This window comes from Streptomyces sp. AM6-12 (assembly GCF_044327085.1).
GTDB lineage: Bacteria > Actinomycetota > Actinomycetes > Streptomycetales > Streptomycetaceae > Streptomyces.
In genome coordinates, this window is sequence record NZ_JBIQWN010000002.1 from 226,394 (window position 1) to 453,506 (window position 227,113).

Annotated in this window: 195 protein-coding genes and 3 pseudogenes (2 of these 198 cut by a window edge); 101 read left to right on the plus strand and 97 right to left on the minus strand. The window is 73.9% G+C overall.

The features are described from left to right. Positions 1–557 carry the 5' portion of a M1 family metallopeptidase gene (locus ACE4Q9_RS29385; RefSeq protein ID WP_397987534.1) on the minus strand. Its footprint begins 1,042 nt before the window's first position, so the window shows 557 of its 1,599 coding nt (coding positions 1–557); the start codon lies at positions 555–557; the stop codon falls past the left edge of the window. Between the two features lie 139 nt (positions 558–696). On the opposite strand from ACE4Q9_RS29385, the gene ACE4Q9_RS29390 reads away from it, so the two are divergent. After that, the gene (locus tag ACE4Q9_RS29390) at positions 697–2,307 is read left to right on the plus strand and encodes a peptide-N4-asparagine amidase (protein ID WP_397987535.1); all 1,611 of its coding nucleotides are present in this window, start codon (positions 697–699) and stop codon (positions 2,305–2,307) included. Positions 2,308–2,333: 26 nt separating this feature from the next. On the opposite strand, the gene ACE4Q9_RS29395 is transcribed toward ACE4Q9_RS29390, so the two are convergent. Then, on the minus strand, positions 2,334–2,783 hold the full coding sequence (locus ACE4Q9_RS29395) for a MarR family winged helix-turn-helix transcriptional regulator (RefSeq protein ID WP_397987536.1): 450 nt from the start codon (positions 2,781–2,783) through the stop codon (positions 2,334–2,336). A gap of 113 nt (positions 2,784–2,896) precedes the next feature. Between ACE4Q9_RS29395 and ACE4Q9_RS29400 the strand changes: the two genes are divergently transcribed. Both ACE4Q9_RS29400 and mltG read left to right on the plus strand, forming a co-directional pair. After that, the gene (locus ACE4Q9_RS29400; protein WP_397987537.1) at positions 2,897–4,699 is read left to right on the plus strand and encodes an ABC transporter ATP-binding protein; all 1,803 of its coding nucleotides are present in this window, start codon (positions 2,897–2,899) and stop codon (positions 4,697–4,699) included. A 122-nt stretch (positions 4,700–4,821) separates the two neighbouring features. Next, a complete protein-coding gene (gene mltG, locus ACE4Q9_RS29405) occupies positions 4,822–5,727 on the plus strand; it encodes an endolytic transglycosylase MltG (protein WP_397987538.1) in 906 nt (301 codons plus the stop codon). 52 nt (positions 5,728–5,779) lie between these two features. Here the strand turns inward: mltG and ACE4Q9_RS29410 are convergent, their stop codons facing one another. Continuing rightward, positions 5,780–6,859 (minus strand): NAD(P)-binding domain-containing protein, encoded by a 1,080-nt coding sequence (locus ACE4Q9_RS29410; protein ID WP_397987539.1) that lies wholly within the window; start codon positions 6,857–6,859, stop codon positions 5,780–5,782. A gap of 96 nt (positions 6,860–6,955) precedes the next feature. Here ACE4Q9_RS29410 and ACE4Q9_RS29415 point away from each other — a divergent pair, with 96 nt between their 5' ends. Continuing rightward, positions 6,956–7,378: a YjbQ family protein gene (locus ACE4Q9_RS29415; RefSeq protein WP_397987540.1), complete on the plus strand. Its 423-nt coding sequence runs from the start codon at positions 6,956–6,958 to the stop codon at positions 7,376–7,378. A 166-nt stretch (positions 7,379–7,544) separates the two neighbouring features. Beyond that, complete coding sequence (locus ACE4Q9_RS29420; protein WP_397987541.1) at positions 7,545–8,864, plus strand: glycoside hydrolase family 3 N-terminal domain-containing protein; 1,320 nt, start codon at positions 7,545–7,547, stop codon at positions 8,862–8,864. A gap of 93 nt (positions 8,865–8,957) precedes the next feature. Here the strand turns inward: ACE4Q9_RS29420 and ACE4Q9_RS29425 are convergent, their stop codons facing one another. After that, a complete protein-coding gene (locus tag ACE4Q9_RS29425) occupies positions 8,958–9,362 on the minus strand; it encodes a DUF5997 family protein (RefSeq protein WP_397987542.1) in 405 nt (134 codons plus the stop codon). Between the two features lie 112 nt (positions 9,363–9,474). Here ACE4Q9_RS29425 and ACE4Q9_RS29430 point away from each other — a divergent pair, with 112 nt between their 5' ends. Next, positions 9,475–10,314 carry a LysR family substrate-binding domain-containing protein gene (locus tag ACE4Q9_RS29430; RefSeq protein WP_397987543.1) on the plus strand — a complete coding sequence of 280 codons (840 nt, stop codon included), beginning with the start codon at positions 9,475–9,477 and terminating at the stop codon, positions 10,312–10,314. A gap of 246 nt (positions 10,315–10,560) precedes the next feature. Here ACE4Q9_RS29430 and ACE4Q9_RS29435 read toward each other — a convergent pair whose 3' ends face one another. From ACE4Q9_RS29435 to ACE4Q9_RS29445, 3 genes are all read right to left on the minus strand, one after another. Then, a complete protein-coding gene (locus ACE4Q9_RS29435) occupies positions 10,561–12,036 on the minus strand; it encodes an MFS transporter (protein WP_397987544.1) in 1,476 nt (491 codons plus the stop codon). Positions 12,037–12,147: 111 nt separating this feature from the next. Further along, positions 12,148–12,840: an HAD family hydrolase gene (locus ACE4Q9_RS29440; RefSeq protein WP_397987545.1), complete on the minus strand. Its 693-nt coding sequence runs from the start codon at positions 12,838–12,840 to the stop codon at positions 12,148–12,150. A gap of 19 nt (positions 12,841–12,859) precedes the next feature. Further along, entirely contained in the window at positions 12,860–13,336 is a 477-nt protein-coding gene (locus tag ACE4Q9_RS29445; protein WP_397987546.1) for an Lrp/AsnC family transcriptional regulator, read from the minus strand. A gap of 247 nt (positions 13,337–13,583) precedes the next feature. Between ACE4Q9_RS29445 and ACE4Q9_RS29450 the strand changes: the two genes are divergently transcribed. Next, on the plus strand, positions 13,584–15,077 hold the full coding sequence (locus ACE4Q9_RS29450) for an FUSC family protein (protein ID WP_397988257.1): 1,494 nt from the start codon (positions 13,584–13,586) through the stop codon (positions 15,075–15,077). Between the two features lie 310 nt (positions 15,078–15,387). After that, entirely contained in the window at positions 15,388–16,428 is a 1,041-nt protein-coding gene (locus ACE4Q9_RS29455; protein WP_397987547.1) for a lactonase family protein, read from the plus strand. A gap of 102 nt (positions 16,429–16,530) precedes the next feature. Here ACE4Q9_RS29455 and ACE4Q9_RS29460 read toward each other — a convergent pair whose 3' ends face one another. The 4 genes from ACE4Q9_RS29460 to ACE4Q9_RS29475 form a co-directional block, all read right to left on the minus strand. Beyond that, positions 16,531–17,457: a sirohydrochlorin chelatase gene (locus ACE4Q9_RS29460; protein ID WP_397987548.1), complete on the minus strand. Its 927-nt coding sequence runs from the start codon at positions 17,455–17,457 to the stop codon at positions 16,531–16,533. 11 nt (positions 17,458–17,468) lie between these two features. Beyond that, positions 17,469–18,512: an N-acetylglucosamine kinase gene (locus tag ACE4Q9_RS29465; protein WP_397987549.1), complete on the minus strand. Its 1,044-nt coding sequence runs from the start codon at positions 18,510–18,512 to the stop codon at positions 17,469–17,471. Continuing rightward, on the minus strand, positions 18,509–19,186 hold the full coding sequence (locus ACE4Q9_RS29470) for a uracil-DNA glycosylase (protein ID WP_397987550.1): 678 nt from the start codon (positions 19,184–19,186) through the stop codon (positions 18,509–18,511). Before ACE4Q9_RS29470 ends, ACE4Q9_RS29465 begins: the two co-directional genes overlap by 4 nt. Positions 19,187–19,319: 133 nt before the next feature. Next, positions 19,320–20,408, minus strand: coding sequence for a WD40/YVTN/BNR-like repeat-containing protein (locus ACE4Q9_RS29475; RefSeq protein WP_397987551.1), 1,089 nt, complete (start codon positions 20,406–20,408; stop codon positions 19,320–19,322). A 281-nt stretch (positions 20,409–20,689) separates the two neighbouring features. Between ACE4Q9_RS29475 and ACE4Q9_RS29480 the strand changes: the two genes are divergently transcribed. Further along, complete coding sequence (locus ACE4Q9_RS29480) at positions 20,690–21,265, plus strand: hypothetical protein (RefSeq protein WP_397987552.1); 576 nt, start codon at positions 20,690–20,692, stop codon at positions 21,263–21,265. A gap of 175 nt (positions 21,266–21,440) precedes the next feature. Here the strand turns inward: ACE4Q9_RS29480 and ACE4Q9_RS29485 are convergent, their stop codons facing one another. Then, positions 21,441–23,111 (minus strand): acyl-CoA dehydrogenase family protein, encoded by a 1,671-nt coding sequence (locus ACE4Q9_RS29485; protein WP_397987553.1) that lies wholly within the window; start codon positions 23,109–23,111, stop codon positions 21,441–21,443. Positions 23,112–23,174: 63 nt separating this feature from the next. Between ACE4Q9_RS29485 and ACE4Q9_RS29490 the strand changes: the two genes are divergently transcribed. The 3 genes from ACE4Q9_RS29490 (at position 23,175) to ACE4Q9_RS29500 (ending at position 29,190) form a co-directional block, all read left to right on the plus strand. Next, positions 23,175–23,924: a PaaX family transcriptional regulator C-terminal domain-containing protein gene (locus ACE4Q9_RS29490; protein WP_397987554.1), complete on the plus strand. Its 750-nt coding sequence runs from the start codon at positions 23,175–23,177 to the stop codon at positions 23,922–23,924. 248 nt (positions 23,925–24,172) lie between these two features. Continuing rightward, positions 24,173–24,697, plus strand: a complete 525-nt coding sequence (locus ACE4Q9_RS29495) for a hypothetical protein (protein ID WP_397987555.1) — start codon at positions 24,173–24,175, stop codon at positions 24,695–24,697. An 11-nt stretch (positions 24,698–24,708) separates the two neighbouring features. Then, positions 24,709–29,190, plus strand: a complete 4,482-nt coding sequence (locus tag ACE4Q9_RS29500) for an HAD-IC family P-type ATPase (RefSeq protein ID WP_397987556.1) — start codon at positions 24,709–24,711, stop codon at positions 29,188–29,190. 3 nt (positions 29,191–29,193) lie between these two features. Here the strand turns inward: ACE4Q9_RS29500 and ACE4Q9_RS29505 are convergent, their stop codons facing one another. Then, entirely contained in the window at positions 29,194–30,273 is a 1,080-nt protein-coding gene (locus tag ACE4Q9_RS29505) for an NADH:flavin oxidoreductase/NADH oxidase (RefSeq protein WP_397987557.1), read from the minus strand. 137 nt (positions 30,274–30,410) lie between these two features. On the opposite strand from ACE4Q9_RS29505, the gene ACE4Q9_RS29510 reads away from it, so the two are divergent. Continuing rightward, entirely contained in the window at positions 30,411–30,767 is a 357-nt protein-coding gene (locus ACE4Q9_RS29510; protein ID WP_397987558.1) for an ArsR/SmtB family transcription factor, read from the plus strand. Between the two features lie 16 nt (positions 30,768–30,783). On the opposite strand, the gene ACE4Q9_RS29515 is transcribed toward ACE4Q9_RS29510, so the two are convergent. Beyond that, complete coding sequence (locus ACE4Q9_RS29515) at positions 30,784–32,118, minus strand: FAD-dependent oxidoreductase (protein WP_397987559.1); 1,335 nt, start codon at positions 32,116–32,118, stop codon at positions 30,784–30,786. A 193-nt stretch (positions 32,119–32,311) separates the two neighbouring features. Here ACE4Q9_RS29515 and ACE4Q9_RS29520 point away from each other — a divergent pair, with 193 nt between their 5' ends. Then, entirely contained in the window at positions 32,312–32,815 is a 504-nt protein-coding gene (locus tag ACE4Q9_RS29520) for a DUF6214 family protein (protein ID WP_397988259.1), read from the plus strand. Positions 32,816–32,976: 161 nt separating this feature from the next. On the opposite strand, the gene ACE4Q9_RS29525 is transcribed toward ACE4Q9_RS29520, so the two are convergent. The 3 genes from ACE4Q9_RS29525 to ACE4Q9_RS29535 form a co-directional block, all read right to left on the minus strand. Next, on the minus strand, positions 32,977–33,645 hold the full coding sequence (locus ACE4Q9_RS29525) for a TetR/AcrR family transcriptional regulator (protein ID WP_397987560.1): 669 nt from the start codon (positions 33,643–33,645) through the stop codon (positions 32,977–32,979). 248 nt (positions 33,646–33,893) lie between these two features. Then, positions 33,894–34,829 carry a M56 family metallopeptidase gene (locus ACE4Q9_RS29530; protein WP_397987561.1) on the minus strand — a complete coding sequence of 312 codons (936 nt, stop codon included), beginning with the start codon at positions 34,827–34,829 and terminating at the stop codon, positions 33,894–33,896. Between the two features lie 125 nt (positions 34,830–34,954). After that, a complete protein-coding gene (locus ACE4Q9_RS29535) occupies positions 34,955–35,527 on the minus strand; it encodes a DUF5134 domain-containing protein (RefSeq protein WP_397987562.1) in 573 nt (190 codons plus the stop codon). A gap of 146 nt (positions 35,528–35,673) precedes the next feature. Between ACE4Q9_RS29535 and ACE4Q9_RS29540 the strand changes: the two genes are divergently transcribed. Together ACE4Q9_RS29540 and ACE4Q9_RS29545 are read left to right on the plus strand one after the other, a co-directional pair. Continuing rightward, positions 35,674–37,338, plus strand: coding sequence for an FUSC family protein (locus ACE4Q9_RS29540; protein WP_397987563.1), 1,665 nt, complete (start codon positions 35,674–35,676; stop codon positions 37,336–37,338). Continuing rightward, positions 37,335–37,919, plus strand: coding sequence for a MarR family winged helix-turn-helix transcriptional regulator (locus tag ACE4Q9_RS29545; protein WP_397987564.1), 585 nt, complete (start codon positions 37,335–37,337; stop codon positions 37,917–37,919). Before ACE4Q9_RS29540 ends, ACE4Q9_RS29545 begins: the two co-directional genes overlap by 4 nt. 196 nt (positions 37,920–38,115) lie before the next feature. Here ACE4Q9_RS29545 and ACE4Q9_RS29550 read toward each other — a convergent pair whose 3' ends face one another. After that, on the minus strand, positions 38,116–38,508 hold the full coding sequence (locus tag ACE4Q9_RS29550) for a VOC family protein (protein ID WP_397987565.1): 393 nt from the start codon (positions 38,506–38,508) through the stop codon (positions 38,116–38,118). Between the two features lie 72 nt (positions 38,509–38,580). On the opposite strand from ACE4Q9_RS29550, the gene ACE4Q9_RS29555 reads away from it, so the two are divergent. After that, positions 38,581–39,120 carry a GNAT family N-acetyltransferase gene (locus ACE4Q9_RS29555; protein WP_397987566.1) on the plus strand — a complete coding sequence of 180 codons (540 nt, stop codon included), beginning with the start codon at positions 38,581–38,583 and terminating at the stop codon, positions 39,118–39,120. Positions 39,121–39,142: 22 nt separating this feature from the next. Here the strand turns inward: ACE4Q9_RS29555 and ACE4Q9_RS29560 are convergent, their stop codons facing one another. Continuing rightward, positions 39,143–39,826, minus strand: a complete 684-nt coding sequence (locus ACE4Q9_RS29560; protein WP_397987567.1) for a glycerophosphodiester phosphodiesterase — start codon at positions 39,824–39,826, stop codon at positions 39,143–39,145. A gap of 393 nt (positions 39,827–40,219) precedes the next feature. Between ACE4Q9_RS29560 and ACE4Q9_RS29565 the strand changes: the two genes are divergently transcribed. The 4 genes from ACE4Q9_RS29565 to ACE4Q9_RS29580 all read left to right on the plus strand — a co-directional run bounded on the left by ACE4Q9_RS29565 (position 40,220) and on the right by ACE4Q9_RS29580 (position 44,184). After that, positions 40,220–41,617 (plus strand): DUF6421 family protein, encoded by a 1,398-nt coding sequence (locus ACE4Q9_RS29565; protein WP_397987568.1) that lies wholly within the window; start codon positions 40,220–40,222, stop codon positions 41,615–41,617. Positions 41,618–41,670: 53 nt separating this feature from the next. Then, positions 41,671–42,435, plus strand: a complete 765-nt coding sequence (locus ACE4Q9_RS29570) for an SDR family NAD(P)-dependent oxidoreductase (RefSeq protein WP_397987569.1) — start codon at positions 41,671–41,673, stop codon at positions 42,433–42,435. Then, the gene (locus ACE4Q9_RS29575) at positions 42,432–43,502 is read left to right on the plus strand and encodes a threonine aldolase family protein (protein WP_397987570.1); all 1,071 of its coding nucleotides are present in this window, start codon (positions 42,432–42,434) and stop codon (positions 43,500–43,502) included. The genes ACE4Q9_RS29570 and ACE4Q9_RS29575 overlap by 4 nt, the downstream gene beginning before the upstream one ends. Before the next feature lie 88 nt (positions 43,503–43,590). Next, the gene (locus ACE4Q9_RS29580; protein WP_397987571.1) at positions 43,591–44,184 is read left to right on the plus strand and encodes a transglutaminase family protein; all 594 of its coding nucleotides are present in this window, start codon (positions 43,591–43,593) and stop codon (positions 44,182–44,184) included. An 82-nt stretch (positions 44,185–44,266) separates the two neighbouring features. Here the strand turns inward: ACE4Q9_RS29580 and ACE4Q9_RS29585 are convergent, their stop codons facing one another. Then, positions 44,267–44,995: a lysophospholipid acyltransferase family protein gene (locus ACE4Q9_RS29585; RefSeq protein ID WP_397987572.1), complete on the minus strand. Its 729-nt coding sequence runs from the start codon at positions 44,993–44,995 to the stop codon at positions 44,267–44,269. A 272-nt stretch (positions 44,996–45,267) separates the two neighbouring features. Between ACE4Q9_RS29585 and ACE4Q9_RS29590 the strand changes: the two genes are divergently transcribed. The 5 genes from ACE4Q9_RS29590 to ACE4Q9_RS29610 all read left to right on the plus strand — a co-directional run bounded on the left by ACE4Q9_RS29590 (position 45,268) and on the right by ACE4Q9_RS29610 (position 49,846). After that, positions 45,268–45,627 carry a TlpA family protein disulfide reductase gene (locus ACE4Q9_RS29590; RefSeq protein ID WP_397987573.1) on the plus strand — a complete coding sequence of 120 codons (360 nt, stop codon included), beginning with the start codon at positions 45,268–45,270 and terminating at the stop codon, positions 45,625–45,627. Between the two features lie 209 nt (positions 45,628–45,836). Beyond that, positions 45,837–46,346, plus strand: coding sequence for a flavin reductase family protein (locus ACE4Q9_RS29595; RefSeq protein WP_397987574.1), 510 nt, complete (start codon positions 45,837–45,839; stop codon positions 46,344–46,346). Between the two features lie 229 nt (positions 46,347–46,575). Then, positions 46,576–47,361: an electron transfer flavoprotein subunit beta/FixA family protein gene (locus ACE4Q9_RS29600; RefSeq protein WP_397987575.1), complete on the plus strand. Its 786-nt coding sequence runs from the start codon at positions 46,576–46,578 to the stop codon at positions 47,359–47,361. A 53-nt stretch (positions 47,362–47,414) separates the two neighbouring features. Next, a complete protein-coding gene (locus ACE4Q9_RS29605; protein WP_397987576.1) occupies positions 47,415–48,377 on the plus strand; it encodes an electron transfer flavoprotein subunit alpha/FixB family protein in 963 nt (320 codons plus the stop codon). Positions 48,378–48,547: 170 nt separating this feature from the next. After that, positions 48,548–49,846: a DUF6986 family protein gene (locus tag ACE4Q9_RS29610; protein WP_397987577.1), complete on the plus strand. Its 1,299-nt coding sequence runs from the start codon at positions 48,548–48,550 to the stop codon at positions 49,844–49,846. Between the two features lie 44 nt (positions 49,847–49,890). Here the strand turns inward: ACE4Q9_RS29610 and ACE4Q9_RS29615 are convergent, their stop codons facing one another. After that, positions 49,891–50,940 (minus strand): LacI family DNA-binding transcriptional regulator, encoded by a 1,050-nt coding sequence (locus ACE4Q9_RS29615; protein WP_397987578.1) that lies wholly within the window; start codon positions 50,938–50,940, stop codon positions 49,891–49,893. A 216-nt stretch (positions 50,941–51,156) separates the two neighbouring features. Between ACE4Q9_RS29615 and ACE4Q9_RS29620 the strand changes: the two genes are divergently transcribed. After that, positions 51,157–52,104, plus strand: coding sequence for an ROK family protein (locus ACE4Q9_RS29620; RefSeq protein WP_397987579.1), 948 nt, complete (start codon positions 51,157–51,159; stop codon positions 52,102–52,104). Positions 52,105–52,347: 243 nt separating this feature from the next. On the opposite strand, the gene ACE4Q9_RS29625 is transcribed toward ACE4Q9_RS29620, so the two are convergent. The 4 genes from ACE4Q9_RS29625 to ACE4Q9_RS29640 all read right to left on the minus strand — a co-directional run bounded on the left by ACE4Q9_RS29625 (position 52,348) and on the right by ACE4Q9_RS29640 (position 54,416). Further along, positions 52,348–52,842, minus strand: a complete 495-nt coding sequence (locus ACE4Q9_RS29625; RefSeq protein ID WP_397987580.1) for a hypothetical protein — start codon at positions 52,840–52,842, stop codon at positions 52,348–52,350. Between the two features lie 94 nt (positions 52,843–52,936). After that, positions 52,937–53,164 (minus strand): hypothetical protein, encoded by a 228-nt coding sequence (locus ACE4Q9_RS29630; protein WP_397987581.1) that lies wholly within the window; start codon positions 53,162–53,164, stop codon positions 52,937–52,939. Between the two features lie 589 nt (positions 53,165–53,753). Further along, positions 53,754–53,954: a hypothetical protein gene (locus ACE4Q9_RS29635; RefSeq protein WP_397987582.1), complete on the minus strand. Its 201-nt coding sequence runs from the start codon at positions 53,952–53,954 to the stop codon at positions 53,754–53,756. 108 nt (positions 53,955–54,062) lie between these two features. Beyond that, positions 54,063–54,416, minus strand: a complete 354-nt coding sequence (locus ACE4Q9_RS29640; RefSeq protein ID WP_397987583.1) for a hypothetical protein — start codon at positions 54,414–54,416, stop codon at positions 54,063–54,065. A 125-nt stretch (positions 54,417–54,541) separates the two neighbouring features. On the opposite strand from ACE4Q9_RS29640, the gene ACE4Q9_RS29645 reads away from it, so the two are divergent. Further along, positions 54,542–54,736 (plus strand): hypothetical protein, encoded by a 195-nt coding sequence (locus tag ACE4Q9_RS29645; protein WP_397987584.1) that lies wholly within the window; start codon positions 54,542–54,544, stop codon positions 54,734–54,736. A gap of 162 nt (positions 54,737–54,898) precedes the next feature. After that, positions 54,899–55,942: an NUDIX domain-containing protein gene (locus ACE4Q9_RS29650; protein ID WP_397987585.1), complete on the plus strand. Its 1,044-nt coding sequence runs from the start codon at positions 54,899–54,901 to the stop codon at positions 55,940–55,942. A 2-nt stretch (positions 55,943–55,944) separates the two neighbouring features. On the opposite strand, the gene ACE4Q9_RS29655 is transcribed toward ACE4Q9_RS29650, so the two are convergent. Next, complete coding sequence (locus tag ACE4Q9_RS29655; protein WP_397987586.1) at positions 55,945–56,691, minus strand: MBL fold metallo-hydrolase; 747 nt, start codon at positions 56,689–56,691, stop codon at positions 55,945–55,947. Between the two features lie 200 nt (positions 56,692–56,891). Continuing rightward, positions 56,892–58,244 carry a dipeptidase gene (locus ACE4Q9_RS29660; RefSeq protein WP_397987587.1) on the minus strand — a complete coding sequence of 451 codons (1,353 nt, stop codon included), beginning with the start codon at positions 58,242–58,244 and terminating at the stop codon, positions 56,892–56,894. 166 nt (positions 58,245–58,410) lie between these two features. Here ACE4Q9_RS29660 and ACE4Q9_RS29665 point away from each other — a divergent pair, with 166 nt between their 5' ends. Further along, a complete protein-coding gene (locus ACE4Q9_RS29665) occupies positions 58,411–59,679 on the plus strand; it encodes a geranylgeranyl reductase family protein (RefSeq protein ID WP_397987588.1) in 1,269 nt (422 codons plus the stop codon). Here the strand turns inward: ACE4Q9_RS29665 and ACE4Q9_RS29670 are convergent. Next, positions 59,669–60,124 (minus strand): nitroreductase/quinone reductase family protein, encoded by a 456-nt coding sequence (locus tag ACE4Q9_RS29670; protein ID WP_397987589.1) that lies wholly within the window; start codon positions 60,122–60,124, stop codon positions 59,669–59,671. The genes ACE4Q9_RS29665 and ACE4Q9_RS29670 overlap by 11 nt on opposite strands. A 128-nt stretch (positions 60,125–60,252) precedes the next feature. On the opposite strand from ACE4Q9_RS29670, the gene ACE4Q9_RS29675 reads away from it, so the two are divergent. Continuing rightward, the gene (locus ACE4Q9_RS29675) at positions 60,253–60,945 is read left to right on the plus strand and encodes a TetR/AcrR family transcriptional regulator (RefSeq protein ID WP_397987590.1); all 693 of its coding nucleotides are present in this window, start codon (positions 60,253–60,255) and stop codon (positions 60,943–60,945) included. Positions 60,946–61,006: 61 nt separating this feature from the next. Continuing rightward, the gene (locus ACE4Q9_RS29680) at positions 61,007–61,408 is read left to right on the plus strand and encodes a MarR family winged helix-turn-helix transcriptional regulator (protein ID WP_397987591.1); all 402 of its coding nucleotides are present in this window, start codon (positions 61,007–61,009) and stop codon (positions 61,406–61,408) included. A gap of 7 nt (positions 61,409–61,415) precedes the next feature. Here the strand turns inward: ACE4Q9_RS29680 and ACE4Q9_RS29685 are convergent, their stop codons facing one another. The 12 genes and pseudogenes from ACE4Q9_RS29685 to ACE4Q9_RS29740 all read right to left on the minus strand — a co-directional run bounded on the left by ACE4Q9_RS29685 (position 61,416) and on the right by ACE4Q9_RS29740 (position 71,017). Beyond that, a complete protein-coding gene (locus tag ACE4Q9_RS29685; protein WP_397987592.1) occupies positions 61,416–62,159 on the minus strand; it encodes a maleylpyruvate isomerase family mycothiol-dependent enzyme in 744 nt (247 codons plus the stop codon). Positions 62,160–62,264: 105 nt separating this feature from the next. Next, the gene (gene trpS / locus ACE4Q9_RS29690; protein ID WP_397987593.1) at positions 62,265–63,377 is read right to left on the minus strand and encodes a tryptophan--tRNA ligase; all 1,113 of its coding nucleotides are present in this window, start codon (positions 63,375–63,377) and stop codon (positions 62,265–62,267) included. 251 nt (positions 63,378–63,628) lie between these two features. Further along, entirely contained in the window at positions 63,629–64,834 is a 1,206-nt protein-coding gene (locus tag ACE4Q9_RS29695) for an MFS transporter (RefSeq protein WP_397987594.1), read from the minus strand. 909 nt (positions 64,835–65,743) lie between these two features. Further along, positions 65,744–66,442 (minus strand): hypothetical protein, encoded by a 699-nt coding sequence (locus ACE4Q9_RS29700; protein ID WP_397987595.1) that lies wholly within the window; start codon positions 66,440–66,442, stop codon positions 65,744–65,746. Further along, positions 66,439–66,813 carry a DUF6415 family natural product biosynthesis protein gene (locus ACE4Q9_RS29705; RefSeq protein WP_397987596.1) on the minus strand — a complete coding sequence of 125 codons (375 nt, stop codon included), beginning with the start codon at positions 66,811–66,813 and terminating at the stop codon, positions 66,439–66,441. The genes ACE4Q9_RS29700 and ACE4Q9_RS29705 overlap by 4 nt, the downstream gene beginning before the upstream one ends. Further along, complete coding sequence (locus tag ACE4Q9_RS29710) at positions 66,810–66,974, minus strand: hypothetical protein (protein WP_397987597.1); 165 nt, start codon at positions 66,972–66,974, stop codon at positions 66,810–66,812. The genes ACE4Q9_RS29705 and ACE4Q9_RS29710 overlap by 4 nt, the downstream gene beginning before the upstream one ends. A 437-nt stretch (positions 66,975–67,411) precedes the next feature. Continuing rightward, the gene (locus ACE4Q9_RS29715) at positions 67,412–68,128 is read right to left on the minus strand and encodes a hypothetical protein (protein ID WP_397987598.1); all 717 of its coding nucleotides are present in this window, start codon (positions 68,126–68,128) and stop codon (positions 67,412–67,414) included. 316 nt (positions 68,129–68,444) lie between these two features. After that, positions 68,445–68,597: pseudogene (locus ACE4Q9_RS29720) on the minus strand (helix-turn-helix domain-containing protein); the annotation flags it as partial. A 100-nt stretch (positions 68,598–68,697) separates the two neighbouring features. Next, positions 68,698–69,336, minus strand: a complete 639-nt coding sequence (locus ACE4Q9_RS29725) for an HAD family hydrolase (protein WP_397987599.1) — start codon at positions 69,334–69,336, stop codon at positions 68,698–68,700. A 113-nt stretch (positions 69,337–69,449) separates the two neighbouring features. Then, entirely contained in the window at positions 69,450–69,755 is a 306-nt protein-coding gene (gene tgmA, locus ACE4Q9_RS29730) for a putative ATP-grasp-modified RiPP (protein WP_397987600.1), read from the minus strand. Next, positions 69,662–69,988, minus strand: coding sequence for a divalent-cation tolerance protein CutA (gene cutA / locus ACE4Q9_RS29735; protein WP_397987601.1), 327 nt, complete (start codon positions 69,986–69,988; stop codon positions 69,662–69,664). Before cutA ends, tgmA begins: the two co-directional genes overlap by 94 nt. A gap of 339 nt (positions 69,989–70,327) precedes the next feature. Beyond that, positions 70,328–71,017: an SDR family NAD(P)-dependent oxidoreductase gene (locus ACE4Q9_RS29740; RefSeq protein ID WP_397987602.1), complete on the minus strand. Its 690-nt coding sequence runs from the start codon at positions 71,015–71,017 to the stop codon at positions 70,328–70,330. A 345-nt stretch (positions 71,018–71,362) separates the two neighbouring features. Between ACE4Q9_RS29740 and ACE4Q9_RS29745 the strand changes: the two genes are divergently transcribed. Continuing rightward, entirely contained in the window at positions 71,363–71,761 is a 399-nt protein-coding gene (locus ACE4Q9_RS29745) for a luciferase family protein (RefSeq protein ID WP_397987603.1), read from the plus strand. Between the two features lie 17 nt (positions 71,762–71,778). Here ACE4Q9_RS29745 and ACE4Q9_RS29750 read toward each other — a convergent pair whose 3' ends face one another. Then, positions 71,779–72,558: a DeoR/GlpR family DNA-binding transcription regulator gene (locus ACE4Q9_RS29750; protein ID WP_397987604.1), complete on the minus strand. Its 780-nt coding sequence runs from the start codon at positions 72,556–72,558 to the stop codon at positions 71,779–71,781. 149 nt (positions 72,559–72,707) lie between these two features. Between ACE4Q9_RS29750 and ACE4Q9_RS29755 the strand changes: the two genes are divergently transcribed. After that, positions 72,708–73,694, plus strand: a complete 987-nt coding sequence (locus ACE4Q9_RS29755) for an SIS domain-containing protein (RefSeq protein WP_397987605.1) — start codon at positions 72,708–72,710, stop codon at positions 73,692–73,694. Positions 73,695–73,732: 38 nt separating this feature from the next. Further along, the gene (locus ACE4Q9_RS29760) at positions 73,733–74,608 is read left to right on the plus strand and encodes a ketose-bisphosphate aldolase (protein ID WP_397987606.1); all 876 of its coding nucleotides are present in this window, start codon (positions 73,733–73,735) and stop codon (positions 74,606–74,608) included. Positions 74,609–74,615: 7 nt separating this feature from the next. Here the strand turns inward: ACE4Q9_RS29760 and ACE4Q9_RS29765 are convergent, their stop codons facing one another. Continuing rightward, a complete protein-coding gene (locus ACE4Q9_RS29765; RefSeq protein ID WP_397988260.1) occupies positions 74,616–75,749 on the minus strand; it encodes a methyltransferase in 1,134 nt (377 codons plus the stop codon). Between the two features lie 190 nt (positions 75,750–75,939). Here ACE4Q9_RS29765 and ACE4Q9_RS29770 point away from each other — a divergent pair, with 190 nt between their 5' ends. Together ACE4Q9_RS29770 and ACE4Q9_RS29775 are read left to right on the plus strand one after the other, a co-directional pair. Continuing rightward, entirely contained in the window at positions 75,940–76,662 is a 723-nt protein-coding gene (locus ACE4Q9_RS29770) for an alpha-ketoglutarate-dependent dioxygenase AlkB family protein (protein ID WP_397987607.1), read from the plus strand. Between the two features lie 47 nt (positions 76,663–76,709). Further along, complete coding sequence (locus ACE4Q9_RS29775; RefSeq protein ID WP_397987608.1) at positions 76,710–77,948, plus strand: ROK family protein; 1,239 nt, start codon at positions 76,710–76,712, stop codon at positions 77,946–77,948. Positions 77,949–78,041: 93 nt separating this feature from the next. Here ACE4Q9_RS29775 and ACE4Q9_RS29780 read toward each other — a convergent pair whose 3' ends face one another. The 5 genes from ACE4Q9_RS29780 to ACE4Q9_RS29800 form a co-directional block, all read right to left on the minus strand. After that, on the minus strand, positions 78,042–78,944 hold the full coding sequence (locus tag ACE4Q9_RS29780; protein ID WP_397987609.1) for a phosphotriesterase: 903 nt from the start codon (positions 78,942–78,944) through the stop codon (positions 78,042–78,044). Further along, a complete protein-coding gene (locus ACE4Q9_RS29785) occupies positions 78,941–79,519 on the minus strand; it encodes a DUF4865 family protein (RefSeq protein ID WP_397987610.1) in 579 nt (192 codons plus the stop codon). The genes ACE4Q9_RS29780 and ACE4Q9_RS29785 overlap by 4 nt, the downstream gene beginning before the upstream one ends. A 16-nt stretch (positions 79,520–79,535) precedes the next feature. Then, entirely contained in the window at positions 79,536–80,117 is a 582-nt protein-coding gene (locus tag ACE4Q9_RS29790; protein ID WP_397987611.1) for a TetR/AcrR family transcriptional regulator, read from the minus strand. A 122-nt stretch (positions 80,118–80,239) separates the two neighbouring features. Continuing rightward, positions 80,240–80,842 carry an ATP-binding protein gene (locus ACE4Q9_RS29795; RefSeq protein ID WP_397987612.1) on the minus strand — a complete coding sequence of 201 codons (603 nt, stop codon included), beginning with the start codon at positions 80,840–80,842 and terminating at the stop codon, positions 80,240–80,242. A 512-nt stretch (positions 80,843–81,354) separates the two neighbouring features. Then, positions 81,355–81,678 carry a hypothetical protein gene (locus tag ACE4Q9_RS29800; protein WP_397987613.1) on the minus strand — a complete coding sequence of 108 codons (324 nt, stop codon included), beginning with the start codon at positions 81,676–81,678 and terminating at the stop codon, positions 81,355–81,357. Positions 81,679–81,991: 313 nt separating this feature from the next. Between ACE4Q9_RS29800 and ACE4Q9_RS29805 the strand changes: the two genes are divergently transcribed. After that, positions 81,992–83,119 carry a PLP-dependent cysteine synthase family protein gene (locus ACE4Q9_RS29805; RefSeq protein WP_397987614.1) on the plus strand — a complete coding sequence of 376 codons (1,128 nt, stop codon included), beginning with the start codon at positions 81,992–81,994 and terminating at the stop codon, positions 83,117–83,119. A gap of 62 nt (positions 83,120–83,181) precedes the next feature. Here ACE4Q9_RS29805 and ACE4Q9_RS29810 read toward each other — a convergent pair whose 3' ends face one another. After that, positions 83,182–84,267, minus strand: a complete 1,086-nt coding sequence (locus ACE4Q9_RS29810; RefSeq protein ID WP_397987615.1) for a DUF5937 family protein — start codon at positions 84,265–84,267, stop codon at positions 83,182–83,184. A gap of 99 nt (positions 84,268–84,366) precedes the next feature. Here ACE4Q9_RS29810 and ACE4Q9_RS29815 point away from each other — a divergent pair, with 99 nt between their 5' ends. Next, on the plus strand, positions 84,367–85,617 hold the full coding sequence (locus ACE4Q9_RS29815) for an MFS transporter (RefSeq protein ID WP_397987616.1): 1,251 nt from the start codon (positions 84,367–84,369) through the stop codon (positions 85,615–85,617). Between the two features lie 86 nt (positions 85,618–85,703). Here ACE4Q9_RS29815 and ACE4Q9_RS29820 read toward each other — a convergent pair whose 3' ends face one another. Then, entirely contained in the window at positions 85,704–86,165 is a 462-nt protein-coding gene (locus ACE4Q9_RS29820) for an SRPBCC family protein (protein ID WP_397987617.1), read from the minus strand. A 95-nt stretch (positions 86,166–86,260) separates the two neighbouring features. Further along, positions 86,261–87,151 (minus strand): DeoR/GlpR family DNA-binding transcription regulator, encoded by an 891-nt coding sequence (locus ACE4Q9_RS29825; RefSeq protein WP_397987618.1) that lies wholly within the window; start codon positions 87,149–87,151, stop codon positions 86,261–86,263. Positions 87,152–87,423: 272 nt separating this feature from the next. On the opposite strand from ACE4Q9_RS29825, the gene ACE4Q9_RS29830 reads away from it, so the two are divergent. Then, positions 87,424–89,844 (plus strand): hypothetical protein, encoded by a 2,421-nt coding sequence (locus tag ACE4Q9_RS29830; RefSeq protein ID WP_397987619.1) that lies wholly within the window; start codon positions 87,424–87,426, stop codon positions 89,842–89,844. A gap of 23 nt (positions 89,845–89,867) precedes the next feature. Here ACE4Q9_RS29830 and ACE4Q9_RS29835 read toward each other — a convergent pair whose 3' ends face one another. The 4 genes from ACE4Q9_RS29835 to ACE4Q9_RS29850 form a co-directional block, all read right to left on the minus strand. Beyond that, positions 89,868–92,306 (minus strand): right-handed parallel beta-helix repeat-containing protein, encoded by a 2,439-nt coding sequence (locus ACE4Q9_RS29835; RefSeq protein WP_397987620.1) that lies wholly within the window; start codon positions 92,304–92,306, stop codon positions 89,868–89,870. A 236-nt stretch (positions 92,307–92,542) separates the two neighbouring features. Beyond that, positions 92,543–93,145, minus strand: a complete 603-nt coding sequence (locus ACE4Q9_RS29840) for a hypothetical protein (RefSeq protein ID WP_397987621.1) — start codon at positions 93,143–93,145, stop codon at positions 92,543–92,545. A 164-nt stretch (positions 93,146–93,309) separates the two neighbouring features. Beyond that, complete coding sequence (locus tag ACE4Q9_RS29845; RefSeq protein WP_397987622.1) at positions 93,310–94,149, minus strand: MOSC domain-containing protein; 840 nt, start codon at positions 94,147–94,149, stop codon at positions 93,310–93,312. Between the two features lie 43 nt (positions 94,150–94,192). Continuing rightward, positions 94,193–94,636: a DUF6643 family protein gene (locus tag ACE4Q9_RS29850; RefSeq protein ID WP_397987623.1), complete on the minus strand. Its 444-nt coding sequence runs from the start codon at positions 94,634–94,636 to the stop codon at positions 94,193–94,195. Positions 94,637–94,941: 305 nt separating this feature from the next. On the opposite strand from ACE4Q9_RS29850, the gene ACE4Q9_RS29855 reads away from it, so the two are divergent. Then, on the plus strand, positions 94,942–96,219 hold the full coding sequence (locus tag ACE4Q9_RS29855; protein WP_397988261.1) for a TerD family protein: 1,278 nt from the start codon (positions 94,942–94,944) through the stop codon (positions 96,217–96,219). A 1-nt stretch (position 96,220) separates the two neighbouring features. Here ACE4Q9_RS29855 and ACE4Q9_RS29860 read toward each other — a convergent pair whose 3' ends face one another. Then, positions 96,221–97,414, minus strand: a complete 1,194-nt coding sequence (locus ACE4Q9_RS29860; protein ID WP_397987624.1) for a glycosyltransferase — start codon at positions 97,412–97,414, stop codon at positions 96,221–96,223. A gap of 39 nt (positions 97,415–97,453) precedes the next feature. Between ACE4Q9_RS29860 and ACE4Q9_RS29865 the strand changes: the two genes are divergently transcribed. From ACE4Q9_RS29865 to ACE4Q9_RS29890, 6 genes are all read left to right on the plus strand, one after another. Next, complete coding sequence (locus tag ACE4Q9_RS29865; protein ID WP_397987625.1) at positions 97,454–98,248, plus strand: glutamate racemase; 795 nt, start codon at positions 97,454–97,456, stop codon at positions 98,246–98,248. A 92-nt stretch (positions 98,249–98,340) separates the two neighbouring features. Further along, the gene (locus ACE4Q9_RS29870; RefSeq protein WP_397987626.1) at positions 98,341–98,886 is read left to right on the plus strand and encodes a hypothetical protein; all 546 of its coding nucleotides are present in this window, start codon (positions 98,341–98,343) and stop codon (positions 98,884–98,886) included. A gap of 139 nt (positions 98,887–99,025) precedes the next feature. After that, positions 99,026–100,636, plus strand: a complete 1,611-nt coding sequence (gene lnt / locus ACE4Q9_RS29875; RefSeq protein ID WP_397987627.1) for an apolipoprotein N-acyltransferase — start codon at positions 99,026–99,028, stop codon at positions 100,634–100,636. Positions 100,637–100,746: 110 nt separating this feature from the next. Beyond that, positions 100,747–101,226: an NUDIX hydrolase gene (locus ACE4Q9_RS29880; RefSeq protein ID WP_397987628.1), complete on the plus strand. Its 480-nt coding sequence runs from the start codon at positions 100,747–100,749 to the stop codon at positions 101,224–101,226. Between the two features lie 56 nt (positions 101,227–101,282). Next, on the plus strand, positions 101,283–102,077 hold the full coding sequence (locus ACE4Q9_RS29885; protein ID WP_397987629.1) for a 3-hydroxybutyrate dehydrogenase: 795 nt from the start codon (positions 101,283–101,285) through the stop codon (positions 102,075–102,077). A 430-nt stretch (positions 102,078–102,507) separates the two neighbouring features. Further along, entirely contained in the window at positions 102,508–103,236 is a 729-nt protein-coding gene (locus ACE4Q9_RS29890; protein WP_397987630.1) for an FAD binding domain-containing protein, read from the plus strand. A 19-nt stretch (positions 103,237–103,255) separates the two neighbouring features. On the opposite strand, the gene ACE4Q9_RS29895 is transcribed toward ACE4Q9_RS29890, so the two are convergent. Next, positions 103,256–103,396, minus strand: a complete 141-nt coding sequence (locus ACE4Q9_RS29895) for a hypothetical protein (protein WP_397987631.1) — start codon at positions 103,394–103,396, stop codon at positions 103,256–103,258. A gap of 175 nt (positions 103,397–103,571) precedes the next feature. Between ACE4Q9_RS29895 and ACE4Q9_RS29900 the strand changes: the two genes are divergently transcribed. Next, complete coding sequence (locus ACE4Q9_RS29900; RefSeq protein WP_397987632.1) at positions 103,572–103,718, plus strand: hypothetical protein; 147 nt, start codon at positions 103,572–103,574, stop codon at positions 103,716–103,718. 5 nt (positions 103,719–103,723) lie between these two features. On the opposite strand, the gene ACE4Q9_RS29905 is transcribed toward ACE4Q9_RS29900, so the two are convergent. The 3 genes from ACE4Q9_RS29905 to ACE4Q9_RS29915 all read right to left on the minus strand — a co-directional run bounded on the left by ACE4Q9_RS29905 (position 103,724) and on the right by ACE4Q9_RS29915 (position 110,605). Then, positions 103,724–106,057 (minus strand): SpoIIE family protein phosphatase, encoded by a 2,334-nt coding sequence (locus ACE4Q9_RS29905; protein ID WP_397987633.1) that lies wholly within the window; start codon positions 106,055–106,057, stop codon positions 103,724–103,726. Between the two features lie 188 nt (positions 106,058–106,245). After that, entirely contained in the window at positions 106,246–108,582 is a 2,337-nt protein-coding gene (locus tag ACE4Q9_RS29910) for an FUSC family protein (protein ID WP_397987634.1), read from the minus strand. 265 nt (positions 108,583–108,847) lie between these two features. Next, positions 108,848–110,605, minus strand: a complete 1,758-nt coding sequence (locus ACE4Q9_RS29915; RefSeq protein WP_397987635.1) for a carbohydrate binding domain-containing protein — start codon at positions 110,603–110,605, stop codon at positions 108,848–108,850. Between the two features lie 342 nt (positions 110,606–110,947). Here ACE4Q9_RS29915 and ACE4Q9_RS29920 point away from each other — a divergent pair, with 342 nt between their 5' ends. The 4 genes from ACE4Q9_RS29920 to ACE4Q9_RS29935 all read left to right on the plus strand — a co-directional run bounded on the left by ACE4Q9_RS29920 (position 110,948) and on the right by ACE4Q9_RS29935 (position 116,907). Further along, positions 110,948–112,630: a sigma-70 family RNA polymerase sigma factor gene (locus ACE4Q9_RS29920; RefSeq protein ID WP_397987636.1), complete on the plus strand. Its 1,683-nt coding sequence runs from the start codon at positions 110,948–110,950 to the stop codon at positions 112,628–112,630. Positions 112,631–113,200: 570 nt separating this feature from the next. Then, positions 113,201–113,722 carry a peptide-methionine (S)-S-oxide reductase MsrA gene (gene msrA, locus ACE4Q9_RS29925; protein ID WP_397987637.1) on the plus strand — a complete coding sequence of 174 codons (522 nt, stop codon included), beginning with the start codon at positions 113,201–113,203 and terminating at the stop codon, positions 113,720–113,722. A gap of 99 nt (positions 113,723–113,821) precedes the next feature. Beyond that, positions 113,822–116,581, plus strand: a complete 2,760-nt coding sequence (locus tag ACE4Q9_RS29930) for a LuxR C-terminal-related transcriptional regulator (RefSeq protein ID WP_397987638.1) — start codon at positions 113,822–113,824, stop codon at positions 116,579–116,581. Between the two features lie 128 nt (positions 116,582–116,709). Then, on the plus strand, positions 116,710–116,907 hold the full coding sequence (locus tag ACE4Q9_RS29935; protein WP_085563090.1) for a hypothetical protein: 198 nt from the start codon (positions 116,710–116,712) through the stop codon (positions 116,905–116,907). Between the two features lie 21 nt (positions 116,908–116,928). On the opposite strand, the gene ACE4Q9_RS29940 is transcribed toward ACE4Q9_RS29935, so the two are convergent. Then, entirely contained in the window at positions 116,929–117,495 is a 567-nt protein-coding gene (locus ACE4Q9_RS29940; RefSeq protein ID WP_397987639.1) for an ion channel, read from the minus strand. Positions 117,496–117,944: 449 nt separating this feature from the next. Between ACE4Q9_RS29940 and ACE4Q9_RS29945 the strand changes: the two genes are divergently transcribed. Together ACE4Q9_RS29945 and ACE4Q9_RS29950 are read left to right on the plus strand one after the other, a co-directional pair. Then, complete coding sequence (locus ACE4Q9_RS29945; protein WP_397987640.1) at positions 117,945–118,472, plus strand: SHOCT domain-containing protein; 528 nt, start codon at positions 117,945–117,947, stop codon at positions 118,470–118,472. A 34-nt stretch (positions 118,473–118,506) separates the two neighbouring features. Then, positions 118,507–118,974: a hypothetical protein gene (locus tag ACE4Q9_RS29950; protein WP_397987641.1), complete on the plus strand. Its 468-nt coding sequence runs from the start codon at positions 118,507–118,509 to the stop codon at positions 118,972–118,974. A 42-nt stretch (positions 118,975–119,016) separates the two neighbouring features. Here the strand turns inward: ACE4Q9_RS29950 and ACE4Q9_RS29955 are convergent, their stop codons facing one another. Then, a complete protein-coding gene (locus ACE4Q9_RS29955) occupies positions 119,017–120,114 on the minus strand; it encodes an NAD(+)/NADH kinase (RefSeq protein ID WP_397987642.1) in 1,098 nt (365 codons plus the stop codon). Between the two features lie 199 nt (positions 120,115–120,313). Here ACE4Q9_RS29955 and ACE4Q9_RS29960 point away from each other — a divergent pair, with 199 nt between their 5' ends. The 4 genes from ACE4Q9_RS29960 to ACE4Q9_RS29975 all read left to right on the plus strand — a co-directional run bounded on the left by ACE4Q9_RS29960 (position 120,314) and on the right by ACE4Q9_RS29975 (position 123,779). Further along, positions 120,314–120,463, plus strand: coding sequence for a hypothetical protein (locus ACE4Q9_RS29960; protein ID WP_397987643.1), 150 nt, complete (start codon positions 120,314–120,316; stop codon positions 120,461–120,463). Between the two features lie 83 nt (positions 120,464–120,546). Continuing rightward, positions 120,547–122,061 (plus strand): purine-cytosine permease family protein, encoded by a 1,515-nt coding sequence (locus tag ACE4Q9_RS29965; protein WP_397987644.1) that lies wholly within the window; start codon positions 120,547–120,549, stop codon positions 122,059–122,061. Between the two features lie 141 nt (positions 122,062–122,202). Continuing rightward, positions 122,203–122,601 (plus strand): SseB family protein, encoded by a 399-nt coding sequence (locus tag ACE4Q9_RS29970; RefSeq protein WP_397987645.1) that lies wholly within the window; start codon positions 122,203–122,205, stop codon positions 122,599–122,601. 80 nt (positions 122,602–122,681) lie between these two features. After that, complete coding sequence (locus tag ACE4Q9_RS29975) at positions 122,682–123,779, plus strand: hypothetical protein (protein ID WP_397987646.1); 1,098 nt, start codon at positions 122,682–122,684, stop codon at positions 123,777–123,779. 34 nt (positions 123,780–123,813) lie between these two features. On the opposite strand, the gene ACE4Q9_RS29980 is transcribed toward ACE4Q9_RS29975, so the two are convergent. Together ACE4Q9_RS29980 and ACE4Q9_RS29985 are read right to left on the minus strand one after the other, a co-directional pair. Next, on the minus strand, positions 123,814–124,221 hold the full coding sequence (locus tag ACE4Q9_RS29980) for a MarR family winged helix-turn-helix transcriptional regulator (RefSeq protein ID WP_397987647.1): 408 nt from the start codon (positions 124,219–124,221) through the stop codon (positions 123,814–123,816). A gap of 43 nt (positions 124,222–124,264) precedes the next feature. Then, positions 124,265–124,621: a VOC family protein gene (locus tag ACE4Q9_RS29985; RefSeq protein WP_397987648.1), complete on the minus strand. Its 357-nt coding sequence runs from the start codon at positions 124,619–124,621 to the stop codon at positions 124,265–124,267. 291 nt (positions 124,622–124,912) lie between these two features. Between ACE4Q9_RS29985 and crcB the strand changes: the two genes are divergently transcribed. The 9 genes from crcB to ACE4Q9_RS30030 all read left to right on the plus strand — a co-directional run bounded on the left by crcB (position 124,913) and on the right by ACE4Q9_RS30030 (position 134,239). Continuing rightward, entirely contained in the window at positions 124,913–125,377 is a 465-nt protein-coding gene (gene crcB / locus ACE4Q9_RS29990) for a fluoride efflux transporter CrcB (protein ID WP_397987649.1), read from the plus strand. Then, positions 125,374–125,739 carry a DUF190 domain-containing protein gene (locus ACE4Q9_RS29995; RefSeq protein ID WP_397987650.1) on the plus strand — a complete coding sequence of 122 codons (366 nt, stop codon included), beginning with the start codon at positions 125,374–125,376 and terminating at the stop codon, positions 125,737–125,739. The genes crcB and ACE4Q9_RS29995 overlap by 4 nt, the downstream gene beginning before the upstream one ends. 272 nt (positions 125,740–126,011) lie before the next feature. Then, positions 126,012–126,848 (plus strand): undecaprenyl-diphosphate phosphatase, encoded by an 837-nt coding sequence (locus ACE4Q9_RS30000; RefSeq protein WP_397987651.1) that lies wholly within the window; start codon positions 126,012–126,014, stop codon positions 126,846–126,848. A gap of 188 nt (positions 126,849–127,036) precedes the next feature. Further along, positions 127,037–127,714 (plus strand): FadR/GntR family transcriptional regulator, encoded by a 678-nt coding sequence (locus ACE4Q9_RS30005; protein ID WP_397988262.1) that lies wholly within the window; start codon positions 127,037–127,039, stop codon positions 127,712–127,714. Positions 127,715–127,929: 215 nt separating this feature from the next. Continuing rightward, entirely contained in the window at positions 127,930–128,928 is a 999-nt protein-coding gene (locus ACE4Q9_RS30010; protein ID WP_397987652.1) for an asparaginase, read from the plus strand. Between the two features lie 56 nt (positions 128,929–128,984). Beyond that, positions 128,985–130,391: an aspartate ammonia-lyase gene (gene aspA, locus ACE4Q9_RS30015; protein WP_397987653.1), complete on the plus strand. Its 1,407-nt coding sequence runs from the start codon at positions 128,985–128,987 to the stop codon at positions 130,389–130,391. Between the two features lie 63 nt (positions 130,392–130,454). After that, positions 130,455–131,393: a glutaminase gene (locus ACE4Q9_RS30020; protein WP_397987654.1), complete on the plus strand. Its 939-nt coding sequence runs from the start codon at positions 130,455–130,457 to the stop codon at positions 131,391–131,393. A 135-nt stretch (positions 131,394–131,528) separates the two neighbouring features. Then, positions 131,529–132,935, plus strand: a complete 1,407-nt coding sequence (gene mptB, locus ACE4Q9_RS30025) for a polyprenol phosphomannose-dependent alpha 1,6 mannosyltransferase MptB (protein ID WP_397987655.1) — start codon at positions 131,529–131,531, stop codon at positions 132,933–132,935. Then, positions 132,932–134,239: a glycosyltransferase 87 family protein gene (locus ACE4Q9_RS30030; protein WP_397987656.1), complete on the plus strand. Its 1,308-nt coding sequence runs from the start codon at positions 132,932–132,934 to the stop codon at positions 134,237–134,239. Before mptB ends, ACE4Q9_RS30030 begins: the two co-directional genes overlap by 4 nt. 80 nt (positions 134,240–134,319) lie before the next feature. Here the strand turns inward: ACE4Q9_RS30030 and ACE4Q9_RS30035 are convergent. The 3 genes and pseudogenes from ACE4Q9_RS30035 to ACE4Q9_RS30045 form a co-directional block, all read right to left on the minus strand. Beyond that, positions 134,320–135,237: pseudogene (locus ACE4Q9_RS30035) on the minus strand (D-alanyl-D-alanine carboxypeptidase family protein); the annotation flags it as partial. Positions 135,238–135,340: 103 nt separating this feature from the next. Continuing rightward, positions 135,341–136,489, minus strand: a complete 1,149-nt coding sequence (gene rho / locus ACE4Q9_RS30040; RefSeq protein ID WP_397987657.1) for a transcription termination factor Rho — start codon at positions 136,487–136,489, stop codon at positions 135,341–135,343. Between the two features lie 365 nt (positions 136,490–136,854). Further along, a complete protein-coding gene (locus ACE4Q9_RS30045; protein ID WP_397987658.1) occupies positions 136,855–137,250 on the minus strand; it encodes a nuclear transport factor 2 family protein in 396 nt (131 codons plus the stop codon). A 74-nt stretch (positions 137,251–137,324) separates the two neighbouring features. On the opposite strand from ACE4Q9_RS30045, the gene ACE4Q9_RS30050 reads away from it, so the two are divergent. Beyond that, entirely contained in the window at positions 137,325–138,068 is a 744-nt protein-coding gene (locus tag ACE4Q9_RS30050) for a class I SAM-dependent methyltransferase (RefSeq protein WP_397987659.1), read from the plus strand. A 14-nt stretch (positions 138,069–138,082) separates the two neighbouring features. Here ACE4Q9_RS30050 and ACE4Q9_RS30055 read toward each other — a convergent pair whose 3' ends face one another. The 5 genes from ACE4Q9_RS30055 to ACE4Q9_RS30075 form a co-directional block, all read right to left on the minus strand. Beyond that, on the minus strand, positions 138,083–139,285 hold the full coding sequence (locus ACE4Q9_RS30055; protein WP_397987660.1) for a serine hydrolase domain-containing protein: 1,203 nt from the start codon (positions 139,283–139,285) through the stop codon (positions 138,083–138,085). Between the two features lie 95 nt (positions 139,286–139,380). Further along, positions 139,381–140,349 (minus strand): acetylxylan esterase, encoded by a 969-nt coding sequence (locus ACE4Q9_RS30060; protein WP_397987661.1) that lies wholly within the window; start codon positions 140,347–140,349, stop codon positions 139,381–139,383. A 79-nt stretch (positions 140,350–140,428) separates the two neighbouring features. Further along, positions 140,429–141,007 carry a hypothetical protein gene (locus tag ACE4Q9_RS30065; RefSeq protein ID WP_397988263.1) on the minus strand — a complete coding sequence of 193 codons (579 nt, stop codon included), beginning with the start codon at positions 141,005–141,007 and terminating at the stop codon, positions 140,429–140,431. A gap of 186 nt (positions 141,008–141,193) precedes the next feature. Beyond that, positions 141,194–141,958, minus strand: coding sequence for a ferredoxin reductase (locus ACE4Q9_RS30070; protein WP_397987662.1), 765 nt, complete (start codon positions 141,956–141,958; stop codon positions 141,194–141,196). Further along, positions 141,951–142,556, minus strand: a complete 606-nt coding sequence (locus ACE4Q9_RS30075) for a sulfite oxidase-like oxidoreductase (protein ID WP_397987663.1) — start codon at positions 142,554–142,556, stop codon at positions 141,951–141,953. Before ACE4Q9_RS30075 ends, ACE4Q9_RS30070 begins: the two co-directional genes overlap by 8 nt. Before the next feature lie 235 nt (positions 142,557–142,791). Here ACE4Q9_RS30075 and ACE4Q9_RS30080 point away from each other — a divergent pair, with 235 nt between their 5' ends. Then, on the plus strand, positions 142,792–143,577 hold the full coding sequence (locus ACE4Q9_RS30080) for a GNAT family N-acetyltransferase (protein ID WP_397987664.1): 786 nt from the start codon (positions 142,792–142,794) through the stop codon (positions 143,575–143,577). 27 nt (positions 143,578–143,604) lie between these two features. On the opposite strand, the gene ACE4Q9_RS30085 is transcribed toward ACE4Q9_RS30080, so the two are convergent. After that, a complete protein-coding gene (locus ACE4Q9_RS30085; RefSeq protein WP_397988264.1) occupies positions 143,605–144,003 on the minus strand; it encodes a MarR family winged helix-turn-helix transcriptional regulator in 399 nt (132 codons plus the stop codon). Positions 144,004–144,312: 309 nt separating this feature from the next. Here ACE4Q9_RS30085 and ACE4Q9_RS30090 point away from each other — a divergent pair, with 309 nt between their 5' ends. Beyond that, positions 144,313–145,107, plus strand: a complete 795-nt coding sequence (locus tag ACE4Q9_RS30090) for a putative protein N(5)-glutamine methyltransferase (RefSeq protein ID WP_397987665.1) — start codon at positions 144,313–144,315, stop codon at positions 145,105–145,107. A 69-nt stretch (positions 145,108–145,176) separates the two neighbouring features. On the opposite strand, the gene ACE4Q9_RS30095 is transcribed toward ACE4Q9_RS30090, so the two are convergent. Then, entirely contained in the window at positions 145,177–147,252 is a 2,076-nt protein-coding gene (locus tag ACE4Q9_RS30095) for a SpoIIE family protein phosphatase (RefSeq protein ID WP_397987666.1), read from the minus strand. Between the two features lie 311 nt (positions 147,253–147,563). Here ACE4Q9_RS30095 and ACE4Q9_RS30100 point away from each other — a divergent pair, with 311 nt between their 5' ends. Then, positions 147,564–148,439: a hypothetical protein gene (locus ACE4Q9_RS30100; protein WP_397987667.1), complete on the plus strand. Its 876-nt coding sequence runs from the start codon at positions 147,564–147,566 to the stop codon at positions 148,437–148,439. A gap of 107 nt (positions 148,440–148,546) precedes the next feature. Beyond that, entirely contained in the window at positions 148,547–148,921 is a 375-nt protein-coding gene (locus ACE4Q9_RS30105; protein ID WP_397987668.1) for a hypothetical protein, read from the plus strand. A gap of 34 nt (positions 148,922–148,955) precedes the next feature. On the opposite strand, the gene ACE4Q9_RS30110 is transcribed toward ACE4Q9_RS30105, so the two are convergent. Further along, the gene (locus tag ACE4Q9_RS30110; protein WP_397987669.1) at positions 148,956–149,327 is read right to left on the minus strand and encodes a tautomerase family protein; all 372 of its coding nucleotides are present in this window, start codon (positions 149,325–149,327) and stop codon (positions 148,956–148,958) included. 78 nt (positions 149,328–149,405) lie between these two features. On the opposite strand from ACE4Q9_RS30110, the gene ACE4Q9_RS30115 reads away from it, so the two are divergent. Together ACE4Q9_RS30115 and ACE4Q9_RS30120 are read left to right on the plus strand one after the other, a co-directional pair. Continuing rightward, a complete protein-coding gene (locus tag ACE4Q9_RS30115; RefSeq protein WP_397987670.1) occupies positions 149,406–151,421 on the plus strand; it encodes an NADPH-dependent 2,4-dienoyl-CoA reductase in 2,016 nt (671 codons plus the stop codon). A gap of 30 nt (positions 151,422–151,451) precedes the next feature. Further along, positions 151,452–152,075 (plus strand): PadR family transcriptional regulator, encoded by a 624-nt coding sequence (locus ACE4Q9_RS30120; protein ID WP_397987671.1) that lies wholly within the window; start codon positions 151,452–151,454, stop codon positions 152,073–152,075. 7 nt (positions 152,076–152,082) lie between these two features. On the opposite strand, the gene ACE4Q9_RS30125 is transcribed toward ACE4Q9_RS30120, so the two are convergent. Beyond that, the gene (locus ACE4Q9_RS30125; RefSeq protein WP_397987672.1) at positions 152,083–152,649 is read right to left on the minus strand and encodes a hypothetical protein; all 567 of its coding nucleotides are present in this window, start codon (positions 152,647–152,649) and stop codon (positions 152,083–152,085) included. Between the two features lie 207 nt (positions 152,650–152,856). Continuing rightward, positions 152,857–153,834 carry a fibronectin type III domain-containing protein gene (locus ACE4Q9_RS30130; protein ID WP_397987673.1) on the minus strand — a complete coding sequence of 326 codons (978 nt, stop codon included), beginning with the start codon at positions 153,832–153,834 and terminating at the stop codon, positions 152,857–152,859. Between the two features lie 463 nt (positions 153,835–154,297). On the opposite strand from ACE4Q9_RS30130, the gene ACE4Q9_RS30135 reads away from it, so the two are divergent. Beyond that, positions 154,298–155,170: a glycoside hydrolase family 75 protein gene (locus ACE4Q9_RS30135; RefSeq protein WP_397988265.1), complete on the plus strand. Its 873-nt coding sequence runs from the start codon at positions 154,298–154,300 to the stop codon at positions 155,168–155,170. A gap of 28 nt (positions 155,171–155,198) precedes the next feature. Here the strand turns inward: ACE4Q9_RS30135 and ACE4Q9_RS30140 are convergent, their stop codons facing one another. The 15 genes from ACE4Q9_RS30140 to eccCa all read right to left on the minus strand — a co-directional run bounded on the left by ACE4Q9_RS30140 (position 155,199) and on the right by eccCa (position 190,873). Next, positions 155,199–155,606: a PTS fructose transporter subunit IIA gene (locus ACE4Q9_RS30140; RefSeq protein ID WP_397987674.1), complete on the minus strand. Its 408-nt coding sequence runs from the start codon at positions 155,604–155,606 to the stop codon at positions 155,199–155,201. A 1-nt stretch (position 155,607) separates the two neighbouring features. Then, complete coding sequence (gene dhaL, locus ACE4Q9_RS30145) at positions 155,608–156,207, minus strand: dihydroxyacetone kinase subunit DhaL (protein ID WP_397987675.1); 600 nt, start codon at positions 156,205–156,207, stop codon at positions 155,608–155,610. A gap of 46 nt (positions 156,208–156,253) precedes the next feature. Next, positions 156,254–157,246 carry a dihydroxyacetone kinase subunit DhaK gene (dhaK, locus tag ACE4Q9_RS30150; protein ID WP_397987676.1) on the minus strand — a complete coding sequence of 331 codons (993 nt, stop codon included), beginning with the start codon at positions 157,244–157,246 and terminating at the stop codon, positions 156,254–156,256. 205 nt (positions 157,247–157,451) lie between these two features. Then, a complete protein-coding gene (locus tag ACE4Q9_RS30155; RefSeq protein WP_397987677.1) occupies positions 157,452–171,221 on the minus strand; it encodes a hypothetical protein in 13,770 nt (4,589 codons plus the stop codon). After that, a complete protein-coding gene (locus ACE4Q9_RS30160) occupies positions 171,218–171,583 on the minus strand; it encodes a WXG100 family type VII secretion target (protein WP_397987678.1) in 366 nt (121 codons plus the stop codon). Before ACE4Q9_RS30160 ends, ACE4Q9_RS30155 begins: the two co-directional genes overlap by 4 nt. A 48-nt stretch (positions 171,584–171,631) precedes the next feature. After that, entirely contained in the window at positions 171,632–172,072 is a 441-nt protein-coding gene (locus ACE4Q9_RS30165) for a YbaB/EbfC family nucleoid-associated protein (protein WP_397987679.1), read from the minus strand. Positions 172,073–172,223: 151 nt separating this feature from the next. Further along, the gene (locus ACE4Q9_RS30170) at positions 172,224–175,373 is read right to left on the minus strand and encodes a WXG100 family type VII secretion target (RefSeq protein ID WP_397987680.1); all 3,150 of its coding nucleotides are present in this window, start codon (positions 175,371–175,373) and stop codon (positions 172,224–172,226) included. A gap of 91 nt (positions 175,374–175,464) precedes the next feature. After that, positions 175,465–176,019, minus strand: a complete 555-nt coding sequence (locus ACE4Q9_RS30175; RefSeq protein WP_397987681.1) for a hypothetical protein — start codon at positions 176,017–176,019, stop codon at positions 175,465–175,467. A gap of 3 nt (positions 176,020–176,022) precedes the next feature. Continuing rightward, positions 176,023–176,310 (minus strand): WXG100 family type VII secretion target, encoded by a 288-nt coding sequence (locus tag ACE4Q9_RS30180; protein ID WP_037655754.1) that lies wholly within the window; start codon positions 176,308–176,310, stop codon positions 176,023–176,025. A 62-nt stretch (positions 176,311–176,372) separates the two neighbouring features. Then, positions 176,373–176,714 carry a WXG100 family type VII secretion target gene (locus tag ACE4Q9_RS30185; protein ID WP_397987682.1) on the minus strand — a complete coding sequence of 114 codons (342 nt, stop codon included), beginning with the start codon at positions 176,712–176,714 and terminating at the stop codon, positions 176,373–176,375. 154 nt (positions 176,715–176,868) lie between these two features. Continuing rightward, entirely contained in the window at positions 176,869–180,492 is a 3,624-nt protein-coding gene (locus tag ACE4Q9_RS30190; RefSeq protein WP_397987683.1) for a right-handed parallel beta-helix repeat-containing protein, read from the minus strand. Then, complete coding sequence (locus ACE4Q9_RS30195) at positions 180,489–183,947, minus strand: hypothetical protein (RefSeq protein ID WP_397987684.1); 3,459 nt, start codon at positions 183,945–183,947, stop codon at positions 180,489–180,491. The genes ACE4Q9_RS30190 and ACE4Q9_RS30195 overlap by 4 nt, the downstream gene beginning before the upstream one ends. Before the next feature lie 4 nt (positions 183,948–183,951). Then, positions 183,952–185,418, minus strand: coding sequence for a type VII secretion protein EccB (gene eccB / locus ACE4Q9_RS30200; RefSeq protein ID WP_397987685.1), 1,467 nt, complete (start codon positions 185,416–185,418; stop codon positions 183,952–183,954). Between the two features lie 12 nt (positions 185,419–185,430). After that, on the minus strand, positions 185,431–186,825 hold the full coding sequence (gene eccD, locus ACE4Q9_RS30205; protein WP_397987686.1) for a type VII secretion integral membrane protein EccD: 1,395 nt from the start codon (positions 186,823–186,825) through the stop codon (positions 185,431–185,433). A gap of 52 nt (positions 186,826–186,877) precedes the next feature. Beyond that, entirely contained in the window at positions 186,878–190,873 is a 3,996-nt protein-coding gene (eccCa, locus tag ACE4Q9_RS30210; protein ID WP_397987687.1) for a type VII secretion protein EccCa, read from the minus strand. Positions 190,874–191,328: 455 nt separating this feature from the next. On the opposite strand from eccCa, the gene ACE4Q9_RS30215 reads away from it, so the two are divergent. The 14 genes from ACE4Q9_RS30215 (at position 191,329) to ACE4Q9_RS30280 (ending at position 206,542) form a co-directional block, all read left to right on the plus strand. Then, positions 191,329–191,697, plus strand: a complete 369-nt coding sequence (locus ACE4Q9_RS30215; protein ID WP_397987688.1) for a DUF3040 domain-containing protein — start codon at positions 191,329–191,331, stop codon at positions 191,695–191,697. Between the two features lie 687 nt (positions 191,698–192,384). After that, positions 192,385–193,401: an NAD-dependent epimerase/dehydratase family protein gene (locus tag ACE4Q9_RS30220; protein ID WP_397987689.1), complete on the plus strand. Its 1,017-nt coding sequence runs from the start codon at positions 192,385–192,387 to the stop codon at positions 193,399–193,401. 29 nt (positions 193,402–193,430) lie between these two features. Next, the gene (locus tag ACE4Q9_RS30225; protein WP_397987690.1) at positions 193,431–195,065 is read left to right on the plus strand and encodes a carbamoyltransferase; all 1,635 of its coding nucleotides are present in this window, start codon (positions 193,431–193,433) and stop codon (positions 195,063–195,065) included. Then, entirely contained in the window at positions 195,062–196,072 is a 1,011-nt protein-coding gene (locus tag ACE4Q9_RS30230) for a glycosyltransferase family 2 protein (protein ID WP_397987691.1), read from the plus strand. Before ACE4Q9_RS30225 ends, ACE4Q9_RS30230 begins: the two co-directional genes overlap by 4 nt. Beyond that, positions 196,069–196,611, plus strand: a complete 543-nt coding sequence (locus ACE4Q9_RS30235) for a D-glycero-alpha-D-manno-heptose-1,7-bisphosphate 7-phosphatase (RefSeq protein WP_397987692.1) — start codon at positions 196,069–196,071, stop codon at positions 196,609–196,611. Before ACE4Q9_RS30230 ends, ACE4Q9_RS30235 begins: the two co-directional genes overlap by 4 nt. After that, complete coding sequence (locus tag ACE4Q9_RS30240) at positions 196,608–197,618, plus strand: glycosyltransferase family 9 protein (protein ID WP_397987693.1); 1,011 nt, start codon at positions 196,608–196,610, stop codon at positions 197,616–197,618. The genes ACE4Q9_RS30235 and ACE4Q9_RS30240 overlap by 4 nt, the downstream gene beginning before the upstream one ends. Then, on the plus strand, positions 197,615–198,577 hold the full coding sequence (locus ACE4Q9_RS30245; protein ID WP_397987694.1) for a glycosyltransferase: 963 nt from the start codon (positions 197,615–197,617) through the stop codon (positions 198,575–198,577). Before ACE4Q9_RS30240 ends, ACE4Q9_RS30245 begins: the two co-directional genes overlap by 4 nt. Further along, on the plus strand, positions 198,574–199,806 hold the full coding sequence (locus tag ACE4Q9_RS30250) for a glycosyltransferase (RefSeq protein ID WP_397987695.1): 1,233 nt from the start codon (positions 198,574–198,576) through the stop codon (positions 199,804–199,806). The genes ACE4Q9_RS30245 and ACE4Q9_RS30250 overlap by 4 nt, the downstream gene beginning before the upstream one ends. Beyond that, positions 199,803–200,474 carry an SIS domain-containing protein gene (locus ACE4Q9_RS30255; protein WP_397987696.1) on the plus strand — a complete coding sequence of 224 codons (672 nt, stop codon included), beginning with the start codon at positions 199,803–199,805 and terminating at the stop codon, positions 200,472–200,474. Before ACE4Q9_RS30250 ends, ACE4Q9_RS30255 begins: the two co-directional genes overlap by 4 nt. Then, a complete protein-coding gene (locus ACE4Q9_RS30260) occupies positions 200,471–201,934 on the plus strand; it encodes a PfkB family carbohydrate kinase (RefSeq protein WP_397987697.1) in 1,464 nt (487 codons plus the stop codon). Before ACE4Q9_RS30255 ends, ACE4Q9_RS30260 begins: the two co-directional genes overlap by 4 nt. Before the next feature lie 339 nt (positions 201,935–202,273). Then, positions 202,274–203,272: a glycosyltransferase family 9 protein gene (locus ACE4Q9_RS30265; RefSeq protein WP_397987698.1), complete on the plus strand. Its 999-nt coding sequence runs from the start codon at positions 202,274–202,276 to the stop codon at positions 203,270–203,272. Further along, positions 203,262–204,239, plus strand: coding sequence for a glycosyltransferase family 2 protein (locus tag ACE4Q9_RS30270; RefSeq protein ID WP_397987699.1), 978 nt, complete (start codon positions 203,262–203,264; stop codon positions 204,237–204,239). The genes ACE4Q9_RS30265 and ACE4Q9_RS30270 overlap by 11 nt, the downstream gene beginning before the upstream one ends. Then, complete coding sequence (locus ACE4Q9_RS30275) at positions 204,236–205,144, plus strand: glycosyltransferase family 2 protein (RefSeq protein ID WP_397987700.1); 909 nt, start codon at positions 204,236–204,238, stop codon at positions 205,142–205,144. Before ACE4Q9_RS30270 ends, ACE4Q9_RS30275 begins: the two co-directional genes overlap by 4 nt. A gap of 153 nt (positions 205,145–205,297) precedes the next feature. Then, complete coding sequence (locus ACE4Q9_RS30280) at positions 205,298–206,542, plus strand: ANTAR domain-containing protein (protein ID WP_397987701.1); 1,245 nt, start codon at positions 205,298–205,300, stop codon at positions 206,540–206,542. A gap of 355 nt (positions 206,543–206,897) precedes the next feature. Here the strand turns inward: ACE4Q9_RS30280 and ACE4Q9_RS30285 are convergent, their stop codons facing one another. Continuing rightward, the gene (locus tag ACE4Q9_RS30285; protein WP_397987702.1) at positions 206,898–207,263 is read right to left on the minus strand and encodes a DUF6479 family protein; all 366 of its coding nucleotides are present in this window, start codon (positions 207,261–207,263) and stop codon (positions 206,898–206,900) included. 116 nt (positions 207,264–207,379) lie between these two features. Here ACE4Q9_RS30285 and ACE4Q9_RS30290 point away from each other — a divergent pair, with 116 nt between their 5' ends. Next, the gene (locus ACE4Q9_RS30290) at positions 207,380–207,754 is read left to right on the plus strand and encodes a ferredoxin (RefSeq protein ID WP_397987703.1); all 375 of its coding nucleotides are present in this window, start codon (positions 207,380–207,382) and stop codon (positions 207,752–207,754) included. 148 nt (positions 207,755–207,902) lie between these two features. Then, a complete protein-coding gene (locus ACE4Q9_RS30295; RefSeq protein WP_397987704.1) occupies positions 207,903–208,679 on the plus strand; it encodes an SDR family NAD(P)-dependent oxidoreductase in 777 nt (258 codons plus the stop codon). Positions 208,680–208,997: 318 nt separating this feature from the next. Here the strand turns inward: ACE4Q9_RS30295 and ACE4Q9_RS30300 are convergent, their stop codons facing one another. Further along, entirely contained in the window at positions 208,998–209,933 is a 936-nt protein-coding gene (locus ACE4Q9_RS30300) for an adenosine kinase (protein WP_397987705.1), read from the minus strand. Between the two features lie 166 nt (positions 209,934–210,099). On the opposite strand from ACE4Q9_RS30300, the gene ACE4Q9_RS30305 reads away from it, so the two are divergent. The 3 genes from ACE4Q9_RS30305 (at position 210,100) to ACE4Q9_RS30315 (ending at position 214,204) form a co-directional block, all read left to right on the plus strand. Further along, positions 210,100–210,939: an oxygenase MpaB family protein gene (locus tag ACE4Q9_RS30305; RefSeq protein WP_397987706.1), complete on the plus strand. Its 840-nt coding sequence runs from the start codon at positions 210,100–210,102 to the stop codon at positions 210,937–210,939. A gap of 43 nt (positions 210,940–210,982) precedes the next feature. Then, positions 210,983–212,551, plus strand: a complete 1,569-nt coding sequence (locus ACE4Q9_RS30310) for a phytoene desaturase family protein (RefSeq protein ID WP_397987707.1) — start codon at positions 210,983–210,985, stop codon at positions 212,549–212,551. Between the two features lie 117 nt (positions 212,552–212,668). Beyond that, positions 212,669–214,204 carry a fatty acyl-CoA synthetase gene (locus tag ACE4Q9_RS30315; protein ID WP_397987708.1) on the plus strand — a complete coding sequence of 512 codons (1,536 nt, stop codon included), beginning with the start codon at positions 212,669–212,671 and terminating at the stop codon, positions 214,202–214,204. Here the strand turns inward: ACE4Q9_RS30315 and paaK are convergent. Continuing rightward, positions 214,195–215,505 carry a phenylacetate--CoA ligase PaaK gene (gene paaK / locus ACE4Q9_RS30320; RefSeq protein WP_397987709.1) on the minus strand — a complete coding sequence of 437 codons (1,311 nt, stop codon included), beginning with the start codon at positions 215,503–215,505 and terminating at the stop codon, positions 214,195–214,197. The two genes, ACE4Q9_RS30315 and paaK, sit on opposite strands and share 10 nt — an antisense overlap. 225 nt (positions 215,506–215,730) lie before the next feature. Between paaK and ACE4Q9_RS30325 the strand changes: the two are divergent. The 4 genes and pseudogenes from ACE4Q9_RS30325 to ACE4Q9_RS30340 all read left to right on the plus strand — a co-directional run. Beyond that, positions 215,731–216,235, plus strand: a pseudogene (locus ACE4Q9_RS30325) (alpha/beta fold hydrolase); the annotation flags it as partial. Positions 216,236–216,364: 129 nt separating this feature from the next. Continuing rightward, positions 216,365–216,607, plus strand: coding sequence for a DUF397 domain-containing protein (locus tag ACE4Q9_RS30330; protein WP_397987710.1), 243 nt, complete (start codon positions 216,365–216,367; stop codon positions 216,605–216,607). Between the two features lie 173 nt (positions 216,608–216,780). After that, on the plus strand, positions 216,781–217,680 hold the full coding sequence (locus ACE4Q9_RS30335; RefSeq protein ID WP_397987711.1) for a universal stress protein: 900 nt from the start codon (positions 216,781–216,783) through the stop codon (positions 217,678–217,680). A gap of 641 nt (positions 217,681–218,321) precedes the next feature. Then, positions 218,322–218,819, plus strand: coding sequence for a hypothetical protein (locus tag ACE4Q9_RS30340; protein WP_111583711.1), 498 nt, complete (start codon positions 218,322–218,324; stop codon positions 218,817–218,819). A 12-nt stretch (positions 218,820–218,831) separates the two neighbouring features. Here ACE4Q9_RS30340 and ACE4Q9_RS30345 read toward each other — a convergent pair whose 3' ends face one another. Continuing rightward, the gene (locus ACE4Q9_RS30345; protein WP_397987712.1) at positions 218,832–220,802 is read right to left on the minus strand and encodes an N-acetylmuramoyl-L-alanine amidase; all 1,971 of its coding nucleotides are present in this window, start codon (positions 220,800–220,802) and stop codon (positions 218,832–218,834) included. Between the two features lie 366 nt (positions 220,803–221,168). Further along, on the minus strand, positions 221,169–222,314 hold the full coding sequence (locus ACE4Q9_RS30350) for an aminoglycoside phosphotransferase family protein (protein ID WP_397987713.1): 1,146 nt from the start codon (positions 222,312–222,314) through the stop codon (positions 221,169–221,171). 244 nt (positions 222,315–222,558) lie between these two features. Between ACE4Q9_RS30350 and ACE4Q9_RS30355 the strand changes: the two genes are divergently transcribed. After that, complete coding sequence (locus ACE4Q9_RS30355; protein WP_397987714.1) at positions 222,559–224,052, plus strand: hypothetical protein; 1,494 nt, start codon at positions 222,559–222,561, stop codon at positions 224,050–224,052. An 89-nt stretch (positions 224,053–224,141) separates the two neighbouring features. Here the strand turns inward: ACE4Q9_RS30355 and ACE4Q9_RS30360 are convergent, their stop codons facing one another. After that, positions 224,142–225,674, minus strand: coding sequence for a PP2C family protein-serine/threonine phosphatase (locus tag ACE4Q9_RS30360; protein ID WP_397987715.1), 1,533 nt, complete (start codon positions 225,672–225,674; stop codon positions 224,142–224,144). A gap of 363 nt (positions 225,675–226,037) precedes the next feature. Here ACE4Q9_RS30360 and ACE4Q9_RS30365 point away from each other — a divergent pair, with 363 nt between their 5' ends. Both ACE4Q9_RS30365 and ACE4Q9_RS30370 read left to right on the plus strand, forming a co-directional pair. After that, positions 226,038–226,451 (plus strand): SsgA family sporulation/cell division regulator, encoded by a 414-nt coding sequence (locus ACE4Q9_RS30365; protein WP_397987716.1) that lies wholly within the window; start codon positions 226,038–226,040, stop codon positions 226,449–226,451. 173 nt (positions 226,452–226,624) lie between these two features. Continuing rightward, a protein-coding gene (locus ACE4Q9_RS30370) for a phosphocholine-specific phospholipase C (protein WP_397987717.1) crosses the window boundary here: on the plus strand, positions 226,625–227,113 show its 5' end (the start). The gene runs 1,536 nt beyond the window's last position; only the first 489 of its 2,025 coding nucleotides appear in the window; its start codon is at positions 226,625–226,627; its stop codon lies beyond the right edge, outside the window.

The window sequence follows — 227,113 nt, forward strand, 5'->3', positions numbered from 1 at the left end:
GGGTCGGCGGTGTAGGCGACATGGACGGTGAAGGCGTGGCCGCGGGGGATCGGCCGGGCGGGGGTGACGACGAGTTCGTCGCCGTCGCGTACGGCCCTGGCCGGCGCGCCGTCGACCGCGACCCGGTGCAGCGTGTTGCCCGCGAAGTCGAGGTCGAAGCGGGACAGGGCCTGGGTGGCGTCGGCGCTGATGGTGGCGCCCGCCTCGAACGGCGTCAGGGGCGCCTGCCAGTCGAAGTCCAGGGTGTAACGGCGGACCGTGTACCCGCCGTTTCCGGCGAGCGGCATCAGCGGATCGCCGATGCCGGGAGCGCCGGGGGACGGGGGCGCGCCTCCCGCCCGCCCCGAGGCCGCGGTACGCCCCGGTGCGGCGGCCGGGCCGGGCGCGGGTGAGCCGTGGCTCTCGCGCGGGAACAGGTCGATGTAGAGGGCGGCGCCGGTGAGGGTGAGGGCACCGGCGAGGACGAGGGCCGTGCGGCGGGGACGCCGCATTCTCCGCCCCTCCCCGGCCTCCTCGCTCGGGGGCCCCGCCGGGCTGTCCGCGGGCATGATCTCCATGGACGCACTATGCCAGCGTAATCCGTTTATAGCACTAAATATCCGTCAGGGTGACGATGCGCCAGACGCACGCCGTGGTGCCGCTTCTCTCCTCGACGCCTCATTGCGGCCTCGCCCGACACCCCGTAGAACACCGCCCATGAGACAACGGATAGTCATGTCCATGCTTGCGATCGTGGCCCTCCTGGCCGGCGCCCTCTTCGGTGCCGGTACCGCGACCGCGCGGGCCGCCGACGTCCCCGCCGAGTTCGGCACCGACTGGCACGACCCGGTGACCGCCGCCCCGCCGGTCGCCCGGCCGCACACCAAGTCCTGTCAGGTCACCCTGGCCGACGCGCAGTTCCGCGACTTCACCCCCTACCGGGGCGCGTACACCCCGCCCAAAGGCTGCGGCGACCGCTGGAGCAAGGTCGTGCTCCGCCTGGACGGCGCGGTGAAGGGCCGTCAGTACGACCGGCTCGGCTATCTGCACGTCGGCGGGGTCGAGATCCTGCGCACCTCCACCCCCGAGCCCTCGCCGGACGGCATCGCCTGGCATGTCGAGAAGGACGTCACCCGCTACAGCGACACCTTCCGCAGCCCACGGGACGTCGAGATGCTGATCGGCAACGTGGTCGACGACACCTACACCGGCGTCATCGACGTCCACGTCACCCTGACGTTCTACGCGGGCCACCCCGCCGCGCGGACCCCGGACCGCGTGCTCACCCTCGCCGACACGCCCGGCGGCACGACGCTCACCACACCGCGCAACAGCGAGCGGATCGTCGCCGAGGTCTACGCGACCGGATCCGGCGGCGGCTGCGAGGAGTTCTGGTACCTGACGGTGGCCGACCCGGCGTCGTACTCCTGCAAGGCCGATCACGGCCCCTACCGCGAGGTGCAGATCAAGGTCGACGGGCGCACGGCGGGCATCGCCGCGCCCTATCCGAACGTGTGGACCGGCGGCTGGTCCGATCCGTTCCTCTGGTACGTCATCCCGGCGCCGGGCGCCTTCGACGTGCGGCCCATCGAGTACGACCTCACGCCCTTCGCCGGGCTGCTGGACGACGGCCGCCCGCACCGCGTCGAGGTCTCCGTCCTGGGCGTGCCGGCGGGCCAGGCCGGCTGGAGCACCCCGGTGAACGTGCTGGTCTGGCAGGACGCGCACCGCGACCACCTCACCGGCGGGGTCACCCGGGACACGGCGACCGACCTGGTCAACTCCTCAACCTACACACCGGGTTCGGAGAACCGGGTGGACACGAAGGCCGGGCACCGGCTCACCGTCAGCGGATACCTCGACACCTCCCACGGACGAGTGACCACCACCGTCACCCGGACCCTCGGCGACACGTCCGTCCACCGCTGGACCGACGGCGAGAACACCGACGGACTGGACGCGACCTGGACCGACGACCAGACCGTCACCACCGCCGGGGCCGGCCCCGCGCGGTCCGCGCACACGCTGCGGACGTACACCCTCGACGGCGTCACCACCATCGGCTCCGACAGCCGGCTGCGCACGGTGCTGACACTCGGCGACCGCGCCTCGGTGACCGAGCTGCGCGGCGGCCGGCGCACCGCGTGGTCGCGGCTGGACGACACCTACCGCGGCGACGCCTCATACATCCTCGACGCCCCGCGTGAGCAGCGGCACGCGGTCGGCACCTCGTCGGAGCGCTACCGGTCCTACGGCTCGGACGGCTGCTACGACCGCACGCTGGCCACCGCCCAGGGGGCGCTGACGCTGGACCGCAGGGGCTGCTAGCCCGGCGGGCGCCCGGTACGACGGGGTCAGCAGGGCTTGCCGGCGTCCCCGTCGACCAGGGTGTCCAGCAGCACGCCGAGCACCTCGCGCTCCTTCTCCGTCAGCGGGGCGAGTATCTCCTCGGCCGCCGAGCGGCGCGCGCCGCGCAGTTCGCGCAGGGCCGCGCGCCCCTCGTCGGTCAGCTCGATCCGGGTCACGCGCCGGTTCGCCGGATCCGCCGCCCGGCGCACCTTGCCGCTCGCCTCGAGCCCGTCGACCAGCGTCGTCACCGCGCGCGGCACGACTTCCAGGCGCTCGGCGAGGTCGGCCATGCGCGGCGGCGAGGGGTAGTGCGCGAGGGTGCGCAGCAGCCGGGACTGGGCGGGGGTGATGCCCAGTTCGCGCCGTTCCAGATGGTGCTTCTGGATGCGGTGCACCCGGCGGGTGAGCCGCAGCAACTGCTCGGCGAGCAGTCCGTCGGGATCGGGGGTGGTCATGCGGGAACAATATCAGGATGCGGTTCATTGTGAGTATAGGTAACAATGAGCTACGATCCGTTCCGTCATCGCCGGCAGCCCCGGCCGGCGCCCGCTTACCTCCGTAGGAGCCCATGCATCCCGACCGTGAAACCTCCTGGACCCCGCCCGCCGACGCCAAGGACCGGCCCCGGCAGTGGCGGCGGATCCTCGCGCTGTTCCGCCCCTATCGCGGGCGGCTCGCGATCGTCGGCCTGCTGGTCGGCGCCTCCTCGCTGGTCTCGGTGGCCACACCGTTCCTGCTCAAGGAGATCCTCGACGTCGCCATCCCGCGCGGCCGCACCGGCTTGCTGAGCCTGCTCGCGCTCGGCATGATCCTCAGCGCGGTCCTCTCCAGCGTCTTCGGTGTGCTCCAGACGCTGATCTCGACCACCGTCGGCCAGCGCGTCATGCACGACCTGCGCACCGCCGTGTACGGCCGGCTCCAGCGCATGTCGCTCGCGTTCTTCACCCGCACCCGCACCGGCGAGGTGCAGTCCCGCATAGCCAATGACATCGGCGGCATGCAGGCGACGGTCACCTCGACCGCCACCTCCCTGGTCTCCAACGCCACCAGCGTGGTCGCCACCGTCGTCGCGATGGTCGCCCTCGACTGGCGGCTCACCATCGTCTCGCTGCTCCTGCTGCCGGCCTTCGTCTGGATCAGCCGCCGCGTCGGCAATGAGCGCAAGAGGATCACCACCGAGCGCCAGAAGCAGATGGCCGCGATGGCCGCCACGGTCACCGAGTCCCTCTCGGTCAGCGGCATCCTGCTCGGCCGCACCATGGGCCGCACCGACTCGCTGACCGGCTCCTTCGCCGGGGAGTCCGAGCGGCTGGTCGACCTGGAGGTCCGGTCGAACATGGCCGGTCGCTGGCGCATGGCCGTGATCACCATCGTCATGGCCGCCATGCCCGCCGTCATCTACTGGACGGCCGGGCTGGCCCTCCAGTTCGGCGGCCCACGGGTCTCGCTCGGCACCATCGTCGCCTTCGTCTCGCTCCAGCAGGGCCTGTTCCGCCCGGCCGTGAGCCTGCTCGCCACCGGCGTCCAGATCCAGACCTCCCTCGCGCTGTTCCAGCGCATCTTCGAGTACCTGGACCTGCCCATCGACATCACCGAGCGCCCGCGCCCGGTCCATCTCGACCGGGTCAAGGGCGAAGTCCGCTTCGAGGACGTCGAGTTCCGCTACGACGGCAAGGGCGGCCCCGTCCTGGACGGCATCGACGTCACCGTCCCCGCCGGCGGCAGCCTCGCGGTCGTCGGCCCCACCGGCGCGGGCAAGTCCACGCTGGGCTATCTGGTGCCCCGGCTCTACGACGTCACCGGCGGCCGGGTCACCCTCGACGGGATCGACGTCCGCGACCTCGACTTCGACACCCTCGCCCGCGCGGTCGGCGTGGTCTCGCAGGAGACGTACCTCTTCCACGCCTCCGTCGCCGAGAACCTGCGCTTCGCCAAGCCGGACGCCACCGACGAGGAGTTGCACGCCGCGGCCCGTGCGGCGCAGATCCACGACCACATAGCGGCGCTGCCCGACGGCTACGACACGGTGGTGGGCGAGCGCGGCCACCGCTTCTCCGGCGGCGAGAAGCAGCGCCTCGCCATAGCCCGCACCATCCTGCGCGACCCGCCGGTCCTCATCCTGGACGAGGCGACCAGCGCCCTGGACACCCGGACCGAGGCCGCCGTGCAGGAGGCCATCGACGCCCTCTCGGCGAACCGTACGACGATCACCATCGCCCACCGGCTGTCCACCGTCCGCGGCGCCGACCAGATCGTGGCGCTGGACTCCGGACGGGTCGCCGAGCGCGGCACGCACGAGGAACTGCTGGAGCGCGACGGGCGGTATGCGGCCCTGGTGCGCCGGGACGCACAGCTGGAGCCGGCCGGGTGAGACGGCGGCCCGAAGGCAGCGGTCCCGGAGGGGTGGCCAGGGCGGCGGACCGGGACGGGCGACTGGGCCGACAAGCTGAATATATGTCGTGGTTGCGGTGATTCGCGTATTACGGTTCCCGCATGCTGACGCACATTCCGTCACGGAGCAGGATCCGACTGACACGCCGGGGCAGACTCGTCCTCGCCGCGGCCGGCGCCGTCATGGCCGGCACCGCCGTGGCGGTGCCGCTGCTGACGACGGCCGATCACCACGAAGTGCCCAGGGCCGCCACACTCGTCGTCCCGGAGGGCTGGCGCGCGAGCCAGGTCTACGACGCGATCGACAAGGCGCTGGCCCTGCCTTCGGGCAGCACCCGCACCTCGCTCGGCAAAGCCCGGCTGACCCTGCCCAAGGACGCCGGGGGGAACCCGGAGGGCTATCTCTTCCCGGCCTCCTACCCCCTGCGCAAGGGCGCGACCCCCGAGTCCGTGCTGCGCTCCATGGTGGACACCGCCCACCAGAAGTTCGACGGCGCACCGGTCGCGGCCGGGGCCCAGCGCAACTCGATGAACGTCTACCAGGCCCTCACCATCGCCAGCATCATCCAGGCCCAGGCGGTGCAGAAGGAGGACATGGGCAAGGTCGCCCGTGTCATCCTCAACCGGCTGGAACGCGGGATGCCGCTGCAACTGGATTCCACCCTCAGCTACGCGCTGGGCCGCGCGCGCACCACCGAGGACGACACCAGGAGCGACAGCCCCTACAACACCTATCAGCGCATGGGTCTGCCGCCGACGCCGATCGGCAACCCCGGCGAGGACGCGATGCGCGCCGCCCTCAATCCGACGCCGGGCGACTGGCTGTACTTCGTGACGGTCAAGCCCGGCGACACGCGCTTCACCGCCGACTACGACACACACCTGCGCAATGTGGCCGAGTACAACTCCCTTCAGCAGCAGGCCGGGCAGCAGCCGGGCCAGAGCCGGGGCCCGTCCCCGGTCCGCTCCTCCGCCTCCTCCGCGCCGCGGTCCGGCAAGACCGGCTGAGGCGGAACGGCTGGGCCAACACGGCGCGGCGGCCTGGCGGTTCAGGGGTTCGTCACGCGGCGGCCGGCCGGTCCTCGGCCAGCAGTCGCCTGATGTCCCGTACGGCCGCGCGGCCGGCCCGGTTGGCGCCGATGGTGCTGGCCGAGGGGCCGTAGCCGACGAGATGGATCCGGGGGTCGGCCACCGCGCGCGTCCCCTCCACCCGGATTCCGCCGCCCGGCGCGCGCAGCCGCAGCGGGGCGAGATGGCCGAGCGCCGCCCGGAAACCGGTCGCCCAGAGGATCACATCGGCGTCCACCCGGCTGCCGTCCCGCCACCGCACGCCGTCGGGGGTGATCCGGTCGAACATCGGCCGCCGGCGCAGGACCCCCTCCGCAAGCCCCCGGCGGATCGCGTCGTTCAGCGGCAACCCGGTGACCGAGACCACGCTGCGCGGCGGCAGTCCCTCGCGCACCCGTTCCGCCACCAGCGCGACGGCGGCCCGCCCCGCCTCCGCGTCGAACGGCCCCTCGCGGAAGACGGGCGGACGCCGGGTGACCCAGGTGGTCGCGGCGGCATAGGCGGCGAGTTCCAGCAGGTGCTGGGTGCCGGAGGCGCCGCCGCCTACGACCACCACCCGCCGGCCGGCGAACTCCTCGGGCCCCGCGTACTGCGCGGTGTGCAACTGCCGCCCGCCAAAGGTCTCCTGACCCGGATAACGAGGCCAGAACGGGTGGTCCCAGGTGCCGGTCGCATTGATCAGGGCGCGGGCCGACCAGATGCCGTCGGAGGTCTCCACGAGCAGCCGCCCGCCGTCCCCCTCGCGCACCGCCCGCACCTCGACCGGGCGCCGTACCCGCAGGTCGAAGGCGCGCTCGTAGCGGGCGAAGTACGCGCCGATCACCTCCGCCGAGGGGCGCGCCGGGTCGGCGTCCGTCAGCTCCATACCGGGCAGCGCGTGCATCCCGTGCACCTTGCCGTACGTCAGCGAGGGCCAGCGGAACTGCCAGGCGCCGCCCGGAGCGGGGGAGTGGTCGAGGACCACGAAGTCGCGGTTTGGCTCGAACCCGGCGCGGCGCAGGTGATAGGCGCCGGACAGCCCCGCCTGCCCGGCGCCCACGACGACCACCTCGACTTCACGCAATTCGTTCACGTTTCTACCAACAGCGTGCCGGACACGGATCATCCCGCGCGGTGTCGTACCCCTGCGCAGGGCCCGGTGTCGTACCCATGCGTCAGGATGGGAGGCATGCCAGATGCCTTCACCACCCGAATCCTGAACGTCTCCACGGGCTCCCGTGAGCGCGTGGCCGACCTGACCGGGGACTGCGCGGACTTCCTGCGGGAGGTGGCGGGCGGTCGCGACGGTCTGCTGAACATCTTCGTCCCGCACGCCACCGCCGGGATCGCCGTCATCGAGACCGGCGCGGGCAGTGACGACGACCTGCTCGCCGCGCTGCACACCCTGCTCCCGGCCGACGACCGCTGGCAGCACCGCCACGGGAGCCCCGGCCACGGCCGCGACCATGTGCTCCCGGCGCTGGTCCCGCCCCACGCGACCCTGCCGGTGATCGCCGGCCGGCTGGAACTCGGCACCTGGCAGTCGGTGTGCCTGGTGGACACCAACCGGGACAACCCCGACCGGCAGGTGCGGCTGTCGTTCCTCGGGTAGGTCCCGGCGCCGCCGCGGGGCCGTCCTGGACCGCCCGTTTCCGTCGTGGGGCGAACAAATGCTCAATCACGTACGGTGTGGTGGACGCAGCAAGCCGGGCTCGCCGCGACAGAAGTGGTTGCGCAGTACGCGGCAGTCCCGGTCCGTCCAGGCCGGGAGAGGAAGTATGAGCATACGCGTCCGGCAGCGGCCCAGGAGCCGCCGCACAGCCCTGCGCACCGGGGTTCCACTGGCCACGCTGGCACTCGCCGTCGCAGGCTGCGGCGCATCGGTCACGCCCGGCACGGAGACGACCTCCCTCCGGTCCTCCGCCGCCACCCAAGGCACCCGGACTCCGGGCACACCGCCCCCCGACTCCGCGAGCGCGACGCCGAGCCGCACCGGCACCGATGCCGCCACGGCCACCGCGCACACCACCCCGATGGCGACCGCCACCACCTGCACCGACCGGACCCTGTCCGGCATGACCACGGCTCAGCGGGTCGGGCAGCTCTTCATGGGGGGAATCTCCGCGGCCCACCCGGACCAGGCGCAGTTGCGCATCCTGCGCGACAACCACGTGGGATCGGTCATGCTGACTGGCCGCAGCACCGCCGGTACGGCGGCGACGCGGAAGATCGTCGATGGTTTCCGGGGGCAGGCGGACCGGGTCGGCGGCCGGCAGGTCGGCCTGCTGGTCGCGACCGACCAGGAGGGCGGCCGGGTACAGGTGCTCAACGGCCCCGGCTTCTCGGCCATGCCCAGCGGTGTGACGCAGGGCGGCAAGGCGCCCACGATGCTGCGCGCCGAGGCGACCATCTGGGCCCAGCAGCTCAAGCGCGCCGGGGTCAACCTGAACCTGGCACCGGTCGCCGACGTGGTCCCCTCCTCGCTGGGCACCCGCAACATCCCCATCGGCTCCTTCCAGCGCGAGTACGGCAACACGCCGGACGCCGTGACCTCCGGCACCGGTGCCTTCGCCGCCGGATTCAAGCAGGCGGGCGTGCTGACCACGCTCAAGCACTTCCCCGGACTGGGCCAGGTGATCGGCAACACCGACACCACCGCCAATGTCGTGGACTCGGTGACGACCAGCACCAGTGCCAACCTCGGCCCGTTCAAGTCCGGGATCCAGGCCGGGTCGCCCTTCGTGATGGTCTCGTCGGCCACCTACACCAAGATCGACGCCAAGCACATCGCGGCCTTCTCGCCCACGGTCATCGGCCAACTGCTGCGCGGCCAGCTGGGCTTCAAGGGCGTGGTCATCTCGGACGACATCGGGAACGCGGTCGCCGTGCGGTCCTTCACTCCCGCTCAGCGGGCCCTCGACTTCACCACGGCGGGCGGGGACATGATCCTCACCGTGCGGCCGGACGTCATACCCGCGATGGCGCAGGCCATCCAGACCCGGATGGGGCAGGACGCCTCGTACCGCGCCAAGGTGGACGACAGCGTGCGCCGGATACTCGACGCCAAGCAGAACGCGGGCGTGTTCAACTGCGGTTGAGGCCCTGACGGCGGATCAGATCCGGAGTCGACCACTGACAGCGCCCTCCGGCGAACGGAGGGCGCTGGGGCAAGGCCGTGGAGAAACGGGCGGTCAGCTCTGGGCCGAGCCCTTGTCCGACTCCTTCTGCTGCTTCAGGTTCTTGATCCGCGCCGCTTCCTTGCGGACCTCGACCTGGGTGGCCTGCTCCTTGAGGAGCCACTCGGGCCGCTCCTGCTTGAGCGCGTCGATCTGCTCCGTGGTCAGCGCCTCGGTGACGCCGCCGCGCGCCAGACCGGCGATGGACACGCCGAGCTTGGAGGCGACCACCGGACGCGGGTGCGGACCGTTGAGACGCAGCTCGCGCAGCCACTCGGGCGGATTGGCCTGGAGCTCGTTCAGCTCGGCACGCGAGACCACACCCTCCTGGAAGGAGGCGGGGGTGGCGGGGAGGTACACACCCAGCTTCTTCGCCGCGGTCGCGGGCTTCATCGTCTGGGTGCTCTGCTGCGACTTCATGAGGACAAGGGTATCGGCCATGCGTGCGGGAGCCGACCACGAGCCGGGCGGCGGGCCAGGGGGAATCACGGCCGGTGACCATGGGGGCCGCCGCGGCCGGTAACCTGGCCTGGTGACAGGCTCGGAGGAATCACCGTCGTTCCGGCTCGCGTACGTCCCCGGAGTGACGCCCGCCAAATGGGTGAAGGTCTGGCACGAACGCCTGCCTGACATCCCGCTCACCCTCACGCAGGTCCCCGCCGCCGAGGCGCCGGAGCTGCTGCGCACGGGTGAGGCCGACGCGGGTCTCGTACGGCTGCCCGTCGACCGTGACTTCTTCAGCGCGATCCCGCTCTACACCGAGACCAGTGTGGTCGTCGTCCCCAAGGACCACGTGATCACCGCCGTCGACGAGGTCACCCTGGCCGACCTCGCCGACGAGGTGGTCTTCCATCCCCTCGACGACGTCTTCGACTGGGACCGGCCGCCCGGCGAGGCCGCGTTCGAGCGGCCCGCGACGACGCAGGACGCGATCGAGCTGGTCGCGGCGAACGTCGGCCTCCTCGTCGTCCCGCAGTCGCTCGCCCGCCTCTACCACCGCCGCGACCTCACCTACCGCCCGGTCACCGACGCGCCCCAGTCCGGCGTCGCCCTGTCCTGGCCGGAAGAGGCCACCACGGACCTGGTCGAGGAGTTCATCGGCATCGTCCGGGGCCGCACGGTCAACAGCACGCGGGGGCGCGGGTCGGCGGGGCGCCCGGCGGACGGCGGTGCTTCGGAAGGCCGTACGGCCAAGTCGGGAGCCAAGGCGGCGGGCAAGCCCCAGGCCGACAAGAAGTCCCGCGGGGCCGGGCAGTCCGCTGCCCGGCAGAAGTCCGGTGCCGCCAAGTCGTCGGGTGGGCGGGGTCAGCGGGCCCGCGCGGGCGGGGCCAAGCCGGCGGCGAAGCGCGGGAAGCCGCGGAAGCGCTCGTAGCCGCGGAAGCGGCACGGGAACCGCACAGGGCCGTGGGAAAACGGCACGGGGCTGCGGAGACGCGTCACAGGGGTGCGGGAAAGCGTCACGGGGCTGCGGAGTGTCGTCCGTAGGGGTGCCGCGAAGAGCGCGCTCGTAGGGCGTCGAAGGCGGTCGGCGGCCTTGGCCCCCGGCGCCGTTTCGAACCCCTGTCGCGCAGTCGAGCCCCTATGTCCGCGAACGCGCCCCTCTGCCCCCGCCCTCTTCTCAAACCGCCCGGTCGTGTTCCTCCGGCCGGGCTGCCCCGCGCGCCGCGTCCACCGGCTCGGTCTGCCGCACCCGCAGGTCGGCCACCGCGAGGACCAGGGCGAGGGCGACGATGCCCACCGCCGTCAGCAGGCCCAGCTGGAGCGCGGTCGCCGGGTTGCCGTGGTTGGCCAGATGGGCGAAGTACACGGCGCCCACGGCCGCGATCCCGGCGGCGGAGCCGATGCGCTGGGCGGTCACCAGCACCCCGCCCGCCGCCCCCGCCCGCTGCACGGGCACGGTGGCCAGGGTGAGCGTGGTGTTGGGGGAGATGGTGACGCCCGAGCCGAGGCCCGCGATCAGCAGGGGCACGGCCGCCGCCCAGGCCACACCCTGACCCGGCACCAGCTGCACCGTCGCGATCACCGTGAGCAGGCCCAGTGCCACCACCGCCAGACCGGCGACCACCAGCTTGCGCCCGTGCCGTACGACGAGCCGGCCGCTCACGCTCGCGCCGATCGCCGAACCGCAGGCGAACGGCAGGGAGGAGAACCCGGCCGCGAGCGCGGTGTAGCCGACGCCGTTCTGGAGGAACAGCGTGTAGACGAAGAAAAGCGTGGTGAAACCCGCGAAGTAGACCAGATTCAGCAGCACCCCGAGCGAGAAGGACCGCTGAGCGAAGAGCCGCAGGTCCAGCAGCGGCGCCTGACCCCACCAGCTCTGCCACCGCTCCCACACCCAGAACCCCGCCAGCAGCAGCGCGGCTACCGGCAGCAGCGCCCACTTCAGCCGGCCCGTCCACTGCTGCTCCTGCACCAGGGGCAGCATCAGTGCCAGCACGCCCGTGCCGAGGAGCAGCACTCCGGTCAGGTCGATGTTCTCCCGTTTGCCGGTCGCGGGCGGGGTGCGGGGCAGCAGCCGCAGCGCCGCGCAGAAGGCGGCGACGCCGATCGGCAGGTTGACGTAGAACACCCAGCGCCAGCCGTCGTCGGTGCCGAACAGATGGATCAGCAGACCGCCGGCGGGCGGGCCGATCGCCGTGGACAGCCCGACGACGCTGCCCAGCATGCCGAACGCCCGCGCCCGCTCGGTGCCGCGGAACATCTGCTGGATCAGCCCCGTGGTCTGCGGCGCCAAAATGCCCGCGGCCACGCCCTGCGACAGCCGGAAGAACACCAGCCAGCCTGCGTCGGAGGCCAGCCCGCACGCCGCCGAGGCCAGCGTGAACAGGGCGAGCCCGTACAGGAAGACCGTCCGCCGCCCGCGCAGGTCCCCGAGCCGGCCGGCGGGCACCAGCGCGAGCCCGAAAGTGAGCGCGTAACCCGAGACGACCCAGGACAGGGCGGCCGTGTCGGCGCCGAGGCCGCGTTCCATCGAGGGGAGGGCGACGTTCACGATCGAGCTGTCGAGCAGCGTCATGAAGCCCGCCGTCAGACAGACCCAGAGCGCCTGCCAGCGGCGCCGGTCGTCGGCCGGCCGGGCCGTGTCCATGGTCATGGGGCCACGCTAAGCAGCGGCCGGGCCCTGAGCGCGGAAGACAGGAACATCCGGCGCGTCGGTGTTTGTCCTGGTATAAGGCGGCAAAGGGTGCGTCGTGTGTGCGGCGGCTCAGGTGCGGCCGGTCCCCCGGAGCCACGCGTACGCCGAGCGCGCCGTGAACTCCTTCTGCCCGCCGCGCAGCAGCAGGCTCGCCGTACGGAAGCCCGGATCGGCGGCCTGCTCGGCGACATACGGTACGGCGATACAGCGCATCCCCGCCGCGTGGGCGGCCGCCGCGCCCGGTGCGGCGTCCTCCAGGACCACGCAGTCGCGCGGCTCGGCGCCCAGCTGACGGGCGGCCTCCAGGAACGTGTCCGGCGCCGGCTTGCCGCGCGGCACGTCGGCCGACGAGACCACCACACAGACGAGGTTCCGCAGGCCGGTGCCGGTCAGGACCGCGTCCATGGCCTCCGGGGAGGAGCCCGAGGCCACCGCGGTCGGTACGCCGTCGGCGGCCAGCAGTTCCAGCAGCGCGCGCATCTCGGGATACACGCGCGTGTGGGCGCGGGCCAGCTCCAGATAGCGCCGGTCCGTCGCGGCCAGCAGTTCCGCGGCCGGTACGCGCAGCCCGTAGCGCTCCCGCCAGAGCAGGACCGTGTCCCGAGTGCTGACACCGACGTAGCTCGCGTGGTCCGCCCAGGTGTAGTCCGGCACGCCGTACTCGGCCAGGGCCAGGCGGCTGGCCTCGTAGTAGTTCGGCTCGCTGTCCACCAGCGTTCCGTCGAGATCGAAGACGACCGCGAGGGCGCCGAGATCGCTCATGCGCTCCAGCATGCCGGGATCAGGCGCGGGCGGCGCGGCCCACCGACTCCACCAGGGGGCCCAGCCGGTAGGCGACGCGTTCGCGCAGCGCCACCTCGGTGCGGGTGCGCACCACGCCCGGCAGGCTGATCAGCTTCTGGATGACGTCCTCCAGATGGGCGTTGTGCCGGGCCGCCACGCGGGCGAGCAGATCCCCGCCGCCCGTGATCGAGAACGCCTCCACGATCTCCGGCACCGCCGCCAGCGCGTCCCCCACGTCGTCCAGATGGCCCTGGGTGACCTCGATGTGCACGAACGCCAGCACCGGGTGGTCCAGCGCGGCGGGGGAGAGGGTCGGGCCCGTACCGGTGATCACACCGTCCCGCTCCATGCGGTCGAGGCGGGCCTGGAGCGTGCCGCGGGCGATGCCGAGAATGCGGGCGTACTCGCGCACGCTGGTGCGCGGCTGCTCCAGGAGCAGTCGCAGGATGCGGGTGTCGAGCTCGTCCACGGCCATGATGGACGACTGTACCAATGGCCCGGTGCCCGTCCGGACCCCGACCCGCTCGACCTGCGCCGTTGGTGCCGGGCGAGACCCGGTGCGGGGCCTCATGGTGGACCATTGGCCCACTGGAACCGGCATCGCTTGAGCCACTGCGGCGGGGATGCTCTTATAGACATGTCGATGGCGCTGCGGGTCCCCGCGGCGCCTTTTGTTTTCCGGTCTTCCTTGGTCTTCCAAGGTGTCCATGGGGAGGACAGCAGTGCTGAAGAAGATGTTCGTGGCTCCGGACCCGGGTCGGGCGCGACTGCGCTGGGCGTCTCGGGCCGTCCTCGGCATCGGGCTCGCCGTGGTGGTCTGCCTGCTCGTCGGACACTCCGTCGTCGGCGCGGTCACCGGCGGGCTCGCCGCGCTGCTCGCGCTGTTCACCGTCGCCGACCCCACCGTGCGCGGGCAGGCGGTCACCACCGCGCTGCTGCCGGCCGTGGGCCTGCCGGTGCTCGGCGCCGCGGCCGTGCTGCACCCGTACCCGTTGGCGCGGGACCTCGCCTTCCTCGCCGTCGTCGGCGCCGGGGTCTACGCCCGCCGCTGGGGGCCGCGCGGGCACAGCCTCGGCGTGTTCGCCTTCATGATGTTCTTCGCCGCCCAGTTCCTGCACGCCACCCCCGACCGGCTGCCCGAGCTGTCCGCCGCCGTGCTGCTGTCGGTGCTCAGCGCCGCCGCGGTCCGCTTCGGGGTGTGGTGCTACGAGCGCCGGCTGCCCCCGGCCACCGCCCCCGCACCCCTGTCCGCGGGCGCCCGGCTGGCCCGCGTGACCACGCGCCAAGCGGTCCAGGCGATGGCGGGCGGGGGCTTCGCGCTGGTCGTGGGCGAGCTGGTGTCCGGCCAGCGGTGGTACTGGGCGGTCGGCGCCACCTGGTGGGTCTTCGTCAACACCACCTCGCGCGGCGAGACCCTGGTACGGGGCTTCCGCCGGGTCCTCGGCACGCTGATCGGCGTCGGCCTGGGCTTCCTCGTCGCCGTCCCCCTGCACGGCGCGCCGGTACCGACGGCCGTGCTGCTCGCGGTCGCCGTCTTCGGCATCTTCTACTCCGCCGCCGTCTCCTACACCTGGATGATGCTCTGGGTGACGGTCCTCGCCGAGCTCCTGTACGGCCTGCTCGGCGTCCTCACCCCCGGACTGCTGGCGCTGCGGCTCGGGGAGACCGCGGTGGGGGCGCTCGGGGCGGCGCTCGCGGTGCTGCTCCTGCTGCCGGTGACCACGCACGCCACGACAGACGCGTGGATCCAGCGGGCCTTGCGGTGCGTGCACGCCTGCACCGCGGAGGCGGCGGCGCGGCTCGGGGGCTCGCCGACCGCCGACCCCGCGCCCCGCGTGGCCGAGCTGGAGCAGCTGCTCGGCCGGGTACGGCTGTCCGTGGCGCCGCTGGTGCATCCGCTGAACCCCTCGGCCGCGCGCAAGCTGCGGGCCCGCCGGGTGCTGGCGCTGCTCGACGACTGCGCGCGCGAGATCCGCGGCCTGGTAGCCGTCGCGGCGGATCCGGAGGCGTCGCACGACGCGCGTCTCGCGGCGGCGTGCGGTCGGGTGGAGAGGGCGGTCGAGGCGCTGACGGGAGGCTCCGCGGAGCCGGCGGCGGCCGCGGCCGAGGCTCCGGCGTCGCCGGCGCTGGCCCATCTGCATGGCCTCGAGCACGCGCTGGCCGCGCTCGCGGAGCCGCTGCGGGGGGCGGCGGGGTCGAGGCTGGTGGGGGCGTGACGTCTTCGGGGCGTGAGGTGTGTTCGAGGGCCTGTGGTGCAGGGAGGTTGGTGAGAGAGGGGGCTGGTGAGAGGGATGGCTGGTGGGAGACCTGCGGGTGCGGGCGCGTCGTGGCTGGTCGCGCAGGCTCCGCGCCCATGGGGAACTGCCGTCCCGCCGGTCGAGAAGCCGATGTGGCTCGGCCGGTCGTCTCCGGAGGATGCCGCACCGGAGTGAAGAACTCCCGCCCCACGCCGTCCCCTTGGTCTAGACCGAAGTGGGTCGGCTGCTACCGTCGGCGCGTGACGGGCTCGACCGAGAGGGGACAGCGGTGGCGCAGGGTGATGGCAGGTCGGGCGGACGGCGGGCGTTCATCGGCTCGTTCACGGCGGCGGGCGGGCCGGGGCTGGTGACCGCGGAGGTCGAGGCACAGGGCGGCGCCCTGACCCTCGTCGGCGCCGTCAACGACGTACCGGACCCCTCCTACCTGGCCCTCTCCCCGGACGGCGGCACCCTCTACGCGGTCGGCGAGACCGCCCAGGGCGTCGTCGCCGCCTTCCGCGTCGACGGCGGCCGTCCGGAACTCGCCGGGCCGCCCGTGCCCGTGGACGGCAGCGGCCCCACCCACCTGAGCCTGTACGCCGGGCACGTGCTCACCGCCAACTACGGCTGCGGCAGCGTCACCGCCGTACCGCTGCGCCCGGACGGCACCCTCGCCGCGAAACCCTCCGGCCGGCTCCAGCACACTGGCTCCGGGCCGCACGACCGCCGGCAGCGCGGTCCGCACGCCCACCAGGTACAGCCGGACCCGAGCGGCCGCTGGGCGGTGAGCGTCGACCTCGGCACCGACTCGGTGCGGGTCTGCACCCTGGAGGCCGGCGCCCCGGCCCTGCACCGCGAGTGCGCCCTGCGCCCCGGCTCCGGGCCCCGCCACCTGGCCTTCCACCCCGACGGCGAGCGCGCTTACGTCGTCAACGAACTCACCCCGACGGTGACCGTGTGCCGCTGGGACGCCTCGGCCGGCTCCCTGAAACCGCTCACCGAGGTCCCCCTGCTGCCGGGCGCCCCGGCAGGCGACGCCTACCCCTCCGGGATCGTGGTCGCCCCCGACGGCCGCTTCGTGTGGACCGCGACCCGCGGCGAGGACGTCCTGTCGGTGCTCGCCGTCGAGGGCGACGGCCTCAGGCCGCTCGGCACCGTGCCATGCGGCGGCCACTGGCCCCGCGCCCTGGCCGAGCGCGACGGCTTCCTGTACGTGGCCAACGAGCGCTCCGGCGACGTCAGCTGGTTCGCCGTGGACGAGGCCACGGGCATGCCGCGCTACGACGGCTCGGTGCAGGTCGCCGCGGCCTCCTGCGTCGTCTTCGGCTGAGCGGCGCGCGACACCTGATCCGGCCGCGACGCCTCGTCAGGCACGGCGGAGGGCCCGCCCCCCCCGAGGGAAGCGGGCCCTGCTCGTACGGTCCGGGTGCGGTCAGCGGACCGGGGCACCCTGCGCCTGCCGCGGCGCGATCCCCAGGGCCGTCGTGTACTTGGCGAGGGCCAGCTTGCCGATCGCCGGGTAGGCGCCCAGCGGCTCGGCCATCGAGCAGCCCGCCTCCTCGGCGGCGGCGGCCAGCAGCGTCGCGTCGATCTCCGGGCCGACCAGGTACGGCGCGAGCGCCAGCTGCTGCGAGCCGGCCGAACGCAGCTGCTCGGCGATCGAGGAGATGGAGCCCTCCTGGTCCAGGGCCGCCGCCATCACCGGCACGGCCAGGCGCGCGGCGAGCAGCATGCCGGTGATCCCGGCCGCCTGCACGGCCTCCTCGCCGCCCACGGAGGCCAGGACGATGCCGTCGGCGGCCGTGGCCACGGTGAACAGCCGGGCGCGGTCGGCACGGGCCAGACCCGCCTCGGACAGCCGTACGTGCAGCGCCTCGGCGAGCAGCGGGTGCGGGCCGAGGACATCGGTCAGCTCGGCCGCGACCCGGCTGTCGTTCACCGACTGGCGGATCTGCCGCAGCAGCGCGCTGTCCGGACCGGCCAGCAGCGGTACGACCACGGCGACCGGGCCGTCGGGCTCCCGCAGGCCCTCGGCACCGGCGGCGAGAGCCTGCTCGTAACGGGCCGTGCGCTCCTCGGCGGCGTGCGCCAGCACCCCACGCAGGGAGGGGAAGTCGGTGTCGTCACCGTCCAGGTAGCCGATCCGGGCGTCCAGGCCGGGCAGCTCGGAACGGGCGATGCTCACGACCTCCTCGGCGAGGCCACGCGTGGCAGCGCTGGGCACACCGGGCACCGCGAGGACGAGCGCGGGCGCGCCCTCGGGAGCCACCAGCGGTTCGGGCCGGCGGTGCCGTCCGGGCTGGCGGGGTCGCGGCATTCGTACTGGGAGGCCGGACTCGGGTCCAGTGGAGGAGCTCATGGCGCCGCATGTTACTGGTTTCGCGGATGGTCCTGTTCGGGGAGGGTGCAGGTGAGCGGTATCCGTCCGGTTTTGTCTGCCCGCTTACGGGTGGCGGCTGTGACGTGCAGCATCGTCGGATCACCCGGCAGCGTGGGCCGTCCGGCCGCGAGCTCGGCCGCGATCCGCACCGCGCCGTGCAACGGGTCGCCCTCGGGCGGCACCTGACGGGCGTGCGGCAGCCTGCGCGCCAACTCCTCGCGCAGCGGCACGAGCAGCGGATCGCCCATCCTGGACAGGCCACCGGTGAGCGCCACTTCGGGCGACCCGTCCGCCGGGCACACGGCCGCGGCGGAGTCGGCCATGTGCCGTGCCGCCGCCCGCAGGATGTCCGCCGCGACGGGGTCGTCCGCGGCACAATCGGCCACGCGGGGCGCGAACGAGGCGAGTACGGCGGCCCGGTCGGTCCGCGGATAGAGCCGGCGCGGCAGTTGGCGTATCGGCCCGAACTGCTCCCGCGCGCACTTCAGGAGCGCGCCCGAGCCGCCCTCGCGGCCGTCGTGGGCCCGCAGCGCCGCCTCCAGACCCGCCCGGCCGATCCATGCGCCGCCGCCGCAGTCGCCCAGCAGATGCCCCCAGCCGTCGGCCCGCCGCCAGCCGGCGAGGTCGGTGCCGATCGCGATCAGTCCGGTGCCCGCGGCGAGCACCGCGCCCGGTCGGAAGCCGAGGGCCCCGGCGTACGCGGTGACGGCGTCGGCGGCGAGCGCGACCCGTCGTACGCCCAGTTCGCGGGCGAGGGCGTCCGGCAGTTCGGCGCGCAGGGCGTCGCCCAGGGTGGCGAAACCGGCGGCGCCGACGACGGCCGTACCCAGCTCGTCCACCCCCGCCTGTGCCGCCAATTTGCTGGCCATCGGGGTGAGTTGGGATATCAGGTGGGCCGGGTCGACGCCCTGCGCGCCGGTGCGGACCGGTTCCCGGGTCTCCCACTGTGCCGAGGGTGCCCGCCCCGGCACGCCGACGGCGACCCGGAGGCCGGAACCGCCCGAGTCCACGGCGAGATACCCGGCGGCGGTCACGGCAGGCGCCAGTCCACGGGCTGTCCGCCCTGCTGGATCAGCAGGTCGTTGGCCCGGCTGAAGGGGCGCGAGCCGAAGAACCCGCGGTCGGCGGACATCGGCGAGGGATGCGCGGACTCCACCGCCGGCAGGCTCCCCAGCAGCGGGCGCAGGTTGCGCGCGTCACGGCCCCACAGGATGGACACCAGCGGCTTGCCGCGCGCCGCGAGCGCCCGGATCGCCTGCTCGGTGACCTCTTCCCAGCCCTTGCCGCGATGGGCGCCCGGACTGCGCGGTGCGGTGGTCAGCGCCCTGTTGAGCAGCAGGACACCCTGCTCGGTCCAGGGGGTGAGGTCGCCGTTGGACGGCTGGGGCAGCCCCAGGTCGCTGGTCAGCTCGCGGTAGATGTTGATCAGGCTGGGCGGCAGCGGCCGTACCTCGGGGGCGACCGAGAACGACAGGCCCACCGCGTGCCCCGGAGTCGGATAGGGGTCCTGACCGACGATCAGGACCCGTACCTCGTCGAAGGGTTGCTGGAAGGCCCGCAGGACGTTGCTCCCGGCCGGGAGGTACGTGCGTCCCGCGGCGATCTCCGCGCGCAGGAAGCCGCCCATCTCGGCGATCCGTCCGGACACGGGTTCCAGGGCCTTCGCCCAGCCCGCTTCGACGATTTCATGCAAGGGTCGTGGTGCCACGGGCGTCACCCTACTGCCGTACGGCCGCCGGTGATCAGCCGGTGGCCCGGACCCGGCCGGACGCCCCGCGCCCCCGGCCCCCCGGAACCCTGTTGTCCCTGCACTCGTCGCCCCCCTTTTCCCGTTCCGTCTCTCAGCTCACGACCGCGGCGCGCACGCACAGCACGTCCGGCAGATGTGCGGCCACCTGCCGCCAGCTGTCGCCGTCGTCCGCCGAGGCGAACACCTCTCCGTTGCGATTGCCGAAGTACACGCCCGCCGGGTCCGCGTCGTCGGTGCACAGGGCGTCCCGCAGCACCGTGCCGTAGTGGTCCCCGGCCGGCAGGCCACGGGACAGGGGTTCCCAGGACTTGCCCGCGTCGGCGGTGCGGAAGACCCGGCAGCGGCGGTCGGCGGGGACCCGGTCGATGTCCGCGGTGATCGGGAAGACGTACGCCGTGTCGCCGCGGCGCGGGTGGGCGGCGACCGCGAAGCCGAAGGTGGACGGCAGGTCCGCGCCGATGTCGCTCCAGTGCGCGCCCGCGTCGTCGCTGCGGTACACCCCCCAGTGGTTCTGGAGGTACAGCCGGTCCGGCACGGCCGCGTCACGGGCGACCTTGTGCACGCACTGGCCGAACTCCGGGTTCGGGTCTGGCAGGAACACCGCGGCCACCCCGGAGTTGGACGGCGCCCAGCTCGCCCCGCCGTCGGTGGTGCGGAACACCCCGGCGGTGGAGACGGCCACGGTCAGCGCCGCCTTGTCGCGCGCGTCCGTGAGCACCGTGTGCAGCCCCTCACCGCCGCCGCCCGGCACCCAGCGGGAGCGGGTGGGGTGCTCCCACAGCGGCCGCACCAGCTCGAAGCTCTCGCCGCGGTCCACCGAGCGGTACAGCGCGGCCGGTTCCGTGCCCGCGTACACCACGTCGGGCTCGGCGGCGGCCGGGTGCAGCTGCCAGACGCGCTCCAGGGAAGCCCCGGTGTCCTTGGGGAACCTGACGGCCGGCCGGGGCGGCTCGGTCCAGGTGCGGCCCAGGTCGTCGGAGTGGAACACCGACGGGCCCCAGTGCGTGCTGTCGCCGCCCGCGAGCAGGCGCGGCCGCGGTCCGCGGACGTCGATCGCGACCGAGTACACCGCCTGCGCGTTGAAGTACGGGTTCTCGTCGAACTCCCACGGGCCCTGCCCCCGCCGCCGTCCGATGAACAGGCCCTTGCGGGTGCCCACCGCCAGCAGTACCTCGGTCATGCCGATCACCTCCGGGGCGCCATTGCCCAGGGTTGCCGTCAGATATCGGCCAGTGTGCACCCCACCACTGACAGTCTCCCCTGGAGCGGTCATCGCCCCAGGTCAGCGGGGGTGTCGTCGGCTTTCGGCGGGGATCGGACGGGTGTGTTCCCCGATGCGGCTGCGCGAGGCGGCCCTCTCGTGCGAACGTCGGTGACGGCTTGTCGTGAGCAACGGAACGATCCCTCCCCGCGGGGAGGGCGGTCCGGCCGGTCTTTGCGGTCGCGAGGAGGGTGCCCTTGATGGCGTTCCGGGGTCCGAGGGTGTGGCTGTGGCGGTGGCGGCGCAATCCGCTCAGGCGACGGGCGGACGTCGTGGAGGGCTGGGTGGTGCTCGGCGTCTGGCTGCTGACGCTGCTGGCCGGGGTGCTCGCCGGGCTCATGGCCGCCCGGTCGGTGGCGCAGGGGCTGGCCCGCGAGCGCGCCGACTGGCGTCCCGTCGTCGCCCATGTCGTCGCCGGGGCCCCGGAGGCGTCGGCCGGGCACCGGCACGTGCGCGGCGGCGACCGGGGCTGGGCCGAGGTGCGCTGGCGGGTGGCCGACGGTTCCGTGCACACCGGCCGGGTGCGGGCGGTGCCCGACGTCGGCACCAGGGTCACCGTGTGGACCGACGCGCGGGGCCATCTCGTCGGCAGCCCCGTCACACCCGGCCAGGCCGCCTTCCGGGCCGACCTCATCGGAGCCCTGGCGGGGGTCGGCGCCGCACTCGTCCCCTTCACCGGCGGATCACTGCTGCGCGCCCGCCTGGAGCGCCGCCGGATGGCCGCCTGGGACACGGAATGGGCCCGGCTGGGGCCGCAGTGGGGACGCATGGTGTGAGCGGCCGTTCGACGGAGGAGTGTTGCGGAACGCGGGGAGCGAACGGGGTGTCGACGGCCAGCAGTTCGACGCCGTGGACCTGTCCGGGCGAGAACGACTCGGGCACGGTGACCGGCAGGGGGCGAGTGGCGTCGGGGCACGGAGAGGTGTCCGGCGCCGGGCGGGTCCGCCGGGCTCAGCCGCGCTCGGGCAGGGCGCGGTCCAGGATGGCGGTCAGGTCCGTACCGGAGGGCAGCGTCCCGAAGGAGTGGCCCCAGTCGCCGGCCAGGCGGGTGGCGCAGAAGGCGTCCGCGACCGGGTGCGGGGCGTGGCGGACCAGGAGGGACGCCTGGAGGGCGAGGGCCATGCGCTCGACCAGGCGGCGGGCGCCGAGCTGGTCCGCGCCCGGCAGCTCGGTCTTGAGGGCGGCCACGGTGGCGTCCAGGCGGGCGTCCGCGCCCTCGGCGAGGGCGAGTTCGCCGAACAGGGCGTCGGCGGCGCCCGGTTCACGGCCGAGGGCGCGCAGCACGTCCAGCGCGTTGACGTTGCCCGAGCCCTCCCAGATGGACAGCAGTGGGGCCTCCCGGTAGTGCCGGGGCATGCCGGAGTCCTCCACGTACCCGTTGCCGCCCAGGCACTCCAGGGCCTCGGCGGTGAACGCGGGCCCCCGTTTGGTGACCCAGTACTTGCCGACGGCCGTGGCGATCCGCCGGAAGGCGTGCTCCCCGGCGTCCCCGCGCACCGCGCGGTCCGCGGCCCCGGCCAGCCGCAGCGTGAGAGTGGTCGCCGCCTCCGACTCCAGCGCGAGGTCCGCCAACACGTTCCGCATCAGCGGCTGTTCGAGCAACCGGGCTCCGAACGCGCTGCGGTGGCGGGCGTGATGGCCGGCCTCGACCAGCGTCTTGCGCATCAGCGTGGCGGTGCCCATCACGCAGTCCAGACGCGTGCAGTTGACCATCTCGATGATGGTCTTCACGCCCCGCCCCTCGGGCCCCACCAGCCAGGCGACGGTCCCGTCGAACTCCGGCTCGGAGGAGGCGTTGGAACGGTTGCCCAGCTTGTTCTTCAGACGCTGGATGCGGAAGGTGTTGCGAGTGCCGTCCGGCAGCACCCGCGGCACCAGGAAGCAGGACAGCCCGCCGGGGGCCTGGGCCAGGACGAGGAAGACGTCGGACATGGGCGCCGACGTGAACCACTTGTGCCCGCGCAGGGTGTAGACGCCCGGCTCGCCGGTGGGCGTGGCCGTCGTGGTGTTCGTCCGCACGTCCGAGCCGCCCTGCTTCTCGGTCATGCCCATCCCGGCGATCAGTCCGGGCTTCCCGGTCGGCACGCGCAGCCCGGGCTCGTACTCCCGGCTGGTGAGCAACGGCTCGTAGACCTTGGCCAGTTCGGGCTCCGCGCGCAGGGCGGGTACGGCGGCGTACGTCATCGACGTCGGGCAGCCGTGCCCCGCCTCGGTGTGTCCCCACACCAACCCGCCGGCGGTACGGGCCACATGGGCGCCGGGCCGCTCGTCCGCCCAGGCCGAACCGGCGAGGCCCGCCTCGACCGCCGCCCGCATCAGGTGGTGCCAACTGGGGTGGAACTCCACCTCGTCGACGCGGTTGCCGTAGCGGTCGTGGGTGCGCAGCACCGGCTCGTGCGCGTTCGCCTGCTCGGCCCAGTCCTGCGCCCGGGCGCTGCCGGCGCGGGCGCCGAGCCGCCGGATCTCCTCCTCGGCCCACCCGGCGCCCTCGCGGCGCAGGCCCTCCAGGAGGGCGGTGTCGTCGGAGGAGTCGTAGGGGGCGAGGGGCGGGGGCTGGTTGGTGACGTCGTGGGTCGCGACCGGCGTCTGCGTGTCTGTCCGCGTGGAGGCCATACGCGTCATGTTGCACTTTCCCTGCGACTGTAGCAATAGTGCAACATGGCGGCGCACGTAGAGTACGTGCCCATGCGCGTGAACGTGTCGGCCGGGCCGGAGGCCGGCCTGCGGCCCCTGTCCGCCCGGTCGGTCGTCCTGAGCATGCTCCTGGCCGTGCACCCGCCCGAGCTGCCGGTGAAGGACCTGATACGACTGGTCGAACCCTTCGGCGTCGGCGGCTCCACCCTGCGGGCCGCGCTGAGCCGGATGGTGGCCGCGGGCGACCTGTGGCGCACCGACGCGGTCTACGGGCTCAGCGACCGGCTGCTGGCACGGCAGCGCCGTCAGGACGACGCGGTCCACCCCCGCACCCGCGCGTGGGGCGGCGACTGGGAGATGGTGGTCGTCACGGCGACGGGCCGCGGCGCCGCCGAACGCGCCGGGCTGCGCGCCCGACTGACCGCCCTGCGCCTGGCCGAACTGCGCGAGGGCGTCTGGCTGCGCCCCGCCAACCTCGACCGGCCGCTGCCGGACGGACTGCGCCAGGTGGCGGCGACGTACACCGCGCGCCCGGACGAACCCGCGCACGACCTCGTCACCCGCCTGTGGCCCCTGGACACCTGGGCGGCCACCGCCCGCGCCCTGCTCGCGCACGCCTTGGCCGCGCCCGGCCCCGCCGATCGCCTCACCGCCTTCGCCGCCATCGTCCGCCACCTCCTCGGCGACCCCGTCCTCCCGCCGGCCCTCCTCCCCCCGGCCTGGCCGGGCCCCGAACTGCGCACGGCGTACGCCGGGTACCAGCGGGAGGTGGCGGCGACCGCGGGGTGGCGGGAGGGCTGAGGGGCCGCTGACGGGGGGCAGGCCCGCCGTGCCGCCGCCTGGACGGCCGTACGGCGGACACCCCCGCGCCGGGTGACGCCCGCGCCGGCCGGGGCCGGAGGGCGTCCGCCGCGGTGCGCAGGGGCGGGCCGGGCCCCGAGCGGGTGGCGCCCGCGACGTACCGGGCGTTCCCTGGGAGACAGGAGGGTGACCCGCACGGTCGCGGGCACTCGGCGGGCAGTGGAGGACGATCTCACCCGAGGAGAGTCATGGCTGAGCAGAACGTGTCGTCGGCCCTCACGGCACCCCTGCGTGGCGCCGCCTCGGTGCTGCGCAGGGTGCCGGGTGCCACGACGGTGGGCCGCGTCGCTGAGGAAACCCTGGACAAGGTGGGCGCCGTCTCCCCGCGCGGGCGGCGCATCGCGGTGTACGCCGGAGCGGGTGTGCTCGGCGCGGCGGGCGTCGTGGAGTGGCCCGTGGCCCTGACCGGCGCGGCGGTGGCCTGGCTCACCCAGCCGCGGCCCGGCCATCAGGGCGACGGGACGGCGAAGGACCCGGCGGCTCCGCACGATCTGGGCACCGCCGCGCTCCGGTCCGGCGCGGACCCGCACTTCCACGGACCGCAGGAGGAGCCCCACCGGCACCACGGCGAACACGGACACGGACATAAGCACGGGCACAAGCACGGGCACCAGCCCGGACCGGTTCCTGTCGACGGCGCCGAGGAGACCACCCCGAAGACGGCGACCGGCCCCCTCGGGCCCACCGCCCGCCCCGACCGCACCACCCGCTGAGGAGGGCCCCCTTGCCAGGTCTGTTCACCGTGCCGCGGGCCACCCTCCGGCTGCTGCCCGCGGCACCACGCCTGCTCGCCCGCGCCACCGCGCCCGCGGTAGGGGTGGCCGCCGGCGCGGCCGCGGGGACGGCACGCGCCGGCGTGCGCGGCGCGGACGCCGCCATACGGGTCGCCCGCGTCGCCCGCAACACCCTTCCCGGCTCCGGCGACCACTGGCGTGCCGGCAGCCGCGCCCACCTCGCCCTGCGCCCCGTCGCACCCGCACCCGCGACCGACGCGACCGGCACGCAGGCCCCGCCTCCCGAGCCCCCGGCGAGCGGCACCGCCGTACCCCCGGCCCCCGGACCCGCGACCGGCCCCACGGACACGACGACACCCCCCGCCCCCGAGTCGGTGCCGGCCGGCACCGAGCCGCCGACCGGCACCCCACCCCCACCCCGTACCGGACCCACCGAACCCCCCGGCCACCGCGAGCGCACCGCCCCCATCGCCCGCCGCATCGCCCAGACCCTCGCCGACCGGCCCGACGTCCTCTTCGCCTACTGGGACGAGGGCCTCGCCCGGCTCGTCGTGACCGCGAGCGAGGAGGAGGCCACCGACGAGGTGGTCGAGCACGCCGCGCGACTCGCCGCCAGGCACGGGTTCGAGCTGGCCGCCGGCGACGTGGAGGAGACCACGCACCCGGCCGATCCCGCCGGGGTGCGCACCGCCGTGGCCACGCTCGGGGCCGATGTGCTGGGCACCGCCGTCGCGGTCACCGGGTACGCGCTGCGGCTGCCGCCCTCGCCCCGGCTGCTGACCGCCGTGGTGACGCTGCTGCGGGAGAACCCGAGGTTCCGCGGCTGGCTGCGCGCCCGCCTCGGCCCCGACCGGATGGACCTGGTGCTGGCCTGCGCCAACGCCGCCGCGCACGGGGCCGGGCAGACTCCCTCGTCCCTGTTGCTCGACGGCACCCTGCGCGGCTGCCAGGTCGCCGAGACGGTGGCCCGCGCGGCCGCCTTCGACGCGGTGCACGACGACCTGTGCGCTCCCGGCCGCATCAGCCTCGCCCCGGGCGGCGAGCCGCGGCCGCCGCTGCGCGAGTCGCCCGCCCAGGAATACGCCTCCCACGCCTCCGCGGGCAGCCTGCTGGGCGCCGCGGCCACCCTGCTGGTCAAGCACGACGGCACCGAGGCGGCCGAGGCGGTGCTCGCCGGTTCCCCCAAGGCGGCCCGCTACGGCCCCGCCGCCTTCCACGCCGTCCTCGGCGCCGCCCTGTCCCGCACCGGGGTGCTGGTGCGCGACCCGGAGCGGCTGCGCCGGCTCGACATGGCCGGGACCGTCGTCCTGCACGCCGGAGCGCTGCGCGGTCCGGACGGCGAGGCGGACCCGTGGGCCGAGCCCGTGCTGGACGCCGCCCGCCGGGCCGGACTGCGGGTGGTGCTGGTGGACGATCCCGCACTGGAGGACTTCACCGGCCTCGCCGATCAGGTCGTGGACGCCCGCCGGCCGCTGGACGACGTGGTCTACGAGGCGCGCGGCGAGACGGAGACCGTGCTCACCATCGCGCGCGTCCGCTCGGCCGAGGAGAGCGACGTGCTGGCCGCGCTGCGCGCCAGCGATGTCGCCGTCGCCCTCACCGACCGGGACGGCGCGGTGGTGTGGGGCGCGGATCTGCTGGCCCTGCACGGGCTGCCCGATGTGTGGCGGGTGCTGATCGCGATCCCAGCCGCCCGCGCGGTCGGCGGCCGGTCCCAGACCCTCGCCCGGTCCGGCGCGGCGCTGTCCGGGCTGATGGTGGCCGTCGGCGAGGCCAAGGGCGGCCGGGGGCGGCTCGCCATGCTGCCGGGGCTGCGGCACGCGCCCGTCGACGCGGGCGCCGCCCTGGCCCTGCTGTCCGGGATGCGCGCCGCGCTCGGCGTGGCGGTGGCCCGCGCCCCGCACCCCCGGCCGCGGGTGCACTGGCACGAACTGGACCCGGACCAGGCGAGGGACCGGCTGGAACACCAACCGGGCGACGGGGAGACGCCGTCGGGCGCGCTGGCCGACGGGCTGCGCCAGACGGCCCGCGGAATCTACCGGCATCCGCTCGTCTCCCCCGTGCGCTGGTCCTACCAGCTCGGCCAGGCCGTCCGCGGCGAACTCCACGACCCGCTCACCCCGGTCCTCGCGGTCGGCTCGGCCGCCTCCGCGATCCTCGGCTCGGCGGTGGACGCCCTGCTCGTCGTCGGCGCCCTGGATCTGAACGCCCTCGTCGGCGGGGTCCAACGGCTGCGTGCCGAACGGGCGTTGTCCGGTCTGGTCGCGGACCAGAAGCGCAAGGCGCGCCTGGTGCCGCAGGACGGGGAGGCACCGGCCGGCGGCACCCGCACGGTGGAGGCCGGCAAGCTCGCGCCCGGCGATGTGATCCAGCTCAAGGGCGACGACGTGGTGCCCGCCGACGCCCGGCTGCTGTGGCAGGAGGGCCTGGAGGTGGACGAGTCCGCGCTGACCGGTGAGTCCCTGCCGGTGGAGAAGGACACCGACCCCACCCCGCACGCCCCGGTCGCCGACCGCAGCTGCATGGTCTTCGAGGGCACGACCGTGGTGGCGGGCGAGGCCCGCGCCGTCGTGGTCGACACCGGCGAGCACACCGAGGCCGCCCGCGCCGTGCACCTGGCCGCGCGTACGCCCCCGGCGGCCGGCGTCCAGGCCCGGCTCCAGGAACTCACCCGCAAGGCGCTGCCGTTGACCCTGGCGGGCGGCGCCGCGGTGACCGGCCTCGCGCTGCTGCGCGGCACCCCGATCCGGGAGGCGGTCAGCGGCGGCGTGGCGGTCGCGGTGGCCGCCGTGCCGGAGGGGCTGCCGCTGGTGGCGACCGTCGCCCAGCTGGCCGCGGCCCGCCGGCTCAGCCGCGGTGGCGTCCTGGTGCGCACCCCGCGCACCCTGGAGGCGCTCGGCCGGATGGACACCATTTGCTTCGACAAGACCGGCACCCTCACCGAGAACCGGCTGCGCCTGGTGCGGGTCTCCGACGCCGAGGGCACCGTACGCGCCGTGGCCGACACCCGCTCCGCGGACACCGTGCGGGTCGCCGCCCGCGCCTGCCCCCGCTCCAACGGCGGCTCCGAGCGCCCGGTGCACGCCACCGACGAGGCCGTCCTGGACGCGGCCGGTCCCGACCCCGAGTGGACCCAGCTCGCCGGGCTGCCCTTCGAGGCCGGGCGCGGTTACGCGGCCGCCGTCGGACGGGCCGGAAAGGGCGCGCGCGTCCTCGTGGTCAAGGGCGCCCCCGAGACCGTACTGCCCGCCTGTACCGGACTGCCCGAGACGGCCGCCAACGCCGCCCAGGAGCTGGCCGGTTCGGGGCTGCGCGTCCTGGCGGTGGCCGAACGGCGCCTCGACGACGGGGAGGACGAGTCCGCAGTACTCGAACAGCAGCTCCAGAAGCTGGAGTTCGCCGGAGTGCTGGCGCTGTCCGACGTACCGCGCGACACCTCCACGGCGCTGGTGAAGGGACTGCTGGAGGCGGGCGTACGACCCGTCGTGCTCACCGGTGACCATCCGCAGACCGCGCGCGCCATCGCCGCCGAACTGGGCTGGCCGGAGGACACCGTGGTGGTCACCGGCGACGAACTGGCCGCCGCGGACCGGTCGGCGCGGGCCCGGATGCTGCGCGACGCGGGCGTGGTGGCCCGCGTGGCGCCCGAGCAGAAGCTCCAGGTGGTGGAGGCGCTCCGGGACGCGGGCCGGGTGGTCGGCATGGTCGGCGACGGCGCCAACGACGCGGCGGCCATCCGCGCCGCCGACATCGGGGTCGGCATCAGCGCCCGCGGCTCGGCCGCCGCGCGCAACGCCGCCGACATCGTGCTCACCGCCGACGACCTCACGGTCCTGATCGACGCGGTCGGCGAGGGCCGCGCCCTGTGGCACAGCGTCGCCGACGCCATCGCCATCCTCATCGGCGGCAACGCGGGCGAGGTCGGCTTCGGCCTGATCGGCACCCTGGTGTCCGGGCGGGCGCCGCTGTCCACCCGGCAGATGCTCATGGTGAACCTGTTCACCGACCTGTTCCCGTCGATGGCGGTCGCCGTCACGGAGAAGGAGGGCGAGGCGGACCTCGCCCATGTGGAGGAGGCCGCCGGTGTGCTGGGCGATCCGCTGCTGCGGCAGATCAGGCACCGGGCGCTGACCACCTGCCTGGGCGCGCTCACCGCCTGGCTGATCGGCCGGTTCACGCCGGGCACCGCCCGCCGCTCCAGCACCATGGCGCTGTGCGGGGTGGTCGGCACCCAGCTGGTGCAGACCCTCCTCGACCGGCGCGACAGCCGGCTGGTGCAGGTCACCTCGCTGGGCTCGGCCGCGGTGCTCGTCGCCGTCGTGCAGACCCCGGTGCTCAGCCAGGCCTTCGGCTGCACCCCGCTCGGCCCGTTCGCCTGGGCCGGTGTGGTCGCCGCCATCGGCCTCGCCCTGGCGGGACAGCGCGCGCTGCCCCGACTGGAGGAGACGGTCGTACGACTCCTGCCGGACTGAGGCTCATACCGAGCGCAGGTACTGCTCCGGCACCCGCACGTCGCCGCCCAGCTCCCGTGCGGTGTGCCGGGCCCAGGAGGGGTTGCGCAGCAGCTCGCGGCCGAGCAGGACGGCGTCGGCCTCGCCGTTCGCCACGATCTTCTGGGCCTGCTCGGCCTCGGTGATCAGCCCGACGGCCGCGACCGGGAGGCCGGTCTCGGCCTTCACCCGCGCCGCGAACGGGACCTGGTAGCCGGGCCCGGCCGGGATGCGCACGCCGGAGGCGTTGCCGCCGGTGGAGACGTCGAGGAGGTCGACGCCTTGGGCGCGCAGGTCGCGGGCGAGGCGGACCGTGTCGTCCGCGCTCCAGCCGCCCTCCTCCAGCCAGTCGGTGGCCGAGACGCGGAAGAACAGCGGCTTGTCCTCGGGCCACACCTCCCGTACGGCGTCCACGATTTCGAGCGCGAACCGGACCCGGTTCTCGTACGAGCCGCCGTAGGCGTCGGTGCGGTGGTTGGAGTGCGGGGAGAGGAACTCGTTGATCAAGTAGCCGTGGGCGCCGTGGAGTTCCACGATCTCGAAGCCCGCCGCCAGCGCCCGGCGCGCGGCCTGCGCGAACTGGCCGACGATCTCCCGGATCTGAGCGACCGTCAACTCGGTGGGGACCGGGTTCCCTTCGGCGAAGGGCAGCGGGCTCGGGGCGAGCGGCTGCCAGCCGTGCCGCTCCGGGCCGACCGGCTCGCCGCCCTTCCAGGGCCGCTCGGTGGAGGCCTTGCGGCCGCTGTGTCCGAGCTGGATGGCCGGCACCGTGCCCTGGGCGGTGAGGAAGCGGGTGATCCGGCGGAAGGCCTCCACCTGGGTGTCGTTCCACAGACCGAGGTCGTAGGGGGAGATCCGGCCCTCCGGGGAGACCGCGGTGGCCTCGACCACGATCAGACCGGTGCCGCCGGTCGCCCGCGCCCCGTAGTGCGCGACATGCCAGTCGTTCGGGGCGCCGGCGAGCGGCCCCTCCGGCTCGGCGGAGTACTGGCACATCGGGGGCATCCACACCCGGTTGGGGATGGTCACTTCGCGCAGGGTGACGGGCTCGAACAGCACACTCACGGGGGACTCCATTCGTCACGGACCGCAGGACTGTTCGTACGATAGACCTCGTAGTACGAGAGGTGTCAAACTACGATGGCTCTCGTACAATGCAGGAGACGTGAACGTTCCGTGATCCAGTGACGAGGTGGGCCGCCGTGACCGAGACCGCCGCTCCCGGCCGGGTGCTGCCGCACCCCGACCGGGCGGAGATCCGACTGGAGGCCGTGCTGCACGCGCTGTCCGACCCGGTGCGGCTGCGCATCGTGCGCGAACTGTCCACCGCCGCCGATGAGTTGGCCTGCTCCCGCTTCGACCTGCCGGTGACCAAGTCCACCACCACGCACCACTTCCGGGTGCTGCGCGAGAGTGGCGTCATCCGCCAGTGCTACCGGGGCACGGCCAAGGTGAGCGGCCTGCGCCGGGACGACCTCGACGACCTCTTCCCCGGCCTGCTCGACGCCCTCCTCGCCGCCGCCCGGCGCCAGCACGCCCGCCTCGGCGAGGACGCCTGAGCGCGCCCGCGGGGGGCTACGACGGCCGGGCCACCGCCAGCAGGGTGTCCCAGTCGGCCAGCTTGACCACGCCCCGGCCGAGGCGCGCGCCCAGCTCGGCCTCCGCCCGCTCGATCGCCAGCCAGCCGTCCCAGATCACCGGCTCCATCCCCGCCGCCAGCAGCGCGGGGACCGCGTCCCTGGGCACCTCGGCGCGCGCCAGCTCGGGGGCGTCCGCGAGCAGGGAGGCCACCGTCTCCTTGGCACAGGGCCGGTTGGTGCCGATCACCCCCGAAGGGCCCCGCTTGATCCACCCGGCGACGTACTCACCGGGCGAGACCGCGCCGCCGCGCGTCACCCGCCCCGCCGTGTGCGGGACGGTGCCGCTCGCCTCGTCGAACGGCAGCCCGTCCAGCGGCACCCCGCGATAGCCCACCGAGCGCAGCACCAGCTGCGCGGGTGTCTCCTCGTACTGCCCCGTTCCCGTGACCCCGCCCCGCCCGTCCGGCGCCGTGCGCTCGAAGCGGACCGCGCCCACCCGGCCGCCGTCCGCCAGCAGTTCCACAGGCCGCAGGAAGAACCGCAGCCGGATGTGCCGGCCGGCCTTCGAAGGGGGCCGCTCCGCCCAGCCGCGCAGCACATCGAGATTGCGCCGCTGCACCGCGGGCAGCGTCTCGGGATCGGCCGGATCGAGCGCCAAGTCGCCCGGTTCCACGACGACTTGGGCGCCAGGCAGGGTGCCCAGCTCCCGCAGTTCCTTGGTGGTGAAGCGGGCCTGCGCGGGACCGCGCCGCGCCACCATCCGCACCTCGCCGACCCCGCTCGCCGCCAGCGCCTCCAGCGCCCCCTGCGGCATGTCCGTCGGCCGCAGCTCGGCCGCGCCGCGCATCAGCATCCGGGTGACGTCCACCGCCACGTTGCCCGCGCCGATCACCACCGCCGAGCGCACACCGCGCAGAAAGCCCGCGTCGGCCGCGTCCGGGTGCGCGCTGTACCAGGCCACGAACTCGGTCGCCGACCAGCTGCCCGGCAGCTCCTCGCCGGGAATGCCGAGGTGGCGGTCGGTGGCGGCGCCCACGCAGTACACCACCGCGTGATACAGCCCGCGCAGCACCTTCACCGGCACCCCACCGGGCCCGCCCACCCGCACCCCGCCGAGGAACCGCACCCGCTCGTGCTCCAGCACCGTACGCAGGCTGGACTGAAGCGACTTGATCTTCTCGTGGTCCGGGGCGACGCCGTACCGGACCAGTCCGTACGGACACGGCAGCCGGTCCAGCACGTCCACGCGCACCTCGGGGTCCTGCTGCACGAGGTGCTGGGCGGTGTAGCACCCGCTCGGTCCGGATCCGACGACGGCGACTCGCAGCACGGTGGACTCCTGAGGGCGAGAGGAGAGTGCGCGGACGCCTCCAGGATCCCACCGGCGGGCCCGCGAAGGCAGGGCCCGCCGGGTGACGCGGGCGCGTGTCCCACCGGATGGAGGGCGGGCGCGCCGATACGTTGCGCAGGTGCTCGAAGCATCCTTTCTTGATCTTTCCGAGCGGAACGCGGAGGACGGCGCGCTGTCCGTGTGGCCCGCGTGGGAGCTGCGCGAGCACGGCGCCACCCTGTCCTGGCTGTACGCCCGGCTGGACTTCCCCGACGGCGCCGGAGTGGACGCCCTGGCCGTCGTGCGCGACGGGGGCAGCGTCTGCGTCGAGGAGATCCGGGCCTGCCCCGCGCTCTCCCTGGACGACCTCACCGTGCTCGCGGACTGGCTGGAGGAGCCGCTGCTGGAGGCGTTCTGGGCGGGGGAGCGGGCCGCGGGCCGGATGGTGGCACCGGCGGCCGTCCACGACGACTCCGGCACCGCGCCCGCGAGCCGGCGCCGGGCCCGCCCGGTCTGGCCGCGCGGCGCCGAGGGCCGGCTGCTGCTCGCCCGTGAGTACCGCGCCGCACAGGAGGCGGGTGCCGACCCGGTGCTCGCCGTGATGCGGGCCACCGGTCACGGTCGCCGTCGTGCCCTCGGCCTGATCGCCCGCGCTCGTGACGCGGGCCTGCTGACTCCGCGGCATGCCCGCCGCTAGCGACCTTCGTTCGGGCCAGGCCGGATCGAGCCGGACCAGGTCGGATCACGCCGGATCAGGCCGGATCAGGGCGGAGCGGGCCGCGGCGCCGGGGCCCGTGAGCTCGGCATGATCCAAACGAGAGGAGCCGGGAACGCCGCCCCGGCCGCGTCCCCAGCCCGCTACGACTCCTCCGCGCGCTCACCGGTCGCGAAGAACCGTGACAGATCGCGCCCCGCGGCCCCGTGCCCGGTGTCCCGCTCCGGCGGCACCCCCAGCTCCCAGTCGAGCCCGTAGTGCCGGAACAGTTCGGCGCGCAGGGCCGGGACCGGCATGGGCACGCCCGGAACCAGGGCCGCGTACACCGCGCCCATCAGCTGGGCCCGCAGCATCGGATAGTCGGCCCGCACGTCCGCGGAGCCGTAGCGGGCCACGGTGTCGCCGAGCAGTTCCGACAGCCGCCGCTGCTCCGGGCACTCCACGAAGCCCTCGGCCTGGAGCAGCCCCGCCATGTGCTGGCGCATCAGCACGGGATGGTCGCGGGTCAGCCCGAGGATCGCGTCGACGGCACGGGCCAGCCGCTCCCGGCCGTCCTCGCTGCGCGGCTCCCGCTCCAGCGCCTCCTCCAGCGTGCGGTGCATCAGCCGGTGCACGGCGGACTGCACGAGCTGGCGCTTGCCGGGGAAGTAGTACGACACCAGGCCGCGGGCGGAGCCAGCGCGGTCCGCGATGTCGCCGAGCGTCGTGGCCTCGAAGCCCCGCTCGGCCACCAGCTCCACGGCGGCCTGGAGCAGCCGTTCGCGGGAACGCCTTCGCAACTCTTCATTGACCGAGGCGCTGCGCGGGGACATGCTGGACTCCTGCGTTGACTGGCTGTCAGCCAACTATACTCAACGCATCCGGAACCGACCGTTCGGTTCCGGGCTGCCGTCCGCCGGGGTGACGCGGGGGATCACCTCGGCGGACGGTGCCGTTCCTCCTGTAACTCCTTTGCCGTTTCTTGAGGTTCTGACTCCGGCAGCCGAGGACGGTCGGATGGCGAGCCGAGGATGGCCGGGGGCGAGCAGACGGCGGCCGGGGGAGTCGAGCCGCGTCGCCCTCAGCCCAGTGCCCGCAGCCCCGGTACCAGGGTCAGCAGTACCGGGAGCGCCGGCACCAGCGCGGCGGTCGCCGTGAGGCGCAGCCGGTGCAGGGCGGGAAGGCGGCCGGGCGGGGTGAGCAGCCGGTCGACCCGCTGCGGCACATGCGCCTCGGGGGTCGGGCCGGGACCGAACACACCCCGCTCCTCGTTGAGTTCGACCAGGGCGAGCGCGGTCGTCAGCCGGCCGAAGCGCCGTGCGGCAGTGTCGTCTGCGGCCAGTTCCACCAGCCGGTGCATCTCGTCCCGGAACGCGGCGAAGACCGGCACCTGGGGGAACCCGCCCGCGAGCGCGGCCGAGCAGTGCAGCAGCCAGTCGTGCCGCGCCTGCGCGTGCCCTCTCTCGTGGGCCAGCAGCGCGTCCAGCTGACGCTCCTTCAGGCGCCGCAACGCGGCCGTCGTGACGACCAGTCGAGGCGTCGCACCGGCCAGCCACCAGGCGTCGGGGCGCCGGTCCTCCAGCACCACGAGCCGCCCCCCTCCCAGCTCCTCGCCCGGCAACAGCGGTGCGCGCACGAGGAGTTCGGCCCGCTGCGCCCGCCGCCGCGCGCGGGAACGTACGACCTCCCGCACCAGCATGGCCCCGCTCCACAGCCCCGCGCAGGCCAGCAGCACGGCGGTGGCGGCCGCCCAAAGGCTGGCGGAGCCGAGGGCGTACGCGTCCACGACCGCGCGCGGCGCCCGCGCGAACACCTGCCCGCGCACCGGCGCCCAGGCCGCGGCGGCGCTCAGCGTCATGGACAGCGCACAGCACAGCAGCACGGCCGCCACGACGCACTGCCACGCCCACAGGGCGACGACCGGTTCGCGGTCCGGCCAGTCGGCGCGCGCGAGCAGCCGCGGGCCGAGGACGGCGGTGAGGACGCCGAGCACCAACAGGGCCACCGGGACCATCATGGGCAGCACCTTATGAGCGCCGGGCCGCCCGGCGGTACGGTCCGTCACGCCGAAGTGACGCAGACAACGCGCACCGGCTCCGGAGAATACGGACAACTCGCCCCCGCGGTGGGCCTGCCCGGCGTTCACATCGTCAGCAGCATCGCCACCATTCCGATCGCCATCGACAGCCGGCACGCGCGGGCCAGTTCCGGGCGGTCGCCCCAGTGGGCGGGCGGCGGGGGGCCGCCGGCGGCGGCCGGGACCAGACGGGCGCCGGACAGCAGCGCGTAGCCCGTGAAGTACAGGAGCAGCGCGCCGGTCACCGCCGGGACCCCGGTGCCACCGTGCATGCCCTCCATGGACATGCCCTTCATGGAGTGGGCGGCGGGCGGGGCCAGGGCCATCGCGGCCGCCATGTAGACCATCGCCGCGGTGCCCACCAGGTGGTGCAGATGATGCCGGTCGCGGCGCGCGGCCCACAGGGCGCGCAGCGTGGCCAGGCCGAAGACGGCCGCGTACACCGGCCAGGCCCATCCCGGCGGGGAGAAGGCCGCCGCCGGGACGGCCATCGCGGCCATGCCGAAGCCCATCAGCGCCTCCCCGCCGGCCGACCGGCGCTGCTCCTCGACGGCGCTGCGCATCCGCAGCAGGCAGTAGGCCCCGGTCGCCGCGCAGAGCGCGACCAGCAACCAGGCGGCCGACACGGGTCCGTGCACGGGTACCTCCCCCGCTCGACGGTCGGTCGAGGGATGCGATGCCCAGCCGGGGCGGGGCGCATGCGGGCACACGGGGGAGCACGGGAGCGCGGGCCGGAGCACGGCCGCATATCTTTTACGGATAAAACACATGCTAAATTTGATGAATGAGCAGCGCGACCCGACCCCGTCTTCCCCTCGCCGGGATACTCCGCCTCGGCCGGCCCTCGGACATCTGGTTCAAGCCCGCCCTGAGCGCGGTCGTCGCGGTCGCCCCGCCCAACCTGATCCTGCTGGCGCTCGGCCGCCTCGACCTCGCCATGTACACGATGGCCGGCTCGCTGTGCGCCCTCTACGGCCACAACCGGCCCTACGCCGCGCGGGCGCGGCTCCTGGCCTGGGTGGTGCTCGGCATGCTGGCCGGTGTCGCCGTCGCCCTGCTCACCGCCTCGCTCACCTCCGACGCCGTCCTCCTCGTGACCGTCGGCGCCGTGCTCGCGGCGATCCAGAAGGCCGTGTGCGACGCCACCCGGATCGGGCCGCCGGCCAACGTGGTCTTCGCCTTCATCAGCTCGGCCTCCCTGTTCGCCCCGCAGACCCTCGGCCAGGTGCCGGGCCACCTCGGGCTGGTGCTCGCGGCGGGCGCCTGGTCCTGGCTGGTCGGCATGGCGCCCGGCCTCGTCCGCCCGCACGGCCCCGAGCGCCGGGCCACCGCGGGCGCCCTGGACGCCACCGCCGCCTACGCCGGCACCCGCGGCACCGGCGAGGGGCACGCCGCCGCCCGCGCCGCGAGCGCCGCCGCCATCCACGCCGCCTGGCAGTCGCTGCTCGCCGTCGGCGAGCGCACCGACCCCACCCGGCGCGCCCTGGAACGCCTCCTCGTCCGCGCCGAGGTCGCCCTCGCCGCCCCCGCCGACACCGACCCGGCACGGCTGCGCGCCTGGGCCCGGCAGCTGCGCGGCCCGCGCCGCACCCTGAGCCTCGACATCCCCGGCGAGCACGCCGACGAACTCCTCGGCCTGGACACCGAGCTGGCCCTGCCGCGCCCCTCGCTGCGCCACCGCCTCGCGCCGCTCGCCCCCCTCGCCACCCGCACCGCCCTCGGCTGCGCCCTCGCCGGGTACGCCTCCCTCGCCCTCGGCGTCGGCCGCCCCTACTGGGCCCTGGTCACCGCGGCCTCCCTCTACCAGGCCAACGTCACCCTCACCTGGCGCCGGGGCGTGCAGCGCGTCGTCGGCAACGTCCTCGGCGTCCTCGCCTTCGCCGTCCTCGCCCCGCTCGCCCACGTCAACGGGGTGGCCCTGGTGCTGTGCTGCGCCGCCCTCAACTTCGGCGCGGAGGCGCTGATGGCCCGCAACTACTGGCTCGGCAGCATCTGCGTCACCCCGATGGCCCTGCTCGTCACCGAGTTCGCGCGCGGCCAGGACGCCACCGAGCTGATGACCGACCGGGTCGTGGACACGCTCATCGGAGCCCTCGTCGGCGTCGTCGCGGCCGTCGCGGTCACCAACCGGCGCGCGGGCGACCGCCTGGGGCACGCGCTGACCGAGGCGGAACGCGTCCGCGAACACGCCGCCCGGCTGCTCGCCGAGGCGCACCCGGAGCCGCGCGCCCTGGACGGCGCCCGCCGCGGGCTCGCCGCGGCGCTGGTGGAGCTGCGCGCCACCGCCGACGCCGCGGCCGGCGAGTGGTGGCAGCGTGCCCTGCCCGAGGACCGGGTGGTGCTCGCCGAACAGTCCGGACACCGTACGCTCGCGGCGACAGTACGCCGCCAGGGGCTCGCCCCGCGCCGGCGCGACGCGGGTACGACGACGGAGGACATACGGCCATGACGGCGAGGAACGGCACACCGGCAGCCGGGGACGCGAGCGGCACGGCGGCGCGGCGCGAGGCGTCCACGGCCGACACGGTCGCCGCGGTCGTACGGCAGTGGCGGGCCGTCCATCCCGAGCTGGACACCGGGCCGATGGAGGTCATCGGGCGGATCAACAGGTGCGCGGCGCTGCTCCAGCAGGCCGAGGACGCGCCGCTGCGCCGGGCCGGGCTCAACCGCGCCGAGTTCGACCTGCTCGGCGCGCTGCGGCGCACCGGGCACGAGCTGACGCCGGGGGAGCTGGCGCGGGAGACGTTCTCCTCCGGGGCCGCGGTCACGAAGCGGATCAAGCAGCTGACCGAGCGGGGGCTCGTCGAACGGCGCGGCGACACCCGTGACCGGCGGGTGGCCCATGTCCGCCTCACCGACGCGGGGCGGGACCTGGTCGACGGGGTGCTGCCCGATCAGCTCGCCTACGAGACCGCGGTCCTCTCGGTGCTGGCCCCGGCCGGCCGCGAGGACCTGGCCGGTCTGCTGGCGGAGCTGCTGGGCCGGCTGGAGGGCCGGATGGGGGCGTTGCGGGCCGGGGCCGCGGGGTAGGGGAGCCGTAGGGAGAGCGCCGCGGGGGTGCGGGTCGTGGGCCGGGTGCGGGCGCGTCGTGGCTGGTCGCGCGGTTCCCCGCGCCCCTCGGTCGCCGTCGGCTGTGAGGGGCTGAATCCGGCGTCCGCTGTGCGCGGCCCCTGAGGGAACCGCGGTCGCCGTCGGCTGGGAGGCCTACCCCGGTGGCCGGGCCCCGCTAGATCCCGGCCCGGTGTCGCAGTGGATGGTCCGCCGGGACCTCCACCAGGACGATGCGTGTGCCGTCCGGGTCCGCGAGCCACATCTCGATCAGGCCCCACGGCTCCTTCACCGGCGGCCGGGTGATCTCGACGCCCCTCGCGCGGAGCTCCTCGTTCGCCGCCGTCACGTCCTCGACCTGCAACCACAGCACGACGGACGGCGACGGGGGAGCCGTACCCCGGCCCGAGAGCTCCAGGAAGCCGCCGCCGAGGAAGTACACCGTCCCCCGCTCCGGCCCCGTGCCGAACTCGCGGTAGACGGGCAGGCCCAGCCGCTCGCCGTAGAAGGCGCGGCTGCGCTCGGGGTCGGTGGGTCGCAGAAGTGTCCGGCTGCTCAGCACATGCACCATGCCCGCGCAGCCTAGTGGCACAGTTACCCTCGACCCAGCCCCAGCCACACCCGAGATCGGAGAACCGCCCCCATGCACAGCGCCGCCCCCGGCCTCACCTTCAGAGACGCCACCGACGCCGACGTCGACGCGCTGGTCGTGCTGATCGAGTCGGCGTACCGCGGCGACGCCAGCCGGGCCGGGTGGACCACGGAGGCGGACATCCTGGAGGGGCAGCGCACCGACCCCGAGGGCGTCCTCGAAGTGATCAAGTCGCCGGACAGCCGGCTGCTCACCGTCGAGCGCGACGGCCGCATCGTCGCCTGCTGCCAGCTCGAACACCGCGGTGAGCACGCCTACTTCGGCATGTTCGCGGTCAGCCCCACGCTCCAGGGGGCGGGCCTCGGCAAGACCGTCATCGCGGAGGCCGAGCGCCAGGCCCGCGCGGCGTGGGGCGTCACCGAGATGCACATGACGGTCATCTCCGTACGGGAGGACCTGATCGCCTGGTACGAACGCCGCGGCTACCGCCGTACGGGAAAGATGTCCCCGTTCCCGTACGGCGACGAGCGCTTCGGCATCCCGCAGCGCACCGACCTGGAGTTCGAGCTGCTGGTCAAGAAGCTCGGCTGAGCGCGGCCGGGGAGCGCGCCGCCTACGCCGTGAACCGGCCGGTGCGCTTGATCTCCGGGAAGTCCGTGGTCGCCCCGTCGAGCCCGAGCGCGCGGACCAGCCGCAGATGGTCCTGCGTGTTGACGGTCCAGCCGATGATCCGCAACCCGGCCGCCCGCGCGTGCTCGACCGTCTCCAGGGTGAGCCGGCGGATGTCCAGACACAGGGTCGGCGCACCCACGGCGAGCGCGCGCTCGACCACTTCGGGGCCGTAGCGCCCGGCGATCAGCGCGGTGCGCACGCCGGGCACCAGCCGCGCGATCTCGGCGACCGCCTCGTCGTGGAACGAGGACACCTCCACCCGCCCCACCAGGTCGCGCTCCAGCATCACCCGCGCCAGCTCGCGCGCCGCCGCCACGTCCTTGATCTCGGCCTGGAGCGGCGTGTCCACCGCGTCCAGCACCTCCTCGAACACCGGCACCCGCTCCCCGCGCCCCGCGTCCAGCGCGCGCAGCTCGGAGAGGGTCTTCTCGGCGATCGGCCCGGAGCCGTCGGTCGTGCGGTCCACCTCGGCGTCGTGCATGACGACGAGGGCGCCGTCCTTGCTGAGGTGCAGATCGAGTTCGATCAGGTCGAGGCCGGCCCGCTGCGCGGCGACGAAGGAACGAAGGGTGTTCTCGGGCTCCACGCCCATGACCCCGCGGTGACCGATGGTAAGGAAGTTCAAGGTTCGACTCGCTTCCGTCGACGGCGGCTCGGCACGCGCGGCGACGGGCGGACGCCGTCGTCCGTGCGGGCAGATGGCAGCCTAACGGCCCCGACCCGTGATGAACCCGCATGCGCGCGGACGATCTGGGCGCGCCCCGGACGGTGACTGGCTGCTACCCCCGCGCGGCTTCACCCGCGCGTGGGCGAGTCCCCGCGGGCTTGACAGGCCGGATATCACCCCTCCCTCGCCTCCGGCTTGACGGTTGAAAGTGAGCGCGGTCACGGTTTACGGCAGGAAAAATGTCGGTGACCATGTCTCTGGACAGCAAAATCTCCTGCGCCGCCTCTTGATGACGCAAACGGGGTATGCATACGGTGTCCATACGCGAGGTTCTGCCGTGGAGGATGGGAAATGACGGAAATTCTTGTGCAGTCGGGTGCGGAGGAGCAGGTTTCTTCGCAGGCCAGGGTGGTTGAGCACCCCGCCTGGCCCATGCTCAAGGATGCCGTGGAGCAGATCCGGCCATGGCAGTCGGCGGACGGCTCGATCGACTTCGACGCCGAGGGCGCGCCTGCCAAGACCGACGCGGAGGCTGCCGTGCGCCGTGTCGCCGAGGCCGTCGAGCAGCTCTCGCCGCTCCTGCCGCATGACGCCGCCTACCACGAGGCCTTGGTCGAGGACCTGCGCCGCTGGGCCGAGGGCGGCTTCGGAGTGCCGGACTTCCTCGACTCCCTGCTGGCCTTCCACCCCGCGGCGCGGCGCGTGGACGGACTCCAGCACCTGGTCGTCTTCCCGATGTACACGCAGAACGGCAACCTCGACCGCAACCTGGAGGCGGTCGTGCTGCGCATGGTCTGGCCCGAGTGGCTGGCCGAGCTGGAGCGCACCCGGTACGACAACCCGCTGTTCTGCGGCATCACCTTCGAGGACTTCACCTCGGGCTACGACACCAACTCGGCCGTCCTCTTCCCGGAGACCATCGCCGTCCGCGAGGCGCCGGAACGTTTCTCCTGGGGTGGCATCTTCTGCGACCGCGAGGCCGCGCGCTTCCGCCGCGTCACCGACGCAGCCGTCGGCATCCTGGGCCTGGAGCTGCCCGAGGACATCGCCGCGATGGTCCACGACCAGAAGCGCTGCGAAGAGGCGTTCGTGCTCTGGGACATGATCCACGACCGCACCCACAGCCACGGCGACCTGCCGTTCGACCCGTTCATGATCAAGCAGCGCCAGCCGTTCTGGATGTACGGCCTGGAGGAGCTGCGCTGCGACCTCACCGCCTTCAAGGAGGCCGTGAAGCTGGCGGCCGACGGCGTCCCGCAGGCCCGTGACGTGCAGTACGCGGTGCTGTTCGACCGCATGTTCCGCTTCCCCGTCACCGGCGACCGGGTGCGCAACTACGACGGTCTCGGCGGCCAGCTGCTCTTCGCCTACCTGCACAAGCACGACGTGGTGCGCTGGACCGACAACAAGCTCTCCATCGACTGGGAGCGCGCCCCGCAGGTCACCAACCAGCTGTGCGCCGACATAGAGAAGCTGTACCGGGACGGCATCGACCGCCCCAAGCTCGTGCACTGGTTCGCCGGCTACCAGCTGGTGTCCGAGTACCTCGCCCCGCACCCCGGCTCCAAGTGGGCCAAGGGTCCCGACGCCCTGGACCTGACCCTGCCGCCGCGCAAGCTGGTCGACGACGTGCTTCCGGACGAGTTTCCGCTGAGCATGTTCTTCGAGGCCCTGTCCAAGAAGCTGAAGAACGTGATCGCCTCCACCAAGGGCATCACGGCGGACAGCACCGAGCGGCTCGCCGCGTGACGGACGACGCGGCGACCACACACATCACTGCCACTGCCGAAGAGGGGAAGAACATGGGGAACGGGTCGAACGGGGCGCTCAGCGGCGCGGTGATCGCGGTGGCCGGCGCGGGCGGACCCGCCGGCCGGGCGACGCTGCTGCGCCTGGCCGAGGCCGGCGCGACCGTCGTCGGAGCGGACAACGACCCCCAGCGGCTGTCGGAGGCCGTGGACGCGGCCCGCTACGCCTCCGGCGGGGCCACGGTCACGGGCGACACCGTGGACCTGCTCGACCTCCAGTCCACCCGTGAGTGGGCCGAGCACGTCGAGAAGGACTTCGGGCGCGTCGACGGCCTGGTGCACCTGGTCGGCGGCTGGCGCGGCAGCGAGACCTTCACCAAGACCAGCCTCGATGACTGGGACTTCCTGGAGCTGCTGCTGGTGCGCACCGTGCAGCACACCTCGCTCGCCTTCCACGAGGCCCTCCAGCGCAGCGACCGCGGCCGCTACGTGCTGATCAGCGCGTCCGGCGCGTCCAAGCCCACCGCGGGCAACGCCGCCTACTCCGCGGCCAAGGCCGCCGCCGAGGCGTGGACGCTGGCCATGGCGGACTACTTCCGCAAGGCGGGCAAGGCGGAGGGCGCCGAGGGTCCGACGTCGGCGGCTACGATTTTGGTGGTCAAGGCGCTGGTGCACGACGCGATGCGCGCCGAACGCCCCAACGCGAAGTTCGCGGGCTTCACGGACGTCAAGGACCTGGCCGAGGCCATCGAGGGCGTCTGGAGCAAGTCCGCCGCCGAGTTGAACGGAAACCGTCTGTGGCTGACCGAGAAGCCGTGAACCCTCCCAAGACCGACGCGCGTCGCCATCACGACCCGGAGGTCCGCGGTTTCGCCAGTGACAACTACGCCGGGGCGCACCCGGAGGTGCTGGCCGCCCTGGCCCTGGCCAACGGCGGCCACCAGGTGGCCTACGGCGAGGACCAGTACACCGAGAACCTCCAGCGGATCATCCGCAGCCACTTCGGCGCCACCGCGGAGGCATTCCCGGTCTTCAACGGCACCGGCGCGAACGTGGTCGCACTCCAGGCGGTCACCGACCGCTGGGGCGCGGTGATCTGCGCCGAGAGCGCGCACATCAACGTGGACGAGGGCGGGGCGCCCGAGCGGATGGGCGGGCTCAAGCTGCTCACCGTGCCGACGCCGGACGGCAAGCTCACCCCCGAGCTGATCGACCGGCAGGCCTGGGGCTTCGAGGACGAGCACCGGGCGATGCCCCAGGTCGTCTCGATCACCCAGTCCACGGAGCTGGGCACGCTCTACACGCCCGACGAGATCCGCGCGATCTGCGAGCACGCCCACGCGCACGGCATGACGGTGCACCTGGACGGCTCCCGGATATCCAACGCGGCCGCCTCCCTGGACGTGCCGATGCGCACGTTCACCAGCGCGGTCGGCGTCGACATCCTCTCGCTCGGCGGCACGAAGAACGGCGCGGTGTTCGGCGAGGCGGTCGTGGTCCTCAACCAGGACGCCGTGCGCAAGATGAAGCACCTGCGCAAGCTGTCCATGCAGCTCGCCTCCAAGATGCGCTTCGTCTCGGTGCAGTTGGAGGCCTTGCTGGCCAAGGACCTGTGGCTGCGCAACGCCCGGCACGCCAACGAGATGGCCCAGCGGCTCGCCGAGGGCGTGCGCGCGGTGCACGGCGTGGAGATCCTCTACCCGGTGCAGGCCAACGGCGTCTTCGCGCAGCTCCCGCACGACGTGAGCGAGCGGCTCCAGAAGCGCTTCCGCTTCTACTTCTGGGACGAGGCCGCGGGCACAGTGCGCTGGATGTGCTCCTTCGACACCACGGAGGAGGACGTCGACGCCTTCGTGGCGGCGGTCAAGGAGGAGATGGCGCGCTGAACCAGGCGTCCCGAAGAATGCATAGGTATGCGGTCACCCGAAAAGTTTCATTGACGGTCGGGTGATCGCGTTCCTATGCTCTGCGGGCATGCAGCCGATCCAGGAAACCGCGGACCTCTCCGCCTACTTGGCCGCCGATGAGGTCATCGACCATCACCACCCGATGGTCCGGGAGACGGCCGCCCGGCTGGCCGCCGACGCGGCCGACTCGTATGCCTATGCGCGCCTCGCCTATGAGTTCGTGCGCGACACCATCCCGCACTCCGCCGACGCCGGCGACCCGCGCGTCACCTGGCGCGCCTCCGACGTGCTCGCGCGACGCACCGGCATCTGCCACGCCAAGGCACACGCGCTGACGGCCCTGCTGCGCGCCGAGGACATCCCGACGGCCCTGTGCTACCAGCGCCTGCGCGACGACGACGGCGCCGGGCACGTGCTGCACGGCCTGGTCGCCGTCCGCTTCCGCGGCGCCTGGCACCGCCAGGACCCGCGGGGAAACAGACCCGGCGTCGCCGCGCGGTTCTCGCTGACCGGCGAACGGCTCGCCTGGACCCCGGACCCCGCCGCGGGCGAGCTGGATCACCCGCTGCTGTACGCCGCCGCGCACCCGGCCGTCCTCGCCGCCCTGCGCACCGCCCCCGACCGTGAGGCCCTGGGCCGGGCACTGCCGTCCGTCCCGTGACACCCGCGTGAAGTGGCGGGCCTCCGCTGCGAGTTGCCGTACCGTGTGCCGCCGCCGCACATCGGCGGCACCGGCGCGTGCCTCAGTGGGCGTCGGCCGTCCGCAGCGCGTCCGCCGTCGGTGCCGTACCACCCAGGTGGGCCGGGAGCCACCAGGAGTCCTCGGGGCCCTTCGGGCGGCCCGGATAGGCGCGCTGGGCGGCGTCCAGCAGCTCCTGCACGCGCTCGCGCAGCCGGCGGGTGATCACCCCGGCGTACTGGTCGCGCGCCGCCTCCATGGCCTCGCCCACGCGGATGGTGACGGGCAGGTGGCTGCGCTTGAAGTCGCGCGGATGCCCCTTGGTCCACAGCCGCTGCGTGCCCCACACCGCCATCGGGACCAGCGGCACCCCGGCCTCCTGAGCGAGCCTGGCCGCACCCGACTTGAAGCCCTTGAGGGTGAACGACTGCGAGATGGTGGCCTCCGGGAAGACGCCGATGACCTCACCGGAACGCAGCGAGTCCAGCGCGTGCGCGTAGGCGGCCTCGCCCTGCCCGCGGTCCACCGGGATGTGCTTCATGCCGCGCATCAGCGGACCCGAGATCCGGTGCCGGAAGACGGACTCCTTCGCCATGAACCGCACCAGACGCTTCTGCGGCAGCGCGGCCAGGCCGTTGAAGATGAAGTCCAGATAGCTGATGTGATTGCTCACCAGCACGGCGCCGCCGGAGCGCGGGATGTTCGAGGAGCCCTGGCAGTCGATCTTCAGGTCCCAGACTTTGAACAGCGTCTTGGCGAATCCGATGACGGGACGGTAGACCAGCTCTGCCATGGGTGGGATGAACCCTTTCTGCTCTGCTCGGGAAAGGGGCTCCCGGCGGACAAGTTACGCGGCCGTAGGTTTACGGCGTCTCGCAGATCGTGCCCCAAGAACGTACGGGTGGCCAGTTCTGGTGCCCGGCCGCGGCGAGATCCTCGTCACGTCCGCACGGGATTCACCCGGACGCCGGGAATCTTGACGGCGCGCCGATTGTTTGACTCCGCACGCCCGCAGAAGCGGGCGCCCCTGGAGTGCCGCACCGGCGGCGGAGCGGGAGGGCACGGGTGAACGGGCGCGACGACGCCGGAACGGGCGGGCGCGAAGCCGGACGGAACGCGGCCGGGCTGGACGAGACCGAACTCGGTGGCCCGCTCGGCGAACGTGCCACCCTCGTCCAGTTCTCCAGCGCCTTCTGCGCGCCCTGCCGCGCCACCCGGCGCGTCCTGGGCGAGGTCGCCGCGATGGTGCCCGGCGTCGCCCATGTCGAGATCGACGCCGAGGCCCGCCTCGACCTCGTACGCGCCCTCGGGGTCCTGAAGACCCCCACCGTCCTGGTCCTGGACGCGCACGGCAGGGAAGTCCGGCGCGCCGCCGGGCAGCCCCGCAAGGCCGATGTCATCGCGGCGCTGGGGGAGGCGGTGTGAGGGGGTACTCAGCACCAGGTGAGAGAGATCCCAGTTCCCGGACCGCACTTGACTGTGCGCGCCACCTATCGTCAGCCTGACCGTATGCCGACCGAACTCCTTCTCCACGGGCGGGCCCACGTCGACCTCGCGCGCACCGCGAGCGCCTGCTGTCCGGGCCGCTGAGCAGCCACGGACCCGCTCGCCCTCCCGAACAGAAGGACAACTCCATGACGGCCCTGCCCCAACTCGGCACCCCCCAGCTCGCCTCTCCCGATCTGCTGCGCTCCACCTTCCGCCGGCACGCCGCCGGTGTCGCGGTGATCACCGCGCGCGGTGCCGCCGGACCGGTCGGCTTCACCGCCACCTCCCTCACCTCGGTCTCCGCCGAACCCCCGATGATCTCCTTCGGCATCGGCACCGGTGCCTCCAGCTGGCCTGCGATAGCCGAGGCCGGCCATATCGGCGTCCACGTACTCGGCGAGCACCAGGGCGAACTGGCCGCCACCTTCGCGCGCAGCGGCGCCGACCGGTTCGGCGCGCCCACCGTCTGGCACGACGGCCCCGAGGGCGTGCCCGTGCTCGACGACGTGCTCGCGTGGCTGGTCTGCCGGGTCGTCGCCCGCGTCCCGGCGGGCGACCACCGGATCGTGCTCGGCGAGGTCGTCCTCGGCGATCCCACGGGCGGCGGCCGTCCCCTCCTCTACCACCAGGGCCGCTTCACCGCGCTGCGCGACTGAGTGCGGCGCGGATCACGTCCCGTTCCCCTGCACGGCCGTCGAGTTCCGATTACGCTGCGTTGCGAAGGTCACAGTTCAAAGCGCTTGCTTAGCGGGGACGAACTGAGTGTACTGACGAGTAATATTCCGGACGGAGCGCGCTGACGCCCCGACCGGGATCGGCCGCTTCAGGCGCCTATGCTGCCTGCAAGAGGCAGCCAGGAAATCACGATGCAGTAGGAGAGCCGGCGTGAGCTTGAGGATCGTTGTCACTGTGAAGTACGTGCCCGACGCCACTGGCGACCGGCACTTCGCCGATGACCTGACCGTCGACCGCGACGACGTGGACGGTCTGCTCTCCGAGCTGGACGAGTACGCGGTCGAGCAGGCGCTCCAGATCGCCGAGGACGCGGACGACGCCGAGGTCACCGTGCTGACGGTCGGCCCCGAGGACGCCAAGGACGCGCTCCGCAAGGCGCTGTCGATGGGTGCCGACAAGGCCATCCACGTCGAGGACGACGATCTGCACGGCACCGACGCCATCGGCACTTCCCTGGTGCTGGCCAAGGCCATCGAGAAGGCCGGCTTCGACCTGGTCGTCTCCGGCATGGCCTCCACCGACGGCACCATGGGCGTCGTCCCGGCGCTGGTCGCCGAGCGCCTCGGTGTCCCGCAGGTCACCCTGCTCTCCGAGGTCTCGGTCGAGGACGGCACCGTCAAGGGCCGCCGCGACGGCGACGCCGCCTCGGAGCAGCTCGAGGCGCAGCTGCCGGCCCTGATCTCCGTGACCGACCAGTCCGGCGAGGCCCGCTACCCGTCCTTCAAGGGCATCATGGCGGCCAAGAAGAAGCCGGTGGAGTCCTGGGACCTGTCGGACCTCGACATCGAGGCGGAAGAGGTCGGCCTGGAGGGCGCGTTCACCAAGGTCGAGACCGCGGCCGCGCGTCCGGCCCGCACGGCCGGCACCATCGTCAAGGACGAGGGCGAGGGCGGCAAGCAGCTCGCTGAGTTCCTCGCGGGCCAGAAGTTCATCTAAGGGTTCGCGCCCGCCGACCGCCCCTCAACTTCGTTACGCAGGAGAGCAATCCCATGGCTGAAGTCCTCGTCTACGTCGACCACGTGGACGGTGCCGTCCGCAAGCCGACCCTCGAGCTGCTGACCCTGGCCCGCCGCCTCGGCGAGCCCGTCGCCGTCGCGCTGGGCAACGGCGCCGCCGACACCGCCGCCACCCTCGCCGAGCACGGCGCGGTGAAGATCCTCACCCACGACGCGTCCGAGTACGCCGACTACCTGGTCGTGCCGAAGGTGGACGCCCTCCAGGCCGCCTACGAGGCCGTCTCCCCGGCCGCCGTGCTGGTCCCGTCCTCCGCAGAGGGCAAGGAGATCGCCGCCCGCCTGGCGCTGCGCATCGGTTCCGGCATCATCACCGACGCCGTCGACCTGGAGGCCGGCGACGAGGGTCCGGTGGCCACCCAGTCGGTGTTCGCCGCGTCCTTCACCACCAAGTCCCGTGTCGTCAAGGGCACCCCGGTCATCACGGTCAAGCCGAACTCGGCCGCCGTGGAGGCCGCCCCGGCCGCGGGCGCGGTCGAGGCCCTCACCCTGACCTTCTCCGACAAGGCCACCGGCACCAAGGTCACCGCCCGCACCCCGCGCGAGTCCACGGGCCGCCCGGAGCTGACCGAGGCCGCGATCGTGGTCTCCGGCGGCCGCGGTGTCAACGGCGCCGAGAACTTCGCGATCATCGAGGCCCTCGCCGACCAGCTCGGCGCGGCCGTCGGCGCCTCGCGTGCCGCCGTGGACGCCGGCTGGTACCCGCACACCAACCAGGTCGGCCAGACCGGCAAGTCGGTCTCGCCGCAGCTGTACATCGCCAACGGCATCTCCGGCGCGATCCAGCACCGCGCCGGCATGCAGACCTCGAAGACCATCGTGGCCGTCAACAAGGACGCCGAGGCCCCGATCTTCGAGCTGGTCGACTACGGCGTCGTCGGCGACCTGTTCGACGTGGTGCCGCAGCTCACCGAGGAGATCAAGGCCCGCAAGGGCTGATCGCCGGTCGGCTGTCCGAGGCCCCCGTGACCCGCGCGGTCATGGGGGCCTCGGTGCATCCTGAAGGCGGCGCGGGGGTGTTGACCAGCCGGAAGGACGCCGGATAACTTCATTCTACGGATTGTTGATTCCGCACAGCGGAATTTCGGTGGATTCTTGGAGGGTGTGGGATGGGTCAGCAGGAGAAGGTGGCGACCAGCCTCGCGGGCGCCGTCGGCGAGGAGATCAGCGCCTCGCTCGCACCGGTCGACGCGGAACTGGCCCGCCGCTACCCCGGAGACCCCGGCACCCGGCAGCCCGTCCACACCGTCTACGTCCCCGGTGACGCCTTCACCGCCGGCACCGTCCGCTCCTGGGGCGACCAGGCCCTGGCCGTCCTGGACGAACACGCCCCGGACGCCGCCTCCTTCGCAGCCGTCCTCGGCCTCGCCGACGAGCTGGCCGAACCGGTGTACTCCCGCGTCCGCGCCAAGCTGGAGCGCGAGCCGATCGAAGACCTGCGGGTCGACTTCGAGGACGGCTACGGCCCCCGCCCCGACGCCGAGGAGGACGCCACCGCGGCCCGCGCGGCCCGGCTGATCGCCGAGGCGTACGAGAAGGGCACCGCGGCGCCGTACATGGGCATCCGCGTGAAGTGCATGGAGGCTCCGGTGCGCGCGCGGGGCATCCGCACCCTCGACGTCTTCCTCACCAGTCTGATGGCGGCGGGCGGGCTGCCCGAGGGGCTGGTGCTGACCCTGCCGAAGGTCACCTACCCCGAGCAGGTGACCGCCTTCGTACGGCTCCTGGAAGCGTTCGAGAAGGCGCACGGCCTGGACGCGGGACGGCTCGGCTTCGAGATACAGATCGAGACCAGCCAGGCCATCCTGGCGACCGACGGCACCGCGACCGTCGCCCGTATGATCCAGGCCGCCGAGGACCGTGCCACGGGGCTGCACTACGGCACCTTCGACTACAGCGCCTGCCTCGGTGTCTCCGCCGCCTACCAGGCGAGCGACCACCCGGCCGCCGACCACGCCAAGGCGGTCATGCAGGTCGCCGCCGCGGGCACCGGCGTCCGCGTCTCGGACGGCTCCACCAACGTCCTCCCGGTCGGCCCCTCCGAACAGGTCCACGCCGCCTGGCGGCTGCACTACGGCCTCACCCGGCGCGCCCTCGCCCGCGCCTACTACCAGGGCTGGGACATGCACCCGGCGCACATCCCGACCCGCTACGCGGCCGTCTTCGCCTTCTACCGCGAGGGTTTCGAGCAGGCCGCGGCCCGTCTCGCCCGCTACGCCAACCGCGCCTGCGGCGACGTCATGGACGAGCCCGCCACCGCCAAGGCCCTCAGCGGCTATCTGCTGCGCGGCCTGGACTGCGGCGCCCTCGACCCCGCCGAGGTGACCGAGCGCACGGGACTCGGCCGCACGGAGCTGGAGGGGTACGCGGGCCCCCGGCGCGGCGATCTGACCGCGTCCGCGCAGTAGCCTCTCCGACGGCAGGCCGCCCCGCCCCGGCAACCCCGGGCGGCTCAGCCGGCCGGGGGCAGCTCGCCCGAGCCGCGGGGGATCAGGCGGGTGGGCAGTTCGATCCGTTCCGGTGCGACGAGCCCGCCGTCCAGTTGCCGGAACAGCCGCTCCGCCGCCGTACGGCCGAGGGCCGCCGCGTCCTGGGCGACCACCGTGACGCCCGGCCGCAGCAGATCGGCCAGCTCGAAGTCGTCGAACCCGACGAGGGCCACCTGCCGGGACTGCTCGGCGAGGACCCGGACCACGGTGACCGTCACCCGGTTGTTGCCCGCGAAGACCGCGGTGACGGGCTCGGGTCCGCACAGCATCTCCTGGGCCGCCTTGCGCACCCGCTCCGGGCTCGTCACCCCGAGCGCCATCCAGCGGTCGTCGACCGGTATCCCCGCGTCCTCCATCGCCGTCCGGTAGCCGCGCAGCCGCTCCGCCGCGGTGTGGATGCGGGGCATGTCCCCGATGAAGCCGATCCTGCGGTGGCCGTGCGCGATCAGATGGGCCACTCCGTCCCGGGCCCCGCCGAAGTTGTCGGACAGCACCACGTCGGCGTCGATCCGCCCCGCCGGACGGTCCACGAACACGGTCGCCACGCCCGCCCGGATCTCCGGCTCCAGATAGCGGTGGTCGTCCCCGGCCGGGATCACCACCAGGCCGTCCACCCGCCGCGCGCACAGCGCAAGCGCCAACTCCCGCTCCCGCTCCGGGTCCTCGGCACTGGAGCCGTTGATCAGCAGGGCTCCGTGCGCGCGGGCGACCTCCTCCACCGCGCGGCTCAGCGGGCCGTAGAAGGGGTCGGCGAGATCCTCCAGGACGAGGCCGATGCTCGCCGTACGGCCCTTGCGCAGCACCCGCGCGCTGTCGTTGCGGCGGAAGCCCAGCGCGTCGATCGCCTCCTGCACCCGGCGCTCGGTGTCCGGGGTCACCCCCGGCTCGCCGTTGACCACGCGGGAGACCGTCTTCAGCCCCACCCCGGCCCGCGCCGCCACGTCCTTCATCGTCGGCCGGTTGCCGTACCGGTTCCCGGAATGGCGTTCCGCGCGGCGGGTGGTTTTGGGCACGATGCGCTGTCCTGTCCTGTCGTCCGTGGCCCCACGGGGTGTGCTGCGGGCGGCCCATGGGCTTGTATGAGGATGTGGCGTCGAGCATAGAGCCTGGACAACGTTGTCAGGTGCGCGAGAGACTGACGAGCGCTTTGCGCGGGACCGCGCCCCCAGCACCCGGCCGGCCCGCCCTGGCCCATGGATTTCATCGTTCGACGGGGAGACCAGACTCTGATGCGCACCGACCTCGTGGCAGCCCTGGACATCGGCGGCACCAAGATCGCCGGCGGTCTGGTGGACGGCCGCGGACTGATCCTGGAGCGGGCCCAGCGCGCCACGCCCGCCCGGCAGGACGGCGAGACGGTCATGCGCGCCGTCGAGGAGGTGCTCGGCGAACTCGCCGCCTCGTCCCGGTGGGGGCAGGTCCGCTCGGTCGGCATCGGCAGCGCGGGCCCGGTGGACGCGTCCGCGGGCACCGTGAGCCCGGTGAACGTGCCGGGCTGGCGGGACTTCCCGCTGGTCGAGCGGGTGCGGGCGGCGACCGGGGGACTGCCCGTCGAGCTGATCGGCGACGGCGTGGCGATCACCGCCGCCGAGCACTGGATGGGCGCCGCCCGCGGCCACGACAACGCGCTGTGCATGGTGGTCTCCACGGGCGTCGGCGGCGGCCTGGTCCTGAACGGCCGGCTGCATCCCGGCCCGACCGGCAACGCCGGGCACATCGGGCACATCAGCGTCGACCTCGACGGCGACCCCTGCCCGTGCGGCGCGCGCGGCTGCGTGGAGCGGATCGCCAGCGGCCCGAACCTCGCCCGCCGCGCCCTGGAAGGGGGGTGGCGGCCGGGCCCGGACGGCGACGCCTCGGCCGCCGCGGTGGCCGCCGCGGCACGGACGGGCGATCCGGTCGCCGTGGCCTCCTTCCGGCGGGCCGCACGGGCGCTCGCCGCCGGGATCGCGGCCACCGCGACCCTGGTCGAGATCGACATCGCGGTGATCGGCGGCGGGGTCGGCAAGGCGGGCGACGTCCTCTTCGCCCCCCTGCGCGAGGCGCTCGCGGACTACGCCACGCTGTCGTTCGTACGGCGGCTGACGGTGGTGCCCGCGCAGATGGGCACGGACGCGGGGCTGGTGGGGGCCGCGGCGGCAGCGCTGATCAGGGGGCCGGGGCTGGTGCGGCTCTAGCGGGCTGCTGCTGCGGCTCCAGCCGGGTGCCGGGACGGGGTGACCGTGCCGGTCGCGTCGGGAGGGTCGCGTCGGGGTGGCCGCCGGTGTGCCGCCACAGGAGTTCGAAGTGGTCGCCGGTGGGCCGTCACAGGCGTGGGGAAGGGCGCTACGGCCCGTACGCCCGGCGCCGTTCGGACGCATGCCCTCCGGGAGCCGCCCCGCCGTCGCCGGGGTGGCCACCGCTGGAATGGGGACGCTCTCTCAGGCTCGGCGGTAGCTGTCGACCGGGCCGCCCCAGCCGCCGGAGGGGCCGTCGAAGTCGATCGCGAGCGCGGAGCTGTCGGGCTTCATCTTCAGGTGCCCCGGTCCGCGGCCGCCGTCCTTGCCGCCCTGGCACTTGTAGGTGATGGTCGCGGACTCCTGGCCGTCCTCCTTCGCCGGCATGAGGGTGCCCGTGCACGAGAGCTTCGCGCCCTTGGCCGTGGCCTTGCCGTCCTTGATGACGAGCGTGTCCAGCGAACCGTCGGTGGGGGCGGTGATGCCCTTCCAGGTGCCGGCCGCCCGCTCGATGAGCGTGTCGTGAGACGGGGCCGTCCCGGCCGGCTCCTTCGTCGCGCCGGCGGTGACACTCGCCGTGCCGTCCGCAGCCTTCCCGCTCGTGCTCTCGCTACCGCACCCGGCGGTCATCGCGATCACGGCCAGTGTCGCGGCCGCTGTCCATCGCGCCTTGCGCACAACAACATCCGTTCTTTCCATGCTCCTTCGCGAAGCCATAAACCTAACAGGTGTCTGGGAGTCGGCTGTTCGTACTCTGCGCCGCTTTCGGCCGGTCCGGGGCGCCGAACCGGTGTCAGCCGGCGAGCAGCGCCGCCACCGTCGAGTGCGGGTCCCACTCGGGGTCGAGGCCGGTCAGCCGTTCGGCGACCCGGCGCCGGGCCGCCGGGTCCGTACCGAGCCCGGAGCGCACGCGGTCCGCGAGTACGGCACGGGCCTCGGCGGCCTCGGGCGGGGTGTCCGTGCGGCGGGCGGCGCTGCCCAGGTAGGCGAGCAGCCGCGGGGCCGGGGTCGCGAGGCGCACCAGGTCCGCGCGGTCCAGGGGGCCCGCCGTGAACAGCCCGTCGATCTGGGTGGACGGCGCGCAGTGGAACAGGCCGCACAGACCGTGCCGGGCCCGCTCCCGAGTGAGCCGCGCGCCGCCGGGCAGGCCGTCGGGGCCCGGCTCGGGCAGCAGGGCCGCGTGCCGCAGCCGTACGTCCTCGGGAACACCGTCCAGGCGCCGCGGGCGTCGCCGACCGCGACCAGCCGGGCGAGGACGCGGGTGTCGAGCCGGGGATGCCGGGCCAGGGCCGCTCGGGTACGGCTGTCGCCGTGGGTGACGACGGCGGTGACGAGGGCGGCACCCGGCAGCGGCCCGCCGGCGAGCAGCTCCTTGGACACCTGCTCGGGCAGGCGGCGAACGCGGCGGCGACATGGTGCGGCTCCGCGTGTCCGAGCAGCAGGCCGAGCGTGCGGTGGACGCTGCGGGGGGTGGGAGGACGGAGCGTGCCGTCGGAGGGCGGCACGCTCCGGCGGCGCGGCCAGCAACTCGGGCAGGGCGCCGCGGTGCCCTGCCAGCGCGTCGTGCAGCGCCCGCCACCGGCCCGCGTCCGCACCGAGGTGACGTACCGTCAATCCATAGATGAAGGAGGCGGTTTCGTCGTCCACTCCGCCGTGGCGGCCACCTTCGCCGCCACCGACCGCGCGGGCCGCGCCCGCTCCACGATCCGCAGCGCCGAACCCTCTCTCGGGGCCGCGCCCTTCGCCCCCCGGTCGGCGGCGACCATCTCGCGCAGCACCCGGCCGACCGCCCCCACCTGCGTGTTCGTCATGGCCGCCATGTTGGGCACGCCGCTGATGTCGGACCTCAGGGGGTGCGCGTCCGGAACGGCCGGCAGCGCGCGGCCGGAAACCGCACCCGTGCCGCGCGGCGGGGTGGCTCACCGGAAGGTGTGCACGACCTCGATCGGTCCCACGACATGGGCGTTGAACTCGTCCAACTCCTCGGCAGGCACCCACAGTTCCAGGATCGTCTCGCCGCCCGCCTGCCGGACCGGGTAGCGGCGGACGAAGTCGGTGTCGACCTCGAAGCGGGTCACGAAACCGGCGCCGTCGAGCCGTACGTTCCAGTCCCGCGCGGTCCGGATCGCGTAGTCCTCGTTGAGCACCGGGTAGAAGATGGGCTGCTCCGGCAGTCGGGGCGGCCAGGCCCGCCACCGTGACGCCCGTACCAGATCCAGCTCCTTGGGGCCGGTGGGGCGCCAGAGGGTGGTGGTGGGGCGGGTGCGGGGCATGATGTCGGTCCTCCGGGGGTCGTCGCCCCGGACGTTACCGGTGCTATCGGCGCCCCGGCGACGGAATTTCGCTGTTCCGGCGGTACCCGCGTGACCCCGGACCCCCTGGCGGAGTTGATCCCCGCATGAAGAAGCGCAGCATTCTCGCCCTCGCCTCCCTGGCCACCGGTTTCGTCGTGGCCGCCATCACCCCGTCCCACGCCGCGGACAAGGGGCCCCTGGACGGCCTCAACGTCTCCGGCACCCTGCACTCGGCCGGCGACCTGGTCAGCCACGACAGCCTGGCCCCCGCCGACGCCCCGACCGACGGTCAGGACTAGGACCCGGCGGAGGGCCAGGAGCAGGCCCCCCGCCCCCGCGTGCCGGTGTCCCGCCGCGAGGGGCACCGGCACCGCGCTTTACCGCACCCTCACCGCGGCGGGGTTTCCGTGGCAGGGTGGAGCGGGCAAGCCTCAGGGGGCCAACAGAAGAGGGGGAAGTCCGTGACCGTCGTCTGGATCAACGGCGCGTTCGGTGCGGGAAAGACCACGACCGCACGGGAGCTGATCGAACTGATCCCGCACAGCACGATCTTCGACCCCGAGATCATCGGCGGGTCGCTCACGCACCTGCTGCCGCCCAAGCACCTCGCCGAGGCCGGCGACTTCCAGGACCTGCCGATCTGGCGCAGACTCGTGGTCGACACCGCGGCCGCCATGCTCGCCGAGCTGGGCGGCACCCTCGTCGTGCCGATGACCCTGCTGCGCCAGGAGTACCGCGACGAGATCTTCGGCGGCCTCGCCGCCCGCCGGATTCCCGTACGACACGTGGTCCTCGCCCCGGCCGAAACGATCCTGCGCGCGCGAATAGCCGGGCGCGAGGTGCCGCCCGACCTGCCCGACGGGGAGATACGGGTGCGGCAGTGGTCGTACGACCACATCGAGCCCTACCACGCCGCCCTCGCCTCATGGCTCGCCGCCGACGCCCATCTGATCGACACCAGCGCGCTGACCCCGTACGAGACCGCCGTGCGGATCGCGGAGTCGGTCGGCAGCGGCGACTTCGCCCCCTGCGACATCGTGCAGACCCCCGAACCCACCGCCGAGACCCTCGCCGCCGGGGTGCTCCTCTTCGACGAGCAGGACCGGGTGCTGCTCGTGGACCCCACCTACAAGCCCGGCTGGGAGTTCCCCGGCGGTGTGGTGGAACGGGGTGAGGCGCCGGCCCGCGCGGGGATGCGGGAGGTCGCCGAGGAGACCGGGATACGGCTGAGCGAGGTGCCCCGGCTGCTGGTGGTGGACTGGGAGCGGCCCGTGCCGCCCGGCTACGGCGGGCTCCGGCTGCTCTTCGACGGCGGCCGGCTCCCCTCCGGCGAGGCCGCCCGAGTGGTGCTTCCGGGGCCGGAGTTGCGCGGCTGGCGGTTCGCCACCGAGCAGGAGGCCGCCGGGATGCTGCCCCCGGTCCGCTACGAGCGCCTGCGCTGGGCCCTGCGCGCCCGCGAGCGCGGCACCGCGCTGTATCTGGAGGCCGGCGTGCCGCTCGGCTGACGTCACCCTGCGGCCGCCCTGCGCAGTTCGGCGGCGGCGCCGCGCAGCACCGGGTCGCCATGGCCGAAGCACGCCACCTCGGCGCCGAGGTCCGCCAACTGCCGTACGGATGCGAGGAGCCGGGCCCTGTCGAGGTTGAACACGCCCGGAATCAGCGTGGGTTCGGCGGGCGCCGCTGTCACCGGGTCGCCGGGGGACAGCACGCCCTCGGGGGGCAGCGACGCCACGGTGTCCCCGGTGAACAGCACGGCTTCGGCGGGCAGGAAGACCGCGATGCTGCCGTCCGTGTGACCGGGCACGTGCACCACGTGCGCGCCGCCGCCGAAGTCGAGCACCTCGCCGTCGGTCACGTCCGTGACGGACGGCGGCGGCAGCGGGGTGCCCGCGGGCAGCCGCCGGGCGACGTCCGCCCGGATCGGCAGCTCCCACTCGGCGAGCCGTGGCGCCGGACCCGGGGCCTCACCCCGGACGAACGGCGCGTCGAGCCGATGGGCGAGCACCTCCGCACCGCTCAGCACGGCGAACTCGCCCGCTCCACCCGCGTGGTCCTCGTGGAAGTGGGTCAGTACGACGCGCCGTACATCCTCGGGCGCGCGCCCCAGCGCCCTGATCGCCCCGGCGATCACCGGGCCCGACCCGATCGTCCCCGCGTCGATCAGCGTCAACTCCTCGCCGTCCCGCCAGAGATACGCCTGACCGACCGGGAAGCGCAGCAGGTGCAGCCGGGGGAGAAGCTCGATCACGTCCATGCCCCGACCGTAGGCCGGGCCGGGACCGGGCGCGAGAGCGCTCAGCCCACGGCGGAACCCCTGCGCCCAGAGCGGAAACGGCCCGGCGGACAGCTACTCCCGGAGCAGTTCGGCAAGGTGCCGCTCGCCTGTACCCGGCAGGCCGGGCAAGGCGGAGGGCGAACGGGGCGGCCCGCACCGAGGGCCGCCCCGGCTGCCGCTCAGCCCGCGTAATTCCGCAGGAACAGTGCCTCCGCCACGGACAGGCGCTCCAGTTCCTCCGGCGCCACGCTCTCGTTCAGCGCGTGGATCTGGGCCTCCGGCTCGCTCAGGCCGATCAGCAGGATCTCCGCGTCCGGGTAGAGGCCGGCGAGGGTGTTGCACAGCGGGATGGAGCCGCCCTGGCCGGCGTACTGCATGGTCTCGCCCGGATAGGCGATCGCCATCGCGTCGGCCATCGCCTGGTAGGCCGGGCTGGAGACGTCGGCGCGGAACGGCTGGCCCTGGCCGACCTGCTCCACGGTGACCCGTGCGCCCCACGGGGTGTGCGTCTCGATGTGGGTCTGGAGCAGCTTGCTCGCCTCCGCCGCGTCCACACCCGGCGGCACCCGCAGGCTGACCAGCGCACGGGCACTGGCGTGCACCGAGGGGGTGGCGCCGACGACCGGCGGGCAGTCGATGCCGAGCACGGTGACCGCCGGACGCGCCCACAGGCGGTCGGCGACCGAGCCGGAGCCCATCAGCCCCACGCCGTCCAGCACCTTGGCGTCCGAGCGGAACTGCCCCTCGGTGTACTCCAGGCCGTCCCACACGGCCGACGCGTCGAGACCGTCCACCGTCGTGGAGCCGTCCTGCGCGCGCAGCGAGTCCAGCACCCGGATCAGCGCGGCCAGCGCGTCCGGCGCCGCGCCGCCGAACTGGCCCGAGTGCAGATTGCCCGCGAGGGTCTCGACACCCACCCGGACCAGCGTCATGCCGCGCAGGATCGTGGTCACCGTCGGCAGGCCCACCCGGAAGTTGCCCGCGTCACCGATGACGATGGTGTCCGCGGTCAGCAGCTCCGGGTGCTGCTCGGCGTACCGCTCCAGGCCGCCCGTGCCCTGCTCCTCGGAGCCCTCCACGATGATCTTGACGTTGACCGGGACGCCGCCGTTCGCCTTCAGCGCGCGCAGCGCGAGCAGGTGCATGATCACACCACCCTTGCAGTCCGCGCTGCCCCGGCCGTACCAGCGCCCGTCGCGCTCGGTCAGCTCGAACGGCGGAGTCGTCCAGCCGGCCTCGTCCAGCGGCGGCTGCACGTCGTAGTGGGCGTACAGGAGAACCGTTTTGGCGCCTTGCGGGCCCGGCAGGAAGCCGTACACCGACTGGGTGCCGTCGGGGGTGTCGAGCAGGGCGACGTCGGTGAATCCCTCGGCGCGCAGTGCGTCGGCGATCCAGTTCGCGGCGGCCTCGCTCTCACTCTTCGGGAACTGCGCGAAGTCCGCCACGGACCGGAAGGCGACGAGCTCGGCGAGCTCCGCCTTGGCCCTCGGCATCAGAGAGGCGACGGTCTCGGCGACCGGATTCGACGACATGGGCACGCTCCTCGTAGGTGCGACGTTGTCCTGCTGGGTGGATCGATCCTCCCACAGCGGCGCACGCGGCTCGCGGCCGTAGGATGCGTGATACATCGGTTACCCCTGCTCGCGGGATGTCGCGGGTGCGGGAGCGGCAGCGGCTTGATCGGAGCAGTAGACCATCGTGAGCGGCGAGAACTCTTCGGCGGACGACGTGCAGCGAGTGTGGGACGTCGTCGTGGTGGGTGCGGGACCCGCGGGGGCCTCGGCCGCCTACGCGGCGGCGGTCGCGGGGCGCCGCGTTCTGTTGCTGGAGAAGGCCGAGTTGCCCCGGTACAAAACCTGCGGCGGCGGCATCATCGGGCCCTCGCGCGACTCCCTGCCGCCGGGTTTCGAGCTGCCCCTGCGGGACCGGGTGCACGCGGTCACCTTCTCCCACAACGGGCGTTTCACCCGCACCCGCCGTTCCCGGCAGATGCTGTTCGGGCTGATCAACCGGCCCGAGTTCGACCAGCAGCTGGTCGAGCACGCCCAGAAGGCGGGCGCGGAGCTGCGTACGGGCGTGACCGTGCAGCGCGTCGAGCAGCACGGCTCGGCGGTCCCCGACCGGCGCACGGTCGCCGTCGTCCTCCAGGGCGGCGAGACGGTACTGGCCCGCGCGGTCGTCGGCGCCGACGGCAGCGCCAGCCGGATAGGTGCCCATGTGGGCGTGAAGATGGCCCAGGTGGACCTCGGCCTGGAGGCGGAGATTCCGGTCCCGGAGCCGGTAGCCGAGGACTGGAAGGGCCGGGTGCTCATCGACTGGGGCCCGCTTCCCGGCAGTTACGGCTGGGTGTTCCCCAAGGGCGACACGCTGACGGTCGGGGTGATCTCCGCCCGCGGCGAGGGCGCGGCGACCAAGCGCTACCTGGAGGACTTCATCGCCCGCCTCGGTCTCGCCGGTTTCGAACCGGCCGTCTCCTCCGGGCACTTGACCCGCTGCCGGGCCGACGACTCGCCGCTCTCCCGCGGCCGGGTCCTGGTCTGCGGCGACGCCGCCGGGCTCCTGGAGCCCTGGACCCGCGAGGGCATCTCCTTCGCGCTGCGCTCGGGCCGGCTGGCCGGCGAGTGGGCGGTGCGCATAGCGGAGGCGCACGACGCCGTCGACGCCCGCCGTCAGGCCCTGAACTACGCCTTCGCGGTCAAGGCGGGGCTCGGCGTCGAGATGAGCGTCGGCAGGCGCCTGCTCGCGGCGTTCGAGCGCCGCCCCGGCCTCTTCCACGCCGCCCTCACCGGGTTCCGTCCCGCCTGGAACGCGTTCCGCAACATCACTCGGGGCGCCACCACCCTCGGTGAGCTGGTCCGCTCCCACCCGCTGGCCCAGCGCGCCCTGACCATGCTCGATCCGGGCCCGGCGCGGGCCGCCGACGCCGCGGAGCCCGCCACGGCGCAGGAGGAGCCGGTCACTTCGTGACGGTGATCCGGAAGACGGGGTGGTCGCCGGCGCACGCGATGATCTCCTCGTCCGAGGAAGCGGCGGTCACCCCCGCGAAGTACTGGTTCACCTCCCAGCCCCACTTCTCCAGGTAGGTCCGCAGGACGGGGAGCTTCTCGGCGTCGGGAAGCTCCACCGCGGTGAAGGCGCGCACCTTGCGTCCGACGCGCAGCTCACCGCCGTGCGCGGCACGCATGTTGCGCACCCACTGCGAGTGGCCGCGCGCCGAGACCAGGTACTGCGCGCCCTCGTAGGTGTGCGGGTTGACCGGGATGCGCTGCATCACGCCGCTCTTGCGGCCCTTCACGGACAGCTCGGCGGTGCCCGCGAGGCTGATCCCGCGCCGGGCGAGCCAGCCGATCACGCTGTTCAGACGCACGTTCAGCGGGCTGCCCTTGAGGTAGTACGGCGAGGACGACGACATGGTGGACCTCCACGGTTCGGGAGAGCAGTGCTCTCGGTTGACACCAGCATGGGGGAGACCGGCGCTCCGGCGCAAGAGCACTGCTCTCTTCTGTGTGCGCTGCTCTCGCGCGTGGCAGAATGACGGGCATGAGCACCGCACAGGGCGCCCGCGCACGGGCCAGGAACGAGGTAACCGCGGCCATCAAGGAAGAGGCCCGCAGACAGCTCGCGGCCGAGGGCGCGGCCAAGCTCTCCCTGCGGGCCGTCGCCCGCGAACTGGGCATGGTCTCCTCCGCCCTCTACCGCTACTTCCCCAGCCGCGACGACCTGTTGACGGCTCTGATCATCGACGCGTACGACGCCGTGGGCGCGGCCGCGGAGCAGGCGCGGGACGCCGCCGGCGCCGCCGCGCCCGTGGCCCGCTTCACCGCGGTGTGCGAGGCGGTACGGGCCTGGGCGCTCGCCCATCCGCACGAGTACGCGCTGATCTACGGCTCGCCCGTGCCCGGCTACGCCGCCCCCGAGACCACCATCCCGGCCGCCGCCCGCGCCGCCATGGTCCTCATCGGCATCTTCCGTGACGCCGCGCGGAGCCCGGGCCTGGCGCTGGCCGAACTCCCGCTGCCCGCCGAACTGCGCCCCGAGGTCGAGCGGTTGACCGCCGAGATCGCCCCAGACCTGCCCCCCGAGGTGACCGCCGCCATGGTCGCCGCCTGGGCGCAGCTGTTCGGACTGGTGAGCTTCGAGCTGTTCGGCCAGTTCAACAACGTGATCGAGGACCGGGAGCGGTTCTTCCGGCACGCGGTGACGGGGCTCGCACACGGGGCCGGGCTGCGCTGACCGCCCGGAGCGCCCGAATCCGGCTTTCTTTACCCGCCCATGGGACTGCTACGGTGCGTCGATGACGTCGACGACGGACGAACGGGCACTCGTGGCGCAGTGGCGGGGCATCCTCGCCCTGCATGCCCGTACCCAGTGCGAACTGGACCGGACCCTGGGGGCCCACGGCTTGTGCGCCAGCGACTTCGAGGTCCTGGACCTGCTGGCCGAGCGCCGGGGGCCGCACGGCTGCGCCTACCGCGTCCAGGAGATCTCCGAGCGCGTCCACCTCACCCAGAGCGCGCTCTCCCGGCTCATCGGCCGCCTGGAGAAGGAGGGCCTGGTCGAGCGGGGCGCCTGCGCGGAGGACCGCCGGGGCGTCCGGGTCGCCCTCACCCCGAAGGGCCGGGCGCTGCACACCGAGGTGCGACCGGTGCAGCGCGCGGTGCTGGCCAGGATACTGAGGGGCGAAGAAGGAGATTGACGGGGGGTCAGATCGCCGAGGTGCGCTGCCACAGGGCGGCGAGCGACCGGTCGCCGGAGACGTGCGGGACGGGCACGCGGTTCCACAGGGCCAGGTACAACTGGTCTGCCGGGCCGGAGAATTCGGCATCGGCCTTGCCGTCTGCCTGACGTGACGTCACCGGAGGCCGCTCCGCGTCAAGTTGTACGGTCCACACCGCGTCCTCGCCCGCGTCCGTCGCCCGTACCCGCAGCGTCCTCGGCTCCGCCGTCCGCACCCGGCTCCTGGACCGCGCGTGGAAGCCGCGCAGCAACTCGTCGATGCCGTCCGCCGCGAGGCCGGCGGCGATCGGGGTGGTTGCTCCGCCGCGGGCGGTCTCGGCGTCGTACCGGTGCATGGTCGTCTCGTGCGCCTGCCGCCGCGTCCAGAACGCCAGCGGCGGGAGTTCGGGCAGCGGGAGGAAGGTCCAGCACTCCAGGTCGGCGGGGGCGGCGGACAGGGCCTCGACCAGCAGGCGGTGGCTGTCCCGGTACCAGGCCACCAGGTCGGCGCCGGAGAGGTCAGGCGCCTCGCCGATCGGCCGGGGCCCGGTGTGCCCCCCGGCGACGAAGCCCGCGGCCCACCGGTGGACCGCGCCGGTGTGCCGCAGCAGGTCCCGCACCCGCCACTCGGGACAGGCCGGCACCTCGGCGCCGGTACCGGCCCGTTCGGCGGCCGCGGCCAGCGACTGGCCTTCGCGGTCGAGGACCTGGAGGAATTCGGTGGTCTGCATGGGGCGATCCTGCCGGACCCGCCCGCGCGCCGCACCGGGGATTCGCTCGCGCGGCACCGGGGTCTGGCGTGCGCCAGGGGGATTCACGCGGGCCGCACCGGGGATTCAGTAGTCGCTGTTCATCGCGGCCCGCACTTCGGCGAGGGTGGCGTCGGCCACGGCGTTGGCCCGCTCGTTGCCCGCGCGCAGGATGCGCCGCAGCTCGCCGCGGTCGCGGGCGTACTCGGCGCGCCGGGCCCGGATCGGGGCCAGATACTCGTTGACCGCCTCCGTCACGGTCTTCTTCAGCGCCGCCGCGCCCGCGGAGCCGATGTCGTCGGCCACCTCCTCGGGGGTGCGGCCCTGGCAGAGCGCGGCCAGCAGGAGCAGGGACGAGACCTCGGGGCGGGTGGCCGGGTCGTAGGTGATGTGCCGCTCGGAGTCGGTCTTCGCGCCCTTGAGCAGCCGGGCCGTCTCGTCGGCGGTGGCGGCGAGGACGATGGAGTTGCCCCGGCTCTTGCTCATCTTGGTGCCGTCGGTGCCCAGCAGCAGCGGCACCTCGGACAGCAGCGCCTCGGGCCGGGGGAAGACCGGAGTGCCGTGCCCGTAGCGGTCGTTGAAGCGGCGGGCGATGGTCCGGGTGATCTCCAGGTGGGGCAGTTGGTCCTGGCCGACGGGGACCAGGTTGGCCTTGCAGAAGAGGATGTCGGCGGCCTGGTGCACGGGGTAGGTGAACATCAGCCCGCTGACGGCGGACTGACGGGAGTGCGCGATCTCGTCCTTGACCGTGGGGTTGCGGTTCAGCTCGGCGACGGAGACCAGGCTGAGGAAGGGCAGCATCAGCTGGTTGAGGGCGGGGACGGCGCTGTGCGTGAAGATCGTGCTGCGCTCGGGGTCCACGCCGATGGCGAGGTAGTCGAGGACCAGCTCGTCGACGTAGGACTGGAGGTCGTCCGCGACATCGCGGTCGGTCAGCACCTGGTAGTCCGCGATGATCACGAACAGTTCCACGCCGAGGTTCTGGAGCCGGACGCGGTTGTGGAGGGTGCCGAAGTAGTGCCCGAGGTGCAGTCTTCCGGTGGGCCGGTCGCCGGTGAGGATGCGGAACTCCCCCGGATCCTCGGCGATCAGCTTCTCCAGCTCCGCGCTGCGGGCCCGCGCGGCGGAGGTGCCGAGCGCGTCGGAAACGTCGGCGGCGGACGGCGCCCCGGACGGCACGGCCTGCGGGGTGGGGTTCATCTCGGTCTCCTGGTGTGGGTCGGGCGGGCCGTCGGGACGCCCCGCCCCTGCTTCCAGGAACACAGAAAAAGGGCCGTCCATCCGAACGGCCCGGTTCATGCCTGCGCGGCGGCCGCTCCTACGAGGAGCGCCACCAGCACGGACACGACGAAAGATGCATACGGCAATGATAGCGGGGCGGGGCGGCGAGCGGCCAACGGGTTTGGGCCGGCCATGTTCCTGCCGGCCCTCTACGGCGGTGCCGGAAGCCGTCAGCCGTTCAGGGCCCGGCGCGTCGCCACCCCGATCAGGGCGGCCACGGCGGCCAGCGCGGCCACGCTGGTGAGCGCGGTGGGCAGGGAGAACCAGTCGGCCATGAACCCGATTATGGGCGGACCGAGGAGCATGCCGCCGTACCCGAGCGTGGAGGCGATCGCGACGCCGGACGCCCCGGCCAGCGCGCCCGCCCGCTCGATGGCGACCGGGAAGATGTTGGCGAGTCCGAGCCCGGTGATCGCGAAACCGGCCAGCGCCATCCAGACCGACGGCGCGAGCGAGCCGAGCAGCATGCCCGCCGCCGCGACCGAGCCGCCGGCGATCACCGTACGGGCCCGGCCGAGTCGGCCCAGCAGGGCCGTACCCGAGAGCCGTCCCGCGGTCATGGCGAGCGCGAAGCAGGCGTACCCGGTCGCCGCCGTGCCCGCGGACGCCGTGAGGTCCTGCTTGAGGTGCAGCGCGCCCCAGTCGGCCATGGCCCCCTCGCCGTACGCGTCGCACAGCGCGACCAGCCCGAAGCCCACGACGAGCCAGCGCCCGGCGACGCGGGGCGCCCGGCCTCCGCCGGTCGCCGCGGGTCCCCGGTCGTCCGCGGGCGGTGCCGGGGGCTCGTGCCGCAGCAGGCTCGGCCCGGCGACGGCCGTCACGAGCAGCCCGATCACGGTGATCCCGAGCAGATGGCGGGTGGGGGAGAGGAAACCGGCGACCAGCCCGCCGGCGCCGGCGCCGACCATCCCGCCGAGGCTGAACGCGGCATGGAAACCGGGCATGATCGGCCGTCGTACGGCGGCGACGAGATCGACGGCGGCGGCGTTGAAGGCGACGTTCACGCCCCCGTACGCCGCGCCGAAGAGCAGCAGGACGGTGCCGAGCGCGGGTGCGGAGTGGGTGAGCGGGGGCAGGGCGACACTGAGGGAGAGAACGATCATCCAGGCCACGGTGACCGGGTGGCTGCCGTAGCGGCGGCACAGGCGGCCGGTGAGCATCATGGTCAGCACGGCCCCGGCGGACACGCCGAGCAGCGCGAGCCCGAGGGCTCCGGCGGAGGCGTGGGTCTGGTGCTTGATGTCCGGGATGCGCACGACCCATCCCGAGAAGATGAACCCGTCCAGTGCGAAGAACGCGGTGATCGCCACCCGCAGCCCGACGAGGTCCCGGCCCGGCACGACGGTGTGCGTTCGGGTTTTGTTTATGAGCGGCACAAAGTCAGCGTAGGGGGCGGCGGAGGGAGGGAGCAAGGGGATTTGCGGAGGGGGCCCTGGGCTCGGGGGCGATGAGGTCCGTCCCCTCGGGGGGCATGGGTGCGGCAGCCGTGCTGAACTTGATCGCCGGGTATGGCGAGTTGGCGGATCTGTGACGCGGACGCGATCCCGGCCACCGCGCCCCCGCATAGCAACAGGGACTACTTCCAGGCCGACGGTGACCGTCACCGACTCGCGGAATGGTGACCGATGAAGGTTCCAGCGTGTGGGGGGCCGTCGTCGGCGGCTTCTCCGTGACCGGGGCGCGGGGCGGCCGGCCCCAGCTGTCCGGCGGGGCCATGGGGGCCGCTGGGACCGTCCGGGCCGCCCGGACACGCGGGTCAGGACGGCCCGGACGGCAAAGACGGGCGTGACGGGCAGAACTGCCCCGACGGCTTCAGCCTCCAGACCCCCGCCTCCGACCCGGATGCGCTTGTCTGCCGGAGGGACAGCGCCCCCCCCAGCCGACCGACAGGGGCAGCACCACGCCCCAGGCCGGGCCCGGCCCTCAACGCCGCCAGTACTGAGCACCGAGCCCCCGCCGCAGGACTGCGGCGGGGGCCCTTCGGTATGCCCGTGGCCCCGCTCGCCAGCCTCGGGGAGGTAGCGGACGAGCGGGGCCGGTCAGGGGATTACAGGGTGATGGACCAGGCACCTCGAGACAGAGTGGTCTCTCCGTCTGGCGCGATGACGACCTGGGCACCGTAGACGGGGAGTCGGCCCTCCCGGTTGAGTCGATTGCGGATTCGTTCCAGGGCGTCCCACAGACGGCGCGGGCCACCCTGGTGCACCGTCGGTGGGTCGAGGAAACCCTTCGCCGTGGCACGAGCCCAGGAGCCGTCCGGGTGCAGCATCCACACCGTTCGCTCGTCATCGTCCTGCCGGACACGGTGGTCGATACCGGGTAGCTCCAGCTCCAGCATGGACATCTTCCTGCACCTTGCAGCAGATGAGGTTGACGAGCTTGCTGCCGGTCGCCGTGTCGACCGCTGCGGCGTGAGCCTCAGCGAGCGGCATCGCAGCGGGGCAGCGACCACCGAGCTGGCAGGCGGTGCAGTCCGCGACGTGCTCGGCCCATACAGCGAACGTCTTCACCTTCACGCCCCGCGCCTCGATGCACGGCGGGCAGGCGCGCGGCTGCCACACGGGCAGCATGCCGTTCAGAGGCCGCAATTCGGTCGGGTCGCCGGCCGAACACCACATGCACTGCTCCCCGGCATGTTGCTGTTCGCTCATCTCACCGGGTAACGGCCTCTCGTGAAGCAGGATGAGCCGATTGATCCAGGCCTTCTCCTCGGCCGGGTCGACGTCCGGCTCCGGCGGTTGTAGCTGTGCGGGGTCCATCGTTCCGTTCTCCTTCGTGGCGCGCACCCCGCCCAGGGTCTTCTGGGACTCCGGGCGGGGTGGCGGCCCGCCGCGCTCGTGGTGGAAGGCGAGCCGCTGCCTTCCGGCGGCGGGGCTGGTGGGGTGCGGCCCTGACCCGAGACGGCCGCCATGGGGGTGCGTCAGTGCGAGGGCAGGGGCGGTCACCGCGGCCACGTAGACGAGCACGCCGACGGTCACCTTCACGGCGCGGCGTTGCCCTCGAAGTGGTCGAGGAGCGCCCGCAGGATGCGCGCCAGGCGGCGGGCGTACTCCACCTCGCCGTCGGGGCGGGGCGCCGGCCGTGCCGCGAGCTTGCCGCGGGCCTCGCCGACGCACGCGCTCGCGCAGTACCGGCGGCTGCTCTCCTTCGGCAGCTGGGCGAGCTCCTTCTCCACCTCGGGGATGAGCATTTCCAGGTGGCCGCGCAGTTGGCCGATGAGGGTGTCGAGGGCCTCGGGCGCCGGGAGCGGCGCGTCGGTCTCGTCCTCGATACCGAGCGCCTGGGCGGCGGTTTCGCGCATGGTGGCGATGTCCACGGGATCGGTGTCGGTGGCGTGCTCCACGGGAGCGCTCATCGGGTCACCGGCCTTCCGAGGCGGCAGAGCGGGCACTGGCACGCCGGGTAGGAGTCGGCCAGGGGCAGCGGCGACACTTTGTCGTCGACGGCGACGGTGATCGTGCCGCGGTCCTGGGTGATCGTGCCGTGGCGGTCCATGGTGTAGACGCGCATCGTCATCCGGCCACCCCGTGCGTTTACCGGGGGTTGGGCGGTAGCGTTTGTCATGTCGGCGCTCCCTCGCTGGTTCGAGCGTTGGCCACGCCCGGCGGTCGTGTGCCCGCGGCCGCCGGGTCTTCGTGGCGTTTCTGTAGGGCTAGGCATCTCCCGGCGTTCCGCGTCGGCAGCCGCAACTTCGGATCTGCCAGACTCGGGTGGCGCCGCGGACGACGACTTCGCCCGCCGCGCGCAGAGGACGGTTCACGGCTCCGCAGTCGAAGCACGCCTCGCCATGAAGGCGGACGGCGCTCACACGACGGTCAACGACCGCCGGGGTGAGCGAATGTGCTTCCTGCATTTCCCGTGCCCGTCTTTGGCGCCTGCGCGTGGCACACATGTTGAGGGTGAGGAAGCGTCACAACTACCCCCGACAAGGGGTACTTGGGCATCGGTAGTGCTCAGGTGGCGGCGCACCACTCCGCGAAAGATGTCAGTGTCTCCGAGTCGGTGCGGCGCAGACGCCGCAGTGTCGAAGCGTCTTCCCGGACCCAGGGATGGTCACGAGTGTGCTGAGGTGCGATCTTGCGAGCAACCTTCAGCGACTCGAACGCGCTGTCTGGCATGCCCGCCCAAAGCTGGGCGCGCGCCAGCTCGATGTAGAAGCCCGAGCGGCGCTCTGCGGCAAGGCTGGTCGGAGGCTTCCACTCGTGTGTGACGTCCAGGGCAGTGCTCACATGGTCGCCGCCCAGGCTGACCGCGACCGACACCTGGTGAATCCGCACAGAGTCGGGCCCGAAGGCGGTGCCGTAGTACACGTCTTCTTTGACCTGTTCGGCCAGGCGCGCAGCGTCGCTCAAGTGCGCGACCGCAGCGTCCGCGTCCTTGGCACGGCCGGCGATGACGGCAGCCCTCATATGCAGGGCGCCGCGTGCGGCATGCTGTGCTGCCGTCGTCGGTGCGGGTGCCGCGTCGATGGCCTGCCTGAGTGCGCGTAAGCCTGCGGCGTGAGCGCGGGCCGCGAAGAAGGTCTCGGTGCGCACGTACGCCACGGATGCGGTCAGCAGGGGGTCCTCGGCCGCCGCCGCGGCCCACCGCATCAGTTCGATCAGGCGCGCCGAGAGATCGTGCGCGCCGAGCTTGTAGGCGGCCGCATCGGCGCAGCGGTAGGCGCTCACCAGCAACTGCGCCGGTTCGGTGCGGTCGCCGTCGGCTGCCGTGTGGTAGGCCCGTGTCAGCTCGGTCAGCAGGTCCGGGAGGTCGCGAACGATCCGCGTGTACTGCGCTGAGCCGCCACTTCACAGCCGCATCGACTGCATCGCGCAACTCGGACACCGGTCGGACGGGACCGTCGTCCGGGCAGTCGTACGAGGCGATGGCTGCCGACAGCGTCGGCAGGCCCTCCCGCGCCTGTGAATGAGCGGGCCCGCGATCGTGGCGCAGTCGTACCGGGTCTACCCCCAGTGCGTCGGCGAGGGCTTGGAGGGTATCGTCGCTTACTCCTCTTTCGCCGCGCTCGATTTTGCGGATCGTCCCCAGAGCGACGCAGGCGGCATTCGCCAGCTCCTGCTGGGTCATCTTGGGCCGGACGACGCTTCGGTAGTAGGCGATCCGTCGGCCTACTCCTCCGTCGGTGTTCGCGGGCATACTGTCTCCGTTCGGGCATCCACTCCGAACGGTACTGGCGGGAGACCGCGTCTGTACTGAAGCAGCCTCTCGCCAACTCGGTGGGACTACTCCCTTGTTGTCACCCCGCGAGGCTCACCAGCTCCATGAGGCCGTCGATGCGCCAGTCCGCTGCTGCCACGGTCTTCGGGTCATCGGCCCAGAGATGCCCCCAGGGCCCGCGCCGCAGGTGCGCGGTGCGCAGGCCGGCCGCCTTCGCGGGGTGGACATCGTTCGCTGGGTGATCCCCGACATAGACGGTGCGGGCTGGCGAGGCCTCGGCCACCTCGATGACGCTCTGGAAGAACTCCTGCTGAGGCTTGGCCACGCCCCACTCTGCCGATGTGGCGATCAGGTCGGCGGGCAGGTCCAGGCCGCGCAACAGCTGGCCCGCGCGGGCGGTCTGGTTCCCGGCGACGATGACACGGACGCCCGCCTGACGGAGAGCAGACAGAGCGGGCCGTACGTCGTCGTAGAGGTCGGCCTCATCGAGATGCTCGCCCCGGCCTGCTGCCTCACGGGCGCGGTACTCCGCGTCAAGGTCAATGCCAGGACGCAACAACCGGATCGCGTCCGCGTTGTCCTGGCCCCCGGACACGACGGCTCCGACGAGCGCGGATAGGGTGTGTCTCGGTACGTTGAGCCAGTCTGCCCACGACGCCCAATACCGATCGTCACGGATGATCGTCTCTCCGACATCGAACACGATGGTCTCAATCACCCATGCAGCGTACGTGCCTTCGTGGCGTAAGAATTCGACCACGTGCCTCGATCGGAACGTGGGATCGAGCACGGAGCTGAGGCTCGATTAAGAGTCGCTGGTGCCGGTCTGCATCAGCGCCGCCATGTCCTTGTTGAGGGCTGCGGCGATGCGGAGCCGGTGGCTGTAGCGGGGGTCGGTGTCGCCGACTCGATCATGGTCGGCGAGTGCGTATTGGCCATGCAGGTCAGCAGGCCCCCGTCGTAGGAGATGCTGACCTGCCGCCCCCGGTCGTACTCGTGCGCCGGGACGGGGATGGCCGCGGTGGAGGGCGCGGCTTGATGCCTTACTCTGTCGGCGTTGTGTTGGCGGTGATCCACTCCAGGCAGGCTTCGGAGCCCGCCTCGATCGGCACTGCCGCGACTTCTGGATTCTCCCACGGATGACGTTGCAGGAGATGGGCTTCCAGTTCGGGGTACCGGGCGGCAGTGGTCTTGAGCAGCAGTTGCCACTCCTCGCCTGTACCGAATTCCCCGTCGTGCCAGAAAGCGGAGATCACCGGGCCGATGATTTGAGCGCCTGCCGCCAGGCGACGACTGACGACGGTACGTGCCAGTGCAACAGCTTGTTCTCTCGTTGGAGTTGCCGTAGATACCTGGAAGTAGTCAGCCACGCCGCGAGCGTAGCTTGATCTCTGATCTCCGCGAAGACGGACCGGCAACTCCACACTGGCCCGATAACGAACACCGAGTAGGTCGCTGTAGCGGGAGGCGGGTCGCAGTTCACAGGTCACCCGTGCGTCCGCCCAACGCGCGACGTCGGGCGTGGTCTGGTCTGGTTCGTCGCGAGGCACTCGACACATTGCACTGGTCATGCGGCATGGCTGATGTCCGGGTGGGAGGTCCGGAATCGACTCCGCGAGCGCCCGCCCCACACTGGAAAGACCAGAGCGAGGCGGGCTTCTTGTGGGCTTCAGTCACACACAGCTCCAGGCGAGTGGTATCGCGGATGCTTACCAGGGCAGCGGGCCCGACGTGCCGAAGTAGCCGCCGGTCGGGCCGTCCGGGCCCAGTTGGGCCATCCGGACGATGATCTCGGCGCCCTGCTCGACGGTCTGTGTGCCCTCGTGCCGGTTCAGGTCGGTCGCGGTGTAGCCGGGCTCCACCGCGTTGATCCGCATCCGCGGGAATGCCTTGGCGTACTGCACGGTGAGCATGTTGACCGTGGTCTTGGAGGCCGGGTAGGCGGCCCCCGGATAACCCTTGCCGGCCAGGGCCAGTGAGGCCAGGCCGCTGCTGACGTTGACCACGACCGGCGCGGCGGAGCGTTCCAGCAGCGGCAGGAAGGCGTGGGTCACCCGGACCAGGCCGAAGACGTTGGTCTCGAACACCTCCCGCATCACGTCGGCGGTCAGCTCCGCGGCGCCGATGATGTCACCGCCGGGTGACCGGACCTCGATCCCGGCGTTGTTCACCAGGACGTCCAGGCCGCCCTCGGCCTCGATGGTGGCCGCCGCGGCGGTGACCGACGCGTCGTCGGTGACATCGAGCCGTACGAAGCGGGCGCCGAGCCCGGCCGCGGCCGCCGTGCCCCGCTCGGGGTCGCGTGCTCCCAGGTAGACGGTGTGGCCCGCGGCGATCAGGCGGCGGGCGGTCTCATGGCCGAGTCCCTTGTTGGCCCCGGTGACTAACGTTGTCGTCATGGGGCACAGCTTCCCTCCGGTCGCCGCGGTCGGCCACTGGATTACGGCGAGGACGCGTTCGCCGGACGTCAGACCTCCGCCCTGCGCCCACGGCCTCCCCGTCGGGAGGGATCACATCGCGGCCGGTACGGGCCGCCGATGTCGTGGCGGCAAATTCAGGGGATCTGCCCATGAAATGACGCCTGATTACAGGGTATTGGCCCGATGGTGGGCTGAATCCGCCTGGCGGGACGGTCGCCTTGGGGTCGCACGTGTGTCTGAAAGCGGCAACCCCGTCCGGACACAGGTCGGTTAATGCTTGCTCACGCGCTGGTTGCAACGGGGTGAGCGCGTCATGATGGGCCCATGACGTTGGCCTCGCACGCGTTCGCGCAACTGGCGACCTGGCCGGACCTGAGACAGGCCGTGCCGAGCTGCGGTCAGGGACAGGCGGTGGTCTCCGCCAAGGGTGAGATCGTCCATTTCCACTCCGGCCGCGATGTCGATCTGCGGCTGACCGACCGGGCCATCCGGCGGTTCGCCAGGGACCTCAAGCGCTCCGGCGCGATCAGGATCGTGCCCGGCTCGCCGTGGGTGACCCTGCGCCTCGACGCCGCGAGCGACGTCGATCTGCTGCTGACCCTGGTCAGCGTGGCCCTTCAGGCGCAGCAGTTCCCGCCCGGCCCGGTCGACAGGCCCCTGATCAGCTGCAACGACCAGCGCGGCGCGGGGTTCGTGAAGGCGGATCTCGGCGTCCTCTGGTAGGGCGGGCGGCTTCCCCGTCATACGGCGATGACGCGGGTCCCGGCCTCCTCGAAGCGCTGGACCGTCTCCGGGTCCACCGCCGTGTCCGTCACCAGGGTGTCCACCAGGTAGGCGGGGCAGATCCGGGCGAACGCCCGCTGGCCCAGCTTGCTGGAGTCCGCGGCGACCACGACCCGCTCGGCGCGCTCGCACAGCAGCCGGTTGATCGCCGCCTCGGCCTCGTCGTGCGCCGCCGCGCCGTGCACCACGTCGAAGGCGACCACTCCGAGCACCGCCACGTCCAGCCTGATCTGCCCGAGCACCCCGTCCGCGAGCGGCCCGACCAGCTCGTACGACTGCGGGCGGGCCACCCCACCGGTGACCACGATCTTGAACTGGGGCCGCACCGCCAGCTCGTTGGCGATGTTGAGCGCGTTGGTGACCACGGTCAGCACCGGGGAGCCGGTGGCCAGGTCGGCGCGGACGGCGAGGGCGCGGGCCACCTCCGTGGTCGTCGTACCCCCGGTCAGCCCCACCGCCTCGCCCGGCGCGACGAGATCGGCCACCGCGGTGGCGATGCGCTGCTTCTCGGAGGCACGGCGGGCCGTCTTGTAGCGCAGGGGAAGTTCGTACGACACCCCGTGCACCACCGCGCCGCCACGGGTGCGGACCAGCATCTGCTGCTCGGCGAGCCGGTCGAAGTCCCGGCGGATCGTCGCCGCCGACACCGCCAGCTCGGCCGCCGCCTCCTCGACGTCCAGCCGGCCCCGCTCCACGAGCAGTTCCAGCAGCGCCTTCCAGCGGGCGTCCCGCGACATCCGCGGCCTCCGATCCTCGGTCGTTCTCAGATCGGTGACCCTAGCGCACCCCCGAAGTGCGCCCCTCGTCCGCCAAAAATGCTTGATTGTGCTCGAAAGCTCGCTATATCTTGCAGGAACAATCAGCCAGGCCAGGGGAGGGTGTGGGCATGACCCATGTCGAGGACGAGCTGAACAGCCAGCCGGCGTGCTGGACGCGGGCCGCCGGGGAGGCGGCGCGGCACCGGGACGCGCTGCCGGCGGCGGGCGAGCGGGTCGCCGTGGTGGGCTGCGGGACCTCGTACTTCATGGCGCAGGCGGTGGCCGCGCTGCGCGAGGGCGCCGGGCAGGGCGAGACCGACGCCTTCGCCGCCTCGGAGTTCCCGTACGGACGGCCGTACGACCGGGTGGTCGCCCTCACCCGCTCCGGCACCACCACCGAAGTACTGGAGCTGCTGGGCCGGTTGCGCGGTACGGCGACCCGCACCACGGCCGTCACCGCCGACCCGGCCACGCCGGTGATGGGCGCCGCCGACGAGGTCGTGGTGCTGGACTTCGCCGACGAACGCTCTGTCGTCCAGACCCGGTTCGCCACCACCGCCCTCACCCTCCTGCGCGCCCATCTCGGCCTGCACACGGACTCCGTCGTCGCCGACGGCCGCACCGCGCTCACCACCCCTGTGCCCCAAAGCCTCGTCGAATGCACCCAGTTCACCTTCCTGGGGCGCGGCTGGACGGTCGGGCTCGCGAACGAGGCCGGGCTGAAGATGCGCGAGGCGTCCCTGTCCTGGACCGAGGCGTACCCGGCGATGGAGTACCGGCACGGCCCGATCAGCATCACCACGAAGGGCACCGCCACCTGGATGTTCGGCGAGGCGCCCGAGGGGCTCGCCGAACAGGTCCAGGGCACCGGCGGGCTGTGGCTCGCGGGCGGCCTCGACCCGCTCGCCGAACTCGTCCGCGCCCAGCGGCTCGCGGTCGCCGTCGCCGCCGCGCGCGGCCTCGACCCGGACCGGCCGCGCCACCTCACCCGCTCGGTGATCCTCACGGCGGACGCCTCCGCCCACGAGGCCGGGGCCGCCGGGATTCCCGGACCCCGCGACCCCCAGGCGCCCCACGACGCCTCCGAGAGCGCCGGCTCCGCCGACTCCGTCTGACACTTCCCGCCGTACCGCGCCCCGGAAGGACACCCGAAGTGCCTCTCGCGCCCACCGGCGAGCTGGTCGCCCGTGCCGTCGAAGCCCGCTCGGCCGTCGCCGCGTTCAACGTCATCACACTGGAACACATCGAGGCCGTCATCGCCGGCGCCGAGGCGGCCGACGCGCCCGTCATCCTCCAAGTCAGTGAGAACGCGGTCAAGTTCCGCTACGGACGGCTGCTGCCGCTCGCCCGCGCGGCCCGTGCCACCGCCGAACGGGCCGCCGTACCCGTCGCGTTGCACCTGGACCACGTACAGAGCGACGACCTGCTGCGCCAGGCGCCCGGCGCCGGGTTCAGCTCGGTGATGTACGACGCGGCCCGGCTGCCGTACACCGAGAACCTCGCCGCCACGCGGGCCGCCGCCGACTGGGCGCACTCCCAAGGGCTATACATCGAGGCCGAGTTGGGTCAGGTCGGCGGCAAGGGGGGGCAGCCCCCGCTGGACGCGCACGCGCCCGGCGCCCGTACCGACCCCGCGCAGGCGCGGGACTTCGTCGGCGGTACCGGGGTCGACGCCCTGGCCGTCGCCGTCGGCAGCGTGCACGCCATGACCACGCGCACCGCCGCCCTCGACCACGCCCTGCTCAAACGGCTGTCCGCCGCGCTGCCCGTCCCACTGGTGCTGCACGGCTCGTCCGGCGTACCGGACGACGGGCTGGTCGAGGCGGTCGCGGGCGGCATCGCCAAGGTCAACGTCGGCACCGCGCTCAACATCGCCATGACCGGCGCGATCCGGGAATTCCTGGCCACCCACCCGGAGGCCGTCGACTCCCGCACGTACCTCACCGTCGGCAGGGAGGCGATGGCGCGGCAGGTGCGGCACCTGATCTCGGTCGTCACCGGTGCCACCGGGCCCGCTACGCCGTCCTGACCGCCCGCTATGCCGTCCTGACCGCCTTCAGCAGCACGAACTTCGGGTCGCTCGCGACGAGTTCGCAGTTGCCGAACACCCGCTTCAGGGTGATGTGATAACCCAGGTGCCGGTTGCCGATCACCCACAGCTCGCCGCCCGGCCGCAGCGCGCGCCGCGCGCCGGTGAACATCCGCCGCGCGGTCGCGTCCGTCGTCGCCTGGTGGGAGTGGAACGGCGGATTGTTCAGGACGAGGTCCACGCTGCCCGGTGCCACCCCGGCGAGCCCGTCGCCGACCCGGAACTCGGCATGCCCCGGTACCCCGTTGGCCTTGTAGGTGGCCTCGGCGGAGGCCACCGCCTGGAACGACTCGTCCACGAACAGCACCTCCGCCGCCGGGTCGGCCAGCGCCACCGCCGTACCGACCACGCCGTTGCCGCAGCCGAGGTCCACCACGCGGGCCGGCCCCGGCCCGGGCAGGTGCTGGAGCAGGAAGCGGGTGCCGATGTCCAGCCGGTCGGCGCAGAAGACGCCCGCGTGGTTGACGACCGGGTGGCCGGAGATCGCGCCGACCCCGGCCGGGAGGTCGTAGCGGTACGGCCACGGGTTCGCGGGCCGCTCCATCGCCGGGTCCGGGGTGCAGAAGATCAGCCGGGCCTTCTGCCGGGCCAGCGAGGTCCGGGTCGGGCCGAGGATCCGCTCGAAGGTCCGGAGCGTGGAGGTGTGGATCTCCTTCACCATGCCGGTGCCGATCACCACCGTGTCCGGGTGCACGGCGGGCGCGAGCCGCAGCAGCTGGTCCTCCAGCAGCGCCAGACTTCTCGGCACCCGTACCAGCAGCACGTCCACCCGCTCGGGCGGCTCGTCCTGGGTGGTCAGCAGCGGTACGGCGCCCGGTTCGACACCGGCCCGCGCCAGATTGGCACGGCTCGCCTCCTGGCCCAGGAACGAGTCGGTGATCTGCGTCGGCCGGTGTTCCGCCAGCGCCGTCACCAGCGCTCCCCAGCGGTCCCCGAGCACCACCACCCGCCCGGTCAGCGGCACGTTCTCCGCCGCCAGATGGTGCAGCAGATACGCGTCGGAGGCGTCCCAGGCACGCAGCCGGTCGCGGGGATCCTCGGGGAAGCGGGCCAGCTCAACCTCGCCCCACGGTGTCGTCATACGGTCGCTCATCGCGCTCCAGGCTAGCGGAACCGCAGATCAGGGCCCGTACGACCGCGGACCCCCAGGGGAGTGGGCCCGAAGACCCGCAGGGGCTGGGCCGAAGACCCGTAGGGGTCCGGTCAGGGTTCCGGCCCTGACCGGACCGGTGCTCCGGCGGGTGGCGGGAGCGGTGCGGCAGGATGGGGGCGTGGACGCGGAACTGTTCCCCCGTGAGCGCGCGCGGATCGCGCCGGGTGCCGCGCATGTCCCGGACTGGCTGTCGGCCGGGCGGCAGCGTGAACTCCTCGCCGCCTGCCGTGACTGGGCGCGGCCCCCGGCCGGGCTGCGTACCGTGCGCACACCGGGCGGCGGCACCATGACCGCCCGCCAGGTCTGCCTCGGGCTGCACTGGGGCGTCGTACGCGCCTGCCCCGCCTGCGGACGGCCCGTACGGGACAGCCCCGACTGTCCCGGCCCGCATCAGTACCCTTACGCGTACACTCCTGCGGCCGCCGACGGCGACGGCGCCCCGGTCAAGCCCTTCCCGCAGTGGCTGGACGGGGTGGCCCGGCGCGCGGTGGCCGACGCGCTCGGACCGGCGGCCGTACCCGGTCCGTCGTACGACATCGCGCTGATCAACTTCTACGACGGCGCCGCCCGCATGGGCCTGCACCGCGACAGCGAGGAGCGTGTCGACGCCCCGGTCGTCTCGCTGAGCCTCGGCGACACCTGCGTCTTCCGGTTCGGCAACACGCGGACCCGGACGCGGCCGTACACCGATGTCGAGCTGCGCAGCGGCGATCTGTTCGTCTTCGGCGGCCCCGCCCGCGCCGCCTACCACGGCGTGCCCCGCGTCCACCCCGGCACGGCACCGCCCTGGCTGGGTCTGGCCGGACGGCTCAACATCACGCTGCGGGTGAGCGGGCTGTGACGGCGGCACGGGCCACGAGCGATGCGGATCATGGGAGACTCGCCCTCATGAGCGGCAAGGCGGAACCCCGGACGGCGGGGGAGAGGACCCCCACGAGGGCGCGGCTGGACCGGGGGCGGGGCGCGCTCGGGCCCGCGCTGGAACTGGTGCACACCGGGCGGGCACCGACCCGGGCCGTGCTCACCGCCGAACTCGGCGTCACCCGCGCGACGGCCGGCGCGGTCGCCGCCGAACTGGAGGCCCTCGGACTGATCCGGGTGGACGCCCGCCCCGCCGCGGCGGCCGGCTCCCAGGGCCGCCCCTCGCACCGGCTCGACGTCGCCGAGGAAGGACCGGTGGCGCTCGCCGCACAGGTGCACGCCGACGGCTTCCGGGCCGCGCTGGTCGGCCTCGGCGGCCGGATCGTGGCCACCGCGCCGGGCTGTGAGACCGTGGCCGCCGACCCGGCGAAGGTGATCGGCTCGGTGGTCGAGGCGGGCGCGGAACTGCTGCGCACCACCGGCCGCCGCTGTGTCGGCGCCGGGCTCGCCGTGCCCTCCGCCGTCGCCCAGCCCGAGGGCCTCGCCCTCAACCCGCTGCACCTCGCGTGGCCCGTCGGGGCGCCGGTCCGGCGGCTGTTCGAGGAGTGTGTGCGCGCGGCGGGCATCGACGGGCCCGCGTTCACCGGGAACGACGTCAACCTCGCGGCGCTCGCCGAACACCGGCACGGCGCGGGCCGGGGCGCCCGCGATCTGCTGTGCGTGGCCACCGGGCATCGCGGCGTCGGCGGCGCCCTGGTCCTCGACGGCCGTCTGCACACCGGCAGTTCGGGACTCGCCCTGGAGGTCGGCCACCTCACCGTCAACCCCGAGGGCCGCCCCTGCCACTGCGGCGGCCGGGGCTGTCTGGACGTCGAGGCCGACCCTCTGGCGCTGCTCGTGGAGGCCGGCCGCGAGCCGGGCCCGGAGGTCTCGCTCCTGAAGCAGGCCGACGACCTGCTGCGCACCCAGTACGACGAACCCGCGGTACGCCGGGCCGCCGAGGCCCTGATCGACCGGCTCGGCCTCGGCCTCGCCGGGCTGGTCAACATCCTCAACCCGGACCGCATCATCCTCGGCGGGCTGCACCGCAGCCTGCTGGACGCCGATCCGAGCCGGCTGCGCGCGGTCGTCGCCGACCGCAGCCTGTGGGGCCAGAGCGGCGGCGTCCCGATCCTGCCGTGCACCCTCGACCACAACAGCCTGGTCGGCGCCGCCGAACTGGCCTGGCAGCCGGTCCTGGACGACCCGCTGGCCGCCCTGCGCTGAACCCCTCGGGGAGGTCACGCCCGGCCGTATGCCAACGTCCGCGCGGGGATGGCTTGTCGATGTAGGCCGTCGGCCGGCATGTCGCGCCGCGCGTCACGCCCAGTCGACGGAGAACGCCCTCCGCGGGTGTTCGGTGAGGATCCGGTCGACCAGTTCCGGGCCCAACTCCGCCGCCAGGCGCGGGCGCAGGCGGCGCAGCAGATACGGCATTCCCGGACCGCCGTCGACCGAGCGCGCACCGGCGGTCACCGTGTCGCCGCCGAGCAGCAGCCGGTCGCCGAAGCCGGCCTCCGCGAGGGCGCGGGCACCGGCCGGCATCTGCCAGTCGGTGGCGTGGTGGGCGCGCGAGGGGCCGTCGAAGGCGAGCCAGCAGCCGGCGGCGGCGGCCTGCCGCTGCGTCACCGGATCGGGGAAGCGATTCAGGTGACCGAGGATCACCCGGTCACCGGGCACACCCAACTCGCCGCAGAGCAGGTCGAGTACGTCCAGGGCGCCGGTGCCCAGCTCCAGATGGACGGCGATGGGCGCGCCGGTCGCGTGGTGCGCCTCGGCCGCCGCCGCCATGGTCCAGCGGGCGTGCGCGTCGAGTGCGTGGAACCCGCCCGCCACCTTGATCAGCCCGGCCCGCACCCCGGTCGTGCCGATGCCCTCGGTCAGCTCGGCGACGAAGACCTCGGCCAGCCGGCCGCGCAGCCCCGCCAGCAACTCCGGTGCCACATGCGGGGCTTGGTGCAGGCCCGTCGCGCAGACCAGGTGCACTCCGGTGGCGCGGGACAGGGCCGCGAGGTCGGCCGCGCGGCGGCCCATGCCGTGCGGCGTCCACTGCACGACGGCGGCACCGCCCGCCGCCCGGAACGCCTCCAGTTCGGCCCGCGCGGCGGCCACGTCGTCCAGCTCCCTGCCCGGCAACTGCCTGCTGCGCAGGAAGAGATGGTCGTGCGCGTCGCACACCCCCAGCTCCTGCGGGCGGATGTCGCCGAGGACGGTACGGATCACCAGTGCCGCCCGCGCGCAAGCCGGTCGAGGCCGGGGGCGGACAGGTGCAGCACCCGGAAGAGGTCGCACTCGGCCTTCGGGGTGTCGTGCTCCCAGAGGGAGAAGTGGACCAGCTCCCAGCGGTACGGATCGGCGGCGGTCGCGGCCAGCACGGCACCGTCCTCGGCGGCCAACTGCTCGGTCGTACCTGCCGCTTCCTCCATCAGGCGTGCCAAGTCGGCGCCCTCCGGCACCGGTTGCCGACGCCGCAGCGCGAACGCGGCACGGGTGCCGGTGCCCTCCGCGTAACCGAGCCCGGTCCACTGGCGTACGGCCGGACGCCCGAAGTCGTCGGCCAGACGCTGGAACCCGCCGCCCCACAGGAAGCGGTTCATGCCCTCGACCGTGTGCCACAGATAGAACGGAGCGTACTGGTTCACCGGCGAACCATGGACGCCGCGTTCGCGCAGCAGATACGCCTTGAGGCCGAGCCCTTCCCAGTCGTCCAGCAGCTGCCCGACGCGGTTCACACGGGCGCGGATGATGTCCGTGTCGTAGTCCGCGGGCAGCGTCACCTCGTACTGCATGGCGTGCATCAAGTGGCCCCTTCCCTCAGGCGGCGGTTCGGGGCGCGAGGAGGGCCAGCAGCCCGTCGACGGCCGCGTCGAAGGTGGCGGGGGAGCCGGCGGCACGGGCCAGCACATAGCCGCCCTGCACGGTCGCGAGGATCGTCGCGGCGATCCGCCCGGCGTCCAGCTCCGGCGCGAACTGCCCCTGTTGCTTGCCCTCTTCGACGACCCGGGCGAGGCGTTCCCGGATCCAGGCGAGGGTCTCGTCCACCGGGGCGCGCAGTTCGTCACTGGCGATCACGTCCGGGTCCATGGTCAGCCGGCCGACCGGGCAACCGCGCAGCACCTCGCGCTCGCGACGCAGATACGCCTCGACGCGCTCGTACGGCGTACCGGGGCCGTCCAGCGAGCGCTCGGCCGCCGCCCGCAGCTGCTCGGCGGTCCGCCGGATCGCCGCCAGGGCGAGGTCCGGCTTGCCCTTGAAGTGGTGGTACATGCTGCCCTGGCCCGCGCCCGCGCGCTCCAGGATCGCCTTGGGGCTGGTGCCCACGTAACCGCGCTCCCAGAGCAGGTCGCGCGTTGACTCGATGAGTCGTTCGGAGGTGCTCATGAAGGCAGTGTACATACTGGTAGATACAGGAGTGCTCGCCTCGCGGGGATAGGGGTGTACGGCGGGCGGTTCGTCGCTGCTCGCCGTACACCGCGCACCGTACGGCGCGCCCCCTGTGCACTGTCCGCCGGTCCCGGTCAGCCCGCCGCGACCGGGTGGCTGGCGGCCAGTTCCTGGCCGCCGGGGGACGACCTGATCGCCGCCGGGACGGGTGTCCGCGCGGGGGAGGCGGGGGCCGCCGTACCGATGGCTGTCGCCGCGACCGGGGAGGGTCTGGGCTGGTGTTCCGGGGCACGGCACGGCGTGCGGGCCGGATGGCCGGGCGTCGCCGGCAGGGTGAACCAGACGACCTTGCCGTTGTCACCGTCCGGCCGCGCGCCCCAGCTCTCGCTGACGGCGGCGACCATGGCGAGGCCCCGGCCGCAGGTGGCGAGCGGTGTCGTCTCCTCCGGGTCCGTGTCCGCGTCGTCGGTCGGCACCGGCATGCGCGGATCGTGATCGTGGACCGACACGGTGAGCCGGTCCGGCTGGAGTTCCAGCTCGACCGTGCACGACTTGTCAGGCCTGGCGTGCCGGTGCACGTTGCTGAGCAGCTCCGTCACGCCGAGCGCGGCGCGGTCTATCAACGGGTCCAGATGCCAGTAGCGCAGTTGCGCAGAGACGATTCTGCGGACCTGGCCGATCCGCGACGGCAGGGCTTGGAGCTCCACCGTGCAGTGCCTGCTTGGGTGACTGATCACGGCTGCGACTCCCCGATGTGAGGTCCGGAAGGGAACCGGAAAGACACGGAGAACAACGGATCCAGCAGGCCCCCCGGGAAAGCGGCCGCCTGCTGTCGTGGCCGGCGGGCTGGTTCGCAGCGTTATCGCCGGTAAACCCAGAGTGACGTGAGACCAGCGTGGCGCAGGGGGCGGATTGGTGCAACTCGCCGCGTCCGGATGGAGACGGGGCTGGGGATGGGAGACCTGGGGCGGGAGACCTGGGCGTGGGTGGTTGGCGGGGGGCCTCGGGTACCGGCGGGCAAGAGGTGGCGGCGGGCAAGAGGTGGCGGCGGCCACCGCGTGCCGCCCGGACACGCCGTGACGTTCGGGCAATTCGTGCCGGCCGGGCACGGCGTGCCGGGGCCCGTGCCGCTGGACGCGGTGCCGCCCGCGCGGCACGAGTCGTCCAAGACCGCACCTGCCGCCCGCACACTGTGCCGCTCCGACGGTGCGCGCCACCCCGGCAACCGCGAGACCGCCGTGGCCCCCCTTCAGCCGCCGCGTCCCGCCGCCCGGCGGACCGCCTCGATGAAGCGGCGGGCCGCGGGGGTGCCCGGTTCGCCCGGAGCGGGGTCCTGTTCGGCCAGCGTCAGCAGGTACCGCTGGCCGTTGAGGTCGGCCAGGGCCTTGTCGTCCGGGGCGAACCACGGCTTGGAGGCGCGCACCGCCTGCACCGGTGCGCTGTCGATCTCGCTGCCGTAACTGTTGAGCAACTCCACCCTGCCGTCGTTGATCCGGACCTGTCCGGCCCGGGTGAGCGAGCGCATGCGTTTCCCGATCCGCACGCCCTTGGCCGTGAACTCCGGCTCCGCCATCCCTCGCCGCCCCCTTGTGCGCGTGTTCCCGTGTTCCGGTGTGCGCCCCCGTTCGCGTGCGGGACCATCGTCCCGACGCGTGCAGTCTGCCGCGCCACGGCACGGAGCACCAGTGCGCGCGGGGGCGCGCACGACAGCGGCCCGGAGCACGCGCGGCGGCACACCGGGTCGTCTCGTACGCCTGTGCCCCAGGGTGCCTTTGGGGCGCCCAAAGATGCGTTTATGCAGGTGGGAAGCGGTGTGAAAGATGCTTATGCTCGAAAGTGCCGGCCCGCCCGAGGCGCCGTCGGCGCACAGCGTAAGGAGCACCGACGTGAGCATCACCGACCAGGCCAGGACCGGCACCACCCTCGATGTCGACCGTACCGACCCCGCCTACCGCGACTGGCTGAAAGAGGCCGTGCGCAAGGTGCAGGCCGATGCGAACCGGTCGGCCGACACCCACCTGCTGCGCTTCCCGCTGCCCGAGCGCTGGGGCATCGACCTCTATCTGAAGGACGAGTCGACGCACCCCACCGGCAGCCTCAAGCACCGCCTCGCCCGCTCGCTGTTCCTGTACGGCCTCTGCAACGGCTGGATCCGGCCCGGCCGCCCGGTGATCGAGGCGTCCAGCGGCTCCACCGCCGTCTCCGAGGCGTACTTCGCCAAGCTGATCGGGGTGCCCTTCATCGCGGTCATGCCACGCACGACCAGCGCCGAGAAGTGCCGCCTCATCGAATTCCACGGCGGTCGCTGCCACTTCGTGGACGACTCACGGAAGATGTACGAGGAGTCCGCCCGCCTCGCGGTGGAGACCGGCGGCCACTACATGGACCAGTTCACCTACGCCGAGCGGGCCACCGACTGGCGCGGCAACAACAACATCGCCGAATCGATCTTCCGCCAGCTGGAGTTGGAGCGGTTCCCGGAGCCTGCGTGGATCGTCGCCACGGCCGGCACCGGCGGCACCTCGGCGACGCTCGCCCGCTATGTGCACTACATGCAGTACGACACCCGTATCTGCGTCGCCGACCCGGACAACTCCTGTTTCTTCGAGGGCTGGACCGCCGGCGACCCGGACGTCACCTGCGACTGCGGCTCCCGGATCGAGGGCATCGGCCGACCGCGCATGGAGCCGAGCTTCGTGCCCGGCGCGATCGACCGGATGATGAAGGTCCCGGACGCGGCCAGCGTCGCCGCCGTACGGGCCCTGGAAGGGGTGATCGGCCGCAAGGCGGGCGGCTCCACCGGCACCGGGCTGTGGAGCGCGCTGAAGATCGTCTCCGAGATGGTGGCCGAGGGCCGTACCGGCAGCGTCGTCACCCTGCTGTGCGATCCGGGCGACCGGTACCTCGACAAGTACTACTCGGACGCGTGGCTCGCGGAACAGGGCCTGGACATCGCGCCCTACACGGCGGCGATCGAGACGCTGCTGGCCACGGGGGTGTGGCCGCAGCCCTGACCGGCGCCGGACGGCATGCGCAAGCGGCGGTCGCGCCCGAGTTTCCGGCAGGCCGGAGCCGCTCAGCGCAGTACGGCCGCCAGCAGGTCGGTGCCCAGCGACGACAGGTCGGACAGGTTGAGGGTGTAGCGGACGTACCGGCCCTGCCGCCGGGCCGTGAGCAGGCCCGCGCGGCGCAGGACGGCGAGGTGGCGGGAGACCTCCGGGGGCGAGAGTTCCCAGGCGTGGGCCAGTTCACCGGTGGTGTGCGCGCCGCGGGCCAGGGTGCGCAGCAGCCGCAGCCGCAGGGGATGCGCGAGCGCGTCCAGCCGTAGCGTGACCGCTTCCAGTGACACCGGCTCCGACGGGCTCGCCTCGGCCACGGGGTACTGCACCACCGGGTGCCAGCCGGGCGCGTGGACCACCACCAGGTGCGGGCCGCCGAAGACGCTCGGGAGGAAGGTCACCCCGGTGCCGTGGGCGGACGTCGCGTTGTCCTGGAGCTTGTCCACGACGATATGGCCGCCGTCCGGCGCCAGGGTGACGGCGCTGGAGACCGACGCGAGTGCCGCTCCGATGCCCTGGTGCCTCAGCAGGTCGTTCTTCAGGCGCAGATCGGTGGCGAGTCGCGTGGCGACGCCCGTCCAGGCGGCGGTGAAGAACGCGTCGGCGCACTGTTCGAGGGTGTGCCGCACCCGTGCCCGTACGGCGGCCGGGTCCGCGAGCAGCCGTTCCGCGAAGGCCTCCTGGAGCGCGCCGCGGGCCTGCGCGAGGTTCAGGGCCCGCTCCCGCGCCCTCGCGTCGGCGAGCGGCGACGGCGCGGCGAAGTGGACCCGGTTGCTGCCGCAGGTGGTGATGAGCGCGGTGGTCACATAGGTCTCGTCGTCGATCCGGTCCACCTCGTCCAACTCCTCGGCCAGGGTGGGCCGGGGACGGGCGGGGACCAGGAAGTCGGCGCGTGAGGAACGCCAGAGGAACTCCGCCTCCCTGAGCCGTTCGGCCAGCTCCGGCCGCAGACCGGCCCAGACGTCCGCCGCCCAGCCGGCGAGCCGCGGGTGGTGTCCTGGTTCGGCCAGCACGTGCAGCATCGCGGTCAGCTCGGCCAGCGGGGAGGCGGCGAACCGCAGCCGCCCGGACGGCATTCCGCCGATGTCGATCCTCAACGTCATCCCGTCATCATCGCCAGTCGGACGGCCGGCGAACGCGTCGGTTGACGGTGTCCGTCAACCGACGCGGCCGGTACGGCGACCGCACGCACCGTTGACGCCATGGCAACCACCACACTCCGGCCGCGGCTCGGGCCGCGCGCCCTCGTCCGTGCCTCCGGAGGCTCTCGCTATGCCGTCGCCCTGGTCGTGGACGCGCTCGGCACCGGCCTGCTGCGGCCCTTTCTGCTGCTCTACGGGGTGACCGTGCTGCGGCTGTCCGCGCCGGTCACCGGTATCGCCATGACGGCCGGCGTCGTCGGGGGCCTGGTGTGCGTGCCCGGCGTCGGCCGCTGGCTGGACGGGGGCGCACGCAGCACCGTCGTGGCGGCGTCGATGCTGGTGCGGGTGGTGGGCGTGGCGCTGCTGCTGGCCGCCCCGGCGGGGCACGTGGGGATGTTCGCGGCGGCGGCCCTCTTCCTCGGCGCCGGCAATCAGACATGGCCGGCCGCCCACGCTGCCCTGGTGGCCACGGTCGCCCACGGCCGCGAACGCGACGCCGCTCTCGCGGGCGCCCGTGCCCTGCGCAACGCCGGTCTGGGCGCGGGCGCCCTGCTGGCCACCGTGTGCCTGGCGGGCGGCACCAGCGCGTTGCGGGCGCTGGCCGCCCTCACCGGGCTCGCGTGTCTCGTCGCGGCGGTCCTGGCGTGGTCGGTCCGTCTGCGCGCGCAACCGGGCGCCGCCCCGGCCGAGGACAGGACGGACGGGCCCGCACCCCGGATGGGTGTGCTGCTGGCCGCCAACGTGGTCTACGTCTTCTGCCTCAACGTCCCCGAGATCGCGCTCCCGCTCATCCTGGTGACACAGGCACACGCGTCCCCGGTGTGGTCGGCGGCCATCTTCGTGGCCAACACGGTCCTGGTGGTCACCTTGCAGGTGCCGGTCACCGTCCTGCTGTCCCGCTTCTCCCGGCGGACCGTGCTGGCCCTGGCCGGCGTGGTGCTCGCCGTGTCCTACCTCGGCTTCCTCGCGGCCAGCTCACTGGGGCACGGCTGGAGCGCCCCGGCCGTCGCCGCGGTGTCCGTGGTCTGCACCCTCGGCGAGATCGTCTACGCCGGCAGCGCCACCGCGCTCGTCACCGTCCTCGCCCCGGCCCATGAGCTGGGCCGCGCCCTCGCCCGCTTCCAGCTCTCCACGGGCTTCGGCCTCGCCGTCTCCCCGGCGGTCGTCACCGCTCTCGCCGCGCGCGGCCCGGCCGCCCTGTGGGGCAGTCTCGCCGCGGCGACGCTGGTGTCCGCCTCCGCGGTCGCCGGGGAGAAGGATCGGGGGGGCGGGGCTTCTTCCGTGACGGACGCCCGTGGCGGACGCACGTGACCTGGCGTGAGCCGGGCTGTGTGAACAGGGCCGTGGTGAACAGGGGTTGCGGTGCGCCGGGCCGTGGCGAGCCGGGCCGCGGTGGGTCAGGTCAGCTGCCGGTCCAGCGCGCCGGCCGCCTGCCGGAAGGCGCGCCCCACGCCCGGCGCGGCCAGCCGGCAGCCGAGGCGGAACGCGGCGGTGCCGTCGAGCGCGAAGACCACCCGGATCCGGGTGCCCCCGCCGGCCGGGACCAGCCGCCACTTTTCGACCCAGGCACGGGCGCCCGGAGTGTTGGTCACATCGACGCGGTACGAGTACAACGCGGGCTTCTCGGCGACCAGGACCGTCTCCTCGAAGCGGATGCCGCCACGCAGCCGGACATCGCGTCCGCCGTCCGCCGCCCGGGCGGAGGCCACGGCCGGGAACCACTCCGGGATGCTCGCCACGTCCTCGGCGAGCGCCTGGTAGACCAGCTCCGGGGCGGCGGTCATCTCCCGGCCGAACACCAGCCGTACGGGGGCGCGGTCGACGAAGTCCGGGCCGACCGGACGCAGACGCTGGGCCATGGCCCGGCTACCTCCTCGCGAAATCCCGCACGGAAACAGGGCGTTGAGCCTTTCTTCCAAGCGGAGGGGCCACCGGCAGCGTAGTTGACGCGATGTCAGTCGACCTCGGTGGCGGCACCGGGTTCCGCGGGGTCGCCGTCCGGTTCCTCGTCCTCATCGGCCGCGTCCTCGGGGTCCGGTTCCCCGGCCACGATCAGCCGCCGCAGATGCTCGGAAGCCTCGGCGCGCGTCTCGTGCGGCAGCCCCGAGTCCGTCACCAGGGTGTCCACCTGGTCCAGCGTGGCGAACGAACTCAGGCCCACCGTGCCCCACTTGGTGTGGTCGGCGACCACCACCACGCGGCGCGCCGAGTGCACCAGACGGCGGTTGGTCTCGGCCTCCGCCAGGTTCGGCGTGGACAGGCCCGCCTCCACCGATATGCCGTGCACGCCGAGAAACAGCAGATCGAAGTGGAGCGCGGCGATCGCCTGGTCCGCCACCGGACCCACCAGCGAGTCGGACGGGGTGCGCACCCCGCCGGTCAGCACCACCGTGGCCGTGCCCTGCCGCTGCCCCGAGGTGCGCTGTGCCGCGTGGAACACGTCCGCGACCCGCACCGAGTTCGTCACCACGGTCAGGTCCGGCACCTCCAGCAGATGCTGGGCGAGCGCGTAGGTCGTCGTACCGCCGGACAGCGCGATCGCGGTACCGGGGGTGACCAGGGCGGCCGCGGCCCGTGCGATGTCCTCCTTGGCCGACAGCTCCAGACCCGACTTGGCCTCGAAGCCCGGCTCATGGGTGCTCGCCTCGACCACCGGGACCGCGCCGCCGTGCACCTTCTCCAGCACGCCCTGCCGGGCCAGCGCGTCCAGGTCGCGGCGCACGGTCATGTCCGACACCCCGAGCCTGCGGGTCAGTTCGTTGACCCGGGCGCCGCCGCGGCGCCGGACCTCGTCCAGGATCAGGGCGCGGCGCTGCTCCGCGAGGAGGTGCTGATTCTCGCTCACGTACGCTCCGGTCCTTTCGCCGCCAGCCGTTCCACACACCCGGCGCACCCGCCGCGAGCAGCGCGTACGGCCGTCCCGTGGGTGCGCGGGCGTCCCATCTTTTCACGGGACGGTGCGGGGTGCGCCACCGCCCGGTCCGCGCGGCCGGCCGGTCCGGTGGCGCGGCCGCGGCCCCGCCGATCGGGGAGATTCTGTGACGAGCGGTGTGCGGCCCGCCGGAACCGGACATCAAGCGCGCACGGACACAGGCCGCACGGCGTCGCGGGAGAAGTGTGGAACGCGCTCGGGAACACCCCGGAGGACAGGACCAGCGGGCCGGGGGACGTGCGCCCGAGCCGGCCGGCCTGGAGCTGCTGGTGCACGGGGTCGGCGGTACGACCCCGGAGGAGATGCTGGACGACGCGCGCACCGTGCGGGTCGCCGGGGACGACACGGCGGCCTCCTTCCGGCGTGCCGAGGACGTCGCGCGGGGCGGGCCTGAGCACCGCGGCGAGCCGGTGCGGGAGGCGTACGTCTGGTGCAACCTCACCTCCGGGGACGCGGGCCGCGCCCTGTGGCTGTTGCTGCTGCCGTTCATGGTGGTCAACCTCGCCCACTGGATGCGCCCCGCCGGAGCCCGGCCGCGTGCCGTCCGGTTCTACGGCCTGCTGGTGCGGCTGGCCGCCCTCACCCTCACGGTGCTGCTGGTGGCGGCCGCGTGCGAGGTGGCCCTGGACCTGGTGGCCTGGCAGTGCGCCGGTGCCCGAGCCTGCGCCCGGCGGCATTTCTGGCTGGCCTTCCTCACTCCGGACGCGGCCGGGGGCCCCGGCGTACGGCGGTGGGCGGCGCTGCTCGGCACGTCCGGTGGCTGGTGGCCCCAGCCGGGACGGCGGCTCGCGCTCGCGGCGCTGGGGCCGGGCGGTCTGGTCCTGCTGCTCTGGTACCTCTCGCACCGTACGTGGAGCGCGTACGAGTCCCACCGCCCGCTGCTCCGGGGCCCGGTCCAGGCGGCGGACCCCGACGACAGCGCGTTGGCGCGGCCCGGCTTCTGGTACGGGCGCCGGCTGGTGGCCCGGCTGCGTGCCGCCCACACGGCGGCCGGGCTGCTGACCATCGCCGCCGCCCTCGCCACACCGGCGGTCCGCTTCGACCACCGGCCCGGCGGTCCCGCAGCGCTGGACGCCCTCGGCTGGCTGCTGACCGTCCTGCTGCCGGCCGGGGCGGGCGCGGTGGTGGCCGTGGTGTGCCGCCGGGGCCGCGCGGAACACCGCGTGGACCAGGAACTCGACCGGCACCTGGTACGACTCATGCTGCTGGCCGCGCTCGTCCTGCTCCTCCTCGCCGCCCTCTACACCGGCTGGTCCCGCCCCACCTGGCACGCGACCGGCCGACTGCCGGGAGACCCCGCCTTCGACGGCCTGATGCTGGTCCAGGGCGCGCTGGTGGTGGTGCTCGGGGTGGTGGCGTGGCGGATGGAGCGCAGGGGTGCGGGGGAGCGCCGTGGGAGGGAGGAACGCGCTGACGGCCACAACCTTCCCGAACCCCGCCGGGCCGCCACCCCCCGCCCCGGCCCCCATGGTCTCGGTGGGCCGGCCACCGCGCTGCTCGCCTGTGCGCTGGGTGGGGTGATGTCCGGTGGGGTGGCTCAGCGGGCGGCCGATTGGCTGGGCGGGGGCGTCATCGCCGGGCCGCCGGTGTCGCTGACCTGGCAGGCGTCCATGATCCCGCCGCTGCTCGCGGTGCTGCTGATGCTGGCCCTCCGGCTCACCGCCGGCACCGCCCGGCTCGCCCGTGCCGAACGCGCCCGCGTACGCCGGGAGCATCCGGGGGAGCCCGAGGACCCGGCCCGTACCCGCGCCATCGCCCACGCCCGTGCCATGGCCGCGCTCACCGACCGCGCCCCGCTCGTCCTCACCGTGCTCTGTGCCACCACGCTGGTGCTGGGCGGCGGGGCGCTGGCCGGGGCGCTGGCCGGCGGAAGGACGCGGGACGGCGCGGCGCGCGGCACGGTCACCGCCGTACGGATCGCCGCCGGAGTCTCGCAGGGGCTCGGCTCATGGCTGGTCGGGCTCGGCTTCCTGCTGTTCGTGACCTGGGGGCGGCGCGCCTACAAGGACCGCGGCGCCCGGCGCACCGTCGGCATCCTGTGGGACGTCGGCACATTCTGGCCGCGCGCCGCACACCCCTTCGCGCCCCCCTGCTACGCCGAGCGTGCGGTGCCCGACCTGACCTGGCGGATGGCGACCTGGACCGGGGCGACCGGGGGCCGGCTGGTGCTCTCCGGCCACTCCCAGGGCAGCGTGCTCGCCGCCGTGGCCGCCTGGCAACTCCCCCCGGCCGCACGGTCGCGGGTCGCGCTGCTGACGTACGGCTCACCGCTGGAGCGGCTGTACGGCCGCTGGTTCCCGGCCCACTTCGGGCCCGCCGCGCTCGCCGGGCTGCACCGCGACATCGCCCGCTGGAGCAATGTCTACCGCCGCACCGACCCGATCGGCGGTCCGGTCCGCCTGCCCACCGACGGCCGGCCCCCCGTGGACCAGCCGCCCTTGCGGGACCCCCTCGCCTACGGCCGCACCCCCGAGCACCCGCTCCCGACCCCGATCCTCGGCCACTCCGACTACCAGGCCGACCCGGTCTTCGCCGAAGTACGGGCACGGCTGCTGGCCCGCCTGCGCGCGGAACTCCCCACTCCACGCGGGAAGTCGGCGACCTGACGCCCGCGCGGAGGGCGCGGGGCTCAGGACAGCTCCGGCAGGTCCTCCGGATACAGCAGGGTCAGGTCGTCGGTGGTCGGATCGGGGAGCTGGGCGACGCGGCTCGCGTGACGTTCGACCATGGCCTCGAAGGTCTGGCGGGCGGTGCGGCCGTTGCCGAACGCGGGGCCCTTCGGGAGGGTGGTGAAATAGGTGAGCAGGGCCCCGGCGGTGCCGGGGGCGAGTCGGTACTCGTGCTCGTCGGCCTGCTGTTCCACGATCCGCAGCAGTTCCTGAGGACCGTAGTCGCCGAACGTGATGGTGCGGGAGAAACGGGAGGCCACACCGGGGTTGACGGACAGGAAGCGCTCCATCTCCGCGGTGTACCCGGCGACGATCACCACCACCGCGTCCCGCTGGTCCTCCATCAGCTTCACCAGCGTGTCGATGGCCTCCTTGCCGAAGTCACGCCCGGCGTCCTCCGGCGACAGCGCGTACGCCTCGTCGATGAACAGCACCCCGCCGTGCGCCCGCTGGAACGCCTCCTGGGTGCGGATCGCGGTGGAGCCGATGTGCTCGCCGACCAGGTCGACACGGGACACCTCGACCAGATGGCCCTTCTCCAGCACACCGAGGGAGGCGAGGATCTCGCCGTACAGCCGGGCGACCGTCGTCTTGCCGGTGCCGGGGGAGCCGGTGAAGACCAGATGCCGCTTGACGGAGGCGGCCTTGAGCCCCGCCCGCTGCCGCCGCCGGCCCACCTCGATCATGTCGGTCAGCGCCCGCACCTCGCGCTTGACGCTCTCCAGGCCCACCAGCGCGTCGAGTTCACCGAGCACGTCCTTCGACGTACGCGGCGGCTCCACCGGCTGCGGCGCGATGGCCGGCGGCTCCGGCTCGGTGCTGCGCTGGCCGGGGATCGAACCGAGCAGCCCGGTGGAGTGCGACACCGTCTGCACGGCCGTCTCCCGCGGCGCCGGGGGCCGCAGGCTGCCGCTCTCGTCGCTGGTGCAGCCCTCCACGACCGGGCCCGACCCGGACCCGGCGTCCGGGCCGCCCTCGGCGAACTCGTAGCCCCCGCGCGCACACCGCTCGGTGCGGCACTTGCGCAGCGTGGTGCGGCAGCCGTCGATCACATGGAAGCCGTAGCCCCCGCTCCCGCTGACCCGGCAGTTCAGGAAGCTGCCCCGGCCGCCCGCGGAGACGTAGAACCCGGCCTCGGCGGGGGAGTCGACGGTGCAGCGCTCGATGGTCGGATCGGCGCCCTTGGTGACGATCACCCCGGTCTGGGTGCCGTCCACCGTGCAGTTGTTCAAGGTGCCGCCGCTGCCGTGGTCCCGGAACCAGGCGCCGGTCGCCGCGTCCCTGATCCGGCAGTCGTCCAGCTGCGCGGTCGCGCCGTCGCTCACCGACACGGCCGTGTTGCGCACCTGGGACAGGTCGCTGTCCACCACGTCCGCGCGCGAACCGCGGTCCAGGACGAACAGCGCGTCCGGCACGTCGTGCACCCGGCAGGAGTCCAGCACCGCGGTGGCGCCGTCGCTCACCCACACCGCCGGATAGTCACCGGTGCTGTCGAAGATCTCGCACTGGTTGGCGTCCACGCGGGTGCCGGGGTCCCACACGGACAGCCCGTTGCGCCCGAACTGCCGGATGGTGGTCCGGGTCAGCGTGAGCACCGAACGCGAGCGCAGGTCGACCGCGTTCTCCGGGATGTCGTGGATCCGGCAGTCCTCCAGCGTGAGCACCGCGTCCGTGTCCAGGGTGACGCCGTCGGCGGTGGTGCGGTGCACATCGCAGTCGGTCAGCTGCGCGGCGGCCCGCTGGGTGACCTGGACGCCGGAGCCGCGGACCTCGTAGATCTCGCAACCGACCGCCTCCAGCGAGGAGTTCTCGCCGGTCACGGTGAGCCCGGTGCCGGAGGCGTGGTGCACCCGGCAGCGCTCCAGGCGCGGATGGCCGCCGCCGCGCACCGCCACGCCCGCCTGTCCGGCCGCCACGATCTCGCACTCCTCGAACACCCCGCTGCCGCCGTCGAGTACGGCGATGCCGATGCCGGCCGGGTTGTCCACGGTCAGCCGGCGCACGGTCGGCCGGGCCGCGCCGCGCACCTCCACGCCGACGGCCGAGCGGGTCACGATCCGCACGTCCATCAGCTCGGGCGTGCCCTCCTCGACCAGCAGCGCGGGCGCCGCCGCGTCCTGGCCCTCCACATGCAGGTCCTGCACCACGGCCGAGGCCCGCACGGTCAGCGGCACCCCGTCCACCGGCGCGATCCGCACCGAGCCGGGGGAGCCGTCCGGCCCGCGGAGCGTCACCGCCCGCTGGATCACGAGGTTCTCCCGGTAGGTGCCGGGGGCGACGGTGAGGACGTCGCCGTCGGCGGCGGCCTCCAGGGCGGCGGCGAGCGATGCGTACTCACCCGTGCGGCGCCGCCACCGCGAGGTACCGGTGTGCGTCACCTGGACCGTGCCCTGTGCCATGGCGTTGCTCTGCCCCCACCTCGTCGTACTGATGGCCGCTGATGGCCGGCGCCCCGTCCGGGCGGCGCTGCCGGTGCCGGGTCCGTGAGCGTGCCCGGCCCCCGGGCCTGCCCGTTCGCGTCCCCGCCTGCGCGCGGGTCCTGACGTGCGCCGCCTGCGGGTCGTCGCCGAAAGCGCTTCGGCCGGTCCACCGTAGCGTGTGCGTCCGGGGTGGGCTGACCACAGCCCGCCCCCGGTCAACTGCCGGTGCCCGCCTTGCCCCAGTCCGGGCCGGCCCGGTCCGAGGCCTGGTCCCAGCGGGCGTACCGGCGGCGGACCATGCGCCAGACGGTGAGCCGCCGGGCGGCCTCGATCAGGGCGGCGGCCAGCAGGGCCGCGCCGAATCCGGCCAGGACGGCGTGGCTCGTGGCCGTGACGGAGTCCAGCGGGCGGGTCGTTATTCGGCCCCGCGGATCCGTCCAGAGCCCGAAGTGGTCACCGGTGTGGGGGGACTTGAGGTCGGCGAGGACCGGGCCGTGGTGCGCGCTGCCGTCCGGCGCGGACCAGTCGGCGACGACGCGGCTGCGGGTCTCGTGTACGCCGGCGGTGTCGGGGTCGCTCTCGGGTGCCCGGCCCAGCGGTCGCACCACGGTGGCGGTGACCAGGTGGTGGGTGTGCTGCTCCAGCCGCGCGGCACGCTGGAGCGAGTCCTCGGTGAGGAAGCCGACCAGCGCGCCGGTCAAGGGCGCCACCACGGTGATCAGCACCAGGGCCGCCAGTGCCACCCACGCCTCGGCGAGATCGGTCGCGCGGCACAGCGGATTGCGTCTCCAGCGCCACAGACCCGTGACGGCCCGCATCTCACCACCCCCCACGTCCCCCGCGGCCGGTCGCGACCGCGACGTCTCACGCATTTCTCATGTCACCCCAACGAACGGGAACGCCACCAGAGTTCCCAGATCGCCAAAGCCGACCCCCGGACCACCAGCCTTGGAGCTACCAGCTACCGGCTACCAGCCACTGGCTACCGGCTCACGCCCCGCTCCAGCACCCGCACCGGGTCACCGACCCGCACGGTGCCGCGGGTGAGCGGAACGACGTTCTGCCCGAAGACGAGACTGCTGCCGAAGCGGCGATGCCGGGCCAGTGTGTACAGCGGCTCCCGGCCGCGCGCGGCGGTGCCCTGGTCGGTGGTGGTCACCACGCAGCGCCCGCAGGTGCGTGCCACGCGGAAGACGACCTCGCCGATGGAGATGCGCGCCCATGCGTCCTCCGCCCATGCCTCGGTGCCGGACACCACGACGCTGGGCCGGAACCGGTTCATGGGCAGCGGCCCCTCCCCGGCGTGACGGCCCTCGGCTATCAGGGAGTTGAGGGCGTCGAGCGAGGCCGCTGCGGTGACGAGCAGGGGATAGCCGTCGGCGAAGCTGACCGTCTCGCCCGGCAGCGCGTAGTCCGGGTCGACGGGGCGGCGGGTGGCGGGGTCGTCCAGGTGGACCAGGCGCACGTCCTGGTCGAGATAGGCGCTGCACCAGGCGTGCGCGGTGGCGGCGGCCGGCACCGCCTCCACCTTCTGCCCGAAGATGTTCACCGGCACGGTGCCCTCGGGCTCCGGCACCTCGACGGTCACCGCCGCCCGCCCGGCCGCCGACAGACGCAGACCGCCGCCGGCCAGGGGCTCGGCGGCGGCCAGGGCGAGACGCGGCTGCTCCCGCTGGGTGACGACCTTCCCCCCGGCGTCGATCAGCGCCCAGCGCCGGTCTCCGGCCAGCCCCCAGGGCTCCACCGCGGCCGCGTCGGCCGCCAGGCCCCGGAACGCCTTGACCGGGTAGAGGTGGATCGACTGCACTTCGGCGATGTCCATACCGCCATCGTGCCAGGTGCCACCGACAGCGGGGGCGCTTCGATCAGTATCCCCGCTGCTGGGGGTGGTTGTACGGGTCCTGGTACGGCGCCTGCACGGGGCGCGGCGCGGCCGGACGCATCGCCTCGTAGCCGGTGCCGGGTGCCATCGGGCGCTGCTGCTGCGGGGCCTGCGGGCCGGGATAGCCGCGCGGGGCGCTCGCCTGCTGCGGGATGTACGCCGTGGGCGCCTGCTGGAACGGGGCCGGCTGTGGCTGCTGCGGGTAACCGTAGCCGGGGGCCGGGGGCTGCGGGGAGGGCGCGGCCGGGAGGGCGGGGAGGGCCGACGGCAGGGCGGGCAGGCTGCTGCCCATGTCGTAGGCGGCGGGGACCCGGATCGGGGCGATCTGCGGGGTGCCCCGCTCGGCCACGAGGGAGTCGTAGATCGGAGTGTCCCGGAAGGAGGCGGAGTAATAGCCGCCGCCATAGGTGGAGCGGGGGGAGGTCATGGCACATAAGTTAAGCCCACGATGTGCTGGTTGGGGAGACCGATAAGAGGGTTGTTTTCCGTGTCGGCGGTGACCGGGGAGCCTCAATACGAGCGAAGTTGACGAAAAAGGGCAGCGGTTCACGTATAGATCATGTAAGGAACGGATTTCCGGGCCGGGTTACCGGCGGTCGACCAGCGATCTTCATGGGTCTTCGCGTGCGCGGCCCATGGGAGTTCGGCGGTGCCGGGCATAGATTGGGCATGCGGGGATGAACCGGGCGTCCGCGGACACGCGGGCGGGGAGGCGAGGGGGTCGACATGTCAATGCCGAAGGGATCGAACACACCGGTTCCGGCCACCGCGCTGCGGGTCGAACTGGGCCGGCGGCAGGGGCCCCGAGTGCCCGACGCGGACGCCTCCGCGCTGCTGCTCGCCGCCGGAAAGGTCCGCTCCGACGCGGACTTCGTCTTCTACAACCAGCCCGTCCACCCCTCGGGGGCGGTGCGCCACGAGGGCAAGCGGACCGAGGGCGCGCTCGTCGTCGACACCCTGTCCGTCGATCTCGCGCGCGTGGAGGGCGCGGTCGAGCGGATCGTCCTCGCCGCCTCGGCGGACGGCGGCACGTTCGGGCAGGTCCCGGACCTGTACGTCGAGGTGACCGACCCCGCGACCGGGCGACTCGTGGCCCGCTTCGACAGCCCCGGCGCGAGTGTCGAGACCGCCTTCCTGCTCGGCGAGTTCTACCGCCGCCAGGGCGGCTGGAAATTCCGAGCCGTCGGCCAGGGCTACGACAGCGGACTGGAGGGCCTCGCCATGGAGTTCGGCATCACCGTGGACGAGCCGCAGCACGCGCCATCCCCACCCACGCCGGGGCCGCCCGACCCGGCACCCCTGGCCGACGCACCACCACCCCCCGCCTGGGCCCGCGTGACCGGCGCGCCGCCGCCCCCTGCGCCCGCCGCGCCGCCTGTCCGCCTCGCCAAAGTCACCCTCACCAAGGCCGCCCCCTCCGTCTCGCTGGCGAAGCAGGGCGGTACCTCGGGCGTCATGCGGGTGAACCTCAACTGGGGGACACGCAAACAGGTTTCCGGCTGGGGCGCCCGCTGGGGCGGCGGTGGTTCCGGGGACCTCGACCTCGACCTGTGCGCCCTGTACGAACTCGCCGACGGCCGCAAGGGGGTCGTCCAGGCGCTCGGCAACTCCTTCGGCTCGCTGCACCGGCCGCCGTACATCCAACTCGACGGCGACGACCGCACCGGTGCGGTGGCGAGCGGCGAGAACCTCACCGTCAACCTGGACCACCTGGCGGAGCTGCGCCGCGTCCTCGTCTTCGTCACCGTCTACGAGGGCGCGTCGTCCTTCGCCGGCCTGCACGCCACCGTCACCCTCCAGCCGCAGTACGGCGCCCCCGTCGACTTCTCGCTGGACGAGTGCACGGTCCCCTCCACCGTGTGCGCGCTCGCCCTGATCACCAACACCGGCGGCGACCTCGTCGTCCGGCGCGAGGCCCGCTACCTCGTGCCGGAGCGCGGGGTGAGCCCGCAGCGGACCATCGACCGCGCCTACGGCTGGGGCATGAACTGGACGCCCGGCCGCAAGTGACTCAGCCCTCGTCGGGCACCGCGCCGGGACGGGCGTACGTACGGCCCTTCCAGGCGGCCCCGCGCCCCCGGCAGTGCTGCACGGCCGAGTCCACCGTCATCAGCAGGTACAGGAACGCGGTGCCCGGCAGCAGCGGGGCCAGCCACAGCGGCTGCCGGTAATACCGCAGCATCGGCACGTACGTGCCCGCCATCACCGCCCACGCCAGCGCGCCGGCGGCGGCCACCGGCGCGCTGCCCGCCGCCGCGCCCGTGACCACGGCCACCGGCGGCACCAGGTACACCAGCGCGAGCCCGGCCACCGTGCCGAGCAGCAGCAGCGGGTTGTGCCGCAGCTGGGCGTAGGCACTGCGCGAGACCATCCGCCACAGGTCGTGCAGCCGCGGGTACGGCCGGACGCTGTCCACCCGGTCGGCAAGTCCCAGCCAGACCCGGCCGCCCGCGCCCTTGACCGCGCGGGCGAGGGCGACGTCGTCGATGACCGCGTGCCGGATGGCGTCCGGGATCCCCGCCTTTTCGGCCATGCCGGCGCGCAGCAGGACGCAGCCGCCCGCCGCGGCCGCCGTACGCGAACCCTCGCGGCCGATCCAGCGGAAGGGGTACAGCTGCGCGAAGAAGTACACGAATGCCGGGACCACCAGCCGCTCCCAGCGGCTCTCCACCCGCAGCCGCGCCATCTGCGAGACCACGTCGAAACCGCCGCCCCCGGCCGCCGCGACCAGTTCCCGCAGACTGTCCGGGGCGTGCGCGATGTCCGCGTCCGTCAGCAGCAGGTACTCCGGCTCGCGCGCGCGGGCCAGCGCGATGCCGTGCCGCACCGCCCACAGCTTGCCCGTCCAGCCCGCGGGCGGCTCGCCCGGCGAACCCACCGTGAGCGGCAGCCCGCCGTGCCGTCCGGACAACGCGCGGGCCAGCTCCCCGGTGCCGTCCGTGCTGCCGTCGTCCACCAGGAAGACCTCGGCCCGCCCCGGATAGTCCTGCGCGAGCAGCGACGGCAGGCTCGCGGGCAGCACGGCGACCTCGTCACGGGCCGGTACGACCACGCAGACCGACGGCCACACCTCCGGTTCCCGGCGGCGCGGCAACCGGACGTCGGTGCGCCAGAAGAAGCCCTGGCACAGCAGCAGCCAGCACCACGCGGCCAGCGAGACGACGGTGATCCACAGGAAGGCGCTCACGGGCGCAGTCTGCCCCACCCGAGCCGTTCACATGAGCGGATCGTCTATCGTGGCCGGGTGAAGATCGCGCTCATGGACTCCGGAATCGGTTTGCTCGCGGCCACCGCCGCGGTACGACGCCTGCGGCCCGACGCGGATCTCGTCCTCTCCCTGGACCCCGACGGCATGCCCTGGGGGCCGCGCACCCCCGAGGACCTCACCCGGCGCGCGCTCGACGTCGCCGAGGCCGCCGCGGCCCACCGGCCCGATGCGCTGATCGTCGGCTGCAACACGGCCAGCGTGCACGCCCTGCCCGCGCTGCGCGCCCGCCTGGAGCCCGGCGTCCCGGTGATCGGCACCGTCCCGGCGATCAAGCCGGCCGCGGCCGGCGGCGGACCCTTCGCGATCTGGGCGACCCCCGCCACCACCGGCAGCGCCTACCAGCGCGGACTCATCGCGGACTTCGCGGACGGCGTGCCGGTGACCGAGGTGCCGTGCTGGGGTCTCGCCGAGGCCATCGAACACGCGGACGAGGCGGCGATCGAGGCGGCCGTCGCCGCGGCGGCCGCGCTCACGCCGGCCGAGGTGACGACCGTCGTCCTGGGCTGCACCCATTACGAGCTGGTCGCCGAGCGCATCCGCGCTGCCGTGCAGCGCCCCGGCGCGGCCCCGCTGGTCCTGCACGGCTCCGCGGGGGCCGTGGCCGCGCAGGCGCTGCGCCGTCTGGGTGAACCGCCCGCCGTCGGCGCGCCCGCGGACGGCTCCCTCACGGTGCTGCTCAGCGGCCGGGAAGGCGAGCTGCCGGCGGCGGCGCTGCACTACGCCGAGGGGCGGCTGCTGCCCGCGGTGGGGCCGTTCGCCGACCGCACCTGACCCGCTCGCCCTTGGCTGGCCAGGGCCGCGCGGGGGCGGACGCGGCCCGGGAGGCGGTACTCGCACCGGGATTCCTGAGTAACCTCGTACTCATGAGGGACCAGCCCCGTACCGAGGACGATTTCACCCCCGAGATCTGGACCGGACGCGCCACCAACCGGGTGCAGTGGCTGCTGGCCCTGGCCGGGGCGGCCTGCCTGGCCCTGGGGATCAAGCTGGCCGTGGACTCCGCGTGGACGTCCGGGATCACCGCCCTGACGATGTCCGTGGTCGGCTGCATCGCGGCCGGACTGCTGGTCATCTTCGGCACCCTCGCCTTCGTCCACGTCGACCTCAGACTCGACCGGGAGTGCGTCGAGGTGCGCTGCGGCCACGCCGGACTGCCGCGCCGGCGCATCCCGCTCTCCCATGTCGCGGGCGCCGACTTCACCGCCCTGGTGACCCCCCGGCAATGGGGCGGCTGGGGCTACCGCTGGCGCCCCGAGAAGGGCACCGCGGTCGTCGTCCGCCGGGGCGAGGGCATCGTGCTCAGCCTCTGGGACGGACACACCTTCACCGTCACCGTCGACAACGCGGAATCCGCGGTCCGGGTGATCAGGGCACGGCTGCGGTCGATCACACCGGGGACGGCGGCCTAGCGGAACACCGACCGGTCCCAACAGCGTGCCCGCGCGCAGGCGAGGCCCCCGTCCGCTCCGTGGCGGCGTCCGGCGGGGCGCCGGCCGGCCGCGGAACGCGGCTGTCGACGCCGAGGTCAGCGGCCGTACACTCACCCGCGTGACCGTCACCGCAACTTCCGTGGACCAGCCGGACCGACTCCGGCCGTCCCCCGCGCCCGGCGGGCTGCGCCGCCGGCTGGCGCGCCTGGTCCCGGCCCTCGCCTCCGCCCTGTGCGGAGTGCTGCTCTACGTCAGCTTCCCGCCGCGGCCCCTGTGGTGGCTGGCACTGCCCGCGTTCGCCGGCTTCGGGTGGGTGCTGCGGGGGCGCCGCTGGAAGGTGGCGCTCGGGCTCGGCTATCTCTTCGGGCTCGGTTTCCTGCTGCCCCTGCTGGTGTGGACCGGCGTGGAGGTCGGCCGCCTGCCCTGGCTGGCCCTGGTCGCGGTGGAGGCCGTCTTCATCGGCCTGGTCGGGGTGGGCATCGCCGCCGTCTCCCGGCTGCCCGCCTGGCCGGTGTGGGCCGCGGCGGTCTGGATCACCGGCGAGGCCGTACGGGCGCGGGTGCCCTTCGGGGGCTTCCCCTGGGGGAAGATCGCGTTCGGGCAGGCGGACGGCGTCTTCCTGCCGCTCGCCGCGGTCGGCGGCACCCCCGTGCTGGGCTTCGCGGTCGTCCTGTGCGGCTTCGGCCTGTACGAGGCGGCCCGGCTGATCGCGGAACGGCGCCGCTCGCGCACCGTGCGCCGCGCCGCGGCCGCCGCCGCGCTGCTCAGCGTGGCCGTGCCGGTGGCCGGCGCCCTCGCCGCGCGTGGCCTGGTCAGTGACAAGGCAGAGGACGGCACCCGGACGGTCGCCGTGATCCAGGGCAATGTGCCGCGCGAGGGCCTGGAGTTCAGCGCCCAGCGCCGCGCCGTGCTCGACCGTCATGTGAAGGAGACCCTCAAGCTCGCCGCCGACGTCAAGGCGGGCAAGGTCGCCAAGCCCGACTTCGTGCTCTGGCCGGAGAACTCCTCCGACCTCGACCCCTTCAACGACCCGGACGCCGCCGCCGTCATCGACGAGGCATCGCAGGCGATCGGCGTGCCCATCTCGGTGGGCGCCGTCGTCGACCGGGACGGCAAGCAGCTCAACGAGCAGATCCTGTGGGACCCGGCCAAGGGCCCGACGCAGACGTACGACAAACGGCAGATCCAGCCGTTCGGCGAGTACATGCCGCTGCGCGGGCTCGTGGGGGCCATCAACAAGGACTGGACCACCATGCTTCGCCAGGACTTCAGCCGGGGCACCAAGCCGGGCGTGTTCGACATGGACGGTGCCGAGGTCGGGCTCGCCACCTGCTACGAGGCCGCCTTCGACTGGGACGTGCGGGACACCGTGACGCACGGCGCCGAGATGATCTCCGTGCCCAGCAACAACGCGACCTTCGACCGCAGCGAGATGACCTATCAGCAGCTCGCCATGTCCCGGATCCGAGCCGTCGAGCACAGCCGCACCGTGACCGTCCCGGTGACCAGCGGCGTCAGTGCGATCATCATGCCGGACGGGAGGATCACCCAGAAGACCGGCATGTTCGTGCCCGCCTACCTGGAGCAGAAGGTGCCGCTGCGCACCTCCACCACGCCCGCGACCGAGCTGGGCATCCTGCCGGAGACGGCGCTGGTGCTCGTCGCCGCGGGTGGCATCGGGTGGGCCGTCGGCTCCGGACTGCGGGCCCGGCGCACCGCCGAGGCGTAGGCGCCGTACCCGACCGGTCGCGGTACCCACCTGATCGCCCTGCCCGACCGGCCGCCGTACCGACCCGGGCCTGCGCCGGAGCGGGGGAGCGGCCGGTTAGGGTCGGTCCCATGGCTACACCTGACTTCATCCGCACCCTGCGTGCCTCGGCCGGCCACCAACTGCTCTGGCTGCCCGGAGTGACGGCGATCGTCTTCGACGACGAGGGCAGGGTGCTGCTCGGCCGGCGCGCGGACACCCGGAAATGGTCGGTGATCGGCGGCATCCCGGAGCCGGGCGAGCAGCCCGCGGACTGCGCGGTGCGGGAGGTCTTCGAGGAGACGGCGGTACGGTGCCGGCCCGAGCGGATCGTCCTGGTCCAGGCGCTCCGGCCGGTCACGTACGGCAACGGGGACGTCTGCCAGTACATGGACATCACCTTCCGCTGCCGGGCGGTGGGCGGCGAGGCGCGGGTCAACGACGACGAGTCGCTGGAGGTCGGCTGGTTCGCGGTGGACGCGCTGCCCGGCTTGAACGAGTTCTCGCTCACCCGGATCAAGCAGGCCCTGACCGAGGAGCCCACCTGGTTCGAGCCGGCCACGCTCGGCTGAGACCCGACACGGCCGGGCCCCTCCCCGGCGCCGGCCGCCTTCGTTAGGGTCGGCCCATGACCTCCCCCATCCAGCCCCTCGCCCTCGATCTGGCCGGCCGCACCGCCCTCGTCACCGGTGCCGCGAGCGGTATCGGCCGCGCCTGCGCCCTGCGCCTCGCGGCCGCCGGGGCACGGGTGAGAGCCGTCGACCGGGACGAGGCGGGGCTCGCCGCGCTCGCCGAGGAGGCGCGGCGGACCCCGGACCTCGCGGGCACCGTCGTCCCGCACCCGCTCGACCTGACCGACCTGGACGCGGCCGAGGCGGCGGCGGCCGGCACCGATGTGCTGGTCAACAACGCGGGGCTGCAACTGGTGCGCCCCATCGAGGAGTTCCCGCCGGACGTCTTCCACACGGTGCTGACCGTGATGCTGGAGGCGCCCTTCCGCCTGGTGCGCGGCGCCCTGCCGCACATGTACGCGCGGGGCTGGGGCCGGATCGTCAACGTGTCCTCGGTGCACGGGCTGCGCGCCTCGGCGTTCAAGTCCGCGTACGTCGCCGCCAAGCACGGACTGGAGGGCCTGTCCAAGACGGCCGCGCTGGAGGGCGCCGCGCACGGCGTCACCTCCAACTGCGTGAACCCGGCCTACGTCCGCACCCCCCTGGTGGAGAAGCAGATCGCCGACCAGGCGCAGGCCCACGGCATCCCCGAGGAGCGGGTGCTGTCGGAGGTGCTGCTGAAGGACAGCGCGCTGCGCCGGCTGATCGAACCGGAGGAGGTCGCCGAGGCCGTGGCCTACCTGTGCAGCCCCCAGGCGTCCTTCGTCACCGGTACGTCCCTGGTCCTGGACGGCGGCTGGACGGCCCACTGAAGGCGCTCGGGAACCGGTCGGCTCACGCCCGGTGACCACCTCGGAGTCGATCCGCACGAGCACGTCGTCGCCAACCGGCATCCAGGAGTCCGGGCGGCGCGGGGCGCCGGTACGGGCCGTGCGCACCTGGTCCATGCCGCCGTAGTACGTCTACGGTTTCGCAGCCGCCCCCACCTTCGACCAGGAGCGGTCGCTCCAGGAGGAGGCCGCCCTCACCGAGGGGCGGCAGCCCCGGCCGGCCGGGCGCGGCGTCCGTCTTCTCCGTCGGCCGTACGCGGACGGCGACGGCGGTCTCCACTCCTTCAGATCGTGAACAGGCCAACTCTCCTCGACTCCACGGCAGTTGATGAACGTGCCCGTGTGAGCCCTGTACGCGCCCCCGCGCACGCGAGCAGACTGCGGTCTCCCCGAGGAAGGCAGGTCGGTCACCATGCTGTTGCGGCTGCCCACATCCGTGTCCGAAGCCCAGGTATGCCTGGCCGAGGGTGCCGTCCCGGTCGGCGGGGCGACCCTGGTGTGGGCCAGCTGGCAGCGCGAGGGCTTCCCCGAACTGGCCATGTCGCTGAGACGGTTGCCGCAGGCCAACGTCATCGGACCCGAGACGCTGGGCGCCGCCGTGCTGCTCGGACAGATCGACGGCCGGGTGCCGGACGTGCTGCGCCTCGCGGCGGCCACGGTCGGCACCGGGGCGGTGCGCCGCACGGCGACGGTCGGCGGCAATCTCGTGGGCAGCACGCTGCGTTGCCTGCTCCCGGCCGCGCTCGTCCTCGACGCACGGGCCACGGTGCTGGAGCCCGACGGCCTCCGCGAGACCGACCTGGCCGAAGTCGTCGCGAAACGGCCTCTGTTGCTCAGCCTGCGCTGGCGCGCCCCGCTCGCCTGCGCTTACCGCAAGCTCCCCGCCGACGCGGGCGGCCCGCCGCCCCTCGTGGTGGCCTCGGCCCTGCACACCGGCGACGGCACCGGCGACAGCACGGGACACGGCATCCGGGTCGCCGTACGGGACGGCTACGAGGTGCTCGCCGGCACCGCCGTACGCAGCGCCGAACCCGAGGACACCCTCCGGTCCCTGCGCGCGACCGCCCTCGGCGATCTGCCCGCCGCCGCGTGGACGGTCGTGCGACCCCAGGTGCTGGACCTGCTGGCCGGCGGGCGGTGATCCGGGCCGGGGCCGCGTCCTAGCCGCCCACCAGGGCGGCCACCAGGCGGGTCATGGCGGGCCGGGGGTCGGGCGTGCCGGGCCGGCCGGTCATCAGCAGGTGGTGGGCGGTACCGACGATCGCGAGGGCCGCGAGATCCGGATCGACGGTCTCCGCCACCCGGCCGAGTCCCTGTTTCGGCCGCCAGATAGCCGGTGACGGCCTCCTGGATCGCGGCGAAGCCCGGCGCACCGCCCTCCAGGGCGGCGCGCACGAGGGCCGCGGCGGCGGGGCGCGTCATCGCCAGACCCACGCCGCCGACTTCCTGCTCGGCACCGGCCCCGGCAGCCACCTGATGCGCCAGGCGGACACGACGACACGCGCCCGCGCCCGCCGCGTCCTCACCGACCATCTGCGCCCCTACGAGACCGGGGACGGCACGGTCCGGCTCCCCAGCACGTCCTGGCTGGTCACGGCGGTCCGCCCGGCGACGCCGGGCTAGCGGTCCTAGGACTCCAGCGGCAGCACCCGCGCGATGAGGAGGGCGACGTCGTCATGGCCCGCCGGGTGGCGCAGCTCCCGCAGCAGCCGGTCGCAGGTGTCCTCCGGGGAGGGGGACGGCGCGGAGAGCAGCCGGACCAGTTCGGCCAGACGGGCGTCGATCGGGTCGTCGCGGGTCTCCACCAGGCCGTCGGTGTACAGGACCAGTTGGTCGCCGGGCCGCAGTCCGAGCGTGCTGGACTCGAAGGACACCCCGCCGACGCCCAGCGGAGTGCCGGTCGGCAGGTCGAGGAGGCGCGGTGGCCCGTCGGACGGGATCAGGACCGGCGGCAGATGCCCGGCGGAGGCCACCTCCAGGCGGCCGAGGCGGGGATCGTGCACGCCGTAGACGCAGGTGGCGATGTAGGGGTCGAGGCCCAGGGTGATCCGGTCGAGGTGGGTGAGGACGCGTGCCGGGCCGAGATCGAGATCGGCCAGCGTGGAGGTGGCGGTGCGCAGCCGGCCCATGGTGGCCGCCGCGGCGATCCCGCTGCCCATGACGTCGCCCACCGCCAGGGCGGTGCGGTCGCCGTCCAGCGGGATGACGTCGTACCAGTCGCCGCCGACCTCGCCGATCGCCTGCGCGGGCCGGTAGCGCGCGGCGATCTCCAGGCCCGGATGGTACGGGGAGAGCCGGGGCAGCAGGCTGCGCTGGAGGGCCTCGGCGGTGCTGCGGGTGTGCTGGTGCAGGACCGCGTTGTCGATGCTCAGCGCGGCGCGCGAGGCGAGTTCGCAGGCCAGCTCCAGGTCGTCGGCGTCGAACGGCGCGGGGTTGCGGGCGCGGGCCAGGCCCATGACGCCGATGCACTGGCCGCGGGCGATCAGCGGGACTGCCATGTCGGTGTGCACTCCGGCGCGGGCCAGCAGCCGGGCGGCCTCGGGCCCGGCGGCGACCCGGCCCACCTCGCCCCTGTCCAGATGGCTGATCAGCACGGGCTTCCCGGTGCGCACGCTCTGCGCCGCCGGGTGGCCGGCGTGGTAGACGGTGAGCCGGCCGGGGGGCACCAGTGCCCCGGCGGCGTCGGTGGGGTAGGCCGTCTTCACCGCCAGCGCCCGGAACAGCGGCGGGCCCTCGCCCGGCTCCGTACGGCCCGTACGCAGCATGCTGTCCAGCAGGTCCACCGCGGCCATGTCGGCGAGGTCGGGCACCAGGACGTCGGCCAGCTCCCGCGCCGTGCGCTCCACCTCCAGGGTGGTGCCGATCCGGGCCGAGCCGCGGGCCATCAGCCGCAGCCGCCGCTGGGCCCGCTCCGCCTCCTGGGCCGCGCGGTAACGGTCGGTGACCTCCACCGCCACCGTGGCGACGCCCAGCGTGTGCCCCTGGTGGTCCTCCAGCCGGTACAGCGAGGTCATCCAGGCGTGATCATTGGCCGGGTCGGCTGCGGTACGGCCCACCACCTGCTGGTTCACCACGGGGGCGCCAGTCTCCAGGACCTGGCGCATGGACGCCTCGACCGCGTGGAACGCCGTGTCCGGGAACAGCTCGTCGTAGCGCCGGCCGATGTGGTCGGCCACGGGCAGGCCGTGCATGGCCGCGAGGGCGGGGTTGACGGCCAGGTAGCGCAGCTCGGTGTCGAGGACGGACACCCCGACCGGGGCCTGGGTGACCAGCCGGGCGGACAGGGCGGTGCTGCGCTCCACCCGGCGCAGGGTGGAGCGGTCGGTGGCCAGCCCCAGCGCGTAGTGATCACCGAGGTGGTCGGTCAGCCGCATGTTGCGGAACTCGACGATCCGCGTGCTGCCGTCCTTGCGGCGCACCGGGAACGCCCCCGCCCAGCCCCGGCCGGTCTCCATCACCTCGGCGAACAGCCGGATCGCCGCGTCCCGGTCCTCGGGGCGCAGCAGCAGGAGCGCCGCGTACTGCCCGACGGCCTCCTCGCGGTCGTACCCGAACAGCTTCTCGGCCTGGGGACTCCACATGTCGATCCGGCCGTCGGCCTCCAGGAGTACGGCGGCCACGCCCAGCAGATCGAACAGGCTGGTCGGCTCGGAGTCGCGGTCGTTCTCCGGTTCGGTGGGGCGGTCGCCCAGGGGCTCGGTCGGGCGGTCGCCCTCGGGTTCGGTGGGGCGCTCGGCGGTGGGCTGCGCGGCCTCGGGCGCCGCGGCGGGGTTGGCGCGGGGCTCCGCGGCGGGCTCCCTCCGGGGGCGCGCGGACCGGTTCGCGGGGGTCTCCGCGGCCTGCTCCGTCCGGGGCTCCGCGGCCTGCTGCTCCGTCCGATGGCGAGTGGTGTGGTCCGCGCGGGGCTCCGCCGGGGCCGTCGCGGACCGATCGGGGTCCGGGTGCCGCGTCCCTCCGCACATCCGACTCGCTCCTTCCGCCGGTCCGTCCGGCCGACGCCGTACGGGTGAGGCCGGGCCTCACCTCACGCCTACCCCATGGAGGGGCGATCCGCAGCGATCCGGTCGGGTCAGGTCGGGTCGCTACGGGGAACCCCTCCGGTGCACGCCCGGACCAAGGTCCGGATCAAGGCTCCGGATCAAGGCCCGGATCAAGGTCCGGGTCCTGCGGGTTCCCCCTCACCGCCTCCGCTCCCGTCCCCGTCCGCCCCGGCTTCCCCGCCCCCGCGCGCGATCCTGGACAGATCGGCCATGAGGGAGTCCAGCCAGGACACGGTGGCGTAGTACAGCCGGGGCGCGCCCGGCGGCTCCGCGTCGGCGCCCGCGAGGGACCGCGCGAGGCGGGGCAGCGGGGCCGCCGGGGTGTCGCCGCCGGGGTCCAGGGCCGCCGAGACCAGGAGCATGCGCCCGGCCACCTGGTCCCCGAGGCCGCTGACCGCGGCCGCGGCCGGGCCGAGACCGGTGCACGGCGGTTCCAGCAGCCGCTCCGAGCCCCACAGGGTGTGATGCCCGGCCATCAGCGCCGCCTGCCAGTCCACCGCGGGCGGCACGGGCACCCGACCCCGGCCGCCGAACGGCGTCGCCTCGCTCTGGAACTGCCCGTACGCGGACTCCGCCAGGATCACGGCCCGCTGGAGCGATCGGTGTCCGGGCATCCCCGCCGGGACGGCCGCCCGCCCCTCCAGGGCCACCGAGGCACTGGTCGCCACCACGATCTCGGCCGCCCTGCGCAGCAGCTCCGCCGCCGCGTACCGCAGTTCGTCATGGGCGCCGCGGGGCCAGGCCAGCAGCCCGAACACCGCGCCGATCGCGCTGCCGACCAGCACATCGAGCAGGCGTACCTCCGCCAGCCGCCAGGTCGGCGGCGCGAGCTGGGCGAAGACCAGGGCCACGAGCACCGTGAACAGGCCCTGCGCCCAGCCGACCCCCTTGACCGGCCCGACGGTGAAGGCGAACAGCATCCACAAGGGGAGGACGACGGCGTAGACCTCGGTGTGCGTGCCGGCCAGGGCCAGCGTCCCGCCGGTCAGCAGGGCGCCGGCCAGGGTTCCGGCGAGGGCGGAGCGGATGGTGCTCCAGGTCTCGTCCATGGTGGTGCGGGTGAGGGTCAGCGTCGCCAGCGTCGCCCAGAAGCCGTGCGGCAGCGTGTCCACGCCGGCCACCAGCCGCGCCGCCGTCAGCGCCAGGGCGATGCGCACCGCGTTCTGGAAGAACACCGAGCGCCGTCCGGCGTGCCCCCGCACCCGGTGCCACCACAGTTGCGGGGCGCGGGCGGTGGCGTACCAGAAGCGCTCCGGCGGCCCCACCACCGTGGCCCGCCGGCCGTGCACCGCCAGATCGGCGGCCGCCCCCATGGCCAGCGCGGCATCGGCGACCTCCAGCGCGGCCGCGTGCCGCCGCAGCACGTCCGGCGCCGGTGCCCCGGCTTCCCCCGCGGGGACCGCGGACCGGGCGGACAGGACGGCGCGGACCGCGGCCAGCTCCTGGTAGGCGGCCAGGGGAGAGGAGCCCTCGCGGAGGCAGCCCGCGCCGGCGGTCGCCAGCCGCGCGACCGCGTCGAGTACGGCGGTCACGGCGGCGTCGGGCGGGACACCGGGCCCGGCCGCCGGCCGGTCACCACCGCCCGGCACGGGGGAGGGCCGGTCGTCTCCGTCCGGCACGGAGGACGGCCGGTCATCTCCGGCTGGAGCGCGGGACGGGCGGTCACCTCCGTCCCGTACGACCGCCGGGCCGGACATCCCGGACAGCCGGGGCAGTCTGCTCAGCAGGGTTCGGATCGCCAGACCCGTGTGGGACAGGGCCCGGTCCCGTACCCCCGGACCCGCCGGGCGGTCCGCCTCGGGCACGGTCAGGGAGCGCAGCCGGTGGCCTGCCTCGCGGGCGGCGCGGATGTCGTCCGGGGAGAGGGCGTACGGCGGGGCGGCGAGCAGGGCGGAGCAGCGGGCGGCGACGGCGGCGGCGTGCGCGGCGCGTGCCCGGTACGGCGGCGGGGTGGGCTCGGGGAAGATCAGGGCCTCGGCGAGGACGAGCAGGGCCATGCCGGTGGTCGTGCCGAGCAGCCGGTCGTCGAGCTGACCGGGATCGTAGGGCGGGAACGACGGCAGGATGTACAGGAGTTGCAGACCCGGCGCCGCCCCCGCCGGGCGCGGTCCGCCGATGGCGGAGAAGGCCAGCGCGAAGCCGACGACCAGCATGCCCGCGACGGCGCTCCAGGTCCGCACCGACAGGTACGTCCCGACGGCCACCAGCAGCCAGCCCACCGGGATCAGCCGCAGCACCACCACGGCGCGCTGCCGCCCGGTGCCCGGAATCCTGGCCAGCCCGCCCAGCGCCACCGCGGCGAACAGGGCGTACGTGGCGGCGACGGGGCGGTCCAGGCCGTAGCGGAAGAAGTAGAAGCCGGCCGCGGCGACCAGCGTCACCCGGAGCGCCCGGCGTGCCGGGGCGGCGTACGGCGCCGGGACCCGGCCGGCGGGAAAGCCAGACATCCCTCCAGGCTCGCCCATCACCGCGCGCCCGGCACCTGCGGACAGGCACCGGGCGCGCGATCGGGCGACGCTCAGGGGGAGACGCGTACGGCGACCCCTACGGCGGAGTCCCTACGGCACGACCCTTACGGCGAGGTCCCTACGGTGAGACCCCTGCGGTGAGATCCCTATGGTGACGCCCCTGGAGCGGTCCCCCTACGGAGTCGGCCGTACGGGACTGGCCCCTGCGGAGACTGCCGTACGGGACCGCCCCGACGGGAGACGCTCAGCCGAGGGCGAGATCGTCGGCGTACACGCTGCCCTGGCCGTACCACCCGTGGACGTACACGGTCACGGTGCCGCTGCTGCCGGTCGTGAAGGCGACCTTCAGCTGGTTCCAGCTCGAACTGTTCGACCAGGTGCTGGCGGTGGCGCCGCCGCTGACGCCGAGGTAGGCGTAGGGGCCCTGCACCCAGCCGGTGAGCGTGTAGCTGTGGTTAGGGGAGAGGGTGACGGTCTGGTCGCACTCGCCGGTGCCGCCGGAGTCGGGGGTGACCTGGAGGGCGTGACTGCCGGAGTGCACCGGGGTGGAGACCAGCGTGCTCGCGCCGGTGCAGGTCCAGGGGCCGAGGGAACCGGTCTCGAACCCGGCGTTGGCCAGCGAGCCTCCGCCGCCCCCGCCCCCGCCGCCGCTCGTGACGGTGAGTGTGTAGGTCGTGCTGTGGCTGCCGCCGGTGCCCGTGCCGGTGACCGTGATCGGGTAGGTGCCCGCGGCCACGGAGGAGCCGACCGCCGCCGTCAGGGTCGAGGTGCTGCCGGAGGTCACCGAGGCCGGGCTGAAGGAGACGGTGACGCCGGAGGGCGCGCCGGAGGCGGTGAGGGCCACGGACTCGGCGCTGCCCGAGGTGGTGGTCGTGGCGACGCTCGCGGTCGCGGAACCGCCCTGGGCGACGGAGGCGGAGCCGGGGGCGAGGGACAGCGAGAAGTCACTGCTCGTACCGCCGCCCCCGCCACCACCGCCGCCCGAACTGCCCTCGTACGGCACGAACGCGTCCGTGAACGCCAGGCTGCTCTGGCTGATCTCGCTGCACGTGGGCAGGGAGTTGGCGCTTCCGCTGCACGGCTGGTCCCGGTTGACGGACCAGAAGGCGAGCCGCCCCACGCCGTTCTGCGCGGCGAAGTTCTCGACCGTCTGGGCGTCGGCCAGGGTGAACGTGGAGCCGTCGTCGTTCTTGCCGATCATCGGGGTGATGCCGAGGTTGGCGTAGCCGTACCCGGAGTCGACGGACTGCATCTGCGCCAGCGTGGCCTTGGCGGCGTCGATCGAACCCTGGCCCATCTCGGTGCCGGTGCCGGCGTAGTAGTCCATGGTCATGATGTTGACGACGTCGATCTTGACGCCCGCGTTCTTGGCGGCCTTGAGGATGTTGACGCCGTCATTGGTCAGTCCGCTCGCCAGCACCGGCAGGGTGACGGAGAACTGGAGGTTCGGGTTGGCCGCCTTCAGGTCCTTCATCGCCTGCATCTGGCGGGCCGCGGCTGCGGTGTCCGCGACGGCGGCGCCCTCGATGTCGAAGTCCAGCTGGGTGACGCCGTAGTCGTCGATGAGGGCCTGGTACCCGGCGTCGATACTGCTCTGGGTGGTGCAGGTCCAGGCGAGCGGCAGACCGCTGGCGCCGCCCGAGGAGATGATCACGGAGGCGCCCTCGGACTTGGCCTTCGCGATCTCGGGGTCGGTGTAGGAGTCGTTGCCGATGGGGAGTGTGTCGCCCCAGACCTGGTTGCAGCCCTCGCCGAGGACGAAGGCGGCGGTGTAGGCCTTGAGGTGGTGCCCGGTGATCGCGGTGTCGAGCAGGCCCTCCTGGCCGTTCGACATGTCGACGTAGGGCGCGACGGAGTAGACGCTGCTTCCGGCGGCATCGCTCGTCGCCGCGGTGTGCGCCGCCGCGCTGCTCGCGGGGGCGACGGCGACGGCCGCGCCGGTGACCGCGAGCGCGAACGCGCAGGCGGAGGCGGCGAGTCCGCCCAGTCTTGCCAGGTGCATGACAGTGTGCCCCTCTCGGGGATGCCCCTAGGGCATGGGGTGGTGGGGTGGTGGTGCCGTGCACGGCGGGGGTGTTGGTACATACCAAACCGCCGCCGACTCACCCCGTCAAGAGGACTAGACCAACTTCGATCCTGTGAAACCGGCGGCCCGCGGCCGGAGTTGACCCGCGCGGTGCCGCCGGGCCCCCGGAGCGTGGTGCCGCGCGCCGAGCCCCCGCGTCGGAGACCCGGTGCCGGAAGCGGCCGGAAATCGGCCCCGGAGAACCGTTATCCGAGCCGCCTCGAACGGTCTCCCAGTCATCGGGAACAATCGTTCGGCGTCGAGGACGGGAAACATCTGATGAGCACACGGCACACGGACGCGGCGGAGACGGCGGCCCTGGTGATCGCGGCCCGCGAGGGCGACGCTGCGGCCCAGGACGCCCTGGTCAGCGCCTACCTTCCGCTGGTCTACAACATCGTGGGGCGGGCGCTGAACGGCTCGGTGGACGTCGACGACGTGGTGCAGGAGACCATGCTGCGCGCCCTCGACGGACTGGGCGGGCTGCGCGCCCCCGAGCGCTTCCGCTCCTGGCTCGTCGCGATCGCGATGAACCAGGTCCGCGACCACTGGCAGGACCGGCGGTCCGCCCCCGCCGCCGTGGAGGAGGCGCATGATCTGGCCGACCCCGGCGCCGACTTCGTGGACCTGACGGTGGTGCAGCTGCAACTGTCGGGCCAGCGCCAGGAGACCGCGCACGCCACGCGCTGGCTGGAGCCCGACGACCGGGGGCTGCTGTCGCTGTGGTGGCTGGAGTGCGCGGGCGAGCTGACCCGCGCCGAGGTCGCCGCCGCACTGGAGCTGACGCCGGAGCACACCGCGGTCCGGGTGCAGCGGATGAAGGCCCAACTGGAGGCGGCACGGGTGGTGGTACGGGCGCTCGACGCCCGGCCGCGCTGCGAGGAGCTGCGGGGCGTGCTGGCCGCCTGGGACGGCACACCCTCCGCGCTGTGGCGCAAGCGCATCGCCCGGCACGCCCGCGGCTGTTCGCGCTGCTCCGGGCTGTGGAGCGGGCTGATGCCCGCGGAGGGGCTGCTGGCCGGCCTCGCGCTGGTCGCCGCGGCGCCCGCGCTGTACGCCGCGCTGCGCTGCGCCCCCGGCGGGATGGCACCGGTCGCGGCGGCGACCCCGTACGACACCTCGGCCGGACCCGCCGGTTCGGGTTCGGGCTCGCTCACAGGTTCCGGTTCCGGAGCCGGGACCGGACGACGGGCCGCGCGGGGCCGCGCGGGCGGGCGCGACGGCACGCGCAGCGCGTCCCGGCGGCGTCGGCGCATGCGGCGCCGGGTCGTTGGTGGCGTCGTCGTGGCCTGCGTCGCGGGCGGCGGCCTCTGGTACTTCGGCATGGACTCCGGGCCCGGCACCGGTGAGAAGGCCGCCGACCGGAACACCAACGCCTCTGTGGCCGACCTCTCCGCACCGAGCGCCGTACCCACCCCGGCGTCGCCCTCGCCGTCCCCGTCGAAGTCCGCGAAGCCGAAGAAGCCGGAGAAGAAGGCGACCAAGCGCCCGAGCCCGAGCCCGACGCGGAAGAATACGCCGACGCCGCGCCCGTCCACCCCGCCGGCCCCGGTGCGCACCACCGCGCCGGCGCCGGCCGGTGACACCGTCAGCCAGGTGATCGCGCTGGTCAACCAGCAGCGCGCCAGCGCCGGTTGCTCCCCGCTGACCGAGGACCCGCAGCTCCAGCAGGCGGCGCAGGCGCACTCCGACGACATGGCCGCGCGGCACTTCTTCGACCACGTCAACCCGGACGGCGCCGACCCCGGCCAGCGCATCACCGCCGCGGGGTACCGGTGGTCCACGTACGGCGAGAACATAGCCATGGGCCAGCAGACCCCGGCCTCGGTGATGGACGCGTGGATGAACAGCCCCGGCCACCGGGCCAACATCCTCAACTGCGCCTTCAAGAACATCGGCGTCGGCGTGCACAAGGGCACGGGCGGCCCCTGGTGGACCCAGGACTTCGGCACGAAGATGTGACCCGGCCCGCGTGACATCCCCTGGGCGGGGGGACCGCCCAGGTCGCCGACTCCGGGCGCGGGCACGGCCGTTGGGGGAGAGGGGCGGGGGCGACTCGGAGACGGCGCCGCCAACTCGCCCGTGACCGCCCCGTGCAGGGCCTCCGTGCGGGACCCTGGGCAGGGCGCGGGCGGAGAGGGCATGGAGCGGGGCGCGGGCGCCGGTCACGTCGCCGGTCATCCGGCCGGCCCAGGTGCCGTCCGCGATGTCCCCGCCGGGCCACGCGAGCCGGTGGACACCGCGCGTCCGTGACCGGCCGCTGTTCGGCGTGTGTGCGTGATCGCGTGGCTCGTGATCGGTCGTTGTCCGGCGTGCGTGTGTGATCGCGCGGCCCGTGATCGGTCGTTGTCCGGCGTGCGTGTGTGATCGCGCGGCCCGTGATCGGCCGTTGCCCGGCGTGCGCGCCTGACCGCGCCGCCTCCGCCCGGCCGGTGGCCCTTCGCCGCTCGCGCGTGGGCGGTATTACGCTGGATGACCGTGCCCCCGGCACGTCAACAGGGGTGCGGGGCCGGACGAAACAGGGAGCGACCGATGACAGCGGGAACCGAGCGAGCCGTACTTGCGGGCGGTTGTTTCTGGGGCATGCAGGATCTGATCCGCAAGCAGCCCGGCGTGGTCTCCACCCGCGTCGGCTACAGCGGCGGCGACACCCCGAACGCCACCTACCGCGACCACGGCGACCACGCCGAGGCCATCGAGATCCTGTACGACCCCGCGGTGACCAGCTACCGCGACATCCTGGAGTTCTTCTTCCAGATCCACGACCCGACCACCCGCGACCGCCAGGGCAACGACATCGGGCGCAGCTACCGCTCCGCGATCTTCTACGACGGCGAGGAGCAGCACCGCATCGCCCTCGACACCATCGCGGACGTCGAGGCCAGCGGACTGTGGCCCGGCAAGGTCGTCACCGAGCTGGCGCCGGTCGGCGACTTCTGGGAGGCCGAGCCCGAGCACCAGGACTACCTGGAGCGCTACCCCAACGGATACACCTGCCACTTCCCGCGGCCGAACTGGAAGCTGCCGCGCCGCGCCGCGTCCACCACCGACTGAGCCGCCCCGCACCGGGCACCACCCGCTCGTGTGGCGCGTCGTCCCCCAGGGGAGATCCTGGGGGGAGGAGCGGAGCACGCTGTCCGCGACCCGACGACGATGGTGGTGACCACCATGGGCGTGCCGGACGAGACCGGAACGGACCCTTACGGGCCCGCCGATCCCTGCGGGGATCCGTTCCTGCGGGCCAGGTTCGCGATCCCCGCCCTCCCGGTGACCTATCTGCGCCGCGACCGGCTGCTCGGACACCTGGACCTGGCCCCGCGCACCCCGCTGACCGTGGTCGGCGGGGCCGCCGGAGCGGGCAAGACGCTGCTGGTCGCCGACTGGGCCGCGACCCGCGGGCCACGCGTCGCCTGGCTCACCGCCCAGATGGCCGACAAGGGCACCGGCACCTTCTGGGCCTATCTCCTCCAGGCGCTGCGACTGGCCGGGGTGAGCCTCTCCGCCGAGGTCGGCCTGCCCGCCGAGGCCGGCCGCGTGGACGAAGCGCTGCTCACCCGGGTCGCCGCCGAACTCGGCGCCCGCGCGCGACCCGTGACCGCGGTCATCGACGAGTACGACCGGGTCACCGACCCGGAGATCGCCGACCAGCTGGAATTCGTGCTCCGGCACGCGCACACCGGCATCCGCCTGGTCCTGGTCACCCGCACGGAACCGCTGCTGCCCCTGCACCGCTACCGGGCGGCCGGCGCGATCACCGAGATCCGCAACGACGAACTGGCCTTCACCCCCGAGGAGGCCGCCGGCCTGCTGGCCCTGCACGGCCTGCGGCTGCCGCCCGACGAGGTGGGCGCGCTGCTGGCCCGCACCCGCGGCTGGGCGGCGGGCCTGCGGCTCAGCGCGCTGGCCGCACAGGGGGAGCGCGACCCGAGGTCGTACCTGAGGGAGTTCGAGGCCGACCGCACCACCATCGGGGACTACCTGATCGCCGAGGTGCTCAAGCGGCAGCGCGCCGAGACCCAGGACCTGCTGCTGCGGATCAGCGTCCTCGACCGGTTCTGCCCCGCCCTCGCCGACGCGCTCACCGGACGCGCCGACGCCGAGCTGATCCTCACCGCGCTGCACCGCGAGAACGCCTTCGTGGAGGATCTCGGGCACTCCTGGTTCCGGCTCCATCCGCTGTTCCGGGAGATCCTGCGCGCCCATCTGCGGGCCCGGCTCTCCGGCCTGGAGACCGAGCTGCACCGCCGGGCGGCGGGCTGGCTGCGCCGCCACGGCCCGCTCGCCGAGACCCTGGAGCACGCCGCCGCCGCGGGCGACTGGACGGCCGCCGCCGGTGCCCTCGTCGGCGACCTCGCCCTCGGCGAACTGCTCACCGGCCCGCGCGCCGAACCCCTGGCCGCGATCTTCTCCGCCCTGGGGCCCGAGCCGCGGACCCCGGCCACCGACCTGGTGCGCGCGGCCCGCGAACTGTCCCTCGGCGACCTCGACCGGGGCCTGCCGCACCTGCGCCGGGCCGCGCGCGAGCTGGACCGGGCCCGGAGCACACCAGGGCCGGGCGTGGAGGACGATCCCGCACAGCTCGCCGCCGCCCGCCTCGGCTGCACCCTCCTCGACGTCCTCGCCGCCCGGCTGACCGGCTCCCCCTCGCGCGCCGAGGCCGCCGCCCGCCGCGCCGAGGAGCTGCGGCGGGAGGTGCCCGGCCGGCTGCTGGACCGGCACCCCGAACTGACCGCCCTGCTGCGCGCCCACCTCGGTGCCGCCCGCCTGTGGGCCGGTCGGTTCGCGCAGGCGCGGGCCGCCCTGACCGCGGTGACCGACCACGGGGGTACGACACCGGAGGCACCGGCATCCACGCGGGAACCGGCGGTCACGGCGTCGGCCGCGGCGACCGCCCGGCTCCGCGCCGAGTGCCTCGCCCACCTCGCCCTGCTCGACCACCTCGACGGCCGCCCCGGCCGCGCCGAACGCAAGGCCCTCGCCGCGCTCGCCGCCGATCCCGCGGACCCCTGCGCACCCTCCGGGGCCGGTCCGGCCACCCTCGTCCTGGCCGCCGTCGCCACCGATCGCGACGAACTGGACCGGGCCGAGGCGCTGCTCGCCCCGCAGCCCGACGCGGCCGACGCCCGCCATCCGGTGCGCGACCCGGTGACCCGGGCACTGCACGCCCTGGTCACCGCGCGTCTGCTGCTCGCCCGCGGCGACACCGAGGGCGCGCTGGAGGCGGCCGACCGTGCCGTCGTCGCGGAGGAGCCCTCGCCCTGGGCCGAGGCCCACGCGGCGCTGGTGGCCGCCGGCGCCCATCTCGCCGACGGGCGCCCGGAGCTGGCCGTCAAGCTGCTGACGGAACTGCCCGGCGAGGACCCGCTGTGCCTGGTGGGCGCGGCACAGGCCGAACTGGCCGCGGACCGCCCCCCGCACGCCCTCGCCCTGCTCGACCGGATCCGCCCGCAGCAGGCCACCGCCCCGCTGATCGCCGTACGGGCGGCCCTGGTCCGGGCGCGGCTCGCCGGCGTCGAGGGCGACCGCGAGGCCCGGCGCCGGCTGGTGGCGCGGGCGCTGCGCGAGGCCCGGCGGAACCGGCTGCGGCGCCCCTTCAGGGAGGCGGGGCCCTGGCTGCGGCCGCTGCTCACCACGCCGCCGCTGCGCCCGCTCGCCGAGGGCTGGCTGCTGGCCGCCGGCCCGGACGGCACCGCGTCCGTGGCCGAACCGCCGCCCATGGTCGAGGAGTTGAGCGGACGCGAACATGATGTGCTGGTCCGGCTCGCGGAGATGATGTCCACCGAGGAGATCGCCGCCGACCTCTACGTCTCTGTCAACACGGTCAAAACCCACCTCAAGAGCGCTTACCGCAAGCTGGGCGTGAACCGCCGCCACGACGCCGTGCACCGCGCCCGCGAACTCGGCCTGCTGTGACCGCCCGCGTCAGCCGCGAGCGGGCCCACATCACCTGCGACGGGTGAGGCCCGGTCGCCGGAGCGGGGCGCAGGATCGCAGGAGAGGGCCGGGTACTGCCCGTCCGCGGCACGCGGGGAAGGCAGCTCATGCGCTACGAGATTCGCGTCGACGGCGAGCTGACGGAGACGCTGGCCAAGGCGTTCCCCGAGCTGGACCACGTGGTGGTGTCCGGCCACACCATCCTGTTCGGCCGTGTCCTGGACGAGACGCACCTGTACGGACTGCTGGCCCGCTGCCAGTCCCTCGGCCTGCGCGTGCTGGAGATGCGCCAGGCGCCGCAGTGAGCCCTCGCCGGGCCCGAGCCCTCAGGGCTCGCGCTGCCTGCGGCGCAGCCCGGCGTTCACCGCCGCCGTGAGCAGCCGTACGGCCACGCCCACCAGCAGCAGCCCGCACACCATCTGGCACATCACCGCCACCCGGCCCGCCTCCGAGCGCGCGGTGATGTCGCCGTAGCCCACGGTGGTGAACGTGGTCAGCGTGAAGTACAGGGCGTCGGTCCTGGTCAGCGGCTCGGTGAAGGAGCCGGGGGTGTCGCGTTCGATGATGTGGTAGACGCTGGCGAAGACGACCAGGTAGAGCCCCACCGTGGCGACCAGTGCCTCCACCGCCTTCAGCCGGGGATGCGGCGCGTGCATGATGTGCCAGGCCTCCCAGCCGAAGACCACCGCGACCGCGAGCAGCCCGCACAGCAGCAGGAGGACCGTCGCCAGGGTGGTGCGGGAGTCCAGTGGCACCAGGTAGTAGGCGAGGACCAGGGCGGTGAGGATGACCGCCGTACGCGCGAAGGACGCGGCCGCGGCCCGGCGGTCCGACCCGCTGCCCAGGGGGTGCCGGGCGTCCTTCGACGGTGCCCGCCTCTCCGGATCGGTCATCGCGTTCGCCTCCCGCCGCCGCGCCACAGGCCGGGCCGCCTGTGCCCGCTACCCACCTCAGCGCCCCGGCCCCCGTAGGGGATCACCCGCCAGGGGTGATCCCCTACGGGGCGTCAGGGGCCACGCTGCCGTGGTGAGGTCCCCGCACAAGGCCCCGCCGGCCGGCCGGGAGCGGCCTCGGCACGGGACGGAGGAGCCATGACCTCCCTCCCGCGATCCGGGTCCGCACGGCCCCCGCGGCCGGTCCCCGGACCGGAGCACGATCCCGGCGGGGCCGCCACCCTCGGCGACGGCCGCCCCCGGCTACAACCACGCACCGCAGTCCGTCGCGCACCCGAGCCGGCCGCCGTTCACCCGCGCCGGGTGAAGCGCCCCGCGCGCGCCGGAGCGCAGCCTGAGGACGGTGGACGACCGACTACCGGGCGCGGACCCGGGACGGAGGCAGCGACATGAGCGTCCAGACCTACCTCGCGTACGACTATCCGGCGCTGAGCGTCTTCTGGTCCATGCTGGTGTTCTTCCTGTGGATCATGTGGTTCGTGCTGCTGTTCCGGGTGGTCATGGACATCTTCCGCGACGACTCCCTCGGCGGTGTGGCCAAGGCCGCCTGGCTGGTGTGCGTCGTCGTCCTGCCCTTCCTCGGCGTCTTCCTGTACCTGATCGCCCGCGGCAAGGGCATGGGCCGCCGCGAGGTGGAACAGGCCCGTGCCCAGCAGCGCGCGTTCGACAGCTACGTCCGCGAGACCGCGCGAGGCGGCACCTCCAGCGCCGACGAACTCGCCCGGCTCGCCGACATGAAGGCCCGCGGCGACATCACCGAGGACGAGTTCCGCAAGGCGAAGGACATGGTGTTCGCCGCCCACGGACCGTCCGCGGGCACGTCCACCGGCACGTCCGCGGGCACCCCCGGAGGCACGGGGCCGGAATCCACCGGATCCGGCCGTTCGGGAACCGTCTCCTCCCACTCCCCGCACTGACCCACCGCACACCGGAGAGAAACGAGGTGGCACGATGACCGCGCCCCACGCACACCACAACACCGGCCCCACCGGCCCCGGAGCCGGCACCACCCGCGAGCCCACCACCAAGCAACTGTGGGCCACCGGCCTGACCGCGTTCGCCGCGGTGATGCTGCTGCTCACCGGCGTCCTGGACATCTTCCGCGGCATCATGGGGATCGCCCGTGACGACGTCTTCCTCGCCACCCGCAGCTATGTGTTCCAGTTCAGCCTCACCGGCTGGGGCTGGGTCCACCTGGTCCTGGGCGCCGTCGCCGTGATCGTCGGTCTGGGCCTGATGAAGGTGTCGACCTGGGCGCGGGCGGCCGGCGTGGTCATCGCCGCACTGATCATCATCGCCAACTTCCTGTCCCTGCCGTACTACCCGGTCTGGTCGATCGTGATGATCGCCCTCGCCGCCTTCACCATCTGGGCGCTGTGCGTGGTGCGCAAGGAAGGCGACCGGGGCCTGTTCGACTGAACGCCGCTGCACGCCGCACGCCGCCCGTCGCGGCGGCCGGGTTCACGCCGGCGGGGGTGCGCCTCCCGGAGGGGAATCGCCCGCGGCCCCCGTCGCGCCCGGCAGGGCCAGATGGGCGAGGTCGGCCGGGGGCGGCGAGGTCACCGGCCACAGCGGGGCGGCCCGGCCGTCGGCGAGCGCGGCCGGGGCATCGGTGAGGTTCATGCGCTCCCGCAGCCGGCCGTAGAAGTCCGTCGGACCCAGCCGCACTGCCTTCAGCCGGCGGGGCGCCGCGTACACGCCGATCCAGTCGCCGGGGCTCAGCACCCCGCGAAGCTGTCCGTCGATGCTGACCGCGGCCTGGCCCGAGCGCTCCAGCACCCGCAGCGCCACGGGCTCGTCCGGGGCGGCCACGACCGAGCGGTTGAACACCATGTGCGGGGCCACCGGCGTGAAGACCAGCCCCTCCGCGCGCGGCGAGACCACCGGACCCCCGGCGGCGAAGCTGTACGCCGTGGAACCCGTGGGCGTGGCGACCAGCAGCGCGTCCGCCGAGTAGCAGGCGAGGAGCCGTCCCGCCAGATACACCGCGACCGACACCTGCCGGTCCCGCGACAGCTTCTCCAGGACGACGTCGTTGAGCGCGGTGACGTCCAGCGCGACGCCCCAGTCGCCGCCCGCCGCGCAGTCCACCCGCACACGGGGCGGCGGCAGCATCGGCCCGCGGCCGTACCGCGTCAGCGCCTCCATCTGCGCGGGCACCTCCAGCCGGCACGACGCCCGCATGGTGAGCAGCATCCGGCTCTCCACGGTGATCCGCTCCTCGCGCACCGCGTCCAGGGCCGCCCGTACCGCGGGGGCCGGCACCTCGGTCAGGAAGCCGACCCGCCCGAGGTCCACGCCGAGCACCAGGGCGTCGTTCGCCGCCGCGAGCCGGGCGCCGCGCAGGAAGGTGCCGTCGCCGCCGAGCGTGACGATCAGGTCCGGGTCGCCCGCCGCGTCCACCTCCGCCCGCGCGCTGTGCCGGGCGCCCTCCTGCCACACGTCGATGTCAGTGCACACCACCGCGTTCTCCGCGCACCAGTCGCGCACCGCCCCCGCGGCCGCCTGCGCCTCGGCGCGCCCGCCGTGCACGACCAGGCCGACACGGTTCACCGTCATACCCGCACCACCCGCCTGAGAGCCGGCTCCTGCTGCCGAGCGCCATCCTCGCCGGGGACGGCACGGGCCCCGCGCACGCCACGCCGCCGGGCGCACGCCGCGCCGGAGCGGTTCGCCCGCCCCTCTCTCATGGCATCCGCCCCCCACGGGTACTCGGGGCGTTGCCCACAGACGTACGGAAAGCCGGGGGAGGCCCCCGATGAGCGAGTACACCACCCCGTCCCAGGCCGAGGGCGAACGGGAACCGGAGGACGTGGGGGCGGCGCAGCCGGACCGCACCACCCCGTCCCAGGCGGAAGGCCCCGCCGAGGAGAGCCCCGAGCAGAACCCCGAGGAGGGCCGCGACTGACGAGGATCCCGACCGCCGCCTGCGTTGCGGCCCCCGCGGCGCCGACCTAGCGTGATCTCGACACGTCAGACAGGTAGGCCGTGATGACGCATCCGCCCGACCCCCTCGGCATCACCGACCACAGAGCCGCCACCCGCCCGATCCAGCTGGAGACGCACGGGCTCGACGTGATCGGGGACGCGGACCGCAGGGGCACCCCGCGCATGCTGTTCTGGCCCTGGTTCGGGGCGAACGTCTCCGTGCTCGGGCTCAGCTACGGCGCCTTCGCGTTCGGCTTCGGCATCTCCTTCTGGCAGGCGCTCGTCGCAGGCACCATCGGCATCGTCGTCTCGTTCCTGCTGTGCGGCTTCGTCTCGGTCGCCGGCAAGCGCGGCTCGGCGCCCACCATGGTGCTCAGCCGCGCCGCCTACGGGGTGCGCGGCAACCGGCTGCCGTCGGTGGTCTCCTGGATGCTCACCGTCGGCTGGGAGACCGCGCTCATCTCGCTCGCCACCCTGGCCACCGCGACCGTCTTCACCAGCCTGGGCTGGGGCGGCGGGACCGAGACCAAGGTGGTCGCCCTCATGGTGGTGGCCGCGCTGACCGTCGTCGCCGGGGTCATCGGCTTCGACCTGATCATGCGGCTCCAGACCGTCATCACCGTGATCACCGGCGTGCTGACCATCGTCTACGTCGGCCTCGTCGCCCACCAGGTCGACTGGAGCGCCGTCAAGGCGGTGCCGGACGGCTCCGCGCAGCAGATGATCGGCGCGCTGGTGTTCATGATGGCGGGCTTCGGGCTCGGCTGGATCAACGCCGCCGCCGACTACTCCCGCTACCTGCCGCGCGGCTCCTCCAGCCGGGGCGTGATCGGCTGGACCACCTTCGGCGGCTCGCTCGCCCCCGTGCTGCTGCTGGTCTTCGGTGTACTGCTGGCCGGGTCCTCGCCGCAGCTGAGCCGGGCCATCGCCGACGACCCGATCGGCGCCCTGGCCACGATCCTGCCCACCTGGTTCCTGGTGCCGTTCGCCGTGGTCGCCGTGCTCAGCCTGGTCGGCGGCGCCGTCCTCGACATCTACTCCTCCGGCCTCGCCCTGCTCTCCGCCGGACTGCGCGTGCCCCGCTATCTGGCCGCGCTCTGGGACGGCTGCCTGATGATCGCCGGGTCGGTCTACATCGTGTTCTTCGCCGGCGGCTTCCTCGGCCAGTTCATGGGCTTCCTCACCACGCTCGGGGTGCCCATCGCCGCCTGGTCCGGCGTCATGCTGGCCGACCTCGCGCTGCGCCGCCGCGACTACGACGACGGGGACCTGTTCCGCCCGCACGGCCGCTACGGCGACGTCCCGCTGGTGCCCCCGCTGCTCACCCTCGCCGCCACGGCCGTCGGCTGGGGCCTGGTGACCAACACCGCCGCGCACTGGCTGGGCTGGCAGGGCTACCTCCTCGGGCCGCTCGGCCTCGGCGGCCGTACCGGCGCGTGGGCGTACGCCAACCTGGGCGTGGTGGTCGCCCTCGCCCTGTCCTTCCTCGGCACCCTCCTCCTCGGCCGGCACCGGGTGCGCGCCCAGGAGGCCCTGGCCCCGAGCCCCGCACCGGGCGAGGAGGTCCTCAGGGCCTGAGCGGCACCCCGTCCCGCGCCGGTCCGTACCTCTTCCGGTTCGCACGCATGCCCCTGCTCCGCACCGGGTACGCGAGGCGGGAGCCCGCCCGGGCAGTCCGTCCGGGCGGCCCGTACCACCACCGCTACCTGGGGATCTGCCATGGAGACACCCGCACACGACGCCCTTCCGACGCCGGCCCAGCAGGCGCTGGACGCCCTGGTCGCCAACGCCGAGGACCAGAGGGCCCTGGACACCCTCGCCCACAGCGACGTGCTCGTCCCCGTGCCGGACGACGCGATCGACGGCGAGGGCGCCGACGCCACGACGGTGGCCCTGCCCATCCTGGAACAGCCCGGCGGTGACCCGGTCGTCCCCGTCTTCACCACGGAGAACGAGATGGCCGAGCTGCTGCCCTTCGTCTCCCGCTACCGCCTCATCCCGCTGGGCGCGCTGGCCTCGCAGTGGCCCGACGAGGAGATCTCCCTGGCGATAGACGGCAGCTCGGAGCACGCGCTCACGCTGACGTCCCAGGGGGTGCGGACTCTGCTGGCCCGCTGAGGGCGGGCCCCCTGAGGGCCGCGGGGTGCGGGGAGCCGCGCAGGTGATCACCGCCCTCCTGCGGGCGTCAGAATACCCTCATGGAATACATCGCCGGCACGGCAGGCGCCCTGCTGCTCCTCGCCGTGCTGAGCAGCATCCTGCGCACCCTCGTCGTCCCGCGGGGCCTCTACTCGGCGCTGGTCTTCCGCCTGTGGTGGCTGTTGCGCAGAGTGCTGCGGCTGACCACCCCCCGCGGCGACTACGAGGCCATCGACCGCGCCCAGACCTGGCTGGCCCCGCTCATGCTGATCGGCATGCTCGCCTGCTGGCTCCTCGGCGCCCTGTTCGGCTTCGGGCTGCTGCTGTACGCGCTGTCCCCGCTGGCGTGGACCACCGCGTTCCGGGAGGCCGGCTCCAGCCTGTTCACGCTGGGCTTCGCCAGCGGCGCCCGGTGGAAGCTGTCGGTCCTCGACTTCGTCGCGGCGGCCACCGGGCCGGTCCTGATCGCGCTCCAGATCGCCTACCTGCCCACGCTGTATGCCGCCTACAACCGCCGCGAGGTCGAGGTCACCCTCCTCCAGGCGCGGGCGGGCGAGCCCTCCTGGGGCCCGGAGATCCTGGCCCGGCAGTGGCTGGTCGACACCGAGACCGCGCTGCCCGAGCTGTACCGGGCCTGGGAGCGGCTGGCCTCGGACATGGGCGAGAGCCACTCCACCTACCCGGTCCTGCTGACGTTCCGCTCCCCGCGCCCGTACCGCAGCTGGCTGGTGGGACTGGTCGCCGTGATGGACGCGGCGGCGCTCCAGCTCGCGCTGGACCCGAAGACCGCGCCGCCGGAGGCGCGGCTGGTGCTGCGGGCCGGGTTCAGTGCCCTGCGCGACATCGCCCGCGCGGTGCGCGCCCCCTTCGAGGCCGACCCCTCGCCCAGCGCGCCCATCCGGCTCACCTACGCCGAGTTCGACGCGGCGGTGGCGATGCTGGACTCGACCGGCTTCCGGGCCGAGCGCACCCCCGAGGAGGCATGGCCCCACTTCCGCGGCTGGCGGGTCAACTACGAGGCCGTCGCCTATGAACTGTGCCGCCGCTGCGACGCCGTACCGGCCCTGTGGACCGGCCCCCGCGACTTCCCGACGACCCCGATCCCGCCGCGCCGCCCGGTGGACCGACGCCCGGACGACCCGCCGCCGAGCGTCTAGACCCGCCGCCGAGCGTCTGTCCCGACGGGAGGCCCTAGCGGTCCTGGTGGTCCCTTTCGGGCAACATCCGCTCCAGGACGGCGCGTTGTACCGGCAGCACCTCGGTGTGCAGGGCACGGCCCTTGGTGGTGAGGGCGACCCAGACGCCGCGGCGGTCCTCGGCGCACACCGAGCGCTCCACCAGGCCGTCCTTCTCCAGCCGGCCGATCAGCCGGGACAGGGCGCTCTGGCTGAGATGCACCCGCCCGACCAGGTTCTGCACCCGGCAGTGGTCGCCCTCGCGGGGTGACTCGGCGGCCAGGATGTCCAGCACCTCGAAGTCGCTGGCGCCCAGCCCGTGGGGGTGTAGCGCACGGTCTATCTCGCACATCGTGCGCGCGTGCACGGCGAGGATGTCCCGCCAGCGTTCCTCCAGCCGGGCATCGGCCGTTTTCCCTGCCATACCGGCACCGTAGCACCGTTCCAGCCACTCGTTGAGTGTGCAACTACTGTTCGGTGGCGGGGTCCTGGAGCAGGCCCACCATGTTGCCGTCGGCGTCCTTCACACTGGCCACGAGCCGTCCGTTGCCGACGTCCCGGACGTCCTGCACGATCTCCGCGCCCGCCGCCACCAGCGCCGCCAGCCGCTCCCGCAGATCGGTGACGTGCCAGAACGGCACCGGCCCCGTCAGGCCCTGCGCATGCCCGTTCGGGTCGAGGCCGATGTCCTGCCCGGCGGCCTTGAACCCGATGTAGTACGGCTCGTCCGCGTACGGCTCGACGCCCAGCAGCGCGCCGAACAGGGCCTTGGCCCGCTCCGGATCCTTGACGGGGTAGATGATCGTCTGCACACCGGCGGTCATGGAAACTCGCTCCTCACAGGGCAATGGATTCGGGGAGGCCCGGCGGGCCTCCGTCGGTGCAACCACGCTAGACCGGGGGACCCCGCCAGGGCTTCTCCGATCCTGACCGCTTCGACGCCGATCGGCAGCTCCGTGACGGCGAGCCCCGCCGAGGCGTCCCGCCAGGAGAAGAGTGGGTGAACGCTCCGCCGGACGGGCCCCGGCGCGGGCGGGGCGCCGCCGATCCGGCGGTAGTCTGGTGCCGGCCGTGATCACCCACCGGGGGCCGGCCGAGCAGGAGACGTAGGAACGATGACAACCCCCGAAGCCGGCACCCTCCGCACCCGCCTCTCACCGCGCCGGCGAACGCAGTGGCACGCCCAGGGCCCCGTCGTCGCGGTGGTCGCCGTCGGCGGCGCCCTCGGCGCCTGCGCCCGCTACGGGCTCAGCCTCGCCTGGCCCGCCCCACCCGGCGGCTTCCCCTGGGCGACCTTCTGCACCAACCTCGCCGGCTGTGCCGTGATGGGCGTGTTCATGGTGTTCATCACCGAGGTGTGGGCCGCCCACCGCCTCGTCCGCCCCTTCTTCGGCACCGGCGTCCTCGGTGGCTTCACCACCTTCTCCACCTACACGGCCGACATCCGCAGGCTGGTCGAGGCCGGCCGCCCCGGCACCGGCCTCGTCTATCTGGCGGCGACGCCCTGCGCGGCCCTCGCGGCGGTGTGGCTCGCCTCGGCCGCCGTCCGCCGGGTGCTGACCAGGAGGGAGCGGGCATGACCGCGCTCACCGGCCGCGCGCTGCGGCTGACCGTCTGCGTCGGCGAGGACGACACCTGGCACCACAAGCCCCTCTACAGCGAGATCGTGCACCGCGCGCACGCCGCCGGGCTCGCCGGCGCCAGCGTCTTCCGGGGCATCGAGGGCTTCGGCGCCTCTTCCCGCATCCACACCTCCCGGCTGCTCTCGCTCGCCGAGGACCTGCCGGTCGCGGTGATCGTCGTGGACACCGAGGAGCGGGTGCGGGCCTTCCTGCCCCAGCTGGCCGAACTGGTCCACGGGGGCCTGGTCACGCTGGAGAAGTGCGAGGTCGTACGGTACGCCGGCCGCGCACCCGCGCCGGAAGGTGAGGAACCGCTGTGAACCGGCGGCTGGTCGTGGCCGGCGCGGGACGCTGACCACGCCCCCGCGTCCTCTCCCACCAGAATTCCCCCTGCGAGACCCCGCGGCCCAACAGTGCCGGCTCGGGCCTCTACGCTTCGGTGAGCGTCTTCGCCGTCGTGGCGGCCGACCCGGCCGCGGCCTTCGCCGGTTCCGGCTCGCCGGCGCTTCGCAGGTCCGGCCGCTCGGCACCTCCCGGCGCGGCAAGTACTGTCTACAACACTGTCGACCTACTCTCCTCAGAACTGGATCCCATGAGCGCCATCTCTGTCGGTCAGGCCGTCATCCTTGGAGTCGTCGAGGGGGTGACCGAGTTCCTCCCCGTGTCCTCCACCGGCCACCTCAAGATCGCCGAGGGGCTCATGGACATCCCCGTCGACGACAAGTCCGTCGTCGGTTTCTCCGCCGTCATCCAGGTCGGCGCCATCGCCGCCGTGCTCGTGTACTTCTTCAAGGACATCAAGCGGATCGTTTCCGCCTGGTTCCGCGGTCTGGTCAACCGCGAGGAGCGCTACCACCACGACTACAAGTTCGCCTGGTGGGTGATCGCCGCGACCATCCCGATCGTCCTGGTGGGCCTTGCCGCGAAGCCGCTGATCGACGGGCCGCTGGCCTCGCTGTGGGTGGTGGCCGGTTCGCTGATCGTCGGGTCCGGCGCGATGTGGTGCGCGGACCAGATGGGCCGCCACAAGCGCGGCGAGGACGACACGTCCTTCAAGGACGCGATGTGGGTGGGCTGCTCGCAGATCCTCGCCCTCCTCTTCCCCGGCTTCTCCCGCTCCGGCGCCACCATGTCCACCGCGCTCGTCCTGGACCTGGACCGCGTCGCCGCGACCCGCCTCTCCTTCTTCCTGGGCATCCCCGCGCTGACCGGCGCCGGCATCTACGAGCTGAAGGACGCCCTCGGCGCGGGCGTGGGCGCCGCCCCGCTGGGCGTCGGCACCCTCGTCTCCTTCGTCGTGGCCTACGCCTCGATCGCCTGGCTGCTGAAGTTCGTCGCCAAGCACTCCTTCAACGCCTTCGTGATCTACCGCATCATCATCGGCGTAGGCCTGCTCGGCCTGCTCGGCACCGGTGTGCTCAACGCCTGAGCCGTGCTCTTCCGGCACCTTGCGGGGTGCGGCGGCCCGAACGCGGGCGCCGCACCCCGCGCGCGTTCGTGAAGCCCCCGGCACCGGACCGGCCAGCCTTGACAGAGCGGGCGGACAGCGCGCAGGATCGCCCCGTGAACCTGTCAGACAGCCAGACAGGTGGCGTGGGGCCGCGTCGCGTCAGCGCGATGGAAGCGGTCCTCGGCCACCTCCGCGGCGCCATCGAGCGCGGCGACTACGCCATCGGCGACAAGCTGCCCTCCGAGGCCGAGCTGGGCCGGGCCCTGGAGGTCTCCCGGCCCGTGCTGCGCGAGGCGCTGCGCGCGCTCCAGGCGATGGGCCTCACGGTCTCCAGGACCGGCAAGGGCACCTTCGTCGTCGCCAACGCCGTGGAGGACCCCACCTTCGGCGACTACGCGGCCAGCGACCTGCTGGAGGTCCGCCGGCACATCGAGATCCCGGTCGCCGGCTACGCGGCCCTGCGCCGCACCCCCGACCACCTGGACCGGCTGGCGCATCTGCTGGACCGCATGGAGCGGGAGACGGACACCACCGCGTGGGTCGCGATGGACACCCTCTTCCACCTCACCGTGGCCGAGGCCGCCCAGAACCCGGTCTTCCGCCGGGTCATCGAGGAGATCCGCGACGCCCTGGCCCGCCAGTCGGCCTTCCTCAACGAACTCGGCGGGCGGCGCGAGCAGTCCAACCGCGAGCACCGCGCGATCGTGGAGGCGCTCACCGACGGCCGCGAACAGGACGCCCTGGCGGCGATGAGCCACCACCTGGACCGCGTCGAACGCACCCTCACCGACATCGTGCGCCCCAGGAAGCCGGACCCGGCCGCGAGCGGCCCGCCCGAGGCATGAGCGCCGCCCACCCCTGATCCCCGGCCACCCCCCATGCCAGGCGACACCGGCACCGGACGCACCACCGTGCCTCCGCCGCCGGACGCCACGGCACCGGGCGCGGTCCGTACGACGCCCACGCCCGCCCCCGTGCGACCCGCACACCCCCGCCCCCGACCGGCGTGCCACCGCGTGACCCGCGGACCGGCCGCCCCGACCCCTTGACGCAGGAAGAAATGGACCTCAGCCTCCCCGCCGCCGCGCCCGCCGTGCGCGCACCCGGCCACGCCCCCGTCGCCCACCTCGTCCGCGGCGGCGTGGTCGAGGGCATCCACTACGGCTCCGTCGTCGTCCTCGGCGCCGACGGCACCGTCGACTTCCGGCTGGGCGACATCGAGGCCGCCTTCTACCCCCGTTCGGCCGTCAAACCCCTCCAGGCCGTCGCCATGGTGCGGGCCGGGCTGCCGCTGGACGGGGAACTGCTGTCGCTGGCCGCCGCGAGCCACTCCGGCGAGGAGCGCCACCTCGACGGCACCCGCCGCATCCTCGAGATGGGCGGCCTCGCCGAGGACGACCTGCGCAACGTCCCCGACCTGCCCTTCGACCCCACCGTCCGCGACACCTGGATCCGCGAGGGCCGGACGCCCTCCCGGCTCGCCCAGAACTGCTCCGGCAAGCACGCGGCGATGCTGTGGACCGCGCGGCTCAACGACTGGTCCCTGCCCGACTACCTGGACCCCGCGCACCCCTTGCAGCAGGCGATCCGGGAGACCGTCGAGGACCTCACCGGGCAGCGGGTCGCGCACATCAGCGTGGACGGCTGCGGCGCCCCCCTGTTCGCCATCTCCCTGCACGGGCTCGCCCGCGCGCTGTCCCGGATCACTTCTGCGGCCCCCGGCACCGCGGAGGCGAAGGTGGCCGACGCGATGCGCGGCCACGCCGAGATGGCGTCCGGCGCGCGCCGCGACGTCGCCGCGCTGATGCGGGCCGTGCCGGGGCTGCTCGCCAAGGACGGCTTCGAGGGCGTCCAGGTCGCCGCGCTGCCGGACGGGCGGGCGGTGGCCGTGAAGATAGCGGACGGCGCGGACCGCGCGCGGATACCGGTCGCGGCGCGGGCACTGGAGCGCGCCGGGGTGGACCCGGCGCTGCTGACCGGCTTCGCGGGGCAGGCGCTGCTCGGCGGCGGCGTCCCGGTGGGGGCCGTACGCGTGGTGGACGAGCTCGGTCCCGCCTGAGTTCACCCCCCACCGACGTTTCCCCACCCGAAGCTGAGAAAGCGGAGCCACCCCTCATGACCACCACCCGGCGCGAACACGACCTCCTCGGCGATCGGGACGTGCCCGCCGACGCCTACTGGGGCATCCACACCCTGCGGGCGACCGAGAACTTCCCCATCACCGGCATGCCGATCTCGGCGTACCCGCATCTGATCGACGCCCTGGCCGCCGTCAAGGAGGCCGCCGCGCTCGCCAACGAGGAACTCGGGCTGCTGGCACCCGAGAAGGCCCGCGCGATCGTCACCGCCTGCCAGGAGATCCGGCGCGGCGAGCTGCACGAGCAGTTCGTCGTGGACGTCATCCAGGGCGGGGCCGGCACCTCGACCAACATGAACGCCAACGAGGTCGTCGCCAACCGGGCGCTGGAACTGCTCGGCCACGCCAAGGGGGAGTACACGTATGTACACCCCAACGAGGACGTCAACCTGAGCCAGTCGACCAATGACGTCTACCCGACCGCCGTCAAGATAGCGACGGTCTTCGCGGTCCGTGGCCTGCTCAAGGCGATGGCGGTACTCCAGGACTCCTTCGCGGGGAAGTCCGTCGAGTTCCGTGACGTGCTCAAGATGGGCCGTACCCAGTTGCAGGACGCGGTGCCGATGACGCTCGGCCAGGAGTTCTCCGCGTTCGCCGTGATGATCGAGGAGGACCGCAGCCGCCTTGCCGAGGCCGTCGAGCTGATCCATGAGATCAACCTGGGCGCCACGGCGATCGGCACCGGAATCAATGCTCCGTCCGGGTACGCCGAGGCCGCCCGCCGCCATCTGTCCGCGATCACCGGGTTGCCGCTGGTCACCGCCGCCAACCTGGTCGAGGCCACCCAGGACTGCGGGGCCTTCGTGCAGATGTCCGGGGTGCTCAAGCGGATCGCGGTCAAGCTCTCCAAGAGCTGCAACGACCTGCGGCTGCTGTCCTCCGGGCCGCGCGCCGGGCTCGGCGAGATCAACCTGCCCCCGGTGCAGGCCGGTTCGTCGATCATGCCGGGCAAGGTCAACCCGGTCATCCCCGAGGTGGTCAACCAGGTCGCCTTCGAGGTGATCGGCAACGATGTGGCCATCACCATGGCCGCCGAGGCCGGACAGCTCCAGCTCAACGCCTTCGAGCCGATCATCCTGCACTCCCTGTCGGAGTCCGTCACCCACCTGGAGCGGGCCTGCCTGACGCTGGCCGAGCGCTGTGTCGACGGCATCACCGCCAACACCGAGCGGCTGCGCGCGAGCGTGGAGAACTCCATCGGACTGGTCACCGCGCTCAACCCGCACATCGGCTACACGGCCGCCACCGAGATCGCCAAGGAGGCCCTCGCCACCGGCCGCGGGGTCGCCGAACTGGTCCTGGAGAAGGGTCTGCTGCCCGCCGGGACGCTGGCCGCCCTGCTGCGCCCCGAGATCGTCGCGGGCAGCGGGGCACCGGCCGCCTGACCTGCGCCGACGGGAGATTCCGGAGCAGGGGCGAGTGGGCTCCCGGACCGGCACGGAGGCACAATGGTGATCATGACAACGACGTCGACCCCCAGCTTCCTGCCGGTCCTGGAGCGCATAGCCGAGGAGCTGGAACACACACCGGGCCGCGGCCGCGCCGCCGACTACATTCCGGCGCTCGCCGCCTGCGACCCGCGCGCCTTCGGCATGGCCGTCGCCGAGCTGGACGGCACGGTGTACGGGGTGGGGGAGTGGCGGCAGCCGTTCTCCGCGCAGTCCATCACCAAGGTGTTCACGCTCGCCCTGGACCTCGCCCGCGAGGGCGACGAACTCTGGGAGCACGTCGGCCGCGAGCCCTCCGGCAACCCCTTCAACTCCCTGGTCCAGCTGGAGTACGAGGACGGCATCCCGCGCAACCCGTTCATCAACGCGGGCGCCCTCGTCGTCACCGACCGCCTCCAGACCCGTACCGGGGACGCGGCCGGGGAACTGCTCGACTTCCTGCGCGCCGAGAGCGGGAACCCCGCGCTGGACTTCGACCAGGAGGTCGCCGCCTCCGAGACCGCGCACGGCGACCGCAACGCCGCCCTCGCCCACTTCATGGCGTCCTACGGCAACATCGACAACGAGATCACGGTCCTGCTCGACCAGTACTTCCGCCAGTGCTCCATCGCCGCCTCCTGCGCCGACCTCGCCCTCGCCACCGGCTTCCTCGCCCGGCACGGCATCCGCGCCGACGGCAGCAGACTGCTCAGCCGCAGCCAGGCCAAGCAGGTCAACGCGGTGATGCTGACCTGCGGCACGTACGACGCCGCGGGCGACTTCGCCTACCGGGTCGGCCTGCCCGGCAAGAGCGGCGTCGGCGGCGGGATCATCGCCGTCGTACCGGGCCGCTGCACCCTGTGCGTGTGGAGCCCCGGCCTGGACGAACGCGGCAACTCCGTGGCCGGCGTGGCCGCCCTGGACCGCTTCACCACCCTGACCGGGCTGTCCGTCTTCTGAGCGCACCGGCCCCGCGCACCGCCAGACACCGTCCCACCGGCCCCACCACGCCCAGGCCACACCTCGGCCCCCGTCCGGTCGGGCCCTCGTCGTCTCGCGGACATCCGGCATTGACACGCTGAGCGAGTGTTGGCGATGGCATATCCCTTCGATCTGCGCCGCTGCCGACTGCTCGGGCTGGCCGGCACCGCCTTCCTCGCGCTGGGCGGGGAGACGGCCGGTGCCCTGCCGGTCGCGGACCTGCCCGCGCCCGCCTCGGCCCGTGAGGCCACCGGGCTGGTCGCGGTGTACTTCGGCGTCGTGCTGCTGACCGCCGCCTGGGTCCTCCTGGGCCGTCTGGTACGCGGTCCCCGGCCGCCCGGACCGCGGGCCCTGCTGCTCGTGCTGGCCGTCTGGGCCGCCCCGCTGGTGCTCGCCCCGCCGCTGTTCAGCCGGGACGTCTACAGCTACCTCGCGCAGGGCGCCATGGCCGACGCGCACATGGACGTCTACACCCAGGGCCCCGCGGCCCTCGGCGGTCCGCTCGCCGACCAGGTGGCCCCCATGTGGCAGCACACCGGGGCGCCGTACGGCCCCGCATTCCTCGGCCCCGCGGCCGTACTGTCCGGGCTCACCCGCGGCGAACTGCCCGCCGGGCTGATCGGCATGCGGCTGCTCGCCCTCCTCGGGGTGGCCCTGATGGCCTTCGCGCTGCCCCGGCTCGCCCGGCACAGTGGCGCCGACCCGGCCGCCGCGCTCTGGCTCGGCGCCCTGAACCCGCTGGTGCTGCTGCACCTGGTCGCGGGCGCCCACAACGACGCGCTGATGCTCGGCCTGCTCGGGCTCGGCCTGGTCGCGGCGCGGGGACGCAGGCCCGTCGTGGGCACCGTACTCGTCACCCTCGCCGCGCTGGTCAAGGCGCCCGCCGCGCTCGGCCTGCTCGCCGTGGTGGCGTTCCGGGTCCGCGCCGGGCGCCGTCCGCTGCCCGCCGCCCTGGCCACCGCGGGCGTCTGTGCCGCGACCACGGTCGCCGCCACCGTCACGGCGGGCACCGGCTACGGCTGGATCGGCGCCCTCGGCACCCCCGTCGCCCCGCAGAACTGGGCGCTGACCAGCCTGCTCGGCCGGGCCACCGGCGCCCTGCTCGACCGCCTCGGCAGCGGCCTGGCCCCGCTGGCCGTGCCCGGCTGGCAGCTGCTCGGCCTCCACGCCACCGCCGTCGCGATCCTGCTCATATGGCTGCGGCTGCGCCTCAGACCGGTGTACGCGCTCGGCCTGAGCCTGCTCGCCGTCGCCGTGTTCGGCCCGGCGATCCGCCCCTGGTACGTGCTGTGGGGCCTGTTCCTGATCGCCGCCGCCGCGCCCAGCACCTCGGTACGGCACCGGGTCGCCGCCCTCGCCGGGGTGCTCGCCCTCGCCGTCCTGCCCGGCGGCGGCCCCGCCGACGCGGGCCACGTGGTGCTCGCCGTCTGCGGCGGACTGCTCGGCGTGGTCGTCCTGTGGCAGGCCCACCAGGCGGCCCGGGCACCCACCGCGGCCCCGGCCCAGGGGGGCGCCGCATGACGCGCCCGCGCACCGGGCGGGGCAGGCTGCTGCTGGTCCTCGCCCTCGCCACCGCCGTGACCGCGTTCACCGCGACCGTGCCGCTGCTGCGCGGCTTCTTCGACCTGCGCGTCTACTACGGCACCGTGCACACCTGGGTGCACCACGGTGGCCTGATCTACGACTACCGGGTGCCGGGCACGCGGTACGGCTTCACCTATCCGCCGTTCGCCGCCGTCCTCATGCTGCCCCTGGCCCCGCTCGGCCGGAACACCGCGATCGCCGCCTCCCTGGTGCTCAGCACGGCCGCGCTCGGCGTCGTCCTGCGGGTGCTGGCCGGCGACCGCTGGCGGTGCTACGGCTGGTACCGCTGGTCGCTGGCCCTGTGCGCGCTCGCGCTGTTCGAACCCCTGCGGGACACCTTCAGCTTCGGCCAGGTCAACGTCGTCCTCCTGGCCCTCGTGCTCACCGACGCCCGGCTGCTGGCCGGCGGCCGGGGGCGCTGGGCGGGCGCCGGGATCGGGCTCGCGGCGGCCGTCAAGCTGACGCCGGCCCTGTTCATCGGGATGCTGCTGCTCGCCGGGCGCCGCCGGGCCGCCGCGCAGGCGACCGCCGTCGTCGCCGCCGCGACCGCGCTCGCCGCCCTGGTGGACCCCGCCGCCTCCCGGTTCTACTGGACGCGGGCGCTGTGGGACACCGGCCGGGTGGGCCGCCTGGACTACGTCTCCAACCAGTCGCTCCAGGGCGTGCTGGCCCGGCTCGGCGAGACCGGCCGCCCGCTGTGGGCGCTCGCGGCGCTGGCCACGCTGTGCGTCTGGGCGTGGCGGACCCGCCGGGCCGCGCGGGCCGGTGACTGGGGCGCGGCCTTCGCCCTCACCGCGGCGGCCGCCTGCCTGGTCAGCCCGATCACCTGGGTGCACCACCTGGTATGGCTGCTGCCCTCCTTCGCGGTCCTGCTGCGCGCCGGACACCGCCGGGTGGCGGGCGCGCTGTACGCGGTGCTGTGCACCAGCGTGGTCTGGCTCTGGGTCGACGACGCCTCGGGCCTCGACGGCTTCCTGGGCAGCAACCTCTACACCTGGCTCACCCTGGGCCTGCTGCTCGGCCTGCCGGTCCGTCAGCCGCGCGCCGCCCTGGCCTTGCCCCGTGCCCGCAGCGCCAGTGCCATCCCGGCCGCGCCCAGCACGGCGAGTCCCGCCCCGACGGCGGTGCCCGACCAGTCGTCGTCCGGGGCCCCGGACGTGGCCGCCGCCACCGGCGCGGCCGACGCGGTCGGCCGGGGCCTGGGGCGCAGCGCGTCCAGCGAGCCCACCGGATCCACCTGACCGGCCGCCGCGAAGCCCCAGTCGAGCAGCGCGCGCGCCTCCTCGTACACCTCGAACCCGTCACCGGTCTGCGGGTTCATCACGGTCACCTCCAGCGTGCGCCCGCCCCGCCGGGCCGCGGCCACCAGGGTGTTGCCCGCGTTGGAGGTGTAGCCGTTCTTGACGCCGATCAGGCCCGGATAGGGCGCCACGCCGTCGGCGCCGGTGAGCAGCCGGTTGGTGTTCTCGATGGCGTACGGCGCCCCGTCGCCGGGGAACTCGGCCTGGGCGGTGGAGCAGTACCGGGCGAAGTCGGGGTTGCGCAGCCCCTCGCGGCCGAAGACGGCGAGGTCGTAGGCGGAGGACACCTGGCCGGGGGTGTCGTAGCCGTCCGGGGAGAGCACATGGGTGTCCAGGGCGCCCAGGGCGCGGGCGTTGGCCTGCATCCGCTTGGCGGTGGTTCCCCAGCCGCCGTTCAGGGAGGCCAGCACGTGCACCGCGTCGTTGCCGGAGCTGAGGAAGACCCCCCGCCACAGGTCCGCCACCCGGTAGCTGTGGCCCTCCTCGACCCCGACCAGGCTGCTGCCCTCGGCGACGTCGGCCAGCTCCTGGTAGCGCACGGTGTGCTGCATCCCGCTGGGCAGTTTCGGCAGCACGGTGAGGGCGAACAGGGTCTTCAGGGTGCTGGCCGGCGGCAGCGGGCGGTGCGCCTCGCTCGCGGCCAGCACCTGCCCGCTGCCCGCGTCGGCGACCAGCCAGGACAGCGCGGAGACGTCCGGCAGACCGGGGGCGCCCCGGTGCGGGCGTACCTGCACGCCGGAGCGGTAGAGCAGGGCCGGGGCCGGGGTGGCCGCGCGGGGCGCGGGCGGCGCGGGCTCGCCGCTGCGGGGCGGCGCGGCGCTCCGGTGCCGCGCGGCGGCCGGTGCGGCGCCGGCCAGGGCCGGGGTGAACGCCAGCAGGCCCGCCACACACAGGGAACAGGCGGGGACGACCGCCCGATATCTGAATCTGGTGATCATATGATCAAAGTACGAACAGGGGTGATGTGCGCGCGTCGGCCGCGCCGTCCGGCCCAGCGGAGCAACCCGGATGCCAGCGGAGCAACCCGGATGCCGTAGCCGGTCAGCCGGCGGGCAGCGTCGGCAGGACCTGCTGCAGGAAGGCCGCGTTGCCGGGGGTGCGCCGCATCCGCTCCAGCAGGGTCTCCAGGCCCGCCGGGGCGCCCTCGCGTGAGCGCAGGGCGCGGCGCAGCCGGTGGGCGGCGGCCAGCTCGGCCGGGGTGAGCAGCAGTTCCTCGCGCCGGGTGCCGGAGCCGTCCAGGTCCACGGCGGGGAAGACGCGCCGTCCGGCCAGCTCCCGGTCGAGGCGCAGCTCCATGTTGCCCGTGCCCTTCAGCTCCTCGAAGAAGTAGCCGTCGGCGCGCGATCCGGTGTCGATCAGGGCGGTGGCCAGGATGGTGAGCGAGCCGCCCTCCTCTGCCTCGCGGGCGGCGCCGAAGAACCGCTTGGGGCCGATCAGCGCGCCCGCGTCGACACCGCCGCTGAGGGTACGGCCGCCCGCGCCGGATGCGTTGTTGTGCGCCCGGCACAGCCGGGTCAGCGAGTCCAGCAGCAGTACGACGTCCTCGCCCGCCTCGACCAGCCGCTTGGCGCGTTCGACGACGAGTTCGGCGAGGGCGATGTGCTCCTTGGCGGTGCGGTCGAAGGTGGAGGCGTACACCTCGCCGTGCAGCGCCCGGCGCATCTCGGTGACCTCCTCGGGGCGCTCGTCCAGCAGCAGGACCATCAGCCGGCACTCGGGGTGGTTCCCGGCGACGGCCGCGGCCAGTTGCCTCAGCAGTACCGTCTTGCCGCTTTTCGGCGGGGCCACGACGAGGCCGCGCTGGCCCTTGCCGACCGGCGCGAACAGATCGGCGACCCGGCCGGCGAGGCCCGCGTCCGGGTGTTCCAGGCGCAGGCGCCGGCGCGGGTGCACCGGGGTGAGGTCGCGGAAGGCCCGGCGGCGGGTGCCGTCGCCGGGCGCGCGGCCCTCGACCCGCGCGACCTCGGTCAGCACGCGCTGAGCGCCCCGGACGCCTTCGACCAGGTCGCCCTTGCGCAGCCCGTACCTGCGGACCAGCGCGGCCGGCACCTGCGGGTCGGCGGGGGTGGGGAGGAGGTCGGCGCGCCGCAGGTACCCCTTCCCGTGCGCGTCGAGGTCGAGAACGCCGGTGACGAGCCGGGCGGCCGGGGCCTGGAGCTGGACCGGAGGGTGTTCGAGTGTGGTGGTCATGGAGGGGTGTCCTTTCGCGGACGGGAAGCGGAGAAAAAGCGTGGGAGGGGGAACGGCCGCGAGCGGGAGGCGGATACGACCTGCCTCCGGGCGGCGCCGACGACACCCCGGACACGACGGCTTAAGCCCTCGTCACGAGGTGGTGCGGAGAAGAAGCCCTGGGGCCGCGCGAACGGCTCGGCCGAGGGGCTGGAGAGAAGACGGCGACATAGGTGCCGGTACGAGGGGCACGCACATGCGCTGTTCTGTTCGCACTATACCGGTGCGGTCGGTGGCGTCAACAGGGCCGGATGCGGAGGTATTCCCGAGGAAGAAGAGAGAGGGGCGGCCTTCTGGTGCGCCCTGGTGCGGGCCGCCCCCCGGTGTCACGAACGCGCCCGTGCCTCCTCGGCGATCTGTTCGAACCGCGCCCCCATCGCCTCGGCGAGCGCCCGCGCGCCCGACAGCGGGCGGACCATGACCATGAGGTCGTCGATCAGCCCCTCCTCGTCCACGTGCAGGAAGTCGCAGCCGGTCAGCTCGCGCTCGCCCACGCGAGCGGTGAACACCAGCGCGTGGTCGGGGGAGTCCGGGGAACCGAACGCGCGGACGTAGCGGAAGTCCTCGAAGACCTGCGAGACCGCACGCAGGATCGCGGCGGTGACGGCCTTGCCCGTATACGGTGTGAAGACGACGGGACTGGTGAAGACGACGTCCTCGGCCAGCAGCGCCTCCACGGCGTCCAGGTCCCCGGCCTCGACTGCCGAACGGAACGCGTGCATCGGATCACCCCTGTAGGTTGGGTCGGTGCGGATGAAACTGACCAATGGGTACGAGAGTTGACGGACTGACGGACATGTTCGGACCCGAAGGCCCCACGCTGCGCGAACTCGCCGTCCAGGCGCTGTCGTCCGTCGAGCACGGCTACGACCTGCTCGCGCCGAAGTTCGACCACACGCCCTTCCGCACCCCCGGCCGGGTGCTCGACGCCGTGGCGCGGGCGCTCGTCCCGCTGGGCCCGTTCGAGGACGGGCTCGACCTGTGCTGCGGCACCGGCGCCGGTACGCGGGTGCTGGCCGGGCTGTGCCGCCGCAGCGCCGTCGGCGTCGACTTCAGCGCGGGCATGCTGGACGCCGCCCGGCACCGGGCCGGTCGCGAGGGCGGGCCCGCGCTCGGCTGGGTGCGCGCCGACGCGCGGGCGCTGCCGTTCACCGCCGCCTTCGACCTCGTCGTCAGCTTCGGCGCCTTCGGCCATTTCCTGCCCCGCGAACTGCCGGGCCTGTTCGCACAGGTGCACGCTGCGCTGCGGCCCGGCGGCCGCTTCGCCTTCCCGCTGGGCGCCCCCGTCCCGGCGAACCACCGCGCGTTCTGGACGCTGCTCGGCTTCGACGCGGTGATGCGGGTGCGCAACGCCCTGTGGCGACCGCCGTTCGTCATGTACTACCGGACCTTCCGACTGGGGCCCGTGCTCACGGAGTTGGCGCATGCCGGGTTCACGACCGAGCTGCGGCCCCTGCCCGAGTTCGGGCGGCGCGCCGACGGCAGCCCGCGCGCCCGGCTGGTGATCGCCACCAAGGCCGTTACACGACAGGGGAGTTGATCCCGGCGTGGTGATCACAGGGCGCTGTACAGGGCGTCGATCAGTGCCATCTTCCGGGGGTCGTCCATGACGCGCGGACCCATCCGGTTCATCACGTAGCCCAGCGACACCCCGGCCTCCGGATCGGCGAGCCCGCACGAACCGCCGAACCCGTCATGGCCGAACGCCCGCGGATTGGGCCCGTACGCGCCCCGCGGCCCGCTCAGCCACAGGCCGAGCCCGGCCTCGCTCTCGCCCCCGAGCCCCGCGCCGAGCACCAGGTCGACACCGGCGCCCTGCCCCTCGCGCACCCGCTCGGCCGCCGCGGGCGTCAGGACCCGCCGCCCGCCGAAGGAGCCGCGCCCGGCGAAGACGCCGTACAGCGCCGCGACCGCCCGCGCGGTGCCGTGCCCGTTGGCCGCCGGGATCTGGGCCGCCCGCCACTCGGGCGTGTTCGCCTGCGCCGGACCGACCACCGGGTTGGCCAACGCCGCCAGCATGACCCGGGTCAGGTTCCCGAAGGCGGGCGCGGGTTCACCGTCCGGGTCGGCCGGGGTACGGGTCAGCTCGGCAGCCCGCCCGTACTCCCCGGCCGGCAGGCCCACGCCGAAGTCGATGCCGAGCGGCCCGGTCACCTCACGTTCCAGGAAGGCCCCCGGCTTCAGCCCGGTGACCCGCCGGACGACCTCGCCGACCAGGAACCCGTACGTCAGCGCGTGGTACCCGGACCGGGTGCCCGGCTCCCACCAGGGCTCCATGGCCGCGAGCCGCGCGGCGGTCAGCTCCCAGTCGTACAGGTCCCGCAGGCCGTGCGGCTCGCGCAGTCCGCACAACCCCGCGCGGTGCGACAGCAGATGCCGTACCAGCACCTTCTCCTTGCCGCCCGCCGCGAACTCGGGCCAGTACCGGGCCACCGGCGCGTCCAGGTCGAGCAGCCCCCGGTCGGCGAGCAGATGCGCGCACAGCGCCACCGGGCCCTTGGTGGTCGACCACACGTTCACCAGCGTGTCCCGCGCCCAGGTCCGGGTGCGGGCCGCGTCCGCCCAGCCGCCCCACAGGTCCACCACGGTCCGCCCGCCGAGGGTGACCGCCACCGCCGCACCCAGCTCGCACCGCGTACGGAAATTCTCCTCGAACGCCTCGCGCACGGCCGTGAACCGGGGATCGCAGAAGCCGTGGACACCCCCGGCGGCCTCCGGTGGCGGCGGGGACTGCCGGGCGTCGTGCGTGGCGGACATGGGCCCTCCGTGGTCGCGGGACAGCCCGGCCCGTGTCGCCCCGGACCGGGCACCCCGAACATACCGACCGGTCGGGGTTCGAGGAAGAGGCGATCTCAGGCGTACGCGCGCAGCCAGCGCAACTTCACCGCGTCGTGGAAGGGCCCGCCGCCCTCGTGGTCGTTGAACTCGTACACCTCGATCGTCTTGTCCGGGTGGGCCCAGGAGTTGAAGGCCGCGAACACCGTCGACGGCGGGCAGGTCTCGTCCTCCAGCCCCGTCGAGAACAGGGCCGGCATCCGGCCGCGGGCCGCGAAGTGCACCCCGTCGAAGTAGGACAGGGTGCGCAGCACCCCCGGCGCCCGGCCCCGGTGGGTCTTCAGGAACAGGCCGACCTCGCGGTAGGGGTGGCGGTCGGTCAGCGTGATCGCGCGCGGGAAGTCGCACAGGAAGGGCACGTCCGGCGCCACCGCGACCAGATCCGGGACCAGCGCGCCGACGGCGAGGGTGATGCCGCCGCCCTGGCTGTGGCCCAGCGCCACCGTGCGCGCCGCGTCGGCCAGCGGGTGGGCGCGGGCCGCCTCGACCGCCCGCACCGCGTCCGTGAACACCCGCCGGTAATAGTGGTTCTCGGGCGCGTCGATGCCACGGGTGAGGAAGCCGGGGTGGGCGGGCCCCGAGCCCACCGGGTCCGCGGTGCCGCCCCCGCCGCCCCAGACGCTGCCCTGCCCCCGGGTGTCCATCACGAAGTGCGCCCGGCCCGTCGACGCCCACAGCAGATCCTCGTGCGCCAGCCCGCGCGCGCCGCCGTACCCGATGAACTGCACGACGAGCGGCAGGGGTTCGGTGGCGCCCGCGGGCAGCCGCAGCCAGCCCTTGACCGGATGCCCGCCGAACCCCGCGAACGTCACGTCGTACACCACGACCGTGGCCAGTCCGGACTCCGCCGGCTCGAAACGGACGTCCAGTTCGTGCGCGCGCGCCTCGCTCAGGGTGGCGGCCCAGAAGGCGTCGAAGTCGTCGGGGGCGGCGGACTCGCCGCGATAGGCGCGGAGTTCGGACAGGGGCAGGTCGAACAGGGCCATCGGCCACCGCCTTCACCGGGAGAACGGGGAGCCCACCGTACGAGGACGGCGCCCCGGCCGGCCATGGCGGCGGGCTCGTTCACCTCCTCGGCTGGGTCCACCGCGGCCCCGTGCGGGCCCACTCCCGCTCCCACTCGGCGAGCCGGTGGCGCAGCGCGACCCGGCGGGCGACGGTGTGCCCGAGGAACACCAGGCCCCCGGCACCGGCTGCCGCGCACACCCCGACGGTCACCGCGTGCTGGAGGACCGCCGCGCCGGACGCCGGTGCGGCGACGACCTGGCCGCGCGAGTCGACCCACACGGAGACCGTCCCGCCCGCCGGTGTCCCGGCCGGCACCCGCGCCATGGCGGTCCTGGGTGTCTGACCGGCTTCGGTCCAGCGGACCTCGGCGCGGTGCGGATGCCCGCGCCCGGCCCGGACGGCGGACGGGTCGCCGACCACCGTGGCCCGCACCTGATGGCGCGCGGCCCGCTGCGCCGCCGCTGTTGCCGCGCCCCGGTCCTGGGCGTACAGGCCCGCGGCCGCCCCGACCAGCGGCGCCACCACGAACAGCAGCACGGCGACGATCAGCGCCGCCCACGCCTCGACGACATCGCAGCGGCGCCGCAGCGGATTGCTCCGCCAGCGCCAGCCACGCACCCGCACCCGGTTCCGCATGTCCGCCTCCTCGCCGAAGCCGGCCGGCCGCCCGCCCGCGCCGCCACCCGCTCCGGTGCGCGCACGAGCGTCCACACCCGTCTCGTACCCCGTACGGCGCACCCGGCCCACCCGGTGAACCGCGAGTTCAGGCCCACTTGAGGCACATTCGAGCCATATGTCCCGCGAACGTGCCGACGGCGCGGCTCAGCCGAAGCGTTCGATGCGGATCCGGTCGGCCGGCTGACCGGCGCGCACCAGCAGCCGGGAGACGTGCTCGGCGAACCCGTTGGAGCCGCACACGTACGCCTCCCACCCGCCCGGCGGCCGCTCGGCCAGCAGCGGCGCCAGATGCGCGGCCGTCACCCGGCCCACCGGCACCCCCGCGGGGGCGCCGCGCGTGAACACCGGGATGGTCTCCGCGCCCAGCTCGCCCGCGTAGATCAGCTCCTCGGGGCTGCGCGCCGACACCAGCATCCGCAGCGGCACGCGCAGGCCGCGCGCCCGGTGGTGCCGGACCATCGACATCAGCGGTACGACCCCGGAGCCGGCGCCGAGCAGCAGCGCGGGCCGGTCCCCCGGCCAGGCGAAGAAGCCGCTGAGCGGGCCGCGCACCTCGATCGTGTCACCGGGCCGGGCCACCGTGTGGAACCAGCCGGAGACCTCGCCGCCCGGCACCCGGTCCAGGGTCAGCTCGATGTGTCCGCTGTCGTCGGGCGCGGAGGCGATCGAGTAGTGGCGCTGCGCCGTGTAGCCGTCCTCGGCGGTCAGCCGCAGCATCAGGTGCTGGCCGGGGAGGTGCCCCGGCCAGGCGGGCACCGCGAGCCGGAAGGTGGCCGCGTGCGGGGTCTCGTGGCGGATCTCCGTCAGGGTGGCCGTCTGCCATGTCGACTCGGCCCGCTCGCTCACGGCGATCCGGCCGGGCACCGCGAACCGGGGCGCGCCGCCGGGCGTGGTCGTCGTCTCAGTCACCGGAGTACCGCTGCTCCTGCCAGGGGTTGCCGCGCGCGTGGTAGCCGTTGCCCTCCCAGAAGCCCGGCTCGTCGTGGTCGAGAAGCGTGATGCCCGCGATCCACTTGGCGCTCTTCCAGAAGTACAGGTGGGGCACCACCAGGCGTGCCGGGCCGCCGTGCTCGGCCGGCAGCGGCTCGCCGCCGTACTCCCAGACGATCCAGGCGCGGCCGCCGGTGAGGTCGGCCAGCGGCAGGTTCGCGGTGTAGCCGGTGTGGGAGCGGGCGAGCGCGTGGGTGGCGGCCGGGGCGGGCCGCACCACGTCGAGGAAGGCGTCGAGCGAGACCCCGCCGAACCGCACCCCGAACTTCGACCACCCGGTGACGCAGTGGATGTCGCCCTCGTACGCCGAGGCGGGCAGCGCGTGCGCCGCGTCCCAGTCCCAGGTGTACGGCCGCTCGACCAGTCCGTCGATCCGGAAGGTCCAGTCGGCGGGTGCGAGGTCGGGGGTGACCTCGGCGGACAGGACGGGCCAGTCCTCGCGCGCGTCGTACTGGCCGGGCGGCAGCCCCGGATGGTGCTCGCGCGCGCGGCCCGTGAAGCCTCGCGTGACGTTCATGCTTCAACCGTACGCTGTCCCGGCGGGTGCTCCGTGCCTGGTCACCGGCCCGGTGCCCGGACGCGGGGCCCGATCGTTGCGGGCGTATGAACACTGCCGGGGCGCGGGAATACCGGCCGCGGGCCGCGCCTTGGCGATCGGTACCGGCCATGGCGCGCCGGTCACCGGCACGAGAGAAGCGAGGAACGAGAATGCGCAAGGCGTACGGCTCCGGCACGGTGATCGAGGTGGCCGCGTGAGCGTCGTCGGCCCCCCGTCCCACCCGGACGTCCCGCTCTCCGCGGACGCCCCGCCGGCCCCCTCCGATGTCCCGCACGTCCTCGACAACCCCGCCCACGCCTCCCTCACCGGCCCGCACGCCCACTTCGCCGAGCGGCGCGGCCGGGTGCTGCGCTACCCGGTCGACGTCTCACCGTGGCTGGCGCTGCCCGGCGAACCGGAGGCGCGGGACTGGGCCGACCTCGCCGCGCTGGCCGGACCCGGCGCCGAGATCCCGCTGTTCGGCTACTGCGGACAGGTCCCCGCGGACTGGGAGATCACCTTCCACGTGGACGGCGTCCAGCTCGTGGACGACGGCCTGGCCGCGGCGCCGGACGCGGAGGCGGTCCGGCTCGGCCCGGCCGACGTGCCCGAGATGCTGGATCTGGTGGCGCGCACCAAGCCGGGGCCGTTCCTGCCGCGCACCGTCGAGATGGGCACCTACCTCGGCATCCGCCGCGAGGGCGCGCTGGTCGCGATGGCGGGGGAGCGGCTGCGTCCGCCGGGCTGGACCGAGATCAGCGCGGTGTGCACCGACGCCGGGGTGCGCGGCCAGGGCCTGGCCGGCCGGCTGATCCGTGCCGTCGCGCACGGCATCCGGGAGCGCGGCGACACCCCGTTCCTGCACACCGGCGCCAAGAACACCGACGCCATCCGGCTCTACGAGTCCCTCGGCTTCCGGCTGCGCCGGACCACGTCCTTCCTGGCGGCGCGGGTTCCGGAGCGGCTGGCGGACGGGCGGGCCGCGGTGCCGGTGGGGTGACCGCCGCCCGCCCCGCCGCGGGGGAGTTCAGTCGGTGCCGATACCGCCGGCGCTCGCGTTGTAGCGCTCCAGATAGGCCGCGAAGCGCGCCAGGTCGTCCTCGGGCCAGTCCGCGAGCCGCTCCTGGAAGGCGGCCCGGCGGCGCCGGGTGACCTGGGCGAGGATCTCCTGCCCGGCCGCGGTCAGCTGGAGCACCTGGACCCGCTGGTCCGCCGGGTCCGGGCGGCGCTCGATCAGGCCCGCGCGCTCCAGCGCTGCCACCTGGCGGCTCACCGTGGACTTGTCCAGGGCGTAGTGCGCCGCGAGATCGGTGGCCCGGCAGCCGCCGCTCTCCTCCAGGTGGCCGAGCAGGGTGTACGACACCAGGGACAGCTCGGGGTGCATCCGGCCCGCCGAGGCGCGGGCCCGGCGGGCGAAGACGGTCATCTCGCGCTGGATCGCCTCGACGGCCGACTCGGCTGGGCGCACGGGACCTCCCTCCTGCGGCGCTTCCCGGTGCTCCGGATTCCGGTTGCAGAGTACAACTCGCGACGTCAGGGGGCCGAACCCGGTCGGGCCCGGTGGGGTATGGTGACCGTCCGGTCGCGCAGGTCCGCGGCCCCGAGTGCGAGGAGGTGGGACCCATAACCGCTGTGTCAGCCGGGGTGCTCCCCCCTCGTGACGGCGCGGTGCACCGGCAGCGGTGACCGCGGGAGCGCCCTGTGGTCTCGCGCTCCCGAAAGGCATCCGTCATCCATGCCCTCACGCTCCTCTCATCCCGCCCTTTCCCCCGCGGCCGTCGTCCGCGCGCTGCGTGCCGCCGGGTGCGTGTTCGCCGAGGACGAGGCCGAGTTGATACTCGGCACCGCCCGTGACGCCGCCGAACTCGCCGCCATGGTGGACCGGCGCACCGCCGGGCTGCCGCTCGAACACGTCCTCGGCTGGGCCGAGTTCCACGGGCTGCGGGTCGCCGTCGAGCCCGGCGTGTTCGTGCCCCGCCGCCGTACCGAGTTCCTGGTGGACCAGGCGCTGGCCGAAGTGCCGGACGCGTCCGTCGTGGTGGATCTGTGCTGCGGCTCCGGCGCGCTCGGCGCGGCCCTCGCCGCCGCGCTGGACGGGGCGCGGGTGCACGCCGCCGACATCGACCCGGCCGCCGTCCGCTGCGCGAGCCGCAACCTCGCCCCCCACGGCGGCCACGCCCACCGGGGCGACCTCTACGACGCCCTGCCCGCCGCGCTGCGCGGCCGTGTCGATCTCCTGACGGCCAACGTGCCCTACGTCCCCACCCCCGACCTCCCGCTGCTCCCCGCCGAGGCCCGCGACCACGAGCCGCCCACCGCCCTCGACGGCGGCCCCGACGGCCTCGCCGTCCTGCGCCGCGTCGCCGCCGGGGCCCCCGGCTGGCTCGCCCCCGGCGGCCGGCTGTTGTCCGAGACCAGCGAACGCCAGGCCCCCGCCGCGCTCGCCGCCTTCACCGAGGCGGGCCTGAGCGCACGCGTGGCGGTCTCGGAGGAGTGGTCGGCGCATGTGGTCATCGGGGTACGGGGCTGACGCCGGGAACACCGCGGCCTCGTACGGGACTTATCCCCCGAACGAACACCACAGTCGACTGACGGTTCGTCAGCACTCCTTCGCCCGTGCGATGAGCAGCGCCACGTCGTCGTGGTTGTCCGGATGGTGGAGCGTGCGCAGGAGGTGGTCGCAGGTCTCCTCCAGCGGCCGGGTGGGATCGGTCAGCAGGGACAGCATGACGTCCAAACGTTCGTCCAGGGTGTGGTGGCGGGTCTCCACCAGGCCGTCGGTGTAGAGGACAAGTTCGTCGCCGGGGGCGAAGTCGACGGTGACGGTGGAGAAGGAGACACCGCCGACGCCGAGGGGGACACCGGTGGGCAGGTCGAGGAGCTCGGGAGGGTGGCCGGGGCGGACGCGGGCCGGGGGCAGATGCCCGGCGTTGGCGATGCGGCACTGCCGCAGCCGCGGGTCGTGGACGGCGTAGACGCAGGTCGCGATGGAGTGGTCCAGGGCCGAGGTGGTCTTGTCCAGGTGCGCCAGGAGCACCGCGGGGTCCAGGCCGAGCGCCGTGAGCGTGGCGGTCGCGGTGCGCAGCCGGCCCATCGTCGCCGCCGCCCCGATCCCGCTGCCCATGACATCGCCGACCACCAGCGCGGTCCGCCCGCCCTCCAGCGGGATGACGTCGAACCAGTCCCCGCCGACCTCGCTGGTGGCACCCGCCGGCTGGTAGCGCGAGGCCACCTGGAGCCCGGTGGTCACCGGCGGTTCGCTCGGCAGCAGGCTGCGCTGGAGGGTGAGCGCGGTGTTGCGGGCGTTCTGGTACCAGCGGGCGTTGTCGATCTGCACCGCCGCGCGCGCCGCCAGCTCCCGCGCGAGCAGTACGTCGTCCGCGTCGAACGGCCGTGCGTTGACGGTCCGTTTGAGGTCGAGCGCGCCCAGCACCTCGCCGCGCGCGATGAGCGGCACCGCGAGGTACGAGTGCAGCCCCGCCCGGCCCAGCAGCACGGCCGCCTCCGGGGAGCGGGCGATGCGCGGCAGGTCCTCGTCCTTCACCCGCGGCACCAGCACCGCCTCGCCCGTGCGCACGCACTCGGTGACCAGCCGGTCCGGCGCGTACCGGGCGATCTCGCCGGGCGTGTCCGCGGCCCGTACGGCGTCCGAGCCGTCCTCCGGGCGCAGCGCCAGGGCCCGGAGCACCGCCGGGTCCGCCGGGCCGAGGGTGCTGGGCCGGCCCTCCACCACCGCCTCCAGCAGGTCCACGGCGGCCACATCGGCCAGCTCGGGCACCGCGACCTCGGCCAACTCCCAGGTCGTACGGTCCAGTTCGAGTGTCGTACCGATCCGCTTCCCGGCGTCGGCGATCACCGCGAGCCGGCGCCGCGCCACCTCCGCCTCCACGGCGGCCCGGTGCTGCTCGGTGATGTCGGCCACCGAGCACGCCACGCCCAGCACATGGCCCGCCGCGTCGTCCAGCCGGTACAGCGAGACCGCCCAGGTGTGGTCCGCGTCGGGGTCCGCGGGCGTACGGCCGACGAGGGTGTGGTCGATCAGCGGCGCGCCCGTCTCCAGCACCCGGCGGGCGCCGGTCTCCATGCCGGCGACGTCCAGCCCGGGCACCACCTCGGCCATGCGGCGCCCCAGGTGCTCGGCGGCCGGCCGCCCGTTGATCCGCTCCAGAGCGGGGTTGACCGACACGAACCGCAGCTCCGTGTCGAGCACGGCGAGACCGGCCGGGGACTGCTTCACCATCCGCTCGGACAGGGCCACGTCCTGTTCGAGGCGCCGCACGGTCGAGCGGTCGGCGGCGAGACCGAGGGCGTACACCTCGCCGCGGGCGTCCAGCAGCCGCATGTTGCGGAACTCCACCAGACGGGTGGTGCCGTCCTTGTGCCGGATCGGAAAGCCGCCCGCCCAGCTCTGCCCGGTGGCCATGACGTCGGCGAAGAGTTTGCCGACCAGTTGCATGTGCCGCTCGTTCACCATCAGCCGGGCGGCGTACTGGCCGAGCGCCTCCGCCGCCGTGTAGCCGAACAGCTCCTCGGCCTGGGGGCTCCACAGCACGATCCGGCCCTCGGTGTCCAGGACCACCGAGGCCACCGCGAGCACGTCGAGGAGGCCGCCCGGCGGCACGGGACCGCGGGCCGGCTCGCCGCCCTCCGTCGCCGCAGCCCCGGCTGCACTCATGCCACGCACCGCCTTCGCCCGTCCGGACGGCACGCCGTCCCCCGTGCCGGTTCCCCACGTCCTGTCGCGCTCACATCCGACTCTCCGCCGCTGTCGCCGTCAACCTCCACCATCTCTCAACCCGGCGGCGGGCGTCCGCCCGAGCGACGCCGGCCGGGGCACCGGGACCGCTCGCGGGACCGTACCGCGCGGCCGGCGGCGCCGGGAGAGTTCACGCCCATGTTTGCTGCATTGGCCTGTACATGACCGATCGCGCCACGCCAGACTGTGCGCCGTTCGAGTGTCCCCACCGCCCGTTCGAGGAGATGGTCATGCCCGCGTCCGCCCGGTTACGCCGCACTGGAGCCCTCACCGCGCTCGTCGCCCTCGCCGCCGCCCTGTCCCTCGCCGTGCCGTCGTCCGCCGCCGCGGCCGGCACCTGGAACGAGACCGGCTCGGACCGCGCCGACCCGCTGACCGAGAGCCAGGGGCTGGCCTCGATCGAGGTCCCGGCCGGCAGCCCCAACCGCTACACCGGCATCGGCACCATCCCGCTGAGCGACTCCCTGCGGGGCTGGAACCACGTCGGCGACCCCGACGCCTCGTACGAGGGCTACTACGTCGAGCCCTACCAGGAGGACTCCGGCGGCGCGAAGATGTACCGCGTGCAGGCGCCCGACGGCTCCTGGTCGGAGTACGTGCACCAGCTCAGCCCCGGCGAGGCGCTGAACAACTCCTGGGACGCGATCACGCCCGACGGGCAGTGGATGCTGTCCGGCGAGTGGGGCACGATGAACCGGCTGCTGGTCTTCCCGACGCCGGGCGAGAACCGCAGCACCTCGCCCTCGGCGAACCTCCCGCTGGCCGCCACGGTGCACCTGGACCACGCCGTCAGCGATGTGCAGGGCTGCGACTTCTCCGGCCCCACCACCCTGCTGTGCTCCTCCGACGACTCCGACGGGAGCCTGTTCGGCATCACCAAGCCGCTGCTCCAGATCGACCTGTCGGCCCCGCCGAACGGCTCCGCGGACGTCACCGGGCATGTCACGGCCCTGCGCCAGCTGCCGCTGCGCAGCGCGTGCTCCGGCACCTTCGAGGTGGAGGGCATCGACTACGACCGGCGCAGCGGCACCCTGCGGGTGATCGTGGTCTCGCCGGGCATCTGCGTGCTCACCGACAGCAAGACGTACGAGTTCACCCTCGGCTAATCCCGCGCAGCGCGTGCGGGTGACGAGGGGCGGTGTTTTGCTGGGCGGGGGGATGGACGCGGTGCGGCGGGGTACTCCGGGCAGCGCGGCCAGGAAAGGAGCGATCAATGGCGCACGAGGACCAGTCGCATCCGGAAACCGTCACGGTGGAGATCAGCGGATGCTCCAAGGACGACGCGCGTCTCGTCTTCGAGGCGCTCAACACGTGCTTCGCGTCCGACCGGGGCGATGACGAGGTGCCCCAGCAGCTCCACGAGTCCCGTCCGATGGTGTGGCTCGGAAGTTACGAGGTCGCGGACACCGAGCGCACGGGCTGTCCGCCGGTCCACCTCCGCTCGTCCGTCCAGGCGGACGTCCAGGGCGGCTACTGGGCCGTGGACCGCTTCCGCCACACCCTGGACTCCATGTTCACCGTCGAGGAGACCAGCGCGGCCTCCGGCGACCAGGAGCGCGACCTGCACCTGCGCCTGGAAAGCCGCTGAACCGAGGCACCACCGCCACGACGGCACGACACCGCTACGCCGACGCCCCGGCCGGTCCCGCACCGGCCGGGGCGTACTGCGCCAGGCTGTACCCGAAGGACCAGTCGGCCGAGGTGTTCTCGGTGACGGTCACGAACACATTCGCCGGATCGGTCCCGGTGCGCTCGTGCACCAACTCCGCGATCCGCCGGTACATCCCACGCTTCATCTCCGCATCGCGCCCGGCGCGCATCGTGATCGCCACGATCACCAGGGAGTCGTCCCTGCGCACGCCGGGGTAGTCGTCGTAGCGCACCGTGGTGGTCGTGCCGTCATGGCCGGTCATCACCTGGAAGCGGTCCTCGGGCGGAACGCCGAGCGTCTCCACCAGGGTGTCCGTACTGCGGGTCAGTGGCGTGGGGCACATGTTGTGCAACTTGTTGCATAAGCGGGTTCGCGTGCTCTACAACAAGATGCGAACGCATCCGCGCACGGAGGGCCTGACATGAGCCGCTACCCCCACTTGCTGACCCCGCTGGACCTGGGGTTCACCACGCTGCCCAACCGGGTGCTCATGGGGTCCATGCACGTGGGCCTGGAGGAGGCCGAGCGGGGGTTCGAGCGGATGGCGGCCTTCTACGCCGCCCGTGCGCGCGGCGGCGTCGGGCTCATCGTCACCGGGGGCATCGCGCCGAACGAGGAGGGCCGGTCCTTCGAGGGCGGGGCCATGCTCACCACCGAGGCGGAGGCCGAGCGGCACCGGATCGTCACCGAGGCCGTGCACGGCGCGGGCGGCCGCATCGCGATGCAGATCCTGCACTTCGGGCGGTACGCCTACCACCGCGACCTCGTCGCCCCGAGCCCCGTCCAGGCGCCGATCAACCCCTTCGTGCCCCGCGAGCTGTCAGACGCGGACGTCGAGCGGACCGTCGAGGACTATGTGCGCGCCGCCCGCCTCGCCCGGCACGCCGGATACGACGGCGTCGAGATCATGGGCTCAGAGGGCTACCTGATCAACGAGTTCATCGCCGCCCGCACCAACCACCGCACCGACCGCTGGGGCGGCTCCTACGAGAACCGGATGCGCTTCCCGGTCGAGATCGTGCGCCGGGTCCGGGAGGCCGTCGGCACGGACTTCATCATCGTCTACCGGCTGTCCATGCTGGACCTCGTCCCCGGCGGCTCCTCGCACGCCGAGGTGGTCACCCTCGCCAAGGCCGTCGAGGCCGCGGGCGCCACGATCATCAACACCGGTATCGGCTGGCACGAGGCCCGCATCCCCACCATCGCCACCTCCGTGCCGCGCGGCGCCTACACCTGGGTCACCAAGAAGCTGATGGGCGAGGTGGCGATCCCCCTGGTGACCACCAACCGCATCAACACCCCCGAACTGGCCGAGGAACTGCTGGCCGACGGCTACGCCGACATGGTCTCCATGGCCCGTCCCATGCTCGCCGACCCCGACTTCGTCGCCAAGGCCGCCGCCGGCACCCCCGAGGCCATCAACACCTGCATCGGCTGCAACCAGGCGTGCCTGGACCACACCTTCGGCGGCAAGCTCACCTCCTGCCTGGTCAACCCGCGCGCCTGCCACGAGACCGAGCTGGTGCTCGCCCCGACCCGCACGAAGAAGCGCGTCGCCGTGGTCGGCGCCGGACCCGCCGGCCTCGCCTGCGCCGCCGGCGCCGCCGAACGCGGCCACCAGGTCACCCTGTTCGACGCCGCGAGCGAGATCGGCGGACAGCTCAACGTCGCCCGCAAGGTCCCGGGCAAGCAGGAGTTCGACGAGACGCTGCGCTACTTCCGCCACCAGCTCGACGCCCACGGGGTCGACGTACGGCTCGGCACCTGGGTGAGCGCCGCGGACCTGGCCGGCTACGACGAGGTGGTCGTCGCCACCGGCGTCACCCCCCGCACCCCTGACATCCCCGGCGTCGACCACCCCCGCGTGCTCGGCTACCTGGACGTGCTGCGCGACGGCGCCCCCGTGGGCGAGCGCGTCGCCGTCCTGGGCGCCGGCGGCATCGGCTTCGACGTCGCCGAGTTCCTCACCGACGCCGGCGACAAGGCGAGCGAGGACCCGCGGACGTACTTCCGCCACTGGGGTGTCGACATGGAGTACACCGTGCCCGGCGGCCTCACCGAGCCGAGCCGCCCCCTCCCGCCCCGCCAGGTGCACCTGCTCCAGCGCAAGACCACCAAGGTCGGCGCCGGGCTCGGCAAGACCACCGGCTGGATCCACCGCACCGAGCTGAAGCACCGCGGCGTCACCATGGTTCCGGGCGTGCGCTACGACCGCATCGACGACGCGGGACTGCACATCACCGTCGGCGAGGAGAGCACCGTCCTGGAGGTCGACACCGTCGTCCTGTGCACCGGTCAGGAGCCGCGCCGCGACCTGTACGACGCGCTGGTCGCCGCCGGGCGCAGCGCCCATCTGATCGGCGGCGCGGACGTGGCGGCCGAGCTGGACGCCAAGCGTGCCATCAAGCAGGGCACCGAGGTGGCGGCGGCGCTGTAGACCCGTACCGGGCGTCCCTAGGATGGGCCCATGTCACTCCCGCACGCGATCCTCACCGCCCTGCTGGAAAAGCCGTCGTCGGGGCTGGAGCTGACGCGCCGGTTCGACAAGTCGATCGGCTACTTCTGGTCCGCGACGCACCAGCAGATCTACCGCGAGCTGGGGAAGCTGGAGGGCGAAGGGCTCATCCGGGCGCTGCCGGCCGCGCAGCCCTCCCGCGGGCAGAAGAAGAGTTACGAGGTCCTGCCCGCGGGCCGCGCCGAGCTGGCCCGCTGGGCCGCAGCCGGGCAGGACCCCAAGCCACCGCGGGACCCGCTGCTGCTGCGGCTGCGCGCCGCCGCGGTGGTCGGCACGGCCGGCATCGAGGCGGATCTGCGCCGCCATCTGTCGTCGCATGAGCGGCAGTTGGCCGAGTACGAGGAGATCGAGCAGCGCGACTTCCCGCCGGACCGGGACGCCCCCGAGGACCGGCTGCGGCACCTGGTGCTGCGGGCGGGCATCGACCTGGAGACCTTCTGGACCCGGTGGCTCGCCCACGCCCTGGCGGAGTTCACGCGACTGCCGGACCCCGAACTGCCGGCAACCGGGCTGCCCGGAGCCGAACCGTCCGAGGCCGGGCCGGGCGGGTCCGCTCCCCGTTCCGCAGGGGACTGAGCCGCCCTCAGCGCCGGTACGGCTTCGTACGGCGGCGCAGATACCAGCCGGCCGTGACGGCCCCCGCGCTCACCAGCGCCGCGCCGGCCCCGAGCGTCAGCGCGCCGTAGTCGCGGGTGGCGCCGCCGAGGCCGCCGTTCACCCCCCGGTTCGGCGCCGGCCGGGTCGTCGTCGTGGTCGTCCCCGGCCTGGAGGTCGCCGCGAGCGTCGGCGCGGACCCGGCGGACACGATCACCGACTGGCTGCCCGCCGTGCTGCCGCTGGAGCAGACCACCACCACGGTGTACGTCCCCGGACTCACCTTGGACCAGGCCGCGGACTGGCTGATCGTGGTGCCCGACAGCGCCACCTGCCGGCCCTGCGCGAAGTTCGCCTGGCTGCTGGTGAGCAGGGCCGCGGTGCCCCAGCTGCCGTTGATCTGGGTGCACGCGCTGGTGACCACGGAGACGCTGGATCCCGTGGTGCTGACGGAGATGCCGGAGACCGCGGCCGAGGGCGCCGCGAGCGCGGCCGGGAGCACGGCGGCGGCCGCCAGGGTCGGAGCGAAGCGGAGCACGGATATGGAGTTGCGCATCGGGGCCTCCGGCGGCACGGCCGGCGGTACGTCCCATGCGCCGCCCTGGGTCGGGGAACATCCGTGCTGCCTGGTCAGCAGCCAACGCGGCCCCGGCGGCGCGCGCACCCGGACGGCACCCGGCCGGGTGACGGAAACCCACACCCGGAGCAGGGCGGGCCCCCGCCGGGATGCGCCGGGCGGCGACCTGTGGCCGGGGCGCGCGGCTCAGCGTCCCGTGGTCACCGTGCGCTGTGCCGACCAGCCGCCCCAGGTGCCGTCCGGCAGCCGGGCCCGCAGCCGCACCCGGTGCTCCTCCCCGGTGGTGCGGCCCAGGTAGAAGCTGTAGCGCGCCCGGCCGCGCGGCGGGGTGCCGCCCCACTCCAGCGAGGTCGTCGTGGTGCCGTCCAGCAGGATCGAGTACTCGGTGATCACCCCGCCGGCGTCCGGTGGGTCCCAGGCCAGGTCAAGGTAGTAAGCGCCGCCGGTGCGATGCGTGGCGGCGGTGAAACCGGTCGGCGCGGTGGCCCGGCCGTCGTCGGTGCCCGGCGTGGTCAGCCGCACCGGCGCGCTGGCGGGGGAGAGGTTGTCGGCCGCGTCCCGCGCCCGCACCGTGAAGACGTACCGGGTGCCGGGCCGCAGCCCGGTGACCACCGTCGAGGTCTGTGCCCCGCCGACGCTGTGGATCCGCACCCCGCCCTGCGCGATGTCGTACGACACCACGCCCCGGTCGTCCCGTGAGGCGCCCCAGGCGAGCTGGACCTCGCGGCTGCCGACGGGGTGCCCGGTGGGCGTGCCGGGGCGGGTCGGCGCCGTGTGGTCGGCCGCGATCCGGGCGGGTGTGCGGGCCCGTACCGTCCGGCTCGGTGGTCCGAGGCGCCCGGCCTTGTCGCGGGCGCGCACGGTGAAGGCGTAGCCGGTGGACGGGCTGAGCCCGATGACGTCCACCATGCGCTCGGTGCCCGGCACGTCGGCCGCCTTGGCGCCGCCCCGGTAGACCTCGTAGGAGCGGATGCCGGGGCTGTCGTCGGGCACCGCGTTCCACATGACGTGCACGGTGGTGGCGCTGCCCGCCTGGGCGGTGACGCCGGTCGGGGCGCCCGGCATCCGGCCCTCGTCGCCGCTGTCGGCCCGGCTCGGGGCGCAGGACGCGAGGAGGAGCAGGGCTCCGGCGACCAGCACGAGCGGAAGGGGAACGCGTCGCACGGTTCTGCCTCCACAGCTGTTCCACATTCGATGATCGGTTCGGCACCGACGGCCCCGGCAATGGTCCGGACCAATATGGCCCGGCCGGTGTGCCCAGGACAAGGGGCCGTTGCGGAGCGCGCGCGGACGATACGTATGCTGAGATCTCTCTACGGCTGAACTCCGCGCCAGGACAGGGGAGTTCATGCCGGCGGCGCAGAGACGCTGTCGTCGCCGAACCCGCGCCCGCGCGGGTGGCCGGAGGGCCCGGACCGGGGTCGGTCGGGGCCCCCGGCCCCTGTTGTCAGGTGAACACACTCCCGTTCATGCGTTTTGTGCACCAAATGCCGAAATTATTCCCTCACGGGTTGTCAGAAGCGTGCTCCATCCGGCCGCTTCGGGGTGGCCCCGGCGGGCGGGCGTCCGGGCCGCGGATCACAGTGGCCTCGACATGTCCCCGAGGAGAGGGTTCCTCATCGTGCGTGTGCGTGTCCCGACGTTGACACTGGCCGCGGCCGGCGTCGCCCTGATCGCCCCCGCCACGCTGCCCGGCGCCGCCGCGGCCCTTCCGCCCGAGGTCCGGAGCACGGCCCATGGCGAGGACGCCACCGCCGCTCCGGGTGCCGGACAGCGCCCCGGACCGGCGCCGATCGCCAGCAGAGACGTTCCTGCCGCCGTGCGCCCCGAGCGGGGCGCCACCGCCCCCAGCCGGGGCCGGCCCGCCGTCACGCCGCCCCGCACGCGGGCCCGCACCGCCCAGGACCGTGCCGAGGGTGCCGTGACCGCCGCCGATCTGCTGGCCAAGGTCGGCACCTGCGCCGAGATCTCCCACGGCCGCTACCGCACCGACGCGGACAGCCCCGCGACCGTGCCCGTCTGCGGCGCCTCGGGCGCGGTCTTCTGGAAGGCCGACCTCGACATCGACTGCGACGGCCAGACGACGGCCCACTGCAACGGCCAGGCCGACCCGCTGTACTCGCCCGGCACCGCCTACGTGCAGTCCGACGGGCGGCCGCTGAACGCGGAGACCCTGCCCTACATCGTCGTACCGGCCGCGAGCAGCCGCTGGAGCCCCGCCGGGAGCGGGGTGCGGGGCGGTTCCGTCGCCGCCGTCGTCTACCGGGACCGGGTGCAGTACGCGGTCGTCGGCGACACCGGACCGAGCGACCTCATCGGCGAGGCCTCCTACGCCACCGCGCGGGGCCTCGGCATCCCCGCCGGACCCAGCGACGGCGGGGTGCCCTCCGGGGTCACCTACATCGTCTTCAAGGACTCCAAGGTGGACCCCATCGAGGACCACCAGGCGGCGGTGACCACGGGGGAGCGGCTGGCCCGGCAGTTCGTGACCGACAACTGACCAGCCGCACCGGCCCGCTGACGAGCCGTCACACCTTGCGGTAGTCGTACGCCTCCGTCGCCGCCGCCACCACCGCGGCCAGATCGGCGCCCGCAGCGGCCGTCACCACCGCGGCCACCGCCCCCTCCAGGAACGGGGCGTCCACCAGCCGGGTGTCCTCGGGCAGTTCGTCCTCGGCGAGCAGCGCCTTCACCGTCAGTACGGCGCTGCCGAGGTCGGTGAGGACCGCGACCCCGGCACCCCGGTCCACCGAGGCGGCCGCGGCGGAGATCAGCTCGGCACTGGTGCCCAGCCCGCCGCCCTCCGTACCGCCCGCCGGGGCCACCGGCACCGAGGCGGCACCGCCCGCGAGCCCCTTGGCCAGCGCGGCGACCGAGGCGGCCACCTCCGCGCTGTGCGACACCAGCACGATCCCGACCAGCTTCTCCTCGCTCACGTCAGCCCTCCGCCGTCTCGGCCAGCGCGGCCATCAGCAGCGCCGACGACGTCGCCCCCGGATCCTGGTGCCCGATGCTGCGCTCGCCCAGGTAACTCGCCCGGCCCTTGCGGGCCAGCAGCGGCACGGTCTCCTCCGCGCCCCGCTCGGCGGCGGTCCGGGCGGCGGCGAAGCCCTCGCCGAGCGCGTCCATGGCCGGCAGCAGGGCATCGACCATGGTCTTGTCGCCCGCCGCCGCCCCGCCGAGCTTCATCACCCCCTGCACCCCCGTCCGCAGCGCCTCGGCCAACTGCGCCTCGGTGACCTCCGGGGCCTCCCCGAGCGCCTTGCCGGTCCGGCGCAGCAAGGTGCCGTACAGCGGCCCCGAGGCACCGCCGACCGTCGAGATCAACACGCGCCCGGCGAGCATCAGCACGGCGCCGGGCGTGCCCGGCGTCTCCTTGTCCAGCTCCGCCTGCACGGCCGTGAATCCGCGCCGCATGTTGCTGCCGTGATCGGCGTCCCCGATGGCCGCGTCGAGGGCGGTGAGCCGTTCCGCCTCGCGGTCGACGGACGCGGCGGTCGCCGTCATCCAACGGCGGAAGAAGTCGGCGTCGAGCACTGGACCTCCCAAGCATAGTAAGGGCGTTGAGACTTGTACCGCCGTATCACATCCCCCAGCGCAATGCCGGGGTGCGCACCGGCGCGTCCCACAACCCGAGCAGCTCCTCGTCGACCTGGCACAGCGTCACCGAGGCGCCCGCCATGTCCAGGGAGGTGACGTAGTTGCCGACCAGGGTGCGCACCACCGCGACCCCGCGCTCGGCCAGCACCCGCTGCACCTCCGCGTTGAAGCCGTACAGCTCCAGCAGCGGGGTGGCACCCATGCCGTTGACCAGCACGAGTACCGGGTTGTGCGGGGGCATGTCGTCCAGGATCGCGTGCACCGCGAAGTCGGCGATCTCCCCGGAAGTCATCATCGGCCGCCGCTCCCGGCCCGGCTCGCCATGGATGCCGATGCCCAACTCCAGCTCGCCGTCCGGGAGATCGAAGGTGGGGCTGCCCTTCGCCGGGGTGGTGACGGCGCTCAGTGCCACACCGAAGCTGCGGGAGTTCTCGTTCACCCGCCGGGCGATCGCCTCCACCTGCTCCAGCGGCCGGCCCTCGGCCGCGGCGGCGCCCGCGATCTTCTCCACGAACAGCGTCGCCCCGGTGCCGCGCCGGCCGGCTGTGAAGAGGCTGTCGGTGACCGCCACGTCGTCGTTCACCAGCACCTTGGCGACCTGTATGCCCTCGTCCTCGGCCAGCTCCGCCGCCATGTCGAAGTTGAGCACGTCGCCGGTGTAGTTCTTCACGACGAACAGCACTCCGGCGCCGCTGTCCACGGCCGCCGCCGCGCGCACCATCTGGTCCGGCACCGGCGAGGTGAACACCTCACCCGGACAGGCGGCGGACAGCATGCCCGGACCGACGAACCCGCCGTGCAGCGGCTCGTGCCCCGACCCGCCCCCGGAGACCAGGGCGACCTGACCCTGCACCGGGGCGTCCCGACGGATGATCACCCGGTTCTCCACGTCCACCGTCAGATCCGGATACGCGGCGGCCATCCCGCGCAGCGCGTCCGCCACGACGGTCTCCGGCACGTTGATCAACATCTTCATGCCCGTCTCCCAGAAAGCTCGGCGGCTGGTCCCGGACCGGCATTCGCCCTGCTCAGGCCGGGTGGGACCGGTTAGGTGGTCGGAGCCTTGCACCTCAGTATCGGCCTTGTGGCCGGGAAGGTCATGTGCGCTGCGGCATTCTGCCCGGCCGCGCACCGCCCGAACCCGCCCCGGTGGGGCGCGTCGTGGCGCCGACCGGGCGCGCTCACCCTGCGTCACCCTCCCCCGGCCGGGGCAGCTCGACCACGATGAACGCCTGCCGGCGCGTGGCCGCCGCGTCCGCTTCCGCGGGTGCCCCGAGGGGCGGTGCGTTGCCCTCGGAACGGGTGGTGACCTCGATGTCCGCCAGGCGCGTGACGGCCTCCCCGCCGGCCTGGAGCCGCGCCAGGTGGACGGCGAGCGCCGCGCGGAACACCTCCGCCACCCCGTCCGCGCGCGCCTGCCCCCGCCGCAGCGCCTCACCGAAGTGCGGGAGGCCGCCGCGCATCCCGTTGGCGTGGCCGACCACCAGGACCCGCGGCGGAGGGTAACCCGCACGCGTGTTCGCCACCGCGGCCCACGCCACCTCGGCGGCCAGCCGGTGCACGGTCTCCCGCTGCGCGCCGGTCAGCTCCGCCGAGCCGTCCGCGAACCCGACCCCGCCGATGGTGAGGCGTTCGCTGCGGTACGACGACGGGGGCGGGGCGGCGGGCTGGGGAGCCGGGGCGGGTGCGGGCTCCGGTGCCGTCGGCCGGTGGTCCTCCGGGGGCTGTGCTGTCGGCTGGGGTGCTCGGGGTGCTCGGGGTGCCGCCTCGGAGGGGTCCGGGGCGGACCGGCGCGGGGTCGTGGCGGTGCCGGTGGGGGTGTCCTCCGGGTGGGGATCGTCCACCGCGACCGTCGTACGGCGGCCCTGCGTCCGGTCGCCGCCCGGCGTGGCGCGCTCGGTGGTGACCTCGAGCGGGAAGTCGGCCGCGGTCAGCCGCCCCTGCGAGCTGCCGTGCTGGTAGTTGATGAGATACCGGTCGAGCCGGTCCCGCAGCTCCCCGTGCACGGCCTCGGCCCGCTGCCGCGCGGCCTCGGGGAGCACCCCGCCGAGCGTGGGACGGCGGGCGTTGCCGCGCCCGGTCACGGTGATCCGGGGCAGCGGCAGACCGTTGTGGTGGTTCCACAGCCCGGCGCGGGTCGCCAGCTCGGCCACGTAGTTGAGCTTGCGGCCCTCGTCCCGGCTGATCTGCCGGGAGCCCTCCCGGAACTCGATGTCCACCCGGGGCATCCGGTGCCCGTGCACGATGACCGAGGTCAGCGGGTTGGCCTCGGCCGACGGATCGGAGGTCAGCAGGTCCGCGCTGACCTCGTGCATGGTCTCGCCGGGCCGCTGGGAGAACATCCGGAAGTGCCACAGGTCGCTGCCCTTGGACAGCTCGGCCGCCTGCTTCATCCGCGCCTCGGCCACCATGACCGCCTTGTCGTACGCGGTGCCGGCCGCCGTGCGCTCGGGGCTGCCCGCGGCGGTCGCGTCGCGGACCTCCCGCGCGTCCGCCGCCTTGGCGAGCGCGTCCGCGAGGGCCAGATGGCGCTCCAGCCGCTTGGTCCGCGTCGCGTCCGCCGTGCCCGTGCGGGCGCTGTCCAGTTCGTCGGCGATGGCCTCGTGCAGCCGGTGGAAGCCGTCCGGGCCGGTCTGGCGGAGGTTGTGCGCCACAGCCGACTTCACGATGGCTGCGACGTGGGCGCGGCGGGCGAAGTTCTCCAGGGTGATCTGGTGCCTGCCGTCCTCGCTGGCGAGCACGACGGCGGCGAAGTGGTAGCCGAAGTGGCTGCCCGGCGGCTCGCCCGGCTTGGCGTAGTTGTGCGCCAGGCTGGGCAGGCCCTCCTCGTCGAGGGCGTTGATCGAATGGACGAGATACGCCTCGCCGACCTTCGCCCAGGCGTGCTCGTTGATGCCGATCTCGCGCGCGGCGGCCGACAGGTTGTCGCGGCGCGGATTGTCCAGCGGGTCGTAACTCAGCGCGCTGCCGTACGACTTGCCCGGCGTGGGGCCGTCGCTCTCGGCGATGAACCGGTCGTCCCGGCGCACCTGCCGCGCCGCCCACGAGGGATCCAGCGTGCCGGGCTTCTGGCCGTCGGCCACCAGACCGAGGGACTCGGCGAGGTGGTGGATGCCGGTGACCTCGGTGCGGCCCAGCGCGTTGATCGGCGCCTTGGCGAGCCCGGTGCCGTCGGGGCTCCGGAAGACCACGTGCGAGGCGGCGACGTTGCCCGAGACCATCTGGGCGAAGTCCCGGCAGATCTCCTCCTCCGACTTTCCGGACCGGGTGAGGAACCGCGGGGTGACGCGTACCAGTTCGCGACGGCCGCCCTGGCCGTCGCCCACCCGCAGCTTCATCTCTCCGGGCTCCAGCCGCACCAGGCTGCCCGCGAGGGCCAGTTGATGGTTGGCCGACTCGATCGCCTTGGGGGAGGCGAACACCTGCTGCCCGTAACCGCCTTGCCGGTGTGCCAGCGACAGATCCCCGGAGACGTGGAGCGGCGGATGCTCGCTCACCAGGGTCTGCTGATGCCCCTGCGTCGGCACGATCAGCCGCGGTACGTCACCCGAGCCGTCCGGGCCGTAGTCGAAGCCGGTCTGCCGCATGCCGGTCGGCTCCTCGAACAGCACCGCACCGGGCTCGGCGCCGATCACCTCGTAGTCGCTGGTCGTCAGCGGGCGGGCGCCCAGCCGGTCCAGCAGGTTCGCCGGGGTCAGGGGCGAGGTGTCGCCGCCGGGGTGCGGGAGCAGCTTGGCCGCGTAGTCGGGGCCGCCCGGATCGTGCTCCGGGGCGGGGGAGCCGAAGTCGAACAGGTCCAGTGGTCCGCGCGCATCGCCCATGTGCAGCGTCCAGCCGCCGTCGCCGCCGCTCAGGTCGAGGCGTTCGGTGCCGGTGCGCCAGTCGAGCGTGGGGCGCACCTCGGCGTCGGTCGACCACACCGCCGTACCGGCCCGGTCCGCCACGAGCTGCGCGAGGCCCTGGTCCTGCGCGTGCGAGACCAGCAGCAGGATGTCCTGGCCGGGGTCGCGCAGCGGGTCCCGGGCGACGAGTTCGGCGAACTCCGCCGGGCCGGACACCCGGACCGTACGGCCGTCCACCAGCAGCGACAGGCCGTCCCGCGGCGTGCCCAGGGCGGTGACCACGTACGGCCGGCGCCACGGCGCCGGGTGCTCGGTCGCCGCCCCGTCCGGCCCGGACACCGTGTAGCTCGACAGGTCCGGCGGCACCGCCCGCGTCCCCGTCCAGTCGCGGCCGGTGGTCTGCCCGGAGGCGTCCACCAGCGCGGTGTGGTGGTCCAGGGCGCCGTGCTCGGTGGCCAGGTAGTGCGCGCCGAGCGCGGCGGCGTCACGGGTCGACTCGGGTCCGGCGTGCGCGGTGAGGGCCAGCAGATACCGGTAGTCGTCCGGGCTCGGCGGGCCGTCCAGGTGGAGCACCTGCCGGGCCAGCAGCTCCAGATGCGGTTGGTGCTCGGCGTCCGGCACGGGGTGCGCCAGGTCCATCGACTGGAGGGTGAGCAGGGCGTCGTGGGCACGGTCGTACGACTGCGGGTCGAGCGTCTCGCCGTACAGTCCGTCCAGCCACGCGTACTCCAGCCGGCGCTCCCGCGTGTACTCCTGGAGGATGTCCGACCAGTCCAGCTCGTCCTCGTCGCCGTGCTCCACCGAGTCCTCGGACCGCGGCATCCGCGGGTCCTGCGACAGGTGCTCCCCGGCGGAGTCCGCGGCGGGGTCGGTCACCGGGTCCACCCACACATGCCGCCGGGTCACCGGCTCGGCGGCGTCACGGGCCTGCTGCCAGCGCGGGTCCCGCTCCGTGGGGACGGTGTGCGACGGCTCTCCGCCGGTGTGCGCGACGGACTCGGGTACGTCGCCGACGAGCGCCCCGAGCAGTTGGAGGTGACGGCCGCGCAGCCCGCCCTGGGCGAGGCCGTGCGGCGCCGGCTGGTGGAAGTCGCCCAGCAGACTGCCCGCCACCTGCGCCCGGCCCGGAGCCCCGGTGTCCTCGCGGTACTCGTCGCGCAGCCCGAGCTGATGGCCCAACTCGTGTGCGTAGGCGACGGGTTCGGCGTCCGGCCACCAGGTGCGCTGGTCCATCGGACGGTCCCGGCCGGCGAGGTCGACCACCAGATGGGGGTCGGCGTCCACGGGGACGCGCTCCACCGTCACATGCAGCAGGCTGCCGTTGGGCAGACGGTGGCCGGGGCTGTTGTAGAACTCGTCGGTACCGCGCACGAGTTGGTGCCAGGCGGTGTCCGGGTCGTGGCCCGAGCCGTCCCGGAAGGCGATCCGCACGGTGAGATCGGTGACGGGGGTGTCGCCGACCCGGAAGGCACGGGCGTCGAAGGCGGAGCGGACCACGAAGCGGGGGGCGCGGTTCAGAGGGCGGCGCGGCATGGTGCTCGCCGGGGCCTCGGGGGCCTTCGGTGCCTTGGGCGCGACCTCGTCGGTGCGCGGTGGCTTGGCCTCCGGCGGTGCGGTGGCGGTCGTCGGGTGTGCCGGGGTGCGGCTCGCGTCGTAGTGGTTGCGGCCGTTGTAGTAGATGTCGACCGTGTGGTTGCCGTTCCGTGGTCCGACCGTGCGCAGATGGGCCGTGCCGTCACCGGTCGACTGGAAGGTGCGCAGCCGGATGCCGAGGGTGTGGGCGACGAGTGCGGGGAACATCTCGCCCTCGTCGGTGTTCCAGGCGTCGTTGCCCGGCACCCAGTTCCGCACGGCCCGGATCAGCGCCTGGTGTTCGGCCGGGGTGAGCGGCTGGTGCAGCGCGGTGTCCACGACGGCACCGGCCAGGCGGTCGTGGCTGTCCACGTGGTCGAGGCTCAACGGACCGGTGCGGCCAGCGACGTACGCGAACTGGGCGCGCGGGGCCAGGGCGTCGTCGCGCAGCCACCAGCGGCCCTGCGCGTCCGTCGTCTCGGGCACCTCGGCGGCCGCGCGGTCGGCCGCGTCCCGCGGGGCGAGCCGGTGGGGCGGGCCCATCAGCTCCTGGGCGCGCGTGTCGACGTAGAGGGTGCGCAGTGCCTGCGGGCTGAGCCAGTCGGGCGAGATGACGTGGTCGACGCCGGTGTCGTGCAGGCGCTGCCGCAACTGCTCGAAGGATTCGCTCTGGAGCGTCTGCCGCAGCTGGTTCTCCTGGCTGCGGCGGTACAACTCCGTGACGTCGAAGGGCAGATCCTCCGGACGGGAGGACCGCACCCGGTCCAGCACCATCTGGTGCAGATCGCGGGCGGCCCGGCCCAGCGGGCTGTCGGCACCGACCCGGCCGTGCTGGGTGCGGATCTGGTGTACGACGGCCTCGTGCTGGGCGCGCGCGTGCTCGGCCGTGCCCCCGTGCAGGGCGCTCGGCCAGTGCTCGGGCGGGGTGCTCGCGAGGACGGAGTACAGCAGGCAGCGGCCGTCACCGGGGACGGGGACGCGGGGCTGGGGCGGGGTGTCGGGGGTATCGGGGGTGTGGTCCTCGGGGGCCTCGTGCGACGCGGCCGGCTTGCGGGTTTCGAGGGTCTCGGGACTCTCAGCCGACTCGTGGCTCTCGTCCGGCTTGTGCGTGCCGACGGGCTTGTGGGTCTCGGTCGGTTCGTGTGTGCCGACGGCCGCAGGATTCTCGGTCGGCTTGTGCGCCGTGTCCTGCTGCTTGGTCTCCTCGGGCGACTTCACCCGCTTGGTGTCCGTGGCCGGCGGCGACTTCACCGGCTTGGTGTCCGTGGCCGGCTTCGTGTCCGTGGTCGTGGTCGTGCCCTCGGACGGGGTCGTGTCCTTGGACGGGGTGGTCTCCTTGGGCGGGGTGGCGTCCTGGGACGTGGTGGTGTCCGCGGTCGTGGACGTCGGCGCGGTCGTACTCGTACTCGTGCTGGTGTCTTCGGTCTTCTTCGCCGTCCAGTAGTAGACGTGCCCGTCCGTGTGCGCCGTGTTCCCGTACGTGCCGTTCTCGTCGTACTTCTGGGTGCTCAGCCGCACCGGCTGGCGCATCAGCACCTGGGGGCCCTTGAGCGTGGCCTTGCCCGGCTCGGTGGCGGTCGTGCCGTGGGGGAGGGCCGGGGGCGGGAGGGTGCGGGTCGGGACGCCGGGGGCGCGGGTGACCGGGGAGCTGCTCTCGAAGGTCTGGTCGCGGTCCAGCTTCAGGGCGTTGGTGGGCATCGGCACGACGACGCTCGGGTTCTTGGTGGTCACGGGCACGGCCAGCGGCGTCAGGCTCGCGTTGAGGCCGTTGCTCGCGCTCGTGGCCGACTCGTGCTCGGTGGCCACGGTGATCTCGTCGCTGCCGTCGTCCCGGACGGAGATCTCCTCCGCGTCCCCGGTCGGCTCCAGCCGGACCTGGAGGCCGGTCCTGCCGTCGCCGCCGAGCGACACCGTGCGGTAGCCGTTCGCGGGGTCCTTGAGCTGGTGGAAGACGGTGGGCAGGGTGCCCGCGCCCAGCGCCCGGCGCAGCGAGACCTGCTGTTCCAGCGGCAGACGCTGCTCGCCGACCAGGGGATGGTCGGCGTCCAGACGGGGATCGGACACGAAGGAGCCGAGCAGCTTGGTCGCCGCCTCGGGCGTCATCGTCCCGGCCCAGTGCCCGATCGTGGTGGCGGCGGAGCCCAGGCCCCAGGAAATGGCCGCGCCCGTCTTGCCCAGCACCCCCTCGCCCCAGGGCCGGGGCGTGGTCAGCACCGTCCGTGCCTGGTCGTACAGACCGGCGTGGTTGTCGAAGCCCACCAGGTCGTGGGCGGAGTCCAGGGACGCCTGCCAGCGCTCCCGGTCCGCCGTGGAGACGAGGGGCCGCATCTCGACGGTGCCCCCGCCGTCGAGCACCTGCGGCTGCGCTTCCGGCGGCGGCTGCTGCGTCGGCGTCTGCTGGTCGTGCTGCGTCTGTGGATTCTGCTGGTCGGCGGCGGTCTGTTCGGCGGTCTTCGTCAGGGACTTGGGAACGTCGACGTGGACCCGCCAGTCCGGTTCCACGGGGCGCGGTTTGACGAGGTTGACGAAGCGGCCGTACTCGGTGCGCCGGGTCACGGTGACCTCGAAGCGCATACGGTTGCCGAACCGCACCGTGTCGCCGAACTTCGACGTCTTGTGCTCGACCTTGGTGGTGACCCCGGTCTCGGCGCTCTTGCTCCGGCTGCCCTCCGCACCCCCGGACGGGGCCCAAGCCGCGTTGCCGAGACCGGACTTGTTCTCCTCGGCCTTGACGGCGGCGGCGTCCTCGCCGGGCTTGGGCTTGACGACCGGGGCGTAGGAGATACGGAAGTTGCCGTCGGCGCCCAGCGACCAGTTGTGCCCCGCGCTGCCCTTGACGGTCTCGGCGAGGCCGACCTTGCGGGTGGTGTCCCCGGTGGAGTGGTCGCCCTCGTCGGCCCACTCGTCGCGCGGTACGCCCCGCACCAGGACCTCGGTGACCACCCGCTGGGTGCGGGACTCGTGCACGTGGTAGTCGAGGATGCCCCGGCCCACTAGCTCCTCGTAGTTGGCCGACAGGTTCTCCGGCGAGAAGGTGTCGGCGAACGGCAGCGCGCTCTCGGGTACGTCGGACACCTGGTCGAGGCCGCGGATCTGCCGGTCGATCTCGCCGAGGATCTCGTCGGAGCGCGGGATCTCGGCGGTGGCCCCGCCCAGCAACCCGTGCGCGAGCAGCGTGGCTTGGCGGGTGCCGGTGGTGTCCGGTGCCTTCGCGGGGTCGTCGCCGAGGTGCCGTACGTCGTCGTCGGAGAGCAGGACCAGCACCCGGTGCTTGCTGTGCTGCGGGTCCCCGAGGGTGGTGTTCCCCTTGGCGTCGGTGACCCGGCCCTGGACGGTGACGTCGGCGTCGGCCTCGTACAGGTGCCAGGTCCCCTTGTACGCGGCCTTGCGTGAGGTCGTCATCTTCTGCTTGACGTTCTCGCCGCTGTTCATGCCGGCGCCGCCCTTGCCCTTGACGCCGCCGCGCACCTGGAGGGCGGCGTCGGGGCTGTCCTTGGACGGGAAGCGGGCGGCGTCGAAGCCGAGACCGGCCTTGAACCCGCGGGTGTTCTTGTCCGCGACCGCCGTGGACACGCTGGACTTGGTCTCGATCTCCAGCTTGCCCTCGCCGGGCAGCGTCTCGCGGAAGCGGAACGCGCTCAGCCTCGTCCGCGTCGAGAGCCCGACGGTGTCGCGGTTGCGGCCCGAACCGACCTGCTCGTCACCGCTGTTGGCCCAGCCGCCGTGCGAGGCGGAGACCAGGGACCGCAGATGGTCCTCGTCGGTGAGCCCGTCCAGGGCGTCCTTCAGCTCGGGCACACGGGTGTCCGTCGAGCCCCCGGCCTTCTTCTGGAAGGCGCTGGTCAGGGACTGCCGCGCGGTGTTCCGGAAGTCATCGGAGGCGGTGACATGGCGGATCGCGTGGCGCTGCGGCAGCACCGCCGCCTTCGGGATGGTGGTCGGCGGCGGGTTCTCGGTGGCCGGCTCCGGCGTGCGCGCGACCTCGACGGTGAGCCGGCCGTCGGGCCGTACCTGCTTGATGTGCTGCATGTGCGGAGACGGCGCGACCGTGGACAGGTGCGTGGTCGGCTGCTCGGGGTCTTCCACGCCGAGCATGACGTGGAACGTCACCGGGTGGGCGTAGGTGTCGGTGTCGGCCTCCAGGGAGAACTGCCGTTTCACCTCGGTCTCGGCGCCCATGGTGATCCCGTGCGAGGGGTTGTGTGCGGTGATGTCGAGGCTGCCGATGGTGAAACCGCGGGTCACGTCCGGGTGATCGAGTGAACTGCGCACGTTCCCGGCGAGGTTGACGACGTGCTTGGTGCTGCGGGTGACGGACTTGTCGGCCCCGGTGGTCCGCGTCTGCACGGCCTTCGTGGTCGACTTCCCGGAGCCCTGGTGGTCGCCCTTGCCGGGCTCGGCCTTGATGAGGATCTCGTGCGTGGTGCCCGAACGCCCCGGCAGGTGAGGGCTCTTGAGGGTGATCCGGTAGGTGCCGTCCAGCAGTTTCGACCCGGCGCCGCGCAGCCGGGAGGGCGCGAGCTGCTGTCGCAGCGCGCGCAGGTTCTGCCACGCCTCGGGCGTGACGCGGGGATGCGTCTCGGTGCCCGTGCCGGGGCGGATCGCCTCCGGGGGCGGCAGCACACCCGGATGGTCCTGGTGCATCTCCCGCACGATGTGGTCCTCAAGTTCCGTCGAGCCGGGGACGTCGAGGATCGTGGTGCGCGGGGCGGCGACCGGGTCGGTGAGCCGGGCGGGCTCCAGCTGCGGGCGGCCGCCGGTCGTGACCTGCGGCAGCTCGTGCGGGACGGCGCGCAGCACCTCGCCGTGCTGCGGATCGATGGTGAGGACCACATCGCCGGGCGCGGGCGCCGGCTGCCGCACGGTCGGCGGCGGGCTGTGGTCGCCGATCTTCGTGGCGGTGGTGGAGTGCAGGCCGTCGGGCCCCGGCCGGAAGTGGTGCCGGATGAGCTGGACCCGCAGCCGTACCCCCGTGGCCACCAGGTCGGCCTTCCCGGTGTGTTCGCGGCTGGACTCGGTGCCGATGGCGTTTTTGCCCTTGACGCCGTGCGCGAGGTTGCTGGAACCGGTGTAACCGGCCGTGCCGGTCAGCCAGGTGGACTCCTTGCCGCCGTCCGTGGCCTTCCACACCTCGCCGGTGGCGCCGCCGCTGAGCCCCAGGGACCAGGAGCTGTTCTCGGTACGGCTCTGACCGTGCTCGCCCGTCGACTTCGCACCCAGCGTCGCCTTGTCGTCCACGGTGTGCAGCGCCCGGGAGCCGTCCGGCTCGACCGTCAGCAGCAGATGGGCCTTGCCGCCGTCGCTCAGGGTCAGCGGCTTGGACAGCAGGCCGGGGCCCGAGGCGTGCTCGAACTCGTTGATGACGTTGGACGGTTGGAAGAAGTCCTCGATGTCCTGGTGCGCGGTGCCGTCGGGGCGCGCCTCGCGCGGCAGCGCCTGGTAGACGGCGTCGCGGGCGGTGTCGAGGCTGGTGATCGACACCGGGTGCCCGGAGGCGGGCCGGTTGGCGCGGTTCCTGGCCTGGTCGGGGTCCCAGCCCTGCCACGTGCGCGGGCGGTGCTTGTCCAGCTCCAGCGGCCGGGGCACATCGGCACGGACCTGCCCTTTGATCTCGCCGTCCGCGCCGGGGGCGTGCAGCGGGGTGCCCTGGTGGTCGGTGACCTTCACCTGATAGGTGAAGTCGGAGGTGTAGCTGTCGGTCTTGCCGGTGAAGGCGAACTGGTTCGCCGTCTGGGTGGCGGACTTGACCGTGGTCTCGCGGCCATGGGTGGCGCCGCCCAGCTTGCCGGACGGCGTGATGAGGGCGGACAGCTGGGGGTTGACGGGCCGTACGACGGTCGGCCCGAACTCCAGGCCCGCCTCGGAGGAGGTCATCTCCGTCTTGCGCGGGTCCCTCTCGTGCGTCGATTCCACGGGCACGTCGAAGCCGTCGCCGTCGTTGTCCTTCGCCGCGTCCTTCGTCGGGTCCAGCCGCCAGGCGGAGGCGGTCGCCTTGACCTCGACCTCGTACGGCTTGCCGTCCACGTGCACGGTGAACCGCCAGCCGCCGTTGACCATCTGCGCATGCTGCTTGCGGAAGTTGGCGGGATCGAGGGCCGCGTCCAGACGCTGGGCGACGGAGGTGTCCCCGGCGTGGCCGCCGAGCAGGGTCTCCACGCGGGCGCGTACGGCGTCCGGCCCCGGCTCCTCGGTGATCTTCTTCCCGGCGAGCCCCTGGACGTGCCGCCCGTCGAGAACGGGGTCGGGCTGCTTCTCCTGGGGCTTCGGCTGCTCCTGCGGCTTTTCCGTCGAGGTGAGTTCGGCGTGCTCATGGCCGGGGACGGGGTGCTGGGAGGGGTGGGCCGGGTCCTCGGCCTCGTGCGGCCGTTCCTTCTGGGCCTGGAGTTGCCCGACCTCGTGCTGCGCGCCCTCGTGCTGGCGGGCGCCGGGTTGCCGGGCGGCCTGCTGCGGCTCGGCGGTGGCCTTCGCGTGCTGGTCGGTGGAGTCGGAGACGGGGGTGTGGTCCGCGGGGACCTTGAGGGCGTCACGAGGCGCGGGTGCGGTGTCCTCGACGGCCTTCGTGTGCTCGTCGGTCCCGGCGGTGATGCGGTCCAGGTGGCCGGGGGACTCGGGGGCGACGGTGGGCCGGGCAAGCTCCTGCCGCAGCGTGCTGGTGCGCTCGTCGTACGTCAGGTGCGAGGACAACTCCGTGCGTATGTCCTCGATGCGGCGTGAGGTGTCCTCGGGGGCGCCCTCGCGGAGGCCCAGCAGCTGCTCGGTGTGCTGCTCCCGCAACTGCTCCATCCGGTCGCCGAATTCGCGCGCCCGGTCCTGGCGGGCCTGTTCGCGATCGCGCAGATGCTGGTCGAGCTTGTCGAGGGCCTCCCTGGCCTCGGGCTCGGTCCGCGCCTCCTGGACCCGGCGGCGCAGCTCGGCGGCGCGGGGATCGTCCTCGCCGTCGTGCAGGGCGTCGAGACGTTCGCGCAGTTCACGCTCGGAGGGGTGGTCGGGGACGTCCGACTTCAGCCGGTCCAGGCGCTGTTGGAGCTGCCGGTCCGCTCGGTACTCGTGCAGGTCGTGCAGTGCCCGGCTTGCGACCTGCGGGGTGGCGGCCTGGTCGACCCGCTCGCGCAGCTCGCGTTCGTGCTCGTCCGCGCCGTCGTCGAGGGCGTCCAGGCGGCGGCGGAGATCGGCTTCGCTGCCCGGTGCCGGGGGCCGGTCGGGCGTCGGCTCGTCCGACTTCAGGTGATCCAGGCGCTGTTGGAGCCGCTGTTCCTCGCGGCGCTGCTCCAGCTCGTGCAGGGCCTGATTCGCCTCGTCCGGGGTGCGGGCGTTGTCGAGGCGTTCGTGGAGCGCCGTGGTCCCGGGGTCCGAGGTGGACCGCAATTGGACAAGCCGGTCGTGCAGTTCGGCGTCCTGGCGCGTCGCGTCCAGCTGGGCGCGCAGCCGGTCGGCGGTGGGCTGGTCGGTGGTCAGGGCGAGGCGCTGCCGCAGGTCCTCCACGTCCTGGTGGAAGGGGCGCGGGGTGTCGTTCCCGGTCAGCGACTCGGCGGGGACGTGGTGCTCGACGTACGACGCGTACTCGTTGAGCCTGCTGTCCAGTAGCTCCGAGTCGCCGGAGCCGTGGGCCTGTTCGACCGCGTCGACCTTGCTCTGCCACTCCTGCCTGGAGCCGGTGAAGTTCGTCAGCCGGTCGAAGCCGCCCTGCGCGTGCGCGTGGAAGGCGTCATAGCGCTGCTGGGTGGTACGCGTCTCGACGTGGGCCCGGAACGCCGACAGGTGCTCCCCGGCGCGCTGCCAGTCACCGGACGCGACGGCCTTGTCCACGGCACGGGTGTGCGCCGTGCGGTCGGCCTCGGACATTCCGGCTCCCCGCGCGGCACGGTCCAGGTCCGACACGCGCTGCCGGATGCCGGCGTCGGGTGCGACGGGCCGGGCCGTCGGGGGCGCCGGCGCCTGGTGCAGCGGGTTCGGGTCGTGGGTGGGCACCACGACGGAGTCCAGCTGGTGCAGCTGCTCGGTGACGCGCGGATCGGGGGTGGCGGACTCGGCGGTGTCGAGGTGCGGGGTCGTACCGGGCTCGTGCCGGGGGACGTCCGGGAAGGTGGGGGTGTGCTCGGTCGTGGGGGGCTGGGACGGTTCGGTGCTGGGGGCGGACTGATGCGGTTCGGTGGTGGTGGGGGACTGGTTCTGGCCGCCGGTGGTGGGGGACTCGTGCTGGCCGCCGGTGGTGGGGGACTCGTTCTGGCCGCCGGTCGTCGGTGCCTGGTTCTGCCCGGTGGGCTGCTGGGCGCGGGGTGCGCGGGGGGCGACCTCGTCCGTGCCGTAGTCCGTCGCGGGGGTGCGGCGGGAGTCCGTCGTGGAGGTGTGGGGCGACGAGGTGGTCTCGGTGGCGACGTGGGGTGTCGTGGCCGTCTTCCGGGTGCCGCCGGTGACCGGGTCCCCGGACTCGGTGACCGTGGTGTGCGGGGTGGCGGTCTGCGGGGCGGCGGTGTGCGCCGTAGCGTTGCCGCTTTCGTCGCCGGTACGACCGCCACCCGTGTCGAGCGTCTTGACGGAACCGGTGCCGCCCCCGGTGCCCGCGCCCTTGTCGCCCAGCCCCGAGCCGGACCCCGAACCCAGCCCCTTGGTCTCGAAGTCCTCCGTGCCCGGCAGATGCGGGCCGTCGCCCTCGCCGTCGAAGGAGAGCTTCGGGAGGTGGAGGTCGGGCTCGGACGGCAGATGGATGTCGGGCGTGTGCACCTCGGTGTGCTCGCCCCCGCCGAACCTCCGCCTGCCCCCGCCGCCGCCCATCGCGCCGATGATGCCCGAGGTCAGCGCGGAGCCCATGTCGTTCTCGCCGCCGAAGATCTGGGACATCACCTCGGTGGTGACGATGCTGGACGCGCCGCCGATGACACCCTTGCCGATCAGCGAGGACGCGAACTTCGGCGCGAAGGCCGAGCCCGCACCGGAGAACAGCCCGCCGATCGCGCCGCCGATCGCGCCGCCCTCCAGGGCCTGGAGCGTGGCGGCGGTGTCCCACTTGGTGCGGTCGCCCTTGAGGAACTGGATCCCCTGGATCACCGCGTCCATGCCGACCATGAACCCGACACCGGTGGCGATCGAGACCAGCAGCCGCTTCAGCAGCATCTTGACGATCACCCGCACACCGGTGACCAGGGCCGGGATCGCCTCCGGGGCCCAGAAGGCGAGTTCGGCGATCTCGACCGCCAGCCACACCAGCTGGGCGATGATCATGTACTTGGCGTACTCGACCTGCAACCCCGTGTTCCGGCCCAGCTCGCCCAACTGCCCGGCCGCCTCGGCCATATCGGGGATGTTGGACTTCAACTGCTGGGTGAAGGCCGTGAACTCGTCGGCGACCTGGCCGCCGACGCTGTGCAGCACACCGCTGGTCGCCGGGTCTATCTCCCGGCTGATGGCGGTCAGTTGGCGTGCGGCGTCGTCCCACGCCGCGCCCAGGCTGCGCAGTTTGTCCTCGTCGCCCTTGGGCCAGTCCTGTCCGACGGCCAGCTTGGCGACCCAGCCCAGTTCCGGGGGCAGTTCGATGCTCATGACTTGGTGTTCTTCACCCGTGTCTCGGCGGGCCGGGCCTCGGTGGTGTGCAACCGCCGGGTCGCCTCGACGTTCTGGTCCTCCATGCGTTCGAGATTGACGGCCATCGTCTTGATGCCGTCGTGCATGCTGTCGACCAGCTCACCCATCTGCCCGGTGCTGTCGATGATCTGCTTGCGGGGCGTGGCGTACTGCTCGTAGAACTGCCGTCCGGTCGCGTCATCGCCCCAGCACTCGCCCAGCTCGGACAGCCGCCCCTCCAGGCTGGTGCCGATGTCCCGGAACCGCGCCGCCAGTTGCTGCACATACGGCAGCTGGTTGCGCAGCCCGTCGGTGTCGACGTAGAACTCGCGGTCAGCCATGCGTTCCTCCCTGGTTCCCGTGGTCGTGGCGGGGCGCGGTGCCCGGCGTCACCGGCCGTCACCGTGGCGGGCGTCCGGCCGCCCCTCGGCGAGGTACTCGCGCACCTGGTCGGGCATGGCGGGTTCCTCCGCGAGCAGGTCGGCGGCGTCGACCTTGCCCTCGATGAGGTCGGTGATCCGCACCCCGGCCGGCAACCCGTGCGAGCCGACCTCCGCGACGGCTTCCAGCGCGTTGGCGCGGGCCTGGCGGATGGTCGACAGGAGCGCCTCGGAGAGTTCCTTCGGCGCCATCCGGTGGTAGGCGCCGGTGGGGAACTCGATCGCGGTGACCTCGCCCTGCGCGGTGACGGTCGCCTTGACGGTCTGCCGGGGCGCGGTCGCCGTGCCGGTCACCTCGTTGATCCGGCGCCGTGTCTCGACGGCCTCCGTGCGCTGCTTGCGGTACAGCGCCAGCAGGTCTTCTATCTCCTTGTCGTAGGGGCTGCTCATCCGAGTCTCCTTGCGTCGTGCGATGGTGCGGCGGCGGGGCGGCGCCGAGTGGCAGACGCCCGCAGAGCGGCAGCCGGTCGCCGGGACGCAGCCGGTCGCCGGGCGGCGGGCGCGTGCCCCGTGGCCGGCTGCCGCCGGGTGGCGGGTGCGGTCACAGCACCGCCCCGGAGCCGTCGGAGGCCGCCGAGCCCCAGGTGTCGCCGTCCTGGACCAGCAGGTCCGCGATGCCGCGGGACGGCTGCGCCGGTTCCTCCTCGGTCTCCGCGTCGTCCAACGCCGGGTCTTGCGGCGGAAGTTCGACGGTGAGTTCCGAGGGGTCACCGGCGAACGAGCGCAGCGGGACGGCCGGGATGACCATCTCGCCGGGGCCGGCGGGCCCCGACCGGTTGGGGCGCCAGGTGGACAGCCGGGGCCCGTCGGCCTCCTCCGCCGTGGCACCGGCGGCACCGGACCAGGTGCTCGCGTCCTCCGTCGCATAGCCGGGCGTCGGCACCTCCTCCTCGTCCTCGGTCGGCACGGACCACAGCAGCGGCACGAACGACGCTCCCGCGCTGTCCCACGCCGCCGTGTCCTCCGCCTCGGAGCTTTCGGCGGGCGCCAACGCCACCTGGCCGTCCGGGAGTTCCGGCTCGTCCGGCTCGTCCGCGCCGCGCGGCTCCGCCGCGTCGCCTTCGTTCACCGGCAGTACGACCGGTGCCGCCGCGTCGTCCTCGTCCCGATGCCGGTGCCGTCGTTCGGGGAACTCCTCCGCAGAGCCTGCCGCACCCGCGCCGAACGCGGCCCCGGCCACGGCCGCCGCGGCCGTTCCCGCCGCCACCCCGAGCAGGGCGGCCGGCAGCGTCCCCTCGCCCACGCCTTCTTGAGCCGCCACGACCGGACGCTCACCGCCGGCCTTAGCCTGCGGCGCCCACGCCCGCTCGTCGGGCTCCAGCAGACCGGAGGCGTCCGACCGCTCCTCCCGCGCCCCGGCGGAGGCGACGCCCGCACCGGGCACCATGCCGGGCGGCATCGCGGGCCCCGGCCCGCCCGCCACGGCGGCCGCCGCCTCGCCGGTCACCGCGGCCTCCGTCTCTCCGGCCCCGGCCCCGCCCGCCACCGCGGCACCCGTCGCCCCGGCCTCCGCGAGCGGTTCCACGGAAGCCGCCGTCGGCCGCGGCGCGATGGGCAGCCCGTCCGAGCCGATCATCACACCCTCGGTGGGATCGGGCAGTGCGAGACCCTCGCCGCCCGCTCCGGCGCCCCCGGTGATCTCCTCGGGGACTCCGGGCTCACCGGTCCACGGCTCACCGTCGGGCTCCAGCAGCCCCGAGGCATCGCTCGGATCGGCCGCCCCCTGCGCGGCGGGGCCGCCCTGCCCCATGCCGGGCATCATGGGCATGCCGTTCATCCCGCTCATGCCCAGGACCGGGCCCGCTCCGGCCTCCTCGGCGGCGAGCGCGCCGGGCAGCGTCTCCCCCTCCTCGTCCAGTGGCAGTCCGAGTCCGTCGCCGCCCGCGAGGGCGCCGTTGCCGCCGATGTCGTCGGCCACGCTCGGGTCGCCGGTCCAGGGTTCGCCGTCGCTGTCGAGCAGGCCGCTGGCGTCGCTGGGGTCGAGGGTGCCGTTCTGGGGCATGCCGCCGGTGCCCGTGCCGGGCATCATGGGCATGCCGCCCGTGCCTCCGGCTCCGGTGAGGCCGTTCTCGGTGGACAGGCTGCCGGGGTAGCGTGCGGTCGCGTCCTCGTCCAGTGGCAGTCCGAGTCCGTCGCCGCCCGCGAGGGCGCCGTTGCCGCCGATGTCGTCGGCCACGCTCGGGTCGCCGGTCCAGGGTTCGCCGTCGCTGCCGAGCAGGCCGCTGGCGTCGCTGGGGTCGAGGGTGCCGTTCTGGGGCAAGCCGCCGGTGCCCGTGCCGGGCATCATGGGCATGCCGCCCGTGCCGAGGGCCTTCTCGCTGTCCGGCAGGCCGCCGACGGACGGCGACTCCAGCGCGTCGTTCAGCAGGGACGGCGAGTCGAGCCCCGCAGGCAACCCGGACTCCGTGCCGAGGCCGCCGGGGAACTGCTCGGGGGAGACGTCGCCGAGCCCGTCCCCCGCGGTCAGATCGCCGGGGCCGCCGACACCCGTGTCGCCGGGGAACTCCTCCGGGGCGCCGCCGCCGTCGGCCCAACTGGCCGGGTCCTCCGCGAGGTTGTCGGCCAGCGCCGGCACCTTCCCGCCGTCCGTGTTCAGCCCGCCTGGGAACGCGGCGGGCGAGAACGTCGGAACACCGCCGGCCACGTCGGTGCCGTCCGGGAACGAGGTGGGCGAGAGCGTGGGCGCACCGTCGTCCACACCGGTGCCGCCCGGAAACGCGGACGGGTTGAGCGCCCGGTCCAGGGCGCTCGGATCGAGGGTGTCGTTGCCGATCGTGTCGTCCGGGAGCCCGTCGAGACCGGGCGCGCCGCCGTCCACGCCGGTGCCGCCGGAGAACGGCGCGGGTGTGGCCAGCGCGTCCATCGGATCCAGGCCGGGCATCCCCGGTGCCTGGATGCCCGAGATGTCGGGGGCCGAGAACGACTGCGGATCCTGCGCGTTGACGTCCGGCAGGTTCGGGTCGGTCAGATCGGGGTCGGAGACGTCCGGGACGTCGTCCGGCACATCGGGACTGTCCGTGGGGCTGGTGACGGGCGGCGGGGTGTGCACCGAGTCGATGGTGACCTGGTACTCGCCCGCCAGGCTCTTGAGGACCGCGCGCATGTCCCTGGTCATCCACTCGACCAGCTGCGGCTTCTCGTGGATCGGGATCAGGCCGTTGCTCATCGGCTGGACGCCCATCTTCAGGGCCTGGTTGGCGTACCAGTTGTCGATGTCGGCGATCTTCACCTTGGCGTTGTAGAGGTTGACCGAGTTGTCCGCCAGCTGCTGCGGCACCGAGTTGCCCGCCTCACCGCCGGAGAGCACGTCGGCGGTCGCCTTCACCTGCCGGGAGAAGGTGTTGATCATGTCGCAGAAGGCGTCCGCCGCGGCCCCCTTCCACGGCCCGTTCTCCCCGGCCAGCGCGTTCGCCTGGTCGGCGAGGCTCTTGGCGATGCCGGCGAGCACCACCTGCGCGTTGAGGAAGTGACCCGCCGCGTCCATCAGCGACTGCGGGTCCGAAATGCCCTTGGCCCGCTCCTCGTTGGCGTCCGAGGCGGTTCCGGCGGACATGCCGTTGATGGCCGCCATGATCTGCTTCCAGTCCCACGAGTTGTAGTCGTCGATCGAACCGGGATCGTTTCCGGGATCGGCGAAGATGCCGTCGCCGCTGTCGCTGAACCCACCGCTGTTGTAGTCCGGGCTGGCCATCTGTGCCCCAGTCTCCCGCTCGCGCCCCTGTCAGGGTCCCCGCCGCCCCCGGCCGCCGTCGTACGGCACCGGGAACGGCGGGGACCACCCGTCAACTTGCTCCGCCGCCGGACCCGCCGGCGTCGGTCACCAGGCTGGTGAAGTCGCTGCTCGTGCTCTGCATGGCGCTTTGCAGATCCGTCGCCTTCATCCGCCCGGCGTCTTCCAGAGTGGTGTAGTGCTGCGCCAACTGCTTGACGCCGTCGCGCAGATCACCCAGACCCTGGGCCAGGTCCTGGAACACCTTGATGTACGACTCCTTGAGCCCGGAGTCGGCGTTCGGACCGTTGATCTTCGTCCGGATCTGGTTCGCGTGGTAGAACGCGCCCGGCTCGGCCTGCACCTTCCCCAGCTCGGTCGCGGCGTCCCGCGCGGGCTGGATCAGCTTGTCGATGTTGTCGGCGAACAACAGCATCGACGGGGTGTCCACGCTGGTACCGCTGCCCGGATTGCCCGAACCCCCCGGCACGTTCGGCGGGGTGAACGTCGTGCTCGCGGTCACGGTGCCGTGGCCGGGGTCGATCGTCGTACCGCCGTCGTACTGCTGCGGGTCCGGAGCCGGCGTCGACGTGTGCGGTTCCGGAATCGGCAAGGGCTGGTCAGCCATCGGTCACCCCCAGAGCCGAACGCCCTGGCGCTCGCCGCTGGAGTAGTACTCGTTGATCTCACCGAGCATCTGGGTGGCGGAGGCGGCCTTCTGCGTCATGTCCGCGGCGGCCGCGTCCCACTGCGCCTTGACCTGCTGGTAGGTCTGCTGGGCGTCGCTGGTCCACTCGCTGAGGTGCATCTTCGCGGCGTTGTCCAGCTCGGTGAGCGTCTGGTTGATGCGCTGCGTGATGGAGTTCATCTCGCCGACGATGTAGTCGACCTGCTCCATCTGGACGGTGTACGTGGTCATCTGCTGTCCGGCTCCTTGGGAACGGATGCGAGTACGAAGGGGTGTGTCGGCCGGGGACCGGCTCAGGAGGGGAAGCCCGGCAGGCCGACCTGGCCGGAGCCCATCTGCTGCGCGACCTGCTGCGCCTGCTGCTGGGTGTTCTCGTGGGTGTTGGCGTAGATGTGGGTGTTCTCCGCCAGCTTCTCCAGCATGGTCCGCAGCGCCTGGTTGACCTTGTCGAAGTCGGTCAGCCAGTCCTGCATGGCCGAGTGGTAGATGTTCGCGGCCTCGCCGCTCCAGCTCGCCCGCAGGCCCTCGATCTGGCCGTCCATCTGCGCGTACGAGCCGGTGGTCTCGTCCAGGGCGGTCTGGAAGCTGCCCTGGGCGGCGGTCATTCCCTGTAGTTCGACTGACGTCAGTGCCATCGTTTGGTCCTCTCTCGAACTGCGGCGCCGGCCGGAGCCGTTGACAGCGATGTCACATCCACGGGGGGTGCGCATCGGCGCCGGATGGTGGGGGGTTCACCCGCCGTCCGCCGCCGCGCACGAGGCCGTGTGCGGCGCCGGGGGCGGACGTCTCTCAGGTCTGCACCAGGGGCCTCGCCGGGGGTGGTGGCTCCGTGGTGCCCGGCCGCCCGGCCTCCGCGTGCGGGGCCTTCGCCGGATGCGCCGCCGCGACCGGTGCGGTGCGGGCCGCCGGTCCCGCCGCCGCTGAGCCCGCAGGACCCGCGGCGCCCGCAAGCTCCGCTGGGTCCGCAAGCTCCGCGGCGCCCGCAGGGGCCGCTGAACCGGCAGGGCCTGCTGAGCCCGTCGGGTGCGCCGGGCCGTTCGGGTGCGGCGAGCCCGACGGGCCGGGGCCCGCTGCCGTGTCGGGGGCCGGGGGGCCGGGGAGGTCGGTCGCGGAGACGGTACGGGTACGGGCGGACGCGGCGAGCCGTTCGGCCAGGCGGTGCGCCTCCCAGGCACCCCCGCGCGGCGGCGCGGCATGGAAGGCGGTGGCCAGCATCTCCCGCGCGTCGTCGGCCAGTTGGAAGCCGAAGGCCCACAGCCGCCGTCGTACCAGCTCGATGGCCTGCTCCACGGTGTACGGGTCCAGTCGCAGGTACTCGGCGAACTCCCCGGCGATGTCCGCCCGTTCGGTCACCAGCGCACGCAGCTCGGCGGGCGAGCCGCACAGCGCGAGGACGGTGTCGCAGGGCGTGCCGGCCAGCCGGGCCAGTCCGTCGAGCACCGCCGCGCGCTCGGCGGGCGCACGGCGGCCGAGGGCGTCGTCGAGGCGCAGCACCAGCAGCCCGCCCTCCGCCTCCTCCAGCGCCGCCGCCAGCCGGTGGGCGGGCTGCTTAGGGAAGCGTGCCGGGAGCGTGGAGAGCCGTACCTCGTGCACGGCGCCCGAGGTCAGCAGCCCCGCCTCGGTCAGACACCGCGCGTAAGCGCGGGCCAGCGCCCGCCGGCCGCTGCCCTGCGGGCCCTCCAGCACGATGTTGGCCTGCACGGAGATCGCCCGCCCGGGCTCCCGCGGCGCCCCGGCCAGCGCCTCCACACGGGTGGCCAGGGCGGCGCGGGCCGCGTCGAGGCCGGCCATCGCGGCCAACTTCCGCCGCCCCGCCGGGCGGGGAGGTCCGGCAGCGGGGACCGTCGGCGGGGGCGCGGGGGCCGGGGTCGCGGCCTGATGGTCCCGGCCGCCCCGTGCGACGGACCGACCGGTTCGGTCACTTGCCGTGGTCGGCGGCCCGCCGTCCTGCGCCGCTTCCGCCGCGCCGCCCGGCACCGTGATGACGTCCGCCCCGTCGAGCCGCGACAACTCCGTGTCGTCGCCCGGTGGTTGGGCGGCCAGTCGGGACGCCTGCCGGCTGATCATCTCCTCGAAGACCTGGCGGGCGACGCGCCCGTTGCCGAAGGTCGCGCCCTTGGGCACGTCCTGGAAGTAGCGGTCCAGGGCCTCCAGCGCGGAGCCCGACAGCTCGTAGTAGTGCTTGGCGCACAGGCCCCGCACGATGGTGACCAGTTCCTCGGCGCTGTAGTTGGGGAACTCCACGGTGCGGGCGAAGCGGGAGGCCATGCCCGGGTTGGAAGCGAGGAACTGCTCCATCTGCGCGGAGTACCCGGCGACGATCACCACGACCTCGTCGCGGTGGTCCTCCATCAGCTTCATCAGCGTGTCCACGGCCTCCTGCCCGAAGTCGGGCCCGTTGCCGCGGGACTGGTTGGTGAGCGTGTACGCCTCGTCGATGAACAGCACACCGCCGAGCGCCTTGTTGAAGACCTCCGTGGTCTTGATGGCCGTACCGCCGATGATCTGCGCCACCAGATCGGCGCGGGCCACCTCGACGATATGGCCCTGGCTGAGGATGCCCAGTTCGGCGAGGACCGCGCCGTAGAGCCGGGCCACCGTGGTCTTGCCGGTGCCGGGCGGCCCCGCGAAGACCAGGTGCCGGCTCATGGGCGGCATCGGCAGGCCCATCTCCTGGCGGCGCTGCGCCATCTTGTTGAGGTTGATCAGCCCGGTGACCTCGCGCTTCACGCTCTCCAGGCCGACCAGGGCCTCCAGCTCCGCGAGCGGCCCGGTGCCCGTGTGCGCGGCCTGCCGGGTCGCCGCGTCGCCGTCCGCCGCGCCGGACTCACCGGAACCGCTGGCGCCGCTCGTACGGCCGGACGGGTCGCCGCCGGTGTCCACGCGCTCCATCGAGACCCGGCCCGAGGTGAGCCGGCGTACCGGGACGCCCCCGTTGTCGCGGACCTCGCAGTCGTGCACCCGCACCGGCTCCTCGGTGTTGCAGCGCACGCCGTCGCCGCCGTTGTCGAAGACGGTGCAGTTGGTCAGCTCGGCCCGCGAGGACGCCTGGACGTTCACGCCGTGCCCGCGCGCGCCGTTGACCCGGCAGCCGACCGCGGTGAGCGCACCGCCCGCGCTGATCCGGATGCCGTCGCCGTCCGCCCCGGTGAACTCGCTGTCCTGGGCGCTGAGTTCGCATTCCGCGCCGACGAGCGTCGTACAGCCCGTGAACGCCGAGCCGGTCACCTCGGCGCGGGCGCCCGAGGCGAGGGCGAGGCCGGTGCCGCCACCGGAGCGCAGCCGCACCGCGGACAGCGTCGCCGAGGCGCCCTCGGACAGCTCGACGCCGGCCGCCAACTCGGCCTCGCGCACGGTCAGTCGGGCCTTGGACCCGGCGCCCAGCAGCGCGGTCCCGCAGGCGTCGGCCCTCAGCCGGTCGAGGACCACCACACCGTCCGCCGCGCGCACGGCCGCCGTGCTCGCGCCCTCGACGGTCAGCCCCGCGCCCTCGGCCTGCCCGCCCGCCTCCACCAGCAGACCGGTCGGGGTGCCGGTGATCCGGCAGTCCTCCAGACGGGGCCGCGCCCCGGCCGCGACATGGATGCCCTCCCGCCGCGCCCCGGCGACCAGGCACTCCCGCAGCACCGGCGCGCTGCCCTCGCCGACCCGGACCGCCTGACCGCCGGAGCCGGTGAACGAGCAGCGGACCAGGGCGACTTCGGCGGAACTGGTCAGATACGCGTCCAGGGCCGCGCTGCCGCTCACCTCGACGCCGGTCAGGGTGGCGCGCGCCTGCTGTTCGACGGCGAGCGCGGGCTTGCCGCTGCCGCTGATCCGAGTGGCCTCCACCACCGCCGTGGCCTGCCCGTTGACACAGACGCCGTTGCCCCGCGCCCGGTCCAACCGGCAGTCGCGCAGCGTCAGCCGGCCGTGCTCGGCCACCACGACCGCCGACGAGCCGACCTCCTGGATGTGCGTGCCCTCCACCGCGTTGGCGCCGCCGGAGGTGACCACGATGCCCGCGCCCTGCGCGTTGGTGACCTGGCAGTCCCGCAGCGCGATCACGCCGTCCTGCCAGGCCAGCACCGCCGCCCACGCCTCGCCGGAGATCCGGCAGCCGTCCAGCGCGGCCTGCCCCCGGCGCACGTCGAGCACCGGGGCCTCCCGGTCGGTGCCGGACAGTCGGAGCCCGGTGATCCGTACCGCCTCCGCGTCCAGGACGACGGTGCTGCCCGCGGACGCCGCAATCTCCACCGTGCCGCCGGCGCCCTCGGCGGCCAGCGTCACCGCGCGGTTGATGTACAGGCTCTCGTCGTAACGCCCCGGCGCGACGGTGATCAGCGCGCCGTCGGTGGCGTCCGCGAGCGCGTCGGCGACGGCGCGGTAGGCACCGGGGCGGTCCGGGGACACCAGTAGCACGGGCCGGGTCACAGTTTCGCTCCCTCGTCAGGCGCACTCAGGTCGCCGCTGTCGCCGCCGCCGGTGGTGCGCGGGCCCCGCCCCGGCGCCGGCGCTTCACCCATCAGGCCCGGAGGTGTGCCGAGGCTCTCCTCGCCGCCCCGCTCGTCCCGCCCGGCCGCCTCGTCGGCGCGCAGCGCGGCGGCCGCGCGGTCGAGGCCGTCCAGCGCGATCTCGTCCAACGGCACCCGCTGGGCGTCCACCTTGCCGTCGGAGGCGATCTCCGAGGGCGACAACTCCCGCAGCAGCACCGGGACTTCGGCTTCCGCGGGGCGCAGCACCTTGAACCTCGTACCGGGCAGGAACACCACGCGGTCCGGCTCGGCGGGGTCGATCAGATTGGTACGGCGGGCGGTGATCGACCAGATGAGGAAGTCGGTGGCGTCGTGCGGGCCGGGGCGCGGGGCGCCGTACGCCGTGCAGAACGCCCACTCCGTCACCAGCCGTCCCTCGCGGAACCACGCACGCTCCGCCGCGCTCGCGCGGGCCCGCAGCAGCGCGGCACCCCGGTACGACGGCAGCCTGCGCAGCCCGGCCGCCACACAGCGGGCCAGCGGCACGTGCGGGCCGACCGCAGCGCCGCGTACGGCCGCGTTGACCCGCGCGCTGTCCCCGGACAGGAACAGCCGTACGGCCACCAGGTCGGTGAGCGCGTCCGCCGCCTCGCCGCGCGCGCCGCCGCGCAGGCCCGGTGACTCCGACATCACCCGCGACACCGTGCCCGCGACCGCGTTGTACTGCGTGCTCAGCGTCCGCCGTACCCAGTCCCGCTCCTTCTCGGTGCCGCGCTCGGGCGGCACGGCGCAGGCGGACGCCTTGGGGGTGGGCTGGACGCGGACGCCGGGGGTTGCCGCGGGGGGCTTCGGAGCGTCCGTGGCCTTCGGCGCGGGGGCGGGCGGCGCCGCCGCGCCGGCCCGGTCGTCGGCGGCGGCGGGCGCCACGGGAGTGGCGGCCGGGGAGTCGGACTCCAGCCGGATCGACGGCGCGGGCCGCAGGGCGGGATTCGGCTCGGCCGGCCGGGGGGCGGGGACAGGGGCCGTGGGCGCGGGGGGAGCGGTCGGCGGCACCATGGGCTGCGGCTGCGGCTGCGGCCCCGACCGCGGTTCCGCTTGCGGCGTTTCGGTGGCGGGGGTGGGCGGCAGCGACGGACCGGCGCCGGAGATGCCGGGCGTGTGCGGGGCCGACCCTGCCGGTTCCGGCTCCGCCTTCCGCTGCGGTTCCGGGACGGGCGGTCGCGTGGGTGCGCCGGTCCGTGCCGGGCGGTCCGGGCCCCGGCCGTCGGGGCTGTCCGCCGGGCGCGGGTTCTCCCGCGGCGGCTCGCCCGGTTGCCCCGGCTCGGACACGGCCGGAAGGTCGGGCAGGGGAAGGCGCGCGGGCGCGGCGGGACGGGGCGGCGCGGGCGGCGGAACCAAGCTTTGCGGCGCGGGCAGTGGCGGAACTGGGCCCTGGGGCGTGGGCAGTGGCGGAACTGGGCCCTGGGGCGCAGGCTGCGGCGGAACTGAGCCCTGCGGCGCGGGCTGCGGAACGGGGCTCTGCGACGTGGGCTGCTGTGGAACGGGGCTCTGCGACGTGGGCTGCTGTGGAACGGGGCTCTGCGACGTGGGCTGCGGCGGAACCGGGCCCTCGGTGCGCGGCGCGTCGGGTATCGGCTCCCGGCCGGGGCGCGGCGCCTCCCGCTCCGGTACGGCGACAGGTACGGGCACGGGCGCGCGCCCCCCGGTCGCCGTAGCGGCCGACTCAGCGGCGGCGGTCTCCCGCGCGGGCCGGCCGGCCATGCCCGCGTCCCCGGAACCGCCGGTCACGTGCACGTCGTCGCCCGACTCGACCCGCGGCAACCCGGCCGTCGGCGATCCACCCGACGGCGCCTCGGACTCGGTCCTGGCCGCGGGCGGTGCCGTGACGGGAGCGGGTGTCGCGGGTGCCGCGGTGCCGCGTACCCGGATGGTCCGCTCGTCGGGGTCCAGCCGCGCCAGCGCCGACGCCGCGCCCGAGCCCTCGCCTCGTACAAACCCGTTGTTCGGCAACGGAGTTGAGGCCGGAGCCGCCGAACTCCAGGGCGCCACCTCCGCGGCCCGCGCCTGCCCCCGGAACGCGGTGGGGGCGATCGCCTGCGGGCCCGTCGCCGTGGCGTCCGGCGCCGACCACAGGTGCGCGTCGTCCGCCGGGACCGCCAGGTGGCCCGGCTCGTCGGCCGGTGCGATGGTGAAGCCCTCACGGCGCTGGGGGTCCAGCCGCCACAGCATGTCCTCGGCGAGGGAGCGCATGCGCTCCTGCGTGCCCGGCGTGCTGCGGTCGTAGAGGATCGCGGCGTAACCGGGCGCGGCCGGTATCCGGCGCACCGCGTCGCCGTCCGCGGGCTCGGCCAGCGGGCGCATCCACAGCCCGCTCTGCACCACTTCGAGCACCGCGTCGGCGGCGTACTCGTACACTCCGGTGGAGATCTCCGGCACCCCGAACAGGGGGCGGCGCAGCCCGAAGAGGGCGGGCGGGGCGGGGGCGCTCCCGGTGCGCGGGAAGTACATCAGCTCGCTGACGAAGGGGCGGTGGCCGAGCGTGCCGTCCGGCCGTACCGCCGCCACCTCGGGCGAGGCGAGACCGACGCGCGACTCGACGGGCACGCCCGCGTACAGCACCACCTGCTGGCCGAGCGCGTCGGCGAGTTCCTGGCCCAGCGCCTCGGCGCCCTCGGGCAGCGCGACGGGACCGAGGTGCAGGAAGCGCACCCAGGAGCGGGCGGACGGCAGGACCGTCTCCCACAGTCTGGTCACGTCCGCCAGGGTCACCGGCGGTCCGCCGGGGCTGCCGAGGACCACGGTGAGGATGTCGGGGTGGCTGGGCAGCCGGTCCACCAGGCGCCGGCCGCTCTCGGCGGCGGGATGGTCGTGCGGGCTGCGCACCCACACCCCGCAGGGCGCCGGCTCGGCGATGCCGTGGCCGCTGGTCGTCCAGGGGCGGTCGAAGGTGGAGAACTCCCAGCGCGGCTTGGGGAACCGGCGCGAGTCGCGCTCCGCCGAACGGCCGGGCCGGAACCGCAGCCAGCCCGCGCCGTGGTCGCTGGGGATGAACAGGCCGCCGCCGTCGGTCGGCAGCACCGCGCCGTCCGGCGCGAGCACCAGCCGGCCGAGCCGGTCCGCGATCCGCTGCGCGGCGCGCCGCGACTCCTGGGGCGTGCCCCGGCCGAAGACCAGGCGCAGGCTCTCGCCGCGGCCCGCCAGCAGCCGTGCCACCGCGTCCGCCGAGCCCTCCAGCGACCCGTACGGGAGATCCACCACGGCCAGGGTGTGCTGGGGGTCGGCGGCGAGCCCCGCGGCGAACGCGGCGGCGTGCGGGTCGGGTTCGCCCTTGGGGTGCACCAGCAGCGCCCGGCCCTCGGCCCGGCACTGCAACGCCGTCCCGCCCGCGCGGGTGGTGCCCAGTCCTCTGCGCATCCGCTCACCCCACCCGTGCGGGGGAGCCGGAGGGGGAGGGGTCGGCGGAGACCGCCGGGACCGGGGCCCGGCCCCCGCCCGAAGTGCCCGTCACAGCAGGGGAGTTGGTGGAGGCCGAGGCCGTCGCTCCGTCCTGCCCGGCCTGCACCGTCAGCGCCGCCGCCGAGCGGTCGAGGACCGGCCCGTGCGGCAGCGCGGCCAGCAGGCTCTCCGGCAGCGCGGTCGCGGTGCCGGAGCCGATGCCGAGGGACTGCGCGGCGGAGGAGCCCAGCGGGTAGACGATGCCCTGGTCGGTGATCAGGAAGGTGTGCGGGTTCGACACCTGGGCCGCCACCTCCCGCTGGTCCACGGCGTACACACCGTGCGACGGCGGGACCAGCACCCGCTGGCTCCCGGTCGCCGCCGGGCCGCTCTCCACCTCCACGTTCGCGGTCAGCCGGGCCCCCCGCGTGCTCTCGCGCAGACACACCGCCTGCCGGGAGGTGTCGAGGGCCGGGGCGCCGAGCAGGTCCGGCACCCCGCTGTCCAGGGAGTGGGCGGCGGAGACCCGCGCGGAGGCGATGTCGGTCACCGACACCTGGCGCGGGGCCGGCGCGCCGGGCCGGGCCGCGAGCAACGCCGCCTCGGTGGCGCTGACTTGGGCGACCCCGTCGGCGGTCATGACGTACGTGTGCTTCGCGCCCGCCGTGGTCATGGTGAACAACTGGCCCACGGCGACCGGCCGTCCGGCGACCTTCCCGGCCGCGCGGCCCGCCTGGTCGAGCTTCGCCGGGGCGAGCGCCGCCCCGGTCGGTACGGCGGCCAGCCACGCGGCGGAGGCGGCCACCGGCCGGTCACCGTCCAGGCCGAGCGCGATCAGCGCGGACTGCGCGGGCACCGGGTACTTGGTGCCCCGCCACAGCACGAAACGCCGGCCGTCCGCCGACTTCAGCAGCAGCTGCCGCCCGGCGGGGAAGGCGCCCGCCCGCTCGCCCGGCGCGAAGTCGACCACATGGCCGAACGGCAGGTCCGGGCGCAGGCAGTCGGTCCAGGACCCGGCCAGCAGGGTGGCCGGGCTGGGCAGCGAGTCGGGCGCGCCGTCGATGCCGACCGGCGCGCCGTGCGGTACGCCGCTCAGCGCCTTCGCCGCGACCGTGCGTACGGCGGCGCCGTCGCCGGTCAGCAGCAGCGCCGAGGCGTAGTTGCGCACCGGGCGCAGCCGGCCGTCGAGGAACAGGTACCGGGTGCCGGTCTCCTTCTCCACGACGATCGAGCCGGGCTCGCGCCAGGCCGCCGTGGTCACCGGCGACAGCTTGCCGTACACCAGGAAGCCCAGGCACAGCAGGACGACGAGCCCCGCCCCGAAGAAACTGCCCAGCGCCGCCCGCTTGGTGGGGCTGTCGCCGCGGCCGGGGTCCCCGGTGACGAGTGCGGTCGCCAGCCGGCCCATGGCGAACTGGTACGCCTGCATGTGATCGCGTCGGGTCTGCACGCCTCGGTCCCCTCAGCTCGTCAGGGCGCGGAAGTAGGCGTACGCGTGCAGGACCTGGAGCAGCAGCGGCAGCAGCGCGATCGCGGTGACCGTCTCCAGCAGGTCGCCGCTGTGCCCCCACACCGGCAGCAGCCGGCCGCCGGGCAGCCGCCACGCGGCCACCAGCAGGGCGAGGACCGCGGCGAGCAGCAGGGCCACCACGATCAGCCGGGCGCCGTCGCCCGCCGCGGCGAACCGGGTGAGCGCCACCGTGGCCAGGCCGGCGGCCCCGGCGAGCACGGTCGGCACGCGCTGCGCGGACCGGTTCAGGCCGCGCGCCCGCAGCAGCACCGCGCCCGCGAACACCAGCGGCAGCAGCCAGCCGATCCAGCCGCCCTCGCGGGTCATGTACCAGAACCCGGCCGTGTAGACCAGCGCGGAGGACACGCTGAGCGTGTCCAGGAAGGCACCGGCCGCCTTGACCCTGCGCTCCACCCGCTCCTGCGGCTCCGGGTCGATGTCCTCCTGCAACTCGGCCGCGTCGTGCGGGAGTCGGGGCACCCGCAGCCGGGCGGCGCGCAGTGCGAGCCGGGGGCCGAAGTGGCCGAGCACGAACATCGCGACCGCGACCACGGCGACCGCCTGACCGCCGTGCCAGTGGGTGGCCCGCATCAGCCCGGTCCCCACGGCAGCGGCGAGCGCGGTGCCCAGCGCGGTGCCGGGCACCACCAGCGGCAGCGGGCGCAGCGCCAGCAGCGCGACGGCCACCACCGCGACCCCGCCCGCCGCGGCCAGCATTCCGGGCAGCCCCGGCGCGAAGCCGCCGTGCGGTCCCTCGCGGAAGGTCAGCCCGGCCAGCGCGCCGAACGCGAGCGCGCCGAGCCCGGCCACCAGCACGCCGGCCGCGTCGGCGGCGAGCCGGTGCCCGGCCACGCTTCCGGCGGCCAGCAGTACGGCGATCACCCCGGCGCCGGCCGAGGCCGCGAGCCCCGGACCGAACCCCAGCAGCGCCCACGCCACCGCAGGCAGCGCCAGCACCGCGAGGGCGAGCGCCAGATTCCGGGTCAGGGCCGGCCGCCAGCCGCCTGGCAACGCTGTCACGACGTGCGCGACCCCGTCGGCGACATCGTCGAAGTGCAGGGCGGGCAGCGGCTCCTCGGCGGGCCGCAGCTGGAGCACCTCGCCATGGCGCAGGCCGGCGGTGGCGGGGGTGGCGTCGGCGTCGAACGGGTCCTCGCCGAGCCGTTGCAGCACCCAGGGCGTGCCGCGGTCGGCCGCCTCCGTCGTCACATGGCGCACCAGCACGGGCAGCAGCGCGGAGACCGGCGTGGTGAGCGGGATCGCCAGATCGGCCTGGCCGCTGGGGCCCACCACCGTGACCCGGCAGACCTCCGAGGCGGACGCGGTGACCGCGGGGGCTGTGGTCATCGGACTGCTCCTGGGGAGAGGGAGGGGGACGTGGGGAGGGCGCTCAGGTCACTCATGAGGACACCAGCCCGGTCTGCACGAGCCGTACCGAACGCCGGGTGACGAGCTGTGCCCGGCCCGCGGGCAGCGTGCGCGGCTTGGCCTCGCCGAGGAACTTGCCCTCCTCCTTCGGGTAGGAGAAGAGGAGTCCGGGGTTGCCCAGCTCCCACAGCCGGCGCAGCACCGGGTCCATCATGGCGCGGACCGATCCCGAGGTGCTGCGGGCGACGACCAGGTGCATGCCGATGTGCAGGCCCTGCGCGAGCAGCGGCACCAGGGGCGCCATCGGGGAGGGGGCGCCGGGGGCCCCGGAGAACAGGTCGTAGTCGTCGATGAGCACGAACAGCAGCGGCCCCTCCCACCAGTCGCGGCGGGCGAGCTGCTCCGGGCTGATGTCCGGGCCCGGCACCCGCTTGCCCACCGACACCGAGGCGCTGGTGGCCAGTTGGGCGAGTGCGTCGCTGTCCACGACGTACCCGACCCGGTACGCCTCGGGCACCGAGTTGAGGAGCCCGCGCCCCGGATCGGCGACCATGATGCGCGCCTCCTCGGGGGTGTAGCGGGTGGTGATGGCGCGGATCATCAGGCGCAGCGCGTTGGTCTTGCCGGTCTCGCCGTCGCCGAACACCATCAGGTGCGGGTTCGTGGTGAAGTCGTGCCACACCGGTTCGAGGCGCTGTTCGTCCCAGCCGAGGCAGACCCTGAAGGCGCCTTCCGCCAGCGGGAGTTCGCTCGCGGGCAGGCGGGTCGGCAGCAGTCGGACGCCCGGTGCGGGGCGGCCCGTCCAGAAGGTGTCGATCTCGGCCACGGCCGACTTGGTGGCCGTCGTCAGATCGCCGGTCTCGCCGGAGCCGTCCAGGCGGGGCAGCGCGGACAGGAAGTGGTGGCCGGCCGCCGTCAGACCGCGGCCGGGCTGGTGCGGCACGGCCGCCGCGATCCGGGAGCCGACCTCGGACTCCATCGAATCGCCCAGCCGCAGCTCGAACTTGGTGCCCAGCAGATCGCGCAGCCGTGGCCGGAACTCCGACCAGCGCACCGCGGAACCGATCACATGCAGGCCGAACGACAGGCCGCGCGCGGCCATTTCGATGACGCGCGGCTCCAGTTCCTCGTAGTCCTGGCGCAGCGTGCCCCAGCCGTCGACCACCAGGAACACATCGCCGTAGGGGTCGTCGATCTCGCCCGTGGCCCGCAGCCGCCGGTAGGCCGCCATCGACTCCAGGCCGCGCGAGGTGAACTCCTCCTCGCGCTTCTCCAGCAGCTGGCTCAGCTCGGCGACCGTGCGCAGCACCCGGTCGCGCTCCAGGCGGGTGGCGACCGAGCCGACGTGCGGCAGACCGGCCGTGGAGACCAGACCGCCGCCGCCGAAGTCCAGGCAGTAGAACTGGACTTCCTCGGGGGTGTGGGTGAGCGCCAGGGACAGCAGCAGGGTGCGCAGCAGCGTCGACTTGCCGGTCTGCGGGGCACCGGCCACGCCGATGTGGCCGTCGGCGCCGGAGAGATCGGCCACCAGCAGTTCCCGCAGCTGCTCGAAGGGCCGGTCCACGATGCCGAGCGGCACCCGCAGCGAGCTGAGCGAGGGATGGTCCGCCGCGCTCATGCCGCGCACCGGGTCCGGCACGATGCCCGGCAGCAGCTGGTCCAGGCTCGGGGGCTCGGTCAGCGGCGGCAGCCACACCTGCCGGGCCGGTGGCCCGCTCTCCTCCAGGTGCCCGATCAGCACCTCCAGGAGACTCTCCTCGCTCTGCTCGCCGCCCGACGCCTGCGCGGCGGCCTTGCGTTCGGCGGCGGCCGACGCCTCCCGCGCGGCCTCCAGGACCTGCTGCTCGGCGATGCGCTCGGACCTCAGCGTGCCCTGCCGCTCCAGCCCGAACAGGGTGATCTCCTGCCCGGCGGCGGCCAGTCGCCCGGAATGCTCCGCCTCGCCCACCGGCTCGGGCGCGGCGCCGGAGACGTAAGCGGCCTTGAAGCGGACCAGGTTGGTGGTGTCCACCTTCAGATAGCCGTTGCCCGGCGCCGACGGCAGCTCGTAGGCGTGCGAGACGCCGATGACGCTGCGCGACTCCATCGCGGAGAACGTCCGCAGGGCGATCCGGTACGACAGATGCCCCTCGACCTTGTGGATGCGGCTCTCGTCCAGCCGCTGGGAGGCCAGCAGCAGATGCACCCCGAGGCTGCGCCCGAGGCGGCCGATGGAGACGAACAGGTCCACGAACTCCGGCTTGCTGGCGAGCAGTTCGGAGAACTCGTCCACGATGATCAGCAGCGAGGGCAGCGGCGTCAGGTTCGCCCCGGCGCCGCGCGCCTTCTCGTAGTCGAACAGCGAGGAGTACCCGGACTCGCGCAGCAGCTCCTGGCGGCGGATCATCTCGCCGTTGATGGAGTCGCGCATGCGGTCCACGAGGTGGATCTCGTCGGCCAGGTTGGTGATGACCGCCGAGGTGTGCGGCAGCCGGTCCATGCCCAGGAAGGTCGCGCCGCCCTTGAAGTCGACCAGCACCAGGTTGAGGATCTCCGAGGAGTGCGTGGCGACCAGGCCCATCACCAGGGTGCGCAGCAGCTCGCTCTTGCCGGAGCCGGTGGCCCCGATGAGCAGTCCGTGCGGGCCCATGCCGCCCTGCGCCGACTCCTTGATGTCCAGCTCGACGACCTCGCCCTCCTCGGTGACGCCCAGCGGCACCAGGAGACGCGCGGACTGGGTGAGGCGCGGGCGCCACTTGGCGGCCACGTCGAAGGTGCGCGGGTCCCGGATGCCGAGCAGCGCGGTGAGGTCGAAGTCCGACTCCAGCGGCCGGTCCACCAGGTCCACGCTGCCGCTGGTGCGCATCGGCGCCAGCAGCCGGGCCAGCGTGTCCGCCTCCGTGCGGCTCAGCGCGTCGGCCTCGGCGGTCACCGTGTCGTCACCGGCCGGGAAGGCGACGCCGGTGCCGCGCGTGGTCAGCCGCAGCACCTTCGGACCGCCGGTCATCGCGCCGGTCGCGTCCAGCAGAACCACGTTGCGCAGCCCGCCGTGCGTCAGCCGCGACGTCTCCGGCAGCCGTACGCCCTGCGCCACGACCACCACGAACGGCTCGGCCACGCTCGGCGACGCGTCCGGGTCGTGGTCGGGCCGGTCCCGCACCTCGGTGCCGAGCAGGTCCATCAGCGCGTCGTGGTCCTCGGCGGCGAGCCGCACCTGACCGGCGTCGTCCTCCTCGTGCGGATGCGCGTTGTGCGGCAGCCACTTGAGCCAGTCCCACTCGGCGCGCGCCGATGCCCCGCCCAGCAGGGCGATCCGCAGCTCGTCGGGGGAGTGGAAGGCGGCGAGCTGCGCGACCATCGCCCGCAGCAGCCCGAGCGCGGGCTCCGGCTCACCGGCCAGCTCCACGCTGGTGAACCGCCGTAGCGCGACCGGGATCGGCAGCCGGGGCACCGTCTGGTGCGCCTTGGTGAACCGGCGCAGCGAGATCGCGGTCAGCGGCTCCAGGTCCTCCACCGGTTTGGTCTGCGGCGGCAGGAACTCCAGCGCGGCGCGGCGCACTCCCTGTCCGATGCGGACGCGGGCGAAGTCCTCGTGCGCCGGGCGGCGTTCCCACAGCCGGGTGCCCATCACCAGCGCCCACAGCCGGCCCGGCTCGGGGTTGTCCCACAGCAGGGCGGCCCGCTGCTGTTCGGCGGCCTGTCGGGCCTGCCGGCGCTTCTGCGCGAGGTAGCGCAGGTAGTCACGCCGCTCGGCCCGCATCCGCCGCCGTCGCTCGGCACCGGCCCGGCCGATCTGGGTCAGCGTCATGCTGACCATGGCGACGCCCATCATCCCGGACATCATGTACGTCGTCGGTCCGGCGCTGCGCATGGAGAACATGAGCACCATGGCGCCGGTGCCCAGCGCCATGGGCAGGTACATCAGCGCCGATCCGAAATCGGCGCTCGCCGGCTCCCCCAGAACCGGTGGCTCCGCCAGCTCGACCTGTCCCTCGGGGAGCTGCGGACCCTCGGCGCGCGGTGATCGTTTGGCCACCACGGTGCTCAATGGCAGGGACCTTTCTGAGGCGCTCACGCGACGATGGCCGGTCAACCATGCAGGTGTGGGCGCGGGTTGACGCTTGGTGATGTGGAGGGCAGTGATCCACTACTGGGCAGATGATATGCACGAGAAGGCGGTGCCGGGTGAACAGGTACGGGACCTCGGTGCGCCAACTCGGAAACTTTGCTTGCCTTTTGAATTACTTAGGCGGCTCGGTCCGGGGCGTATGTCCACCAACCCCCTTTGAGCTGGGGGTATTTCGTGTAGATGGGGGGTTTCGCCCGCGGGGTGCGCCCATGAGGTGAATCGTTGGTTACGGTGATATGGACGAATGGTGCCGGTGCGGCCAGAGTCGCCTAGCGTGACGCGGTGGCTACGCGGTGTCCGGTCTCTGCTTCGGGCTGCTCGCCGGGGGAACTCGGAGCCCGGATGCCGCAGACCGCGGAGGAGGTGCCGTCGCCGTGGACGACTGGGACATGGGGGACAAGCGCGACGAGACCCGGCTGTCACCGCGCGAGCGGCTGGCCCTGCTGGAGATCGAGGCGCACCTGCGGCAGGACCGGGGCTTCGTCCGGCGGATGGGCGGCGGGGCACACCGGGAACGGGGCGCCCGTGCGCACCGGCGGATCTGGCTGCCGACGGGGGTGCTGCTGCTGACCCTCGCCTCCGCGTTCTGCGCGGTCATGGGCATCCGCACCTCGGACCCCGGCCTGCTGTGGTGCTTCGCGGTGCTGTGGCCCCTCACCCTCTTCCAGACCTTCCGCCTGCTGTGCCGCCTGGCCCGCCACCGGGGGCGTCGCCCGGGGGACCGGCTGGGCTCGTGGCTCTGATGCCCCGACCTTTCACACGGGGCCGCCTTCCGGGGTAGGGCAGGCCGGGGACGGCTGGGCGGCGTCGAGGTCGCATGGGGACGTCGGGCGGGTTCAGGGTCGCCAGTTCGGGAGAGCCCCCGGCGGCCGGACAGCTCCGCCACCTCGCGGTGGTCGTGGTCAGTTCCTGTCCGACGTTCCCGCCATGACCCATCTCCGTCACCACCGGATACGGCGCGACGGCCGCCCGGCCGCCCTCCGCCGCGCCGAGCGCCCCGGTCGGCGCCTCCGAGCACCACCGGCGGGCAACCCCTGGGCACCGCCGGCGCCGCCGGCCCCACCCCGCCCCGTCACCCCGCTCCAAACCACCTCCCACCTGCGCACTCGACGCCGTGAGTAGCGCGCACCACCGTCCGACCGGACAATTGACTCCAACGTGTGAAACCAACTGGCAGGGGAACTCAGCTGCCAGTGCCGTCCAGACAGCGGCGGCCGCACAGGGCAGTCCCGCGAGGACGCGGGGCGCCAGCCCTGTCCTCTCCCCGCACCGCGGGCCGGCGCTGCCCGCCCGGCGGCAGGGCGTGCGCCGCACGCCGCGCGGGAGCGTCCACGGGACGCGGACCGCATCGACCAGTCGACACCGGCGAATCGACGCGGACCACAGCGACCATCCGCGACGTCCGGACGCAGGACGACAAAGGAAAGCCCATGACCGGTGACACACCCTTTCCCTGGCGGCGCGCCCTCGTGACCGGCGGCGCCGGCTTCCTCGGGTCCCATCTGTGCGAGCGGCTGCTGGATTCGGGCGTCGAAGTCGACTGCGCCGACAACCTGGCCTGCGGCCGCCGGGAGAACGTGGCCCACCTGGAGGACCGGCCCGGCTTCCGGTACGTGTACTGCGACGTCTCCGAACCCGAGTGCGCCGAGCGGCTGCCGGGCCCGTACGACCTGGTCCTGCACTTCGCCTGCCCGGCCTCGCCCGCCGACTACCTGCGCATGCCCCTGGAGACCCTGGACGTGGGCAGCCTCGGCACCCGCAACGCCCTGGGCCTCGCCGAACGCGACGGCGCCCGCTTCCTGCTGGCCTCCACCTCCGAGGTGTACGGCGACCCGCAGGTGCACCCGCAGCACGAGGGGTACTGGGGCAACGTCAACCCGATCGGCCCGCGCAGCGTGTACGACGAGTCCAAACGGTTCGCCGAGGCCCTGGTCACCGCGCACGCCGGCACCCGCGGGGCCGACGCCGGGATCGTCCGGCTGTTCAACAGCTACGGGCCCCGGATGCGCGCCCACGACGGCCGCGCCGTACCCACCTTCATCTGCCAGGCGCTGGCGGGCGAGCCGGTCACCGTGACCGGCGACGGCAGCCAGACCCGCTCGCTGTGCTACGTGGACGACACCGTCGACGGCGTGCTGCGGGTCGCCAGGAGCAAGTCCGTGCGGCCGGTGAACATCGGCGGCAGCGACGAGATCACCGTCGCCGAACTGGCCCGCCGCATCGTCGCCCTCACCGGCTCCCGCTCGCCCATCGCCTTCGTCGACCGGCCCGTGGACGACCCCGGCCGCCGCCGGCCCGACACCACCCTCGCCCGCGAACTGCTCGGCTGGTCCCCGCAGATCCCCTGGGAGGAGGGCCTGAAGCAGACCATCGCCTACTTCGCGGCCCGGCTCCCGGAGCCGGCGCCGGGCACGAGCGGCACACCGCAGCCGGCCCCGCAGACCTGAGCGTCCCCACGCCGCCCTGGAGGCAGCGCATGCACGTCCTCGGAATCAACGCACTCTTCCACGACCCCGCGGCCGCCCTGCTCACCGACGGCAGGGTCGTGGCGGCCGCCGAAGAGGAGCGGTTCTCGCGCCGCAAGCACGGCAAACGGCCCCTCCCCTTCTCCGCCTGGGAGCTGCCCGAGCGCGCGGCCCGCTGGTGCCTCGACCGCGCCGGCCTCACCCCGGCCGACCTGGACGCCGTCGCCTACTCCTACGACCCGTCGCTGGCCCGCCCCGCGGACCAGCTCGGCCTGCACGACCCCTGGGACCACCTGCGCCAGGAATACGCCCGCCGGGCACCGGAGTTCCTCGCCGAGGCGCTGCCCGGACTGGACCCCGCCAAGGTCAGGTTCGTCCCGCACCACATCGCGCACGCCGCCTCCGCCGGACCCGTCTCGCCGTACCCGGACTGCGCCGTCCTCGTCCTGGACGGCCGCGGCGAATGCGGCTCCCACCTGGCCGGCCGCTACATCAACCGGGAACTCACCGTCCTCGGCACCCAGCAACTGCCCGACTCCCTCGGCCTGTTCTACGAGGACCTCACCCAGCACCTCGGATTCCTGCGCAGCAGCGACGAGTTCAAGGTGATGGCTCTCGCCTCCTACGGCAGCCCCCGCTTCGCCGACCGGCTGCGGGAGTACGTCCACGCCGACGGCGAAGGCGGCTTCCGGGCCCGCCCGGTGCCCTGGGCCGAGCTGGCCCCGCCGCGCCCGGCCGGCGGCGCCTGGAGCCAGGACCACGCCGACCTCGCGGCCAGCGCCCAACTCTGCCTGGAGGAAGCCATGGTGGCCATCGCCCGGTGGCTGCGCGAACGCACCGGCGAGGACGCGCTCACCATGGCCGGCGGGGTCGCCCTCAACTGCGTCGCCAACACCAGGCTCTGGCGCGAGAGCGGCTTCACGCACGTGTGGGTGCAGCCTGCCGCCGGGGACGCCGGTACCGCGCTCGGCGCGGCCGCGCACATCGCCGGCATGAAGGACACCGTCGAGCCGATGCCGACGGCCGCCCTCGGCCGGGACTGGAGCGACGCCGAGCTGCGCGCGTGGCTGGAGCGGGCCGCCGTACCGTACGAGGAACCCGACGACATCGCCGAGACGGCCGCCGAGGCGCTCGCCGCGGACCAGATCGTGGCCTGGTTCCAGGGCCGCGCCGAGTACGGGCCGCGCGCGCTCGGCCACCGCTCGCTGCTCGCCCACCCCGGCCGGGCCCAGAACGTGGAGCGGCTCAACGCCGTCAAGGGCCGCGAGGAGTTCCGGCCCGTCGCCCCCATGGTGCTCGCCGAACGCGCCGCCGGGATCTTCGACGGGCCGCTGCCCAGCCCGCACATGCTGTTCGTGCACGACGTGGCCGCCGACTGGCGGGAGCGCATCCCGGCCGTCGTACACGTCGACGGCACCGCCCGCATCCAGACCGTCGACCGAGCCCAGGAGCCCCTGATGGCTCGGGTGATCGGCGGCTTCGAACGGCGCACCGGGCTGCCCGTCGTCGTCAACACCAGCCTGAACACGGCGGGCCGCCCCATGGTGGACGACCCGCGCGACGCCCTGGAGTGCTTCGGCTCCGCCCCCGTGGACCTGCTGGTGCTCGGCCCGTTCGCCGTGCGCCGCGGAAAGGCCTTCGCATGAGCGCCGCGCCCGCCTACACCGTGGTCCTGCCGACGATCGGCCGCCCCTGCCTCGCCGAGTGCCTGCGCGCCCTCGCCGCGGCCGAGGGACACGTCCCGCACGAGGTGATCGTCGTGGACGACCGGCCCGGCACCGAGGGCGAACTGCCCCTGTCCGCCGCCGGAGTGCTGCTCGACCGCATCCGCATCCTGCGCACCGGCGGCAAGGGCCCGGCCGCCGCCCGCAACGCCGGCTGGCGCACCGTCGAGACCCCCTGGACCGTCTTCCTTGACGACGACGTCCAGGTGCTGCCCGACTGGTCCCGGCAACTCGCCGACGACCTGCGGCAGGCGGGCGAGGGCATCGGCGGCGTCCAGGGCCGGCTGCGGGTGCCGCTGCCCGAGGACCGCAGGCCCACCGACTGGGAACGCACCACCAAGGGCCTGGAGACCGCCGCCTGGGCCACCGCCGACATGGCGTACCGCACCGCCGCGCTCGCCCGCGTCGACGGCTTCGACGAACGCTTCCCGCGCGCCTTCCGCGAGGACGCCGACCTCGCCCTGCGCATCCGGCGGGCCGGCTGGTTCCTCGTCCGCGGCCACCGCGTCACCCGGCACCCGGTCCGCCCGGCCCACTGGTGGGCCTCGCTGCCCGCGCAGCGCGGCAACGCCGACGACGCGCTGATGAACCGGCTGCACGGCCGCGACTGGTGGGCCCGCGCCCAGGCACCCCGCGGCCGGCTGCCCCGGCACCTTCTGGTCACCGGCGCCGCGCTCGCCGGAGCCGGCTGCGCCCTGGCCGGCCGCCGCCGCGCCGCCGCCGTCTGCGCCGCCCTGTGGGGCCTGGGCACCGCCGAGTTCGCGCTCGCCCGCATCCTGCCCGGCCCGCGCACCGCCCGCGAGATCGCCGGGATGCTCGGCACCAGCGTCCTCATCCCGCCGCTCGCCGTCCGCCACTGGCTGACCGGCACCGTCCGCCACCGGCACGTGAGGCCGCTGGACGCCCGGCCCGCAGGAGGCACCGCATGAGCGCCCTGCGCGCCGTGCTGTTCGACCGGGACGGCACCCTCGTGGCCGACGTGCCGTACAACGGCGACCCCGACCGGGTCCGGGTGCTGCCCGGCGCGGCCGAGGCCGTCGCCCTCGCGCGGACCGCCAAGCTGGCGACGGCCGTGGTCAGCAACCAGTCCGGCATCGGCCGCGGGCTGCTCACCGCCGAGGACGTCGCCCGCGTCGACAAGCGCGCCGACGAACTGCTCGGCGGCCTCGACGCCTGGCTGCACTGCCCGCACACCCCGGACGCCGGCTGCCCCTGCCGCAAGCCCCGCCCCGGACTCGTCCTCGCCGCCGCCCAACGCCTCGGCGTGCCGCCCGCGGCCTGCCTGGTCGTCGGTGACATAGCCGCCGACGTGCTGGCGGCGCGGGCCGCGGGCGCGCACGGCGTCCTGGTGCCCAACGACGCCACCGCCCCGGCCGAGGTACGGCGCTTCGCCCGGCACCGCGCCCCCGACGTGCTCACCGCCGTCCGCGACGCCCTCGGCACGGGCGCGGGGAGGTGCCCGCGATGAAGGCGCTCGTGGTCCGGCTCGACAGCTTCGGCGACGTCCTGCTCGCCGGCCCCGCCGTGCGCGCCGTCGCCGCCCACCACGACTCCGTGACCGTGCTGTGCGGCCCGCGCGGCGCCGACGCCGCCCGCATGCTGCCCTCGGTCGCGGACGTCCTCGTCTGGGACGCCCCCTGGGAGGGCTTCGAACCACCGCCCGTGGACCCGGCGGACATCGGCGCCCTGATCGACCGGCTGCGCGCGGGGGCGTACCACACCGCCCTGATCCTCACCTCCTTCCACCAGAGCCCGCTGCCCACCGCGCTGCTGCTGCGCCTCGCCGGGATCGGCCGCATCGGCGCCGACAGCACCGACCACCCCGGCCGGCTGCTCGACGTCCGCCACCGCCGCCTGCCCGGCCGCCACGAGGCCGAGGCCGCCCTCGACACCGCCGCCGCCCTCGGCCTCACCCTGCCGCCCGGCGACGACGGCCGGCTGCGCGTCCTGCCGCCCCCCGACACCAGTGACCTGACCGGCAACGGCCCCTACGTCGTCCTGCACCCCGGCGCCAGCGCGCCCGCCCGCGCCTGGAGCCCGCGCCGCTGCGCCGAGGCGGTGACCCTGCTCGCCGACGCCGGGCACCGCGTCGTCGTCACCGGCGGCCCGCACGAGAAGGCGCTCACCCGGTACGTGAGCGGCGCGACGGCGGTGGACCTCGGCGGCCGCACCGGACCGCGCACCCTCGCCGGGGTGCTGCGCATGGCCGACGTGGTCGTCAGCGCCAACACCGGCCCCGCCCACCTCGCCGCGGCCGTCGGCACCCCCGTCGTCTCCCTGTTCGCCCCCGTGGTCCCCGCCGAACGCTGGGCCCCCTACGGCGTCCCCGTCATCCTGCTCGGCGACCAGTCCGCCCCCTGCGCGAACAGCCGGGCCCTCGACTGCCCGGTGCCCGGCCACCCCTGTCTGGACGAGGTCACCGGACAGGACGTGGTCGGCGCGGTGCACAAGCTCATCCAGGAGGGGCACGCATGAACATCCTCGTCTGGCACGTGCACGGATCGTGGCTCACCACCTTCGTGCAGGGCCCCCACACCTACCTGGTCCCGGTGACCGGCGACCGCGGCCCCGACGGCCTCGGCCGCGCCCTCACCTGGGACTGGCCACCGTCCGTCGTGGAGCGCACCCCCGAACAACTCCGCGCGGACGCAATCGACTTGATGGTCCTGCAACGCCCGCACGAACCCGAGCTCGCACGGCGCTGGACCGGCCGCCGGCCCGGCCGGGACGTGCCCGCCGTGTACGTCGAGCACAACAGCCCCGACGCGTTGCCGGAGCGCCAACTCCACCCGCTGGCCGGCCAGTCCGAGATCCCCGTCGTCCACGTCACCCACTTCAACCGGCTGATGTGGGACAACGGCCGGGCGCCCACCGAGGTCGTCGAGCACGGCATCATCGACCCCGGCCGGCAGTGGACCGGCACCGAGCGGCGCGCCGCCGTCGTCGTCAACGAGCCCGTGCGCAGGGGCCGTACGACCGGCACCGACCTGCTGCCCCGGTTCGCCCGCCGCGCCCCCCTGGACGTCTTCGGGATGTGCACCGAGGGCCTCGCCGGCCACCTCGGCCTGCCGCCCGACCGCGTCCGCACCCGCGACCTGCCCCAGCACGAACTCCACCGCGCGATGGCCAGGTGCCGCCTGTACCTGCACCCCGTGCGCTGGACCTCGCTCGGACTGTCGCTGCTGGAGGCCATGTTCCTCGGCATGCCGGTGGTCGCCCTGGACACCACCGAGGTCCGCGAAGCCGTACCCGAGGGCGCCGGGGTGGTCTCCAACCGCCTCGACGTCCTGGAGGACGCCGTCCAGGCGTTCCTCGCCGACCCCGGGCACGCGCGCCGCACCGGCGACGCGGCACGGGCCGCGGTCCTGGCCCGGTACGGAGAGCGGCGCTTCCTGGACGACTGGGAGCGCCTGATCAAGGAGGTCACCCGATGAGCCGTACTCCGCACACGGCCGGGCGCGTCGCCATGGTCTCCGAGCACGCCAGCCCGCTGGCCGCGCTCGGCGGACCGGACGCGGGCGGCCAGAACGTCTACGTGGCCCAGGTCGCCCGGCAACTCGCCAAGAAGGGCTACCGGGTCACCGTCTACACCCGGCGGGACTCGACGGGCCTGCCGGACCAGGTGACCCTCATCGACGGCGTCCAGGTGGTGCATGTGCCCGCCGGGCCGGCCGCGCCCGTGCCCAAGGACGAACTCCTGCCGCACATGGTGGAGTTCGGGCAGTTCCTGGCCGGGCAGTGGGCGGTGAACCCGCCCGACGTGGTGCACTCCCACTTCTGGATGTCGGGCCTGGCCGCCCTGTGCGGCGCCCGCGGCCTCGGCGTCCCGGTCGTGCAGACCTACCACGCCCTCGGCACCGTCAAGCAGCGCTACCAGGGCGCCGCCGACACCAGCCCGCCGCAGCGCCTCGCCGTCGAGGAGGCCATCGGCCACGAGTGCGCCCGGATCATCGCCACGTGCAGCGACGAGGTGGCCGAACTGAAGGCCATGGGGCTGCCCGAGGACCGGTTCAGCGTGGTGCCCTGCGGGGTCGATCCCGACCAGTTCGCCCCGCTGCCCGGCGCCCGTCCGGCCGGGGCCCGCAGGCGGCTGCTGGCAGTCGGCCGACTCGTGCCCCGCAAGGGCTTCGACCGCGCCATCCGCGCCCTGGCCGGCGTCCCCGACGCCGAACTGGTCATCGCCGGCGGCCCGGAGGCCGAGCTGCTGGCCGGCGACCCGGAGGCCCGGCGGCTGCGCGCGCTGGCCGGCGAGTACGGCGTGGCCGACCGCGTCACCTTGCTCGGCGGAGTCAGCAGGACCCGGATGCCGCGGCTGATGGCCGGCGCCGACCTCGTGCTGTCCCTGCCCCGCTACGAGCCCTTCGGCATCGTCCCGCTGGAGGCCATGGCCTGCGCCACCCCGGTCCTCGCCACCGCGGTCGGCGGCCAGCTCGACACCGTCGTGGACGGCGGCACCGGCGTCCTGGTCCCGGCCGACGACGACTACGACCTCGGCGCCGTGGTGCGCTCCCTGCTCGCCGACCCCGAACGCCTGGAGCGGTACGGCGCCGCGGGCCGCCGGCGCGTGCTCAGCCATTACACCTGGGACCGCGTGGCCGACGGCGTCGCCGGGGTCTACCGCGCCGTCTGCCCGCACCCCTCGCTCTCCGGAGTCGTCCGATGAACACCGCCATCGACACCACGCACTGCGACGACCTCAGGAAGGCCCTGGAGAGCTTCCGCGCGTGCGGACCGCTCATCGGCCGCTGGGGCACCGAACTGGCCCGCCGCCTGGGCAGCGGATCGCGGCTGCTGGTCGCGGGCAACGGCGGCAGTGCGGCCCAGGCCCAGCACCTGACGGCCGAACTGGTCGGCCGCTACCGCGACGACCGGCCGCCGTTCTCCGCCCTCGCCCTGCACGCCGACACCTCCTCCACCACCGCCATCGCCAACGACTACGGCGTACAGGAGGTGTTCGCGCGGCAGACCGCCGCCCACGGCCGCCCCGGCGACGTGCTCATGCTGCTGTCCACCAGCGGCGCCAGCGCCAATCTGCTGTCCGCCGCCGACCGCGCCCACCGCCTCGGCATGACCGTGTGGGCCCTGACCGGCCGGGCCCCCAACCCGCTCCAGCTCGGCGTCGACGACGCCCTGTGCGTGGACGCGCCGACGGCCGCGACCGTGCAGGAACTCCACCTGGTCGCCGTGCACATGCTGTGCGAGGCGTTCGACCGGGCCGTGGAGCAAGGCGAGGCGGACGGGCGCGAGCAGGCCCGCCCCGACGGCCGACACGGCGACGTGGGGCGGCTGCTGGACGGCCGCCCGGTGGCCCTGCGGAGGGACCGGACATGACACACACCGCTACGACCGCCCCGCGCACGCCGCTGGTCGTGATCGGCGACGCCCTCCTCGACCACGACCTGTGCGGCCACGCCGAGCGACTCGCCCCCGACGCGCCGGTGCCCGTCGTCCACGACACCCGGCGCAGCTCCCGCCCCGGTGGCGCGGCCCTCGCCGCCTGCCTGGCCGCCGCCGACGGCCGCCCGGTCACCCTTGTCACCGCCCTCGGCACCGACCCCGCGAGCGCCACTCTGCGCGAACTCCTCGCCGGTCGCGTCGAGTTGGTGGAGATACCGCTGGAGGGCAGCCTCAGCAGCAAGACCCGTGTGCTCGCCGGGGACCGCCCGCTGCTGCGCCTGGACGACGGAGAGGGGCGTGCCCGCGAGGCCACCCGCGAGGCGGAGTCCGCGATCACGGCGGCCCGTGGCGTCCTGGTCGCCGACTACGGCCGGGGCACCGCGGACGTCCTGCGGGACGCGCTGTGCCGTACCGCCGCGCCCCTGGTCTGGGACCCCCATGTGCGGGGCGGCCCCCCGGCGCCGGGCGCCCGGCTGGTCACGCCCTCCGCGCAGGAGGCCCGCGTGCTCGCCCGGCGACTCGCCGACGAGGAGGGCGAGTCGGACGGCGCCGCCGGACTGCGCACCGCCGCCCGTGACGCCCGCGCCCTGGTGAGGGCCTGGCAGGTCCAGGCGGTCGCCGTCACCCTCGGCGAACGCGGCGCGCTGCTCTCCCTGGGCGAGACCCCGCTGCTGGTGCCGACCCCGGCCGCCGCGGCCGGCGACCCCTGCGGCGCGGGCGACCGCTTCGCCGCGGCCGCCGCCGGACTGCTCGCCGACGGCGCCTTCACCGAGGCCGCCGTCCAGGCCGCCGTGCACGCGGCCACGCGGTACGTCGCCGAGGGCGGGGCCCGCGCGGTGGCGGCACCGGAGCAGCCGGACCGCCCCGAGGAGCCGGAACCCGCCGCGCCCGGCGGCGACACCACCGTCGACGCCCTGCGCACCGCCGCGCGGGTCCGGGCCGCCGGCCGTGCCGTCGTCGCCGCGGGCGGCTGCTTCGACCTGCTGCACGCCGGCCACGTCGCCCTCCTCCAGGCCGCCCGGCGGGCCGGCGACTGCCTGATCGTCTGCGTCAACTCCGACGACTCGGTCCGCCGCCGCAAGGGTGCCGGCCGCCCCCTGGTCCCCGTCGCCGACCGGGTCCGGGTGCTGCGCGCCCTGGAATGCGTGGACGCGGTCGCCGTCTTCGACGAGGACACCCCCGAACGCCTCCTCGCCGGCCTGCGGCCCCACATCTGGGCCAAGGGCGGCGACTACGCCCGCACCCCGCTGCCCGAACAGTCCCTGGTGGAGAGCTGGGGCGGCCAGGTCCTGCTGCTGCCCTACCTGGACGGCCGCTCCACCACAGGCCTCGCCCGCCGGGCGGCCTCGTCCCCGGCGACCGCGCGGCGAGGGGGCGGCGCCATGGACGGCTGAGCCCCGGCCCACCGGCCGCCCGCGACACCGGATCCCGCACCGGCACCGGCACCGGGATGGCACCGGCACCGGGAGGGCACCCGATACCGGGAAGGCACCCGGCACCGGACCCCGGACCGCACCGCACCCCGGTCCCACCGGAGCCCGGACCGCACCGGGCCCCGGATCGCACCGGGCTTCGGTCCCCGCCGGTCCCCGGCCCGCGCCGACACCGGACGCGGCCCCGGACCTGGAGGTGGACTTGGAGGCGGACCGTCACTCCGGCCCGCGCCGCCACCCCGGACCCGGCCCGCCCCCGACCGCAGGACCCGGCTCCCGCACCCCCGGAGGAGACTCCTCGTGACCCGCACCCCCCACCCCCCGACCGTCCTGGTGCTGCGCGCGCTGGGCCTCGGTGACCTGCTGGCCGGAGTGCCCGCGCTGCGCGGCATCCGCCGGGGGTTCCCCGGTCACCGGATCGTGCTCGCACAGCCCGCGGGGCTCGCCGAACCGGCCCTGGACACCGGTGCGTTGGACGCCGTGTTCCCGGCCGAGGCACCGGGGCGCGCGGTCCCGGCGCTCACCCACTGGGCGGCACCACCGCCCGACGTGGCGATCGACCTGCACGGCAACGGCCCCGAGAGCCGCGACGCCCTCGCCGCCCTGCAACCGCGCCGGCTGCTCGCGCACGCCTGCCCCGACGGCCCGCCCTGGCCCGCCCAGCTGCACGAACGGGACCGCTGGTGCCGCTTCCTGGAGCACTACGGCATCCCCGCCGACCCCCTCGACCTGCGCCTGCCCCCGCCCGCGACGCCCTCCCCGGCGCCCGGCGCGGTCCTCGTGCACCCCGGCGCCGCCTCCGGCGCCCGCCGCTGGCCGGCCGAGCGGTTCGCCGCCGTCGTACGCTGCCTGCGGGCCGCCGGACACCATGTGGTGCTCACCGGCGGTCCGGGGGAGGGGGCCCTCGTCCGGTCGGTCGCCGAGCGCGGCGGCGTGCACCAACGGGACGTACGGGCCGGTGGCCTGCCCCTGGCCGAACTGTCCGCGCTGGTGGCCGAGGCGTCCCTGGTGCTCTGCGGCGACACCGGCCTCGCCCATCTCGCGTACGCCCACGGCACCCGCTCCGTCACCCTGTTCGGGCCCGTCTCCCCCCGCCTGTGGGGCCCGCCCCCGACCCCCGGCCACCTGGCCCTGTGGCAGCCCGGCCCGCCCGGCGACCCGCACGGCCGCACCCCGGACGCCCGCCTGCTGCGCATCGGCTACGGCGAAGTCGCCGCGGCCTGTCTGACCCTGCTGCGGCGCGACCGGGACCGCCCGGCGAACCGACCCCCGCGCCCGGCGGTGGCCCATGCCAACTGAGCCCGTTCCCACCCGAGTTCAGCGCCCGGCCGCGACCGGCGACCACCGGGTCACCGTCGCCGTCATCACCCGTGACCGCCCCGCCAGCCTGCTGCGCACCCTCGACGCCCTGGCCGCGCTGCCCGAGCGCCCGCCGGTCATCGTCGTGGACAACTCCCGTGACGAGCGCACCCGTCGGGCCGTACGCGGTCACCCGGCGCTCACCCGGCTGCTGCGCCCCGCCGCCAACACCGGTGCCCTGGGCCGCAATCTGGCCGTCCGGCACGCCCGCACGCCCTACGTGGCCTTCAGCGACGACGACTCCTGGTGGGAGCCCGGCAGCCTCGCCACGGCCGCCGACCTCCTCGACCGGCACCCCCGGCTCGGGCTGCTCGCCGCCCGCACCCTGGTCGGCGACGAGGCCGCCGAGGACCCCCTCAACGCCGTACTCGCCGCCTCGCCCCTGCCCCCCGAGCCGGATCTGCCGGGCCGCCCGGTCCTCGGCTTCCTCGGCTGCGCCTGCGTCGTGCGCCGGGAAGCGTTCCTCGCCGCGGGCGGCTTCCACCCGCTGCTGTTCTTCGGCGGCGAGGAGACCCTGCTCGCCTACGACCTCGCCGCGCGGGGCTGGGGCGTGGCCTACGAACCCGCCCTGCGCGCCCGCCACCACCCCGAGGAGCGCGGCCGTACCGGGCGACCCTTCCTCGTCCGGCGCAACCACGTCCTCACCATCTGCCTGCGCCGCCCCTGGCCCGTCGTCCTGCGCGCCGCCGGGGACCTCGCCCTCGCCGCCGCGTCCGACCACCCCGGCGCCCGCCGGGCCCTGCGGGAAGCCCTCGCCCGCCTGCCCGCCACCCTGGCGCGCCGCCGCCGGCTCCCGCCACGGGTCGAGAGCGCGGCCCGCCTGCTGGACCGCCAGGCCAGAGGGGAGGCCGCCCCGGAGAGGACCGCCCGAGAGGGGACCGGCCGGGAGGAGGACGCCACGTCATGAGCGACGCCCGGACCGACGACCGTACGACCGTCGTCGTGATCACCCACAACCGCCGCGACGAACTGCTGCGCACCCTCGCCGAGTTGGCGCGCCTGCCCGAGCGGCCCCGCGTGATCGTCACCGACAACGCGTCGAGCGACGGCACCGCCGAGGCCGTCGCGCACGGCTTCCCGGGCGTGACCCTGCTGCGTCCGGGCCGCAACCTCGGTGCCGTCGGCCGCAACCTGGCCGTCCGCCACGTCCGCACGCCCTACGTGGCCTTCTGCGACGACGACTCCTGGTGGGAGCCCGGCAGCCTGGCCCGCGCCGCCGACCTGCTGGACGCCCGGCCCCGGCTCGCGGCCGTCACCGCGCGGATCGTCGTGGAGCCGGAGGGCACGGAGGACCCGGTGGTGCGCGAACTGCGTGACTCGCCCCTGTCCGGCCCCGACTGGCTCCCCGGGCCGGCTCTCGGCTCCTTCCTCGCCGCCGCCACGGTGATGCGCACCGCCGCCTTCCGCGCGGGCGGCGGCTTCCATCCCGGACTGTGGCTCGGCGGGGAGGAGGAACTGCTCGCCTGCGACCTGATCCGGCAGGGCTGGTGGCTCGCCTACGCCGAGGAACTCACCGTCCACCACCAGGCGTCCCTGCTGCGCGACAGCACCGCCCGGCGCGTCCTGGGCCTGCGCAACACCCTGTGGTTCACCTGGCTGCGCCGCCCGCTGCTGCCCGCCCTGCGCCGCACCGGCCGGCTGATCCGCACGGTCCCCCGCGACGCCGCCTCCGCGCGCGCCTTCGCCCATGCCACCGCGGGCCTGCCCTGGGTGCTGCGCCAGCGCGACCCCGTGCCCCCCGACCTGGAACACCGCCTCACCGCCCTGGAACGGGCCCGCCGCGACTCCCCGGCCCGCCGCTACATCGGCTGACGCCCGAGGTCACCGCACCGCGCGAACACCGTCCGCCTCCGGCCGCGTCCGGTTGAGAGCGGGGCGTCCGCCGTGCATGGTGGGTGTCCAAGGTCAGGTTCATGGTCGGGAAGCGGCCGTACCGGCCCCTCCCCGAGCTGCCCGGGTGATGCCATGAAAGCCTTCACGCCGCGGCCGGGCGCACCGGCCCCCCTGATGATCGAGTCCTCCGTGGTGGAGGGCCTGCCCGCCGAGGGCGCGCTGCTGCTGCGCATGTCCGGCACCCTCGACGCGCACGGCGCCGATGCCTGGTCACAGGAGCTGCGCGGCCATCTGGAGCAGGCGGACCGTGCCGGGCTGCGGCCCGTCCTCGACATGGCCCATGTACAGCTCGGCGGCGCCGCGGTGCTGCGCACGCTCAGCCAGACCACGCGCGTCCGCGCCGGCCGCCCCGACCTGATCATCGTCCGGGCCCGGCCGGGCGTCCGCGAGGCCGTGCGCCTGGCCCGCCTGGAGGGTGTCCAGCTGTACGCCACCCTGGACGAGGCGGTGCGTGAACTGGCCCGCGCCGCCGCCAAGGTGGAGGAGCTGCCCGCCTGGCGCTCCCAGATGGCCGATCCGCTGCGGCCGTCGTACCAGGACCTGGACCAGGAGGTCCGCGCCCTGCGCGCACGGGTCCGCACCGCCCCGGTGATCGGCATGGCGCAGGGCGTGCTCCTGGCCCGCTACGCCCTGCCCGAGACCGGCGGCGTCTTCCGTGTGCTGCGGGAGACCTCCCAGCGCTTCAACGTGCCGTTGCGCGTCCTCGCCTCCGCCGTCGTCGTGGCCCGGCCGCCCGACGGCCCGGTCTGGTTCCCCGGCCGCCGTCCGCTGCCCGTGCCCCCGCTGCGCGTCCTCGCCCGCGCCGAACGCGACCCCCGCTACCGCGGGCAGATGATCGACGCCGTACTGCGCGAGGCGCTCGCCATCGGCCGTGCCCCGGCCGGCCACGTGCTCTGCGTCGATCCCGCCGTCAACGCGCTCGCCCTGGAGGCCCGGTACGGCGGCACGGACGCCTACCTCGACCACCTCGGGCGCGGCCGTGACGAGGGTACGGCCGAGGCGGTCGCCCGCACCCGCGGACGACGCGTGAGCATGCCCGACGTGGCCACCGACGCGCTGCTCTCCGAGGACAGCCGGCGCGCCCTGCTCGCGACCGGCGCGCGGGCCCTCCAGTGCGTCCCGGTCCTGTCCTCCGCGGGCTGCTGCGCCGGCCTGATCACCGTGCACTGGCCCGACGCCGGACACCGCCCGACCTCCGCCCAGGCCGAGGCCCTGGGGCTGCTCGCCGCCGACACCGCGGCCTGGCTGGCCTGGTACCACCGCACGGTCCTGCTCGACGCCCTCGAACACCTGCACCAGCGGCTGACCAGGCCGTGAGCGGGGTGCGTCACGCCCGCCGCCCTGGGATCCCGGACCCGGCACGCAGCAGGTATCACCCGGAGGGAGTACGGCGCATGTCCAATCCGCAGCAGCCCGAACAGCGGCGCAGTGACAGGGGAGGCGCCACCCCGCAGGACAGCGGCGAGCTCAAGGCCCGGCAGGCGGCCGAGCGCGGCGCGGGCGCCCGTCCGAAGGGCACGGACAGGGGCGACAAGGGCGGGGGAGAGGGCGGCGGGCCGAGTGCCCCCGGCGCAGCAGCCCGACCACCCCTGAGCCCGAGTACGTCCACGCGGGAGGACCCCGGCGACACAGCGTGTCCGCCGGGGTCCTTCGCTGCTGCGGTCACCGACCGTCAGTGAGCGCCGAGCCCCCCGCCTCCGAAGGACCCGCTGGACCCGCTGCTCCAGCGCGGACGCTTCTGGTCCTCGCTGGTCTTGGAGTCCATGTTGCTCAGCTCGTAGGGGGTGAGCGGACGGCCGCCCTTGGGTGTCCTGGGGACCTCCTGGTAGTCCCGGTTCTCCCGGAGCTCGTGCACCGCACCCTCCGGTGGCAGCTTCGGCTGCTCCTCGGGACGCGGGCGAGCGAGTTCGCTGGACTTGTAGCGGGAGGTCAGCCAGAAGCCGCCGGCGAGCAGTGCCAGGACCCCGACGCCCACGACGAAGAAGACGAGGCTCGTCAGGCCGCTCGGCGCGGCCAGCTGCATCGGTGCGGTGTTCATACGACAGAGATACCCCTCCCATAACCATACGAATCGAACAAACGAAATAAATAGGACTCTGCCGTTATGGGGAGCGCGTGGGTTTGCCCTTCGCCCTCGGGGGCAACCCGCACCCTGTGACCCAGCAGGCTTCCCCGCAGCAGCTCTACCGGTTCCTGGAGGACCGCTTCGGGTGTGCTCAGGCGTGCACGGAGTGTGCCCGCGCCTGCTCCGTGCGGGTCAGCCTGGTCGATCCGGGCGGCTCCGACCACCAGGAGCGCGTGCGCCGGCTCGGGATCATGTGCGCCGAGGTGTGCGACGCCACCTGCCGGCTGCTGTGCGAGGAGGGCCTCCAGGACGAGGAGGGGCTGCGCGGCCGGGTGGACTGGTGCCGCCGGGTCTGCCTCGAATCCGCCCACGCGTTCGACGGGCGTCCCGGCGCCGAATCGGCCGCGGCCGCCTGCCGTTCCTGCGCCGACGCGTGCGCCGAATTCCTGGAGACGCTGACCTAGCCGGTCGAGGGCACCCATAGGGTGCATCGGTGCGCTGTCCGGGTCAGTCGACGGCGTAGCCATGGGCGATCTGTCCCCGCGCGCCTCTACGCTTCGCCACGGTCGACCGTCCGCAGAGGCCTGGAGAGGCCCAGAGAGGACTCCCCTCATGTCAGCTCCCGTGGTCGTCATCACCGGCGCGCTCAGCGGAATCGGACGGGCCACCGCCGTGGCCTACGCCCGGCTGGGCGCCGACGTCGTCGTCTCGGGACGGCATCCGGGCCCCGGCAAGGAACTCGCCGGGGAACTCGAAGGGCTTGGGGCGCGGGCCCTGTTCGTGCGGGCCGACGTGCGGCTGGAGGACGAGGTCCGCGACCTCGTGGCGGGGGCCGTCGACCGCTTCGGCCGGATCGACGTCGCCCTCAACAACGCCGGGACCGAGGGGCGGTCCGCGCCGATCACCGCCGTCACGGACGACGCCTACGCGGCCACCTTCGACACCAACGTCAAGGGAACCCTGCTGAGCATGAAGCACGAGTTCCGCGCCATGCGGGAGCGCGGCGGCGGCAGCATCGTCAATGTCAGCAGCGTGTACGGCCTGATGGGCTACCCGGAGGTCGCCGTGTACGCCGGCAGCAAGCACGCCGTCATCGGCATCACCAAGGCGGCCGCCCTCGAAGGCGCCGCACACGGCATCAGGGTGAACGCGGTCGCCCCCGGCTTCACCCGGACCGGCATGTACGAGCGGGTCACCGGGGACGACCGGACGCGCGAGGCGGTGAACTCCGTGCTGCCCCTGCGCCGGCCGGGCACCCCCGAGGAGGTGGCCGAGGCCGTGATCTTCCTCGGGTCCGCGGGGGCGTCGTACATCACCGGCCAGACCCTGACCCTGGACGGGGGCCTCATGGCGGGCTGGCCGGCCTTCCCGACACCCGACCCGGTGTGAGACCTCCGCCGGTCCGCCCGGCGGCCGGGACACCGTGGGCGGGGTGAGCAGGGCGTGGCGCCGGGGCCCGCAGGCCTCGTCCGCCGGCAGCGCGACGGAGTGCGGGAATCCGACGGCGCGGCGATCAGCGGCAGATGCCGGGCGATGAGCGCGGCCTCCGAACCGGGGCGCGCTCCGCGGGCGGGGGCGCAGGACCGCCACCAGCGGTCGGGGCGGTGCAGCAGCAGGGTGTCGGTCCCCTCGGTGCGCCGCCGGGCGAGGCTCTTCTCTGCGTGGTGCTCGGTGGTGGCGTGGCGGGCTGGGTGCTCGCCGCGCGGCTCATCCGCCCACCCCGACGGCCTGCCCGTCGGCGTCCGACGCGGCGACGCGGGCGAGGAGTTCGTTTCGGGAGATGGCGTCGGCGCGGGTCGAGGGCACCGTGCAGGCGTGGGCGCCCGCGATCGCGCCGTAGCGGGCGCAGCGCAGCGGGTCCAGGCCGTCCAGCCAGCCGAGCAGGAAGGCGGCGGCGAACGCGTCGCCCGCGCCGTTGGAGTCCACCACGGGCTCGGGCGGGGCGACCGCGGGCACATGGGTCAGCTCGCCGTCGGCCAGCAGGTACGCGCCCTGGGCGCCCGCGGTGGCCACCACGATCCGGGCCCGGCCGCGCGCCGCGATGTCCCGCATGGTGCGCTCCGGGTCGGCCAGCGCGGTGGTGGACAGGAACACCAGGTCGGCGGCGAGCGCGAAGGGCTCGTGGTACGGGTTGGTGCCGTCCCAGTTGTGCAGGTCCGTGGAGACGGTCAGCCCGGCCTCGCGCAGCACCGGCAGGGCGTACGCGCACGGGTGGGTGATGACCACGTGCGCGTGCCGGCTCCGCGCGGCGAGCGCGCGCAGGGTGTCCGCGGGCAGCCGGTCGGACTCCTGGCTGCGGGTGTCGTCGTACAGGGAGAGCCGGCGCCCGTCCGGGCCGACCAGGTTGACCGCGCGCTTGGTGCCGGCGGCGGAGGGCACGTCGGTGAGCGGGATGCCCCGGTCCCGGTGCAGCGCGCGCACCAGATCGCCCTCGGGGTCGGCGCCGACCAGGTCGATGTGGTGGGCGCGCAGGCCCAGGGCACTGGCCCCGAGCGCCACGAAGTCCCCGCTCTGCCCGGCGCGCGTCACGATGCCCGGCCGGATCATGTGGCTGTCGGCGTAGGGGACCGGCAGCTCCGGCACGTGGACGACGGTGTCCACGCCGGCACCGCCCAGGACGAGGACATCGGTCTCGGTGGTCATGGCAGTCGGCTCGTTTCTCTCGCGTCGCTGGGATGGGTGAGTCAAGCAGTCACCCCCACCCCTCGCAACAACTTGCTGCAAATTTCCGCAAGTTGCGGCAATGGGCGGAGCGGTCAAGGGGCACTTGGCGCGGATTCTTGCGAGCGCCTGCCGTCATACTGGAGGCATGGGCGACCCCGGTCTCTACACCCCGCGCTCCGTGACCTGGCAGTTGCACGGCGACCCCATGATGTGGGTCGCCGGTGTCCGCGCCCTCTACCTCCAGGCCCTGCTCCCGCGTGCGGTGCGCGGGGTCCTCCAGAACTCCGACTTCCGCCGGGACGCGTGGGGCCGCCTGTCGCGCACCGCGGACTTCGTCGGCGTCACGACGTACGGCACCACCGAGGCCGCCGAACGCGCCGGTGCGCACGTCCGCGGCATCCACCGCAGGCTCACCGTCACCGACCCCGCGACCGGCGAGCGGTACGGCGTCGGCGAACCGGGGCTGCTGCGCTGGGTGCACTGCGCGGAGGTCGACTCCTACCTCCAGGTGCTGCGCCGCTCCGGCTACCCGCTCACCGACGCCCAGGCCGACCGCTACATCGCCGAACGCCGGGTCAGCGCCCGCCTGGTGGGCCTCGACCCGCGGGATGTCCCGGCCGACCGCGCCGAACTGGCCGCGTACTTCGCCCGGATGCGCCCCCACCTCGCGGCGGGCCCCGAGGCGCGGGAGGTGGACGACTTCCTCCGACACCCGCCGGTGCGCCCCCTGTTGATCCCGGCGCGCGACCTGCTCTGGCGCCGGGTGGCCGGCCTCGCCTACGCCGCGCTGCCCCCGTACGCCCACGACCTGTACGGCAGACCGGCCCCCGACCCCGCCACCGTCACCCGCCGCCTGCGCGGCACCGGCACCCTGCTGCGCCGCATCCCGTCCCACCTGCGCTGGCAGCGACCCCCGAAGCACATCCTGCGCGCGATGTCCCGGCTGGGCCCGGCCGCGTGCCCGGCCCCGCACAAGGTGCCCTGAGCCCCCTCTGGCCCCGCCGGATCACCCCGTGTTACGAAGGACCATGTCCGTGAACCAGGGAACCCGCGCGTACGACGCCGTCATCGTCGGGGCAGGCCACAACGGTCTGGTCGCCGCCGCCTATCTGGCCCGTGCCGGACGCTCCGTGCTGGTGCTGGAGCGGCTCGGCCACACCGGCGGGGCCGCCGTGTCCAGCCGGCCGTTCGCCGGGGTGGCGGCGCGGCTGTCGCGCTACTCCTACCTGGTCAGCCTGTTGCCGCGGAAGATCGTGGCCGACCTCGGCCTCGACTTCCGGCTGCGCTCGCGCACCATCTCCTCGTACACCCCCGTGGAACGCGCGGGCCGGCCCACCGGACTCCTCGTCGGCGGCGGCGAGGCCCGCACACGGGACGCCTTCGCCCGGCTGACCGGCGGCGAGCGCGAGTACGCCGCCTGGCGGCGCTTCTACGGCATGACCGGCCGCGTCGCCGAACGCGTCTTCCCGACCCTCACCGAGCCCCTGCCCGGCCGGGACGAGCTGCGCCGCCGCATCGACGACGAGAGCGCCTGGCGGGCCCTGTTCGAGGAGCCGATCGGGGCCGCCGTCGAGGCGCACTTCGAGGACGACCTGGTGCGCGGTGTGGTCCTCACCGACGCCCTGATCGGCACCTTCGCCGACGCCCACGACCCCACGCTGGCCCAGAACCGCTGCTTCCTCTACCACGTCATCGGCGGCGGCACCGGCGCCTGGGACGTGCCCGTGGGCGGCATGGGCGCGCTCACCGACGCCCTCGCGGCAGCGGCCCGTACGGCGGGCGCGGAGATCGTGACCGGACACGAGGCGGTCCGTATCGCCGCCGACGAGGACGGCGCCGAGGTCACCTACCGCACCGCCGACGGCGAGGGCGTCGCCGCCGCCCGGCACGTCCTGGTCAACGCCTCGCCGCAGGAACTGGCCGCCCTCACCGGGGACACGCCCCCGGAACCCGCCGAGGGCGCCCAGCTCAAGGTCAACATGCTGCTCACCCGGCTGCCGAAGCTGCGCGACCCGGACGCCGACCCCCGCGAGGCCTTCGCCGGCACCTTCCATACCGCCGAGGGCTACGGCCAGTTGGCCACCGCCCACGCCGAGGCCGCGGCCGGCCGGCTGCCCACCGCGCCGCCCTCCGAGATCTACTGCCACTCCCTGACCGACCCCACCATCCTCGGCCCCGAACTCGCCGCACGCGGCTACCAGACCCTCACCCTCTTCGGCCTGCACACCCCGGCCCGCCTCTTCGACCGGGACAACGACGCCACCCGCGCGCACCTGCTGGCCGCCACCCTCGCCCAGCTCGACGCCCACCTCGCCGAACCCCTCGCCGACTGCCTGGCCACCGACGCCGACGGCCGCCCTTGCATCGAGGCCAAGACCCCGCTCGACCTCGAACGCGACCTGCGGCTGCCCGGCGGCAACATCTTCCACCGCGCCCTGTCCTGGCCCTACTCTCAGCAGGACACCGGTCGTTGGGGCGTGGAGACCCGGCACCCGCGCGTCCTGCTGTGCGGGGCGGGAGCGGTGCGCGGGGGCGGGGTGAGCGGCGTACCCGGCCACAACGCGGCGATGGCCGTGCTGGAGAGCGCGGCAAGTTGACATGACGTCAGGAAAAGCACACCGGATTCGGCGCGCGGCGGCAGGCGCGCGTCCGGCCGGAACCCGGTCTCCCGCAGTCCTTGACCCGCGCGTCGCGCGGGCCCAGGATCTGCGGTCATGAGCGAGGCACAGGGCGGAACGGCCGGCGGACAGGGCAGCACGGTCGACGCGTTGCTGCGGCGCAGCGCCCGCCGCACCCCGGCGCGGGTCGCGGTGGAGTACGGCGAACGCCGCTGGACGTACGGGGAATTGGACGACGCCGTCTCCCGCGCGGCCGCGCTGCTGCTCGCCGAGGGCCTCGCCCCCGGCGACCGGGTCGCCGCCTACGGCCACAACTCGGACGCCTATCTGATCGCCTTTCTCGGCTGCGCCCGCGCGGGTCTCGTCCACGTCCCGGTCAACAACCACCTCACCGGCGACGACCTGGCCTACCTCCTCGGACAGTCCGGCAGCAGCCTGGTGCTCGCCGACCCCGGTCTCGCGGACCGGCTCCCCGCGGGCGTACGGTCGCTGCCGCTGCGGGACACCGGGGACTCGCTGCTGGCGCGGCTCGCGGACACCGCGCCGTACGACGGCCCAGAGCCGCGCTCCGAGGACCTGGTGCAACTGCTCTACACCTCCGGCACGACGGCGCTGCCCAAGGGCGCGATGATGACCCACCGGGCCCTGGTGCACGAGTACGTGAGCGCGATCACCGCCCTGGACCTGCGCGCGGGTGACCGCCCCGCGCACGCGCTGCCGCTCTACCACTCCGCCCAGCTGCACGTCTTCCTGCTGCCCTACCTCGCGGTCGGCGCCACCAGCGTCATCCTGGACGCGCCGGACGGGGACCTGCTGTTCGACCTGATCGAGGCGGGCCGTGTGGACAGCGTGTTCGCGCCGCCCACCGTGTGGATCGCCCTGGCGAGCCGGCCCGACTTCGCCACCCGCGACCTCGACGGCCTCCGCAAGGCGTACTACGGCGCCTCCGTCATGCCGGTGCCCGTCCTGGAGCGGCTGCGCGGTCGGCTGCCCCACCTCGCCCTGTACAACTGCTTCGGGCAGAGCGAGATCGGCCCCCTCGCCACGGTCCTCGGCCCGGCCGAGCACGAGGGCCGCCTCGACTCCTGCGGACAGCCCGTGCTGTTCGTGGAGGCCAGGGTCGTGGACGCGGCCGGCCGCGAGGTGCCCGACGGCACGACCGGCGAGATCGTCTACCGCTCACCGCAGCTGTGCGAGGGCTACTGGGACAAGCCCGAGGAGACCGCGGACGCCTTCCGCGGCGGCTGGTTCCACTCCGGCGACCTCGCCGTGCGGGACGCGGACGGCTGCTTCACCATCGTGGACCGGGTGAAGGATGTCATCAACTCCGGTGGGGTACTGGTCGCTTCACGGCAGGTCGAGGACGCCCTCTACACCCATGAGGCGGTGGCGGAGGCCGCCGTGATCGGTCTGCCCGACGAGCGCTGGATCGAGGCCGTCACGGCGGTGGTGGTGCCGCGCGGCGAGGTCACCGAGGAGCAACTGGTCGCCCACCTGAGGGAGAAGCTGCCGTCCTTCAAGGTGCCCAAGCGGGTGCTGTTCGTGGACGCGCTGCCCCGCAACGCCAGCGGGAAGATCCTCAAGCGCGAACTGCGGGACCACTTCGCCGAGGGGGGAGGCCATCACGCCTGACCGGTGTCGCGCGGTCGCAGATCCACGATGCGGCGGATCTTGCCGACCGAGCGCTCCAGCGACTCCGGCTCCACGATCTCCACGTCCACCGACACCCCGATGCCGTCCTTCACCGCCGCCACGATGGACCGGGCCGCCGCCTCCCGCGCCTGCGGTGTCGCACCCTGGCGCGCCTCGGCCCGCACGGTGAGCGAGTCCATCCGGCCCTCCCGGGTCAGCCGCAGCTGGAAGTGCGGGGCCACCCCCGGTGTGCGCAGCACGATCTCCTCGATCTGCGTGGGGAACAGGTTCACCCCGCGCAGGATCACCAGGTCGTCGCTGCGCCCGGAGATCTTCTCCATCCGCCGGAACACGCGCGCCGTGCCGGGCAGCAGCCGGGTCAGGTCGCGGGTGCGGTACCGGACGATCGGCATGGCCTCCTTGCTCAGCGAGGTGAACACCAGCTCGCCCCGCTCGCCCTCCGGCAGCAGTTCGCCGGTGACGGGATCGATCACCTCCGGGTAGAAGTGGTCCTCCCACACGGTCAGCCCGTCCTTGGTCTCCACGCACTCCTGCGCCACACCGGGGCCGACCACCTCCGACAGCCCGTAGATGTCCACGGCGTCGATCGCGAACCGCTCCTCGATCTCCCGCCGCATCTGTTCCGTCCACGGCTCGGCCCCGAAGATCCCCACCCGCAGCGAGGTGGTACGCGGGTCCACGCCCTGCCGCTCGAACTCGTCGAGCAGCGTCAGCATGTAGGAGGGCGTCACCATGATCACGGCCGGTTCCAGGTCCTGGATCAGCCGCACCTGCCGCGCCGTCATGCCGCCGGACGCCGGGACGACCGTACAGCCGAGCCGCTCCGCGCCGTAGTGAGCGCCGAGACCGCCGGTGAACAGCCCGTAGCCGTACGCCACGTGCACCACGTCGCCGGGGCGTCCGCCCGCCGCCCGGATGGAGCGCGCGACCATGTCGGCCCACATGGACAGATCGTTCTCGGTGTAGCCGACCACGGTGGGGCGGCCGGTGGTGCCGCTGGAGGCGTGCAGCCGGCGGATCCGCTCCCTGGGCACCGCGAACATCCCGAACGGGTAGTTCTCCCGCAGGTCCGCCTTGGTGGTGAAGGGGAAACGGGCGAGATCCTCCAGCGAACGGCAGTCCTCCGGTCGTACCCCCGCCTGGTCGAAGGACTCGCGGTAGAACGGCACGTGCTCATAGGCGTGCCGCAGCGAGGCGCGCAGCCGCTCCAGCTGAAGCGCCCGCAACTCCTCGGGTCCGAGCCGTTCGCCCGCGTCCAGCAGATCCCGCGCCTGCGCCATCGGCACGTCTCCTCACCACGACTCACCAAGACATTCCGGACGACCGATCATTCGGTCGAACTGTCCGGGGCCAGTAATTCAGGCCAGGGGGGATTCAGACAAGAGGGCGGCGAAGATTTCTCGCACCGCCTGCGGGAATGTGCCGGGGGCCTGCGGAAAGGCGTTGCGGTCGACCGCTCCGGGCCGCGAAGATCATGCACATGCCGACCTTCACGACGGCCGACGGTGGCCCTGCTGGACCTGCGGGGCACCGGCGACTCGGCGGCACCGGCCGACCCGGCGAGTATCGCTGCGACCGCATGGTGGAGGACGTGGAGACCTGGCGTGAGCACCTGGCCCTCGACCGCTTCGACCTGCTCACCCACTCCGCCGGCGCGGCCCTGGCCCTGCTCTGGGACGACGTCTTCCTCCCCTTCTTCCACGGCCGCTGGGACGACACCGCGCGGGCCCACGCGGAGCCGGCGCAGGCCAACGACGAGGCCGCCGACCGGTACTTCGCCGAGGGCGCCTTCACCCCGGACGCGACCCGCGCCGCCCTCACCGCGCTGACGGCCCGGTCCTCGTGTACGCGGGCGCCCTCGACGGCGGACCGCGCCCGGAGCGGGCCCGCCGGGCGGCGGAGTGCTTCCCGAACGCCGAGGTCACCGTCCAGCCGGGTGCCGCGCACTATCCATGGCTGGACGATCCGGCGGAGTTCAGGCGGCGGGTCACGGGCTTCCTCGACCGGTGAAGCGGTGGACGGACACCGGGGGCCGCGCGCCGGTGGGCGGCGCCGAACGTCCTCCCCACGTGGGCTGTTGGGCACCGGGACCGGTCGCTAGGCTGAGCCGCGGACGACGACACCGGGAGGAGCACGGACGTGGCCGACAGCACCACCCAGCACAAGCCGCTCAAGGGCTGGGACAAGCCGGACCTGGACCTCAGCAAGGCCGAGTGGCGGTCCAGCAGCCGAGGCAAGGGCGATGTCCAGATCGCCTTCGTCGAGGGCTTCATCGCGATGCGCAACGGCGAGCGCCCGGAGAGCCCCTCCCTGATCTTCACCCCCGCGGAATGGGGTGCCTTCGTCTCCGACGCGCGGGAAGGGGAGTTCGACCTCACCTGAGGGCGGCCCGGCTCTTCGGGGCGGCCTGATCCGAACCAGGGTGCCGCGCGCCTGAACCGGGGGTGTTGCGCGCCGAATTCCGGACACGCGATCCACAGCGCCCTGCCGGGGCCGGTGCCTGATGGAGGCTGGCCCCAGCAAGGGAGAAGGTCGGGTTCCGGAGGTGAGGAAGCATGAGCGCTGCGCCGGTCATCGCCGCGGTGGACGGTTCCGAGGACAGCTTGCGCGCGATGGAGTGGGCCGCGGACGCCGCCCGTCGCCGCGCGGCACCGCTGCGGGTGGTCCATGTCCGCCAGTACGCGGCCTGGGGGCAGACCGACGTCCTGGTGGCCGGGCCGCCCGAGGAGGAGGGCGACCCCGTCCTCGACGAGGTGCGCGCCCGGCTCGCGGACCACGCGCCCGAGGGCGTGGAGTACGTCACGCTGGAGGGCGCGCCCGGCGCGGTGCTGCCCGAACTCGGTGCCGACGCCCAGCTGTTGGTGCTCGGCTCGCGGGGTCGCGGGGGCTTCGCCAGCCTGCTGCTCGGCTCCAGCAGCCTCGCCGCCGCGCGGGACGCCGAGTGCCCGGTGGTCGTCGTACCCCCGCCCGGCCGCGAGGTGCACGGCGAGGGAACGGCCGAACCGGGGCCCCGTGTGGTGGTCGGCCTGAACGTCGACAGCCCCGACGAGGCCACGCTCTCCTTCGCCTTCACCGAGGCGGCCCTGCGCGGCGCCCGCGTCCAGGCGGTCGCCGCCTACCCCTGGCCCCTTCAGACCTGGTCGGCGCCGGGCCAGTTGGTGCCGCCGATGCCAGACGAGGAGGCCATCGCCAACGAGACGCGGGCCCTCGCCGAGGGGTTCCTCGCCCCGCACCGCGAACGCCACCCGAGCGTGCGCGCCGACTCCGAGGCCCTGCCGGGCGACGCGGCGGGCATCCTCGTGGCCGCCTCCCGCGACGCCGAACTGGTCGTCGTCGGCCGCCACCGCCGCCGCCTCCTGGCCCCGGCCCGCATGATGGGCTCCGTCACCCAGGCCGTCCTCCTCCACGCGGCCAGTCCGGTCGCGGTGCTGCCACCGACGCCGGGGGAGGCGTGAGCGAGGCCGTGCGGGTGAGCCGATGACGTGAGGCGCGGCGACAGCGCGTGCGGGGGCCCGCCGTGCCGCCGGAATTCGCTGGCCCGGGTGGTGTTCGCGAGCCTGGACAGTGGGTCGCGGTAGGCGGCGTGGGGTTCACCGCCGAGGACGCCGTGCCGCCGCTCGGGCCGCCTGCGCCGGTGGGTCGCGCGGGCGGCCCGGCTGCCGTGCAGACGCCATGCGGCCGCGAGGCCGACCCGACCCGTGCCGGTGCCGGTGTCCAGGGTGCGCGCCGGCTGCCGTCGGCCCCCATGACAGACGCCGGTACGACCCCTGCCCACGCCCGATCGGACAAGTGCCCCCCGCACCGCCACCCGCCCGGCAGCCTCGGCCTCGCACGGCGCGCCATCTCTCGTCAGGCCCGCTCACCGGACGGGCGCCGCCCGCTCCCGGCCCCTTCTCGCTCCGGGGCTCGCCGGCCACTACCAGCGCGGCGCCACCCGCCCCCGAAGCGCCACTCCCGCACCGTCCCCCCGGCCTCCGCCGGGCCACTCCCCGCACCCCGCTCCGTCCCCGCGCCGCCCCCCTCGCACCATGGCCCCCGTCCCACCACCAGCCGCCCGCAGGTCACTCAGTTCTGCCGGGGCACGTACCATGGCCGCATGTCGTTCCTCCGCCGCCGCAGCGCCACTCCCGCCGGGCCCGACTTCGACGTGCTGGCCATGGACCCGGGCGACTGGCCGGGCAACCTCGGTGCGGGGCTGCTGCCCGCGCCCGACGGCACCTGCCAGGGTGTCTTCCTGCGCTACGACCTCTTCGGCGGCCGCGGCCCCGCGATGATCATCGGCAATCTGCCGCAGGGCTCCCCGGCCCGCGAGGTGGCCGAGGAGGAGATCCCCTTCGAGGTGGGCCAGCTGCTGCTGGCGCTGGAGAACGACGAGGAGGTCACCGTCGTCGGCACCGAGGACACCCCGGTGCTCCAGGGCGACAACCTCCTCATCGTGCGCCGGCTGAAGCTGTCCGAGAGCCGGATCTCCTGCGTGCAGTTCGACCGCAGCGACGGCGTCCTCGTCACCATCGCCGCCTGGGACCGGCCCATCACCGACGACCTGTACGCCCTGCTGAAGCCGCTCCCGGCGGAACTTTTCCAGCAGGGCTGAGGCCCCCGGCGGCTAGCTCGCCGAGCTCTCCACGGTCACGTCCGCCGCGCGGACGAACCCGACGCGGTGGCCGTACTGGATCTCGTAGTACAGGTCGTCGCCCCGCACCACCTGGTGCGAGTCCGGGGTGAAGGTGACCGAGTAGTAGTACTCACCCGGCATCTCGTCACCGACCACGTACTTCTGCCCGGCCGGAATGCTGTACGGCAGCGGCACCACCGACTGCGCGGGCACCCCCGCCGGGTAGGCGGACTTCTCCGGGTAGGCGCGGCCGTACACCGGGACGCTGGTCAGACCCTCCTTCGGGGTGATCACCCGCCCCTTGGCGGAGACCGCCGTCGGATGCTTCTCCGGGTTCTGGAACCACGCCTTCTGCCCGAGGTACCAGATGGCCGTCCAGTCGCCCCAGTGATCGGCGACGGCGTACTGCTGCCCGGTGGAGACCCGCGAGGACACGTCGTTGACGTCGATCGTCGGCGCCTTACCGAGCCCGATGTCCTGGATCAGCGGCGCGTTCACATCGTGGTCCGAGTACAGCCGCACCTCGCTGGAGGCGTGCGCCGCGCACGGCTCGCCCGCCGTCGTGCAGCCCGTGTACGCCGGCTGGTTGGTGGCGTAGTCCGGCCGGATCGTCACCAGGCCGCCCTGCCTGCCCGCGGTCTTCTTGAACGGGTGGCCGAGCAGCTGGAAGTAGTGCGCCCAGTCCCAGTACGGCCCCGGATCGGTGTGCATGCCCGCGATGGTGGACGCGGTCGGGCCGGGCACGTTGTCATGGCCCAGGATGTGCTGCCGGTCCAGCGGAATGCCGTACTTGGCGGACAGGTACTTCACCAGGCGCGCCGAGGACCGGTACATCGCCTCGGTGAACCAGGCGTCGGGATCGGCGAGGAAGCCCTCGTGCTCGATGCCGATCGAGCGCGCGTTGACGTCCCAGTTGCCCGCGTGCCAGGCGACGTCCTTCGCCTTGACGTGCTGGGCGATCAGCCCGTCGGTGGAGCGGATCGTGTAGTTCCAGGACACGTAGGTGGGGTCCTGGATGAGGTTCAGGACGCCGTCCCAGGCGCCCTCGGTGTCATGGATGACGATGTACTTGATCGCCTGCGACGCCGGGCGGTCGCCCAGGTCGTGGTTGCCGTAGTCGTCGTCGCCGAACTGCGCGTACGCCGCCGGGAGCCACTCGCAGGACACCGACTTCGGGCACTCCGCGCCGTCGTCCTTCACCGTGCGCAGACCGGTCCGCGACAGCTGCGCGGTGTCCGGGGCGAGACGCGGCTCGGCGGCGAGGGCGACCCGCTGCCCGGCGTCCGTGGTGCGCCGCTCACCCGTGCGCAGCACGTCGTACACGTCATTGGCGTACGACGCCGCGGTCGCCTTGTCGTCGGCGCCGGAGAAGCGGGCCACCGCGCCGTACCAGTCGGCCGGGTCGGCGCTCAGCGGCTCCCCGAGCCGCTGCTGCGCGGCGGCCAGCAGGGCGGCGCCGCCGTCGATGTTCGCCGCCGGATCGGTGCGTAGCTTCGCGGCCGGGACGCCGGTCAGCTTCGCCGCCTGCGGCAGGGTCTTCAGCCGGGCCGGGAGCGCGGAGTCGGCCGGCACCCGCGCCTGCGGGTGCAGGGCGGGGCGGGAGCTGTCGCCGCGGGCGTCCTCGGTGCCGTCGGCGAAGTGCTCCGAGGCGGCGATCGCGGTCCGGGCGTCCGTGAGGTGCATCGGGCCGTAGCCGCCGGAGACGCTGGGCGCGCCCCCGTGGTAGTCCCAGCGGGACTGGAGGTAGGAGACGGCCATCAGCACGCTCTGCGGCACGTGGTACGCGGCGGACGCGGAGGCGAACGCGGACTGGAGCCGGTCGGGTGAGGAGTCCGGGGCGCTCTGGGCGGGGGCCGCGCCGAACAGCGGCAGCAGCAGGGCCGCCGCGGCGAGCGGCACGGCGGCCCGCCTCAGATGTCTGTGGCCGGGCGTGGACGGGGAATCAGGGGCGGAACCTCGCAATGCGGCCTCCTGTGACGGACGGGCGTGGCGGGGCGTGCGGCGCCGAACTGCGTCAGTGGTATCGGCTGGCCGACGATCCGTCAATGATGCAATCGCAAAGGAGATTTCCCATGTCACGGCGGGTTTCGGCGAGTTTCGCGACGGCGGCGGGCGGGCCTGCGGCGCGTCAGTGGCGTAGACCAATGGGCCGCGTCGCTGGTCGCGGCCGTTCGGCGCCGTACGGTGCTGCCCGTACCGGCGCCGGACGCCTGCCGCCGTACGGCCGAAACGATTCCCCCGCACAGTCGCCCCCGGAACGCGGAAGGCCCGCGGCGCGCCGTCATTCCTGGCGCGCCGCGGGCCTCCAAGAGATGCCCTGCGTTCCCCTCAGCGCGTGCCGACCGCCGCGCGCACCGCCTTGCGGGCCATCTGGCAGTCGTCGTGCAGCCGCCGCAGCAGCAACCGCTGCTCCTCGCCGGACGGCATCGCGCCCGGCCGGGGCAGACCGGGCGCCACCGGGGCCGGGTCCTGCATCGAGCGCTGCACGGCCGTCTCGTAGCGCCGGATCTCACGGGTCAGCAGCAGCATCAGGTTCACCAGGAAGGCATCGCGGGAGGCCGACCCCGCCGACTGCGCGATCTGGCTGATCTGCCGCCGTGCGGCCGGAGCCTGACCGAGCACCAGCCAGAGCGTGGCCAGGTCGTGGCCCGGCAGGTACCAGCCCGCGTGCTCCCAGTCCACCAGCACAGGACCCGCCGGGGAGAGCAGCATGTTCGACAGCAGGGCGTCGCCATGGCAGAACTGGAGCATGGCGCCCCGGCCCACCTCCTGCGCGATGCCGTGCAGCAGCTTCTGGAGGTCGCCGAGGTCCCGGTCGGTGAGCAGCCCCAACTCGTGGTAGCGGGACATCTGTTCGACATAGTCCAGGGGCATGTCGAACAGACCGGCCGGGGGCCGCCAGGAGTTCACCCGGCAGACCGCGCCCAGCGCCGCGCGGATGTCGGCGCGGGGCGGCGCCTCCATCGGATGCCGCTGAAGTGCCGCCACCCGGCCGGGCATCCGCTCGATCACCAGGGTGCAGTTGTCCGGATCCGCCGCGATCAGCCGGGGCGCCCGAACGGGGGGGCGGTGCCGGACGAACGAGCGGTATACGGCTATTTCGTGGCGGCTCCGCTCCGCCCACGCCGGCGCCTGGTCCAGCAGACACTTGGCGACGGCCGTGCTGCGCCCGGTGGTGCCCACGAACAGCACGGAGCGCGCGCTGCGCCGCAGCACCTGCACCGGCGCGAACTCCGGGCAGATCCGCTGCACCGCGGCGATCGCGGTGCGCAGCGGGGCGCCCTGGGGGCCGGACAAGTCGAGCCTCCCGCTGAGCGGCGGGACGCCGGGCTGCCCCGGAACCCGCCGGGGACGGGGCGCGCCCAGCACGGAGCCGCCCGGACGTGCCGCCGGGTCGAGATACGGTCCGCTGCCCGCCGGGCGGGGGCGCAGCGGCCGAAGCGGGGCGGACACGGAGGACGTTGCCGCGTACATGGGAGATCCGATCCCTTCGTTGCCTGCGGTGCCTGCCTGTGAAGTCCTCGCGTCAACCCGGCCCGGTCCCCGGTACACCCTGGGGAATGTCCCCGGTGAGACCGGGTCGGGGTGGCGCTTTCCTACCTGACACCCGATGGCCCCTGGCACACCATCTGGCGCACCCTGGCGAACCCTGGCGAATAGTCGCTCGGCAACTCCCACCGGGCTACTGTCAACTCAGCCGAGAACCTGGGGGCTTGACGTGAGCGGACGACCCAACACCCGCCTTTCCGATCTGTTCGGCCTGGCCGGCTGGTCGAAGGGCGAACTCGCGAGACTGGTCAACCGGCAGGCGGCGGCCATGGGCCACCCCCAGCTGGCGACCGACACCTCACGGGTCCGGCGGTGGATCGACATGGGAGAGATCCCGCGCGATCCCGTGCCGCGGGTGCTGGCGGCCCTGTTCACCGAGCGTCTCGGCCGTGTCGTGACCATCGAGGACCTCGGTCTGGTGCGCCACGGGCGGGCAGGGAAACGGCAGGCCGACGGGATCGAGGAACATCCCGACGGAGTGCCGTGGGCGCCCGAGCGAACCGCCGCGGTCCTCACCGAATTCACGGGAATGGACCTCATGCTCAACCGACGCGGCTTGGTGGGCGCGGGTGCCGCGCTCGCCGCGGGATCCACACTCAGCAGCGCCATGCACGACTGGCTGCACACCGACCCGGTCCTGAAGGCGGACAGCCCCGCCCTGGACGACCCCCTGCACCCCGACCCCGCCGGATTCGACCGCTACGAGGCCGCCCCCATCGGCTCGGAGGAGGTCGCGGAGCTGGAGACCTCCGTCGAAGTGTTCCGGGCCTGGGACGCGGCCCGTGGCGGCGGCCTCCAGCGCAAGGCGGTGGTGGGCCAGCTCAACGAGGTGGGCGGCATGCTCGCCTACCGCCATCCCCCCCACCTCCAGCGCCGCCTGTGGGGCGTCGCCGCCAATCTGGCCGTCCTCGCCGGCTGGATGTCCCACGACGTCGGCCTGGAGCCCACCGCGCAGAAGTACTTCGTCATCGCGGCGCACGCCGCGCGGGAGGGCGGTGACCGGCCGCGCGCCGGGGAGGCGCTGTCCCGCGCGGCCCGCCAGATGGTCCACCTGGGCCGGCCCGACGACGCGCTGGACCTGATGAAGCTCGCCCAGTCCGGCGCGGGCGAGGGCCTCCAGCCGCGCACCAAGGCGATGTTCCACACCATCGAGGCCTGGGCGCAGGCGGCGATGGGCAAGGGCCAGGCGATGCGCCGCACCCTCGGGCAGGCGGAGGACCTGTTCGTCGCCGACAAGGGCGACGGCGAACCCCTCGACTGGATGCAGACCTTCAAGGCCGAGGACCTGTACGGCATGCAGGCCCTGGCCTACCGCACGCTGGCCGAGTTCGACCCGGACGCGGCCGTGCACGCCCAGCACTTCGCGGACAAGGCCCTCGCGCTGCGCGTCGACGGGCGGGAACGCTCGAAGATCTTCGACCATCTCTCCATGGCTTCGGCCTGCTTCATCGCCGACGACCCCGAACAGGCCGACCGCTACGCGCGGCTCGCCCTGATGTCGATGGGCGCGAACTCCTCGCGGCGCACCTGGGACCGGCTGCGCCAGATGTACCGGCTCACCGCCCAGTACGCCGGATATCCGAAGATCCACGAGCTGCGGGAGGAGATCAGGCTCGCCCTGCCCAAGCCGCGGGGCAAGGGCGCGAACAGCGCACGGGCGTAACGGTACGCGCCGCGCCCACTCGACCGGCCGCCCGACCGCCGCCGGTCACCACTCCGAGCGTCGGTTCACGCACCACTCCAGGCGTCGGCTCACGCCGTCACCCTGGCGAGGAGCACACACGCGTCGTCCGCCCGCCCGGCCCCGCCGAACTCCTCCACGAGCGCCCGCACGCAGTCCCGTGCGTCCCGTGCGTCCTCGAACCGTGGGGCGAGGTCCAGCAGCCGGTCCGTGGCCGCCGCCGCGCTGTGTCCGGGGACCAGCCCCTCGGTGTGCAGCAGGAGCAGGTCGCCCGGTACGAGGTTCACCTCGGCCTGCCCGTAGCAGGCGCCCGAGGTGGCGCCGAGCAGAACGCCCTCGGGGGCGTCGAGCACGCACCCCGTCCCGTCGCGGTACAGCAGCGGGGCGGGGTGTCCCGCCTGCCCCCACACCAGGGTCCGGGTGGCGGGCCGGTAGCGGCAGCAGACGGCGCTGCCGAGGGCGGGCTCCACCGTGGCGTCGAGCATCTGGTTGAGCAGGGAGAGGAGTTGGCCGGGCTGGGTGCCGGCCATGGCCATGCCGCGCACCGCGCCGAGCAGGGTGGCCATGCCCGAGGCGACGGCCACCCCGTGCCCGGTGAGGTCGCCCACGCTCAGCAGGGTCTCGCCGTCGGCCAGTTCCAGGGCGTCGTACCAGGTCCCGCCGATCGGCGCCGTGCCGTCGGCGGGCAGCCGGTGCGCGGCGAGGTCCAGGGTCCGCGGGCCCTGGTACGGGGGGCGCAGGGAGCCGCGCCAGGGCGTCAGCACGGCCTCCTGGAGTTCGCTGGCGACCCGGCGCTCGGTCTGCTGCCGCTGCCGGTGCCGGTGGAGCGAGTCCTGCCGCTCGCGCACCGTCCGGCGGCGCCGGCGCAGCGTGCTGACGTCGCGCAGCACGGCCCACATCGAGGCGGTGGCACCGTCGGCGCCGAGTACCGGCTCGCCCATCATGTGCACGGTCCGCACCGAGCCGTCGGGGCGGCGCACCCGGAACTCGCCGTCGATCGGCCGGCCGTCGATCAGGCAGTCCGTGACCATCGCGGTCAGCTTCGGCCGGTCCTCCTCCACGACCAGCGAGGGCAGTTCGTCCAGGGTGAGGGCGGGCAGGGCCGGGTCGCGGCCGAGGATGCGGTACAGCTCCGCGGACCAGGCCGCCTCGTCCGTCAGCAGGTTCCACTCCGCGCTGCCGACCCGGCTGAGCAGTACGCCTCGGGGGGTGCCGGCCGATGCCGGGCGGACGGTGAGCCCTTCGGCGGTCGCCCCGGACTCCGCGTGCTCCCCGGTCTCTGCGGTCGCCCCGGACCCGGCGGGCTCCCCGGTCTCGGCGGGTTCCCCGGTCTCGGCGGGTTCCGCGGGTCCGGTCGGGGGCAGGGGCGCGGGGCCGATGCGCAGTTGGCCCAAGTGGGCGTCTAAATCGTCCAGTTGGCGCAGCGCCAGGTCGTACAGGGCGCGCTGCCAGCGTTCCTCGGGGTCCGTGCCGTCGTAGCGGACATCCCGCCGTACCGCGTCCACGTCGCCCTTGAGCCGCCGCGCCTGCGTGATCAATGCCTCGACCGGGTCGGGGCCGGCCGGCTGGGCGGCTGGGCGGTCCGCGGAGAGGGGGGACGGCATTTCGCACTCCGAACGAGGGGACGGCAGGGCCGGGCGGAACGGGGGACCGCAACGACTGTCGCACAGCGCGGGACGCCCCGTAAGGGATTTGGCAACACACGATACGGTGGTGCTTCCGGCATATGCCAGAGTCTTCCCGAAGCGATCCCGGGGCGCTCCCCAAGTGCCCGGTAAGGCAACCAAGTCGTAGACGATCTACGGGAGTTGACGGACCCGGCGGTCCTGCGTCGAGGCCCCCGGGCCGGATGTTCAGCCACGTGTTCGACGGCCTTGTGCGCCCCGCCTTCCGAGTCCGGCCGGTACCCGTCGAACTCTGACCGGATTTGGCGGCATGCGAGGGGCCGATCCGTACTCCATAAAGGCATGGAGACCACCATCGAACTGCCCGCCCTCGCCCGGCTCCTGACCGCCGAGGACCGGGAGATCCCCGTCACGGCCACCCTGCGCTACACCACGGGCGATCCGCTCGCCGTCTTCGTGGACTTCCCGGCCGAGGCGGCGCTGGAGGACGAGGACGTCAGCTGGACCTTCGCGCGCTCCCTGCTGGACCAGGGGCTGCGTACCCCGGCCGGCCACGGCGACGTGCAGATCTGGCCCTACGGCCGCGCCCGGACCGTCCTGGAGTTCCACTCGCCCTTCGGACTCGCCCTGCTCCAGTTCCCCACCTCGACCCTGCGCCGCTTCCTGGTGCGCACCTACGAGGTGGTGGCGGCCGGTCAGGAGGACATGGCGGCGGTCGTGGAGCGGGGGCTGAACGCGCTGTTCGGAGGGGTGTGAGACGTCTGCCGGAGTTGTCCCGGCCCCCTGGCCGCGGTGGTCCCGGCCAGCCTGGCCGGATTTGAATATTGTTCATCTTCGCCTCACCGCACGGGTATGGACCCCGACGACCGGCGCGGGCACCCTGGCCCGCGGTGTGCCGCAGGGGCACTCCCGTGACCGAGGACGGACGAATGACACCGATCAGCCGAAGGGGCTTCGTGGGGCTGGGCGCATCCGTGGCGGCGGGAGTGGCGCTGGGCGCCACCACGCGCACCGCCGCGGCGGCCGCCACCACGGCGACCGGCACGATCAAGGACGTCAAGCACGTGGTGATCCTGATGCAGGAGAACCGCAGCTTCGACCACTACTTCGGCCGCCTCAAGGGCGTGCGCGGCTTCGACGACCGCAGCGGCATCATCCTCAGCGGCAACTACTCCGTCTTCAACCAGCCGAACCTGCTCTCCCGCCAGTACCCGTGGAAGCTCAGCGCCACCCCGTCGGCGGCCGGCAAGGACGGCGAGACCCTCGCGCAGTGCAACGGCGACCTGCCGCACTCCTGGTCCTCCCAGCACTCCGCCTGGAACAAGGGCCGCATGGACAACTGGGTGCTGGGCGTCGGCAACGTCCGCTCGCTCGGCTATCTGGACCGCTCCGACATTCCCTTCCACTACGCGCTCGCC

Bases quoted from the DNA above. Each gene is read 5' to 3' on its own strand.
- ACE4Q9_RS29390 (WP_397987535.1), top strand. From the start codon at position 697: ATGAGACAACGGATAGTCATGTCCATGCTTGCGATCGTGGCCCTCCTG.
- ACE4Q9_RS29395 (WP_397987536.1), bottom strand. From the start codon at position 2,783: ATGACCACCCCCGATCCCGACGGACTGCTCGCCGAGCAGTTGCTGCGG.
- ACE4Q9_RS29400 (WP_397987537.1), top strand. From the start codon at position 2,897: ATGCATCCCGACCGTGAAACCTCCTGGACCCCGCCCGCCGACGCCAAG.
- mltG (WP_397987538.1), top strand. From the start codon at position 4,822: ATGCTGACGCACATTCCGTCACGGAGCAGGATCCGACTGACACGCCGG.
- ACE4Q9_RS29415 (WP_397987540.1), top strand. From the start codon at position 6,956: ATGCCAGATGCCTTCACCACCCGAATCCTGAACGTCTCCACGGGCTCC.
- ACE4Q9_RS29420 (WP_397987541.1), top strand. From the start codon at position 7,545: ATGAGCATACGCGTCCGGCAGCGGCCCAGGAGCCGCCGCACAGCCCTG.
- ACE4Q9_RS29425 (WP_397987542.1), bottom strand. From the start codon at position 9,362: ATGAAGTCGCAGCAGAGCACCCAGACGATGAAGCCCGCGACCGCGGCG.
- ACE4Q9_RS29435 (WP_397987544.1), bottom strand. From the start codon at position 12,036: ATGACCATGGACACGGCCCGGCCGGCCGACGACCGGCGCCGCTGGCAG.
- ACE4Q9_RS29440 (WP_397987545.1), bottom strand. From the start codon at position 12,840: ATGAGCGATCTCGGCGCCCTCGCGGTCGTCTTCGATCTCGACGGAACG.
- ACE4Q9_RS29445 (WP_397987546.1), bottom strand. From the start codon at position 13,336: ATGGCCGTGGACGAGCTCGACACCCGCATCCTGCGACTGCTCCTGGAG.
- ACE4Q9_RS29460 (WP_397987548.1), bottom strand. From the start codon at position 17,457: ATGAGCTCCTCCACTGGACCCGAGTCCGGCCTCCCAGTACGAATGCCG.
- ACE4Q9_RS29475 (WP_397987551.1), bottom strand. From the start codon at position 20,408: ATGACCGAGGTACTGCTGGCGGTGGGCACCCGCAAGGGCCTGTTCATC.
- ACE4Q9_RS29480 (WP_397987552.1), top strand. From the start codon at position 20,690: ATGGCGTTCCGGGGTCCGAGGGTGTGGCTGTGGCGGTGGCGGCGCAAT.
- ACE4Q9_RS29485 (WP_397987553.1), bottom strand. From the start codon at position 23,111: ATGACGCGTATGGCCTCCACGCGGACAGACACGCAGACGCCGGTCGCG.
- ACE4Q9_RS29490 (WP_397987554.1), top strand. From the start codon at position 23,175: ATGCGCGTGAACGTGTCGGCCGGGCCGGAGGCCGGCCTGCGGCCCCTG.
- ACE4Q9_RS29495 (WP_397987555.1), top strand. From the start codon at position 24,173: ATGGCTGAGCAGAACGTGTCGTCGGCCCTCACGGCACCCCTGCGTGGC.
- ACE4Q9_RS29525 (WP_397987560.1), bottom strand. From the start codon at position 33,645: ATGTCCCCGCGCAGCGCCTCGGTCAATGAAGAGTTGCGAAGGCGTTCC.
- ACE4Q9_RS29530 (WP_397987561.1), bottom strand. From the start codon at position 34,829: ATGATGGTCCCGGTGGCCCTGTTGGTGCTCGGCGTCCTCACCGCCGTC.
- ACE4Q9_RS29540 (WP_397987563.1), top strand. From the start codon at position 35,674: ATGAGCAGCGCGACCCGACCCCGTCTTCCCCTCGCCGGGATACTCCGC.
- ACE4Q9_RS29545 (WP_397987564.1), top strand. From the start codon at position 37,335: ATGACGGCGAGGAACGGCACACCGGCAGCCGGGGACGCGAGCGGCACG.
- ACE4Q9_RS29550 (WP_397987565.1), bottom strand. From the start codon at position 38,508: ATGGTGCATGTGCTGAGCAGCCGGACACTTCTGCGACCCACCGACCCC.
- ACE4Q9_RS29555 (WP_397987566.1), top strand. From the start codon at position 38,581: ATGCACAGCGCCGCCCCCGGCCTCACCTTCAGAGACGCCACCGACGCC.
- ACE4Q9_RS29565 (WP_397987568.1), top strand. From the start codon at position 40,220: ATGACGGAAATTCTTGTGCAGTCGGGTGCGGAGGAGCAGGTTTCTTCG.
- ACE4Q9_RS29570 (WP_397987569.1), top strand. From the start codon at position 41,671: ATGGGGAACGGGTCGAACGGGGCGCTCAGCGGCGCGGTGATCGCGGTG.
- ACE4Q9_RS29580 (WP_397987571.1), top strand. From the start codon at position 43,591: ATGCAGCCGATCCAGGAAACCGCGGACCTCTCCGCCTACTTGGCCGCC.
- ACE4Q9_RS29585 (WP_397987572.1), bottom strand. From the start codon at position 44,995: ATGGCAGAGCTGGTCTACCGTCCCGTCATCGGATTCGCCAAGACGCTG.
- ACE4Q9_RS29595 (WP_397987574.1), top strand. From the start codon at position 45,837: ATGACGGCCCTGCCCCAACTCGGCACCCCCCAGCTCGCCTCTCCCGAT.
- ACE4Q9_RS29605 (WP_397987576.1), top strand. From the start codon at position 47,415: ATGGCTGAAGTCCTCGTCTACGTCGACCACGTGGACGGTGCCGTCCGC.
- ACE4Q9_RS29610 (WP_397987577.1), top strand. From the start codon at position 48,548: ATGGGTCAGCAGGAGAAGGTGGCGACCAGCCTCGCGGGCGCCGTCGGC.
- ACE4Q9_RS29620 (WP_397987579.1), top strand. From the start codon at position 51,157: ATGCGCACCGACCTCGTGGCAGCCCTGGACATCGGCGGCACCAAGATC.
- ACE4Q9_RS29625 (WP_397987580.1), bottom strand. From the start codon at position 52,842: ATGGAAAGAACGGATGTTGTTGTGCGCAAGGCGCGATGGACAGCGGCC.
- ACE4Q9_RS29635 (WP_397987582.1), bottom strand. From the start codon at position 53,954: ATGACGAACACGCAGGTGGGGGCGGTCGGCCGGGTGCTGCGCGAGATG.
- ACE4Q9_RS29640 (WP_397987583.1), bottom strand. From the start codon at position 54,416: ATGCCCCGCACCCGCCCCACCACCACCCTCTGGCGCCCCACCGGCCCC.
- ACE4Q9_RS29645 (WP_397987584.1), top strand. From the start codon at position 54,542: ATGAAGAAGCGCAGCATTCTCGCCCTCGCCTCCCTGGCCACCGGTTTC.
- ACE4Q9_RS29655 (WP_397987586.1), bottom strand. From the start codon at position 56,691: ATGGACGTGATCGAGCTTCTCCCCCGGCTGCACCTGCTGCGCTTCCCG.
- ACE4Q9_RS29660 (WP_397987587.1), bottom strand. From the start codon at position 58,244: ATGTCGTCGAATCCGGTCGCCGAGACCGTCGCCTCTCTGATGCCGAGG.
- ACE4Q9_RS29670 (WP_397987589.1), bottom strand. From the start codon at position 60,124: ATGTCGTCGTCCTCGCCGTACTACCTCAAGGGCAGCCCGCTGAACGTG.
- ACE4Q9_RS29675 (WP_397987590.1), top strand. From the start codon at position 60,253: ATGAGCACCGCACAGGGCGCCCGCGCACGGGCCAGGAACGAGGTAACC.
- ACE4Q9_RS29680 (WP_397987591.1), top strand. From the start codon at position 61,007: ATGACGTCGACGACGGACGAACGGGCACTCGTGGCGCAGTGGCGGGGC.
- ACE4Q9_RS29685 (WP_397987592.1), bottom strand. From the start codon at position 62,159: ATGCAGACCACCGAATTCCTCCAGGTCCTCGACCGCGAAGGCCAGTCG.
- trpS (WP_397987593.1), bottom strand. From the start codon at position 63,377: ATGAACCCCACCCCGCAGGCCGTGCCGTCCGGGGCGCCGTCCGCCGCC.
- ACE4Q9_RS29705 (WP_397987596.1), bottom strand. From the start codon at position 66,813: ATGAGCGCTCCCGTGGAGCACGCCACCGACACCGATCCCGTGGACATC.
- ACE4Q9_RS29710 (WP_397987597.1), bottom strand. From the start codon at position 66,974: ATGACGATGCGCGTCTACACCATGGACCGCCACGGCACGATCACCCAG.
- ACE4Q9_RS29740 (WP_397987602.1), bottom strand. From the start codon at position 71,017: ATGACGACAACGTTAGTCACCGGGGCCAACAAGGGACTCGGCCATGAG.
- ACE4Q9_RS29745 (WP_397987603.1), top strand. From the start codon at position 71,363: ATGACGTTGGCCTCGCACGCGTTCGCGCAACTGGCGACCTGGCCGGAC.
- ACE4Q9_RS29750 (WP_397987604.1), bottom strand. From the start codon at position 72,558: ATGTCGCGGGACGCCCGCTGGAAGGCGCTGCTGGAACTGCTCGTGGAG.
- ACE4Q9_RS29755 (WP_397987605.1), top strand. From the start codon at position 72,708: ATGACCCATGTCGAGGACGAGCTGAACAGCCAGCCGGCGTGCTGGACG.
- ACE4Q9_RS29765 (WP_397988260.1), bottom strand. From the start codon at position 75,749: ATGACGACACCGTGGGGCGAGGTTGAGCTGGCCCGCTTCCCCGAGGAT.
- ACE4Q9_RS29775 (WP_397987608.1), top strand. From the start codon at position 76,710: ATGAGCGGCAAGGCGGAACCCCGGACGGCGGGGGAGAGGACCCCCACG.
- ACE4Q9_RS29785 (WP_397987610.1), bottom strand. From the start codon at position 79,519: ATGCACGCCATGCAGTACGAGGTGACGCTGCCCGCGGACTACGACACG.
- ACE4Q9_RS29790 (WP_397987611.1), bottom strand. From the start codon at position 80,117: ATGTACACTGCCTTCATGAGCACCTCCGAACGACTCATCGAGTCAACG.
- ACE4Q9_RS29800 (WP_397987613.1), bottom strand. From the start codon at position 81,678: ATGGCGGAGCCGGAGTTCACGGCCAAGGGCGTGCGGATCGGGAAACGC.
- ACE4Q9_RS29810 (WP_397987615.1), bottom strand. From the start codon at position 84,267: ATGACGTTGAGGATCGACATCGGCGGAATGCCGTCCGGGCGGCTGCGG.
- ACE4Q9_RS29815 (WP_397987616.1), top strand. From the start codon at position 84,367: ATGGCAACCACCACACTCCGGCCGCGGCTCGGGCCGCGCGCCCTCGTC.
- ACE4Q9_RS29820 (WP_397987617.1), bottom strand. From the start codon at position 86,165: ATGGCCCAGCGTCTGCGTCCGGTCGGCCCGGACTTCGTCGACCGCGCC.
- ACE4Q9_RS29835 (WP_397987620.1), bottom strand. From the start codon at position 92,306: ATGGCACAGGGCACGGTCCAGGTGACGCACACCGGTACCTCGCGGTGG.
- ACE4Q9_RS29840 (WP_397987621.1), bottom strand. From the start codon at position 93,145: ATGCGGGCCGTCACGGGTCTGTGGCGCTGGAGACGCAATCCGCTGTGC.
- ACE4Q9_RS29845 (WP_397987622.1), bottom strand. From the start codon at position 94,149: ATGGACATCGCCGAAGTGCAGTCGATCCACCTCTACCCGGTCAAGGCG.
- ACE4Q9_RS29850 (WP_397987623.1), bottom strand. From the start codon at position 94,636: ATGACCTCCCCCCGCTCCACCTATGGCGGCGGCTATTACTCCGCCTCC.
- ACE4Q9_RS29855 (WP_397988261.1), top strand. From the start codon at position 94,942: ATGCCGAAGGGATCGAACACACCGGTTCCGGCCACCGCGCTGCGGGTC.
- ACE4Q9_RS29870 (WP_397987626.1), top strand. From the start codon at position 98,341: ATGAGGGACCAGCCCCGTACCGAGGACGATTTCACCCCCGAGATCTGG.
- ACE4Q9_RS29880 (WP_397987628.1), top strand. From the start codon at position 100,747: ATGGCTACACCTGACTTCATCCGCACCCTGCGTGCCTCGGCCGGCCAC.
- ACE4Q9_RS29885 (WP_397987629.1), top strand. From the start codon at position 101,283: ATGACCTCCCCCATCCAGCCCCTCGCCCTCGATCTGGCCGGCCGCACC.
- ACE4Q9_RS29890 (WP_397987630.1), top strand. From the start codon at position 102,508: ATGCTGTTGCGGCTGCCCACATCCGTGTCCGAAGCCCAGGTATGCCTG.
- ACE4Q9_RS29900 (WP_397987632.1), top strand. From the start codon at position 103,572: ATGCGCCAGGCGGACACGACGACACGCGCCCGCGCCCGCCGCGTCCTC.
- ACE4Q9_RS29905 (WP_397987633.1), bottom strand. From the start codon at position 106,057: ATGTGCGGAGGGACGCGGCACCCGGACCCCGATCGGTCCGCGACGGCC.
- ACE4Q9_RS29910 (WP_397987634.1), bottom strand. From the start codon at position 108,582: ATGTCTGGCTTTCCCGCCGGCCGGGTCCCGGCGCCGTACGCCGCCCCG.
- ACE4Q9_RS29915 (WP_397987635.1), bottom strand. From the start codon at position 110,605: ATGCACCTGGCAAGACTGGGCGGACTCGCCGCCTCCGCCTGCGCGTTC.
- ACE4Q9_RS29920 (WP_397987636.1), top strand. From the start codon at position 110,948: ATGAGCACACGGCACACGGACGCGGCGGAGACGGCGGCCCTGGTGATC.
- msrA (WP_397987637.1), top strand. From the start codon at position 113,201: ATGACAGCGGGAACCGAGCGAGCCGTACTTGCGGGCGGTTGTTTCTGG.
- ACE4Q9_RS29930 (WP_397987638.1), top strand. From the start codon at position 113,822: ATGGTGGTGACCACCATGGGCGTGCCGGACGAGACCGGAACGGACCCT.
- ACE4Q9_RS29935 (WP_085563090.1), top strand. From the start codon at position 116,710: ATGCGCTACGAGATTCGCGTCGACGGCGAGCTGACGGAGACGCTGGCC.
- ACE4Q9_RS29940 (WP_397987639.1), bottom strand. From the start codon at position 117,495: ATGACCGATCCGGAGAGGCGGGCACCGTCGAAGGACGCCCGGCACCCC.
- ACE4Q9_RS29945 (WP_397987640.1), top strand. From the start codon at position 117,945: ATGAGCGTCCAGACCTACCTCGCGTACGACTATCCGGCGCTGAGCGTC.
- ACE4Q9_RS29950 (WP_397987641.1), top strand. From the start codon at position 118,507: ATGACCGCGCCCCACGCACACCACAACACCGGCCCCACCGGCCCCGGA.
- ACE4Q9_RS29955 (WP_397987642.1), bottom strand. From the start codon at position 120,114: ATGACGGTGAACCGTGTCGGCCTGGTCGTGCACGGCGGGCGCGCCGAG.
- ACE4Q9_RS29960 (WP_397987643.1), top strand. From the start codon at position 120,314: ATGAGCGAGTACACCACCCCGTCCCAGGCCGAGGGCGAACGGGAACCG.
- ACE4Q9_RS29965 (WP_397987644.1), top strand. From the start codon at position 120,547: ATGACGCATCCGCCCGACCCCCTCGGCATCACCGACCACAGAGCCGCC.
- ACE4Q9_RS29970 (WP_397987645.1), top strand. From the start codon at position 122,203: ATGGAGACACCCGCACACGACGCCCTTCCGACGCCGGCCCAGCAGGCG.
- ACE4Q9_RS29975 (WP_397987646.1), top strand. From the start codon at position 122,682: ATGGAATACATCGCCGGCACGGCAGGCGCCCTGCTGCTCCTCGCCGTG.
- ACE4Q9_RS29980 (WP_397987647.1), bottom strand. From the start codon at position 124,221: ATGGCAGGGAAAACGGCCGATGCCCGGCTGGAGGAACGCTGGCGGGAC.
- ACE4Q9_RS29985 (WP_397987648.1), bottom strand. From the start codon at position 124,621: ATGACCGCCGGTGTGCAGACGATCATCTACCCCGTCAAGGATCCGGAG.
- crcB (WP_397987649.1), top strand. From the start codon at position 124,913: ATGACAACCCCCGAAGCCGGCACCCTCCGCACCCGCCTCTCACCGCGC.
- ACE4Q9_RS29995 (WP_397987650.1), top strand. From the start codon at position 125,374: ATGACCGCGCTCACCGGCCGCGCGCTGCGGCTGACCGTCTGCGTCGGC.
- ACE4Q9_RS30000 (WP_397987651.1), top strand. From the start codon at position 126,012: ATGAGCGCCATCTCTGTCGGTCAGGCCGTCATCCTTGGAGTCGTCGAG.
- ACE4Q9_RS30005 (WP_397988262.1), top strand. From the start codon at position 127,037: ATGGAAGCGGTCCTCGGCCACCTCCGCGGCGCCATCGAGCGCGGCGAC.
- ACE4Q9_RS30010 (WP_397987652.1), top strand. From the start codon at position 127,930: ATGGACCTCAGCCTCCCCGCCGCCGCGCCCGCCGTGCGCGCACCCGGC.
- aspA (WP_397987653.1), top strand. From the start codon at position 128,985: ATGACCACCACCCGGCGCGAACACGACCTCCTCGGCGATCGGGACGTG.
- ACE4Q9_RS30020 (WP_397987654.1), top strand. From the start codon at position 130,455: ATGGTGATCATGACAACGACGTCGACCCCCAGCTTCCTGCCGGTCCTG.
- mptB (WP_397987655.1), top strand. From the start codon at position 131,529: ATGGCATATCCCTTCGATCTGCGCCGCTGCCGACTGCTCGGGCTGGCC.
- ACE4Q9_RS30030 (WP_397987656.1), top strand. From the start codon at position 132,932: ATGACGCGCCCGCGCACCGGGCGGGGCAGGCTGCTGCTGGTCCTCGCC.
- rho (WP_397987657.1), bottom strand. From the start codon at position 136,489: ATGACCACCACACTCGAACACCCTCCGGTCCAGCTCCAGGCCCCGGCC.
- ACE4Q9_RS30045 (WP_397987658.1), bottom strand. From the start codon at position 137,250: ATGCACGCGTTCCGTTCGGCAGTCGAGGCCGGGGACCTGGACGCCGTG.
- ACE4Q9_RS30050 (WP_397987659.1), top strand. From the start codon at position 137,325: ATGTTCGGACCCGAAGGCCCCACGCTGCGCGAACTCGCCGTCCAGGCG.
- ACE4Q9_RS30055 (WP_397987660.1), bottom strand. From the start codon at position 139,285: ATGTCCGCCACGCACGACGCCCGGCAGTCCCCGCCGCCACCGGAGGCC.
- ACE4Q9_RS30060 (WP_397987661.1), bottom strand. From the start codon at position 140,349: ATGGCCCTGTTCGACCTGCCCCTGTCCGAACTCCGCGCCTATCGCGGC.
- ACE4Q9_RS30065 (WP_397988263.1), bottom strand. From the start codon at position 141,007: ATGCGGAACCGGGTGCGGGTGCGTGGCTGGCGCTGGCGGAGCAATCCG.
- ACE4Q9_RS30075 (WP_397987663.1), bottom strand. From the start codon at position 142,556: ATGAACGTCACGCGAGGCTTCACGGGCCGCGCGCGCGAGCACCATCCG.
- ACE4Q9_RS30085 (WP_397988264.1), bottom strand. From the start codon at position 144,003: ATGACCGTCTTCGCCCGCCGGGCCCGCGCCTCGGCGGGCCGGATGCAC.
- ACE4Q9_RS30090 (WP_397987665.1), top strand. From the start codon at position 144,313: ATGCCCTCACGCTCCTCTCATCCCGCCCTTTCCCCCGCGGCCGTCGTC.
- ACE4Q9_RS30095 (WP_397987666.1), bottom strand. From the start codon at position 147,252: ATGAGTGCAGCCGGGGCTGCGGCGACGGAGGGCGGCGAGCCGGCCCGC.
- ACE4Q9_RS30100 (WP_397987667.1), top strand. From the start codon at position 147,564: ATGCCCGCGTCCGCCCGGTTACGCCGCACTGGAGCCCTCACCGCGCTC.
- ACE4Q9_RS30105 (WP_397987668.1), top strand. From the start codon at position 148,547: ATGGCGCACGAGGACCAGTCGCATCCGGAAACCGTCACGGTGGAGATC.
- ACE4Q9_RS30110 (WP_397987669.1), bottom strand. From the start codon at position 149,327: ATGTGCCCCACGCCACTGACCCGCAGTACGGACACCCTGGTGGAGACG.
- ACE4Q9_RS30115 (WP_397987670.1), top strand. From the start codon at position 149,406: ATGAGCCGCTACCCCCACTTGCTGACCCCGCTGGACCTGGGGTTCACC.
- ACE4Q9_RS30120 (WP_397987671.1), top strand. From the start codon at position 151,452: ATGTCACTCCCGCACGCGATCCTCACCGCCCTGCTGGAAAAGCCGTCG.
- ACE4Q9_RS30125 (WP_397987672.1), bottom strand. From the start codon at position 152,649: ATGCGCAACTCCATATCCGTGCTCCGCTTCGCTCCGACCCTGGCGGCC.
- dhaK (WP_397987676.1), bottom strand. From the start codon at position 157,246: ATGAAGATGTTGATCAACGTGCCGGAGACCGTCGTGGCGGACGCGCTG.
- ACE4Q9_RS30155 (WP_397987677.1), bottom strand. From the start codon at position 171,221: ATGAGCATCGAACTGCCCCCGGAACTGGGCTGGGTCGCCAAGCTGGCC.
- ACE4Q9_RS30160 (WP_397987678.1), bottom strand. From the start codon at position 171,583: ATGGCTGACCGCGAGTTCTACGTCGACACCGACGGGCTGCGCAACCAG.
- ACE4Q9_RS30165 (WP_397987679.1), bottom strand. From the start codon at position 172,072: ATGAGCAGCCCCTACGACAAGGAGATAGAAGACCTGCTGGCGCTGTAC.
- ACE4Q9_RS30170 (WP_397987680.1), bottom strand. From the start codon at position 175,373: ATGGCCAGCCCGGACTACAACAGCGGTGGGTTCAGCGACAGCGGCGAC.
- ACE4Q9_RS30175 (WP_397987681.1), bottom strand. From the start codon at position 176,019: ATGGCTGACCAGCCCTTGCCGATTCCGGAACCGCACACGTCGACGCCG.
- ACE4Q9_RS30180 (WP_037655754.1), bottom strand. From the start codon at position 176,310: ATGACCACGTACACCGTCCAGATGGAGCAGGTCGACTACATCGTCGGC.
- ACE4Q9_RS30185 (WP_397987682.1), bottom strand. From the start codon at position 176,714: ATGGCACTGACGTCAGTCGAACTACAGGGAATGACCGCCGCCCAGGGC.
- ACE4Q9_RS30195 (WP_397987684.1), bottom strand. From the start codon at position 183,947: ATGCGCAGAGGACTGGGCACCACCCGCGCGGGCGGGACGGCGTTGCAG.
- eccD (WP_397987686.1), bottom strand. From the start codon at position 186,825: ATGACCACAGCCCCCGCGGTCACCGCGTCCGCCTCGGAGGTCTGCCGG.
- ACE4Q9_RS30220 (WP_397987689.1), top strand. From the start codon at position 192,385: ATGACCGGTGACACACCCTTTCCCTGGCGGCGCGCCCTCGTGACCGGC.
- ACE4Q9_RS30225 (WP_397987690.1), top strand. From the start codon at position 193,431: ATGCACGTCCTCGGAATCAACGCACTCTTCCACGACCCCGCGGCCGCC.
- ACE4Q9_RS30230 (WP_397987691.1), top strand. From the start codon at position 195,062: ATGAGCGCCGCGCCCGCCTACACCGTGGTCCTGCCGACGATCGGCCGC.
- ACE4Q9_RS30235 (WP_397987692.1), top strand. From the start codon at position 196,069: ATGAGCGCCCTGCGCGCCGTGCTGTTCGACCGGGACGGCACCCTCGTG.
- ACE4Q9_RS30240 (WP_397987693.1), top strand. From the start codon at position 196,608: ATGAAGGCGCTCGTGGTCCGGCTCGACAGCTTCGGCGACGTCCTGCTC.
- ACE4Q9_RS30245 (WP_397987694.1), top strand. From the start codon at position 197,615: ATGAACATCCTCGTCTGGCACGTGCACGGATCGTGGCTCACCACCTTC.
- ACE4Q9_RS30250 (WP_397987695.1), top strand. From the start codon at position 198,574: ATGAGCCGTACTCCGCACACGGCCGGGCGCGTCGCCATGGTCTCCGAG.
- ACE4Q9_RS30255 (WP_397987696.1), top strand. From the start codon at position 199,803: ATGAACACCGCCATCGACACCACGCACTGCGACGACCTCAGGAAGGCC.
- ACE4Q9_RS30260 (WP_397987697.1), top strand. From the start codon at position 200,471: ATGACACACACCGCTACGACCGCCCCGCGCACGCCGCTGGTCGTGATC.
- ACE4Q9_RS30270 (WP_397987699.1), top strand. From the start codon at position 203,262: ATGCCAACTGAGCCCGTTCCCACCCGAGTTCAGCGCCCGGCCGCGACC.
- ACE4Q9_RS30275 (WP_397987700.1), top strand. From the start codon at position 204,236: ATGAGCGACGCCCGGACCGACGACCGTACGACCGTCGTCGTGATCACC.
- ACE4Q9_RS30280 (WP_397987701.1), top strand. From the start codon at position 205,298: ATGAAAGCCTTCACGCCGCGGCCGGGCGCACCGGCCCCCCTGATGATC.
- ACE4Q9_RS30285 (WP_397987702.1), bottom strand. From the start codon at position 207,263: ATGAACACCGCACCGATGCAGCTGGCCGCGCCGAGCGGCCTGACGAGC.
- ACE4Q9_RS30295 (WP_397987704.1), top strand. From the start codon at position 207,903: ATGTCAGCTCCCGTGGTCGTCATCACCGGCGCGCTCAGCGGAATCGGA.
- ACE4Q9_RS30300 (WP_397987705.1), bottom strand. From the start codon at position 209,933: ATGACCACCGAGACCGATGTCCTCGTCCTGGGCGGTGCCGGCGTGGAC.
- ACE4Q9_RS30305 (WP_397987706.1), top strand. From the start codon at position 210,100: ATGGGCGACCCCGGTCTCTACACCCCGCGCTCCGTGACCTGGCAGTTG.
- ACE4Q9_RS30310 (WP_397987707.1), top strand. From the start codon at position 210,983: ATGTCCGTGAACCAGGGAACCCGCGCGTACGACGCCGTCATCGTCGGG.
- ACE4Q9_RS30315 (WP_397987708.1), top strand. From the start codon at position 212,669: ATGAGCGAGGCACAGGGCGGAACGGCCGGCGGACAGGGCAGCACGGTC.
- paaK (WP_397987709.1), bottom strand. From the start codon at position 215,505: ATGGCGCAGGCGCGGGATCTGCTGGACGCGGGCGAACGGCTCGGACCC.
- ACE4Q9_RS30335 (WP_397987711.1), top strand. From the start codon at position 216,781: ATGAGCGCTGCGCCGGTCATCGCCGCGGTGGACGGTTCCGAGGACAGC.
- ACE4Q9_RS30340 (WP_111583711.1), top strand. From the start codon at position 218,322: ATGTCGTTCCTCCGCCGCCGCAGCGCCACTCCCGCCGGGCCCGACTTC.
- ACE4Q9_RS30350 (WP_397987713.1), bottom strand. From the start codon at position 222,314: ATGTACGCGGCAACGTCCTCCGTGTCCGCCCCGCTTCGGCCGCTGCGC.
- ACE4Q9_RS30360 (WP_397987715.1), bottom strand. From the start codon at position 225,674: ATGCCGTCCCCCCTCTCCGCGGACCGCCCAGCCGCCCAGCCGGCCGGC.
- ACE4Q9_RS30365 (WP_397987716.1), top strand. From the start codon at position 226,038: ATGGAGACCACCATCGAACTGCCCGCCCTCGCCCGGCTCCTGACCGCC.